224 protein-coding genes, 4 tRNA genes and 1 pseudogene (1 of these 229 only partly in view) are annotated in these 223,062 nt (G+C 65.0%); 125 read left to right on the top strand and 104 right to left on the bottom strand.

Annotated features, from left to right (window positions below):
* Both N7607_RS15930 and N7607_RS15925 read left to right on the top strand, forming a co-directional pair.
* A protein-coding gene (locus N7607_RS15930) for a TlpA disulfide reductase family protein (protein WP_279867571.1) crosses the window boundary here: on the top strand, positions 1–207 show its final stretch. 261 nt of this gene lie to the left of the window's left edge; only the last 207 of its 468 coding nucleotides appear in the window; its start codon lies off the left edge, out of view; its stop codon occupies positions 205–207.
* Positions 208–212: 5 nt separating this feature from the next.
* Complete coding sequence (locus N7607_RS15925) at positions 213–485, top strand: acylphosphatase (protein ID WP_279867569.1); 273 nt, start codon at positions 213–215, stop codon at positions 483–485.
* Here N7607_RS15925 and N7607_RS15920 read toward each other — a convergent pair whose 3' ends face one another.
* Positions 486–1,436, bottom strand: coding sequence for a hypothetical protein (locus tag N7607_RS15920; RefSeq protein ID WP_279867567.1), 951 nt, complete (start codon positions 1,434–1,436; stop codon positions 486–488).
* 13 nt (positions 1,437–1,449) lie between these two features.
* Complete coding sequence (locus tag N7607_RS15915; protein ID WP_279867566.1) at positions 1,450–3,165, bottom strand: proline--tRNA ligase; 1,716 nt, start codon at positions 3,163–3,165, stop codon at positions 1,450–1,452.
* 101 nt (positions 3,166–3,266) lie between these two features.
* Here N7607_RS15915 and N7607_RS15910 point away from each other — a divergent pair, with 101 nt between their 5' ends.
* A complete protein-coding gene (locus tag N7607_RS15910; RefSeq protein ID WP_279867652.1) occupies positions 3,267–3,674 on the top strand; it encodes a PaaI family thioesterase in 408 nt (135 codons plus the stop codon).
* A 71-nt stretch (positions 3,675–3,745) separates the two neighbouring features.
* Here N7607_RS15910 and N7607_RS15905 read toward each other — a convergent pair whose 3' ends face one another.
* The gene (locus N7607_RS15905) at positions 3,746–5,104 is read right to left on the bottom strand and encodes an OprD family porin (RefSeq protein ID WP_257597508.1); all 1,359 of its coding nucleotides are present in this window, start codon (positions 5,102–5,104) and stop codon (positions 3,746–3,748) included.
* Between the two features lie 747 nt (positions 5,105–5,851).
* Here N7607_RS15905 and N7607_RS15900 point away from each other — a divergent pair.
* Positions 5,852–6,277 (top strand): HIT domain-containing protein, encoded by a 426-nt coding sequence (locus tag N7607_RS15900; RefSeq protein ID WP_279867563.1) that lies wholly within the window; start codon positions 5,852–5,854, stop codon positions 6,275–6,277.
* A gap of 3 nt (positions 6,278–6,280) precedes the next feature.
* Positions 6,281–6,487, top strand: coding sequence for a SlyX family protein (locus tag N7607_RS15895; protein ID WP_279867562.1), 207 nt, complete (start codon positions 6,281–6,283; stop codon positions 6,485–6,487).
* A gap of 45 nt (positions 6,488–6,532) precedes the next feature.
* On the opposite strand, the gene N7607_RS15890 is transcribed toward N7607_RS15895, so the two are convergent.
* The 5 genes and pseudogenes from N7607_RS15890 to N7607_RS15870 form a co-directional block, all read right to left on the bottom strand.
* A complete protein-coding gene (locus N7607_RS15890; protein WP_225592204.1) occupies positions 6,533–6,775 on the bottom strand; it encodes a cold-shock protein in 243 nt (80 codons plus the stop codon).
* 90 nt (positions 6,776–6,865) lie between these two features.
* Positions 6,866–7,141, bottom strand: a pseudogene (locus tag N7607_RS15885) (cold shock domain-containing protein membrane protein); the annotation flags it as partial.
* Positions 7,142–7,278: 137 nt separating this feature from the next.
* Positions 7,279–8,346 carry a diguanylate cyclase gene (locus tag N7607_RS15880; protein ID WP_279867559.1) on the bottom strand — a complete coding sequence of 356 codons (1,068 nt, stop codon included), beginning with the start codon at positions 8,344–8,346 and terminating at the stop codon, positions 7,279–7,281.
* 102 nt (positions 8,347–8,448) lie between these two features.
* On the bottom strand, positions 8,449–8,919 hold the full coding sequence (locus N7607_RS15875; RefSeq protein ID WP_192397695.1) for a Dps family protein: 471 nt from the start codon (positions 8,917–8,919) through the stop codon (positions 8,449–8,451).
* Positions 8,920–9,059: 140 nt separating this feature from the next.
* A complete protein-coding gene (locus N7607_RS15870) occupies positions 9,060–10,172 on the bottom strand; it encodes an HD domain-containing phosphohydrolase (protein WP_279867557.1) in 1,113 nt (370 codons plus the stop codon).
* 261 nt (positions 10,173–10,433) lie between these two features.
* Between N7607_RS15870 and aspS the strand changes: the two genes are divergently transcribed.
* From aspS to nadA, 16 genes are all read left to right on the top strand, one after another.
* On the top strand, positions 10,434–12,209 hold the full coding sequence (aspS, locus tag N7607_RS15865; protein WP_192397693.1) for an aspartate--tRNA ligase: 1,776 nt from the start codon (positions 10,434–10,436) through the stop codon (positions 12,207–12,209).
* Positions 12,210–12,286: 77 nt separating this feature from the next.
* Positions 12,287–13,036 carry a YebC/PmpR family DNA-binding transcriptional regulator gene (locus tag N7607_RS15860; RefSeq protein WP_279867554.1) on the top strand — a complete coding sequence of 250 codons (750 nt, stop codon included), beginning with the start codon at positions 12,287–12,289 and terminating at the stop codon, positions 13,034–13,036.
* A 134-nt stretch (positions 13,037–13,170) separates the two neighbouring features.
* Positions 13,171–13,695: a crossover junction endodeoxyribonuclease RuvC gene (gene ruvC, locus N7607_RS15855; protein WP_192397691.1), complete on the top strand. Its 525-nt coding sequence runs from the start codon at positions 13,171–13,173 to the stop codon at positions 13,693–13,695.
* Between the two features lie 18 nt (positions 13,696–13,713).
* A complete protein-coding gene (gene ruvA, locus N7607_RS15850) occupies positions 13,714–14,319 on the top strand; it encodes a Holliday junction branch migration protein RuvA (RefSeq protein WP_192397690.1) in 606 nt (201 codons plus the stop codon).
* Between the two features lie 3 nt (positions 14,320–14,322).
* Entirely contained in the window at positions 14,323–15,375 is a 1,053-nt protein-coding gene (gene ruvB / locus N7607_RS15845; RefSeq protein ID WP_279867549.1) for a Holliday junction branch migration DNA helicase RuvB, read from the top strand.
* Positions 15,376–15,428: 53 nt separating this feature from the next.
* Positions 15,429–15,872: a tol-pal system-associated acyl-CoA thioesterase gene (gene ybgC / locus N7607_RS15840; RefSeq protein ID WP_279867546.1), complete on the top strand. Its 444-nt coding sequence runs from the start codon at positions 15,429–15,431 to the stop codon at positions 15,870–15,872.
* 31 nt (positions 15,873–15,903) lie between these two features.
* Positions 15,904–16,575, top strand: coding sequence for a protein TolQ (gene tolQ / locus N7607_RS15835; RefSeq protein WP_137972217.1), 672 nt, complete (start codon positions 15,904–15,906; stop codon positions 16,573–16,575).
* A gap of 10 nt (positions 16,576–16,585) precedes the next feature.
* Positions 16,586–17,044 (top strand): protein TolR, encoded by a 459-nt coding sequence (tolR, locus tag N7607_RS15830; protein WP_137971395.1) that lies wholly within the window; start codon positions 16,586–16,588, stop codon positions 17,042–17,044.
* Entirely contained in the window at positions 17,044–18,000 is a 957-nt protein-coding gene (tolA, locus tag N7607_RS15825; RefSeq protein ID WP_279867542.1) for a cell envelope integrity protein TolA, read from the top strand. The genes tolR and tolA overlap by 1 nt, the downstream gene beginning before the upstream one ends.
* Positions 17,997–19,295 (top strand): Tol-Pal system beta propeller repeat protein TolB, encoded by a 1,299-nt coding sequence (gene tolB, locus N7607_RS15820; RefSeq protein ID WP_279867539.1) that lies wholly within the window; start codon positions 17,997–17,999, stop codon positions 19,293–19,295. Before tolA ends, tolB begins: the two co-directional genes overlap by 4 nt.
* Positions 19,296–19,350: 55 nt before the next feature.
* Positions 19,351–19,848: a peptidoglycan-associated lipoprotein Pal gene (gene pal, locus N7607_RS15815; protein ID WP_043311502.1), complete on the top strand. Its 498-nt coding sequence runs from the start codon at positions 19,351–19,353 to the stop codon at positions 19,846–19,848.
* Positions 19,849–19,854: 6 nt separating this feature from the next.
* On the top strand, positions 19,855–20,667 hold the full coding sequence (ybgF, locus tag N7607_RS15810) for a tol-pal system protein YbgF (protein ID WP_137971399.1): 813 nt from the start codon (positions 19,855–19,857) through the stop codon (positions 20,665–20,667).
* Positions 20,668–20,864: 197 nt separating this feature from the next.
* Positions 20,865–21,512, top strand: a complete 648-nt coding sequence (gene queE, locus N7607_RS15805) for a 7-carboxy-7-deazaguanine synthase QueE (RefSeq protein ID WP_279867537.1) — start codon at positions 20,865–20,867, stop codon at positions 21,510–21,512.
* A 2-nt stretch (positions 21,513–21,514) separates the two neighbouring features.
* Positions 21,515–22,189 carry a 7-cyano-7-deazaguanine synthase QueC gene (queC, locus tag N7607_RS15800; protein WP_279867536.1) on the top strand — a complete coding sequence of 225 codons (675 nt, stop codon included), beginning with the start codon at positions 21,515–21,517 and terminating at the stop codon, positions 22,187–22,189.
* A gap of 56 nt (positions 22,190–22,245) precedes the next feature.
* Positions 22,246–22,321: transfer RNA gene (locus N7607_RS15795), tRNA-Lys, on the top strand.
* Between the two features lie 108 nt (positions 22,322–22,429).
* Positions 22,430–23,488 carry a quinolinate synthase NadA gene (nadA, locus tag N7607_RS15790; RefSeq protein ID WP_279867535.1) on the top strand — a complete coding sequence of 353 codons (1,059 nt, stop codon included), beginning with the start codon at positions 22,430–22,432 and terminating at the stop codon, positions 23,486–23,488.
* 247 nt (positions 23,489–23,735) lie between these two features.
* On the opposite strand, the gene N7607_RS15785 is transcribed toward nadA, so the two are convergent.
* Positions 23,736–25,166, bottom strand: a complete 1,431-nt coding sequence (locus N7607_RS15785) for a M48 family metalloprotease (protein ID WP_279867533.1) — start codon at positions 25,164–25,166, stop codon at positions 23,736–23,738.
* 100 nt (positions 25,167–25,266) lie between these two features.
* On the opposite strand from N7607_RS15785, the gene N7607_RS15780 reads away from it, so the two are divergent.
* Positions 25,267–25,506, top strand: coding sequence for a sulfurtransferase TusA family protein (locus N7607_RS15780; protein ID WP_279867532.1), 240 nt, complete (start codon positions 25,267–25,269; stop codon positions 25,504–25,506).
* A gap of 54 nt (positions 25,507–25,560) precedes the next feature.
* On the opposite strand, the gene N7607_RS15775 is transcribed toward N7607_RS15780, so the two are convergent.
* Positions 25,561–26,034 carry a peroxiredoxin gene (locus N7607_RS15775; protein WP_279867531.1) on the bottom strand — a complete coding sequence of 158 codons (474 nt, stop codon included), beginning with the start codon at positions 26,032–26,034 and terminating at the stop codon, positions 25,561–25,563.
* A gap of 10 nt (positions 26,035–26,044) precedes the next feature.
* Entirely contained in the window at positions 26,045–26,602 is a 558-nt protein-coding gene (locus N7607_RS15770) for a glycine cleavage system protein R (RefSeq protein WP_137971406.1), read from the bottom strand.
* Between the two features lie 167 nt (positions 26,603–26,769).
* Between N7607_RS15770 and dapA the strand changes: the two genes are divergently transcribed.
* The 8 genes from dapA to rmuC all read left to right on the top strand — a co-directional run bounded on the left by dapA (position 26,770) and on the right by rmuC (position 34,959).
* Positions 26,770–27,648 carry a 4-hydroxy-tetrahydrodipicolinate synthase gene (dapA, locus tag N7607_RS15765; protein ID WP_279867528.1) on the top strand — a complete coding sequence of 293 codons (879 nt, stop codon included), beginning with the start codon at positions 26,770–26,772 and terminating at the stop codon, positions 27,646–27,648.
* Positions 27,649–27,665: 17 nt separating this feature from the next.
* Positions 27,666–28,781, top strand: a complete 1,116-nt coding sequence (gene bamC / locus N7607_RS15760; RefSeq protein WP_279867525.1) for an outer membrane protein assembly factor BamC — start codon at positions 27,666–27,668, stop codon at positions 28,779–28,781.
* Between the two features lie 93 nt (positions 28,782–28,874).
* On the top strand, positions 28,875–29,744 hold the full coding sequence (locus N7607_RS15755; RefSeq protein WP_279867524.1) for a phosphoribosylaminoimidazolesuccinocarboxamide synthase: 870 nt from the start codon (positions 28,875–28,877) through the stop codon (positions 29,742–29,744).
* Positions 29,745–29,866: 122 nt separating this feature from the next.
* Positions 29,867–29,956 (top strand) — tRNA-Ser (locus N7607_RS15750).
* 1,526 nt (positions 29,957–31,482) lie between these two features.
* Positions 31,483–31,854, top strand: coding sequence for an antitoxin Xre/MbcA/ParS toxin-binding domain-containing protein (locus tag N7607_RS15745; RefSeq protein ID WP_279867523.1), 372 nt, complete (start codon positions 31,483–31,485; stop codon positions 31,852–31,854).
* Positions 31,855–31,902: 48 nt separating this feature from the next.
* Entirely contained in the window at positions 31,903–32,655 is a 753-nt protein-coding gene (locus N7607_RS15740; RefSeq protein WP_279867521.1) for an RES family NAD+ phosphorylase, read from the top strand.
* Positions 32,656–33,007: 352 nt separating this feature from the next.
* Positions 33,008–33,421: a sel1 repeat family protein gene (locus N7607_RS15735; protein WP_279867520.1), complete on the top strand. Its 414-nt coding sequence runs from the start codon at positions 33,008–33,010 to the stop codon at positions 33,419–33,421.
* 176 nt (positions 33,422–33,597) lie between these two features.
* Positions 33,598–34,959, top strand: coding sequence for a DNA recombination protein RmuC (rmuC, locus tag N7607_RS15730; RefSeq protein ID WP_279867650.1), 1,362 nt, complete (start codon positions 33,598–33,600; stop codon positions 34,957–34,959).
* Positions 34,960–34,975: 16 nt separating this feature from the next.
* Here rmuC and N7607_RS15725 read toward each other — a convergent pair whose 3' ends face one another.
* Positions 34,976–35,674 carry a pirin family protein gene (locus N7607_RS15725; protein ID WP_279867519.1) on the bottom strand — a complete coding sequence of 233 codons (699 nt, stop codon included), beginning with the start codon at positions 35,672–35,674 and terminating at the stop codon, positions 34,976–34,978.
* 256 nt (positions 35,675–35,930) lie between these two features.
* On the bottom strand, positions 35,931–39,401 hold the full coding sequence (locus N7607_RS15720) for a PAS domain-containing hybrid sensor histidine kinase/response regulator (RefSeq protein WP_279867518.1): 3,471 nt from the start codon (positions 39,399–39,401) through the stop codon (positions 35,931–35,933).
* 165 nt (positions 39,402–39,566) lie between these two features.
* On the opposite strand from N7607_RS15720, the gene N7607_RS15715 reads away from it, so the two are divergent.
* The 5 genes from N7607_RS15715 to N7607_RS15695 all read left to right on the top strand — a co-directional run bounded on the left by N7607_RS15715 (position 39,567) and on the right by N7607_RS15695 (position 44,154).
* Positions 39,567–40,136, top strand: a complete 570-nt coding sequence (locus tag N7607_RS15715) for a GNAT family protein (protein WP_279867517.1) — start codon at positions 39,567–39,569, stop codon at positions 40,134–40,136.
* Positions 40,137–40,140: 4 nt separating this feature from the next.
* Positions 40,141–40,968: an AraC family transcriptional regulator gene (locus N7607_RS15710; protein ID WP_279867516.1), complete on the top strand. Its 828-nt coding sequence runs from the start codon at positions 40,141–40,143 to the stop codon at positions 40,966–40,968.
* Positions 40,969–41,040: 72 nt separating this feature from the next.
* Entirely contained in the window at positions 41,041–41,751 is a 711-nt protein-coding gene (locus tag N7607_RS15705) for an AzlC family ABC transporter permease (RefSeq protein ID WP_279867515.1), read from the top strand.
* On the top strand, positions 41,751–42,080 hold the full coding sequence (locus N7607_RS15700; protein ID WP_279867514.1) for an AzlD domain-containing protein: 330 nt from the start codon (positions 41,751–41,753) through the stop codon (positions 42,078–42,080). Before N7607_RS15705 ends, N7607_RS15700 begins: the two co-directional genes overlap by 1 nt.
* Positions 42,081–42,282: 202 nt before the next feature.
* On the top strand, positions 42,283–44,154 hold the full coding sequence (locus tag N7607_RS15695) for an MFS transporter (protein ID WP_279867513.1): 1,872 nt from the start codon (positions 42,283–42,285) through the stop codon (positions 44,152–44,154).
* 55 nt (positions 44,155–44,209) lie between these two features.
* Here the strand turns inward: N7607_RS15695 and sugE are convergent, their stop codons facing one another.
* Complete coding sequence (gene sugE / locus N7607_RS15690) at positions 44,210–44,524, bottom strand: quaternary ammonium compound efflux SMR transporter SugE (protein WP_279867512.1); 315 nt, start codon at positions 44,522–44,524, stop codon at positions 44,210–44,212.
* Positions 44,525–44,693: 169 nt separating this feature from the next.
* Positions 44,694–45,614: a recombination-associated protein RdgC gene (gene rdgC / locus N7607_RS15685; RefSeq protein ID WP_279867511.1), complete on the bottom strand. Its 921-nt coding sequence runs from the start codon at positions 45,612–45,614 to the stop codon at positions 44,694–44,696.
* 160 nt (positions 45,615–45,774) lie between these two features.
* Here rdgC and N7607_RS15680 point away from each other — a divergent pair.
* From N7607_RS15680 to N7607_RS15650, 7 genes are all read left to right on the top strand, one after another.
* Positions 45,775–45,850, top strand: a tRNA-Val gene (locus N7607_RS15680).
* Positions 45,851–45,864: 14 nt separating this feature from the next.
* Positions 45,865–45,941: transfer RNA gene (locus tag N7607_RS15675), tRNA-Asp, on the top strand.
* A gap of 224 nt (positions 45,942–46,165) precedes the next feature.
* Entirely contained in the window at positions 46,166–46,882 is a 717-nt protein-coding gene (locus N7607_RS15670; protein WP_192397663.1) for an FKBP-type peptidyl-prolyl cis-trans isomerase, read from the top strand.
* Between the two features lie 353 nt (positions 46,883–47,235).
* Entirely contained in the window at positions 47,236–47,670 is a 435-nt protein-coding gene (locus tag N7607_RS15665; RefSeq protein WP_279867509.1) for a DUF1232 domain-containing protein, read from the top strand.
* 305 nt (positions 47,671–47,975) lie between these two features.
* The gene (locus N7607_RS15660; protein ID WP_279867508.1) at positions 47,976–48,299 is read left to right on the top strand and encodes a helix-turn-helix transcriptional regulator; all 324 of its coding nucleotides are present in this window, start codon (positions 47,976–47,978) and stop codon (positions 48,297–48,299) included.
* A complete protein-coding gene (locus tag N7607_RS15655; RefSeq protein ID WP_279867507.1) occupies positions 48,296–48,661 on the top strand; it encodes a hypothetical protein in 366 nt (121 codons plus the stop codon). Before N7607_RS15660 ends, N7607_RS15655 begins: the two co-directional genes overlap by 4 nt.
* The gene (locus tag N7607_RS15650) at positions 48,661–49,140 is read left to right on the top strand and encodes a sel1 repeat family protein (protein ID WP_279867506.1); all 480 of its coding nucleotides are present in this window, start codon (positions 48,661–48,663) and stop codon (positions 49,138–49,140) included. The genes N7607_RS15655 and N7607_RS15650 overlap by 1 nt, the downstream gene beginning before the upstream one ends.
* On the opposite strand, the gene N7607_RS15645 is transcribed toward N7607_RS15650, so the two are convergent.
* Positions 49,124–50,884, bottom strand: a complete 1,761-nt coding sequence (locus N7607_RS15645; RefSeq protein ID WP_279867505.1) for an EAL and GGDEF domain-containing protein — start codon at positions 50,882–50,884, stop codon at positions 49,124–49,126. The two genes, N7607_RS15650 and N7607_RS15645, sit on opposite strands and share 17 nt — an antisense overlap.
* Positions 50,885–50,978: 94 nt before the next feature.
* Positions 50,979–53,057, bottom strand: coding sequence for a carboxy terminal-processing peptidase (locus N7607_RS15640; protein ID WP_279867504.1), 2,079 nt, complete (start codon positions 53,055–53,057; stop codon positions 50,979–50,981).
* Positions 53,058–53,210: 153 nt separating this feature from the next.
* Here N7607_RS15640 and N7607_RS15635 point away from each other — a divergent pair, with 153 nt between their 5' ends.
* Positions 53,211–54,173 carry an NAD(P)H-quinone oxidoreductase gene (locus N7607_RS15635; RefSeq protein WP_279867503.1) on the top strand — a complete coding sequence of 321 codons (963 nt, stop codon included), beginning with the start codon at positions 53,211–53,213 and terminating at the stop codon, positions 54,171–54,173.
* On the opposite strand, the gene N7607_RS15630 is transcribed toward N7607_RS15635, so the two are convergent.
* Genes N7607_RS15630 through N7607_RS15600 form a run of 7 tightly spaced genes read right to left on the bottom strand, consistent with a single transcriptional unit; the run spans position 54,170 to position 59,788 of the window.
* The gene (locus N7607_RS15630; RefSeq protein ID WP_279867502.1) at positions 54,170–54,559 is read right to left on the bottom strand and encodes an STY0301 family protein; all 390 of its coding nucleotides are present in this window, start codon (positions 54,557–54,559) and stop codon (positions 54,170–54,172) included. The two genes, N7607_RS15635 and N7607_RS15630, sit on opposite strands and share 4 nt — an antisense overlap.
* Before the next feature lie 56 nt (positions 54,560–54,615).
* Entirely contained in the window at positions 54,616–55,269 is a 654-nt protein-coding gene (locus N7607_RS15625) for an HAD-IB family hydrolase (RefSeq protein WP_279867501.1), read from the bottom strand.
* Positions 55,269–56,258, bottom strand: coding sequence for an ABC transporter ATP-binding protein (locus N7607_RS15620; protein WP_279867500.1), 990 nt, complete (start codon positions 56,256–56,258; stop codon positions 55,269–55,271). The genes N7607_RS15625 and N7607_RS15620 overlap by 1 nt, the downstream gene beginning before the upstream one ends.
* Complete coding sequence (locus N7607_RS15615; protein ID WP_279867499.1) at positions 56,255–57,049, bottom strand: ABC transporter permease subunit; 795 nt, start codon at positions 57,047–57,049, stop codon at positions 56,255–56,257. Before N7607_RS15615 ends, N7607_RS15620 begins: the two co-directional genes overlap by 4 nt.
* The gene (locus tag N7607_RS15610) at positions 57,039–57,881 is read right to left on the bottom strand and encodes an ABC transporter permease subunit (protein WP_279867498.1); all 843 of its coding nucleotides are present in this window, start codon (positions 57,879–57,881) and stop codon (positions 57,039–57,041) included. The genes N7607_RS15615 and N7607_RS15610 overlap by 11 nt, the downstream gene beginning before the upstream one ends.
* Positions 57,878–58,684, bottom strand: coding sequence for an alkaline phosphatase family protein (locus N7607_RS15605; RefSeq protein WP_279867497.1), 807 nt, complete (start codon positions 58,682–58,684; stop codon positions 57,878–57,880). Before N7607_RS15605 ends, N7607_RS15610 begins: the two co-directional genes overlap by 4 nt.
* A 48-nt stretch (positions 58,685–58,732) precedes the next feature.
* The gene (locus tag N7607_RS15600) at positions 58,733–59,788 is read right to left on the bottom strand and encodes an ABC transporter substrate-binding protein (RefSeq protein WP_279867496.1); all 1,056 of its coding nucleotides are present in this window, start codon (positions 59,786–59,788) and stop codon (positions 58,733–58,735) included.
* A 291-nt stretch (positions 59,789–60,079) separates the two neighbouring features.
* Between N7607_RS15600 and N7607_RS15595 the strand changes: the two genes are divergently transcribed.
* Positions 60,080–60,796 (top strand): UTRA domain-containing protein, encoded by a 717-nt coding sequence (locus N7607_RS15595; protein WP_279867494.1) that lies wholly within the window; start codon positions 60,080–60,082, stop codon positions 60,794–60,796.
* A gap of 36 nt (positions 60,797–60,832) precedes the next feature.
* Here the strand turns inward: N7607_RS15595 and N7607_RS15590 are convergent, their stop codons facing one another.
* The 6 genes from N7607_RS15590 to minC all read right to left on the bottom strand — a co-directional run bounded on the left by N7607_RS15590 (position 60,833) and on the right by minC (position 65,344).
* The gene (locus tag N7607_RS15590; RefSeq protein WP_279867493.1) at positions 60,833–62,122 is read right to left on the bottom strand and encodes a M18 family aminopeptidase; all 1,290 of its coding nucleotides are present in this window, start codon (positions 62,120–62,122) and stop codon (positions 60,833–60,835) included.
* Between the two features lie 66 nt (positions 62,123–62,188).
* On the bottom strand, positions 62,189–62,752 hold the full coding sequence (locus N7607_RS15585) for a class I SAM-dependent methyltransferase (RefSeq protein WP_279867492.1): 564 nt from the start codon (positions 62,750–62,752) through the stop codon (positions 62,189–62,191).
* A 2-nt stretch (positions 62,753–62,754) separates the two neighbouring features.
* Positions 62,755–63,390, bottom strand: coding sequence for an RluA family pseudouridine synthase (locus tag N7607_RS15580; RefSeq protein ID WP_279867491.1), 636 nt, complete (start codon positions 63,388–63,390; stop codon positions 62,755–62,757).
* 56 nt (positions 63,391–63,446) lie between these two features.
* A complete protein-coding gene (gene minE, locus N7607_RS15575; protein ID WP_137971440.1) occupies positions 63,447–63,701 on the bottom strand; it encodes a cell division topological specificity factor MinE in 255 nt (84 codons plus the stop codon).
* The gene (minD, locus tag N7607_RS15570; protein ID WP_137971441.1) at positions 63,701–64,513 is read right to left on the bottom strand and encodes a septum site-determining protein MinD; all 813 of its coding nucleotides are present in this window, start codon (positions 64,511–64,513) and stop codon (positions 63,701–63,703) included. Before minD ends, minE begins: the two co-directional genes overlap by 1 nt.
* A gap of 99 nt (positions 64,514–64,612) precedes the next feature.
* Positions 64,613–65,344, bottom strand: coding sequence for a septum site-determining protein MinC (minC, locus tag N7607_RS15565; protein WP_279867490.1), 732 nt, complete (start codon positions 65,342–65,344; stop codon positions 64,613–64,615).
* 110 nt (positions 65,345–65,454) lie between these two features.
* Here minC and N7607_RS15560 point away from each other — a divergent pair, with 110 nt between their 5' ends.
* Both N7607_RS15560 and N7607_RS15555 read left to right on the top strand, forming a co-directional pair.
* Complete coding sequence (locus N7607_RS15560) at positions 65,455–66,390, top strand: lipid A biosynthesis lauroyl acyltransferase (RefSeq protein WP_279867488.1); 936 nt, start codon at positions 65,455–65,457, stop codon at positions 66,388–66,390.
* Between the two features lie 36 nt (positions 66,391–66,426).
* Positions 66,427–67,629 carry a patatin-like phospholipase family protein gene (locus N7607_RS15555; RefSeq protein ID WP_279867487.1) on the top strand — a complete coding sequence of 401 codons (1,203 nt, stop codon included), beginning with the start codon at positions 66,427–66,429 and terminating at the stop codon, positions 67,627–67,629.
* A gap of 11 nt (positions 67,630–67,640) precedes the next feature.
* Here N7607_RS15555 and N7607_RS15550 read toward each other — a convergent pair whose 3' ends face one another.
* From N7607_RS15550 to N7607_RS15535, 4 genes are all read right to left on the bottom strand, one after another.
* A complete protein-coding gene (locus N7607_RS15550; protein WP_279867486.1) occupies positions 67,641–68,489 on the bottom strand; it encodes a pirin family protein in 849 nt (282 codons plus the stop codon).
* Positions 68,490–68,581: 92 nt separating this feature from the next.
* Positions 68,582–69,352, bottom strand: coding sequence for a VacJ family lipoprotein (locus N7607_RS15545; RefSeq protein ID WP_279867485.1), 771 nt, complete (start codon positions 69,350–69,352; stop codon positions 68,582–68,584).
* Entirely contained in the window at positions 69,345–70,643 is a 1,299-nt protein-coding gene (locus N7607_RS15540; RefSeq protein ID WP_279867484.1) for a serine/threonine protein kinase, read from the bottom strand. Before N7607_RS15540 ends, N7607_RS15545 begins: the two co-directional genes overlap by 8 nt.
* A 79-nt stretch (positions 70,644–70,722) precedes the next feature.
* On the bottom strand, positions 70,723–71,289 hold the full coding sequence (locus N7607_RS15535) for a hypothetical protein (RefSeq protein ID WP_279867482.1): 567 nt from the start codon (positions 71,287–71,289) through the stop codon (positions 70,723–70,725).
* A gap of 84 nt (positions 71,290–71,373) precedes the next feature.
* Here N7607_RS15535 and N7607_RS15530 point away from each other — a divergent pair, with 84 nt between their 5' ends.
* A complete protein-coding gene (locus tag N7607_RS15530) occupies positions 71,374–71,742 on the top strand; it encodes a hypothetical protein (RefSeq protein WP_279867480.1) in 369 nt (122 codons plus the stop codon).
* Positions 71,743–71,745: 3 nt separating this feature from the next.
* On the opposite strand, the gene N7607_RS15525 is transcribed toward N7607_RS15530, so the two are convergent.
* The 4 genes from N7607_RS15525 to N7607_RS15510 form a co-directional block, all read right to left on the bottom strand.
* Positions 71,746–72,150 carry a hypothetical protein gene (locus N7607_RS15525; RefSeq protein ID WP_279867478.1) on the bottom strand — a complete coding sequence of 135 codons (405 nt, stop codon included), beginning with the start codon at positions 72,148–72,150 and terminating at the stop codon, positions 71,746–71,748.
* 14 nt (positions 72,151–72,164) lie between these two features.
* Positions 72,165–73,718 (bottom strand): beta (1-6) glucans synthase, encoded by a 1,554-nt coding sequence (locus N7607_RS15520; protein ID WP_279867477.1) that lies wholly within the window; start codon positions 73,716–73,718, stop codon positions 72,165–72,167.
* Positions 73,719–73,800: 82 nt separating this feature from the next.
* On the bottom strand, positions 73,801–74,025 hold the full coding sequence (locus N7607_RS15515) for a DUF2061 domain-containing protein (RefSeq protein WP_279867476.1): 225 nt from the start codon (positions 74,023–74,025) through the stop codon (positions 73,801–73,803).
* Positions 74,026–74,126: 101 nt separating this feature from the next.
* Positions 74,127–76,352, bottom strand: coding sequence for a bifunctional diguanylate cyclase/phosphodiesterase (locus tag N7607_RS15510; RefSeq protein WP_279867474.1), 2,226 nt, complete (start codon positions 76,350–76,352; stop codon positions 74,127–74,129).
* A gap of 362 nt (positions 76,353–76,714) precedes the next feature.
* On the opposite strand from N7607_RS15510, the gene N7607_RS15505 reads away from it, so the two are divergent.
* From N7607_RS15505 to N7607_RS15410, 20 genes are all read left to right on the top strand, one after another.
* Positions 76,715–77,026: a DUF485 domain-containing protein gene (locus N7607_RS15505; protein ID WP_137971454.1), complete on the top strand. Its 312-nt coding sequence runs from the start codon at positions 76,715–76,717 to the stop codon at positions 77,024–77,026.
* Positions 77,023–78,681: a cation acetate symporter gene (locus N7607_RS15500; RefSeq protein ID WP_279867471.1), complete on the top strand. Its 1,659-nt coding sequence runs from the start codon at positions 77,023–77,025 to the stop codon at positions 78,679–78,681. The genes N7607_RS15505 and N7607_RS15500 overlap by 4 nt, the downstream gene beginning before the upstream one ends.
* A gap of 103 nt (positions 78,682–78,784) precedes the next feature.
* Entirely contained in the window at positions 78,785–79,492 is a 708-nt protein-coding gene (locus N7607_RS15495; RefSeq protein ID WP_279867469.1) for a DUF4349 domain-containing protein, read from the top strand.
* A gap of 7 nt (positions 79,493–79,499) precedes the next feature.
* Positions 79,500–79,775 (top strand): hypothetical protein, encoded by a 276-nt coding sequence (locus N7607_RS15490; RefSeq protein WP_279867467.1) that lies wholly within the window; start codon positions 79,500–79,502, stop codon positions 79,773–79,775.
* Entirely contained in the window at positions 79,772–80,218 is a 447-nt protein-coding gene (locus N7607_RS15485; protein ID WP_279867466.1) for a hypothetical protein, read from the top strand. The genes N7607_RS15490 and N7607_RS15485 overlap by 4 nt, the downstream gene beginning before the upstream one ends.
* A 67-nt stretch (positions 80,219–80,285) precedes the next feature.
* Positions 80,286–80,816, top strand: coding sequence for an alpha/beta fold hydrolase (locus N7607_RS15480; RefSeq protein ID WP_279867464.1), 531 nt, complete (start codon positions 80,286–80,288; stop codon positions 80,814–80,816).
* Between the two features lie 195 nt (positions 80,817–81,011).
* A complete protein-coding gene (locus N7607_RS15475; protein ID WP_279867462.1) occupies positions 81,012–81,269 on the top strand; it encodes a hypothetical protein in 258 nt (85 codons plus the stop codon).
* Positions 81,270–81,288: 19 nt separating this feature from the next.
* Positions 81,289–83,379 (top strand): Tad domain-containing protein, encoded by a 2,091-nt coding sequence (locus N7607_RS15470; protein WP_279867460.1) that lies wholly within the window; start codon positions 81,289–81,291, stop codon positions 83,377–83,379.
* Positions 83,380–83,401: 22 nt separating this feature from the next.
* Positions 83,402–84,259: a hypothetical protein gene (locus N7607_RS15465; protein ID WP_279867458.1), complete on the top strand. Its 858-nt coding sequence runs from the start codon at positions 83,402–83,404 to the stop codon at positions 84,257–84,259.
* 94 nt (positions 84,260–84,353) lie between these two features.
* Positions 84,354–84,923, top strand: coding sequence for a hypothetical protein (locus N7607_RS15460; protein ID WP_279867457.1), 570 nt, complete (start codon positions 84,354–84,356; stop codon positions 84,921–84,923).
* The gene (locus N7607_RS15455) at positions 84,923–86,008 is read left to right on the top strand and encodes a hypothetical protein (RefSeq protein ID WP_279867456.1); all 1,086 of its coding nucleotides are present in this window, start codon (positions 84,923–84,925) and stop codon (positions 86,006–86,008) included. Before N7607_RS15460 ends, N7607_RS15455 begins: the two co-directional genes overlap by 1 nt.
* Before the next feature lie 74 nt (positions 86,009–86,082).
* Positions 86,083–88,146, top strand: coding sequence for a Flp pilus assembly protein CpaB (gene cpaB / locus N7607_RS15450; protein WP_279867455.1), 2,064 nt, complete (start codon positions 86,083–86,085; stop codon positions 88,144–88,146).
* Between the two features lie 112 nt (positions 88,147–88,258).
* On the top strand, positions 88,259–89,746 hold the full coding sequence (locus N7607_RS15445; RefSeq protein WP_279867453.1) for a pilus assembly protein N-terminal domain-containing protein: 1,488 nt from the start codon (positions 88,259–88,261) through the stop codon (positions 89,744–89,746).
* Positions 89,747–89,756: 10 nt separating this feature from the next.
* On the top strand, positions 89,757–91,412 hold the full coding sequence (locus tag N7607_RS15440) for an ATPase, T2SS/T4P/T4SS family (protein WP_279867452.1): 1,656 nt from the start codon (positions 89,757–89,759) through the stop codon (positions 91,410–91,412).
* Position 91,413: 1 nt separating this feature from the next.
* The gene (locus tag N7607_RS15435) at positions 91,414–92,271 is read left to right on the top strand and encodes a type II secretion system F family protein (RefSeq protein ID WP_279867450.1); all 858 of its coding nucleotides are present in this window, start codon (positions 91,414–91,416) and stop codon (positions 92,269–92,271) included.
* Positions 92,271–93,146 carry a type II secretion system F family protein gene (locus tag N7607_RS15430; RefSeq protein ID WP_279867449.1) on the top strand — a complete coding sequence of 292 codons (876 nt, stop codon included), beginning with the start codon at positions 92,271–92,273 and terminating at the stop codon, positions 93,144–93,146. Before N7607_RS15435 ends, N7607_RS15430 begins: the two co-directional genes overlap by 1 nt.
* A 2-nt stretch (positions 93,147–93,148) precedes the next feature.
* Entirely contained in the window at positions 93,149–93,508 is a 360-nt protein-coding gene (locus tag N7607_RS15425; RefSeq protein ID WP_279867448.1) for a DUF192 domain-containing protein, read from the top strand.
* Positions 93,496–93,948, top strand: a complete 453-nt coding sequence (locus tag N7607_RS15420; protein ID WP_279867447.1) for a tetratricopeptide repeat protein — start codon at positions 93,496–93,498, stop codon at positions 93,946–93,948. The genes N7607_RS15425 and N7607_RS15420 overlap by 13 nt, the downstream gene beginning before the upstream one ends.
* Position 93,949: 1 nt before the next feature.
* Positions 93,950–94,636, top strand: coding sequence for a pilus assembly protein (locus N7607_RS15415; RefSeq protein WP_279867446.1), 687 nt, complete (start codon positions 93,950–93,952; stop codon positions 94,634–94,636).
* Positions 94,637–94,668: 32 nt separating this feature from the next.
* The gene (locus N7607_RS15410; RefSeq protein WP_279867444.1) at positions 94,669–95,226 is read left to right on the top strand and encodes a DUF4410 domain-containing protein; all 558 of its coding nucleotides are present in this window, start codon (positions 94,669–94,671) and stop codon (positions 95,224–95,226) included.
* Positions 95,227–95,278: 52 nt separating this feature from the next.
* Here the strand turns inward: N7607_RS15410 and bfr are convergent, their stop codons facing one another.
* Positions 95,279–95,749 carry a bacterioferritin gene (gene bfr, locus N7607_RS15405; protein ID WP_279867442.1) on the bottom strand — a complete coding sequence of 157 codons (471 nt, stop codon included), beginning with the start codon at positions 95,747–95,749 and terminating at the stop codon, positions 95,279–95,281.
* Positions 95,750–96,005: 256 nt separating this feature from the next.
* Between bfr and N7607_RS15400 the strand changes: the two genes are divergently transcribed.
* The 3 genes from N7607_RS15400 to N7607_RS15390 all read left to right on the top strand — a co-directional run bounded on the left by N7607_RS15400 (position 96,006) and on the right by N7607_RS15390 (position 97,651).
* Positions 96,006–96,371 carry a DUF2784 domain-containing protein gene (locus N7607_RS15400; RefSeq protein WP_279867440.1) on the top strand — a complete coding sequence of 122 codons (366 nt, stop codon included), beginning with the start codon at positions 96,006–96,008 and terminating at the stop codon, positions 96,369–96,371.
* 146 nt (positions 96,372–96,517) lie between these two features.
* The gene (locus N7607_RS15395) at positions 96,518–96,724 is read left to right on the top strand and encodes a hypothetical protein (protein ID WP_279867439.1); all 207 of its coding nucleotides are present in this window, start codon (positions 96,518–96,520) and stop codon (positions 96,722–96,724) included.
* Positions 96,725–96,841: 117 nt separating this feature from the next.
* Complete coding sequence (locus tag N7607_RS15390; protein WP_279867438.1) at positions 96,842–97,651, top strand: SDR family oxidoreductase; 810 nt, start codon at positions 96,842–96,844, stop codon at positions 97,649–97,651.
* Between the two features lie 197 nt (positions 97,652–97,848).
* Here N7607_RS15390 and rapA read toward each other — a convergent pair whose 3' ends face one another.
* Positions 97,849–100,704 carry an RNA polymerase-associated protein RapA gene (gene rapA / locus N7607_RS15385; protein ID WP_279867436.1) on the bottom strand — a complete coding sequence of 952 codons (2,856 nt, stop codon included), beginning with the start codon at positions 100,702–100,704 and terminating at the stop codon, positions 97,849–97,851.
* 159 nt (positions 100,705–100,863) lie between these two features.
* Between rapA and N7607_RS15380 the strand changes: the two genes are divergently transcribed.
* From N7607_RS15380 to ccoM, 4 genes are all read left to right on the top strand, one after another.
* A complete protein-coding gene (locus N7607_RS15380; RefSeq protein ID WP_279867435.1) occupies positions 100,864–101,163 on the top strand; it encodes an aspartate-semialdehyde dehydrogenase in 300 nt (99 codons plus the stop codon).
* 5 nt (positions 101,164–101,168) lie between these two features.
* Positions 101,169–101,771: an alpha-ketoglutarate-dependent dioxygenase AlkB gene (locus N7607_RS15375; RefSeq protein ID WP_279867433.1), complete on the top strand. Its 603-nt coding sequence runs from the start codon at positions 101,169–101,171 to the stop codon at positions 101,769–101,771.
* Entirely contained in the window at positions 101,768–101,920 is a 153-nt protein-coding gene (locus tag N7607_RS15370) for a hypothetical protein (protein WP_279867431.1), read from the top strand. The genes N7607_RS15375 and N7607_RS15370 overlap by 4 nt, the downstream gene beginning before the upstream one ends.
* A gap of 143 nt (positions 101,921–102,063) precedes the next feature.
* Positions 102,064–102,195: a cytochrome c oxidase subunit CcoM gene (gene ccoM / locus N7607_RS15365; protein WP_256662106.1), complete on the top strand. Its 132-nt coding sequence runs from the start codon at positions 102,064–102,066 to the stop codon at positions 102,193–102,195.
* Between the two features lie 130 nt (positions 102,196–102,325).
* Here ccoM and N7607_RS15360 read toward each other — a convergent pair whose 3' ends face one another.
* The 5 genes from N7607_RS15360 to N7607_RS15340 form a co-directional block, all read right to left on the bottom strand.
* Entirely contained in the window at positions 102,326–103,342 is a 1,017-nt protein-coding gene (locus tag N7607_RS15360) for an AbrB family transcriptional regulator (protein ID WP_279924028.1), read from the bottom strand.
* Positions 103,335–104,843: a tripartite tricarboxylate transporter permease gene (locus N7607_RS15355; RefSeq protein WP_279867914.1), complete on the bottom strand. Its 1,509-nt coding sequence runs from the start codon at positions 104,841–104,843 to the stop codon at positions 103,335–103,337. The genes N7607_RS15360 and N7607_RS15355 overlap by 8 nt, the downstream gene beginning before the upstream one ends.
* 1 nt (position 104,844) lies before the next feature.
* On the bottom strand, positions 104,845–105,291 hold the full coding sequence (locus N7607_RS15350; RefSeq protein WP_279867915.1) for a tripartite tricarboxylate transporter TctB family protein: 447 nt from the start codon (positions 105,289–105,291) through the stop codon (positions 104,845–104,847).
* Positions 105,292–105,426: 135 nt separating this feature from the next.
* Positions 105,427–106,401: a tripartite tricarboxylate transporter substrate binding protein gene (locus N7607_RS15345; RefSeq protein ID WP_279867917.1), complete on the bottom strand. Its 975-nt coding sequence runs from the start codon at positions 106,399–106,401 to the stop codon at positions 105,427–105,429.
* A 30-nt stretch (positions 106,402–106,431) separates the two neighbouring features.
* Positions 106,432–107,700, bottom strand: coding sequence for an OprD family porin (locus N7607_RS15340; protein ID WP_279868065.1), 1,269 nt, complete (start codon positions 107,698–107,700; stop codon positions 106,432–106,434).
* 207 nt (positions 107,701–107,907) lie between these two features.
* On the opposite strand from N7607_RS15340, the gene N7607_RS15335 reads away from it, so the two are divergent.
* Positions 107,908–108,600, top strand: a complete 693-nt coding sequence (locus tag N7607_RS15335) for a response regulator (RefSeq protein WP_279867918.1) — start codon at positions 107,908–107,910, stop codon at positions 108,598–108,600.
* Positions 108,593–110,002: a sensor histidine kinase gene (locus N7607_RS15330; protein ID WP_279867919.1), complete on the top strand. Its 1,410-nt coding sequence runs from the start codon at positions 108,593–108,595 to the stop codon at positions 110,000–110,002. The genes N7607_RS15335 and N7607_RS15330 overlap by 8 nt, the downstream gene beginning before the upstream one ends.
* Here N7607_RS15330 and N7607_RS15325 read toward each other — a convergent pair.
* From N7607_RS15325 to N7607_RS15315, 3 genes are all read right to left on the bottom strand, one after another.
* A complete protein-coding gene (locus tag N7607_RS15325; protein ID WP_279867921.1) occupies positions 109,986–110,741 on the bottom strand; it encodes a transporter substrate-binding domain-containing protein in 756 nt (251 codons plus the stop codon). The genes N7607_RS15330 and N7607_RS15325 overlap by 17 nt on opposite strands.
* A gap of 158 nt (positions 110,742–110,899) precedes the next feature.
* Complete coding sequence (locus tag N7607_RS15320; protein ID WP_279867923.1) at positions 110,900–111,736, bottom strand: HDOD domain-containing protein; 837 nt, start codon at positions 111,734–111,736, stop codon at positions 110,900–110,902.
* Between the two features lie 110 nt (positions 111,737–111,846).
* Positions 111,847–112,788 carry a folate-binding protein YgfZ gene (locus N7607_RS15315; protein ID WP_279867925.1) on the bottom strand — a complete coding sequence of 314 codons (942 nt, stop codon included), beginning with the start codon at positions 112,786–112,788 and terminating at the stop codon, positions 111,847–111,849.
* A 118-nt stretch (positions 112,789–112,906) separates the two neighbouring features.
* Here N7607_RS15315 and N7607_RS15310 point away from each other — a divergent pair, with 118 nt between their 5' ends.
* Both N7607_RS15310 and N7607_RS15305 read left to right on the top strand, forming a co-directional pair.
* Positions 112,907–113,161, top strand: a complete 255-nt coding sequence (locus N7607_RS15310) for a succinate dehydrogenase assembly factor 2 (RefSeq protein WP_192397612.1) — start codon at positions 112,907–112,909, stop codon at positions 113,159–113,161.
* Positions 113,145–113,597: a protein YgfX gene (locus tag N7607_RS15305; protein ID WP_279867928.1), complete on the top strand. Its 453-nt coding sequence runs from the start codon at positions 113,145–113,147 to the stop codon at positions 113,595–113,597. The genes N7607_RS15310 and N7607_RS15305 overlap by 17 nt, the downstream gene beginning before the upstream one ends.
* Here N7607_RS15305 and nadB read toward each other — a convergent pair.
* Positions 113,566–115,182, bottom strand: coding sequence for an L-aspartate oxidase (gene nadB / locus N7607_RS15300; protein ID WP_279867929.1), 1,617 nt, complete (start codon positions 115,180–115,182; stop codon positions 113,566–113,568). The genes N7607_RS15305 and nadB overlap by 32 nt on opposite strands.
* Positions 115,183–115,528: 346 nt before the next feature.
* On the opposite strand from nadB, the gene rpoE reads away from it, so the two are divergent.
* From rpoE to pdxJ, 11 genes are all read left to right on the top strand, one after another.
* Positions 115,529–116,110, top strand: a complete 582-nt coding sequence (gene rpoE / locus N7607_RS15295) for an RNA polymerase sigma factor RpoE (RefSeq protein ID WP_137971491.1) — start codon at positions 115,529–115,531, stop codon at positions 116,108–116,110.
* 37 nt (positions 116,111–116,147) lie between these two features.
* Positions 116,148–116,729: an RseA family anti-sigma factor gene (locus N7607_RS15290; RefSeq protein ID WP_279867930.1), complete on the top strand. Its 582-nt coding sequence runs from the start codon at positions 116,148–116,150 to the stop codon at positions 116,727–116,729.
* An 8-nt stretch (positions 116,730–116,737) separates the two neighbouring features.
* A complete protein-coding gene (locus N7607_RS15285) occupies positions 116,738–117,676 on the top strand; it encodes a MucB/RseB C-terminal domain-containing protein (RefSeq protein ID WP_279867931.1) in 939 nt (312 codons plus the stop codon).
* A gap of 114 nt (positions 117,677–117,790) precedes the next feature.
* A complete protein-coding gene (locus tag N7607_RS15280; RefSeq protein WP_279867932.1) occupies positions 117,791–119,215 on the top strand; it encodes a DegQ family serine endoprotease in 1,425 nt (474 codons plus the stop codon).
* A gap of 152 nt (positions 119,216–119,367) precedes the next feature.
* Positions 119,368–121,167, top strand: coding sequence for a translation elongation factor 4 (gene lepA, locus N7607_RS15275; protein ID WP_279867933.1), 1,800 nt, complete (start codon positions 119,368–119,370; stop codon positions 121,165–121,167).
* Positions 121,168–121,171: 4 nt separating this feature from the next.
* Positions 121,172–122,023: a signal peptidase I gene (lepB, locus tag N7607_RS15270; RefSeq protein WP_279867934.1), complete on the top strand. Its 852-nt coding sequence runs from the start codon at positions 121,172–121,174 to the stop codon at positions 122,021–122,023.
* Between the two features lie 89 nt (positions 122,024–122,112).
* A complete protein-coding gene (locus N7607_RS15265) occupies positions 122,113–122,487 on the top strand; it encodes a DUF4845 domain-containing protein (protein ID WP_279867935.1) in 375 nt (124 codons plus the stop codon).
* Entirely contained in the window at positions 122,484–123,173 is a 690-nt protein-coding gene (rnc, locus tag N7607_RS15260; RefSeq protein WP_279867936.1) for a ribonuclease III, read from the top strand. The genes N7607_RS15265 and rnc overlap by 4 nt, the downstream gene beginning before the upstream one ends.
* On the top strand, positions 123,166–124,068 hold the full coding sequence (gene era, locus N7607_RS15255; RefSeq protein ID WP_137971499.1) for a GTPase Era: 903 nt from the start codon (positions 123,166–123,168) through the stop codon (positions 124,066–124,068). Before rnc ends, era begins: the two co-directional genes overlap by 8 nt.
* Positions 124,069–124,071: 3 nt before the next feature.
* Positions 124,072–124,770 (top strand): DNA repair protein RecO, encoded by a 699-nt coding sequence (gene recO / locus N7607_RS15250; RefSeq protein ID WP_279867938.1) that lies wholly within the window; start codon positions 124,072–124,074, stop codon positions 124,768–124,770.
* Positions 124,763–125,509, top strand: coding sequence for a pyridoxine 5'-phosphate synthase (gene pdxJ, locus N7607_RS15245; RefSeq protein WP_279867940.1), 747 nt, complete (start codon positions 124,763–124,765; stop codon positions 125,507–125,509). The genes recO and pdxJ overlap by 8 nt, the downstream gene beginning before the upstream one ends.
* A 3-nt stretch (positions 125,510–125,512) precedes the next feature.
* On the opposite strand, the gene N7607_RS15240 is transcribed toward pdxJ, so the two are convergent.
* The 6 genes from N7607_RS15240 to N7607_RS15215 all read right to left on the bottom strand — a co-directional run bounded on the left by N7607_RS15240 (position 125,513) and on the right by N7607_RS15215 (position 129,529).
* A complete protein-coding gene (locus tag N7607_RS15240; RefSeq protein WP_279867942.1) occupies positions 125,513–126,274 on the bottom strand; it encodes a transporter substrate-binding domain-containing protein in 762 nt (253 codons plus the stop codon).
* 97 nt (positions 126,275–126,371) lie between these two features.
* Positions 126,372–126,929, bottom strand: a complete 558-nt coding sequence (locus tag N7607_RS15235; protein ID WP_279867944.1) for a magnesium transporter — start codon at positions 126,927–126,929, stop codon at positions 126,372–126,374.
* A 78-nt stretch (positions 126,930–127,007) separates the two neighbouring features.
* Positions 127,008–128,024, bottom strand: a complete 1,017-nt coding sequence (locus tag N7607_RS15230; RefSeq protein WP_279867946.1) for a GGDEF domain-containing protein — start codon at positions 128,022–128,024, stop codon at positions 127,008–127,010.
* 128 nt (positions 128,025–128,152) lie between these two features.
* On the bottom strand, positions 128,153–128,332 hold the full coding sequence (locus N7607_RS15225) for a hypothetical protein (protein WP_137971504.1): 180 nt from the start codon (positions 128,330–128,332) through the stop codon (positions 128,153–128,155).
* A gap of 97 nt (positions 128,333–128,429) precedes the next feature.
* Positions 128,430–128,639, bottom strand: coding sequence for a cold-shock protein (locus tag N7607_RS15220; protein WP_068825417.1), 210 nt, complete (start codon positions 128,637–128,639; stop codon positions 128,430–128,432).
* Positions 128,640–128,806: 167 nt separating this feature from the next.
* Positions 128,807–129,529 carry an endonuclease I family protein gene (locus N7607_RS15215; protein WP_279867951.1) on the bottom strand — a complete coding sequence of 241 codons (723 nt, stop codon included), beginning with the start codon at positions 129,527–129,529 and terminating at the stop codon, positions 128,807–128,809.
* Positions 129,530–129,665: 136 nt separating this feature from the next.
* Between N7607_RS15215 and N7607_RS15210 the strand changes: the two genes are divergently transcribed.
* The 5 genes from N7607_RS15210 to N7607_RS15190 all read left to right on the top strand — a co-directional run bounded on the left by N7607_RS15210 (position 129,666) and on the right by N7607_RS15190 (position 134,826).
* Positions 129,666–129,989 carry a hypothetical protein gene (locus N7607_RS15210; protein ID WP_279867952.1) on the top strand — a complete coding sequence of 108 codons (324 nt, stop codon included), beginning with the start codon at positions 129,666–129,668 and terminating at the stop codon, positions 129,987–129,989.
* 95 nt (positions 129,990–130,084) lie between these two features.
* Positions 130,085–130,864, top strand: coding sequence for a protein phosphatase 2C domain-containing protein (locus N7607_RS15205; protein WP_279867953.1), 780 nt, complete (start codon positions 130,085–130,087; stop codon positions 130,862–130,864).
* 17 nt (positions 130,865–130,881) lie between these two features.
* Positions 130,882–132,570, top strand: a complete 1,689-nt coding sequence (locus N7607_RS15200) for a serine/threonine-protein kinase (RefSeq protein ID WP_279867956.1) — start codon at positions 130,882–130,884, stop codon at positions 132,568–132,570.
* A gap of 9 nt (positions 132,571–132,579) precedes the next feature.
* Complete coding sequence (locus N7607_RS15195) at positions 132,580–133,434, top strand: FHA domain-containing protein (RefSeq protein ID WP_279867958.1); 855 nt, start codon at positions 132,580–132,582, stop codon at positions 133,432–133,434.
* Positions 133,435–133,530: 96 nt separating this feature from the next.
* Positions 133,531–134,826 (top strand): phospholipase, encoded by a 1,296-nt coding sequence (locus tag N7607_RS15190; RefSeq protein WP_279867960.1) that lies wholly within the window; start codon positions 133,531–133,533, stop codon positions 134,824–134,826.
* Between the two features lie 187 nt (positions 134,827–135,013).
* Here N7607_RS15190 and N7607_RS15185 read toward each other — a convergent pair whose 3' ends face one another.
* The 8 genes from N7607_RS15185 to N7607_RS15150 all read right to left on the bottom strand — a co-directional run bounded on the left by N7607_RS15185 (position 135,014) and on the right by N7607_RS15150 (position 140,025).
* Positions 135,014–135,865 (bottom strand): transporter substrate-binding domain-containing protein, encoded by an 852-nt coding sequence (locus N7607_RS15185; protein WP_279867962.1) that lies wholly within the window; start codon positions 135,863–135,865, stop codon positions 135,014–135,016.
* Between the two features lie 105 nt (positions 135,866–135,970).
* Positions 135,971–136,291: a DUF2025 family protein gene (locus N7607_RS15180; protein ID WP_279867963.1), complete on the bottom strand. Its 321-nt coding sequence runs from the start codon at positions 136,289–136,291 to the stop codon at positions 135,971–135,973.
* A 125-nt stretch (positions 136,292–136,416) separates the two neighbouring features.
* Positions 136,417–137,112 carry a polysaccharide lyase family 7 protein gene (locus N7607_RS15175; RefSeq protein WP_279867964.1) on the bottom strand — a complete coding sequence of 232 codons (696 nt, stop codon included), beginning with the start codon at positions 137,110–137,112 and terminating at the stop codon, positions 136,417–136,419.
* Positions 137,113–137,294: 182 nt separating this feature from the next.
* On the bottom strand, positions 137,295–137,426 hold the full coding sequence (locus N7607_RS15170; protein ID WP_279867965.1) for a hypothetical protein: 132 nt from the start codon (positions 137,424–137,426) through the stop codon (positions 137,295–137,297).
* A 202-nt stretch (positions 137,427–137,628) separates the two neighbouring features.
* Positions 137,629–137,817 (bottom strand): hypothetical protein, encoded by a 189-nt coding sequence (locus N7607_RS15165; RefSeq protein ID WP_279867966.1) that lies wholly within the window; start codon positions 137,815–137,817, stop codon positions 137,629–137,631.
* 9 nt (positions 137,818–137,826) lie between these two features.
* Complete coding sequence (locus N7607_RS15160) at positions 137,827–138,528, bottom strand: YebC/PmpR family DNA-binding transcriptional regulator (RefSeq protein ID WP_192397592.1); 702 nt, start codon at positions 138,526–138,528, stop codon at positions 137,827–137,829.
* Positions 138,529–138,609: 81 nt separating this feature from the next.
* Positions 138,610–138,969 carry a hypothetical protein gene (locus N7607_RS15155; protein WP_279867967.1) on the bottom strand — a complete coding sequence of 120 codons (360 nt, stop codon included), beginning with the start codon at positions 138,967–138,969 and terminating at the stop codon, positions 138,610–138,612.
* 210 nt (positions 138,970–139,179) lie between these two features.
* A complete protein-coding gene (locus N7607_RS15150) occupies positions 139,180–140,025 on the bottom strand; it encodes a methyltransferase domain-containing protein (RefSeq protein WP_279867968.1) in 846 nt (281 codons plus the stop codon).
* Positions 140,026–140,145: 120 nt separating this feature from the next.
* Here N7607_RS15150 and N7607_RS15145 point away from each other — a divergent pair, with 120 nt between their 5' ends.
* The gene (locus N7607_RS15145) at positions 140,146–141,204 is read left to right on the top strand and encodes a DUF1176 domain-containing protein (protein WP_279867969.1); all 1,059 of its coding nucleotides are present in this window, start codon (positions 140,146–140,148) and stop codon (positions 141,202–141,204) included.
* Positions 141,205–141,219: 15 nt separating this feature from the next.
* On the opposite strand, the gene N7607_RS15140 is transcribed toward N7607_RS15145, so the two are convergent.
* Together N7607_RS15140 and N7607_RS15135 are read right to left on the bottom strand one after the other, a co-directional pair.
* Positions 141,220–141,501 (bottom strand): peptidylprolyl isomerase, encoded by a 282-nt coding sequence (locus tag N7607_RS15140; RefSeq protein WP_137971520.1) that lies wholly within the window; start codon positions 141,499–141,501, stop codon positions 141,220–141,222.
* A 94-nt stretch (positions 141,502–141,595) separates the two neighbouring features.
* Positions 141,596–143,551 carry an AAA family ATPase gene (locus N7607_RS15135; protein ID WP_279867970.1) on the bottom strand — a complete coding sequence of 652 codons (1,956 nt, stop codon included), beginning with the start codon at positions 143,549–143,551 and terminating at the stop codon, positions 141,596–141,598.
* 336 nt (positions 143,552–143,887) lie between these two features.
* On the opposite strand from N7607_RS15135, the gene N7607_RS15130 reads away from it, so the two are divergent.
* From N7607_RS15130 to N7607_RS15115, 4 genes are all read left to right on the top strand, one after another.
* The gene (locus N7607_RS15130; RefSeq protein WP_279867972.1) at positions 143,888–144,853 is read left to right on the top strand and encodes a hypothetical protein; all 966 of its coding nucleotides are present in this window, start codon (positions 143,888–143,890) and stop codon (positions 144,851–144,853) included.
* A 163-nt stretch (positions 144,854–145,016) separates the two neighbouring features.
* Positions 145,017–145,274 (top strand): transmembrane sensor/regulator PpyR, encoded by a 258-nt coding sequence (locus tag N7607_RS15125; RefSeq protein WP_279867974.1) that lies wholly within the window; start codon positions 145,017–145,019, stop codon positions 145,272–145,274.
* Complete coding sequence (locus tag N7607_RS15120) at positions 145,261–146,445, top strand: NnrS family protein (protein WP_279867976.1); 1,185 nt, start codon at positions 145,261–145,263, stop codon at positions 146,443–146,445. Before N7607_RS15125 ends, N7607_RS15120 begins: the two co-directional genes overlap by 14 nt.
* 175 nt (positions 146,446–146,620) lie before the next feature.
* On the top strand, positions 146,621–147,076 hold the full coding sequence (locus N7607_RS15115) for a hypothetical protein (RefSeq protein ID WP_279867977.1): 456 nt from the start codon (positions 146,621–146,623) through the stop codon (positions 147,074–147,076).
* 187 nt (positions 147,077–147,263) lie between these two features.
* Here the strand turns inward: N7607_RS15115 and N7607_RS15110 are convergent, their stop codons facing one another.
* The gene (locus N7607_RS15110; RefSeq protein ID WP_279867978.1) at positions 147,264–148,088 is read right to left on the bottom strand and encodes a class I SAM-dependent methyltransferase; all 825 of its coding nucleotides are present in this window, start codon (positions 148,086–148,088) and stop codon (positions 147,264–147,266) included.
* 119 nt (positions 148,089–148,207) lie between these two features.
* Between N7607_RS15110 and N7607_RS15105 the strand changes: the two genes are divergently transcribed.
* A complete protein-coding gene (locus tag N7607_RS15105; protein WP_279867979.1) occupies positions 148,208–149,056 on the top strand; it encodes a CAP domain-containing protein in 849 nt (282 codons plus the stop codon).
* Between the two features lie 12 nt (positions 149,057–149,068).
* On the opposite strand, the gene N7607_RS15100 is transcribed toward N7607_RS15105, so the two are convergent.
* Positions 149,069–149,656 (bottom strand): NAD(P)H-dependent oxidoreductase, encoded by a 588-nt coding sequence (locus tag N7607_RS15100; protein ID WP_279867980.1) that lies wholly within the window; start codon positions 149,654–149,656, stop codon positions 149,069–149,071.
* A gap of 153 nt (positions 149,657–149,809) precedes the next feature.
* Here N7607_RS15100 and N7607_RS15095 point away from each other — a divergent pair, with 153 nt between their 5' ends.
* On the top strand, positions 149,810–150,100 hold the full coding sequence (locus tag N7607_RS15095; protein WP_279867982.1) for a putative quinol monooxygenase: 291 nt from the start codon (positions 149,810–149,812) through the stop codon (positions 150,098–150,100).
* A 139-nt stretch (positions 150,101–150,239) separates the two neighbouring features.
* Here N7607_RS15095 and N7607_RS15090 read toward each other — a convergent pair whose 3' ends face one another.
* The gene (locus N7607_RS15090; RefSeq protein WP_279867983.1) at positions 150,240–150,674 is read right to left on the bottom strand and encodes a helix-turn-helix domain-containing protein; all 435 of its coding nucleotides are present in this window, start codon (positions 150,672–150,674) and stop codon (positions 150,240–150,242) included.
* 74 nt (positions 150,675–150,748) lie between these two features.
* Between N7607_RS15090 and N7607_RS15085 the strand changes: the two genes are divergently transcribed.
* Positions 150,749–151,237 carry a DUF2938 domain-containing protein gene (locus N7607_RS15085; RefSeq protein ID WP_279867984.1) on the top strand — a complete coding sequence of 163 codons (489 nt, stop codon included), beginning with the start codon at positions 150,749–150,751 and terminating at the stop codon, positions 151,235–151,237.
* Between the two features lie 74 nt (positions 151,238–151,311).
* Here the strand turns inward: N7607_RS15085 and N7607_RS15080 are convergent, their stop codons facing one another.
* The 7 genes from N7607_RS15080 to N7607_RS15050 form a co-directional block, all read right to left on the bottom strand.
* Positions 151,312–153,327, bottom strand: a complete 2,016-nt coding sequence (locus N7607_RS15080; RefSeq protein ID WP_279867986.1) for a U32 family peptidase — start codon at positions 153,325–153,327, stop codon at positions 151,312–151,314.
* Between the two features lie 90 nt (positions 153,328–153,417).
* Positions 153,418–153,816, bottom strand: a complete 399-nt coding sequence (locus N7607_RS15075; protein ID WP_279867988.1) for a hypothetical protein — start codon at positions 153,814–153,816, stop codon at positions 153,418–153,420.
* Between the two features lie 65 nt (positions 153,817–153,881).
* Entirely contained in the window at positions 153,882–154,325 is a 444-nt protein-coding gene (locus N7607_RS15070) for a hypothetical protein (RefSeq protein WP_279867990.1), read from the bottom strand.
* Positions 154,326–154,393: 68 nt separating this feature from the next.
* Positions 154,394–155,089 carry a GNAT family N-acetyltransferase gene (locus N7607_RS15065; RefSeq protein WP_279867992.1) on the bottom strand — a complete coding sequence of 232 codons (696 nt, stop codon included), beginning with the start codon at positions 155,087–155,089 and terminating at the stop codon, positions 154,394–154,396.
* Positions 155,090–155,166: 77 nt separating this feature from the next.
* Positions 155,167–155,754 (bottom strand): hypothetical protein, encoded by a 588-nt coding sequence (locus N7607_RS15060; protein ID WP_279867994.1) that lies wholly within the window; start codon positions 155,752–155,754, stop codon positions 155,167–155,169.
* Positions 155,751–156,377 carry a hypothetical protein gene (locus tag N7607_RS15055; protein ID WP_279867996.1) on the bottom strand — a complete coding sequence of 209 codons (627 nt, stop codon included), beginning with the start codon at positions 156,375–156,377 and terminating at the stop codon, positions 155,751–155,753. Before N7607_RS15055 ends, N7607_RS15060 begins: the two co-directional genes overlap by 4 nt.
* A 237-nt stretch (positions 156,378–156,614) precedes the next feature.
* Positions 156,615–157,316 (bottom strand): NAD(P)H-dependent oxidoreductase, encoded by a 702-nt coding sequence (locus N7607_RS15050; protein ID WP_279867998.1) that lies wholly within the window; start codon positions 157,314–157,316, stop codon positions 156,615–156,617.
* Positions 157,317–157,435: 119 nt separating this feature from the next.
* Here N7607_RS15050 and gcvA point away from each other — a divergent pair, with 119 nt between their 5' ends.
* Positions 157,436–158,335: a transcriptional regulator GcvA gene (gene gcvA / locus N7607_RS15045; protein ID WP_279868000.1), complete on the top strand. Its 900-nt coding sequence runs from the start codon at positions 157,436–157,438 to the stop codon at positions 158,333–158,335.
* Between the two features lie 144 nt (positions 158,336–158,479).
* Positions 158,480–158,671, top strand: coding sequence for a CsbD family protein (locus N7607_RS15040; RefSeq protein WP_279868002.1), 192 nt, complete (start codon positions 158,480–158,482; stop codon positions 158,669–158,671).
* Positions 158,672–158,896: 225 nt separating this feature from the next.
* Here the strand turns inward: N7607_RS15040 and N7607_RS15035 are convergent, their stop codons facing one another.
* From N7607_RS15035 to N7607_RS15020, 4 genes are all read right to left on the bottom strand, one after another.
* A complete protein-coding gene (locus tag N7607_RS15035) occupies positions 158,897–159,427 on the bottom strand; it encodes a transposase (RefSeq protein ID WP_279868004.1) in 531 nt (176 codons plus the stop codon).
* Between the two features lie 1,044 nt (positions 159,428–160,471).
* Positions 160,472–160,765 (bottom strand): hypothetical protein, encoded by a 294-nt coding sequence (locus N7607_RS15030; RefSeq protein WP_279868006.1) that lies wholly within the window; start codon positions 160,763–160,765, stop codon positions 160,472–160,474.
* 147 nt (positions 160,766–160,912) lie between these two features.
* Positions 160,913–162,157 (bottom strand): ribonucleotide-diphosphate reductase subunit beta, encoded by a 1,245-nt coding sequence (locus N7607_RS15025; protein WP_192397976.1) that lies wholly within the window; start codon positions 162,155–162,157, stop codon positions 160,913–160,915.
* Between the two features lie 395 nt (positions 162,158–162,552).
* The gene (locus N7607_RS15020) at positions 162,553–165,432 is read right to left on the bottom strand and encodes a ribonucleoside-diphosphate reductase subunit alpha (protein WP_279868007.1); all 2,880 of its coding nucleotides are present in this window, start codon (positions 165,430–165,432) and stop codon (positions 162,553–162,555) included.
* Between the two features lie 677 nt (positions 165,433–166,109).
* Here N7607_RS15020 and N7607_RS15015 point away from each other — a divergent pair.
* The 3 genes from N7607_RS15015 to N7607_RS15005 all read left to right on the top strand — a co-directional run bounded on the left by N7607_RS15015 (position 166,110) and on the right by N7607_RS15005 (position 169,589).
* Entirely contained in the window at positions 166,110–166,835 is a 726-nt protein-coding gene (locus N7607_RS15015) for a winged helix-turn-helix domain-containing protein (RefSeq protein WP_279868009.1), read from the top strand.
* Positions 166,832–168,451: an ATP-binding protein gene (locus tag N7607_RS15010; protein ID WP_279868011.1), complete on the top strand. Its 1,620-nt coding sequence runs from the start codon at positions 166,832–166,834 to the stop codon at positions 168,449–168,451. Before N7607_RS15015 ends, N7607_RS15010 begins: the two co-directional genes overlap by 4 nt.
* A gap of 118 nt (positions 168,452–168,569) precedes the next feature.
* Complete coding sequence (locus N7607_RS15005; RefSeq protein ID WP_279868013.1) at positions 168,570–169,589, top strand: alpha/beta hydrolase; 1,020 nt, start codon at positions 168,570–168,572, stop codon at positions 169,587–169,589.
* Here N7607_RS15005 and glpD read toward each other — a convergent pair whose 3' ends face one another.
* Complete coding sequence (gene glpD, locus N7607_RS15000) at positions 169,590–171,128, bottom strand: glycerol-3-phosphate dehydrogenase (RefSeq protein WP_279868015.1); 1,539 nt, start codon at positions 171,126–171,128, stop codon at positions 169,590–169,592.
* A 242-nt stretch (positions 171,129–171,370) separates the two neighbouring features.
* Entirely contained in the window at positions 171,371–172,129 is a 759-nt protein-coding gene (locus N7607_RS14995) for a DeoR family transcriptional regulator (RefSeq protein ID WP_279868016.1), read from the bottom strand.
* A gap of 165 nt (positions 172,130–172,294) precedes the next feature.
* Here N7607_RS14995 and ybaK point away from each other — a divergent pair, with 165 nt between their 5' ends.
* Genes ybaK through N7607_RS14980 form a run of 3 tightly spaced genes read left to right on the top strand, consistent with a single transcriptional unit; the run spans position 172,295 to position 175,115 of the window.
* Complete coding sequence (gene ybaK, locus N7607_RS14990) at positions 172,295–172,765, top strand: Cys-tRNA(Pro) deacylase (protein ID WP_279868018.1); 471 nt, start codon at positions 172,295–172,297, stop codon at positions 172,763–172,765.
* Positions 172,766–172,809: 44 nt separating this feature from the next.
* Positions 172,810–174,297: a glycerol kinase GlpK gene (glpK, locus tag N7607_RS14985; protein WP_279868020.1), complete on the top strand. Its 1,488-nt coding sequence runs from the start codon at positions 172,810–172,812 to the stop codon at positions 174,295–174,297.
* Positions 174,298–174,338: 41 nt separating this feature from the next.
* Entirely contained in the window at positions 174,339–175,115 is a 777-nt protein-coding gene (locus N7607_RS14980) for a transporter substrate-binding domain-containing protein (RefSeq protein ID WP_279868021.1), read from the top strand.
* A gap of 52 nt (positions 175,116–175,167) precedes the next feature.
* Here the strand turns inward: N7607_RS14980 and N7607_RS14975 are convergent, their stop codons facing one another.
* On the bottom strand, positions 175,168–176,412 hold the full coding sequence (locus N7607_RS14975) for an alginate export family protein (protein WP_347881174.1): 1,245 nt from the start codon (positions 176,410–176,412) through the stop codon (positions 175,168–175,170).
* 349 nt (positions 176,413–176,761) lie between these two features.
* Here N7607_RS14975 and N7607_RS14970 point away from each other — a divergent pair, with 349 nt between their 5' ends.
* On the top strand, positions 176,762–177,541 hold the full coding sequence (locus N7607_RS14970; RefSeq protein ID WP_279868023.1) for a PhzF family phenazine biosynthesis protein: 780 nt from the start codon (positions 176,762–176,764) through the stop codon (positions 177,539–177,541).
* Between the two features lie 169 nt (positions 177,542–177,710).
* On the opposite strand, the gene N7607_RS14965 is transcribed toward N7607_RS14970, so the two are convergent.
* Positions 177,711–178,814 (bottom strand): ABC transporter ATP-binding protein, encoded by a 1,104-nt coding sequence (locus N7607_RS14965; protein WP_279868024.1) that lies wholly within the window; start codon positions 178,812–178,814, stop codon positions 177,711–177,713.
* The gene (gene argF, locus N7607_RS14960) at positions 178,811–179,731 is read right to left on the bottom strand and encodes an ornithine carbamoyltransferase (protein WP_279868026.1); all 921 of its coding nucleotides are present in this window, start codon (positions 179,729–179,731) and stop codon (positions 178,811–178,813) included. Before argF ends, N7607_RS14965 begins: the two co-directional genes overlap by 4 nt.
* A 316-nt stretch (positions 179,732–180,047) precedes the next feature.
* Here argF and N7607_RS14955 point away from each other — a divergent pair, with 316 nt between their 5' ends.
* Positions 180,048–182,153 (top strand): molybdopterin oxidoreductase family protein, encoded by a 2,106-nt coding sequence (locus N7607_RS14955; RefSeq protein ID WP_279868028.1) that lies wholly within the window; start codon positions 180,048–180,050, stop codon positions 182,151–182,153.
* A 4-nt stretch (positions 182,154–182,157) separates the two neighbouring features.
* Here N7607_RS14955 and N7607_RS14950 read toward each other — a convergent pair whose 3' ends face one another.
* Positions 182,158–182,892, bottom strand: a complete 735-nt coding sequence (locus N7607_RS14950; protein WP_279868029.1) for a transporter substrate-binding domain-containing protein — start codon at positions 182,890–182,892, stop codon at positions 182,158–182,160.
* Positions 182,893–183,057: 165 nt separating this feature from the next.
* On the opposite strand from N7607_RS14950, the gene grxD reads away from it, so the two are divergent.
* Together grxD and N7607_RS14940 are read left to right on the top strand one after the other, a co-directional pair.
* On the top strand, positions 183,058–183,387 hold the full coding sequence (grxD, locus tag N7607_RS14945) for a Grx4 family monothiol glutaredoxin (RefSeq protein WP_137971558.1): 330 nt from the start codon (positions 183,058–183,060) through the stop codon (positions 183,385–183,387).
* A gap of 63 nt (positions 183,388–183,450) precedes the next feature.
* Positions 183,451–183,948, top strand: a complete 498-nt coding sequence (locus N7607_RS14940; RefSeq protein ID WP_279868032.1) for a hypothetical protein — start codon at positions 183,451–183,453, stop codon at positions 183,946–183,948.
* A 2-nt stretch (positions 183,949–183,950) separates the two neighbouring features.
* Here N7607_RS14940 and N7607_RS14935 read toward each other — a convergent pair whose 3' ends face one another.
* Positions 183,951–187,067, bottom strand: coding sequence for a transglycosylase domain-containing protein (locus N7607_RS14935; protein ID WP_279868033.1), 3,117 nt, complete (start codon positions 187,065–187,067; stop codon positions 183,951–183,953).
* A 202-nt stretch (positions 187,068–187,269) separates the two neighbouring features.
* Here N7607_RS14935 and N7607_RS14930 point away from each other — a divergent pair, with 202 nt between their 5' ends.
* Positions 187,270–187,680 carry a VOC family protein gene (locus tag N7607_RS14930; protein WP_279868034.1) on the top strand — a complete coding sequence of 137 codons (411 nt, stop codon included), beginning with the start codon at positions 187,270–187,272 and terminating at the stop codon, positions 187,678–187,680.
* Between the two features lie 3 nt (positions 187,681–187,683).
* Here N7607_RS14930 and N7607_RS14925 read toward each other — a convergent pair whose 3' ends face one another.
* The 3 genes from N7607_RS14925 to metR form a co-directional block, all read right to left on the bottom strand.
* On the bottom strand, positions 187,684–188,424 hold the full coding sequence (locus N7607_RS14925; RefSeq protein WP_279868035.1) for a glutathione S-transferase family protein: 741 nt from the start codon (positions 188,422–188,424) through the stop codon (positions 187,684–187,686).
* A gap of 54 nt (positions 188,425–188,478) precedes the next feature.
* Positions 188,479–190,095 (bottom strand): FMN-binding glutamate synthase family protein, encoded by a 1,617-nt coding sequence (locus tag N7607_RS14920; protein ID WP_279868036.1) that lies wholly within the window; start codon positions 190,093–190,095, stop codon positions 188,479–188,481.
* A gap of 67 nt (positions 190,096–190,162) precedes the next feature.
* On the bottom strand, positions 190,163–191,083 hold the full coding sequence (metR, locus tag N7607_RS14915) for a transcriptional regulator MetR (protein ID WP_192397541.1): 921 nt from the start codon (positions 191,081–191,083) through the stop codon (positions 190,163–190,165).
* A 111-nt stretch (positions 191,084–191,194) separates the two neighbouring features.
* Between metR and metE the strand changes: the two genes are divergently transcribed.
* Together metE and N7607_RS14905 are read left to right on the top strand one after the other, a co-directional pair.
* Positions 191,195–193,516 carry a 5-methyltetrahydropteroyltriglutamate--homocysteine S-methyltransferase gene (metE, locus tag N7607_RS14910; RefSeq protein WP_279868038.1) on the top strand — a complete coding sequence of 774 codons (2,322 nt, stop codon included), beginning with the start codon at positions 191,195–191,197 and terminating at the stop codon, positions 193,514–193,516.
* Positions 193,517–193,724: 208 nt separating this feature from the next.
* The gene (locus tag N7607_RS14905) at positions 193,725–194,009 is read left to right on the top strand and encodes a hypothetical protein (protein WP_279868039.1); all 285 of its coding nucleotides are present in this window, start codon (positions 193,725–193,727) and stop codon (positions 194,007–194,009) included.
* Between the two features lie 73 nt (positions 194,010–194,082).
* On the opposite strand, the gene N7607_RS14900 is transcribed toward N7607_RS14905, so the two are convergent.
* From N7607_RS14900 to N7607_RS14885, 4 genes are all read right to left on the bottom strand, one after another.
* Positions 194,083–194,802 carry a 4'-phosphopantetheinyl transferase superfamily protein gene (locus N7607_RS14900; RefSeq protein ID WP_279868040.1) on the bottom strand — a complete coding sequence of 240 codons (720 nt, stop codon included), beginning with the start codon at positions 194,800–194,802 and terminating at the stop codon, positions 194,083–194,085.
* Positions 194,803–195,026: 224 nt separating this feature from the next.
* Positions 195,027–195,806, bottom strand: a complete 780-nt coding sequence (locus tag N7607_RS14895) for a dienelactone hydrolase family protein (RefSeq protein WP_279868041.1) — start codon at positions 195,804–195,806, stop codon at positions 195,027–195,029.
* An 83-nt stretch (positions 195,807–195,889) separates the two neighbouring features.
* On the bottom strand, positions 195,890–196,756 hold the full coding sequence (locus N7607_RS14890) for a serine hydrolase (RefSeq protein WP_279868067.1): 867 nt from the start codon (positions 196,754–196,756) through the stop codon (positions 195,890–195,892).
* A 5-nt stretch (positions 196,757–196,761) separates the two neighbouring features.
* Complete coding sequence (locus tag N7607_RS14885) at positions 196,762–197,412, bottom strand: DUF502 domain-containing protein (protein WP_279868042.1); 651 nt, start codon at positions 197,410–197,412, stop codon at positions 196,762–196,764.
* A gap of 173 nt (positions 197,413–197,585) precedes the next feature.
* Between N7607_RS14885 and N7607_RS14880 the strand changes: the two genes are divergently transcribed.
* From N7607_RS14880 to N7607_RS14870, 3 genes are read left to right on the top strand one after another with little or no spacing between them, the layout of a single operon-like run.
* A complete protein-coding gene (locus tag N7607_RS14880) occupies positions 197,586–198,191 on the top strand; it encodes an outer membrane beta-barrel protein (RefSeq protein WP_279868044.1) in 606 nt (201 codons plus the stop codon).
* Between the two features lie 54 nt (positions 198,192–198,245).
* Positions 198,246–198,923, top strand: coding sequence for a response regulator (locus N7607_RS14875; protein ID WP_279868045.1), 678 nt, complete (start codon positions 198,246–198,248; stop codon positions 198,921–198,923).
* The gene (locus N7607_RS14870; protein WP_279868046.1) at positions 198,920–200,251 is read left to right on the top strand and encodes an ATP-binding protein; all 1,332 of its coding nucleotides are present in this window, start codon (positions 198,920–198,922) and stop codon (positions 200,249–200,251) included. Before N7607_RS14875 ends, N7607_RS14870 begins: the two co-directional genes overlap by 4 nt.
* On the opposite strand, the gene N7607_RS14865 is transcribed toward N7607_RS14870, so the two are convergent.
* The 11 genes from N7607_RS14865 to N7607_RS14815 form a co-directional block, all read right to left on the bottom strand.
* Positions 200,229–200,753, bottom strand: a complete 525-nt coding sequence (locus tag N7607_RS14865) for a hypothetical protein (RefSeq protein ID WP_279868047.1) — start codon at positions 200,751–200,753, stop codon at positions 200,229–200,231. The two genes, N7607_RS14870 and N7607_RS14865, sit on opposite strands and share 23 nt — an antisense overlap.
* 396 nt (positions 200,754–201,149) lie before the next feature.
* A complete protein-coding gene (locus N7607_RS14860; RefSeq protein ID WP_279868048.1) occupies positions 201,150–201,698 on the bottom strand; it encodes a cysteine hydrolase family protein in 549 nt (182 codons plus the stop codon).
* Positions 201,699–202,207: 509 nt separating this feature from the next.
* Entirely contained in the window at positions 202,208–202,498 is a 291-nt protein-coding gene (locus N7607_RS14855) for a hypothetical protein (RefSeq protein WP_279868049.1), read from the bottom strand.
* An 878-nt stretch (positions 202,499–203,376) separates the two neighbouring features.
* Positions 203,377–203,901 (bottom strand): M23 family metallopeptidase, encoded by a 525-nt coding sequence (locus N7607_RS14850; RefSeq protein ID WP_279868069.1) that lies wholly within the window; start codon positions 203,899–203,901, stop codon positions 203,377–203,379.
* A 36-nt stretch (positions 203,902–203,937) separates the two neighbouring features.
* Complete coding sequence (locus tag N7607_RS14845; protein ID WP_279868050.1) at positions 203,938–204,405, bottom strand: hypothetical protein; 468 nt, start codon at positions 204,403–204,405, stop codon at positions 203,938–203,940.
* Positions 204,406–204,473: 68 nt separating this feature from the next.
* Positions 204,474–205,472 (bottom strand): AraC family transcriptional regulator, encoded by a 999-nt coding sequence (locus tag N7607_RS14840; protein ID WP_279868052.1) that lies wholly within the window; start codon positions 205,470–205,472, stop codon positions 204,474–204,476.
* A gap of 291 nt (positions 205,473–205,763) precedes the next feature.
* Positions 205,764–207,482, bottom strand: a complete 1,719-nt coding sequence (locus tag N7607_RS14835) for a bifunctional protein-serine/threonine kinase/phosphatase (RefSeq protein ID WP_279868053.1) — start codon at positions 207,480–207,482, stop codon at positions 205,764–205,766.
* A 43-nt stretch (positions 207,483–207,525) separates the two neighbouring features.
* Complete coding sequence (locus tag N7607_RS14830; RefSeq protein ID WP_279868054.1) at positions 207,526–208,338, bottom strand: formate/nitrite transporter family protein; 813 nt, start codon at positions 208,336–208,338, stop codon at positions 207,526–207,528.
* 55 nt (positions 208,339–208,393) lie between these two features.
* Positions 208,394–208,744 (bottom strand): nitrite reductase small subunit NirD, encoded by a 351-nt coding sequence (gene nirD / locus N7607_RS14825; RefSeq protein ID WP_279868055.1) that lies wholly within the window; start codon positions 208,742–208,744, stop codon positions 208,394–208,396.
* The gene (nirB, locus tag N7607_RS14820; RefSeq protein ID WP_279868056.1) at positions 208,744–211,302 is read right to left on the bottom strand and encodes a nitrite reductase large subunit NirB; all 2,559 of its coding nucleotides are present in this window, start codon (positions 211,300–211,302) and stop codon (positions 208,744–208,746) included. Before nirB ends, nirD begins: the two co-directional genes overlap by 1 nt.
* 592 nt (positions 211,303–211,894) lie before the next feature.
* Entirely contained in the window at positions 211,895–212,392 is a 498-nt protein-coding gene (locus N7607_RS14815; RefSeq protein WP_279868057.1) for a DUF1543 domain-containing protein, read from the bottom strand.
* A 278-nt stretch (positions 212,393–212,670) separates the two neighbouring features.
* Here N7607_RS14815 and N7607_RS14810 point away from each other — a divergent pair, with 278 nt between their 5' ends.
* From N7607_RS14810 to N7607_RS14790, 5 genes are all read left to right on the top strand, one after another.
* A complete protein-coding gene (locus tag N7607_RS14810) occupies positions 212,671–216,783 on the top strand; it encodes a bifunctional nitrate reductase/sulfite reductase flavoprotein subunit alpha (RefSeq protein ID WP_279868070.1) in 4,113 nt (1,370 codons plus the stop codon).
* Between the two features lie 44 nt (positions 216,784–216,827).
* Positions 216,828–217,574 (top strand): TOBE domain-containing protein, encoded by a 747-nt coding sequence (locus N7607_RS14805; RefSeq protein WP_279868059.1) that lies wholly within the window; start codon positions 216,828–216,830, stop codon positions 217,572–217,574.
* Positions 217,575–217,838: 264 nt separating this feature from the next.
* Positions 217,839–219,131 (top strand): dicarboxylate/amino acid:cation symporter, encoded by a 1,293-nt coding sequence (locus N7607_RS14800; protein WP_279868060.1) that lies wholly within the window; start codon positions 217,839–217,841, stop codon positions 219,129–219,131.
* Between the two features lie 523 nt (positions 219,132–219,654).
* Positions 219,655–221,382 carry a bifunctional isocitrate dehydrogenase kinase/phosphatase gene (gene aceK, locus N7607_RS14795; protein ID WP_279868062.1) on the top strand — a complete coding sequence of 576 codons (1,728 nt, stop codon included), beginning with the start codon at positions 219,655–219,657 and terminating at the stop codon, positions 221,380–221,382.
* 153 nt (positions 221,383–221,535) lie between these two features.
* On the top strand, positions 221,536–223,062 hold a 1,527-nt coding region (locus tag N7607_RS14790; RefSeq protein ID WP_279924027.1), incomplete at its 3' end, for a PAS domain-containing methyl-accepting chemotaxis protein.

Raw genomic sequence — 223,062 nt, 5'->3', positions numbered from 1 at the left:
GCTCTGAGCAAGGCCGCTGAGGCATTCGCTATCCGCTTCACCGTACTGGCGCAGGACCCGGCGCCGCGCCTGCAACTGCCGCGCAACGATGTGTTGCCGGTCACCTACATCATCGATGCCGACGGCAGGCTGCGCGAGCGCCTGGTCGGTGAACAGACCGCCGCCGGCCTGCAGGCGCGGCTGGCTCACTGGCAGGCGGAGGAGTAAGGCAAATGCAGATCTGCTTGCACGGTTTCGTCAGCGGCAAGGTGCAGGGGGTGAGCTTTCGTCAGCGCACTCAGGAGGAAGCCGAACGCCTCGACTTGAATGGCTGGGTGCGCAACCTGGCCGATGGCAGGGTCGAGGTGCTGGTCGAGGGTGAGGAGTCTGCGGTGCGCGAGTTGGAAAGCTGGCTCGGACACGGCCCGCAGGCGGCGCGGGTGGATGCGTTGGAGCTGGAGCAGCAGCCGGTGCAAGGCGTCACCGGCTTCGTCGTCAGGCGCTGATCAGTCTTCGCCCGGGTCGGCGGCGAGGCGGCCGGCGTCCTTCATCAGGGCCTTAAGGAATTCCTGCTGCAGTTCCGGGTCGTTGCGGGTCAGCTCGATCAGGCTCTGTTCCAGCTCACTGGCTTCTTCCTCCAGGCCCAGGTCGGACAGGCGCTTGACCCTGTGTACCCAGTGGGACACTTCGTCGTCTTCCAGATCGTCGTAGATCAGGGCGTGGGCTTCGCGCAGCTTGCCGCGCAGGTTGCGGCTGACCAGCAGGGTGGCTTCGGCGCGAGCGCCGTCCTGCGGGTCCTCAACGCTCAGCAGCAGGGTGCCGACCTGGCTGGCGTCATGCTCGGCAAAGGGGCCGTCGAGCAGGTTCAGACGCAACACGCCACTGCGGTCGCTGGTCAATTCGTGGATCTCGCGACCGGCCTTGACCAGCACCGGGCGTTCCGCCCAGGGCAGGCTGGAATACTCCATGCGCTTGTCGTGCTGCTTTTCCTCGATGGCCGCCAGGTTCTGCTGGGAGCGACCGTTGGACTCGACGTTCATCGCCGGGTTGAGACCGGCCACGCCGTAGCTGATCCAGTCCTTGGTCATGCTGTCCGGCAGGCGGCCGAGCGCGATCACGTTGACCACATTGGCGCCGACGCCAGCGACCACCGCCACCGCGCCCAGCGGCACTTCGTAGAGCTCGCGCCAGGGCTGGTAGGGGGTGTAGCGGTCGTAGCGGCGGGTGACCTCGAATTCGGTGACTTCGAAGGTCTTCTGCTCGTGGATGCGTACCCGGCGCTGCGGCAGCTCCAGCACCCGTGGCTCGCCTACATCGATCTGCAGGCTGTGGTCGAGCAGGCGGCGCTCGAAGCGCTCCTCGTGCTCGCTGCGCTGCGGCAGCTGGTTGGCGCAGCCGCCGAGGAGGAGGGCGCCGAGCAGGGCGGCGCCGGTACTGAGGGTGTGTCGCTGGAACATGCGGCTTCGGTACTCAGCGGGGGATGCGGGTTGCCAGGAAAGACAACACCTCGGCAGCCGGCAGTGGCTGGCTTTCGCTATCGCGGCGGTGCTTGTACTCGAGGTTGCCCTCGGCCAGGCCGCGCTCGCTGACCACGATGCGGTGCGGGATGCCGATCAGTTCCATGTCGGCGAACTTCACGCCGGGGCTGGTCTTCTTGTCACGATCGTCCAGCAGCACTTCGTAGCCGGCGGCGGTCAGCTCGGCGTAGAGCTTGTCGGTGGCTTCGCGCACCGCTTCGTTCTCGTACTTCATCGGCACGATGGCGACCTGGAAGGGCGCCAGGGCGTCGGTCCAGAGGATGCCGCGTTCGTCGTAGTTCTGCTCGATGGCTGCGGCCACCACGCGCGATACGCCGATGCCATAGCAGCCCATGGTCAGGGTCACCGGCTTGCCATTCTCGCCCAGTACCTTGCAGCCCATGGCCTCGCTGTACTTGGTGCCGAGCTGGAAGATATGCCCGACTTCGATGCCGCGCTTGATCACCAGGGTGCCCTGGCCGTCCGGGCTGGGGTCGCCTTCGACCACGTTGCGCAGGTCGGCGATCGCCGGCAGCGGTAGGTCGCGCTCCCAGTTGAGGCCGAAGTAGTGCTTGTCGTCGACGTTGGCGCCGGCGCCGAAATCGCTCATCAGGGCCACGCTGCGGTCGATCACGCAGGCGATCGGCAGGTTCAGTGGGCCCAGCGAGCCGGGGCCGGCACCGATGACGGCGCGGATCTCGGCCTCGGAGGCGAACACCAGCGGGCTGGCGACCAGCTCATGGTTGGCGGCCTTGATCTCGTTCAGCTCGTGGTCGCCGCGAACGATCAGGGCGATCAGCTTGCCTTCCTCAGCGGCATGTACCACCAGGGTCTTCACGGTCTTGTCGATGGCCAGGCCGAACTGCTCGACCAGCTCGTCGATGGTCTTGGCGTTCGGCGTATCGACCAGGCGCAGTTCTTCGGTGGCCGCGCCGCGCGCCTTCTCGCGCGGAATGGCCTCGGCCTTCTCGATGTTGGCGGCGTAGTCGGAGGTGTCGCTGAAGGCGATATCGTCTTCACCGGATTCGGCCAGCACGTGGAACTCGTGGGAGCCGGTACCACCGATGGAGCCGGTATCGGCCTGCACCGGACGGAAATTCAGGCCCAGGCGAGTGAACACGTTGCAGTAGGCCTGGTGCATGCGGTCGTAGGTTTCCTGCAGCGAGGCCTGGTCCGCATGGAAGGAGTAGGCGTCCTTCATCAGGAACTCGCGGCCACGCATCAGTCCGAAGCGCGGACGGATCTCGTCACGGAACTTGGTCTGGATCTGGTACATGTTGATCGGCAGCTGCTTGTAGCTGTTCAGCTCGTTGCGCGCCAGATCGGTAATGACTTCCTCGTGGGTCGGACCGACGCAGAACTCGCGGTCATGGCGGTCCTTGATGCGCAGCAGCTCGGGGCCGTACTGCTCCCAGCGTCCCGACTCCTGCCATAATTCGGCCGGCTGCACGGCTGGCATCAGCACTTCCAGGGCGCCAGCGGCATTCATCTCCTCGCGCACGATGGCCTCGGCCTTGCGCAGCACGCGCAGCCCCATCGGCAGCCAGGTGTACAGGCCGGAGGCGAGCTTGCGGGTCATGCCGGCACGCAGCATCAGCTGGTGGCTGATCACTACTGCGTCGGAGGGGGTTTCCTTGAGGGTCGAGAGCAGGTACTGACTGGTACGCATGTTTGGCCGTTATGTCGGTTGCGAGGGCAAATAATGACTCGGCATTGTACGGTGCCAGCCATGTGGCGTACAGGACAGACCGGGAGTTGAGGATGGCGGAACTGACCGCTGGCCAGGTGCAGGCGCTGATCCGCGCTGGAGTGCCAATGGCCGAGGATATCGACCTGTGCATCGACCGTCTCGATGCCAATCTGGCGGTGGCGCGCGTGCCTTTTCAAGGCAAGCTGGTGCGGCCGGGTGGAACACTGTCGGGGCCGACCATCATGTCGCTGGCCGATGCGGCCATGTATGCGGTGGTGCTGGGGCGGCTCGGGCGGGTGGAGATGGCGGTGACGGCCAATCTCAATATTAACTTCCTGGCTCGGCCCAAGCCGGTGGACCTGATTGCCGAGGCGCGCATTCTGCGCCTGTCGCGGCGCCAGGCGGTATGCGAGGTGCAGCTCTACTCGCAAGGCGAGGAGGGTGAGCTGGTGGCGCATGTCACCGGGACCTATGCGCTGCCGCAATAAGATGCGATGACAGATAAAAAAGAACCCGGCCTAGGCCGGGTTCCTTTTTCACATGCTGTACCGCTAGGACATTACAGGATGTCCAGCGGGTACTCGGTGATCACGCGAACTTCGTCCAAAGCGCTGGAGCCGCCGGAGTAGTTCCAGCTCATGTCGTTGTTGCTGCGCCAGGTGGCGTGGCGAACGCGAATAGACAGATCCTTAGCGGCGCCTTCCTGTACCACATACTTGACTTCCAGATCGCGCTCCCACTCTTTGCCATCGTTGCCGTAGGCGCCAGCATAGGCGCCGGTCGGATCGGCATCGGTGCCATCAACATCGCTGCCGGTAATGTATCGGGCCATGAAGCTCAGGCCTGGTACGCCGAAAGTAGCCATGTCGAGATCGTAGCGGAGTTGCCAAGACTTCTCGCCAGGGGCGTTGAAGTCGGAGTACTGAACCGAGTTGTTCAGGAAGATCGAGTCGCCATAGTTGCCGCCGTCCATCGAGATGTAGTCCATCGGCTCATCGCCGTGCACTTGCTGATGGGCGAGGGTGATCTTGTGGGCGCCAATGCTATACGCGGTGGCCAGAGACCAGGTGGTGTTATCGATATCGCCAGCCAGCGCACTACCTTCGTCGTTAGTGCGATAGATGTTGAAGTCGAAATTCAGGGCCTGGCTGTCGCTGAGCGGAATGTTGTAGTTGACGTTGCTGTAATACTGGCGCCAGATGTCTTCCAGCTCAGAGCCGTACAGGCTTACGCTCAGGTTTTCGTTGATTGCATAGGAGCCGCCGAGGTAGTCAACGCTCTGTGCATCAATGCTGCCGGCATAGGCAAGAGTGATTTCGCCGTCGCGATTAGTGGAAAGGCTACCGTCACGAATAGAAGTGAAATGGCCAGCGTCAATGTTGAGGCCTTCGATTTCGCTGCTCAGAACCTGGAAGCCCTCTGCGGTGCCAGGGAACAGGCGTGCGGTGCCTGTGGCGAAGACCGGGGCGGTTGGCATCAGATTGCCGTACTTGAGGGTGGTGTTGGAAACACGAACCTTAACTGCGCCGCCAGCTTGGGAGTATTCGTCTTCCGCACGACCGTCGCTGTCGATCGGTAGCAGGCCGGTGCCTGTAGTGCCGCGGCCGCTATCGAGCTTGATGCCCAGCATGCCGTGTGCATCTACGCCGAAGCCTACAGTGCCTACGGTAAAGCCCGACTCGTAGAGAGCGGTAATGCCGTGGGCCCACTCTTGGCGATAGTTCTGATCGTCAGCGCTACCTCCGTTGCCTGCGCCATTGTTGCGGAAATCGCGGTGCAAAAAGTAGTTCTTGTTCAGAACGTCGAAGCTGCTGTCTTCAACAAAGCCCTTGGACTCGGACTGTGCGCTGGCGAAAGCCAGTTGGGTGGTACCGGCGGTCACGGCCAGAGCCAGGGCGCTCCACTTCATCACTTGCATTGTGATTGCTCCTTTGGTTTAGAAGATTTGTGCTGCCCATTGTCTTGTTTTCTGGGCGGCTCTTTCTTTTTGTGTCGGCGCTAACTTATAGCACGGTGACTTAAGTTGGCGACAGATATCATTGATTCCCTACAAGTTCTCTCTGTGCGCGTCGCAAATCTGCATTTTTGACGTCGCAATTTTGTAGGTTTTGTCGTCTTCAGTCCCGCGCTCCGGCTTGTTCTGAAAAGACTGCAAATCCAATCGCTTAGGGCTTTGCAGGCAGCTCGAAACGTGCCGACGCTGACGGTGCTCCTCCTAAAGCAACTTCCATGCACAAAATGCTAATCAACCATGGAAAGTTTCTTTCTTTGGCTCTCTCCGGGGTGGGCTCACGGCTACAAGTCCCTTTTCATGGGCCCTACAGCAGGCGAGCCTGCTCTCGATGGGATCATTTTCTTTATAGGGCAGGCGTCCGATCGTTACCGTGAGCCATTGCTGCAGGTGGAATTTACTCGTCGGTAACGTTTTTGCCTGTGCGCTTGTTCAATTTGTGGGCGCTGCCGATTTGAGAGTGCCCGCTTTTGGAGCGGAAAACTCTCGCTCCTCTTTGCTGCCGAGGCTTGGCCACACTTTAGGCTGTCATCTGGTTCGCTCGGGGAGTTCATGCGCATCATCTTGGCGCAGTGAGCGAGTCGCTGAAGATGAATTGCGCTGGCCATCCCGCTATGCTGCGCGGCCGTTGGGTCTGGTCCGGAGGAAGCTCAGATGTTCAGCCTTGATTCCCGTTTACAGCAGGACACCCTGGTCATGGGGGATTTTCCGCTCTGTCGCCTGCTGCTGATGAACGATGCCAATTACCCCTGGTTCATTCTGGTGCCGCGTCGCGAGGCGGTCAGTGAACTGTTCCAGCTGAATACTGCCGATCAACAGCAGCTCTGGTTGGAAACCACTCGCCTGGCGGAGACCCTCAAGGATGCCTTCGTTGCCGACAAGATGAATGTCGCCACGTTGGGCAACGTGGTCAGCCAGCTGCACATGCATGTGATCGTGCGTCGTCGTGAGGATCAGGCCTGGCCAGCTCCTGTCTGGGGGCGGCATCCGGCGCGTGCCTATGAGGCCGGCGAGGTGGCCTCGATTCGCGAGCGCCTGCGTCTGGTGCTCACCAATGATTTCCAGTTTGCGGAGGCTTGAGCGATGGAGCTGGAGGAGCGTGTCATCGAGCTGGAGAGTCGACTGGCCTTCCAGGACGACACCATCGCGGCGCTGAATGACGTAGTGGTAGCGCAGCAGCGGGATATCGAGCGCCTGCAACAGCAGGTTGCCATGTTGGCCCGTCGCCAGGAAGAGATGGTCGGCCAGTTCGGTATCGCCGAGGGCGATGCGCCGCCGCCTCATTACTGAGCCCAAAAAAAGCCCGCATCAGCGGGCTTTTTTATACGCATTTATTCAGCGTTGGCCGGGCAGGGCGACTATCACGTCTTCGGCCTGCAGGCCCTTGTCGCGTTGCATCACCGAGAACTCCACACGCTGACCTTCGACCAGGACGCGGTGGCCCTCGCCGCGAATGGCGCGGAAGTGCACGAAGATGTCGTCGCCGATGTCGCGGGAAATGAAGCCGAAGCCCTTGGAGGTGTTGAACCACTTGACGGTGCCGGTCTCGCGGCTGTCGTCGAGGTCGCGACGGGGCATGGCGATTCGCGGGCTGCGTTTGCCCAGATTGATGGCCAGATGCAGCAGGGCGGCAGCCAGCAGGGTGGCCAGACTCAGTGAGATGGCGGGTTGATTGCCGATCTGTGCCAGCGGGGCGAGCAGGATCAGTGCCTGCAGTACGCTGGCGAATACCAGCAGGGCCGATACCAGGGCTTGCAGCTGGTTGCGGACACCCTCATGGCGCACCGGCAGCAGGGGCGCCAGCAGCAGGTTGGTCAGGCCGAACAGTGCCAGATAGATCGCGTCGGGTTGTTGCAGGTAGGGCAGCGTTTCGCTGCGCAGGCTGGGGGCGAAGGACAGCAGCAGGGCGCCGCCGCCTGTTATCAGGTGAACGATTTTCAACATGGTCAATGAACTCGCTTGTTCGAAATGGCTATCAGAGGAGCGGAGTCGCAAGCCCGGTGGATGGGCAACGCGCTTCGCCTATGCCGCAGCAATGCGGCACGGCGAGTATTTAACCGCAAAGAGGATGTCGGCTCAAATCAAGCGCTTAGCGCTGCTTCCGGGGTGGGCGGGTGGATCTGGTTGCGGCCGTTGCGTTTGGCCTGGTAGAGCGCATCGTCTGCCCGGGTGACCAGGCTGTCGAAGGTGTCGCCCATCTCGGCCAAGGCCAAGCCGAATGAGGCGGTGATGGTGTCGAGTACCTTGTCGGTGCTGCGCACCTTGACGCGCAGGGCCTGGATCCTCAGGCGCAGCTGCTCGGCGAAGTCGCCAGCGGTGCCAAGGTCGAAGCAGTCCTGCAGGATCACGCAGAACTCTTCGCCGCCATAGCGTGCGGCCACGCCGCGTGCCGGCAGCAATTCGCGCAGCAACTGACCGACATGCTGCAGCACGCGATCACCCAGAGGATGTCCGTACTGGTCGTTGAACTGCTTGAAGTGGTCGATATCCAGCATGACCAGGGCCAGGCCCTTGATGTCTCCGGCCAGGGCCTGTTCCAGCAGACGGGTGAAGGCGTGGCGATTGAAAACATGGGTCAGGCTGTCCAGAGTCGCGGCGGCCTGGGCGCGCTCCAACTGACCGCGCAGATTCTGGATTTCGGCCTGGGCCGAGCGCAGGCGGTAGAGGAATTTTTCCTGCTGGTCCTGCATCTGTTGGGTGCTCAGCTGCAGTTCGTTGAGCACGCTGGGCAGGTCGTCGACTATCGGCTCCTGCAGGGCCGCAAGTCCCTGGGACAGGCTGGCCTGATAGTGCTGGCTGCCGCTGACGCTGCGCTGCACGTCACCCTCGATATCGTCCACCAGTTCGATAACCTGATGCTGGCCGGCGCGGGCGTCTTCCAGTTCACCGCGGATGATGAAGTCGCGGAACAGCTTGACCGCCGTCTCGGGCGGAAAGCTGGAGAAGTCCTTGATGGCCTTTTCCAGCCGTCGGTTCAGCTCGGGGTCGGAGCCTTTGCAGTAGCTGTACCAGAGTGCGTAGTGCACCGGGTTCGGCGGAATGTCGTGACGCACCATGTGTGGCACGGCCTGCTTGAGCAGATCGGCGGCCTCGCGAGTCTCTTCGGGGTAAAGCTCGAGAATGGAGGGGGCTTTCGGCTGCTGGCTCATGCGCGTCACTGGGGTATGGGGAAAGGCAAAGGATAGAGTAGCTGTGGGCGCTTCGCCTAGCAAAAGGCCCGGTCTAGCCGGGCCTTTTTTGCGTATGGGCGATCAGGCGGCCAGCAGGCTGCGCAGCATCCAGGCGGTTTTTTCGTGCACCTGCATGCGCTGGGTCAGCAGGTCTGCGGTTGGCTCGTCGCTGACCTTGTCCAGCAGCGGGAAGATGCCGCGGGCGGTGCGCACCACCGCTTCCTGGCCCTGGACCAGCAGCTTGATCATGTCCTCGGCGCTCGGCACGCCTTCCTCTTCTTTTATCGAGGACAGGCGGGCATAGGCGGCGTAAGTGCCGGGCGCCGGGAAGCCGAGGGCGCGGATACGTTCGGCGATGGAGTCCACGGCCAGTGCCAGTTCGGTGTACTGCGCCTCGAACATCAGGTGCAGGGTGTTGAACATCGGGCCGGTGACGTTCCAGTGGAAGTTGTGGGTCTTCAGATACAGGGTGTAGGTGTCCGCCAGCAGGCGCGACAGTCCTTCGGCGATAGCGGCGCGGTCCTGTTCGGCGATGCCAATATTGATTTCCATACCTTTACTCCTCTCAGGTGGCCGGGGTAGACGTTCCCCGTGATGGTTCCGAGCCTATCACAGGGGCCGCGTTTGCCCGTCCGTTCTATGTCAATGAAGGCGATGCTTGGAGACTATGAGCGCGCTGGCGGTTCCGTCTGTTACCGGTGTGCTAGTTCCGGATGCAGTTGCAGGGTGCGGTTGAATACTTCGACCCAGTAGCCGCTGAACTGCATGCCCGACAGGTTGTTGATCTCCAGGATGGCGCGCAGGCGCGGGCGCTTGCTCATGGTCTGGTGGGCGCGCTCGTGGGTGCGGGCGTCGAAGGTGTCGGCGATGTTCAGCAGCAGGGCGCCGGGGTGGATTTCCGTCTCGCGCAGGCCTTTGGGGTAGCCGCTGCCGTCGGCATGCTCCTGATGCTGCAGGATGATCTCGCTCGCCGTGTTCCAGGCCGGCATGCGCTTGAGCAGCTCGCAGGCCTGGCGTGGGTGGGATTGCATCTGCCGCCGCTCCTCGCGGCTCAGCTCGCTTTCCTTGTGCAGCAGGTCGAGCGGTAGAAAGGCCATGCCGAGGTCGTGCAGGCATACCGCCGCAGCCAGTTGTGCGGGCTCCACCGGCCGGTCGGCAACCTCGTTCATGCCCAGCGCCAGGTCGAGCAGGCGCAGTCCGCGGCCGTGCCAGAATGGCGAGCGGTGCTCGCTGGTGGTCATCAGCTCGATGAAGAACAGCAGGTCGGCGTCTACTTCTATTCCGTAGTCGGCGAGCAGTTGCGGAATCTGCCCGTGGCCAACTTCGACCGGCTGCAGGCGGGTCTCCGGTGCCAGGTGCTGCAGCAGTGTGCGGCGAATCTCGGTCTGCCGCGACGCGGGAGCGGCGGCCAGGGCCTGGAGGGCCTGGCACTGGCTGGCGATCTGCCCCGGATCAGGGTTCGCAGCCCGGCCCAGGGCGGCCTCGATCAGGTTGCGCAGCTGGTCCAGACTGAGCAGCAGGATGTCGCCGAGCAGACTGTCGAATTGCAGGCTGCCTTCACGCAGACGGTCGAGCACATCCTCCATGGCCTGCGGCAGCGGAAGCAGGTGGTTCAGCTCCACCAGGCCGAGACTGCCCTTAATGGTGTGCACCAGGCGAAACAGTTCGCGCAGGCGCGTACCGTCCTGTGGGTGGCGTTCCAGTTCGATCAACAGCTGCTCGCAGCGCGGCAGGTGATCGGCGGTATCGAGGCGAAATTCCTCCAGCAGATCACTGGGAACATCGGCGGGGCGGGCTAAGGCCATGGGGCGGTCTCCGCTGGGCTGGACTCTCAGTATAGAAAGGCCGCGGGCGGTGGGCTGCAAGGGGGCGATTAACCCTATATAATCGCGCCCCTTGTCTCCGGATGCGGAAGCGCATCGATCGCGGCGCTGTAGCGCCTTTGATCGCGTTTTCCTGCGGTTTCCCCTCCGAATTGAAGAAAATGTCCGCCGCTATCCGGCGGAAACATGCCCGGGCCGGCCGGGTACGAATTCAAGACTGATCTAGAGAAGCGAACCACGACCATGATGCGCAGCCACTATTGCGGCCAGTTGAACGAGAGCCTGGACGGCCAGGAAATCACCCTTTGCGGCTGGGTTCACCGCCGTCGCGACCATGGTGGTGTGATCTTCCTCGACATCCGCGACCGTGAAGGCCTGGCCCAGGTGGTATTCGACCCGGATCGTGCCGAGACCTTCGCCAAAGCCGACCGCGTCCGCAGCGAATACGTGGTGAAGATCACCGGCAAGGTGCGTCTGCGTCCCGAGGGCGCGCGCAACGCCAACATGGCGTCCGGTGCCATCGAGGTGCTGGGCTACGAGCTGCAGGTGCTCAACGAGGCGGAAACCCCGCCGTTCCCGCTCAACGAATACACCGACGTGGGCGAGGAAACCCGCCTGCGCTATCGCTTCATCGACCTGCGTCGTCCGGAAATGGCCGAGAAGCTGAAGCTGCGTTCGCGCATCACCAGCAGCATCCGCCGCTACCTCGACGACAACGGCTTCCTCGACGTCGAAACCCCGATCCTGACCCGTGCCACTCCGGAAGGCGCGCGCGACTACCTGGTGCCAAGTCGCACCCACGCCGGCAGCTTCTTCGCCCTGCCTCAGTCGCCGCAACTGTTCAAGCAGCTGCTGATGGTGGCCGGCTTCGACCGCTACTACCAGATCGCCAAGTGCTTCCGCGACGAAGACCTGCGTGCCGACCGTCAGCCGGAATTCACGCAGATCGACATCGAGACCAGCTTCCTCGATGAAAGCGACATCATGGGCATCACCGAGACCATGATCCGCAACCTGTTCAAGGAAGTGCTGGGCCTGGAATTCGGCGAGCTGCCGCACATGACTCTGGCCGAAGCCATGCGTCGCTTCGGTTCCGACAAGCCGGACCTGCGTATTCCGCTGGAGCTGGTAGACGTCGCCGATCAGCTGCAGGGCGTCGAGTTCAAGGTGTTCTCCGGCCCGGCCAACGATCCGAAGGGCCGCGTCGCTGCCCTGCGCGTGCCGGGTGCTGCTTCCATGCCGCGTAGCCAGATCGACGACTACACCAAGTTCGTCGGCAACTACGGCGCCAAGGGCCTGGCCTACATCAAGGTCAACGAGCGCGCCAAGGGCGTCGAGGGCCTGCAGTCGCCGATCGTCAAGTTCATCCCGGAAGACAACCTCAAGGTCATCCTCGACCGCGTTGGCGCCGTCGATGGCGACATCGTGTTCTTCGGCGCCGACAAGGCCAAGATCGTCTGCGATGCTCTTGGCGCGCTGCGCATCAAGGTCGGCCACGACCTCAACCTGCTCACCTGCGAGTGGGCGCCGCTGTGGGTCGTCGACTTCCCGATGTTCGAGGAAAACGACGATGGCAGCCTGACCGCCATGCACCACCCGTTTACCGCGCCGAAGTGCACCCCGGAAGAGCTGGAGGCCAACCCGGCCGCGGCCCTGTCCCGTGCCTACGACATGGTGCTCAACGGTACCGAGTTGGGTGGCGGTTCGATCCGTATCCACGACAAGGCCATGCAGCAGACCGTGTTCCGCGTGCTCGGCATCAGCGAAGACGAGCAGCAGGAGAAGTTCGGCTTCCTGCTCGACGCCCTGAAGTTCGGTGCTCCGCCCCATGGTGGCCTGGCCTTCGGCCTGGATCGCCTGGTGATGCTGATGACCGGCGCCAGCTCGATTCGTGAAGTGATCGCCTTCCCGAAAACCCAGAGCGCGGCCTGCGTCATGACCCAGGCCCCGGGCATCGTCGATGCCAAGGCGCTGCGCGAGCTGCATATCCGCCTGCGCGAACAACCCAAGGCTGAGTAAGCGGTAGCAACAGGAGCCTGGCATGCCAGGCTCCTTGCATTTCAGGCACTACAAAACCGAAAGAAACGGAGTGAGTTATGGCCGGTCATTCCAAATGGGCCAACATCAAGCACCGCAAGGGTCGCCAGGACGCCAAGCGCGGCAAGATCTTCACCAAGCTGATTCGTGAGCTGACCGTGGCCGCCAAGCATGGCGGTGGCGTGCCGGCGGACAACCCGCGCCTGCGCCTGGCGGTCGATAAAGCTCTTACGGCCAATATGTCGCGTGACGTGATCGACCGTGCCATCGCCCGCGGCGCCGGCAACACCGAAGCCGACAACATGATCGAGCTGAGCTACGAGGGTTACGCGCCCAGTGGCGTGGCGATCATCGTCGAGGCCATGACCGACAACCGCAATCGCACCGCCGCCGACGTGCGCCACGCCTTCACCAAGTGCGGCGGCAACCTCGGCACCGACGGTTCGGTGGCCTACATGTTCGAGCGCAAGGGGCAGATCAGCTTCGCCCCGGGCGTGAGCGAGGATGCGTTGATGGAGGCGGCCCTGGAGGCCGGCGCCGACGATGTCGAGATGGGGGAGGACGGTTCGGCCATGGTGTCAACCAGCTTCTCCGACTTCCTCGCGGTCAACGAGGCGCTGACCGCTGCGGGCTTCAAGGGCGAGGAGGCCGAGGTGGCGATGATTCCCTCGACCATGGCGCCGATCGCTGACCTGGAGACCGCCAAGAAGGTGCTCAAGCTTATCGACATGCTCGAGGACTTGGACGACGTGCAGAACGTCTACCACAACGCGGAAATCTCCGACGAGATCATGGAGCAGTTGGACTGATTTCGATCCATCGGCCAAAGCCGGAAGTCGCCTCGCGCGCTTCCGGCTTTTTTATATGTGCGCCGCTCCGTATACTCGCGGCTGGATAAATAGACAGTGTGTCGGCTCGGCCGGCTCGCGGAGCGCAACGCTGCATGACCCTGATCCTTGGCATCGACCCCGGCTCACGCATCACCGGCTACGGTGTGGTGCGCGATACCGGGCGCGGCTGCGAGTACGTCGCCTCCGGTTGTATCCGTACGGGTGATGGCTCACTCGCCGAGCGCCTGCAGGTGGTATTTCGCGGTGTCAGCGAGGTGATTCGCCTGCACGGCCCGGTGACCATGGGCATCGAGCAGGTGTTCATGGCGAAGAACGCCGACTCCGCGCTCAAGCTCGGCCAGGCCCGCGGCGCAGCCATAGTCGCCAGTATCGAGGCTGGGCTGGACGTCAATGAATACACCGCCAGCCAGGTCAAGCAGGCCATCGCCGGAACCGGCGGCGCCGACAAGCAGCAGGTGATGATGATGGTGATGCACCTGCTCAAGCTGACGCAGAAACCGCAGATCGACGCCTCCGACGCCCTGGCCATCGCCCTCTGCCATGCTCACCACCGGCAGAGCCTGATTCCCCACGGCCTGCTCGGCGCCAAGCGGCGCAGCGGGCGGCTGCGCCTGTAACCAGAAGGAAACCAATTCGTGATCGGACGCCTGAAGGGCACCCTGGCGGAGAAGCAGCCGCCGCACCTGATCCTCGACGTCAACGGTGTCGGCTACGAGCTGGAAGTGCCGATGACCACCCTCTATCGCCTGCCGGCCCTGGGCCAACCGGTGACGCTGCACACCCACCTGGTGGTGCGCGAGGACGCTCATCTGCTCTACGGCTTCGCCGAGAAGCGCGAGCGAGAGCTGTTCCGTGAGTTGATTCGGCTCAATGGTGTCGGCCCCAAACTGGCCTTGGCGCTGATGTCCGGCCTGGAGGTGGACGAGCTGGTGCGCTGCGTACAGGCTCAGGACACTTCGACCCTGGTGAAGATCCCCGGTGTCGGCAAGAAGACCGCCGAGCGTCTGCTGGTGGAGCTCAAGGATCGCTTCAAGGCCTGGGAAAGCATGCCGTCCATCGCGCCGCTGGTGGTGGAACCTCGTGCCGGCGTGGCAGTCTCAAGCGCCGAGAGCGACGCCGTGAGCGCGCTGATATCCCTCGGCTTCAAGCCGCAGGAGGCCAGCAAGGCCGTGGCGGCCGTGCAGGAAGAAGGGCTTTCCAGCGAAGAGCTGATCCGTCGTGCCCTGAAAGGAATGGTGTAAGAAGTGATAGACGCCGACCGCCTGATAACTGCCAGCAGTCGCGACCGCGACGAGCAGCAGGACCGCGCCATTCGCCCGCTCAAGCTGGCCGAGTACGTCGGCCAGCCAGTGGTGCGCGAGCAGATGGAGCTGTTCATTCAGGCTGCCAAGAATCGTCAGGAGGCCCTCGATCACACGCTGATCTTCGGCCCGCCCGGCCTGGGCAAGACCACCCTGGCCAATATCATCGCCCAGGAGATGGGCGTATCGATCAAGAGTACTTCCGGCCCGGTGCTGGAGCGCCCGGGCGATTTGGCCGCGCTGCTGACCAACCTGGAAGCCGGCGATGTGCTGTTCGTCGACGAGATCCACCGCCTCTCGCCCGTGGTCGAGGAAGTGCTGTATCCGGCCATGGAGGACTTCCAGCTCGACATCATGATCGGCGAGGGTCCTGCGGCCCGCTCGATCAAGCTCGACCTTCCGCCTTTCACTCTGGTCGGCGCTACCACTCGCGCCGGCATGTTGACCAACCCGCTGCGCGATCGCTTCGGCATCGTCCAGCGCCTGGAGTTCTACTCCAGCCAGGACCTGGCCACCATCGTCAGCCGCTCGGCCGGTATTCTCGGCCTGCATATCGATTCGGAAGGCGCCTTCGAGATCGCTCGCCGTGCCCGTGGTACGCCGCGTATCGCCAACCGCTTGCTGCGCCGGGTGCGCGACTTCGCCGAGGTGCGTGCCGGTGGTCAGATCAGTCGTGGCATCGCCGACCAGGCGCTGAACATGCTGGATGTCGATGAGCGTGGCTTCGACCACCAGGACCGACGTCTACTGCTGGCGATGATCGACAAGTTCGACGGCGGCCCGGTCGGTATCGACAATCTGGCTGCCGCCATTGGCGAGGAGCGCGGCACCATCGAGGACGTGCTCGAGCCGTACCTGATCCAGCAGGGCTATATCATGCGTACCCCACGGGGTAGGGTGGTGACCCGACATGCCTATCTGCATTTCGGGCTCAATCTGCCCAAGCGCCTGTCCGAACCACCCACTGCCGACCTTTTCACCGGCAGCGACGAATAGTTGCAAAACAAGGGCTTGCCCGGATTGGCAAGGCCAGGAGTAAACACTAGAGTATGCGCGCGCAAAACGAGGCCCAGCCTTTTGCCCTCAAATGTCGGGTGTATTACGAGGACACCGACGCCGGCGGCATCGTCTACTACGTCAATTACCTCAAGTTCATGGAGCGGGCTCGTACCGAGTGCCTGCGCAGTCTGGGTTTTGCCCAGTCGCAGCTCGCTAGCGAGAACCTGTTGTTCGTCGTGCATTCCGCCGAGGCGCGCTATCACGCGCCTGCCAAGCTGGATGACGAACTTTTTATCACTGCCGAGGTAATCGAGTTGAACCGTGCCAGCCTGCGCTTTCGTCAACAGGTACGGCGGGCAACGGATGAGGCACTGCTCTGCGAGGGGCAGTTCGTGGTGGCCTGTGTGCGCACCGACAATTTGAAGCCCCGTGCCATTCCCGAAGCGCTGCGCGCAGCCTTCGCCGGCATGGGTCAAGTCACAGCAGGAGAGTAGCGTGGAAGCAACAGCCAACGCCGTTGACCATATGTCGATGTGGAGCCTGATCAGCAACGCCAGTTTCGTGGTGCAGCTGGTCATGCTGACCCTGGTTGCCGCCTCGGTGGTGTCTTGGATCATGATCTTCCAGCGCAGCACCATGCTGCGAGCGGCGAAGAAGTCGCTGGAAGTGTTCGAGGAACGCTTCTGGTCCGGCATCGACCTGTCCAAGCTGTATCGCCAGGCCGGCAGCAATCCGGACCCGGACTGCGGCGTCGAGCAGATCTTCCGCGCCGGCTTCAAGGAGTTCTCCCGCCTGCGTCAGCAGTCCGGCGTCGATCCGGATGCGGTGATGGACGGCGTGGCCCGCGCTATGCGCGTGGCCATCTCGCGTGAGGAAGAGAAGCTGGAAACCAGCCTGCCGTTCCTCGCCACCGTCGGCTCCACCAGCCCCTACATCGGTCTGTTCGGTACCGTGTGGGGCATCATGAACTCCTTCCGCGGCCTGGCTCAGGTGCAGCAGGCCACCCTGGCCACCGTGGCACCGGGCATCGCCGAGGCGCTGATTGCTACGGCTATCGGTCTGTTCGCTGCGATCCCTGCAGTCATTGCCTACAACCGCTTCTCGGCGCAAGGCGATCGCCTGATCAGCCGTTACTACACCTTTGCCGACGAGTTCCAGGCGATCCTGCACCGCAAAGTGCACACCAGCGAGGACTGAGGCTCAGCCCATGGCCAGAATTCGCAACAGACGCAAGCCGGTCGCCGAGATGAACGTCGTGCCATATATCGACGTGATGCTGGTGCTGCTGGTGATCTTCATGGTGACCGCGCCGATGCTCAACCAGGGCGTCAAGGTCGACCTGCCCAAGGTCTCCAGCGAGGTGCTGCCGCAGGACAATAACTCCCGCGTGCTGACCATCTCGATCAAGGCCGACAAGACCTACTACTGGAACATGGGCGACGAGGTCGATCCGGACCAGAGCAAGGCCAGCGAGACCGCTACCGCGTTGCCGGCGCTGGTGCAGACGGTGAGCGCGATCATGAGCCAGAACGCCGGCCAGGGTAAGAAAGTCCAGGTCTTCGTGCGTGGCGACAAGGCGGTCGACTATGGCTCGGTGATGGCCGTGATGGGTGGCCTGCAAGAGGCTGGTGTCGGCAACGTCGGGCTGATCACCGAGGCGCCTTGATGCAGCAGCAGAGCGTTCGCTCCTCATCGGAAAGTTATTTTTGGCCAACCGTCTGGGCCGTGGCTCTGCACGCCCTGATGTTCGCCATGCTGTTTGTCAGCTTCCACTTTGCTCCTGAGCTACCGCCAGCCAGACCTATCGTCCAGGCAACCTTGTACCAGCTGAAATCCCAGAGTCAGGCGACCACCCAGACCAATCAGAAGATTGCCGGCGAAGCGCAGAAAACCAAGGCTCGCCAGTACGAGGTGGAGCAGCTGGAAACCAAGAAGGAAGAGCAGCAGAAGCAAGAAGCGGCGGAACAAAAGAAAGCCGAGGCGGCCAAACAGGCTGAGGCGAAGAAGCAGGCCGAAGCCAAGAAAGTTGAAGAGGCGAAGAAGGCCGAGCAGAAGAAGCAGGCCGATATCGCCAAGAAGAAGTCTGAGGAAGAGAAGAAGAAAGCCGCTGCCGAAGAGGCCCGCAAGAAGGCGGCTGAGCAGGCGAAGAAGAAAGCTGCGGAAGACGCCAAGAAGAAAAAGGCGGCTGCCGAGGCTGCCAAGAAGAAAAAGGCTCAGGAGGCCGCGCGTAAGGCCGCCGAGGACAAAAAGGCCCAGGCGCTTGCTGAGTTGCTGGGTGATACCACCGAGCGTCAGCAAGCGCTGGCCGACGAGGTGGGCGATCAAGTGGCGGGCAGCCTCGACGACCTGATCATCAAGCTGGTCAGCGAGCAGTGGCAGCGTCCACCGTCGGCGCGCAACGGCATGAGTGTCGAGGTAATGATTCAGATGCTGCCCGATGGCACTATCGTCAATGCTTCTGTCACCCGTTCCAGTGGCGACGCGCCCTTCGACAGTTCTGCTGTGGCTGCAGTCAAGAACGTCGTTCGTATTCCCGAGATGCAGCAGCTGGATAGTGCAACCTTTAACGCCATGTACCGTCAGCGGCGGATGATTTTCAAACCGGAGGATTTGTCTCTGTGAATACCTTGATTCGTATCGCCCTGCTGGGTATGGCGCTGCTGGTTGGCAGCGTGCAGGCAGCGGACCCGTTGGTGGTAACCAGTGGTAGCGACCGCGCCATCCCCATCGCCGTGGTGCCTTTCGGCTGGCAGGGCGGCACCGTGCTGCCCGAAGACATGTCCACCGTCATCGGCAACGACCTGCGCAACAGCGGCATGTACGAGCCGATCCCGCGGCAGAACATGATCAGTCTGCCGACCTCGGCGGCCGAGATCATCTACCGCGACTGGCAGGCCCTGGGCGCCCAGTACGTGATGGTCGGTAGCATCGTGCCAAACGGCGGCCGTCTGCAGGTGCAGTTCGCCCTGTTCAACGTGGCGACCCAGCAGCAGGTGGTGGCCGGTACCGTTGGCGGTACTCCGGACCAACTGCGCGACATGGCGCACCATGTCGCCGATCAGGCCTTCGAGAAGCTCACCGGTATCAAGGGCGCCTTCTCCACCAAAATGCTCTACGTCACCGCCGAGCGTTTCGGCGTGAACAACACCCGTTACACCCTGCAGCGCTCCGACTATGACGGTGCCCGTGGCGTGACCCTGTTGCAGTCGCGCGAGCCGATCCTGTCGCCGCGCTATGCGCCGGACGGCCGTCGCATCGCCTATGTGTCTTTCGAGCAGCGTCGCCCGCGCATCTTCATGCAGCACATCGACACCGGCCGCCGCGAGCAGCTGACCAACTTCGAAGGTCTCAATGGCGCCCCGGCCTTCTCGCCGGACGGTAATCGCCTGGCCTTCGTGCTGTCCAAGGACGGTAACCCGGAGATCTACGTGATGGACCTGGGCTCGCGCAATATCCAGCGCGTGACCAATTCCGGTTCGATCGAAACCGAGCCGTTCTGGGGCAAGGACGGGCAGACCCTGTACTTCACCAGCGACCGCGCCGGCAAGCCGCAGATCTACAAGCAGAGCATCCACGGCGGTGCCGCCCAGCGCGTGACCTTCACCGGCAACTACAACGCCAACCCGAAGCTCTCGGCTGACGAGAAGACCCTGGTGATGATCCACCGTCAGGACGGTTTCACCAACTTCAAGGTGGCCGCTCAGGACCTGGTGACCAGCCGCCTGCGCATCCTTTCCGAGACCAGCCTGGACGACTCGCCCACTGTTGCGCCCAATGGCACCATGCTAATCTACGCCACCCGCCAGCAGGGCCGGGGAGTGCTGATGCTCGTGTCCACCAACGGGCGCGTCAGGCTCCCGATTCCCACCGCTCAAGGTGATGTCCGGGAACCTTCCTGGTCTCCCTTCCTGAACTGATGCGGTAAAACACTTTCTGCTGTAAACACACCTAGAAATCATTAGGAGCTACACCATGGAAATGCTGAAATTTGGCAAATTTGCCGCTCTGAGCCTGGCTCTGGCCGTGGCTGTTGGTTGCTCGTCCAAAGGCGGCGACGCTTCCGGCGAAGGCGCTGTTGACCCGAACGCTGGCTACAACGCTGGCGGCAGCGGCGTTGACGGTGCTCTGAGCGAAGAAGCCGCTCTGCGCGCCATCACTACCTTCTACTTCGAGTACGACAGCTCCGACCTGAAGCCGGAAGCCATGCGCGCTCTGGACGTACACGCCAAGGACCTGAAAGGCAACGGCGCTCGCGTCGTTCTGGAAGGCCACACCGACGAGCGCGGCACCCGCGAGTACAACATGGCTCTGGGCGAGCGTCGTGCCAAGGCCGTTCAGCGCTACCTGGTACTGCAGGGCGTTTCCCCGGCTCAGCTGGAACTGGTTTCCTATGGTGAAGAGCGTCCGGTTGCTACCGGCAGCGACGAGTCCTCCTGGGCTCAGAACCGCCGCGTCGAACTGCGCAAGTAATTTGCCATGCGTAAGTGCCCTCGTATCCTGACCTCTCTGGTGCTCGCCCTGCCGCTCGCGGCCGTGGCCGAGGTTCCCGTGGTGGATGGCAGCTCCGGTAGCAGCTATCCGCCGGTGGGTTATGGTACGAGTGGCGCCTATGCCGGGGGCGGGGCGCAAGCCCCGGCCACGGCGCAGGGCCAGTTGTTCATGCAACTGCAGCAGATGCAGGACGAGATAGCCCAACTGCGTGGCATGCTCGAAGAGCAGCAAAACGAGATCCAGCGTCTCAAGCAAGAAGGCGATGCCCGTTATCAGGACATCGACAGCCGCCTGCAAGGTGGTGCCGCCGGTGCGCAAGCGCCCGCACAGAATCCCCCGGCCGATGGCGCGATCAACGCCGCCGGCAACCCCGCTGCCCCTGCCCAGCAGGCTCCGGCAGCCAGCAACGAACCGGCCGACCCGGCGAAGGAAAAGCTGTATTACGACGCTGCCTTCGACCTGATCAAGGCCAAGGACTTCGACAGGGCCGCCCAGGCCTTCAATGCCTTCCTGCGCAAGTACCCGCAGAGCCAGTACGCCGGCAACGCCCAGTACTGGCTGGGCGAGATCAATCTGACCAATAGAAACCTGCAGGAAGCCGGCAAGGCCTTCGCCCTGGTCGCGGCCAACTACCCGACCCACGCCAAGGTGCCGGATTCGCTGTTCAAGCTGGCCGATGTCGAGCAACGCATGGGCAATACCGACCGCGCCAAGGGCATCCTGCAGCAGCTGATCGCTCAGTACCCTGGTTCTTCGGCGGCCCAGCTGGCCCAGCGCGACCTGCAACGCCTGCCTTGATTCGCCAGCCCTGCTGGTCAGAAAGCCCGCGCTAGTCGCGGGTTTTTTATGACTGCCATCCCTGGCAGCCACCCTGCGGGTCGTCGCCTGCGCGACGTTAAAAATTTCTCCCGGAAATTTTTTTGTTTAGAATCGCCGCCCCGAATCACCCGCAACGGAGGCGGATGGCCTGTTTAGCCGTCACGCCCGGTGCTCATATGCAAGAAACCCTGCGCATTACCGAGATTTTCTACTCGTTGCAGGGCGAGACGCTTACCAGTGGCCTGCCCACGGTTTTCGTCCGCCTCACTGGCTGCCCGCTGCGCTGCCAGTACTGCGACACCGCCTACGCCTTCAGCGGCGGCGAGATCACCAGCCTGGACGCCATCCTCGAGCGGGTGGCCAGCTACAAGCCGCGTTATGTCTGCGTGACCGGTGGCGAGCCGCTGGCCCAGCCCAACTGCGTCCCGCTGCTGCAGCGTCTGTGCGATGCCGGCTACCAGGTATCCCTGGAAACCAGCGGCGCCATCGATATCGCCCCGACCGACAAGCGCGTCAGTCGTGTGGTCGATCTGAAGACTCCTGGTTCCAAGGAAGTCTCGCGCAATCTCTACAGCAACATGGCCGAGCTGACCCGCAACGATCAGGTCAAGTTCGTCATCTGCTCGCGTGAGGACTACGACTGGGCCGTGAGCAAGCTGATCGAGTACCGCCTAGACGAGCGCGCCGGCGAAGTGCTTTTCTCGCCCAGCCACCAGCAGGTGAGTGCACGCGATCTGGCCGACTGGATAGTCGCCGACAACCTGCCGGTGCGCTTCCAGCTGCAGCTGCACAAGATTCTGTGGAACGACGAGCCGGGGCACTGAACATGACTGACAAGAAAGCCGTGGTGCTACTCTCGGGCGGCCTCGATTCGGCCACCATTCTGGCCCAGGCCAAGGCCGCCGGGTTTGCCTGCTACAGCGTGAGCTTCGACTATGGACAGCGCCACCGCGCTGAACTGCAGGCCGCCGAGCGCGTGGCGCGCCAGCTGGGCGTGGTCGAGCACAAGGTGATCGGCCTCAACCTCAATGGTATCGGCGGTTCGGCACTGACCGACAGCTCCATCGCCGTGCCCGAGGGCCCGACCGAGGGCATCCCGATCACCTACGTGCCGGCACGTAACACCGTGTTCCTCTCCCTGGCCCTGGGCTGGGCGGAAGTGCTGGGCGCCCATGACATCTTCATCGGCGTCAACGCGGTGGACTACTCGGGTTACCCGGATTGCCGCCCCGAGTTCATCGCCGCCTTCGAGCGGGTGGCCAATCTTGCGACTCGCGAGGGCGTGGAGGGCAGTGGCTTCCGTATCCAGGCGCCGCTGCAGAACCTGAGCAAGGCGCAGATTGTGCAGATTGGCCTGCAGCATGGTGTGGACTATGGGCTGACGGTGTCCTGCTATCAGGCCGATGATGACGGTCGCGCCTGCGGCAAGTGCGACAGCTGTCGCCTGCGCGCCGCCGGTTTTACCGCGGCTGGAGTGGCGGACCCGACCCGTTACACCTAAAATTTTTCGTGGAGTGTTGATTTTCTGAATCAAATCAGTATCATGCGCTCCGCGTTGGGTCGTTAGCTCAGTCGGTAGAGCAGTTGGCTTTTAACCAATTGGTCGTAGGTTCGAATCCTACACGACCCACCACTCCCTCCTTCGCGTCACCTCCTCGCATACTCCCCATCAGAACGCTCTCGCCAGAACTCCTGGTGGGTATAATCGACCGCACTGAAAGCATATTCAGAGCCTGATGACATGACCCAGATTTCCGAACGCCTGTTGGTTCAGGCTCACCTCGACGCCAAACAGCCCACGTCGTTGACGCCGGACGAAGAAGCCTTCTATCGCAGCGAGATCGCCGCCGAGCTGAAGAAGCAGAACGCCGTGCTGGTGGCCCACTATTACTGCGACCCGGTGATCCAGGCCCTGGCCGAGGAAACCGGTGGCTGCGTCTCCGACTCCCTGGAGATGGCCCGCTTCGGCAATCAGCACGAGGCACAGACCGTGCTGGTGGCCGGGGTCAAGTTCATGGGCGAGACGGCGAAGATCCTCAACCCGGAAAAGCGCGTGCTGATGCCGACTTTGGAGGCTACCTGCTCGCTCGACCTGGGCTGCCCCGTGGACGAGTTCTCGGCGTTCTGCGACCAGCATCCCGATCGCACCGTGGTGGTGTATGCCAACACCTCGGCGGCGGTGAAGGCGCGTGCCGACTGGGTGGTGACTTCCAGCTGCGCGCTGGAGATTGTCGAGAGCCTGATGGACAACGGCGAGAAGATCCTCTGGGCCCCGGATCAGCACCTGGGCCGCTACATCCAGCGCGAGACCGGCGCCGACATGCTGCTGTGGGACGGTGCCTGCATCGTCCACGAGGAATTCAAGGCCAAGCAGCTGGAGGACATGAAGGCGCTCTATCCGGACGCTGCCATCCTGGTCCACCCCGAGTCGCCCGAGGCGGTAATCGAGCTGGCCGATGCGGTGGGCTCCACCAGCCAACTGATCAAGGCCGCGCAGACCCTGCCGAACAAGACCTTCATCGTCGCCACCGACCGCGGCATCTTCTACAAGATGCAGCAGCTGTGCCCGGACAAGGTCTTCGTCGAGGCTCCCACTGCCGGCAACGGCGCGGCCTGCCGAAGCTGTGCGCATTGCCCGTGGATGGCGATGAATACCCTGCAGCGCACCCTGCAGTGCCTGCGCGAGGGCAGCAACGAGATCCTGGTGGAGCCGGCGCTGATTCCGCGGGCGATCAAGCCGCTCAAGCGCATGCTCGATTTCACTCAGGCTGCGCGGCTGAAGCTGGCTGGCAACGCCTGACCGGCAAGCATTCATGAAAAAGCCCAGCAGTGCCGTAATGCTGTTCACTTAGGGTTTCTGGGGAGAGTAGCGCCCCCTGGCGTAGGAGCGAGCTCTGCTCGCGAAGCTCTTTGGCCTGATTCGCGAGCAGAGCTCGCTCCTACAGATCATCCCAACCAGAAAAAACGCCACGACTTGGCAAGCAGGTCGTGGCGTTTTTCTTAAGTGAACAGCATTACGGCACTGCCGGGCTTCTTCGTTACTGCGCTCAGCGCATCATCTTGTCCAGTGCGCGTTTCTCTTCCATCAGCTCCTGCTGGCGCGCGTCGATGCGCGAGGCCAGGGGGAAGTTGCTGCTGGCGCGGCGCTTGGCCAGGTCGAGCTGTTCCAGGGCCTGATCGTAGTCGCCGACCAGGGCGAAGAACTCGGCGCGGGCCTGGTGCAGGCCGATGATGTTGCGTGTCAGGCCGCGCACTTCGGCGACCTGGTACCAGACGTCCGGATCGTTGTCGCGTTGCTTGAGCAACTGGTCGAGGGCGGCCTCGGCTTCCTTGGTCTGGTTCTGCTTGAGCATCAGGTCGATGCGCGCTTGCTCCAGCGGATAGCTGTCCGGGTACAGGCTGCGCATGCGCTCGACGCGCTGGCGGGCGTCGCCCAGGCGCTTGGCGTTCTCGTCCAGGTCGATCATCGCCAGGTTGTAGATCAGCTCGTCGGGCGCCTTGGCCAGCAGTTCGTTGAGGTCCTTGCGCGCCTCCTCGGGGCGGCCGGCCTTGATCTGCGCCAGGGCCAGGCCGTAGCGGGCGGCATCCAGCTTGGGGTTGCCGTCGAGCATGGCGCGGAAGCGCTTGGCGGCGATGCCCGGAGTCTCTTCGAACATCAGCTGGGTGCGCGCGCGCATCAGCTGGTAGCGCAGGCTGTCCTCGACCCCCTTGGCCGGGTACTGCTCGGCGCGGTTGCGGGTGTCGGCGATACGCGATTCGGTCACCGGGTGGGTGAGGAGGAATTCCGGCGGCTTGGAGTCATAGCGGTACTGGCGCATCAGGCGCTCGAACATGCTCGGCATAGCGCGCGGGTCGTAGCCGGCCTTTTCCAGGTTGAGCAGGCCGATGCGATCCGCCTCCTGTTCGTTCTGGCGGGAGAAGCGCCGCTGCTCCTGAATGGCCGCAGCCTGGGCGCCCATGATGGTGGCGATGCCCGCATCGCCAGCGCCGGCTGCGGCGGCGACGATACCGGCGAGCATGGCAGCCATTACCGGTACCTGCATGCGTTGCTGGGCCTCGATGCCGCGGGCGAAGTGGCGTTGCGACAGGTGCGCCAGTTCGTGGGCCATGACCGAGGCGTATTCGGCCTCGGTCTGAGCATGCAGCAGCAAGCCGCCGTTGACCCCGACTATGCCGCCGGGCGCGGCGAAGGCGTTGATCTGCGGGCTGTTGAGCAGGACGAACTCCAGGCGCCGATCCTCCAGCTGGCTGGTCTCGGCCAGGCGGTAGACGCTGGTCTCCACGTAGTCCTTGAGCAGCGGGTCGGAGAGCTGGTCGACCTGGCCGCGCAGCACGCTGAGCCAGGCGCGGCCGAGGCGGTGTTCCTGCTCCGGCGAGACAATGGACGAGCTGGAGTCGCCGAGCGATGGCAGGTCGCTGGCGAAGGCGGGTAGCACCAGGCAGGCGAGGGCGAGCAGGGAGGGGCGCAGAAGAGTCATGCACGGGGCTCTTGGCAAACGAAGGCCTTACTGTAGCCGCCTCGCCGCTCTGCTGGCCAGGGTTGTGCGGTATCCTTGCCGGTCTTCGAGGAGAGACTGCATGACCGATTTCCCCGCCTGCGACGCCGAGCTGGACGCCTGCGGCCTGAACTGCCCGTTGCCCTTGCTCAAGGCCAAGCTGGAGCTCAACCGCCTGGCTAGCGGTGCGGTGCTCAAGGTGACCGCCACCGACGCCGGCTCGCAGCGCGACTTCCGCGCCTTCGCCCGGCTGGCCGGCCATGAGCTGCTGCGCGAGGAGGAAGAGGCTGGAGTGTTCCGCTACTGGCTGAAGAAGGCCTGAAGCGAGCGCCATGAAAAAGGGCCGCATCAGCGGCCCTTTTTTGTCTCGGCGTAGTCAGCCCTTGTGCAGGGCCTGGGCCGCTGCCAGCACTTCATCCACATGGCCCGGCACTTTCACGCCACGCCACTCGCGGCGCAGCAAGCCGTTGGCGTCGATCAGGAAGGTGCTGCGGTCGATGCCCATGTATTCCTTGCCGTAGAGCTTCTTCAGCTTGATCACATCGAACAGCTGGCACACGGTCTCATCCTTGTCGCTGATCAGCTCGAAGGGGAATTCCTGCTTGCACTTGAAATTTTCGTGAGACTTCAAGCCATCACGCGACACGCCGAAGACAACGGTATTGGCGGCCTGGAAGGCGGCGTACTGGTCGCGGAAGCTCTGGCCTTCGGTGGTGCAACCCGGGGTGCTGTCCTTGGGGTAGAAGTAGATCACCACTTGCTGGCCCTTGAGGGCGCTGAGGCTGACCTGCTGGCCGCTGGTGGCGGCGGCGCTGAAATCGGCGACCGGCTGGTCGAGGGAAACGGCCATCTCGGACTCCTTATGGGTTCTGTGGGCGCCAGGGTTCGATCAGCGCGTCCAGGTTGAGGGCGTCAGAGAAGTCGAGGAACTGGTCGCGCAGCCAGCTGATCTGGGTGCCGGGCGGCAGCGTCACGGTCAGCGTGGCGTTGAGCAGGGTGCCGCCCGTCTGCGGGGCCTGGTAGGTGTCGCAGGTGATGCTTTCCAGCTCCACGCGGTGGTCGCTGAAGAACTGGCACAGCTCGTTGAGGATGTCCGGCCGGTAGGCGCAGCTGACATAGGCCACATAAGGCAGCGAATTGGGACGAGCCTCGAGGGCGCCGCTGCGGATCATGTTGACGCTGAAGCTGTGGCGCTTGGCTAGGGCCGGCAGAACGCCTTCCAGGCGGGCCAGGGCGTCCCAGCTGCCGCTGACCTGCAGGGTCAGCGAGCTGTACTCGCCGTGGCGGGTCAGGCGGCTGCTCACCACGCCGCAGCGGTTTTCCTGGCTGGCCCGGCAGAGCACGCTGGTCAGCTCCATGGGGTTGGCGCCGAGGGCGCTGATGACAAGGAATTGTTCGCGAACCTGGGGGGTGGACATTCAGCTTTCCTGAAACGATGAGGGCCAGCGCGATGAGGCGCCAAACAAAGAGGGAAGGGTAGCGAAAAGCGCCGCTCAGGGGAATGCTGGCCTGGGTCCCGTTCGCTTGTGCAACACAGGTGGCGCCAGTACCATTACCGCTCTCTTTTTCCGGCAGGAGCGGTTGCATGATTTCGGGCAGTATGGTGGCACTGGTCACGCCCATGGACGCACAGGGTGGTCTGGACTGGGCTGCTCTGAGCAAGCTGGTCGACTTCCACCTGCAGGAAGGTACCAACGCCATAGTCGCCGTCGGCACCACTGGCGAATCCGCCACCCTGGATGTCAACGAGCACGTCGAAGTCATCCGCCGCGTGGTCGATCAGGTCGCCGGGCGTATCCCGGTGATCGCCGGTACCGGCGCCAACAGCACCCGCGAAGCCATCGAGCTGACCCAGAACGCCAAGAGCGTCGGCGCCGATGCCTGCCTGCTGGTCACCCCCTACTACAACAAGCCGACCCAGGAAGGCCTGTACCAGCACTTCCGCCATATCGCCGAAAGCGTGGCCATTCCGCAGATCCTGTACAACGTGCCGGGCCGTACCGCCTGCGATATGCTGCCGGAAACCGTCGAGCGCCTGTCCAAGGTCGCCAACATCATCGGTATCAAGGAAGCCACCGGCGACCTGCAACGCGCTCAGGACATCCTCGATCGCGTCAGCGCCGACTTCCTGGTCTATTCCGGCGATGACGCTACCGCCGTTGAACTGATGCTGATGGGTGGCAAGGGCAACATTTCCGTGACCGCCAACGTCGCCCCGCGCGCCATGGCTGAGCTGTGCGCCGCCGCCATGGCTGGCGACGCCGCTACCTCCCGCGCTATCAACGAGCGCCTGATGCCGCTGCACAAGAACCTGTTCATCGAATCCAACCCGATTCCGGTGAAATGGGCCCTGCAGGAAATGGGCATGATGCAGGACGGCATTCGTCTGCCGCTGACCTGGCTCAGCCCGCGCTGTCACGAACCGCTGCGTCAGGCCATGCGCCAGTCCGGCGTACTGGCTTAATCGAGGAATACTTGCGCATGAAGCGACTGGCTGGACTCTCTGCCCTTGCCCTGATCATCTCCACCACCAGCGGTTGCGGCTGGCTGTGGGGCGATGAAGGCTACTTCCGTGACCGCTCCACCGACTACCTGGATGCGCGCCAGACCGCGCCGATGCAGATGCCGCCGAATGTCGACGCCAAGCGCATCGACCCGCTGCTGCCGGTGCCGGCGCATGTCGCCACCAGCTCCGAAACCCCGCAGAGCTTCGAGGTGCCGCGCCCGCAGGCTCTCGGTACTACTGGCGAAGCCAGTGAGTTCAGCCTGCAGAAGAGCGGCGACTCGCGCTGGCTGGTGGCCCAGCGCGCGCCGGCGGAAGTCTGGCCGGTGGCTCGCTCCTACTTCGAGAACAGCGGTTTCCGCATCGCCGAGGAGCACCCGCAGACCGGTGAGTTCATCACCGAATGGCAGGGTGCCGAGGACCTGGCTCCATCCATGGGCCGCCGCCTGGGCAGCCTGATGGCCGATACCGACAATGAGGTGCGTGTTCGTGTGCGCATCGAGCCGGGCGTGGTGCGCAATACCAGCGAAGTGTTCGTGGTCAGCGCCGAGCGTGAAGAAGGCAGCACTGCCGACGTGGCCTTCCCGGCCCGTACCGGCAACGCCAGCCTCGAGGCCTCGCTGCTCGACGGCATGCTCGCCGACCTCAGTAGCACCGCCGAGCATGGCTCGGTGTCTCTGCTGGCCGCGCGTAACTACGACGCCCCCAGCCGCATCAACCTGACCCAGGATGGCGCCGGCAACCCGGTACTGAACCTCAGCACCGACTTCGACCGTGCCTGGTCCAGCGTCGGTCGCGCCCTCGAGCTGGGCGACGTGCGCGTCGACGACATCAACCGCAGCCTGGGCGTGTACTACGTCAACCTGGCCGAGGGCGCCAAGAAGCCGGAAGAAGAGAAGGGCTTCATCAGCGGCCTGTTCGGCAGCGAGCCGACCCAGGAAGAGATCGACGCCCGCGCCGAGCGCTATCAGGTACGCCTGACCAGCAGCGCCGGCGGTGACGTGCAGGTCACCGTGGAGAAGGACATCAACACCGTGGCCCCGGAAGACGTGGCCCGCCGTGTGCTGACCCTGATCCAGGAAAACCTCGGCTGATCCCGGTCCGGCACCTGCCGGGCCTGCAGCGAATCGATAGGCGAAACCCGGCGGGTTTCGCCTGTTTCGTTTAAACCAGGCGGAAACTTCGACATGACCACTCCCACCACCCTGAGCCTGAAGAAGATCTACTCCGGCAAAGTCCGCGACCTCTACGAGATCGATGCCAAGCGCATGCTGATGGTCGCCACCGATCGCCTGTCGGCCTTCGACGTGATCCTCGACGAGCCGATTCCGGAGAAGGGCAAGATCCTCACCGCCATCTCCAACTTCTGGTTCGACAAGCTCAAGGACGTGGTGCCCAACCACTTCACCGGCGACAAGGTCGAGGACGTGGTGCCGGCTGCCGAGCTGCCGCTGGTGGAAGGCCGCGCGGTGGTCGCCAAGCGCCTGCAGCCGGTCGCGGTGGAAGCCATCGTGCGTGGCTACATCGTCGGTTCCGGCTGGAAGGAATACCAGAAGAGCGGCACCGTCTGCGGCATCCAGCTGCCGGCCGGCCTGAAGGAAGCGGCCAAGCTGCCGCAGCCGATCTTCACCCCCTCGACCAAGGCCGCCGTTGGCGACCACGACGAGAACATCAGCTTCGCGCAGTGCGAGGCCATCATCGGCGCCGAGCTGGCGGCCAAGGTGCGCGACACGGCCATCGCTTTGTACAGCGCCGCAGTCGAGTACGCGGCCACCCGTGGCATCATCATCGCCGACACCAAGTTCGAGTTCGGCCTGGACGAAGACGGCACCCTGACCCTGATGGACGAGGCGCTGACCCCCGACTCCAGCCGTTTCTGGCCCGCCGACAGCTACGCCGAAGGCAGCAATCCGCCGAGTTTCGACAAGCAGTTCGTGCGCGACTGGCTGGAGTCCACCGGCTGGAACAAGGAGCCGCCGGCACCGGCCGTACCGGCCGAAGTAGCGCAGAAGACCGCCGACAAATACCGCGAGGCGCTGACTCGGCTGACCAGCTGAGTTTGATCTTGGAAAGAACGAGGGAGCCATGGCTCCCTTTTTCATGCCTGCCGCAAGCACCTGATCGCACAAGAAAAATTGCTGGACTAACGGCGCTCAGCTGATATCATGCGCACCGCTTTGGGAAGATGCCGGAGTGGTCGAACGGGACGGATTCGAAATCCGTTGTGTCAGCAATGGCACCTAGGGTTCAAATCCCTATCTTCCCGCCACATTCAAAGCCATAAGCCCCTGAAATTCCTAGAATTTCGGGGGCTTATGCTTTCTAGGGCCGAAAAACTGTCGACGGAGTGTCGAGTTTCTAGCGCGCTTCGCTTGCTTGCCCTCCTTGGGGGCTGGACAGACTTCGCTAGTCCAGCCCCCAAGGAGGGCCCTAGTCGCGCAAGCGAAGCGCTAAGGCTGAGCGGGGGAGACCACCTGAATGTGGACCACGGTATCCAGAAAGACCTCGAATTCATAGCCCTCAATGCACTTAACCCAAGGCTGCGAATTCAGGAGCAATTGAGCCTCAACAGGCCCCTCAGGCGCAGGCACCACAGCCCCAACAACCTGGGCTGGCATAGTGTCGTGCAGCTCCTCTTCCTCCCCCTCATACCGGACCCGGCAGACAACCCACTTGCCGAGCAGTTCCATGGCCTGCGCTACCCCTGGACGAACATAAACAAGGCCGACTCTCATAACTCCCCCTTCTCAGCAGCTTTCAGATAGCGCCTGATTGCCGTTCTGACGTGATAAGCAACCGTCTCCCCCGACTCATCCGCGAGATGCCGCATAGCCTCCAGATCAGCCGGAGGCAGGAGGATCGAGAACATCACTTTCTTGGCCCTTGGAGCGGGCTTTGACGCAGTCTGCTTAGACAACACCTTTGAAGCAGTGGCCAGCACCTCAGGAGCTACAGCTGGCCGCTCGGGGGGCGCAGCTGGTGCCGCTACTGGCGGCGAACTTGGTAATGGCTGCTGCGGCACATCGAAATCAGGTAGTCCGCTCGGATTACGGCCCCGTGCTTCCCACTCCTGAGCCGCCTTTAAAAGCGGCGCACGCCCCTCTGGAGTCAAAAGCGCATACTCCTTCTTGGCTCTCCCGCGCCCATAGCCCCACTGCCAAGCAAGGTAATCCAGGCAAAGCTGCCTTGTATCATTTCTCATATGTTAAACCTATATATGTTTTGCATATGTTTAGCATATATTCTTGTGCGCGACCAGTGTGTCTATAGCGGAGCAATGCTGAATAACAGTGGCGCTCACGCTCGATTCATAGACGTGCTACAGGGACGTCCCAGGCGCCCGCTCGTAATGGCTTATTCCGGGCCTCCCTGCGTTGCAGAGTCTCCCCCGCAAGCGGGGGCCCCCTCTACAACGCAGGGAGGCCCAGATAAAGCGCTGGCTCTCAGGCGAGTTGGCAAAACCAAGCTGTCGAAAAAGTGTCGAGAAAGCAGCGTTACAAAGCCGGGTATAGGGAATGCACCTGGGCTGCAGCTCCCTAAAATAGAGGCATTGCGGAAAGAAGCTGGGCGAAGAGAGCGGGCTAAACGGGTTCAAATCCCTATCTTCCCGCCATACAAAGTGCAAAACCCCTGAAGTCCTCGGACTTCAGGGGTTTTTGCGTTTCTGGGCTATGGAAAAGTTGTCTGCTCACTTCCCTGTTTGTATCGAAGCACGCAATTCCCAGAGAACTCATCCAGTGTTCGTTTCGCAATTAATTTGCTATTTTTGTTTCAAACGAACACCTGGAGACGACAATGAGTGCGCTCAGCAAGCCCGGCGTCGATGCCGATGCGGTGTTGCTCAAGGCCCTGCTCAATACCCGCGAGCAGTTGGGGCTGACCCAGCAGGAGCTGGCCGGCATAGTCGGAGTCAACCGTTCCGCCATCAGCCGCTGGGGCGATAGCGGCGGTCTGCGCCCGCAGAGCAAGACCGGCGAGCTGGCGCTACTGCTGATCCGCATCTATCGCGCACTGTTCGCCCTGTTCGGCGGCAATCTCGATGACATGCGCCATTTCCTGCGCACGGAAAACCGCCATCTGGCTGGCGTGCCGCTGGAGCAGATGGGCCAGGTGCAGGGGCTGGTGCGTGTGGTGGAGTACCTCGACGCGATCCGCGGCAAGGTCTGACTTCCTTTCCCGACGTCCCGCCATAGTGGGGCTAAGCGAGTTCTCGATATGGATATCTGGCAGGCCTGCGCCGGCGCAGAACAGCTGATTCCTCTGCGTGGCCGGCTGGTACGTCTGGTGGAGAACCAGGAGCAGGTGGCCACCCTGCAGCTGGTGGATACCCTGGAAGAGCAGGCCCTGCTCGAGCAGTTGCTGGAGAGCAGCAAGCCGCCACTGCCACCCAGCGACGAGCCGCTGCACTACTTATTACACACGCCGTTCCGCTACCCGCCGCTGCGCTGGGGCTCGCGCTTTGGCCGACGCCACGAGCCGAGCCTGTTCTACGCCGCCTGCCAGTTGGAAACGGCAATGGCCGAGACGGCGTTCTACCGTTTCGTGCTCTGGTATGGCATGGCCGAGCCGCCGCCCAGCGGGCGCATCCTCTCCGAGCATTCCTCCTTCGAGGCGCGCTACCAGGTAGAGCGTGGCATCCGCCTGCAGCTGCCGCCGTTTGATCGGCATCGCGAGTCGCTCACTCATCGCAGCGACTATCGGGCTACCCACGAATTGGGCAGTGCCATGCGCGAGGCGGGGGTGGAGGCGTTCGAGTATCCCTCGGCGCGCTGCCCGTTACGGGGCACCAATGTCGCCCTCTATGCACCGGCCGCATTCAGCGAGAAGCGCCCGCGCAACTTGCAGCCCTGGCTGTGCGAAACCACCGCCGGATATGTGGCCTTCAAGAGTGCCCAGGCGCCGGATATTCCCCGCCTGTTCGGCCTGGAACTGTACCTGGTCGACGGCAAGCTGCCGCAGCCCGCCTAGGGCCTGCGCCTGCGCCGAAAGAGGGCGAGGGCGAGGCACTTGTGCACATTGGCGAAGCAGCTTGTCAAGCTTCTGTCACAAAGCGTCGTAACCGCTTGATTCTCCATGACCATTTTTCAAGTCAATGAAAAATAAGGAATTTTTTCGTTGGTGAAAAAAGCATCAGTTTGAGCGGAGGCCGCAGACACTGGGCGATGAGAAAGGTTTCCACCAAGTTGTCCACGTAGTTATCCACAGCTTCTGTGGATTGTCCGAGTAGTTGCTCTAGAGCGCGGTTTTGCCCGTTTGGCAAGTCTTTACCGGGCGAGAAAAGAGAGTAGAGTGGCGCGCCCCGAAGCCAGCCGTCGCTTACATGAAGTCTCGCGTTCTGTCCGCCGCCCAGCACCAGCCCGACATGGGCAATCGTCTGCCGGTTCGTCTGGCCTTCTGGCTGCTCGATCGTCCCCGCCTGGGGCACCATTCCACCATCAAGCGTTTTGCCGGGGGGCTGCTCAAGCAGCCGGCCCGCAAGGGCGTGGTCGCGGCGCAGAGTCGCCTCGGTCAATTGCTGTGCCGCGATTGCGGCAACGCGCGTGACCGCCGCATCGGCCAAGAGCTGCTGCGCCAGGCGGCGCGCGCCGGTGACTTGCGCGCCCAGCTGGAGCTTGGCCGCCTGTATTGCCAGCCACGCCAGCGTGAGCCGTTGCAGGCCAGGCACTGGCTGGAGCTGGCGGCTGCCCAGGGTTCCCACGAGGCCGCGCGCCTGCTGCAGCGTCTCGATCACTGATCGACGCGGGTATACTGCCGGGCATTCCTTTCCCGCCAGCGAGTCCGCCCGTGCCCGTTTCCTTCGTTCTCGATCTGCCCAATCTGCTGCTCGGCCTGCTGCTCGGCGCCGTGCCATTGGCCGTGCTGCTGTGGCGCCAGCAGCGCGGGCTGGCGAGCCAGGCGGCCGAACGCCTGTTGCTGGAGGAGCGCCTGAGCCAGGCGCGTCTCGCCCAGGAAGGCCTGAGCGCCCAGCTCGATGGCGCCAACGACGATCTGCGCAGCCAGCAGCAGGAGAGCGCGCGCCAGCAGGCCGAGCTGGCCGCCCTGCGCCGCGAGAGCGAGCTGCTCGGCCGCGAGCGCGAGGCTGCACAGGCGGCCGCCCAGGACTGGGCGCGCGAACGGGAGAACAAGGAAGGTCAGCTGCGCCAGCTGGAGAGCCAGCGCGCTGGCCTGGCCGCCGAGCTGCGCGAACAGCAGGAACACCACCAGCAGCGCCTGACCGATCTGCAGGCCGCCCGCGACGAGTTGCGCGCGCAGTTCGCCGAGCTGGCCGGGAAGATCTTCGACGAGCGCGAACAGCGTTTCGCCGAGACCAGCCAGCAGCGCCTCGGCCAGTTGCTCGATCCACTCAAGGAGCGCATCCAGGCGTTCGAGAAGCGGGTGGAAGAGAGCTACCAGAACGAGGCGCGCGAGCGCTTCTCCCTGGCCAAGGAGCTGGAGCGCCTGCAACTGCTCAACCAGCGTCTGGGCGACGAGGCGACCAACCTGACCCGTGCACTCAAGGGCCAGAAGACCCAGGGCAACTGGGGCGAGCTGGTGCTGGAACGGGTGCTGGAGCATGCCGGCCTGGAGAAGGGCCGCGAATATCACACCCAGGTCAGCCTCAAGGGAGCCGACGGCGAGCGTTTCCAGCCGGACGTGCTGATTCAGCTGCCCGGCGACAAGCAGGTCATCGTCGATGCCAAGGTCAGTCTGACCGCCTACCAGGCGATGATCGTCGCCGAGGACGAGGTCGTCCGTGCCCATGCCCTGAAGCAGCATGTGCTGAGCCTGCGCAGCCACCTCAAAGGCCTGTCGGTGAAGGACTACCAGCGCCTGGAAAGTCTGCACAGCCTGGACTTCGTGCTCTTGTTCGTACCGATCGAGGCCGCCTTCGCCGCCGCGCTGCAGGCCGACCCGGGGCTGTTCCAGGAAGCTTTCGAGCAGCATGTGGTGATCGTCAGCCCGACCACGCTGCTGGCCACCCTGCGGGTGATCGACAGCCTCTGGCGTCAGGAGCGGCAGAGCCAGAACGCCCGCGATATCGCCGAGCGTGCCGGCCAGCTGTACGACAAGTTCGTCGCCTTCATCGCCGACCTGGACGAGATGGGCAGCCGCCTCAAGCAGCTGGACAAGGCCTATGACGCGGCGCGCAACAAGCTGTGCGAGGGTCGCGGCAACCTGATCAATCGGGTCGAGAACCTCAAGCTGCTCGGCGCCCGCGCCAGCAAGAGCCTGCCAGCGGATCTCATCGAGCGCGCCGCCGGCATGCCGTTGCTGGACGAGGCGGGCGAGTAACCCGCCCGCCCGCGGTTCAGGCCACGTCGACCAGAATCACCTCGCTGTCTTCCAGCGCGGTGACCCGCACGACTTCTTCCTGGGCGATAGCCACGCCATCGCGCTCCAGCGCCTCGATGCCATTGACCTCGATGCGGCCCTTGGCGGCGACCAGATAGCCTTTGCGCAGGCGCCCCAGCGGGTACTCGGCGCTCTGGCCGGCGCTGAGGGTGGCGGCGGCCAGGCGGGCATCGGCGCGGATGCGCAGGGCCTCTTCATCGCTGTCATGACCGCTGGCGAGGATCACGAACTGGCCGGCACGCTCGCCCTTCGGGAAGGGCTTGGCACCCCACGACGGCGCTTCGCCCTGCTGGTCCGGGATGATCCAGATCTGGAAGATCTTGGTGGTGACCTCTTCCAGGTTGAATTCCGAGTGGGCGATGCCGGTGCCCGCACTCATCACCTGCACATCACCGGCCTCGGTGCGGCCCTGGTTGCCCAGGTTGTCGCGGTGGGTGATGGCGCCTTCGCGGACGTAGGTGATGATCTCCATGTCATGGTGCGGGTGCGGCGGGAAGCCTGCGCCCGCGGCGATCTCGTCGTCATTCCACACGCGCAGCCGGCCCCAGTTGGTGCGCTGCGGATCCTGGTATTCGGCGAAGGAGAAGTGGTGGCGAGCATTCAGCCAGCCATGGTGGGCATGGCCGAGGGAGGCGAATGGGCGTACTTCGATCATGGTGGTCACTCCGTGGCTGCGGCGCCGTATTGCGCGGCAGGGATGGAGAGCATCATCTATCGAACGGATATCGATAAAAAGCGCAAAAAGGCTGTTATTCCTATCTGTTAAATAGATGTTTTTTCTGGCCGCTAGCGGGGGGGAGCAAGCTCACCTGCGCTGCGAGCATGCTCAGTGAGCGCGCGGGTTTCACCCGCCCTACGCATGGCTCAGCCGTAGGCTGTACTCGCCTAGGCAGGAGCGCTTGGTGGATTGCTCAGGCCAACGGCAGATGCCGGCTGATCAGCGCGCGCAGGGCCGCCGGCTTCACTGGCTTGGCCAGGTAGTCGAGGCCTGCGGCGTGCACTTCGGCCACCAGCTCGGGGCGGCCATCGGCACTGATCACCACGCCCGGCAGCGGCTGGCCCAGGCGCGTGCGCAACCAGGCCATCAGCTCGGTGCCGGTGTCGCCCTCGTCCAGGTGGTAGTCGACCAGCGCCAGCTGCGGTTGCACCGCCTCGTCAAGCAGGTGTTCGCACTCCAGGCGATTGCGCGCCGTCCACACCTGGCAGCCCCAGCGCGACAGCAGGCTGTGCATGCCGGTGAGGATGCTGTCCTCGTTGTCGATGCACAGCACCTGGGCGCCGCCCAATGTGTGGCCGTTCAGCTCGCTGAGCGCCGGCGTGATTTGCGGCGCGGCGCCGCGTACCAGCGGCACGCGCACGCTGAACACGCTGCCCTTGCCCGGCCAGGAGCGCACTTCCAGGCGATGGTCGAGGACCCGACAGAGGCCGTCGGCGATCGCCAGGCCCAGGCCCAGGCCCTTCTCGGCGCGGGTCTGGTGGCTGTCCAGGCGCTTGAATTCCTCGAAGATCACCTTGCGCTTGTCTTCGGGAATGCCCGGGCCGCGGTCCCACACTTCCAGGCGCAGGAACTCGCCGTCGCGCCGTGCGCCGAGCAGTACGTGGCCGCGGGCGTAGCGGAAGGCGTTGGTGAGGAAGTTCTGCAGCACCCGGCGCAGCAGCTTGGGGTCGCTGTCGATGCGCAGCCGGCTGGGCACCAGGCGGAAGTCCACGCGCTGCTCCTGGGCCAGCACGCGGAATTCGGCGCCGAGGGCGTCGAACAGCTGGCCGAGGGGGAAGTGGCTGCGCTCCGGGGTGATGCGCCCGTTCTCCAGGCGCGAGATGTCCAGCAGATCGGTGATCAGGTCTTCGGCCGAGCGCAGCGAGCTGTCCAGGTGGCGCACCAGTTCCTGGGCCTCCGTGGGCAGGGCGTCCTGCTGGTGGGAGAGGGAAGCGGAGAACAGCCGCGCGGCGTTCAGCGGTTGCATCAGGTCATGGCTGACGGCAGCGAGGAAGCGGGTCTTCGACTGGTTGGCCGACTCGGCGACGCCCTTGGCTTCCCCCAGCGCCTGGTTCAGCTGCGACAGCTCGTGAGTGCGCGCCTCGACCCGCTGCTCCAGGCCCTCGTTGGCCTCCAGCAGCGCCTGCTCGGCCTGGCGGAAGGCGGTGATATCGGTGAAGCTCATGACGAAGCCGCCACCGGGCATCGGGTTGCCGATCAGCTCGATGACCCGGCCATTGGGGAACAGCCGTTCCGAGGTGTGCGCCTTGCCCTGGCGCATCCAGTAGAGGCGCTTGGTCACATGTTCTTCCACGTCGCCGGGGCCGCACAAACCGCGCTCGGCGTTGTAGCGGATGATCTCGGCGATCGGCCGGCCGACGCCGATCAGCCCATCCGGATACTCGAACAGCTCCAGGTAGCGGCGGTTCCACGCCACCAGCTGCAGGTTCTGGTCGACCACGCTGATGCCCTGGTTGATATTCTCGATGGCGCCCTGCAGCAGGGCGCGGTTGAACTGCAACACCTCGGACGCCTCGTCGACGATGCGCACCACGTCCTCGACCTGCATGTCGCGGCCTTCGATGGCCGCGCGCACCACGGCGCGGGTGCTGGAGGCGCCGAGCACGCCGGCCAGCAGGCGCTCGGTGTGGGCGATCCACTCGGGGTCGGCATTCAGTGTGGGGTTGAACGGACGGTCCTGCTGGTAGGCGAAGCGCACGAAACTCTGCCGCGCCCGTTCCTCGCCGACGAAGCGCGCGGCCAGGGTCATCAGGTCGGCCACCTGCACGGCCAGCAGGTTGCGCCCGCTGGACTTGGCGCCGGTATCCAGGCCGATGAAGCGCCCGGCCTGCCAGTGTTCGGAGACCCGCGAGCGGGACAGCCAGGAGACCAGGGCGAACAGCAGGAAGTTGCCGGCCAGCGACAGCAGCACGCCGCGGGTCAGCGGGTCGACCTCGATGCCGATCGGGTAATAGAGCAGCTCCGGCAGCAGCGGGAAGCGGTCCAGCGACCAGCGCAGGCCGCCGGCGGCCAGCGGCAGGGCCAGGGTGTACAGCCACAGGGCGCAGCCGGCGGCCAGGCCGGCGAACACGCCGCGGCGGTTGGCCTGCTTCCACACCAGCGCGCCGAGCATGGCCGGCGCCAACTGGCCGATGGCGGCGAACGACAGCTGGCCGATGGTGGCCAGGCTGGCGTTGGTGCCGAGCAGGCGATAGCAGACGTAGGCGAGCAGCAGGATGATCAGGATGCTCAGGCGCCGCGCGCTGAGCATCCACTGGCGGAAGGCCTCGAACGGCCGCTCGGCGTTCTTCCGGCGCAGCAGGGCCGGCAGCAGCATGTCGTTGCTGACCATGGTCGACAGCGCCACGGCCTCGACGATGACCATGCCGGTCGCCGCCGAAGCGCCGCCGATAAAGGCCAGCATCGCCAGCGCCGGGTGGGCCTCGGCCAGCGGCAGGCTGATCACGAAGGAGTCCGGCTGCACGCCGGCCGGCAGCAGCAACTGGCCGGCCAGGGAGATGGGCACCACGAACAGCGCGGCCAGCAGCAGGTAGGCGGGGAACACCCAGCGCACCAGGCGCAGGTCGGCCGGCTCGATGTTCTCCACCACGCTGACGTGGAACTGCCGCGGCAGGCAGATGATCGCGGTCATCGCCAGGCCGGTCTGCACCAGCATCGCCGGCCAACTCACAGTCTGCGACCAGTAGCCCTCCAGGGCCGGGGCCTGGCTGGCCCGTTCGAGCAGGTCGCCGAAGCCGCCGAACAGGCCCCAGGTAACGAACACGCCGACGGCGAGGAAGGCCAGCAGCTTGACCAGCGACTCGAAGGCAATCGCCAGCACCATGCCGCGGTGGTGCTCGGTGACATCCAGGCTGCGGGTGCCGAACAGCACGGTGAACAGGGCCAGGATCAGCGACACGATCAGCGCGGTGTCCTGGCTGCGCGTAGGGCTGGGCGTGGTTCCGATCAGCAAGTTGACGCCGAGCACGATGCCTTTCAGCTGCAGGGCGATATAGGGCAACACGCCGACTAGGCAGATCAGCGCCACCACTACCGCCAGGCTCTGCGACTTGCCGTAGCGTGCGGCGATAAAGTCGGCGATCGAGGTGATGTTCTCGCGCTTGCTGATCGCCACCATCTTTTCCAGCACCCAGGGGGCGAACAGCAGGACGATGATCGGCCCCAGGTAGATCGGCAGGAACGACCACAACTGGCCGGCGGCCTGGCCGACCGCGCCGAAGAAGGTCCAGCTGGTGCAGTACACCGCCAGCGACAGGCTGAAGACCCAGGCGCGCAGGCGTGGCCTGAGCGGCGTGCGGCGACGGTCGCCATAGAAGGCGATGGCGAACAGGATGGCCATGTAGGCCAGGGCGACGAAGGCGATCAATCCGCCGGACAGCGACATGCGAACTCCGCGTGTGGGGCACGGTCAGCAAGACCATTGGCTATGGGGTTTAGTCTCGCACGCGCCGCCCGACTCGTCAGGCCGACCAAGGTCGCAACCGGCTTGAGTCGCCGCCAGGCGCCTGCTAGCGTGACCGGCCGTGGTCGCTTTGCCGGAGTTCGTGTCATGTTCAAGCCTCAACCCGTCACCCTGCAGCAGGGCGCGCTGCGCCTCGATCCGCTGAGCGAGGGCGACCTGCCGGGTCTGCTGCAGCTGGCCGAGGCCAACCGTGAATCTCAGCAGTACATGAGCGGCACCACGCGCCCGGACTGGTACCGCAACGCCCTGGCCGATCAGCGCGAGGGCCGCGAGGTGGTCTTCGCGATCCGCCTGGCCGGCGAGCTGGTCGGCACCACCAGTTTCTTCGACTTCAATCCGGTGCTGCCGGCCGCCGAGATCGGCGCCACCTGGCTGGATGCCCGCCAGCACGGCACCGGCCTCAACCGCATGATCAAGTACCTGATGCTGCGCCACGCCTTCGAGGAGTGGCAGCTGGTGCGCGTGCAATTGAAGACCGCCGCCAGCAACCTGCGCTCCCAGCGCGCCATCGAGAAGCTCGGCGCCCAGCGCGAGGGGCTGCTGCGCAACCACCGGCGCCTGGCCGATGGCCGTCTCGATCACACCGTGATGTACAGCATCACCGACAGCGAGTGGCCACAGGTCAAGGCCGGCCTGGAGGCGCGCTTCGGCGCCTGAGGTCGTGACCGGCGGCGAGCAGACCCGCTTCTGGGAGAGCCAGGCGCTGACCGGCGTCGAACTGCTGCACGCGCGCTACATCGAGCAGCGCTTCGCCCCGCATGTGCACGAAGGCTTCGTGTTCACCGTGATCGAGGGCGGTGCCCAGCGCTTCCGCCATCGCGGCAGCGACCACCTGGCGCCGGTCGGCAGCATGGTATTGATCAATCCGGACGAGGTGCACACCGGCTCCAAGGCCCACGAGCAGGGCTGGTGGTACCGCGCATTCTACCCGGCGCCGGCCCAGGTGCAGGGTGTACTGGATGAACTGGGGCTGGCGAGCGGCGGCATGCCGTCGTTCGGCGTTAGCGTGCTGCAGGACCTCGACCTGCACCAGGCCTTCGGCCATCTGCACCGCCTGCTCGACAGCGACGCCGATGCCCTGCAGCAGCAGACGGCCTGGCGCGAGGCGATTCTGCTGCTGTTCCAGCGCCATGCGCGGATACCCCAGGCGGCCGAGCCTGGTCGTGAGCCGCGCGCCGTGGCTCTGGCCAAGGATCTGCTGGCTGCGCGCCTGGGCGAGCCGCCATCGCTGGAGGAGCTGGCCGCGCTGGTCAATCTCTCGCCCTTCCACTTCGCCCGGGTGTTCCGCCGCGCCACTGGCCTGCCACCGTACGCCTGGCTCAAGCAGCGCCGCCTGGAGCAGGCGCGGGCGCTGTTGCGTTCCGGCTGTGCACCGTTGCAGGTCGCCCTGCAGCTGGGCTTCTCCGACCAGAGCCATCTGAATCGGCGGTTCAAGCAGAGCTACGGGGTCAGCCCCGGCGAGTATCGTCGCGCCTGTGCCGGTTTCTGAAGAGCACTGCGCAAGATCGTTCAAGACGCGGGTAGCGGCGCTCGGTTAGCCTCCTCGGTTCAAGGAGGTTCCATGTCCCGTCATCACGAATTCCTGCAGGGCACTCGCGACATGCTGCCGATGCTGCTCGGCGCCATGCCCTTCGGCATCATCTACGGCAGCCTGGCCGGCGCGGCCGGGCTCACGCCCTGGCAGACCATCGGCATGTCGGTGCTGGTGTTTGCCGGCTCCGCCCAGTTCATCGCCATCAGCCTGCTCGGAGGCGGCGCGACCCTGGCCGTGCTGTGGCTGACCACCCTGGTGGTCAACCTGCGCCACGCCCTGTACAGCGCCACGCTGCAGCCCTTCGTGCGTCACTTGCCCAAACGCTGGCGCGTGCCGCTGGCCTTCTGGCTGACCGACGAGGCTTTCGCCGTGGTCCAGCACCGCTATGCCGAGACCGATGCCTCGCCGCACAAGCACTGGTACTTCCTCGGTGCGGCGCTGGCCATGTACGTCAACTGGCTGGCCTGCACCCTGGTCGGCCTGGTGTTCGGCCAGGCGGTGCCGAACATCGGGGACTGGGGCCTGGACTTCGCCATGCTCGCCACCTTCATCGGCATCGTCGTGCCCATGCTGCGCAACCGCCCGCAGGTGGCGGCGGCGCTGGTCGCCGCAGGAGTTGCCGTGGCCTGCCATGGCCTGCCCTACAAGCTCGGTCTGATGGCTGCGGCCTTCGCCGGCATCGTCGTCGGTGTGCTGCTGGAGCGTCGCTACCGCCTGCTGCAGGACGAGGTGTTTTGATGGAAAACTGGATCCTGATCCTCGGCATGCTGGTGATCACCTTCACCACCCGCTACAGCCTGTTCGCCTTCCCCGATCTGCGCTTCCCGCCGCTGATCCGCCAGGGCCTGCACTACGTGCCGACCGCCGTGCTCACCGCCATCGTGGTGCCCGGCATGCTGCTGCCGGACGGCAAGACCTGGGCGCTGAGCCTGGACAACGCCTACCTGCTGGCCGGCCTGGCGACCATCGTCATCGCCGCCATGACCCGCCATCTGCTGGCCACCATCGGCGGCGGGCTGCTGGTGTTCTTCCTGTTGCGCTGGTGGCTGGGGCAGATGCCGATCTAACTCTCCCCTCTACCTCTGGGAGAGGGGCTGGGGGTGAGGGTTTTCCAGGCGGCTCTGAGCTGTCTATGGCGCCCTCACCCCAACCCTCTCCCGGAGGGAGAGGGAGCCATGGCACGAAAGCGCAACGCGGGTGTGGCTTTGCCTGGGGCAGATGCTGTCCAATATCGGACGGCCCGCTCGGCCTCAGACAGGTACAAGGACGATGACCCAGAATTCGCAATTCGCCCTGCTCGGCACCCGGCGCTTCCTGCCGTTCTTCTTGACCCAGCTGCTCGGCGCGTTCAACGACAACATCTTCAAGCAGTCGCTGATCCTCGCCATCCTGTTCAAGCTCAGCGTTAGCGCCGACCGCGATCTGCTGGTCAACCTCTGCGCGCTGCTGTTCATCCTGCCGTTCTTCCTGTTCTCCGCACTCGGCGGCCAGTTCGGCGAGAAGTTCGCCAAGGACACGCTGATCCGCGCGATCAAGCTGGCCGAGATCGTGATAATGGTGGTCGGCGCCACCGGCTTCCTGCTCGACAACCTCTACCTGATGCTCGCTGCGCTGTTCGCCATGGGCACCCACTCGGCGCTGTTCGGCCCGGTGAAGTACTCGATCCTGCCCGCCGCCTTGCGCGAGCAGGAGCTGGTGGGCGGCAACGCGCTGGTGGAAATGGGCACCTTCCTCGCCATCCTCGCCGGCACCATCGGCGCGGGCCTGCTGATGTCCGGCGAGGGCTATCGCATGGCGGTGGGTATCGCCATCGTCGGCACCGCCGTGGCCGGCTATGTCGCCAGTCGCGGTATTCCGCACTTCGCCGCGGCGTTGCCACAGTTGCAGCTGGACTGGAACATCTTCCGCCAGTCCTGGCAGATCATGCACCTGGGCCTCGGCCAGCGCCCGGCGGTGTCGCGCTCGCTGATCGGCAGCTCGTGGTTCTGGTTCCTCGGCGCGGTGTACCTGACGCAGATTCCGACCTTCGCCAAGGAGCTGCTGCACGGCGACGAGAGCGTGGTGACGCTGATCCTCACCGTGTTCTCGGTGGGCATCGCGCTGGGCTCGATGCTCTGCGAGCGCATGAGCGGACACAAGGTGGAAATCGGCCTGGTGCCGTTCGGCTCGTTCGGCCTGTCGCTGTTCGGCATCCTGCTGTGGGCCACCTCCAGCAGCTTCCCGCAGGCGGCCGCGGCGCACGACTGGCTGGGCCTGCTGCAGATGGGCGAGGCCTGGTGGGTGCTGGCCTCGATCCTCGGCCTGGGCGTGTTCGGCGGCTTCTATATCGTGCCGTTGTATGCGCTGATCCAGTCGCGTACCGAGGCGCATGAGCGGGCGCGGGTGATCGCCGCCAACAACATCCTCAACGCGCTGTTCATGGTGGCCGCGGCGCTGGTGTCGATCCTCTTCCTCAGCGTCGCCAAGCTGAGTATTCCGCAGCTGTTCCTGGCCATCTCGCTGATGAACCTGGCGGTCAACGCCTACATCTTCAAGATCGTCCCCGAGTTCACCATGCGCTTCCTGATCTGGATGCTCAGCCACTCGATGTACCGGGTGCGCCATCAGAACCTGGAAGTGATCCCGGAGGAGGGCGCGGCGGTGCTGGTGTGCAACCACGTGTCCTTCGTCGATGCGCTGCTGATCGGTGGCGCGGTGCGCCGGCCGGTGCGTTTCGTCATGTACTACAAGATCTACAACCTGCCGGTGCTCAACTTCATCTTCCGGACCGCCGGCACCGTGCCCATCGCCGGGCGCAACGAGGACCCGGAAGTGTTCGAGCGGGCCTTTGCGCGCATCGCCCAGTACCTGGCCGAGGGCGAGGTGGTGTGCATCTTCCCCGAGGGCAAGCTGACCACCAGCGGCGATATCGACGAGTTCAAGGCCGGGGTCGAGCGCATCCTCGCCGCCAACCCGGTGCCGGTGATTCCGCTGGCGCTGCAGGGCCTGTGGGGCAGCTTCTTCAGTCGTGCGCCGCACAAGGGCCTGTTCAAGCGCTTCTGGTCACGGGTCAATATAGTCGCCGGCACGGCGCTGCCGGCGGACACCGGGCGGCTGGTGCTGCAGGAGCAGGTATCGCTGCTGCGTGGCGATCACCGCTGAGTCTGCTGCCAACAAAAAAGCCCGCCAATTGGCGGGCTTTTTATTGGGTGCGAATTCAGTGACTGAGCTTGAGGCCGACCAGGCCGATGACGATCAGCGCCACGCTACCCAGGCGCATCAGGGCCATGGATTCGCCGAACAGGACGATGCCGGCGACCACCGTGCCGACCGCGCCGACACCGGTCCAGATGGCATAGGCGGTGCCCAGCGGAAGCTCCTTCATGGCCAGACCGAGCAGGGCCAGGCTGACGATCATGGCGCCAACGGTGAGCACGGTGGGGAGGGGGCGGGTGAAGCCGTCGGTGTACTTGAGGCCGATGGCCCAGCACACCTCGAACAGGCCGGCGAACAACAGAATGATCCAGGACATGGTGGTAGCTCCGTACTGCTGAAAAGGCGACGGGCCGTCCCGGATGATCGCTCGAAAGGAGCCGCGAGGTCGTCCTCGCGTTGTTCGCTATTCTGCACAGGGCGCTGCACAGGGCAAGCCCGAGAGGACGGGCGGGCCCTGTGCAGTTATTGCGGAAGTTGTCCGCAGGTCAGATGCCTTCCGGGATCTCTTCGCCGCCGAGGGCTTCGAACAGGGCCGGCAGGAAGTCGGCGAAGGTCAGCATCATCAGGGTGAAGCTGGCGTCCAGCTGGCCCAGCGCATCGTCGCCGCCGTCCTGGGCCGCCTGGTCTTGCAGCAGGTCCTCGAAGCGCAGGCGCTTGACCGCCAGCTTGTCGTCCAGCACGAACGACAGCTTGTCCTGCCAGGCCAGGGACAGCTGGGTGACCAGCTTGCCGGACGACAGGTGTAGCTGAATCTCTTCGCTGGTCAGGTCCTGGCGCTTGCAACGCACCACGCCACCGTCCTCGCTGGTGTCACGCAGCTCGCACTCGTCCAGCACGAAGAAGTCCGGCGCGGCGGCCTGGGTCTTGACCCAGTCGGTAAGGGTGGCGGTCGGTGCCATCTTCACGCTCAGCGGGCGTACCGGCAGCGAGCCGATGGCCTCGCGCAGGGTGGACAGCAGGTCTTCGGCCTTCTTGGCGCTGGCGGTGTCGACCAGGATCAGGCCGAGCTTGGGCGCGATGGCGGCGAAGGTGCTGGAGCGGCGGATGAAGGCGCGCGGCAGGAAGCTCATGACGATCTCGTCCTTGAGCTGGTCGCGCTCCTTCTTGTAGACCTTGCGCATTTGCTGCGCCTCGATCTCGTCGACCTTGTCCTTCAGCGCATCGCGCACCACGCTGCCGGGCAGGATGCGTTCTTCCTTGCGCGCGGACAGCAACAGGAAGTCACCGCTCTGGTGCACCAGCGGGGCATCGCCGCCCTTGCCGAACGGCGCCATGAAACCGTAGGTGGTCAGCTCCTGGCTGGCGCAGGGGCGTGCGGCCTTGGCGGCCAGTGCCGCTTCCAGGGCCTCGACGTCGAACGGCACGTCCTGGGTCAGGCGATAAACGAGCAGGTTGCGGAACCACATGTGGGCTGACTCTCCAATTACGCAAAGCGCGCATTATTCTCCGCCGGGGCGGATTGGCCAACCCATCGCTAAGCCTTTGGAACGATTGCAGATTTTTTTTAAAAAAGAGCTTGCCAAGGTCAGGGTCGCTCTCTAGAATGCGCCCCACTTCGAGAGTGAAGGGTGATTAGCTCAGCCGGGAGAGCATCTGCCTTACAAGCAGAGGGTCGGCGGTTCGATCCCGTCATCACCCACCATCTCGCAGTTACGCGCAGCGGTAGTTCAGTCGGTTAGAATACCGGCCTGTCACGCCGGGGGTCGCGGGTTCGAGTCCCGTCCGCTGCGCCATACATAAGCCTTGGTTAGACTGAAGACCAAGACTGGAAGAAACGACCGAAAGGTCGTTTTTTTTTGCCCGCGATTTCATCTGGCGCGCAGAGCGTGCCTGGCAAGGCCTGGGTGGCTGAACTTATCCGCTTTCTGCGGCTCCTACAGTGCCGTAGCCAGTGCTTGCCGCAGGCTGCTAAGCTCGCGTCTCTCTCCGGCCCCTGCGGCTCTAACAAGGAACAAGCATGAAACAACATCGTCTAGCGGCGGCGGTTGCCCTGGTCGGCCTGGTACTGGCCGGCTGCGATGCGCAGACCAGCGAAGTGGAACTCAAGACCCCGGCGCAGAAGGCTTCCTACGGCATCGGCCTGAACATGGGCAAGAGCCTGTCCCAGGAAGGCCTGTCCGACCTGGACTCCAAGGCCGTGGCCATGGGCATCGAAGACGCCATCGGCAAGAAAGAGCAGAAGCTAAAGGATGAAGAGCTGGCCGAGGCCTTCGCCTTCCTGCAGAAGCGTGCCGAAGAGCGCATGACCAAGCTCAACGAGGAGTCGGCCCAGGCCGGCAAGAAATTCCTCGAGGAAAACGGCAAGAAGGATGGCGTGGTCACTACCGCCTCCGGCCTGCAGTACGAAGTGATCAAGAAGGCCGAAGGCGCCCAGCCGAAGCCGACCGACGTGGTCACCGTGCACTACGAGGGCAAGCTGACCGATGGCAGCGTGTTCGACAGCTCCGTCGAGCGTGGCAGCCCCATTGATCTGCCGGTTTCCGGCGTGATCCCGGGTTGGGTCGAAGGCCTGCAACTGATGCATGTGGGCGAGAAGTACAAGCTGTACATCCCCAGCGAGCTGGCCTACGGCGCCCAGAGCCCGAGCCCGGCCATTCCGGCCAACTCGGTGCTGGTGTTCGAGCTGGAACTGCTGGCCATCAAGGACCCGGCTGCCGCTGGCGCTGCCCAGTAACAGTCCTCGGTGACAGAGAACGCCCCGCTTGCCGGGGCGTTTTCTTTTGCCGAACCGGCAGGCGACCTATCGGTCTGAACGAGGGTAACGCCGCGTGTGGTGTTACGGTTATGCACATTGCGCCGGTTACCATACTTGGCAAGCCCGTTACGCCTTTCCTGAGCAATGCTCGTATCGTAACTGGCTGATTTATATTGTTTTTTGCTCATGAGCAAAAAACACCCGATCTGTGGAGAAGCCCCGTGGTACGGGCGTTTGATCGAATCATCAAACAACTGTTCACAGGGTTATCCACAGCTTCGGTGGATAACCAGGCAGAGCCCAGCAGGCATGCGTCATCGCGGAGGTTGGCCATGAATCCCCCTTTCAATTCCATGCGTTACCTCAGGCTCGCACAGCGCGTGTTGGCCGGTGGTCGACTACCCGCGTTGCTGCTGGCGGTGACCCGCAAGGGCGAAGGCGGCGCCCGTTTCGCCCGCCTGCGTGGCGATCTGAAATTGCTGCAGGGGCTGTGTGCGGCCTGGTGGCGTGGGGAGTACCGCGCCATCGGCAGCCAGGCGCTGGTGGCTGTGGTCGCCGCACTGGTGTACTTCCTGATGCCACTGGACATGGTGCCGGACTGGCTGCTGGGCGTCGGCCTGCTGGACGATCTGGCGGTGCTGGCGTGGGTGCTGCGCACCTGGGAGACGGAACTGCAGGCTTATCGAGTCTGGCGCGATGCCCAGGCGCCCGAGGTGCTGCGTCGGGTCGAGGCGTTACCGGCGCCGGACGAAAAGCGCGTCGAGTAACGAGCGCGCGATCATCGCGCATGCTGGCGCAATGCCGCTCGCGCTCTCTTGGGGCACTGGTCCTGATCGCATTGGCGATGGCCACACTGCGGTCCGTATCTCGCTGCCCGAAGCCACATATCTACCGCCATCAGCTGCAGCTGTGAACTGCATGCAAATTGCCCCGGCATTCGCGCAAGCATGATGGCGCCGACTCTTGTCTGCTGGGTCAGTATAGGTCACGCTCTTGGGGCAACCGGGCGGTTAACATGAGCGCCTGAAGGGAGGTGCCGAGCGTTTCGGCACTGCGGTCCACGGAGAGTTGTATGAGTGTGCAAGTGATCACGCGCGATGGCGAGGCGGAGTACGCCGTGTTGCCCTGGGCCGAATACCAGGCCCTGCTCAAGGCTGCCGGCCAGGCCTCCGCATCCGTCGCCAGCGCCGCGCCGGCGACCACCGGCTCCGGGCTCGATCAGCTGGCCAGCCTGCGCGAGGCCAAGGGCATGTCCCAGGCCGATCTGGCGCGTGCGGTGGGCATCAGCCCGCATTATCTGAATCTGTTCGAAACCGGCGAGCGTGCGCCGGACGGCGCCATCCTTCGTTCGCTGGGGCGGGTGCTGGGCGTGAGCGACTGGGAGCAGTCGTCTTGAGTGTGCGTATCCATCGGCAACACTGGCAGGCCTTGCTCGGCGAACTGGAGGATGCGCGGCGCCAGCGCCATCTGCTGACCTACCGTGCGCTGGTCGAGCGCCTGCAGCTGCCGAGCCCGGCCATGCAGACCCTGACCGCCGCCCTGGAGCATCTGGCCGCCCTCGATGCCCGTGCCGAGCGGCCCCTGCGCAGCGCGCTGGTGATCAGCCAGGGTGCCAGCCGCCTGCCGCGCACCGGCTTCTTCGAATGCGTGAACCGCCTCGGACGTTTCTCCGGTCCCTCCGACGGCATCGCCGCTGCCTCCTGGCACGCGGCCGAAGTGGCGCGGGTCTTCGAGTTCAGCTACCCCGAGGAGCCCTGATGCTCTGGCGACTGCGCGCACGCCTGGGCTACTGGGCAGCGCGGCGCCTGTTCCACTGGCGCTGGCTGATGCAGCAGCCGCGTGCCTGGAACTGGATGCAGGGCCAGTTCGCACGCATGGCCGCGCTCGGGGATACGTCGGCGCAAAGCTTCTACGGGCATCTGCTGCTGTTTCGTGGCCAGGGCTTCGGCGCGCGTGAGGAGGGCCTGCGTCTGCTGCGCCTGGCCGCCGAGGGTGGTGATGGCAAGGCGGCCTATCAGCTCGGCGTGCAATACCTCACCGGCGACAGTCGCCAGGCCCCGGATGCGTCCGAGGCGGCACGTTGGTGGGAGCGAGCCGCAGCGCTCGCCCATCCGCTGGCGGCGCAGCGCCTGTCCCAGCTCTATCGCGATGGCGGGCCCGGTCTGGCGGCGGATGCGCTGCAGGCCGAGCGCTACGCCCGGCGCGCCGAAGAACTGGGTTTCAGGCCGAGAGGCTGAGCGTGTCGAGGATGTGCAGGCTGTAGCCCGGCACCGCCTTGGCGTGACGCTTGGCCTCCGAGGCCAGACCGGCCAGTTGGCTGGCGTCCAGTTGCGGGCAACTTTGTGGATGCAGATGCACCACGCCGATCGACAGTGACAGCAGGGGGAACTCCTCGCGCTTGCCCTGGCGGTTGTGGCTGACGAAGCAGCCGGCCTGCAGGTGTTCCTCGCGGTAGAAACGCCGACACTGGGCCTGGAAATCCTCCAGCAGCTGGTTGAGCCGCTCGCGCCAGTTGCCCGGGCCGAGCACCAGCAGAAAATCGTCGCCACCGATATGGCCGACGAAGTCGCGACTGGGGTCGACCCGCTCATTCAGGCATTGCGCCAGGCACAGCAGTATCTCGTCGCCGCGGGCGTAGCCATAGAGGTCGTTGAATGGCTTGAAGCTATCGATATCCACGTAGCACACCACCGCCTCGCGGCCTTGCTGCAACAGGCGGCCGAGGCACTGCTGGATCGGCACGTTGCCCGGCAGCAGGGTCAGCGGGTTGGCGTGGCGGGCCTGCTGGATCTTCAGCTCGGTGATCAGCTTGAGCACGTCGATCACCCGGCCCAGGCCGCGATAGCGACCCTGCTGGGTGATGATGAAGTCCTCTTCCATGCGCTGGCGTGCGCGGCTGGTGAGCAGGCGGCTGACCTGCTGCAGCGACTGGCCGACGTCCACGGCGAGGAAGTCCGTGCTCATCAGTCGGCTGATCGGTTTGCGCGCGAACAGGTCGGTGGCGAAGGGCTTGAGCAGGGCATCGGACAGCGAGTGGCGATGGACGATGCCGACCGGCTGTCCCTGGCTGTCCAGCACCGCCAGGGAGTTGAGATTGGCCTGGGCGCGGAAGGCCTCCAGCACCACGGCGATGGCGGTGTCCTGGGCGACCGCGGGCTGCTCGTTGAGCAGCGCGGAGAGATCAGCGCTGTCCTCACCCAGAGAGGGCGCCACGCTTTCCAGGCGCGGCAGCAGCTTCTGCGCATCGCGTGGCGGTTGCTCCTGGGGACGGCACAGCAGGTAGCCCTGGACCAGGTCGACGCCCATCTCGATCAGAGTCGCCAGTTCCTCCACCAGCTCGATGCCCTCGGCGATCACCTGGGCGCGAGAGGCCTTGGCCATCTTCAGGATCGAGTCGACGAACTCGCGCTTCACGGCGTCCTGGTGGATGCCGTCGATGAAGTGGCGGTCGATCTTCACGTAGTCGGGGCGCAGCTCGGACCACAGGCGCAGGCTGGAATAGCCGGCTCCGAGATCGTCGAGGGCGATGGAGAAGCCCATGGCGCGGTAGTGGTGCAGTGCGGTGTCGAGCAGCTGGAAGTCATCGATCGGCGCCTGCTCGGTCAGCTCGATCACCACCTGATCCGGCGGGATGCCGAAGTCCTGCAGCAGCTTGAGGGTGCGGCCGGGCTGGTGGCTGGGCTCTAGTAGCGACTCCGGGGAGACGTTGAGGAACAGCTTGCCGCCCAGCTGCTGGTCGCGGAAGCGGCGGCAGGCGCTCTTGCGTGCCAGCAGTTCGAGTTCGCTCAGACGACCGACATTGCGCGCTACGCTGAACAGCGCCAGGGGGGCGTGCAGCGAGCTGTTGGAAGGGCCGCGGGTCAGTGCCTCATAGCCGAGAATGCGCCGCTCGGACAGGCTGACGATGGGCTGGAACAGGCTGTGAAGGTCGCCGTGAGCGAGGATGGATTCCAGCGCGCTCAACTGCTCGGTGACGGTCATGGAGGTGTCTCGGTCTGCCAGAAAAGAAAAGGGCCGGTATCGCTACCGGCCCCTTATTTCACGACAGAACGATGACTGTTTGATTACGCCTGGGTCAGTGCTTGGCCAGGGTGGCTTCCAGGCCGAGGTAGTCGAGCAGGATGCGCCCGCTCTCGGTCAGGTAGGCGTCGTCTTCCGGCTTGGTCTTCTCGGGCTCGACCGGCGCGGCGTCTTCGTCCTCTTCCTTGATCTCCTTGAGCAGCTCCTCGCCCTTGGCCTTGCGCTTGGTGTTTTCCAGGGCCAGCTGCTTGGCCTCGATGTCGGCGTGCTGGGCGCGGCGCGCCTGCTCGTTGAGGCTGACGCTGGTCTCGGCCATCAGCTTCTGCGCCAGCGACAGGCGCTCGCGGGTGAAGACGAAGTCCGGATTGCCTGCGGTGCGCGACTCGTGGCGCGACTTCAGCTCGGCGAGGAACGGCTTGTACGGGTTGCTATCCGGTTTCAGCGCCGGGTTGATGCTGTCCCACGGCATGGCCTCGGGCAGGGCGCTCTCGCCGATTTCCTGGGTGTCGACGATGTCCGGGTAGGCGATGTCCGGCAGTACGCCCTGGTGCTGGGTGCTCTGCCCGGAGACACGGTAGAACTTGGCCAGGGTCAGCTTCAGCTCGCCATGGTTGAGCGGCTGGATAGTCTGCACCGTGCCCTTGCCGAAGGTCTGCCCGCCGAGGATCAGCGCGCGGTGGTAGTCCTGCATGGCGCCGGCGAAGATCTCCGAGGCCGAGGCCGAGAGGCGGTCCACCAGCACGGCCAGCGGGCCGTCGTAGAACACGCCCGGCTCCTCGTCGGCCAGCACGTCGACGCGGCCGTCGCTGTTGCGCACCAGCACGGTCGGGCCCTGGTCGATGAACAGGCCGGTCAGCTCTGTGGCTTCCTGCAGGGAGCCGCCGCCGTTGTCACGCAGGTCGATGACCACGCCGTCGACCTTGTCCTTTTTCAGCTCGCCCAGCAGGCGCTTCACGTCGCGGGTGGTGCTCTTGTAGTTGGGATCCTGGGCGCGGTAGGCCTTGAAGTCGAGGTAGAAGGCCGGGATCTTGATCACCCCGAGCTTGTACTCGCGGCCCTCGTGCTGCAGCTTGAGCACCGACTTCTGCGCGGCCTGCTCCTCCAGCTTGACCGCCTCGCGCACGATGGTGACCACCTTGCTGGTCTGGTCGCTCGGCGCGTTGCTGGCCGGGATCACTTCCAGGCGCACCTTGGAGCCCTTGGGCCCGCGGATCAGCTTGACCACTTCGTCCAGGCGCCAGCCGATCACGTCGACCATTTCCTTGTCGCCCTGGGCCACGCCCACGATCTTGTCGGCGGGCACGATCTGCTTGCTCTTCTCGGCCGGCCCGGCCGGTACCAGGCGCACGACCTTGACGTATTCGTTGTCGGTCTGCAGCACGGCGCCGATGCCTTCCAGCGACAGGCTCATGTTGATGTCGAAGTTCTCCGCGTTGTCCGGGGAGAGATAGTTGGTATGCGGGTCGTAGGTCTGCGCGAAGGCGTTGATGTAGGCCTGGAACACGTCTTCGCCACGGGTCTGCTCAAGGCGCTTGCGTTGGTTCTTATAGCGCTTGAGCAGCAGCTCCTGGATGTCCTTGGGTTCCTTGCCGGCGATCTTCAGGCGCAGAACCTCGTCCTTCACGCGCTTGCGCCAGAGGTCGTCCAGCTCCGCCTTGTCCTTGGCCCAGGGTGCCTTCTCGCGGTCCACCAGCAGGCTCTCGTCGACGCTGAAGTCGAACTTGTCGACGCCCGCTTCGAGCAGGGCCTGGGCGTGGTCGAGGCGTTCCTCGGCGCGCTGCAGGTAGGTGCGATAGATGATGAAGCCGGGCTCCAGGTCGCCGCTCTTGAGCAGGTCGTCGAACTTGCCCTTCCAGCGATCGAACTGGGCGATGTCGGCGGCGGTGAAGTAGCTGCGCGCGGGGTCGAGCATCTTCAGGTAGCCGTCGTAGATCTTCGCCGAGCGCTCGTCGTTGAGCGGCGGCTTGTTGTAGTGATGGCGCTTGAGCAGCTCGACCACGTTGAGGCTGGCGATCACCTGCTCGCGGTCCGGTTGCAGGTAGGCCCAGTTCTCCGCGGCGGCCTTGGCGGCGGCGGGCAGGGCGTGCAGACCGAGAAGCAAGGCCAGGGCTGTTGCGGGAAGGAAACGCTGCATGTTGGTTCGACGCGAAGGCAGGTGATAACGCATATTAGGCCGTCTGGTAGAGCGCCGGGTTCCATCTATCCCGGCGGCAAAATGCAAAAGCCCGGCATCAGGCGCAAAGCCGCGTGCTGTCTATGCCGGGGTCTCACTCACTATGGAGGCAGCATGAAGGCATTGCAAGGCGTCGAGGGGCAGTTGGACTGGGCCGAGCGCGCCTCTCCGGTCTGCGATGTGGGCCAGGTCCGCATCCAGGTGGCCGCGGCGGGGCTCAATCGTGCCGACCTGCTGCAACGCGCCGGGCATTACCCGCCGCCGCCAGGGGCCAGCGATATCCTCGGCCTGGAGTGTTCCGGGGTGATCGCCGAAGTCGGGCCCGGCAGTCAGTGGCAAGTCGGCGAGCGGGTCTGCGCGCTGCTGGCCGGCGGCGGCATGGCCGAGGAGGTGGTGGTGGATGCACGCCATGTGCTGCCGGTGCCGGAAGGGCTGTCCCTGGCCGAGGCCGCGGCGTTGCCGGAGGTGTATGCCACTGCCTGGCTCAACCTGTTCCAGCTGGCCGCGCTCCAGCCTGGCGAGAAGGTGCTGCTGCATGCCGGCGCCAGCGGCGTGGGTTCGGCGGCGATCCAGCTGTGCAAGGCCTTCGGCAATCCGTGCTGGGTCAGTGTCGGCTCGGCGGAGCGCCTGGCCTACTGCGAGGGCCTTGGCGCCCAAGGCGGCGCGATTCGCGGCGAGGCGCTGGAGAGCCTGCGCGACCTCGGCCCGTTCGATGTGATTCTCGACCCGGTGGGCGCCAGCTACGCCGAGCTCAATCTGCAGTTGCTGGCGCGTGATGGGCGCTGGGTGAACATCGGTCTGATGGGCGGCACCAAGGCGCAGCTGGACATGGCGCTGCTGCTGGGCAAGCGCATCCAGCTGACCGGCTCGACCCTGCGCAACCGTGACGAGCAGTTCAAGGCCGAGCTGATGGCCGATCTGCAGCGCCAGGTCTGGCCGCTGTTCGCCGAGGGCAGGCTGAAGCCGCAGCTGGAGCGGGCCTATGCGGCCAAGGATGCGGAGGTGGCGTTCGCCGAGCTGGCCGCCAATCGGGTGGCGGGGAAGCTGGTGCTGCTGGTCGACGAGAGCATCGCCTAGCGGCATTCCAGCTGCAGGTGCAGGTCCTCGAACTCGTTGTTGGCCCGGCAGTGACTCAAGCCGGCGGGCAGCGCGCGCATCAGGCGCCGTTCGCTGCCGGCATAGATGCAGACCATGAACAGCGGCTGGCCGGCCAACGTCCAGGTCAGCGGCGCTACGCCTACCTGCCCGCTGGCGTCATCGGCGATGGCGCGCGCGCCCAGGCGTGGGTCGCCGCCATACAGTTCGATACGTTCGGCCTGCGCACGGCTCGGTGGTTGGCTCGTGGCTATCGGAAATGCCTGCCAGTCGGCAGAGGCCGACTGCGGGCTAGCGGGGCAGACGAAGTCCTGCGCCAGCAGCGGCGAGGCGGACAGCAGGCCGATGGCGAATAGCGCGGTTCTCATCGTGGGTTCCCTGGCTGGAGAAGGGCGCCAGCATAGCCGCCGCAGCCGTGCTGTTCTCAGCGCCAGTGCAGAATTTCCCAGCCAGCCCGTTTGGCATGCTCGCGCAGGGTTGGGTCCGGATTGACCGCATGGGCGTGCGGCACCTGCTGCAACAGCGGCAGGTCATTGCGCGAGTCGGAGTAGAAGTGCGCGCCGTCCAGTGATTCGCCCTCGGCTTCCAGCCAGGCCTGCAGGCGGGTGACCTTGCCCTCGCGGTAGGTCAGCACGCCGACGGTGTTGCCGCTGTAACCGCCGTGCTGCTGCTCGCAGTCGATAGCCAGCACTTCCTCGATGCCCAGGCGTTCGGCAATGGCGCTGACCAGGAAGTGCGCCGAGGCCGAGATCACCAGCAGGCGGTCGCCGGCGGCGCGATGGGCGGCCAGGCAACGCATGGCGTCGCTGAAGATGATCGGCTCGATCACGTCCTCGACGAAGGGGCCGACGACGAACTCGACTTCCTCCGGCGTGCGCCCCACCAGCGGCGCCAGGGTGAAGGTCATGTAGTCCTCCATCGCCAGCTTGCCCTGGGAGTAGAGTGCCATCAGTTCCTGCTCGCGCGGCACGAAGGAGTCGCGGTCGACCCACTGGATATCGGCCATGTGCTGGGCCCAGAGCGAGGCGCAGTCGCCGTGGATCAGGGTCTCGTCGAGATCGAAGATTGCCAGGGCCATCAGGCCACCTCCCGGATTGCGTTGGCGTCGATGGACAGGCCGATGCACTGGCCCTTGCCGATCAGCGCACCCTCGCTGCGGTTGAGCACGTCCACCAGCAGCTCCACGCCGTTGGCCTGTACCCGGTAGCGGATGACGTTGCCGAGCAGGCTGTGGCCGAGTACTTCGGCGGCGATGGCGCCGCTGTCGTGCAACTGGATGGCCTCGGGACGGATGGCGATGCGGCTGTTCACCGGGCGCAGTAGCAGGCGGCTGGCGGTGTCGGCATCGAGCAGGTTGTAGTTACCGATGAAACCGGCAGCGAAGGCATCCACCGGTGCGGTGTAGAGGGATTCGGCATCGCCGCTCTGCACGATCTTGCCGGCGTTCATCAGGAAGATGCGGTCGCTCATGGTCAGCGCCTCTTCCTGGTCGTGGGTGACGAAGATGGTGGTCAGGCCCAGTTCCTGCTGGATGGCGCGGATCTGCTCGCGCAGGTGCTTGCGGATGCGTGCGTCGAGAGCCGACAGCGGCTCGTCGAGCAGCAGCAGGCGCGGGCGGGTGACCAGCGAGCGGGCCAGGGCCACGCGCTGGCACTGGCCGCCGGAGAGCTGATGCGGGTAGCGCGTGGCGTAGTCGGTGAGCTCGACCAGGCGCAGCACCTCGTCGACGCGTTGGGCGCTCTCGTCCTTGCCGACCTTCTGCATGCGCAGGCCGAAGGCGACGTTCTGCTGCACGGTCATGTTGGGGAACAGCGCGTAGCTCTGGAACACCATGCCGATGCCGCGCTTCTGTGGCGACAGCGGCACCAGGTCCTGGCCGTCGAGGAGGATCTGCCCGCCGTCGACCTCGGTGAGGCCGGCGATGCAGCGCAGCAGGGTGGATTTGCCGCAGCCGGAGGGGCCGAGCAGGGTGACGAACTCGCCCTGGCCGATCTCGCACTGGATGTCGCTGAAGATCGGAGTGGTGCCGTAGCTCTTGTGCAGATTGCGGATGGAAAGGTAACTCATGCCTTGTCCTTATTCAGGCGGGTGGCCGCCCAGGTGAAGACCAGTACGAAGAAGAAGTAGGAGATCACCAGCGCGCTGTTGAAGTGGCCGCTGCTGTTGCGCATGTTGTTCAGGTACACCTGCAGGGTCTCGTAGCTGGTGCCCACCAGCAGGTTGGCGAACACGAACTCGCCGAACAGGAAGCTGAAGGAGAGGAACAGCGAGACCATCAGGCCGTTGCGCAGGTTGGGCAGCACCACCAGGAAGGCAGCCTTCCAGGTGCTGGCGCCGAGCAGGTGGGCGGCGTCCATCAGGTCGCGCAGGTTGATCGCCTGCAGGTTGTTGGTGATGGCGCGGTACATGAACGGCAGCGCCACGGTGAAGTAGCAGCCGATCAGGATCCACGGCGTGCCGACCATCGCCAGCGGCCCGGAGCCATAAACCTGCAGCAGGCCCACCGAGGACACCACCGGCGGCACGGCAAAGGGCAGCAGGATGAGGATGTTCATCAGCCCGTCGAGCTTGGGGAAGTGGTAGTGCACCACGAACAGCAGCGGCAGGATCAGCACCACCGCCAGCAGCAGCGCACCGACGCACACCAGCAGCGACTGGCCGAAGGCGGCGAGGAAGCGCGCGTCGCTCCACAGCGCCAGGTACCACTTGAAGGTCAGACCGTCCGGCAGGATGGTCGCCGACCAGCTGGTGGACAGCGAGTAGAGCAGGGTGGCCGCCAGCGGCAGTAGCAGGATCAAGAACAGCAGCCACACCACCACGCGGTGGTAGAGGGCGGCGGGCTTGGTATCAGCGCGCATCGTGATAACTCCTGCGCAGCAGCCACTGGTGGACCACGGTGATCAGCGCCATCAGGCCGACCAGTACCATGGCCAGGGCGCTGGCCAGGTTGGGGTCGAGGCTGATATCGCCGGCTACCAGGCCGGCGATGCGGATCGGCATCACGTTGAAGTTGCCGGTGGTCAGGTAGTACACGGTGGCGTAGGCGCCCAGGGCGTTGGCCAGCAGGATGACGAAGGTGCCGAGCAGCGCCGGGGTCAGCACCGGCAGGCCGATGTGCCGCCAGAAGTCCCAGGTGCTGGCGCCGAGCAGCTGGGCCGACTCGCGCCAGTCCTGGCGCAGGGCGTCGAAGGCCGGGTAGAGCAGCAGCACGCCCAGGGGAATCTGGAAGTAGGTGTAGAGCACGATCAGGCCGGTCTTGGAGTAGAGGTTGAAGTCCTCGATCAGCCCGGCCTGCTTGAGCAGCAGGGTCAGTGCGCCGTTGAAGCCGAGCAGGATGATGAAGGCGAAGGCCAGGGGCACGCCAGCGAAGTTGCTGGTCATGTTGGAGAAGGCCATGACGAAGTCGCGCAGCTTCGAGTCCACCTGACGCAGCGAGTAGCTGCCGAGGATGGCGATGGCGATGCCGAACAGGCTCGACCAGAAGGCGATCTGCAGGCTGTGCTTGATCGCCTGCAGGTAGAACTTGGAGGCGAAGATCTTCTGGAAATTGCCCAGCCCCCAGGTGTCGCCGACCACCAGGCTGTTGATGGCGACCCACAGCAGCGGGGCGATCTGGAAGGCGAAGAAGAATACGGCGAAGGGCAGCAGGCACAACAGCGCCGGCCACTTGCCGCGGAGTACGGCTCTCACTTGAGCAGATCCTTGCACAGGGGTTTGTCGTGGGTGGCGCCGAGCAGGGCGCAGACGGTGCCGCACAGCTCGGTCTGCCGTGGCTGGGCGCTGGCGTCGAGGCTAAAGGCCTCGCCCAGGACCAGCAGCGGCACTTCGCGCTCCTCGGCCAGCAGGCCATTGTGCGAGCGGTCGTTGTTCATGCCGTGGTCGGCGGTCACCAGTACCTGGTAGCCGGCGTCGAGCCAGCCCTGCAGGTAGTCGGCGAGGATCACGTCGGCACGGCGCGCGGCGTTGCGGTACTGCGGCGAGTCGAGGCCGTAGCCATGGCCGGCGTCGTCGATGTTCATCGGGTGCACCAGCAGGAAGTCCGGCGCGTGTTTCAGGCGCAGGCTCTCGGCATCGGCGAACAGGTGCGAGTCCGGGTAGTGGTCGGCGTAATAGAAGTGGCCGTGCTGGATCGGCAGGGCCGTGTCGCTGGTGTGGCGGTCGCGGGCGGCGACGAAGGGCGCGCGGTTATACAGCTCGCTCATCCAGTGGTAGGCCGCGGCGGCGGTGGAGAGGCCGGCGTCACGGGCGTAGTGGAAGATGCTGCGTTCCTTCGACAGGCGCACCACGTCGTTGTGCACCACGCCGCTGTCGATCGGCGTCACGCCGGTGAGGATGCATTCATAGAGCGGGCGCGACAGCGCCGGAAGCTCGCATTCGAGCTTGTACAGCGCGGCCCGGCCAGCGGCGCAGTAGGCCTGCAGATGGCCCAGGGCATGCCGGGCAACCTCGTAGTTGAGGCCGTCCAGCAGGACCAGAATGACTTTGTGCTTCATCGCGATATCCCTCAGCGAAAGCGGGGCCCGGGTGGGCCCCGCACGGCATCACTGCATTTCGATGATCACGTTTTCCTGCCACTGCTGCGGCAGGGCCTTGGACGTGGCTTCCCAGGCGGCGGCATCCTTGATCGGCTGGACCTTGGCGTACTGCTCGTTGGGCAGCAGCTTGGCCTGCACTTCCGCCGGCAGGGTCAGGTGCTCGGCGCGGATCGGCCGGGCGTTGCCCTTGGCCAGGTTGATCTGGCCGGCGTCGGAGAGGATGTACTCGCGGGCCAGCTTGGCCGCGTTGGGGTGCTTGGCGTACTTGTTGATGATGGTGGTGTAGCCGGAGATCACCGAGCCGTCGGAGGGGATCAGCACCTCGAAGCGGCTGGCGTCGATCTGGTCGCGGTAGGACAGGCCGTTGAAGTCCCACACCACGCCGACTTCCACTTCGCCTTTTTCCAGGGTCTGGATGGTCGGGTTGGACAGCGACAGGCGGCCCTGCTTGGCGATCTCGGCGAAGAAGTCCAGGCCCGGCTGGATGTTCTTCTCGTCGCCACCATTGGCGATGGCGGCGGCCAGCACGCCGTTGACGGCCTGGGCGGCGGCGCTGACGTCACCGATGGCGACCTTGTACTTGCCTTGTTTCAGGTCGGCCCAGGACTTGGGCGCTTCCTTGACCAACTGCTTGTTGACGATGAAGGCGATGGAGCCGGTGTAGGCCAGCATCCAGTGGCCGTCCGCATCCTTGGCCCAGGCTGGGATCTGCTCCCAGGTGCTCGGCTTGTACGGCTGGGTCACGCCCTTCTGCACGGCGATGGGGCCGAAGGCGGCGCCGACGTCGCCGATGTCGGCGGTGGCGTTGTCCTTCTCGGCGTCGAACTTGGCGATCTCCTGGGCGGAGCTCATGTCGGTATCCAGATGCTTGAGGCCGTACAGCTTGCCCAGGTCGACCCAGGTGTCCTTCCAGTTGGCCCAGCTATCGGGCATGCCGACGCTGTTGACTTCGCCCTCGGTGCGGGCGGCTTGTTCCAGTGCTTTCAAGTCCTCGTTGGCCATGGCCTGGTTGCCCAGAACGATGGCCGATCCCAGCAGTGAAGCCAGCAGCAGGCGTTTCATGTGGAGCTCCTTGTCAGGGTGAAAGTTTGGTCTAGATCAGCAAGACCCAGGCCAAATCTAGAGGCTTTGTATGACGCTTTTATGGCGATGCCGCGCACCCAGGCACGCGCTGGAAAGCGTAGACCATGGCTAAGTGGCTGATTTGTCAGAGCGGCTGGGAGTCAGATGGCATGCGGCATGCAGGCTGTTGCCCAGGAAAGCTGGCTGTCATCGGACAGTCATCTAGGCTGCCTAGCATGATCTGCGCCTGCACTGGCTTGGTGCTGGTCTATGCCAGATTGGGAGAAATGCATGCGCGAAGAAGCGCCCCGTACCATCACCGCGATCTGCCGCGCCCTGCAGGAGCAGATCGACCACGGCCTGTTGCCTCAGGGCGGCAAGCTGCCGGCCGAGCGCAAGCTCAGCGAGCTGTTCGAGACCACTCGCATCACCCTGCGCGAGGCGCTGGGCCAGCTGGAGGCGGAAGGGCTGATCTATCGCGAGGAGCGCCGCGGCTGGTTCGTCTCGCCCCGGCGCCTGGCCTACAACCCGCTGGTGCGCAGCCACTTCCACGCCATGGTGCGCGAGCAGGGCCGGGTGCCGTCGACCGAGGTACTGAGTGCGCGGCTGATGCCGGCTCCGGTGGATGTCTGCGGACGTCTGGGGCTGCCGGCGTTATCGGCGGTGCTGCAGATCAGGCGGGTGCGGCGCATCGATGGGCGGCTGGTGCTGTATGTCGAGCACTATCTGAACCCGGCCTACTTCCCCGGCATCTTAGAGGCCGATCTGACCGCCTCGTTGACCGAGCTGTACGCCAGCCGCTACGACATCCGCTATGGCCGAGTGGCCTTCGACATTCTGCCCACCGCGCTGCCGGTGGATGCCGCCTTCAACCTCAAGGCGACACCGGGCAGTCCGGCGCTGTGCATCACCCGGGTCAACCGCGACCAGCACGGGCGGATCATCGATTGTGACGTGGAGTACTGGCGCCACGACGCGGTGCGGGTCAGTGTCGAGGTGCCGGATTGAGAAGTTCGATTCCCCTCTCCCTTTGGGAGAGGGAGTTTAAGCCAGCTCGGCGCTGCCGTAGAAAGCGGTCAGCACCCGCACCAGGTGGGCCAGATCATGGCTGCCGGCCAGCTCGCGGATCGAGTGCATGGCGAAGGTCGGCAGGCCGATGTCCACGGTGCGCACGCCCAGCTGGCTGGCGGTGATCGGGCCGATGGTCGAGCCGCAACCCATGTCGCTGCGCACCACGAAGCTCTGCACCGGCACTTCCTCGGCCAGGCACAGGTGGCGGAAGAAGCCGGCGGTCTCGCTGTTGGTGGCGTAGCGCTGGTTGCTGTTGACCTTGATCACCGGGCCGGCGTTGAGCTTCGGACCGTGGTTGGCGTCGTGCTTGTCCGCATAGTTGGGATGCACGCCGTGGGCGTTGTCGGCCGAGACCAGCAGGGATTTCTGGATGGTGCGGACAAAGGCGTCGCCTTCCGGCAGCACGCGGCGCAGCACCTGCTCGAGGAACGGGCCGTCGGCGCCGCAGGCCGAGCAGGAGCCGATTTCCTCGTGGTCGGTGCACACCAGCACGCAGCTCTCGTCGCCCTCGGCCGCCAGCAGCGCCTGCAGACCGGCGTAGCAGGACAGCAGGTTGTCCAGGCGCGCGCCGGCGATGAAGTCCTGGTTGAGGCCGATCACCGCGGCGCTCTGGGTATCGTAGAAGCTCAGCTCGTAATCCAGCACCGCGTCGGCGGCGATGCCGTGTTCGCTGGCCAGGCGGTCGGCGAGCAGGGCGCGGAAGTCGCCGCGTTCGTCACCGGCGAGCTGGGCGAGGATCGGCGGCAGTTCGTTCTGCGCATTGATCGGCCAGCCCTGGTTGGCCTCGCGGTTGAGGTGGATGGCCAGGTTGGGGATCACGGCGATCGGTTGTTCGAAGTCGATCAGCTGGCTCTGCACCTTGCCGCCCTCGCGGAAGGTCACGCGGCCGGCCAGCGACAGGTCGCGGTCGAACCAGGGGGCGAGCAGGGCGCCGCCGTAGACTTCCACACCGAGCTGGAAGAAGCCCTGGCGCTGCAGCTCCGGCTGCGGCTTGACGCGCAGGCAGGGGCTGTCGGTGTGCGCGCCGACCAGGCGCAGGCCACCGTCCAGCGGCGCACGGTTGCCCAGACGGAAGGCGATGATCGAGGAGTCGTTGCGCGTCACGTAGTAACGCCCGCCCGGCTCGGTGTGCCAGGGTTCGCGCTCGTCCAGCGGACGGAAGCCGGCGCTGTGCAGGCGCTGGGCCAGGCTGCGGGTGGCGTGGAAGGGGGTGGGCGAGGCCTTGAGGAACTCGATCAGGCCTTGATTCAGCTCAGCGCGCATAACGGACTCCGGACAGCGATGGCCCGAGTTTATCGCACTGATGCCGGAAAGTAGCCGCGAAAAAGCTCAGCGCCGAGCGACTACGGCGAACAGGTGCCAGTGCTTGGCGTGGCCGGTGGCGGTCTTGCCGTCCCATTCGTATTCCTCGAACTGCAACGGTTCCCAGCCGTCGAGCAGTTGTTCGAGTTCGGCATGGGTATGCAGGGTCAGGCCGCGTGACTGCCACTGGTCACGCTCGCCGAAGAAGTGGCCGGCGAACAGCCCCCTCGGCACCAGTGCCTGCCCGATGCTGCGCCACAGGCCGGAAAAGTCCGCCGGCGGGCAGAAGGGCAGGGCGAAGCTGGCATTGATTAGCTCTGCTCCGGGCAGTTCCAGCGCCTGGAAGGCGCCGCAGCGCAGTTCGAGCCATTCGGACCATGCGCCCGCCTGCTCGCTCAGCCCGTCGAGGGCGGCCTGGCGATTGTCGATGGCCTGTACCCGCCAGCCCCGGCGCAGCAGTTCGAGGCTATCGCGGCCCATGCCGCAGCCGAGGTCCAGTGCGAAGCCAGGTGGGCCGTTCCAATGGAGCAGGGCTTCCAGCAGCGTGGGATGGGCGGGCGCGCCGCAGGTGGCGGCGTCGAAATCGGCCACGCTCAGAACGGCGCTGGGCAGTCGAAGCGCAGGCGCTCGCCGCTGGTCGGGTGGGTCAGGCTGAGCATGCTGGCGTGCAGGCACAGGCGCGGCCAGGCGGCCAGGGCCTGTTCGTGGGCGTATAGGCCGTCGCCGAGCAGCGGGTGGCCGATGGACAGCATGTGCACGCGTAGCTGGTGGGAGCGGCCGGTGATCGGTGTCAGCTCCACCCGCGCCCAGTCGCCGCAGCGCTCCAGCACGCGCCAGAAGGTCAGGGCGTGCTTGCCCTGTTCGTGGTCGACCACGTGGCGCGGCTTGGTCGGCGGGTCGTAGCGCAGGGGCAGGTCGATGCTGCCGCTGTCGAGTTCCGGCTGGCCCCAGCACAGGGCGGTGTAGGCCTTCTCGGTCTCGCGGTCGTGGAACTGGCGCGACAGCTCGCGGTGGCTGTCGGGGTCGCGGGCCAGCACGATGATGCCGCTGGTTTCCCAGTCCAGGCGGTGGACGATGCGCGCTTCCGGGTAGCCGTTTTCCTGCAGGCGGGTCACCAGGCAGTCGCGGTTGTCTTCCGCGCGGCCGGGCACCGAGAGCAGCAGGGTGGGCTTGTTGATCACCAGCAGGGCGGCGTCCTGGTGGAGAATCTCGATGTTCGACAGCGGCATGGGCATTCCACAAATGACAACGGCGGCCAGGGCCGCCGTCGCTCACCGCGGACGGATCAGCGATCCGGCAGGGTGATGTTGAGTTCCAGAATGGAGCAGCTGCCCTGGTTTTCCAGCGCCACGTGCACCTGGTCCTGCTCGATCTTGACGTACTTGCGAATCACCTCGACCAGTTCCTTCTGCAGGGCCGGCAGGTAGTCCGGCTGGCTGCGCTGGCCGCGCTCGTGGGCGACGATGATCGACAGACGCTCTTTCGCGATCGACGCAGGGGTTTCTTTCTTGCGTTCACGAAAGAAGTCGAAAATGTTCATTAGCGCGCTCCAAACAGGCGTTGCATGAGTCCTTTCTTCTGCACATCGAGGAAGCGATGGGGCACATCCTTGCCCAGCAGGCGGTCGACGGCATCGCCGTAGGCCTGGCCGGCATCGCTCTGGTCATCGAGGATGACCGGTACGCCCTGGTTGGACGCCTTCAGCACGGCCTGGGATTCGGGGATCACGCCCAGCAGGTTGATGGCGAGGATTTCCTCGACGTCTTCCACGCCGAGCATTTCGCCCTTGGTGACGCGCTCCGGGTTGTAGCGGGTAAGCAGCAGGCGTTCCTTGATCGGCTCCTGGCCTTGTTCGGCGCGGCGCGACTTGCTGGCCAGCAGGCCGAGCATGCGGTCGGAGTCGCGTACCGAGGAGACTTCCGGGTTGGTCACGACGATCGCCTCATCGGCGAAGTACATGGCCAGGTGGGCACCGGTTTCGATGCCGGCCGGGGAGTCGCAGATGACGTATTCGAAGTTCTGTGCCAGCTCGTCGATCACGCGGCCGACGCCTTCCTTGGTCAGGGCGTCCTTGTCGCGGGTCTGGCTGGCGGCCAGCACGTAGAGGTTCTCCAGGCGTTTGTCCTTGATCAGGGCCTGGGTCAGGGTCGCTTCGTTGTTGATCACGTTAACGAAGTCGTACACCACGCGGCGCTCGCAACCCATGATCAGGTCCAGGTTACGCAAGCCCACGTCGAAATCGACGATGACGGTCTTGTGGCCGCGCAGGGCGAGGCCGGTGCCGATGGCGGCGCTGGTGGTGGTTTTACCCACGCCGCCCTTGCCGGAAGTGACTACGAGGATCTTGGCCAAGGTGATTCACCCCAAATATATGAAAAATCGGGAAATCCGGCGCCGGTAAACTGGCTTCCGAATGCCCTTTTGGTCCCTGAAATTGGGCCGCAGTATCCGTTAAAGGCGGGTGATGTTCAACACGTCACCCGACAGGCTGACCTGTACCGATTGGCCCCACAAAGGGTCGCGGCGCAGGTCTTCCGCGGTCTTGTACTGGCCGGCCACCGAGAGCATCTCGGCGCCCATCTGCTGGCAGAAGATCCGCGCCTTGGCATCGCCCTTGACGCCGGCCAGGGCGCGTCCGCGCAGCGGACCGTACACATGGATATTGCCGTCGGCGAGAAGTTCCGCACCGGCACTGACCGGCGCCATCACCACCAGGTCGCCGCCCTGGGCGTAGATCTGCTGGCCGCCGCGTACCGGCGTGGTGATGATCCTGGTCGGCTTGTACTGCGGTTCGGCCGGCTTCACTTCCTTCTTGCGCGCCTCTACCGGCTCGACCAGCTTTTCTCGCGCGCCGGACGGCGGCAGCACGGGAATGTCCAGGGCCTCGGCGGCGGCGATGTCGTCCGCGCGGCTGGCGCGGATGGCCAGGGTGCGCAGGCCATGCTGGCGGCAGACTTCCATCAGCTTGCCCAGGTCGAGTTCGCCTTCGCCTTCCGGCAGCTTGTCCAGGGCCAGCACCAGCGGGATGTTCTGGAAGAAGTTGGGGGCCTGGGCGACTTTCTCAGCCAGTTGCCTGTCCAGGCGCTCCAGATCGTTGTGCGCCAGTTCCAGCACGGTGATGGCGAGCATGCTGCCCTTGAGCTGGAACACGGGGTCTTGGTTGAGGAGATCGGCTTGGCTCATGGTTCGCCCACTGCATTGAATGGGCACGACTTATAACGAGAAGGCTGCAGCGCCGCAAGCCGCGAGGACTTCTGTAGAATGCCGGGCCTTGTTGTCTGCCCGGAATCACTATGGATCGCCCGCAGTTTCGTGCCTATTTTCTCCATCCGCGCTTCTGGCCCCTGTGGCTGGGCCTGGGGCTGCTGTGGTTGATCGCTCAGCTGCCGTACCGGGTGCTGCTGGTGCTGGGCCGTGGTCTGGGCGTCCTGATGTACCGAGTGGCCGACTCGCGTCGGCATATCGCGGGGCGCAATCTGGAACTGTGCTTCCCGCAACTGGGCGAAGCCGAGCGCGAGCGTCTGCTGCGCGACAACTTCGCCTCCACCGGCATCGCCTTCTTCGAGATGGCCATGAGCTGGTGGTGGCCTAAGGCCCGGCTGGCCAGGCTGGCGCATATCGAGGGTCTGGAGCACCTGCAGCAGGCGCAGCAGGAAGGGCAGGGGGTCATCCTCATGGCTCTGCACTTCACCACCCTGGAGCTCGGTGCAGCGCTGCTTGGCCAGGTGCAGACCATCGACGGCATGTACCGCGAGCACAAGAACCCGCTGTTCGACTACATCCAGCGCCGCGGCCGCGAGCGCCATAACCTGGACGCCACCGCCATCGAGCGCGAGGACATCCGCGCCATGCTCAAGGTGCTGCGCGCCGGCCGCGCCATCTGGTACGCGCCGGACCAGGACTACGGCCCCAAGCAGAGTATCTTCGTGCCGCTGTTCGGTATCAGTGCCGCCACCGTCACCGCCACCACCAAGTTCGCCCGCCTGGGCAAGGCGCGGGTGGTGCCCTTCACCCAGGAGCGCCTGGCCGACGGCGCCGGTTACCGCCTGGTGATCCACCCGCCGCTGGAGAACTTCCCCGGCGAGAGCGAGGAGGCCGACTGCCTGCGCATCAATCAGTGGATCGAGCAGGCGGTCAGTCAGCATCCCGAGCAGTACCTGTGGGCCCATCGACGCTTCAAGACGCGCCCGGCAGGCGAACCCAGGCTGTATCGCAAGCGCGGCAAGTAGCGGCCTATACTCGCTTAAAAAGGCGGAAACCGCTCCATGACCCAAGCAGTAGACGTAGCGCGGCCCGTCACCGGGCTGATCCTCTCCGGCGGTGGAGCCCGAGCGGCCTATCAGGTGGGCGTGCTGGCGGCGATCGCCGACCTGCTCGGCGAAACCTGTCGCAATCCCTTCCCCGTCATCGTCGGTACCTCGGCCGGCGCCATCAACGCCGTCGGCCTGGCCTGCGGCGCCCTGCATTTCGCCAGCGCGGTGCGCCGGTTGACCGAGGTCTGGCAGGCCTTTCACTGCGGCGACGTCTACCGTAGCGACTGGTCCGGCGTGCTGCGCCAGGCCGGGCGCTTCTTCGGCCACAGCATGCTGGGCATGGGCAAGGACCTGCCGGTGGCGCTGCTCGACAGCTCGCCGCTGGGCGGTCTGCTCGGTCGCGAGCTGGACTTCTCCGGCATCGCCGCGGCGGTGCGCATGCGTCAGTTGCGCGCGGTGGCGGTGACAGCCTTCGGCTACGAGAGCGGCCAGGCGGTGACCTTCTACCAGGGCCGCGCCACCATCGATCCCTGGTTCCGCCACCGCCGCGTCGGCGTGCCCACGCGCCTGAGCCTGGAGCACCTGCTGGCCAGTGCGGCGATCCCGCTGATCTTCCCGCCGGTGAAGGTCAACCGCGAATACTTCGGCGACGGCGCGGTGCGCCAGTCGGCGCCGATCAGCCCGGCCCTGCACCTGGGCGCCAACCGGGTGCTGGTGGTAGGGGTGAGTGGCAACCCGCTGGGCAAGGGCGCCAACCAGCAGGTGGTGCGTCCGCGCAGCGGCCTGCCGCCGACCCTGGCGCAGATCAGCGGGCATATGCTCAACAGCACCTTCATCGACAGCCTGGAGGGCGATATCGAGACCCTGGAGCGGCTCAACCACATGAGCCGCCTGGTGCCCTCGGGCCTGCATCCGCGTGGTCTGGGTCTAAAGCCGGTGGAGGTACTGGTGATCTCGCCGAGCCAGCCGCTGGACCAGATCGCCGCGCGCCACCGCCACGAGCTGCCCAAGGCCATGCGCTTCTTCCTGCGTGGGCCGGGGGCTACCCGGGCCAGCGGTGCCGGCGTGCTCAGCTACCTGCTGTTCGAGCCCGGCTACTGCAACGAGCTGATCGAACTGGGCTACCAGGACGCCATGGCGCAGAAAGACGCCCTGGGCCGCTTCCTCGGCGTGGCCGAAGAGGCAGCGGAAGCCGCTGCGACCTCGGCGGGCTGAGCGGGCAGCGCTCAGGCAGTCAGGCGATCGTCGCGGAAGTCGCGCAGGGCCTGCTCGATTTCCTCGCGGCTGTTCATCACGAAGGGCCCGTACTGCACGATGGGCTCGTTCAGCGGCGTGCCGGCGATCAGCAGCACCCGCGCACCACTGACACTGCCCATTTCGATGGCGCCGCTGTCCGACAGGCGCGCCAGACGGCTCTGTCCCACCGTGTGGCCATTCACCGCCAGCTCACCTTCGTAGACGTAGAGCATCACCCGCTGGCCATCGCCCAGGCGTGGTGAGAGGCGGCTGCTCGCCGGCAGGTGCAGGTCGAACAGCTGCGGCGCGGTGTGCGGGCGCTGCACGGCGCCATCCTGCTGCAGCTGGCCGTCGTCGAAGCGCCCGGCGATCACCGTCACACCCACGCCGCCGGCGGTGGTCAGGCGCGGAATTTCCTCTGGCGCATAGTCGCGGTAGCCGGCTTCGCCCAGCTTGTCCCTGGCCGGCAGGTTGAGCCACAGCTGGAAGCCGCGCATCACGCCTTGTTCCTGTTCCGGCATCTCGCTGTGGATGATGCCGCGAGCAGCGGTCATCCACTGCACGCCGCCGCTTTCCAGCAGGCCGACGTTGCCCAGGTGGTCTTCGTGGCGCATGCGGCCTTCGAGCATGTAGGTGATGGTCTCGAAGCCGCGATGCGGATGCGGCGGGAAGCCGGCGATATAGTCGTCCGGATTCTCCGAGCCGAATTCGTCGAGCATCAGGAAGGGATCGAAACGCTCGATACCGGCACCGCCGAACACGCGGGTCAGGCGTACGCCGGCACCGTCCGAGGCGGGCTGGCCGATATGCTGGGCGAGCACTTGGCGGAACTGGGTCATGGGGCACCTCCATCTGTGGAATGTGCCCATGCTATTCCGGTTGATTGGATTAATGGTTGCGAGTTTTGCGGGTTATCTATCTATTAAATTGATCACTCTGCGATCTGCAGCTTGCGCGCCTCGCGGTACACATAGCGCACCTTCTCGTACTCGAAGGGGCTGTTCAGCTGGCCGTAGCGGAAGTTGGTGGTATTGCGCAGGTCCACCACGCGCAGGGCGGTGATCTCCGGATGATCGCTGCTGATCTCGGCCATGTTGAGGTAGTTGATCTGGCTCTCGGCGACGAAGTCGAACACCTTGCCGCCGGTGTCGCGCAGGTTGGACGGGCCGAGCAGCGGCAGCATGACGTAGGGGCCGTCCGGCACGCCGTAGAAGCCCAGGGTCTGGCCGAAGTCCTCGTTCTGCTTGGGCAGGCCGATGCGCGTGGCCGGGTCCCACAGGCCGACGACGCCGACCGTGGTGTTGACCAGCAGGCGCCCGGTGGTCTGCAGCGAGCGCTTGCCCTTGAACTGCAGCAGGCTGTTGAGCAGGTTGGGCACATCGCCCAGGTTGCCGAAGAAGTTGCTCACGCCGCTGCGCACGACGCTCGGGGTAACGTAGCGGTAGCCGCGCACCACCGGCAGGAACACCCACTCGTCGAAGCGGTAGTTGAAGTGGTAGACCCGGCGATTCCACGGCTCCCAGGGGTCGTAGACATGCAGCGCGCTGGCGGTGGAGCGCTCGAACTCGCGCTGATCCAGATAGGGGTTGAACTGCAGCTGGTCGAGGGGATTGGTGAAGCCATCCTCCTCCACCGCGGTGTCGGCCTGGGTCAGGCCGCCGGCGAGCAGCAGGGCGAGCGAGAGAGTCCATTTTCTAGCCACGGAAGAACTCCAGCATGGCGTCGCTGTTGACGCGGTAATTGAGGTTGCCGCAATGCCCGCCGCGCGGGTACAGGGTCAGGCGCTCGCCGAAGGTACGGCGCAGGAAGCCGATGTCGCCGGGGCCGAGGATCAGGTCGTCGGCGTTGTGCATCACCGCCACCTTGGCGCTCTTCTTCAGGTAGCTCTCCAGGGCGTACAGGCTGACCTCGTCGACCAGCTGCGGCAGGCTGCCGCCGTTGTACTTCTCGCGCCAGTAGGGCATCAGCTGCTCGACGATGTAGCAATCGAAGTCGCACTGCAGGGCGCGCTTGAAGAACGGGGTGAGGCTGGTGCCTTCTTTGATCGGGTAATTGGGCGGGGTGATCAGGCCGCGTCGATTGATCAGGTCGGCGGTGAAGGCCATGTCCGACACCGAGAAGCGGAACGAGCTGCCGATCAGCATGGCCAGTTGCTCGTTGCTGAGCTTCTGCCCGGACTGCTGGAAGTCGTAGAGCAGCGCATCGTTGAGGTCGATATGGCCCTGCTCCTCGAAGTAGCGGGTCAGCTTGCTCAGCACCAGTTCGAAGTAGGTGGTGCTGTTGTCGATGCCGGCGACCTTGGTCTGCACCAGGCGATCCAGGTTGGTCACCGAGGTGTACAGGTTGACCGGCGGGTTGAGCAGCAGCACGCGCTTGAAGTTGAAGCTGCGCAGGCGCTCGTCCAGCTCGCTGACGAAGGCGGCGTTAAGGGCGCCGAGGCTGTAGCCGGTGAGGTGGTATTCACTGACGTCCAGCTTCGGGTGCTGGGCGCGCACGGCCATCATCACCCGGTACAGGTCCTCGGCATCGTGGCGCGACAGGCCCGGCGTGGCGGTGCGCGAGGCGGCGCTCATGAAGTCGTAGCTGGTCGGCGAGGACAGCTGCACCACGTGGTAGCCGGCACCGTAGAACAGGCGCTTGAGCTCCTCGGTCTTGCCGCTGGCGTAGCTGGCGCCGGTGCCGGAGATGATGAAGATCAGCGGCGCGCGGCCATCCTGCTCAGCCAGGCGATAGCGCAGCTTGGTCACCGGCCAGAAGTTTTCCGGCAGTTCGAACTCGCGCTCCGGGCGCAGCTTGAGGTCGTAGTCGGCCTGGTCGATGTCGTCGTCGCTGGGCAGCTCCGGACGCAACTCCGGCGGCGTGCTGGCGATGGTCGCCTCGAAGGGGTTGTCCAGGGGGTAGCCGTAGCCGGCGAGAGGAACATCGGCCGCCAGTGCGGGCGCACCGAGCAGCACACCGCCGAACAGGGCGGCAAGGAGGGGAAGGCGTGGCATGGCCGAATTCCTTGGCGAAGGACTGCTGAAGTGAATACTGGGCTTATGACAAGTGCAAGCGTTGCGAGTGCCGTTTCGTTTAGTCAATAGAGCTGAGGCTCTGGACCCAGATCAGTTCACAGGCGCCTTCGCCGATGTCTTCGCGGCTCAGCGAGCTGAGCCAGTGGAAGCCGTCGTCGCCATCCACCCGCACCAGTTGCCCGGCCAGGGTGATGCGCTGGCCCGGCTCGACCCGCTCCAGCGCATGAGCCACGGCGGCGTCGGCCGGGATCAGGTGCATGTTGGCGCTGTGGGTCTCGATGTCGCGACGCGGGATGGGAAATTCGTCGGTGCGCCAGCGGTACCAGCGGTTGCCTTGGCTGATGTCGATGCGTGCCAGCACCTGCGGGTCGGCCATCGGCCCCCAACCCAGGGCCAGGTCGGTGGGCGAGACCCGCGCGCCACGGTCGAAGCGATAGTCCTCGCGGCCCAGCACTCGGGCCTCCAGTTGGAACGGTTGCAGCGGCGTGATGGTGTGGCCGTTGAGGCGGATCACGCCGTCCGGCGTGACCGCTGTCGGCGGCTCGGGAGATGGGCGCAGCCATTGCCAGCCGAGCGCCAGGGCGGTCAGCAGGAACAGGGTGAGTAGCAGGCGGCGGGCGTTCATGAGGGCAATTCTAGTGTTCCGGTCTTGCGCTCGGGCGCGAGCGGATTAAGCTGGGCGCCTTTTTCGGACCACCGGAGCGTCAAGATGTCCCGCCATTTTCCCCTGCTGTTGTTGCTGCTGGTATTGCCGTTGTGGCTGGCGGCCAGCTATGGCGTGCGCTTCGCCCTGATGGAGGATGGCCAGTGGGTGGGCATCTGCGTGGAGCAGGCGGCGCGCTGGGAGTGCCAGGCCCGTGCCGGGCTGGGCTACCTGATCCACTTTCGGGTGATCGCCTGGACGGCGCTGGTGCTGGCCGTACTGGGCTTCATCGCACCGGGCAAGGTCGGTCGCGTATTGGCCGGCCTGGCCCTGTTCGTCGGCATTCCGGCGCTGGTGCTGTACAGCGCCAGCCTGGCGGTATTCGCTCTGGTGCTGGCCGGGCTGCGCCTGGTACGGGCGCCACGCGCCGCCTGAGTCTCAGCGTCGGGGTGGCGGGCAGGGCTCGGCAATGCCTGGCCGCAGCTGCACCACCTGACGCTGCGTCTGATAAGGCGCGAGCACGGTGCCGCTGCCGGGCGCCGTCACACACCACTCCCAGTAGTACTCCAGGCGACCGTGCAGGAACAGCACTTCGCTCTGCCACTCGTGCCGGCTGGCAAAGCGGGCGACGCCGTCGGCATCGGTTCGGCGAGTCTCGCGCGATTGCTCGACGGGCGTCGGGTGGGCGCGGCCGATCAGCGTGACGCTGGCGCCGACCAGGGGCTGGCGCTGTACGTCCAACACGCGCAACTCGGCCTCGGGCTGGATGGTGCGGTAGGCGGGGTAGGGCACGCAGGCGCTCAGGCCCAGGGCCGTGAGCGCAACCAGCAGCAGTCTGGGCATCCTTGCCCTTCCGCTCAGCCGCGCGACAGGCCCAGGCTGCGCCACAGGGCGCCGACCAGCAGGGCGCTGGTCAGCGCCCAACCGATGGCCTGCAGATTGTGCAGGCCTTCCTGATACAGCTGCGGAGCGATGCCGGCGCCGACGATGAGGGTCAGCAGGGCGATCTCGCGGCGCGGCGCGCGCACCGGGCGGCACAGGTAGACCAGTGCCGGCAGCAGCAGGGCCAGGCTGGGGAAGCTGCGGTAGCGCGAATCGAACACCAGGCCGAGCATCAGCACCGCATCGGCGAAACCGGCGGCGGCCAGCCACCAGCCGCCATGGGCCTCCAGCCAGGCGAAGGCGCGCTCGCGCCAGCCGCCGCGGGCCGACAGGGCCAGCACGGCATGGGCCAGCACCAGCAGATTGAGGCCGAGCAGGGCGGCGGCCCACAGCCATTCGCTCCAGTAGCGGCTGGTGATCAGCGCCAGTTCGCTCCAGCCCAGGGCGCAGGCGGCACCGACGGCGGCGGTGAATGGCAGCAGAACGGCCGCGCGCGCGGAGGCCGGGCGCCCGGCGAGAATCAGCGCGGCGAGCAGCAGCAAACCACTGGCGCCCAGCCACAGCGGCCAGTGCGGCAGGTTGGATACCGGGCCGGCGAGAATGCCCTTGTCCTGGCGGTCGGCGTCAAACAGGCCCCAGTAGCCGCCGACGGCGCCTTCGCTGTCGCGCTTCCACGGCTGGTCGAAGGCCTCGATCAGGTTGTAACGCCAGCCGTTCTCCTCGGCCAGCTTGACGAAGCCGCGGATGAATAGTGCCTCGTTGACTCGGCTCGGCAGCGCCGTCTCACGCTGGCGACCTTCGCTCGGCCAGCCGGTCTCGCCGATCAGGATGTCCTTGGGCGCGTAGGCGTTGCCGAAGGTGCGACGCACGTTGGCGACCTGGGTCAGCGCGGCGTCGATGCCGGTGGGGTCGTCTTCCCAGTAGGGCAGCAGGTGGATGGTGATGAAGTCCACCGCTGGCGCCACTTCCGGGTACTGCAGCCAGAATTCCCAGACGTCGGCGTAGGTGACCGGCTGCTCGACCTCGGCCTTGACCCGCTCGATCAGCTTGACCAGCTGGCCGCCGGTGACCTCCTTGCGCAGCAGCGCCTCGTTGCCGACGATCACGCCCTCGATCACGTCCGGGTTGGCCTTGGCGTTGGCGATCAGCGCCTTGATCTCCAGCTCGGTATCCACCGGGTTGCTGCTCACCCAGGCGCCGGCCAGCAACTTCAGGCCATGCTTGCGGGCCAGCTCGGGCACCGCCTCCAGGCCGATCTGCGAGTAGGTGCGTACGCACTCGAAGCGGCTGGCCAGCTGGGCGAAGTCGATTTCCACCTGCTCGCGGCGGATCTGCAGCGGCTGGTCGAAGGGCGACTGGTCCTTGCCGAATGGCGTGTAGGAGGCGCACTGCAGCTTGTGCGTGGCGCTGGCCACGTCGCCCAGCTCCACGGGCCGTCCGACGCCGTACCAGACGGCGCCGAGCGCCACGAGGGCGAGCAGAAGGGCGAACAGGTAGGGCAGGAGAATGGCGCGTGGGCTGGGGGTCATGTCGGCTGCTGCTGCGAGGTGGCAAAGCCGCGCATCTTAGCGGAAGCCGGGCGCCCGCGGACAGTTCGGGCGCAATGCGGCGTCACGCGTGATGATGCAACCAGGCGTGCTTGGGAATCTCGCTGCGCGGCTGGCCGGGCTTCTCGAAGCGCTGCCAGATCTTCTCGTGGAAGTAGAAACCCACCGAGTTGCACAGCGGTTCCACCGCCGCCACCAGGCCGCCCACCGCGATGCTGCCGGTCAGCGCGTAGGCCACGCTGAAGGCGATGCAGAAGTGCATGAGGGTGAAGGTCACTGTCTTGAGCATGGCGCACCTCGATGAATGAGAATTGTTCTTCGTTGAGGTGAACCTTAGTCGTGACCTCCTAAGTCTGGAAATCGACCTTCGCGATAGCTTTGATAGTCAGGCTATATCGATTTTAGGAAATCGATTTTATTTGGTCGCCCCTCGGTCGGCAGCACCTCGGTGCCTGCCTGGCCGGCCTCGAAGTCGATCAGGAACTGCGCCAGGGCTTCCAGCGGCAGCGGTTTGCTGAGCAGGTAGCCCTGAATGTAGTCGCAGCCCAGCTCGCGCAGGAAGGCCAGCTGCTCGGCATTCTCCACACCTTCCGCCACTACCTGGAGGTTGAGGGTGTGGGCCATGCCGACGATGGCCTGGACGATCTGCCGGTCGGCGTTGGCGCTGGGCAGCTCCAGCATGAAGGAGCGGTCGACCTTCAGGGTGTCCAGCGGCAGGCGCTTGAGGTAGGCCAGCGACGAATAACCGGTGCCGAAGTCGTCGATGGAGATGCCCACGCCCAGATCGCGGATGCGCTGCAGCAGGCTGAGGGCCTGGTTGACGTTGCTCATCAGGGCGTTCTCGGTCACCTCCAGTTCCAGGCGCTGGGCGCGCAGGCCGGAGGCTTTCAGGGCGCGCGCCACCTCGTCCGGCAGGTCGTCGTGGCTGAGGTTGAGTGCCGAGCAGTTCACCGCCACGCGCAGGTCGGGGTGAGTCTGCTTGGCGGTGAGCTGGCGCAGGTCCTGGCAGGCGCGACGCAGTACCCAGGCATCCAGTTCGCCGATGAAGCCGTTGGCCTCGGCAATGCCGATGAAGCGGTCCGGCGCCAGCAGGCCCAGGCGCGGATGTTCCCAGCGCACCAGGGCCTCCAGCTTGCCGATGCGCCCGCTGCCGAGGTCGAGGATCGGTTGGTAGTGCAGCAGCAGGCCGCGGTCTTTCTTCAGCGCCTGGCGCAGCTCCTCCTCCAGCTCCAGCTCCATACTCGCCTTGTTGCGCAGGTGCTCGCTGAAGAAGTGCACGGCGTTACGGCCGCTGCCCTTGGATTGATACAGCGCCAGGTCGGCGTGCTTGAGCAGTTCCTCACAGGTTTCGCCGTCGCGTGGGTAGATGGCGATGCCGACGCTGGTGGTCATCACCATATGCCGGCGGGCCAGGGTTATCGGTTTCTTCATGCGCGCCATGATCCGTCGCGCCAGAGCCCGCGCCTCCTCGATATTGCTGAGACTGACCAGAATGCAGAACTCGTCGCCACCGAAGCGCGCCATCACGTCCTGGTCGCGCACCGTGTGGCGGATACGCTCGGCCACCTCCTTGAGCAACTGGTCGCCGGCGTCGTGGCCGAGGCTGTCGTTGATCCGCTTGAAGTGGTCGATATCCAGGAACATCAGCGCCAGGGCCTTGCCCTGAGCCGCGTGGCTGCTCAGCTTCTCGGCGAACACTTCGTTGAACGAACGGCGGTTGAGCAGGTTGGTCAGCGGGTCGTAGTGGGCGGCCTGTTGCAGCGAGGCCCGGGCCTGGTTGAGTTGGCTGAGCAGCGAGTTGACCCGCAACAGGTCGTGCTCCTTGCGCTGCAGCTTGCGGTCGGCCCAGGCCGCGCCGAGCCCGCCGCCGATGGCGAGGAGGGCGATCAGGGCGATGCTCAGGCCCAGCTGCAGAGCGTTGGCCGGGCTCTGCAGCTGCAGCGGCGTGCCCAGCGGCACCACCATCTCCAGGGCCCACATGCCGGTGAAATGCATGGAGACGATGGCGCCACCCATCACCAGGCTGGCGATGACGCGCAGCAACTGATGAAGGAAACCCTCGCGCCCACGGAAGAACAGCGATAGCTGCAGAGCCGCCAGGCTGGCGACCACGGCAATCACCAGGGACAGGGCGAACAGCCCCGGCCGGTAATATAGCTGCGCCTCCGAGCGCATGGCGGCCATGCCACTGTAGTGCATCAGGCCGATGCCGATGCCGATGCACAGTGCCGCCTGCAGGCGTTGGCGCAGGGTCGGCCGATCCTTGGCCAGGCCGGGCATGGCCAGCAGGGCGGCGAGGATCACGATCAGCAGGGAGAACACCGTGGTCGGCAGGTCGTAGCGCACCGCCACCGGGGCCTGGAAGGCGAGCATGGCGACGAAGTGCATGCCCCACACGCCGCCGCCCAGGCTCAAGGCGCCGACCGCGCACCAGTTGCGCCGCGCCTCGGCGCGTTCGGCATGGCCGGCGCGTTCGGCGAAGCTGAGGGTGGCGTAACCGGCGACGCAGGCGAGCAGGTAGGCCAGCACCACCAGCTCCGGGGCATGGCTGCAGTCGAGCAGAATCTGTGCCCCATCGGGCTCGGTGGTGAGAAAGCGCAGACCTAGCCAATCCATAGCAGGCGACCTCAACGGACAGGGTGCAAGGAGGGGACTACAGGCTCAGGAGTTGGTGAGTATAGACGTTCGTGCCAAATGCCAAGGTCGCCGACGATGGCGCTCAGAATCTGTCTCGGTCTTTTGAGCCAGGCTAGGCAAAAACAGGCGAGGGTGCGGAGTTTACGAGGTGTAAATGAGCAGTCCGAGACGCCGCGTCCCGGCCTGTTTTTAACCACGCATGGTCGACGATCAAGATCCGAGACAGGTTCTAAGACTTTGGTCGAAAGCGCGTGATAGTTACGACTAAGGTCGTCTGTCTCGCCTCGTCAACCGCTCGCAGAGTGGCCTCACCAGTAACTCGTGCTGTGAGGACAACAACAATGAACGACAGCGTCTACAAGCGGATCGAGCAGAGTCCGCGCTTCCAGGAGCTGGTCGCCACCCGCGACCGCTTCGCCTGGATTCTCTCCGCCATCATGCTCGGCCTCTACGTGGCCTTCATCCTGCTGATCGCCTTCGATCCGCAGCTGCTCGGCACTCGCATCAGCGACGACTCGCCGATGACCCTGGGCATTCCGCTGGGCGTCGGCCTGATCCTCTCGGCCTTCGTGCTGACCGGGATCTACGTCAAGCGCGCCAACGGCGAATTCGACCGCATGACCCAGGAAATCCTGGACGAGGTGCAGAAATGATCGCGCGTCTCCTCACCGCCATCGGCCTGATGATTGCCGCTCCGGCCTTGTGGGCCGCTGGCGCCCTCGAAGGCGATGTGCAGCGCCAGCCGCTGAACATGGCGGCCATCGTCATGTTCGTCGCCTTCGTCGGCTTCACCCTCTACATCACCTACTGGGCGTCCAAGCGCAGCAAGTCGGCGGCCGACTTCTACACCGCCGGTGGCGGCATCACCGGCTTCCAGAACGGCCTGGCGATCGCCGGTGACTACATGTCGGCGGCGTCCTTCCTGGGTATTTCCGCCCTGGTATTCGCCTCCGGCTACGACGGCCTGATCTACTCGATCGGCTTCCTGGTCGGCTGGCCGATCATCCTGTTCCTGATCGCAGAACGCCTGCGCAACCTCGGCAAGTACACTTTCGCCGACGTCGCTTCGTTTCGCCTCAAGCAGAAGGAAATTCGCACCCTGTCCGCCTGCGGCTCGCTGGTGGTGGTGGCCTTCTACCTGATCGCGCAGATGGTCGGCGCCGGCAAGCTGATCGAGCTGCTGTTCGGCCTCGACTACCACGTGGCAGTCGTGCTGGTCGGCATCCTGATGGTCTGCTACGTGCTGTTCGGCGGCATGCTGGCCACCACCTGGGTACAGATCATCAAGGCCGTGCTCCTGCTGTCCGGTGCCTCGTTCATGGCGCTGATGGTGATGAAGCACGTCGGCTTCGACTTCGGCACCCTGTTCAGCGAAGCCGTGAAAGCTCACCCGAAGGGTGAGGCCATCATGAGCCCCGGCGGCCTGGTTAAGGACCCGATCTCGGCGATCTCCCTGGGCCTGGCACTGATGTTCGGTACCGCCGGCCTGCCGCACATCCTGATGCGCTTCTTCACCGTCTCCGACGCCAAGGAAGCCCGCAAATCGGTGTTCTATGCCACCGGCTTCATCGGCTACTTCTACATCCTGACCTTCATCATCGGCTTCGGCGCGATCCTGCTGGTCGGCACCAACCCGGACTTCAAAGACGCCTCCGGCCTGCTGATCGGCGGCAACAACATGGCGGCGGTGCACCTGGCCGATGCCGTGGGCGGCAGCCTGTTCCTCGGCTTCATCTCGGCCGTGGCTTTCGCCACCATCCTCGCGGTAGTTGCCGGCCTGACCCTGTCCGGCGCCTCGGCGGTGTCCCACGACCTGTACGCCAGCGTGATCAAGAAGGGCAAGGCCAACGAAAAGGATGAGCTGCGCGTATCGAAGATCACCACCGTGATCCTCGGCGTACTGGCCATCGGCCTGGGCATCGCGTTCGAGAAGCAGAACATCGCCTTCATGGTCGGTCTGGCCTTCTCCATCGCCGCCAGCTGCAACTTCCCGGTACTGATCCTCTCCATGTACTGGAAGAAGCTGACCACCCGTGGCGCCATGATCGGCGGCTGGATGGGCCTGATCACCGCGGTCGGCCTGATGATCCTCGGCCCGACCATCTGGGTGCAGATCCTCGGTAACGCCACGCCGATCTACCCCTACGAGTACCCGGCGCTGTTCTCGATCCTGGTTGCTTTCGTCGGTATCTGGTTCTTCTCCGTCACCGACAAGTCCACCGCCGCGGACGAGGAGCGTGCGCGCTTCTACCCGCAGTTCGTGCGCTCGCAGACTGGCCTCGGCGCCAGCGGTGCCTCGGCTCACTGATAGCGATATCTCCGTGTGACTGGGCAGCCTTCGGGCTGCCCTTTTTTATGGGCGTCTGTATGATCGCCGCCCATTCGCATGGATGAACCGAGGATTCTCAAGGATGAACACGCTTTTCTCCCGCTGGGGCGCTATTGCCCTGGCTATCTGCCTGAGCCTGCTGACGGGCTGCGCCTTCAAGGGCGGCGATATGAGCGGCGCGGGCGCCGAGCCGGTTAGCGCCGGCTACTCCGCTACCCAGGGCAAGACCAGCGGCCGCCTGCTGGTATGGACCGCCGACTTTTCCGTGAAAGTGGTCGATCTCGCCAGATCCGCCGAGCAGCTGAGTGCGCGCATGATCACCCTCGGCGGCTATGTGGAGGAGAAGAGCGACCACGGCAGCCAGAGCCAGAGCTTCGTCTACCGCGTGCCCAAGGACGCCTTCAACGAAGCGTTGGGTGATGTGGAGCGCAGTGGCACCGTGCAGCGTCGTCACGTCAAGGGCGAGGACGTCACCGAACAGTATGTCGACGTGGAGACCCGCCTGAAGAACAACCTGGCGCTGCGTGATCGCTTCCGCGATCTGCTGGCCAAGGCCAAGGACGTCAAGGACATCCTGCTGATCGAGGCGGAGCTCAACCGCATCCAGTCCGAGATCGACTCTATGGAGGCGCGCATGCGCATCCTCAAGGACCAGATCCAGATGTCCACCATCCGTGTGTCGCTGGAGCAGCAGGTGCCGCCGAAGCCGGCCACCATCTATGGGCCGCTGGGCTACCTGTACAAGGGCGCGGAGTGGTTCGTGGTCAAGCTGTTCGTCATCCGGGAGTGATCGACTGATGGAGACGCTACGAGCGCTCCTCGCGACGCTGGTGTTTCTCGCAGGCATCGCCTGCCTGGTGCATGGCCTGTCGGGCGGGCCGCTGTGGCCCTGCCTGCTCGGCATGGCGCTGTGCTTCCTGCTGGCCTACTGGCTGTGGCCGCAGAATCGGCAAGCGGACAGCCCCTGGTTCGATGCGCTGGAGCTGCTGGTCGAATTGCCCGTGAACCTGCTGCTATGGCTGCTGCGCCAGCTCGGCCGGCTGTTCCGTGACGTGGACGGGGTGGATCTATGAAGCGGCGTACAGCGCTACTGCTCGGATTGATCGTGCTGCTGGCGGCGGGGGCGGGCGGCTATGCCTGGCTGAAGGCGCCTTATGCTCATGCAACGGCGGCTGGCGTGGCCCGCGAGTTCCTCACCCTGTTGCAGGAGGGGCAGCTGGAGCAGGCCTACGAGTTGACGCTCAAGAGGCAAAGCCTGGTAGGGCGTGACCTGGCGGATTTTCAGCCGTTTGCCGCTCGCCAACTGTGTTCGGCCGAGCACCTGCCGCTGGTCGGAGAGCCGCACCCGCCCCAGTCCAACGGCAACCGCCTGCGCCGCTGGCTGTCGGGCCACGAGGTGGAGATGCCCAGCGTCTCGCTCCGTTTCGAGAAGAGTTCATGCCTAGTGACCGTCGAGCTGCGCCGCGATGGGGAAAGGCGCTGGCGGGTGTTCTACTTCCAGTCCCGCGCCGGCTGAGCCCCACGCTTGAGCCGGCGCATGGCTTGCGGCATGGTGTGCGCAGGTTCTTCGACAAGTCAATGCGATGGATACGACCTTTCTGATCATCCCCGGCTACGGCGATTCCGGTCCCGAGCACTGGCAGAGCCTGTGGCAACAGCAGGACCCGCGCTTTCGCCGGGTCGAGCAGCGCGACTGGTGGAATCCGGTCTGCGCGGAGTGGGTCGAGACGCTGGAGCAGGCCGTGGCAGCCAGCGGGCCACAGACCGTGCTGGTCGCCCACAGTCTGGGCTGCGGCCTGGTCGCCCACTGGGCCGCGCAGACCCGCCAGCGCATCCGCGCCGCCATGCTGGTGGCCCCTCCCGATCCGGAAGGGCCGGCGAAGGAGCTGAATATCCAGGGCTTCATACCGGTGCCCGACCTACCACTGGCATTCCCCAGCCTGGTGGTGGCCAGCAGTGACGATCCCTACAGCAGCCTGGAGCACGCCCACGGCGCCGCCACGCGCTGGCGCAGCCGCTGGCATAACGTCGGCGCGAAGGGGCACATCAACGGGGATAGCGGTCTGGGGGACTGGGCGGAGGGGAAGGCGCTGTTGCAGTCGCTGCTCGCCTGAGGGGTAAATGATTCTACTGAGTGGGGGCCGCGAGCTAGAAAGATGTGATGAAAATCATAAGCTCTAAATTCTGATCGTTCGGTCAAAGTCAAGCAATTTTCTGGGGTTTTTCGAGACGATTTCCTACAACTTTGGTAGTGTATTGGCCATCTGCCATAAAAAAGCCATCACCATAAGAAACTAGGAGCATCTCTCATGAATATCAAAGCGCGCGCTCGCCAACTGGGCCAGGGCATGACCGAGTACATCATCATCGTGGCGCTGATCGCTATCGCTGCCATCGTCGTCTACAACCTGTTCGGCGATACCGTTCGTGGGCAGGTGGGGGATATGGCGGCGGAGCTGAGTGGTGGCGCTGCTGACCATTCCGCTGCAGCCAAAGCGACTGCGGCACAGGGCCAAGATCAGGTTCAGTACGAACTGGGTAACTTCGATCAGGTAGAAGAGCAGTAATTTACTGCCCGCTGCGGTCATGAAACGCTCTGCCCAGAGAGGGCAGGCCATCGTCTTTGGCCTGCTCTTTTTAGGTGTGGCCGTGCTGGCGATGCTGCTGGTGTACAACCACGGCATCCTCACCCGCGACCGCGTGCAGCTGGAAAACGCCGCCGATGCAGCGGTGTATTCCCAGGCCAAGCTGTTCGCCCGTAACCAGAACTTTATCGCTTACACCAACCGCGCCATGATCGCCAATGAGCTGTCCATCGGGCAGATGGTGGCGATGCGCTCTTGGGCCAAGCGCTACAAGACGGTACCGAGCTGGATCAACTCCTTCCCGGCCTACCAGATTCCCATAGTGCCGCCGGCGCCCAAGCCGTCCCTGGCGGACATGCTCAACCTGGTTTACTTCCCTTACTTCGCTATCGGCACGGGCGTAGACGCGGTATCCGCCCCTCTTATCGGCTTCTATCCGACCACCGTGTCCTACTTCAATATGGCCCTGTCCATGTTTCAGAAGGCCTTCGCCATGGCCACGGTCGAGTCGCAGATCGAGGGCATGATCGATGTGGTGGAGGAGCACCAGAATCGGAGCGATGCTGATCCGGACGATGACCTTTATATTCCGCTGCTAGGCTACTACTTCCTCACCCAGAACGCCGCGCTGACCTATTTCGGCGACAGTTTCAGTTACGAAAATCTCTACAGTCAGGCCAGCAGCGCTATGAATAGCGGCGGCGGTGCCGCGGGAGGAGGAGCTGGTGGCGCCAGCGAGCCGGAGCCTTCGACCACCGATGAAGTGGTCGGCTCATTTCTTGGTGGCTTGAACGGCCCCGAGACCATGCTGGTGGACACCAACCCCGAGCGCTACAAGAAGAAACCAGGCGCCACTCAGGACCCTCCAGCCAACGACGACGCCAAGGAGGCCTATCGCCAGTTTGCGGCGATCATCAACGACAACCGCAACGACTGGCTGGATAAGCGTCACTACACTCTGGGGCCCCCGCCCATCAGCATGCCGGAGATCACGTTGCCGCTGGGGCCGCTGAAGATCAGTTTCAGCCTGACCCTGGAGATGGGCTCGTTCAACGACGGCGGCACGGCCTACCGCTACAACCCGCTGCGTACCAGCTCCACCGGCGATGGCATCGAACGCTACGGCTGGACCTCCGTCGACTACACCTCGCTAGGCTTCAAGTTGGACATCGACCTGGTCATCGAGCTGTGTTTATGGTTCCCGGTGGTCGGCACCAAGTGCTTCACCCTGATCGACGGCCATATCCCTCTGGGTTTCGGCATGCCCATCAGCGGGGCGACGGAGCAATTGGTGGCGGAGCGGGCCGATGCCATGCGAACGGCCCCGCAGTGGGGCTTCCCCGGTATGGACTCGACGGGGCTGGCGCCTGGCATGTACGGCGACAGCTTTCATATGGTGCATGCAGTGAGCTGGTTCTGGGGCCAGGTGCGCAATATTTACGGCACCATTCCGGCAGATGTGAAGACCGAATACGCCGGCCCGCCATCCTTCTTCGCGCTCAACGATTCTTTTGCCGAATCAGGTACCAGCCACGAGTTCAGTATCGCGGTAGCCAAGAAGCTCAGTGACGTGCCTACTACCGACAGCCCGGATGGGCTGAATATCAATGGCAGTTCCGGCAACCAGTTGTACCGTTTCCAACTGGATACCCAGGGGCCGGTGGACGGCACCCTGAGCACGGCCTACGCCACTGCCCTGTGGCAGGAGCCCAACGCGCTGATGACGGTGTCCTCGGCCGAGACCTATTTCGCCAGTCCGCGCGAGGGGGAAGTGGCCAGCCAGTTCAGCCCCTTCTGGGATGCACGCCTGCGCGAGCCGAGCGCCATCACCATGATGATCGCCAGTGGCGAGATCGATCCCTTCCAACTGATGGAGGAGCTGAATCTGTCCGGCGGCATCATGGGCGTGGCTGAGTGGGTGATCGACAAGGCTATTGAAAGCTTGACCGAGCCGGCCAAGGAACAGCTGCTGAAGAATGTCCAGCCACCGGTCAAGGAGTATGCCGAGCAGGTGGTAGATGATGTATTCGAACTGGTCACCGGCCCGCCGAAGGACTTAATGCTAGATGGGCTGGAACAGTATGTACCTTAGGTCGAAGTGCTCGGGCCAGGCCATGACGGAGTTCATCGTCATGGCCAGTGGCGTGCTGCTGATCCTGTTCCTGGTAGTACCCATGCTGGCCAAGCTGCTCGACATGAGCTTCCAGACCCAGCAGATGGCCCGCTACATGGCTTGGGAACGTACCGTCTGGTACGACAATGGTGACCAACCGAGCGAAACCACCGAGCCGGGCAATGATATCGCCGTGCGCAGCGATAGCGCCATCGACGGCAGTGCACAGAAGCGCCTACTGACCTTCACAAGCTCCCCCGAAATCCTATCCGCCAGCGATGTTTCGGGTGTCCCGGCTGGTACTCAGCATGCCCTGTGGCGCTGGAGTAGCGGCGGGCAGATGCTCAACGGCGGTGGGCTGACCGGTAACAGTCTAAATCCGGAGGAGACGCCCTCATTCGCTTACGATGTGCTGGGTGTCTACAACGAGGGCATGGGTTTGTTGACCGAGCCGCTGACCATGATCGGGGTGGGCGGAGGCGCCGATGGCAATTTCCTCCAGGTTGCTCATCCCCAGGACAATTACTTCACACCCTCGGTCAGTGCCAGCGTCAATCTGGCCAACACTGGGCTGGAGTCGAGTGCCCTGCCGGACAGCCTGACCATCACCGCCAAAAGCGCCATCCTGGCCGATGGCTGGAATGCCCAGGGTGAGCATCATTTCAAGTCGCGTTCCGACGACTTCGCCATCGGCACCCTGATGGACAATGGCGTCGTCAACGCGATGATCAGTTTCATCGGTGTTTTTGAGCCCAGCTTCCGCGATGTGGACTTCGGCTATATCGGCACCGACCCCATTCCCGAGGCCGAGACCAAGTGCGATTTCGGTTTCTGCTATTTCGATGAAGAAGATGACTAAGCTCCTTCCGGCCGTTGCTGTGCTGCTGGCTCTACTGCCTCTGGCAGTCGTCCGTGCGGACTGTGATTTTGACGATTTTCCGATCACGGACAGCATGCAGTTGGCCACGGTAGCCGAGGCTGTGCAGTGGAATAACCTGCCGATGAGCGTCAAGGGCTTCCGTACCGAGGCGCCACTGGAGACGGTGCGCGGCTTTTACGGCAAACAGTGGGAAGGCGAGGTGGACTTCACCGAGTTCGGCGCCTGGCAGCAGATACTCCACATCAACGAAGACTGCATGATGATGGTTCAGCTGCGCACCGCAGAGGGCCAGACCCAGGGGCGCCTGATGCTGGTCAACCCGCCAGACGAGGAGCTGGCTCAGCGCCCTCTGGGCGGCGGCGTGCCTATGCCGCCCGATGCGGTGGTGGTGACCGACATGCAGAGCCAGGATCGCTTCCGCGATGGCCAACTGGTGATGCTGCTCTATCCCGAGACCCTTGATGTTGCTACGCGCTGGTATGAGGCCGAGATGGTGCGTGCCGGCTGGCAGCTGAATCGTCGTCAGTCCAGCCAGAACAACGCCACCCTGATCTACAGCAAGGGGCGTGAACAGTTGTCGGTGGTGTTCCTGCGTACCGCTGGCGAGCAGACCCAGATCCTGCTCAACCGGATGGATCGCTGATGAGAGCGCAGTGCGGGCAATCCATGGCCGAGTACCTGGTAGCGCTAGGCATCGGCGGCAGCATCATTGCGGCCCTGACTCTGACGCCCTGTACCGTCGCCAGCAGTGCCAAAGGCTGCGTGCCTGCTTTGCTAGACGCGCTACACAATAATTACGAGGGTTATTCGGCTGCCATTGGCGATATCCAGGACTATGGCGATGTCGAGGTTGCTGCTCCGCCAGCGGACGACGGTGAGGTCGAGGATGACAGCACCATTCCCGGCGATGGCGGCGAGGAAGATCCGAACAAGGCTCCCACCGAGTCACTGAATAAGGTCAGCTATGTCTATGACGACCAGGGCAATGTGATCGGAACGGTCAGCGGCAACACCATCTACGACCTCAGTGGCGAGGAGATTGGCGAATACAGCTTCGATCCGGAAACCGGCGAGCAGGTAGTCAAGATTGGCGACAAGGAGGTTGCCGGCGTCAGCATTGGCAGTGTCTTCGTCGACAAGAACGGTAACCGGATCGCGCTCAAGGCCATCCTGGTCGGTGGCCAACTGCGGGGCTTCGGCTACGAAGTGGACGGCAAGTACTACGATCCGCTCAAGGGCGAATTGACCGACAAGGTGCCGAGCAACGCTACCGTGGTCGATACCCGGTTGGTCAAGGTGCTGGACAGTAGTGGCCAGGCCAGCGACTTCGGCTACGAGGTCGATGGTTATATCTATTCCCTATCCAAGGTTCAGGTATCGGGCGAGACCTATACCACCGTCAAGGTGCCGGATGGCGAATTGGTCGAGATGGTGCTGAGCCAGTCGGCCACCATCGACAACTGGAGCGGTTATTCGCGTTGCGTCGTGCGCAGCCTGGACTGGGTCAACAGCGAGCTGAGCGCCTACCCAGGCAGCGGCAACTACACCTTCGACAAGACCGAAGACGACGGTTCGGGCAACCAGGTGACTACCACCGACAACGCTGTGGTGGAGTCACCAACCAATAATCTGGGTTACATCGACAGCGCCGATATGGGCGGCAGCTGCGCAGGTCGCTGGCTGCTCACCGAGGGCGCCAGCGACTGGACACTGAGCGGGCCTTACTAGAGCCGCCGCAAGCATACAGGCCCGTGCTGGCGCGGGCCGCCATAACAAGAGTTTGATTCGCTAGGGGATAGGGCATGCAGCCGGTTTCGGGGAGCAAGTTGTTGATCATCGCCGTGGTCTGCGGGGTTCTCGCAGGCGGTGCGGCGTGGATGTACCTGAAGAGCAAGGAGGCTCAATACCGTGAGGCCTACAAGCCCCCGGTGGAGCGCAAGGTCACGCTGATCGTGCCGCGCCAGGACATGGGCAAGGCCGAGGTGATCAGAAAAGAAAAGGTCGCCGCGCTGGATGTACCTGCGCAGTTCGTACCGTCTGGCGCAGTGCTGGCCCAGGACTGGAAGAAGCTCGACGGGCGCATGGTCGAGGCGCCGTTGCAGAAGGGCAAGCCGATCACCTGGAGCGCCGTGGAAGGCAGCTCGGTGAGCCGTTTCTCCGAGAACGTAGAGCTGGGCAAGCGTGGCAAGACGGTGAAGATCAGCAAGATCAACTCCTTCGATGGACTGCTGCGCCCCGGCGATCATGTCGATCTGTTAGGTACCTTCAGCGCCACCGATATTGGCTTGCAGAAGCAGCCCAACTACGCCGACGACGTGATCATGACCGTGCTGGAGAATGTGGTGGTGCTAGCTGCCGGGCGCGAAGACGCCAGCGGGCGCAAGTACGAGACCTTCTTCGATCGCAATTCTGCCGACGGCTTCAACATGAACTTCTCCACCGTCACCCTGCAGCTGACCCCGCAGCAGGTGGCGCGCGTCGAGTTGGCGGAGAAGAGCGGTGAGCTTGTCGCCGTGCTGCGCCATCCCAAGGACACCAGCTTTGCCAAGCTGGGTCAGGTCACAGTGGCCAACCTGCTCGACCCGCCACCGGCCGAAACCGCAGACGTGGTGCTGGGCGCCGATGGCCAGCTGGTCGGTCGCATCGTCGGTGACAATGTGGTCGATGCCCAGGGCCGCATCGTCGGCAAGATGGTCGACGGCAAAGCCGTGTCTTTCGACGGCAAGACTCTGGGCACGGTAGCCAAGAACGTGGCCGCCAATGACCCGCTGCTGCGCATGCGCGAGCGTGCCGATGTGGTGCGCGATGCCGACGGCAACGTGGTCGGACGCATCAAGGACGGCAAGGTGCTGGACGCCGACGGCAAGGTCATCGGTGTGGTCAAGAATGGCCAGGCGGTGGGGTTGAAGGGCGAGACCCTCGGCAGGGTCGAGCGCAATGCGGCTCTGGATGCTCAGGGGCGCGTGATCGATATGAGCAAGTCCACTGCCCAGGCCTCCCCGCAGAAGCGGGGCAGCGAGCAGCAGATTGTGCGTGATGCCACCGGGAAGGTCATCGGCCGGGTGGTCGACGGCAAGGTGGTCGACGCCAATGGTCAGGTCATCGGTGTGGTCAAGGACGGTAAGCCGGTCGGCCTGGAAGGCAAGGTACTCGGGCAGGTCAGCACTGCTGTGGTGGATGCCCAGGGCAAGGTCGTTGGGCAGATAGGCGAAGTGGTGCGCGACGCCAACGGCAAGATCATCGGCCGAGTGATCGATGGCCAGGTGGTTGATGGCAACGGCAAGGTGATCGGCAAGATCAAGGACGGCAAGGCGCTGACTGCCGACGGTAAGGCCTTGGGCCAGGTCGATAAGGTCATGCTCGACGAGCAAGGCCGGCCCAAGGACGACGGCGTCCGGGTGGCTCGCGATGCCTCAGGCAAAGTCCTCGGCACCGTGGTCGGTGACCGCGTGCTCGACGAGCAGGGGCGCGAAGTCGGCAAGCTGGTGGACGGCAAGGTAATCGGCAAGGACGGCCAGGTGCTGGCCGATGCGGTCGACATCGAGGTCCAGCAGGATGCGGTGCGGGTGGCTCGCGATGCGTCTGGCAAGGCTATCGGCACGGTCAAGGGCGATACCGTTTACGACGCCAGCGGCAAAGTGGTGGGCAAGCTGGTGGACGGCAAAGTGGTGGATGCCAACGGTAATGTGCTGGCGTCCGGCATCAGCGCGGCGGTCGAGGGCCAGGCCCAGGCCGATACGGCGCTGGCGGTGGCCGGTGAGGCGCAGGAGGGCGCCGCGCCCCAGGCCAGCCGCATGGTGCAGTTCATTCCGGGGGGGACCGGCAAGGACGGCATCATCCCGATTCAGACTATTCGCATGGAGTGATGTGGCGTGTTCGGTCGGCGAGAGCGCTCGCCGACCGGTGTACGTGTGAATTTCCGTGGGCGGCGCACTGCTCACGCATAAAAAGAAACGCTAGGGCTCCGAGACAACAACGATGAAAGCACGACTTCTGGTTCTACTGATGGGGATGGGCACGCTGACGCAGGCAGCGGCCGAGAGCCTGCCGGCGCAGCTGACACTGTATAGCGGCGATGTCCGGGTGCTCGAAGCTCCGGGCATCGAGCGTCTGGCGGTCGGCAATGTGGAAATGATCAGCGCCACGCTGCTGAAGAACCAGGAGATGGTCCTCACCGCCGAGGGCGAAGGGGAGACTACGGTGCAGGCCTGGTTCACCGATGGTCACCGCGAGCAGATGGGTGTGGTGGTGGTGAAGGCCAACGGTTATCGCCAGATCGGCGAGCTGCGCGCTCTGCTGAGTGATGTGCCCGGTCTGAAGATTCGTACCGTCGGCCGTCAGGTGGTGCTGGAGGGACGCCTGCACAGTCAGGACCTGCAGCGGGTGAAGGACGCGGTGAAGTTCTACGACAACGTGCTGGTGCTGGCCGAGGAGCAGAATGGCGCGGCCATCAAGTCCGACTCCGGCCTGATGCTGGAAGAAGTGCGTGCCATGCTCGGACAGATTCCGGGCATCTCGATCAAGACCGTCGGCCGGCAGATCGTGGTGGACGGTGATCTCAACCAGATCGACATGGATCGCATCAAGCTGCTGCAGGAGCGTTACCCGGACATGCTGGTGTTGGCCCAGCCGATGTCGCAGTTCGTCGCGCCGATGATCTACTTCGATGTGCGCATCACCGAGTTTGCCAAGGATGATGTCGAAGAGCTGGGCGTCAACTGGAGCACCAGCATCAATGGCCCGAGCTTCGCCTTCTCGTCGGACCAACGCACCAACCCCTATTTCCGTGGCCAGTTCCCCAGCGATTCGGGCACCTTCGACGATCTCAACGATGCGGTTGGCAATACCGGCACCAATGGCTATTGGGGCATCGCCACCGAAATCACCTCGCGCATCAACTTCCTGGAGAAGAACGGCTCTGCCCTGACCCTGGCCTCGCCGCGCCTGTCCGCGCGTAGTGGTGGCGTGGCCGAGCTGACCGTGGGGGGTGAGGTGCCGGTGGTGACCAGCAGCATCAACGGCCCCTCGGTGGAGTACAAGGAGTTCGGCATCATCCTCAACATATCGCCGCAGATCTACGGCAGTGACCGGGTCGCGGCCAAGGTGATGGCCGAGATCAGCCAGCTGGACAAGGCCAACCAGGTAGGCGACTACCCGGCGTTCAAGACCCGCCGCACCGACAATGAGGTGCAGCTGAAGATCGGCGAGACCCTGGTGCTGTCCGGCCTGGTCAACAAGGACACCCAGCAGACCTACGAGGGTGTGAAGTGGCTGCAGGATATCCCGGTGCTCGGCCCCTTCTTCCGCAACAAGAGCTTCAAGGGCGGCCAGACCGAGCTGGTGATCTTCATCACTCCGGAGCTGATGACCGGCACCACCGCCACCGCCAACCAGCGTGAACTGGACCGTGCCGAGCGCATGCTCGGCGACTTCGAGAAAACGGTGAAGAAAGGCCTGCTGGACTGAGGAGCGACGGATGTTCGAGTTAGAAGTCAGCTACCGCAACGGCCAGCCGGTCGACAAGGTTACCTGCGCCGCCAATCAGTGCGAGTTGGGCAAGGCGCGCACCTGCATTCTGCGTTTGCGCGGCTGGCGGGTGGCGCCGGTGCATGCACGCATCGAGCGCTCCCTGGCCGGGCTGTTCGTCGAGGATCTCAGCCGCGGCTACGAGCTGGAGGTCAACGGCAAGCTGGTGGGACGCTACGGTCCCCTGAGCGAGAACGATCAGATCGGTATCGGTGGCTACCTGGTGCGGGTGCGCCCGCTGGTGGTCGAGACCGAGGACATGCCGCCCACCGACGAGGGGCAACCGCTCAACGAAGCGGAGGCCGCCGGTATCGTCAGCCACGACCAGGCGGCATACATGGAGTGGTCCAAGTACATCCACGGCGAGCTGTTCCGCGCCATGGACCTGCGCCGCATGGACCTGGAGACCATGGCCCATGACGAGGTGCGGGCCAAGCTGGCCGAGCTGGTCGACGAGATCATGGAGCAGATCCGTGCGCGCCTGCCGAAGTGCATCGACTGCGCGGTACTGCACAAGATCGTGCTGGACGAGGCGGTCGGTCTCGGCCCGCTGGAGGACCTGCTGGCCGACGAGAGCATCACCGAGATCATGGTCAACCGGCATGACGACATCTACGTCGAACGGTCCGGCCGGCTCGAGCGCTCCAGCATCAACTTCAGCTCCGACGCCACGGTGATGGCGACCATCGAACGGATCATCTCGCCACTCGGTCGTCGTATCGACGAAAGCTCACCGATGGTGGATGCGCGTCTCAAGGACGGTTCGCGGGTCAACGCCATCATCCCCCCGCTGGCGCTCAAGGGCCCGTGCCTGACCATTCGTAAGTTCTCCCAGCACAAGCTGACCACCGACGACCTGATCCGCTACGGTTCGATCAACGAGCCTATGGTGACCTTCCTGCGCACGGCGGTCGAGCAGCGTCTCAATGTGGTGGTGTCCGGTGGTACCGGTTCGGGCAAGACCACATTGCTGAACATCCTGTCCAACTTCATTCCGCCGGAAGAGCGGGTGGTCACCGTGGAGGATGCCGCCGAGCTGAAGCTGGTGCAGCCTCATGTGGTGTCGCTGGAATCGCGTCCGGCGAACATGGAGGGCAAGGGGCAGGTGACCATTCGTGATCTGGTGCGCAACTGCCTGCGGATGCGCCCGGACCGTATCGTGGTCGGCGAATGCCGTGGCGGCGAGGCGTTGGACATGCTGCAGGCGATGAACACCGGCCACGACGGCTCGCTGACCACCGGCCACGCCAACTCGCCGCGCGACATGTTGCGCCGCCTGGAGGTGATGGTGCTGATGGCGGGGATGGACCTGCCGGTGCAGGCCATTCGCGAGCAGATCGCCTCGGCGGTACACATCATCGTGCAGCAGACGCGTTTCGGCGACGGTTCGCGGCGCATCACCAGCATCACCGAGATCACCGGCATGGAGCAGGGCACCATTCTGCTCAACGAGATCTTCTGCTTCCGTCAGCAGGGCTTCGATCAGAATGGTCGGGTCAAGGGCAGCTACATGGCCACCGGCCAGGTGCCGGAGTTCTACGAGGAGTTGCGCAGCCGCGGCATCCCGGTGGACATGGGCATCTTCAAGAGCAACCAGGAGGTCTGACATGGGCGGCCTGATGCTGATCCTCAGCGTGGCGGCGATCGCCCTCTGCGCCTTCTGCCTGGCGCTGATCTTCGGTCGGGTGATCCTGGCCAACATGGGCTTCTACCGCCGCCAGTTCAGCGCCAGCGCCGAGGTGGAGCTGGCCGACATGTTCATTTTCGCCAGCGGCCAGCAGCTGTTCGTCTTCAACCTGATGCTGCTGGTGTTCGTGCCGCTGTTCCTGCACGTGCTGTTCGACATCCTGGTGCTCACCGTTGCCGGCGCGATCCTCACGCTGTTCGTCCCGGGCATGTTCTTCCGCATGCTCAAGCGCAAGCGCCTGATGAAGTTCGAGGAGCAGCTGCCGGACGCCTTCATGCTGCTGTCCAGCAGCCTGCAGTCCGGCGCCAGCCTGAACATGGCGCTGGAGAACGTGGTGCAGCAGTCGCCGGCCCCCCTCAGCCAGGAGTTCGGCCTGCTGGTGAAGAAGCTGCGCCTGGGCGTGACCCTGGAGGACGCCCTGGTGAAGATGGAGGAGCGCATTCCGCTGCCGTCCTTCATCATGGCCAGCTCGGCCGTGCGCATCAGCCGTGAAGTGGGCGGCAACCTGGTGGAGACCATCAACGGCATGGCCACCATGCTGCGACGCAAGAAGGTGATGGAAGGCAAGATCGACAGCCTGACCTCCCAGGGCCGCGCTCAGGGCATCTTCATGGCCATGCTGCCGATCTTCCTCGCCGGCATTCTCAGCGCCATCGAGCCGGAGGCCATGAGTCAGCTCTACACCACGCGCGTGGGCCTGATGGTGCTGGCGGTGATGGTGGTGATGGAGGTGCTCGGTTTCCTCTTTATCAAGAAAATCACCCGGATCGACGCCTGATGAGCGAGCTACTTGCCCTGTTGAGCGGTGCCGGTACCGGCGTCGCAGTCACCTGCTCGATCCTGGTGTTCATGGCGCTGTTCCGCTATCTGCCGGACGAGAACCGCTCCTACACGGACCCGGTGCCGCCGCTGATGAAGCCGATCTGGCCGCTGGTGCGCCTGGTCTCGTATTTCATCGGCTCCATGCTGCCCCCCAAGTTCCTCGACTGGCTGGACAAGCGCCTGCAGCGTACCGGCGCATTGTATGTGCTGACCCCGGAAGACTACTTCGGCCTCTGCGTGTCCCTGGCCCTGTTGCTGCCGCTGATCGCGCTGCTGCCAATGATCAGTGGCAAGAGCGGGGTGATGTGGTCGGTGCTGCTGCTGATGATAGCCCTCGGGGCCGTGCTGCCGGAGCTGTGGATCACCGACACCCGTAACCGCCGCGATCGCGACATCGTGCGCAACCTGCCGGTGTTCCTCGAATACCTGACCATGTGCGTGGACGCCGGCCTGAACTTCCTCGGCGCCCTGCAGCAGGCAGTGGAGAAAGGGCCCAATGGGGCGATGAAGAACGAGTTCCGCATCGTCCTGCGTGATATCCGTTCCGGCCTGCCGCGTGCCGAGGCGCTCATGCGCATGGAGCAGCGGGTCAACCTGAAGGACATCGCCACCTTCGTGCGCGCCGTGGTGCAGGCCGAGAAGATGGGCTCCAGCCTCAAGTCGACTCTACAAATTCAGGCCCAGCAGCGCCTGGAAGAGCGCTTCCAGCGTGCGGAGAAGACGGCCATGCAGGCACCGGTGAAGCTGATCATCCCGCTGATCCTGTTCATCTTCCCGCTGACCTTCGTGATCCTGCTGTTCCCGATCGCGGTCAAGTTCATGGCGCAATGACGATGAAAACGGGATATCGCGCGGTACGGGTGCAGAGAGAAGGCGAGGCGATCGCCGAACTGCATCTGCTAGCCGCCTTCGACATGCTGCGCCGTGCGCGCGGCCTGCTCGGGCGGCCGCAGCCGCTACCCAGCGAGGGCATCTGGCTCAAGCCCTGCAATGCCGTGCATTGCTGGTTCATGGGCTACGCCATCGATGTGCTGTTTCTCGATGGCGAAGGGCGGATACTCAAGCTCTGCGCGCAGCTTCGCCCCTGGCGCATGGCCGCCTGTCGCGGCGCGTGCAGTGTGGTGGAACTGGCCGCAGGCGAAGCGGAGAGGCTGAAGATTGTTGAGGGGGATGTGATCACATGCGTGGCCTGATTATCTGTGGCGTGCTGCTGGCCCTGACCGGCTGCGCCGGCATGCCGAGTGGCGATCTGCTGGAAGTGCAGCGTGAGGCGAACGCGGCCTACAACGAAGGTGATTTCGCCAGTTCCACCCGGGGCTATCGCGCACTGGTCAAGGAGTTGCCCCAGGACGCCGAGGTGCGCTACCGCCTGGGCAACAGCCTGGCCAAGCAGGGGGATGTGGAAGGTGCGATACAGGCCTACCGCGAGGCGGTGGTGCGCGACTCCAAGCATGCCAAGGCCTGGCACAACCTGATCTATCTGCAGTTGCAGGGAGTCGGTCACACGGTGGCGGAGATGTACCTGCACATCAACCGCGACGACCCGCGTGTCGCACCGGTGGCGCAGAAGGCCGAGGCGGTGATGCAGGCCTTCGACGTGCCTCTCCAGCCACTGGATCGCCAGGAGCCTTGAGGTGAGCCGAAGCAATCAGCATGGCCAGGCCCTAGTGGAGTACGTCATCGTGCTGCCGGTACTGGTCATGCTGATCTTCGGTACCATCCAGGCGGCCTTCATCTATTCGGCGAAGAACACCCTCAACTTCGCCACCTTCCAGGCCGCCCGCCTGGGGGCGGTGAACAATGCCAGCTACGAAGGTATTCGCCGCGGCCTGATTCGCGGCATCACGCCGATGTTCGTTCATCACAACACCGATGCGAGCAAGGACCTGGCCAATGTGGAGGCGGGGGCCGAAGTGGATAACTTCATGCTGGTTACCCGAATCAGCCCCAATCTGGGTGACTTCAGTGCCTATGGTGAGTTCGATGCGGACGAATCAGACTACGCCATCCCCAACGACAACCTGATGTACCGTCCCGGCACCGGCATCCAGGACGCCAACCTGCTGAAGATCCGCGTGCAGTACTGCCTGAAACTGGTGGTGCCGATTGTCGATCGTCTGCTCAGTGCTGCTTCTAGCTTCAACAATTCCGGCACCGAGGGCAGCTTCAGCGAGGCCTCGCGGGCTGCTGTCGGCAACTACGCGGACATTTGCCAGGCCGGGCGGCGCGGTATCGTCATCACCTCCGAGGCCATGGTGCGTATGCAGTCGCCGGCACTGGCCGATGGCGATGCCTGTGGCTCGGATATGAACTGCCTGTGAACAAGTCTTCCGCCATCAAACTAGGAGCCACCATGCGCGCTACGATCATGATGCTTGCCGTTGCCCTGCTGAGCGGTTGTGCCGCCCAGGTGGATACCAGCGCCACCTCGGGCGATCTGATCATCGACAAGCAGGCCAGGCGCAATGTGCTGGTCAGCCTCCATAGCAGCGAGCAGTCCGAGGCCAATGCCAGTTGGCAGGATCTGCGCCATTCCCTGCAGTCGAATCTCGACGACCAGGCCTTCCACTCGCTGTACCGCATGACTCATCTGGCCGAGCGGCGGACCATCGACGTTCCCGGGGTGATGGTCAGCGTGGACGTGACCAACTTCCGCTACCTGAGCCAGCTGCGTCGCAGCCTCCTCGGCCCGACCACCGGGGACGCCTGGGTCGATGCCAAGGTCGCCTTCTACGATCTGCAGTCGGGAGAGCTGCTGGGCAATCGCACTTACCGGACCACCTCGTCTGGCTGGGGCACGTTCTTCTCCAACATGACCGAGCGCCAGGTGCAGGCGCTGTCGGCGAAGATCATCGACGAGATCATGCAGGCCGACGAGCCGCCCTACGTGGCTGCCAGCACCAGGCCCTGACGGCCGAAACGAAAAAGCCCCGCACTGGCGGGGCTTTTTCGTTACGAATGGATCATTCTTCCATCTGCGACTGCAGGTAATTCTCCAGGCCGACCTTGTCGATCAGGCCCAGCTGGGTTTCCAGCCAGTCGATGTGCTCTTCCTCGGACTCGAGGATGTCTTCCAGCAGCTCGCGGGTGCCATAGTCGCCGACGCTCTCGCAGTAGGCGATGGCGGCCTTCAGGTCGGGGACCGCGGATTGTTCCAGCCTGAGGTCGCAGCCGAGCATTTCCCTGGTGTTCTCGCCGATCATCAGCTTGCCCAGATCCTGCAGGTTGGGCAGGCCTTCGAGGAAGAGGATGCGCTTGATCAGCTTGTCGGCATGCTTCATCTCGTCGATGGATTCTTTGTATTCATGCTTGCCGAGCTTTTCCAGGCCCCAGTCTTCATACATGCGTGCATGCAGGAAGTACTGGTTGATCGCCACCAACTCATTGCCGAGGATCTTGTTCAGATGCTGAATGACCTTCTTGTCGCCTTTCATGATGCGCCTCGCCCTGAGTGGTGATGTGTGAATACGGCTGGATAGGCTTGAAGTTTGCGCCTGAAGTTGCTTTTGGTCAAATATAAGTCTTTGAATTATATATAAAAATTAATATAAATAAGAATGTTTAGCTTCTGCGTTTTGACGCTAACTCATTGATATATGGTGAGAAAGATTGAGCGCCTGTTTAATGTCGGCGAGTTTGCCCGTTGAATATTCCAACAGGCGGGCGAGAGAGGCTGTTGGAGAGAATGAAATGCTGTTGCGATTAGCCGCCGATGCGGTCGTGGTGGTGCATCTGTTGTTCATCCTGTTCGTGCTCGCTGGCGGACTGCTGGTGCTGCGTTGGCCGCGCCTGGCGCTGCTGCATCTGCCGGCGGCGGCCTGGGGCGTGGCAGTGGAGTTGCTGCACCTGTATTGCCCGCTGACGCCGCTGGAGAACCAGCTGCGCCAGGCGGCGGGGCAGGCCGGTTATGACGGTGGCTTCGTCGAGCACTACCTGATTCCGCTGATCTATCCGGCCGGGCTGACGCCACAGATCCAGTTATGGCTCGGTGCGGTGGTGCTGGCGATCAACGTGCCGGTCTACCTGTGGCTGCTCTGGCGCCTGCTGCGGCGCTGAGCGGTACGGTTATCACGACCTGCTCTAGGGCCAGGGTGGCGCAGGCCTGGCTTTACAACTGCGGTACCCCTTTGCACTTGCCGCGGCGCGCCGGAGGCGGCGTGTCGGATGCGGGTTGAGGCCCGGATCGACAAGGAGCGCAGGTGATGCATGCCTCAACCATCCTTTTTCTGCTGATCGCTGGCGAGCAGCACTTCGCGGATAAGGCGCTGGAGCGCATGGAGCAGCAGCGTATCGATAGCCTGCCGGTGATCCATACAGGCTGCTTCTTCATGGGCACGGTGGACTGCCGCAAGCTTACCGCCAGCCTGATCCTGCCGGTGATCCAGCGCCTCGATGGGGCAGGGCAGTGAGCGACAGGTTCTGACGGCACTTGTGGCCCGTCATTCAGCCGCCTGATTCAGTGCCGCCGCGCGGGATGCCTTGGCTACACTCGGCCCAACTTCACCACAGAACAAAGGCAAAGCAGTATGCAGAACCGCATGATGATCACCGGCGCTGGTTCCGGTCTGGGACGCGAGATCGCCCTGCGTTGGGCCCGTGAAGGCTGGCGCCTGGCGCTGTGCGACGTCAACGAGCCCGGCCTGGCGGAAACCCTCAAGCTGGTGCGCGAGGCTGGCGGCGATGGCTTCACCCTGCGCTGCGACGTGCGCGACTACAGCCAGCTGACCGCCGTGGCCCAGGCCTGCGAGGAGCGCTTCGGCGGCCTCGACGTGCTGGTCAACAACGCCGGCGTGGCCGCCGGTGGCTTCTTCGCCGACCTCAGCCTTGAAGACTGGGACTGGCAGCTGTCGATCAACCTGATGGGCGTGATCAAGGGCTGCAAGGCCTTCCTGCCGCTGCTGCGCGCCAGCAAGGGCAAGATCATCAACATCGCCTCCATGGCGGCGCTGATGCAGGGCCCGGCGATGAGCAACTACAACGTGGCCAAGGCCGGCGTGGTGGCGCTCTCGGAGAGCCTGCTGATCGAGCTCAAGCCCGAGGGCTTGGGCGTGCACGTGGTCTGCCCATCGTTCTTCCAGACCAACCTGCTGGACTCCTTCCGCGGCCCGACGCCGGAGATGAAGCAGCAGGTCGGCAAGCTGCTGGAAGGCAGCCCGATCAGCGCCGCGGACATCGCCGCCTATGTCTACGACGAAGTGGCCAAGGGCGAGTTCATGATCCTGCCCCACGAGCAGGGGCGCATGGCCTGGGCGATCAAGCGGCAGAGCCCGCAGATCATCTACGACGAGATGACCAAGATGTGCGAGAAGATGCGCGCCAAGATCGGCGGCGCCTGAGTCGCAGGCAAGAAAAAAGGGCAGCTTGGGCTGCCCTTTTCTGTTTCTGGTGGATGTGGCGGGATTGGTCGCAATTACCAACTTGCAAAGCATCGCGGCCACGCCGCTCCTACCATCCACTGAAGCGGCCCGGATGAAGTCCGGGACCGGAGCAACAGCATTCCCGAATTTCATCCGGGCTACCAATCGCCTCCTGGTTAGCCAGCCACCAGTACCCGAATCGCCTCCAGGCGCAGGGCAGCCTTGTCGAGGTAGCTCAGGCCGCTCTCGCGCTGCTTGCGCAGGGCTTCGATCTCGGCTGGGCGTACCGTCGGGTTGACGGCCTGCAGTGCGGTCATGCGCGCGATCTCCTCGTCCAGCGTGGCGGTGAAGCGCTGGCGCGCCTCGTCCACGCGGGCGGCATGGCGCGGTTGCACCTTGGCCTCGGAGGCGTTGATCTGCTTGGCCAGCACATCGCGCTGAGCCTGCACGAACTTGTTGGCGCTGGCGCGCGGCACGGTTTCCAGCTGGTCGTTGAGGGTGTCGAAGGCGACCTTGCTGGCCAGGTCGTTACCGTTCGGGTCGAGCAGGCTGCGCAGGGCTACCGGCGGCAGGAAACGACTCAGCTGCAGGGCCTTGGGCGCTACCACTTCGCTGACGTAGAGCAGCTCGAGCAGCACGGTGCCGGGTTTCAGCGCCTTGTTCTTGATCAGCGCCACGGCGGTGTTGCCCATCGAGCCGGACAGCACCAGGTCCATGCCGCCCTGCACCATGGGGTGTTCCCAGGTGAGGAACTGCATGTCCTCGCGGGCCAGGGCCTGATTGCGGTCATAGGTGACGGTCACCGCCTCGTCGTCGCCGAGCGGGAAGCTGGCGTCGAGCATCTTCTCGCTCGGGCGCAGCACCAGGGCGTTCTCGGAGTGGTCCTCGCTGTCGATGCCGAAGGCGTCGAACAGTTCTTCCATGTAGATCGGCAGGGCGAACTGGTCGTCCTGTTCAAAGATGTCCTCGACCAACTGCTGGCCGTTGCCGGCACCACCGGAGTTGAGCTCCAGCAGGCGGTCACGGCCGCTGTGCAGCTCGCCTTCCAGGCGCTCGCGCTCGGCCTTGGCCTCGTCCAGCAGGGCCTGCCAGACGCCGTCGTCGCTGTCTTCCAGCAGCGGCAGCAGGCGCGGGCCGAACTGGTGCTGCAGGGCGTTGCCGGTCGGGCAGGTGTTGAGGAAGGCGTTCAGCGCCTGGTGGTACCACTGGAACAGGCGCTCCTGCGGGCTGTTTTCCAGGTACGGCACGTGCAGCTGGATGACGTGCTTCTGGCCGATCCGGTCGAGGCGGCCGATGCGCTGCTCGAGCAGGTCCGGGTGGGACGGCAGGTCGAACAGCACCAGGTGGTGGCTGAACTGGAAGTTGCGGCCTTCGGAGCCGATTTCGGAGCAGATCAGCACCTGGGCGCCGAATTCCTCGTCGGCGAAGTAGGCGGCGGCGCGGTCGCGCTCGAGGATGTTCATGCCCTCGTGGAACACCGTGGCCGGGATGCCGGAGCGCACGCGCAGGGCGTCTTCCAGGTCCATCGCGGTTTCGGCGTGGGCGCAGATCACCAGCACCTTCACGCGCTTGAGCATCTTCAGGGTGTCGATCAGCCAGTCCACGCGCGGATCGAATTTCCACCAGCGGGTGTCTTCGCTGCTGTCCTGGGCCTGGTAGCTGACTTCCGGGTAGAGGTCGGCGTGCTCGCCCAGCGGCAGCTCCATGTACTCCACCGGGTTGGCCAGCGGGTAGGGGTGCAGTTCGCGCTGGGGGAAGCCCTGCACGGCGGCGCGGGTGTTGCGGAACAGCAGGCGGCCGGTGCCGTGGCGGTCGAGCAGCTCGCGGATCAGGCGGGCGGCGGCGTCGCTGTCGCCATCGGTGACGGCGGCCAGCAGCGCTTCACCCTCGTTGCCGAGGAAGCCGCTGATGGTGGCGTGGGCCTTCTCGGACAGGCGGCCCTCGTCGAGCAGCTCCTGCACCGCCTCGGCGATCGGCTTGTAGTTGGCGCTTTCGGCGCGGAAGGCTTCCAGGTCATGGAAGCGGTCCGGGTCGAGCAGACGCAGACGGGCGAAGTGGCTTTCCAGACCCAGCTGTTCCGGGGTGGCGGTGAGCAGCAGCACGCCGGGGATGGTCTCGGCCAGCTGTTCGACCAGACGATATTCGTCGCTGGCCTTTTCCGGGTGCCAGACCAGGTGGTGGGCCTCGTCGACCACCAGCAGGTCCCAGCCGGCGGCGAAAGCGGCGTCCTGGGCCTTCTCGCTGTCCTTCAGCCACTCCAGGGAGACCAGCGCCAGCTGGGTGTCCTCGAACGGGTTGCTGGCATCGCTCTCGGCGAAGCGCTCGGCGTCGAACAGGGCGACCTGCAGGTTGAAGCGGCGGCGCATCTCCACCAGCCACTGGTGCTGCAGGTTTTCCGGAACCAGGATCAGCACACGGCTGGCGCGGCCGGAGAGCAGTTGGCGGTGGATCACCAGGCCGGCCTCGATGGTCTTGCCCAGGCCCACTTCGTCGGCCAGCAGGACGCGCGGGGCCATGCGGTCGGCGACTTCGCGAGCGATGTGCAACTGGTGGGCGATCGGCTGGGCGCGGGCGCCGCCCAGGCCCCATAGGCTGGACTGCAGCAGGCGGCTCTGGTGTTCCAGGGTGTGGTAGCGCAGGGCGAACCAGTTCAGCGGGTCGATCTGCCCGGCGAACAGGCGGTCGCTGGCCAGGCGGAACTGGATGAAGTTGGACAGCTGGGTTTCCGGCAGGCTGTAGGGCGCGTGCTGGGCATCGAAGCCGTGGTAGACCAGCAGGCCGTCGACGTCCTCGACTTCCTGGACGGTCAGCTTCCAGCCTTCGAAATGGGTGATCTCGTCGCCCGGGGCGAAGCGCACGCGGGTCAGTGGGGCGTTGCGCAGGGCGTACTGGCGGGTTTCGCCGGTAGCCGGGTAGAGCACGGTGAGCAGGCGGCCGTCGGAAGTGAGGATGGTGCCCAGGCCGAGTTCCGCCTCGCTGTCGCTGATCCAGCGTTGCCCCGGTTGGTACTGCACAATGCCACTACTTGCCATGAAATGCCCCAGCTGCGAAAAAAGCCGCGTATGTTAGCGGAACGCCGCGTCGAGGGCGACGCCCGTGGCTGAATCAATGTGTGCGGCCTGAGTCGAAAGTGTAGCGGTCGTTCAAGTCGCACAGCACCCGGCCGACAGCAGGGTTAACAGGAGACCCCGATGCTACCGCCCATTCCCCATAGCCTGGTCCCGGTCACCGCCCAGCAGGACGTGATCAAGCCGCGCCCGGACATTCCGCCGGTGACGCCGACCAACGAGAGCGCCAACGAGAGTGCTGTGGGCCTGGACAAGCGGCACCCGCAGGAAGCCGAGGAGCTGCTGCGCGAGGAACAGCGCCGGCGTCAGCGCCGCGGCTACACCCCGGAAGAGCTGGCCGAGCTGGAGGCCCACAGCCCCGAGGAGGAAAAGCTGCTGGAAGAGCTGCCGCGCCAGGGCCTGTGGGTGGACGTGGAAGTCTGACCCGCGTGGATCTGTTCGATTCCCAAGTACTAGAGCTGCCAGACGCCGAGCTGGATTTTCGACCGCACTGGCTGGATGTCGCCACCGCCGACCACTGGCTGCAGCAGCTGGCCGCCGAAACGCCCTGGGAACAACCGCAGCTGCGGATTCATGGCCAGTCCATCGCGGTGCCGCGCCTGCTGGCCTGGTATGGCGACCCCGAGGCGAGCTACCGCTATTCCGGCCTGGTGCACCAGCCGCTGCCCTGGACGCCGCTGCTGAGCGAGATTCGCCGACGGGTGGAGGAGGCCGCAGGCCAGCCGCTCAACGGCGTGCTGCTCAACTATTACCGCGACGGCAATGACTCCATGGGCTGGCACAGCGACGACGAACCCGAGCTCGGGCGTAACCCGCTGGTCGCTTCGCTCAACCTCGGCGGACCGCGGCGTTTCGACCTGCGCCGCAAGGGCAGCGGGCGCATCGAGCATTCTTTGCAACTGGCTAGCGGTTCGCTGCTGGTCATGGCCGGCGCAACGCAGCATCATTGGCAGCATCAGGTGGCGAAAACCCGCAAGCCGGTGGCGCCACGCATCAACCTCACCTTTCGCCTGATCCGGTCCCGACCATGAGCGACGACAAGCTGATCGATTTTGCCGCCGAGCGCGGCAAGCGCATCCACGACCTGCACGACAAGAAGCTGGACGACATGCGCCAGGCTTTCGAACAGGCCATGCCGCTCAAGGGCAAGAGCAAATCCAAGCCCAAGAAGAAGCGCTGAGCCTTATCGCGCGCGAGTCGTCATCCGCCTGCGGCGCCCTGTCGCGGCGCTCACCCCACCGGACATTGATCCGGATCAATTCCCGCCGCCACGCCTCCTCTAATCTGAGCCCATCACGACACGGCACAGCTCAGGAGGCCGCCATGTTCCTCGATACCGTAGTTCTCGCCGGCATCGGCACAGTCGCCCTGATGGTCGCCTTCTTCGGCGGCGTCGGTCTGTTCATCTGGAAGGATTCGCACAAGAAGGCCAAGGCAATCGCCAAGGCCGAGTGATCCCTCCGAACCAGTGCACGCAAGGCATTTAGGGCGACTTCGGTCGCCCATTTTTTTGCCGCGGCTTTTGTAGGAGCGAGCTCTGCTCGCGAACAATGCCTTCGCGAGCAGAGCTCGCTCCTACGAGGGTTCAGGGGCGTCGTTGCCACAGGCGGAACGCCGGCTCGGCGAAGAACAGCACGCACATCAGCCGCAGCACCTGCAGCCCGGTGATCAGCGGTACCGACAGGGCCAGTGCCTCGGCGGTCAGGCTCAGCTCGGCAATGCCGCCGGGCATCATGCCCAGCATCAGCGAGCGGTGATCCAGCGCGACCAGCCAGCTCAGGGCCTCGGCCGCCAGTGCCGCGGCGAGCATCGCAAGCAGGGTGGCGACCAGCACCAGGCCGATGAAGCGCGGCGCGCGGCGGAAGAACTCACGGCTGAAATGGCAACCCAGGGCGCTGCCGATCAGCCATTGGCCGACTTCGCTGGTGCCGCCGGGCAGGTTCAGCGGGCGATCCAGCCACACCGCGCCGACGGCGGAGAACAGAATCGGCCCGAGCAGCCACGGGTTGGGCTGGCGCAGGCGCTGCCAGAGAAGGGCGAACAGCGCGCCACCGGCCAGCAGCGCGGCCAGGGTCGGCAGGTCGCTCGCAGCGCCGCTGTGCGCCAGGGTCGGTGCGGCGCCCAGCCACCACTGGAACAGCGCCGGCACGCAGAGCACCACCAGCAGCAGACGCACGCTCTGGCCCGCTGCCACTTCGCCGGTCTGCGCACCATTGCGCTGGCCGAGGTTGACCATCTCGCTGGCACCACCGGGCATGCTGGCGAAGAACGCGGTGGCGCGGTCGACGCCGGCGCGGCGCAGCAGGGCGATACCGATCAGGCAGGTCAGGCTGGTGGCGACGGCGCCGACCAGCAGCACACCGCCATGGGCGAGCACCTGCTCCAGCACCGCCGGGCTGAAGTGCAGGCCGATGCCGGTGCCGACCAGCCACTGGCCGAGTTTGCGTGCACCCGGCACCTCGGCCAGATCGAAGCCGCCGAGGCAGCGCAGCAGCATCAGCGCTAGCAGGGAGCCGACCATCCACGGCAAAGGCCAGCCGATCAGGCTGGCCAGGTAGCCGCCGGCGGCGCCGGCGACGGGGGTCAACAGCCAGTTAGGCATGCGCTGCCTGCAGCTTGCGGCGGGCGCGCCACCAGCGGATGCCGGGCAGGGCAAGCATCAGTACGGCCAGGGCCCAGAGGCCGACGGTGATCGGGCTGGACCAGAGGATCGCCAGGTCGCCGTTGCTGATCGACAGGGCGCGGCGCAGGTTGGATTCCATCATCTCGCCGAGCACGAAGCCGAGGATCAGCGACGACAGCGGAAAATCCATCTTGCGCAGCAGGTAGCCGAACAGGCCAAGCGCGGCCATCAGCACCAGATCGAAGGTGGTGCTGTGCACGGCGTACACGCCCACCACCGAGATGATGGTGATGGCCGGCACCAGGATCCAGGTCGGCACGCTGAGCATGCGGGCGAACAGGCCGACCAGCGGAATGTTCATCACCAGCAGGATGACGTTGCCGATGAACAGCGAGGCGATCAGGCCCCAGACCACGTCCGGCTGCTGTTCGAACAACAGCGGGCCGGGAGTGATGTTGTACAGCGTCAGGGCGCCGATCATCACCGCGGTGGTGCCCGAGCCGGGTACGCCGAGGGTCAGCATGGGGATCAGCGAGCCGCAGGCCGAGGCGTTGTTGGCCGCCTCCGGTGCCGCCACGCCGCGCAGGTCGCCTTCGCCGAAGCGGCCTGAGCTGCCTGCCATGCGCTTCTCGCTCATGTAGGTGATGGCGCTGGCGATGGTTGCCCCGGCACCCGGCAGCACGCCGATGACGAAGCCGGCCAGCGAGCTGCGCACGCTGCTCCACCAGGTGAAGGCGAATTCCTTGGCGTTGAACAGCATGCGTCCGCTGGCCTTGGCCGCCTGCTGGCCGGTGGCGGTGTGTTCGAGCATCAGCAGCACCTCGCTGACGCTGAACAGGCCGATCACCACGATGACGAACTGGATGCCGTCGGACAGGCCGACACTGTCGAAGGTGAAGCGGTACACGCCGGTGGTTGCATCCACCCCGACCGTGGCCAGGCCCAGGCCGATCAGCGCGGCGAGCAGGGTCTTCACCGGTTTGTCACCGACCATGCCGCCCAGGCAGGCGATGGCGAACACCATCAGCACGAAGTACTCGGCCGGGCCGAAGGCCACCGCCCAGTTGGCCAGGATCGGCGCGAACAGCACCACGCCGATGGTGGCGATGGTGCTGCCGATGAACGAGCTCATGGCCGACAGCGACAGGGCGATGCCGCCCTTGCCCTGGCGCGCCAGCGGGTAGCCGTCGAGGGTGGTCATGATCGCCGCGGCGTCGCCCGGCACGTTGAGCAGGATGGCGGAGATGCGCCCACCGTACTCGCAGCCCAGGTACACGGCGGCCAGCAGGATCAGCGCCGTCTCCGGCGGCAGGCCGAGGGCGAAGGCCAGCGGCAGCAGGATGGCCACGCCGTTGATCGGGCCAAGGCCCGGCAGCAGGCCGACCACGGTGCCGACGAAGGCGCCGAACAGCGCTACCAGCAGGTTGGTCGGTCGGGTGGCGACATCGAAGCCCTGCATCAAGAAATTCAGCGTTTCCATCTCAGCTCTCCAGGAAAGCGGCGAACAGGCCGAGCGGCAGCGGCACGTCCAGCAGATAGTCGAACAGCAGGTACAGCAGCACGCCCATCAGGGCGCCGCTGACCAGGCTGAGTAGTGGGCGGCCGCCGAACAGCAGGCCGAGGCTGAAACCGGCCAGCGCCGTGCTGAGGATGAAGCCCAGCGGCTCGAACAGCAGGGCGTAGGCGAGCATGGCGCCGACGCACAGGCTGACTTTGCGTGCCAGGGCCCAGGAGATCGGCAGGGTCGGTTCGCCGTTGGGTTTGCACAGCAACCACAGGGCGGAGGCGGCCATCAGGAACAGCAACAGCAACGGGTAGGCGCGCGGGCCGACCGGGTCATACGAGAAGGGTGCCTGGAAGCCCCAGGCGACCACGGCGAGAAAGGCGCAGACGAGCAGCCACACCGCGGCAAACAGGCGGACGTACATGGTGGTATTCCTGAGCAAGGATGGTTGTTCCCCTCTCCCTCCGGGAGAGGGGCTAGGGGTGAGGGATGCCTCGGGGCATGCGACTCCCTCACCCGGCCCTGCGGGCCACCCTCTCCCGGGAGGAGAGGGGTGGCCTTACTGGACCAGGCCGAATTCGCCGGCCAGGGCCTTGTAGTCCTGCACCTGCTTGAACACATAGGCCTTGAGCTCGTCGCCGGTCATGTTCAGCGGGAACAGGTCGCGCTGTTCACGCAGCTTGGCGAACTCCGGGCTGGCCAGCAGGGTGTCGAACTGGCCCTTCCACCAGGCGAAGTCGGCGTCGCTGACCTCCGGGCCCATGTAGAAGCCGCGGATCACCGGCCAGACGATGTCGTAGCCCTGTTCCTTGGCGGTCGGCAGGCCTTCCAGCTTGCCCGGCAGGCGCTGGTCGGAGAGCACCGCGAGGATGCGGATCTTGTTCGCCGCCAGTTGCGGGGTGACTTCGCCGAGGCCGCTGGAGGTGACCTGCACATGGCCGCCGAGCATGGCGGTGAGGGTCTCGCCGCCGCCCTCGAAGGCCACGTAGCGCAGCGCCTTCGGATCGATGCCGGCGGCGCGGGCGATCAGCGCGGTCTGCATCCAGTCCTGGCCGCCGATGGTGGCGCCGGCACCGAAGACGATGCCGCCCGGGTCCTTCTTCAGGGCCTGCACCAGGTCGTCGAGGGTCTTGTACGGCGAGTCGGCGCGCACGCTGATGGCGCCGTAGTCGGTGCCGATGCCGGCCAGCCAGCGCACGGCGTTCTCGTCGTAGCGACCGAACTTGCCCTGAGCCAGGTTGAGCAGGGAGCCGGAGGAGAACGCGGTGATGGTGCCGGCGTCCTTCGGCCGTTGCGCGACCACCGCGTTGTAGGCCACGGCGCCGACGCCGCCAGGCATGTAGGTGACGCGCATCGGGGCCTTGAGCAGGCCGTTGTCCTTCAGGCCGCTCTGGGCCAGCTTGCAGGTCAGGTCGAAACCGCCACCGGGCTTGGCCGGGGCGATGCATTCGGGACGCTTGGGTTCGGCCAGCAGTTGGCTGGACAGGGCCAGGGCACCGAAGGCCAGGGCGATACGGGACAGGGCAGTGTTCATGATCATTCTCCTGTGGAGTTTTATTGTGGCTTACCAGATCGGCAGGCTGTAGCCGACGATCACACGGTTCTCGTCCGCATCGCGGGCGAAGCTGGAACGGAAGCTGGCGTTGCGCAGGCGCACATAGAGGTCCTTGAGCGGGCCGCTCTGCACCACGTACTTGACCTCGGTGTTGCGTTCCCACTCGCGGCCTTCTTCGTCGCTGCCGGTGACCTGGGCGTTGTCGCCCTTGATGTAGCGGGTCATGAAGCTCAGGCCGGGCACGCCGAGGGTGGCGAAGTCGAAGTCGTAGCGCGCCTGCCAGGAGCGCTCCTCGGCGTTGGCGAAGTCGTTGATCTGCACGAAGTTGACCAGGAACGGGTCGCTGCCATCGAGGTAGGCGAAGCCGGTGTCACCGCTCAGGTGCTGGTAGCCGAGGCCGACCTTGTGCCCGCTGTGGGCGTAGGAGAGCAGGCCGTTCCAGGCGTTGTTGTCGACCTTGCCGGCCTCGGCCGAGCCGCTGTCATCGCTGATCGAGACGCGCAGGTCGGCGCTCAGGCTGCCGCCCCCCAACGGCTGGCTGGCGAGCAGGCCGAGGAAGTGCTGGCGGTAGATGTCTTCGACGTCGGCGTAGTAGTAGCGCGCGGTCATGCCCTTGGCGAAGGTCCAGTCGAGGCCGGCCAGGTCCATGTGCTCGGCGGTCACGCCACCGGCGAAGCGGCTGTTCTTGCTGTTGAGGATGATGTCTTCGGAGTTGGTCGAGGCGCGGTCGATGACCTTGTCGAAGCGCCCACCGAGCAGACTCAGGTTGTCGATCTCGCTGGAGCTCAGCAGGCCACCCTCGAACACCTGCGGCAGCAGGCGACTGTCGCTGGCCTTGACCACCGGCAGCTCGGGGATGTGTGAGCCGTAGCGCAGCTCGGTCTTGGACAGCTTGATCTTGCCGGTCAGGCCCAGGCGGCCGAATTCGTCCGGGGTTCCGCCGTCGTCCTGCACCGGCAGCAGGTCGGTGCCGGTGCGGCCGCCGCCGGAGTCGAGCTTGACGCCGAGCATGCCGAGGGCGTCCAGGCCGAAGCCGACGGTGCCTTCGGTGTAGCCGGACTGGATGTCGAGCAGGAAGCCCTGGCCCCATTCCTCGCGCTTGTTCTGGCCATCGCCTTCACGGAAGTCGCGATTGAGGTAGATGTTGGTGGTGGTGAGGGTGGCGCTGCTGTCTTCGACGAAGGCGGCGTGCGCGGCGGCAGGCGCCAGGGCGCAGGCGAGCAGGCTGAGGCTGAAGCGACGGACAGGCGCCGAGGCCTGCCGATGGGCAGATCGCATCATGTGGTCTCCGATTGTTGTTCTTGTCACACCGGGGCAACCACGCACCCGGCGTTTTATGGGTGGTTCTCGCCACCCTGGTCGCGATCCTAGGGGGCGAAACTTTCGCCAGGCTTTCAGCATGAAAGAAACCTGCGGCGGCCTTCACAGGCCGCCGGCGCTGGTTACACTCGGCGCATAACGACAAGGTTTGTGGAGTGTGCCGCCGTGCGAATCCTGCTGGTCGAGGACCATCTGCCCCTGGCCGAAAGCGTGGCCCAGGCCTTGCGTGGCGCGGGCCTGACCGTCGATGTGCTGCACGACGGAGTGGCCGCCGAGCATGCCCTGGCCAGCGAGGACTACGCCCTGGCCAGCGAGGACTACGCCCTGGCCGTGCTCGATGTGGGGCTGCCGCGGCTCGACGGCTTCAAGGTGCTGGCCCGTGTGCGCGGGCGCGGCAAGACTCTGCCGGTGCTGGTGCTGACCGCCCGAGGCGAGGTCAAGGATCGCGTGCATGGCCTCAACCTGGGCGCCGACGACTACCTGGCCAAGCCCTTCGAGCTGACCGAGCTGGAGGCGCGGGTCAAGGCACTGCTGCGCCGTAGCGTGCTCGGCGGCGAACAGCAGCCGCGCTGCGGCGCGCTGGTCTATGACCTGGGCACGCGGCGCTTCAGCCTGGGCCAGCAGCTGCTCAACCTGACCTCTCGCGAGCAGGCCGTGCTGGAGGCGCTGATCGCACGGCCGGGGCGGGTGATGAGCAAGGAGCAACTGGCCGACCAGGTGTTCGGCCTGGACGAGGACGCCAGCCCGGACGCCATCGAGATCTATATCCACCGCCTGCGCAAGAAGCTGGAGGGCGATGCGGTGCGCATCGTCACCTTCCGCGGCCTCGGCTACCTGCTGGAGTCCACGGGTGAGTGAGGCGCGCGCCGGCAGCTTGCGGGGTCGGCTGCTGCGGCGCCTGGCGGCGCTGCTGGCGATCCCGCTGCTGATCGGCAGCCTGAGCGCCTACTGGAACGGCCGCGAGGCCGCCGACGCTGCCTACGACCGCACTTTGCTGGCCTCGGCGAGGGCTATCGCCGACGGTTTGTATACCGAGGACGGGCTGCTGCGCGCCGATGTGCCCTATGTGGCGCTGGACCCCTTCGCCTATGACTTGGAGGGGCGCATCTTCTATCAGGTCAGCGACCTGCAGGGGAAGCTGGTATCCGGCTACGACGGGCTGCCAGCACCGCCGCCGGCCACGCCGCGCACTGATGACTACCCGGCGCTGGCGCGCTTCTACGACGGCGAGTTCGATGGCGCTGGCGTACGGGTGGTCAGCCTGCTGCAGCCGGTCAGCGAGCCGGGGATGAACGGCATGGCGGAAATCCGCGTGGCCGAAACCGACGTGGCCCGGGTGCGCATGGCCCGTGGCCTGCTGCTCGACACGCTATGGCGCATGGGGCTGCTGGCGCTGATCAGCCTGGCCCTGGTGTGGCTGGCGGTGAGCGCCGCGTTGCGCCCGCTGGAGCGCCTGCGCGCGGCGGTGGAGGAGCGTCAGCCGGACGATCTGCGGCCACTGCCGCTGGTCGAGGCACAGGACGAGTTGCGCCCGCTGGTGGCTTCGCTTAACCACTTCACCGAACGCCTGCGCCAGCAGTTCGAGCGCCAGGCCCAGTTCATCACCGACGCCTCCCACGAGCTGCGCACGCCGCTGGCGGCGCTCAAGGCGCGCATCGAACTGGGCCTGCGTGAGCGTGAGCCGGCGCTGTGGCATAGCACCCTGGAGAAGGCGGCGCAGAGCACCGATCGCCTGACCCACCTGGCCAACCAGCTGCTGTCCCTGGCGCGCATCGAGCGCGCCGCCCGCGCCATCGAAGAAGGCGGTGCCGAGCGGGTCGAGCTGGCCCAGCTGGCCCGTGAGCTAGGCCTGGCCCTGGCGCCGTTGGCGCACCAGCGCGGCATCGCCCTGGCCCTGGAGGCCGAGGCGGAAGTGCCGCTGCGCGGCGAGCCGATGCTGCTGCACGAGCTGATCTACAACCTGGTCGACAACGCCCTGGCGCACACGCCGGGCGGCGGCAATGTGGTGCTGCGGGTGCTGAGCCCGGCCGTGCTGGAGGTGGAGGATGACGGCCCGGGCATTCCCGCCGAGGAACGTGAACGGGTGTTCGAGCGCTTCTACCGGCGCAATCCGCAGGGTAGCGGTGCGGGGTTGGGACTGGCGATAGTCGGCGAGATCTGCCGCGCTCACCGCGCCGAGATCGCACTGGCGCAGGGCGAGCTGGGTGGCTTGCTGGTGCGGGTGAGCTTTCCGCCGGCAGACCCTAATAGGCCAGGCTGAGGGGCTGCTGGATTTCCAGCAGGTACTGGGACACCTTGCCGCTGTCCTGCAGGGCCTTCAGACCGCGGTTGAACTGCGCCATGCGCTGTTCGTTGCCAGGCACTTTCTTCGATAGCAGCAGGTGCAGGCTGTCGCTGCGCAGTGGCAGCGGATGGAAGGACAGCTGGCTGCGCTCCTCGCGACTGAACTGGCTGTGCAGCATGTCGAAGGCCACCACCTTGTCCATCGGGAATACGTCCAGGCGGCCCGCCAGCAGCATGCGCAGGCCCTGTTCCTCGTTGCTCAGGCGCTTGACCTTGAGCGTGCCGTCGCGCTCGGCCAGCTGGAATTCCTGGCCATAGTCGTAGTCGATGGCACCGCCGATGCTCAGGCCTTGTAGGTCGGAGACTCGGCGCCAGTCGAGGGGCCGGTCCTTGCGGTGGAACAGGTAGTAGCCGCTCTCCACCACGGGCTCGCTGATGAAGAAGGCCTGCTCGCGCTCGGGGCTGCGCAGCCACACGGCGCTGCCATCGCTGTTGCCGCGTTCGGCGCTGCGCAGGGCGCGGGCCCAGGGATAGAACTCCCATTTCACGCGCACGCCTTCCAGGGCAAAGGCCTCCTCGACGATGCGCGAGGCGACACCGTGGTGGGGCAGGTTCTGGCCGAGGTAGGGGCTCCATTCGCCGTTGGTCAGGCGAACCTCATCGGCCGTGGCGGCCAGAGGGAGGAGCAGGGCGAACAGCAATGGCAGCAGGCGCATGACATGTTTCCTTACCTGAGCTGAGCGGGGCGGAACCGAGTCCTTCGGTGCCGAGGCGTCCGGCTTCTATCGCCGCCCGGGGTGAGCCGGGCTTGCTTGCAGTCTAGTCAGGATAGGCGTGGCCTGCGGAGGCGGGCGACAAACGTCGCCCGTTCGGCTTATTGCAGCATGCTGGCGGCGGCTTCCATGGCCGCGGAGAGGTCTTCGTCGGCCTGCATGTCGACGTTCGGGTCGAGGCCGAGCTTGGCGAAGGCCGGGATCTGGCTCCAGTCCAGCTGGGTGTAGGGGTGTTCGCTGCCCAGGTAGCTCTGCAGGGTGGCGACCTGGACGATGTCGACGTAGTCGACCTTGGCCGAGTTGCGGCTGAAGTCCAGATGCTGGGCCGGCACGATGGCGATCGGCTCGGGGAATTCCCAGGCGCGCAGGATCTTGTCGCCGATGATCGGGTGGATCTTCTCGATCACGTGGTTGAGGCTGATCGAGTCGGCCAGCAGGGCGTTGTTCTCTTCGGCGTAGGTAAGGATCGGCAGCACGCCGATCTGGTGCACCAGGCCGGCCAGGGTGGCCTGGTCGGGCATCAGGCGGGTGTAGTGGCGGCACAGGACGTGGCAAATGCCGGCGATCTCGGTGCTCTTGTTCCAGACTTCGCGCATCTTGCGGTCGACCACGTCGCTGGTGGCCTGGAACATCTGCTCCATGGCCAGGCCGGTGGCCAGGTTGCAGGTGTAGTTGATGCCGAGGCGGCCGACGGCCATCTGCAGGTCGGTGATTTCCTTGCTGGTACGCAGCAGCGGGCTGTTCACCACCTTGATGATGCGCGCGGTCAGCGCCGCGTCGTTGCCGATCACCTTGCTCAGGGCGGGGATGCTGATGTTCGGATCTTCCGCCGCCTCGCGCACCTTCAGTGCCACTTCCGGCAGGGTCGGTAGCACCAGCTCATCGTTCTCGATGGCGTGGATCAGTTCTTCCTGGACTTTCTCGGCAAGCTTGCTCATCTCGGTTCTCGGGTCACTCGACCGCTTCAGTTTAGGCACTGACGCGGACTTCGTTCAGGGATGCCGGGGTTGTACCGCGTTTGCCCCGGGTCATGCATCAGCTTTTTTACCTAGCGCTGGATTTCGCGATCCGCGTCCAGTTGGTACGGCAGTTCCAGCAGTTTCAGGCCAGGGCCGTCGGCGCTGCCGAGGTGGATTCGACCATCGGCGACTGCGTCCTCCTGTAGTACCGCCAGCAACTCGGCACCATCCTCTGTAGCGGCGGCGAGCACCACTTCGCCGACGCTGGAGCCGTGTACCGGCGAGAACAGCTCGCTGCCCACGGCCGGTAGTTCGCCCTGGGCCAGGCTCAGGCGTTGTAGACGCCGCTTGAGCTTGCCGAGGTACTGCATGCGCGCGACGATTTCCTGGCCGGTGTAGCAGCCCTTCTTGAAGCTGACGCCGCCGACCGCCTGCAGGTTGATCATCTGCGGGATGAACAGCTCGCGGGTGGCGCCGAACACCTGGCCGACGCCGGCGCGCACCTGGCCGAGCAACCAGTCGTTGAGCGCTGCCTCGCGCAGCTGCGCAGTCAGCTGGTCACGCAGACGCTCGGCCTGGTCTGCCGGCGCCCACAGTTCGGCACGGTCGCCGGGCAGGCGGATGGCAATCAGGCCGTTGGCGCGGGCCACGGCATCGGTCTGCTGGGGTAGGTCCAGGCCGAGGGCGGGCAGGGTGCCGTCGCCACCGTCCAGGCCGAAGCGCACCCAGGCGGCGGATTCGTCGGCCAGCTTCGATTTGGAGAACACCGCGTACTTCTTCAGGTCCGTCAGCTGCGCTTCCAGCAGTTCGCTGGCCATGGCCAGCAGATAGCCGTCGCCATCCTGCAGAATGCGGAAGCTTGAGGTCATGCGGCCCTTGGGCGTGCAGCGGGCGCCCAGGCTGGAAGTCCGTTCGTCGAGATAATTCAGGTTGCAGGTGAGTTGGCCCTGGAGGAACTTGGCGGCGTCGGGGCCGCGCACGGCGAGCAGGGCTTCGTGGCTCAGGAGGGTGAAGAAGGCGGAGTCGGCCATGGGCGATCGCTGGTTGCAGAAGACAGGGCGTCATCATAGAGGCCGCCCGGAGGCTTGTCAGCGTGCCGAGTGCGTGCGGCGCCGGTATACTGCCGCTCCTTTGCACAGGAGCCGCTGCATGGCCGACGCTACCGAACTCAATCGACTCTTCTGGCACAGCCGCCGCGGCATGCTGGAACTGGACGTGCTGCTGGTGCCTTTCGTCAAGGAGGTCTATGCCAGCCTGGATGCCGAGGATCAGGCGCGCTACCGCAAGCTGCTGGAGTGCGAGGACCAGGACATGTTCGGCTGGTTCATGCAGCGCGGCGAGCCGGAAGACCCCGATCTGCGTCGCATGGTTCGCATGATCCTGGATCGTGTCCAGCCGAAGTGAAGTCTTCGAATGCCACTGGCAGGCTTCGCGCCTGCTGCTGGCGGTCTACCTGTCGGCGCTGGCCCTGGCGCTGATTTCCCTATTCGTCGTCGAACTGCCGCTCTGGGCATCCCTGCTCGGTGCCTGCGTCTGCCTGCTGCATGCCGCCTGGGTGTTGCCGCGACAGATCCTGCTGCGTCATCCGGCCGCCTTCACCGGGTTGCGCCGCGACGAGGAGGGCTGGCAGCTGTGCAATGCGCGCGATGGCTGGCAGCCGGTGCAGTTGCGTCCGGACAGCCTGGCGCTGCCGTTGGTCGTGGTGATGCGTTTTCGCCTGGCGGGTGAGCGGCGCGTGCGTGGCCTGTGCATCCCGCGTGATGCGTTGCCGCGCGAGGCGCACCGGCGCCTGCGCGTGCGTCTGAAGTTCAGCCGGCGTAGGTGGGCGGCGCCAGGATAGTGTCGCGGGCCTCCGGCAGCAGGTCCGGATAGTCCAAGGTGTAGTGCAGGCCGCGGCTCTCGCGGCGCAGCATGGCCGACTCGATCATCAGTTCGGCGACCTGGGCCAGGTTGCGCAGCTCGATCAGGTCGCGGCTGACCTTGTAGTTGCTGTAGAACTCGTCGATCTCGTCCAGCAGCAGGCGCACGCGGTGCTGCGCGCGCTGCAGGCGCTTGTTGGTGCGCACGATGCCGACGTAGTCCCACATGAAGCGCCGCAGCTCGTCCCAGTTGTGCGCGATGATCACGTCCTCGTCGGAGTCGGTCACCTGGCTGGCATCCCAGGCCGGCAGTGCCTGGGGCATCGGCACCTGGTCGAGCTGGGCGAGGATGTCCTCGACCGCCGAGCGGGCATAGACGAAGCATTCCAGCAGCGAGTTGCTGGCCATGCGGTTGGCGCCGTGCAGGCCGGTGAAGCTGGTCTCGCCGATGGCATACAGGCCGGGCACATCGGTGCGGCCATGCTGGTCGACCAATACGCCGCCACAGGTGTAGTGCGCCGCCGGCACCACCGGGATGGGCTGGCGGGTGATGTCGATGCCGAACTGCAGGCAGCGTTCATACACGGTAGGGAAGTGCGCCTTCACGAACTCGGCCGGCTTGTGGCTGATATCCAGGTACACGCAGTCGATACCCAGGCGCTTCATCTCGTGGTCGATGGCGCGGGCGACGATGTCGCGCGGGGCCAGCTCTTCGCGTGCATCGAAGCGCGCCATGAAGCGCTCGCCGTTGGGCAGCTTGAGATGTGCGCCTTCGCCGCGCAGAGCCTCGGTGACCAGGAAGCTCTTGGCCTGTGGGTGGTACAGGCAGGTCGGGTGGAATTGGTTGAATTCCAGGTTGCCGACCCGGCAGCCGGCGCGCCAGGCCATGGCGATGCCGTCGCCGCTGGCGCCGTCCGGGTTGCTGGTATAGAGGTAGACCTTGGCCGCGCCGCCAGTGGCGAGAATCACGAAGCGTGCGTGGTAGGTGTCCACCTCGCCGCTGGTGCGGTTGAGCACGTAGGCGCCGACGCAGCGCTGACCAGGCAGGCCGAGCTTGCGCTCGGTGATCAGGTCCACCGCCACCCGTTGCTCCTGCAGCTCGATGTTGGCGCGCTGGCGGGTCTGCTGCAGCAGGGTGTTGAAGATCGCCGCGCCGGTGGCATCGGCGGCATGGATGATGCGCCGATGACTGTGGCCACCCTCGCGGGTGAGGTGGAATTCGAAACCGCCGTCCTCGCGATCCTGCTCCTCTTCGCGGGTGAAAGGTACGCCCTGTTCGATCAGCCACTGGATGGCTTCGCGACTGTGCTCTACGGTAAAGCGCACGGCGTCTTCGCGGCACAGGCCACCGCCGGCGTTGAGGGTGTCGCTGACGTGGGACTCCACGGTGTCGGCATCGTCCAGCACCGCGGCAACGCCTCCCTGGGCCCAGTAGGTGGAGCCGTTGGCCAGGTCACCCTTGCTCAGCACGGCAATGCGCAGGTGCCCGGGCAGGGTCAGGGCCAGGGTCAGGCCGGCAGCGCCGCTGCCGATGACCAGAACGTCGTGCTGATAGTGTTGGCTCATCTACTGCTGATTCCGCAGGGATCGAAATGGCGCCGCCTAGTATATAGAGGGGGTGATCGGCACAATAGCTGGGCTTATGACGTAGAAGAACATTCTGGAACTTTTCTTAGTCGTTCAAGTTCCAACGACAGATGCCAAATGTGCCTGTCGTATTGGAGCGGCGGCCAGATTGGCCAGATTATTCATGCAGTAGTCGAATCGACGATGCTGTAACGCTTTGCAAAGCCATCGAGAGCCGAGCAAAGCTTCTTCGGAGGGGAGAACTTTTGCGCAACGCCCGAGTCTATCTTGGCAGACGGAAAGACTGGCCAGCGCGGATCTCCTCCGGAACGGACGAGGAGTATTCATGCTAGCCCAGGAAGACGATCAGCAGCTGGTCGAGCGGGTGCAGCGCGGCGACAAGCGGGCCTTCGATCTGCTGGTACTCAAGTACCAGCACAAGATTCTCGGCCTGGTGGTGCGCTTCGTTCACGACAGCCATGAGGCACAGGATGTCGCTCAGGAGGCTTTCATCAAGGCCTACCGGGCGCTCGGTAATTTTCGCGGTGACAGCGCCTTCTATACCTGGCTGTACCGCATCGCCATCAACACGGCGAAGAATTACCTGGTTTCGCGGGGGCGGCGTCCGCCAGACAGCGATGTCAGCTCAGAGGATGCGGAGTTTTACGACGGAGATCACGCGCTCAAGGATATCGAATCGCCCGAGCGCGCCATGTTGCGGGATGAGATCGAGGCCACGGTGCATCGGACCATTCAGCAACTGCCGGAGGATCTGCGCACGGCGTTGACCCTGCGCGAGTTCGATGGATTGAGCTACGAGGACATTGCCAGCGTCATGCAGTGTCCAGTCGGTACCGTGCGCTCGAGGATTTTCCGGGCCCGCGAGGCCATCGACAAAGCCCTGCAGCCTTTGCTGCAGGAAGCCTGAATGTGAGACAGCGGCGACAGCCAAGAGAGGAAACACCATGAGTCGTGAAGCCCTGCAGGAATCGCTGTCCGCGGTGATGGATAACGAAGCGGACGAACTGGAACTGCGTCGAGTGCTGGCGGCTGCCGGCGACGATGCCGAACTGCGTGGCACCTGGTCGCGTTACCAGATTGCTCGCGCGGTCATGCATAAAGAGTTGCTCGAGCCGCGTCTCGATATCGCTGCCGCCGTTTCCGCGGCGCTGGCCGAGGAGGTGATGCCGATTGCGACTGCTCGTAGTCCGTGGCGCATGGTCGGGCGAGTGGCGGTAGCTGCCTCGGTGACCTTGGCCGTGCTGGCTGGTGTGCGCTTCTACAATCAGGATGAGCTGGCCGGCGCGCAATTGGCACAGCAGGGCGTGCAGCCCAGCCTGACTTTGCCGCAGGTGCAAGGGCCTGCTGTTCTCGCTGGCTATACTGAGGCGGCGTCGCCGTTGCAACAGAATGCCGAACAGTCCAGTTCGGGTTGGCATGAACAGCGTCTGCCGGCTTATCTGCGTCAGCATGCGCAACAGGCTGCTGCAAGCGGTGCCGACACCGCGTTGCCATATGCCCGAGCCGCCAGCCTGGAAAATCGCTGAGAGGGTACATGCGCGTCATCCCCCTTATAGCTCTGCTCGGCAGCTGTCTGGTTCTACCCGCACAGGCTGCCGAGAGTTGGTTGCAGCGGTTGGCTCAGGCCGACCGGCAAAGCTTTCAAGGCACTTTCATCTATGAGCGCAATGGCAGCTTCTCTACCCACGGCATTTGGCACAAGGGTAGTGAGTCTGGTGTTAGCGAGCGCTTGCTGCAGCTTGATGGGCCTGCGCAGGAAGTGCTGCGGGTCGATGGCAAGCCGCAGTGCATGAGCGGTGCGTTGGCCGAGCAGGTGGTCGATGCGCAGTGGCCGGCACGTGAACTCAATGCCGATCAACTGGAGCAGCGCTATGACATGCGCGTGCTGGGACGTTCGCGCGTAGCCGGGCGTCCAGCCACGGTGCTCGCCCTGATTCCTCGCGACCAGCATCGCTATGCCTTCGAACTGCACCTCGACGACGAGACCGCGCTGCCTTTGAAGTCGCTGCTGATCAGCGAGAAGGGGCAATTGCTGGAGCGCTTCCAGTTCGTCAGCCTGGATCTGACTGCGAATGTCGATGACGCCGCGCTCAAACCAGGTGAGTCGTGCAAGCCGGTCAGCCTGAGCAAGGTGGCCGAGTTGCCGCAATCCTGGAGGGCTGGCTGGGTGCCGCCGGGTTTCGAATTGAATCAAGCGCTGCAGCGTACCAGTCCGGTCTCGTCCGAACCCGTTGCCTGCCTGCTGTATGGCGATGGTCTGGCTCGCTTCACGGTGTTCCTCGAGCCTTTGCGCGGGGCCGGAGCTGAAGATGCGCGCAGCCAGTTGGGGCCAACTGCCGTGGTGTCGCGCCGCATGAGCACCGCCGATGGCGACATGATGGTCACCGTGGTGGGTGAGATTCCTCTGGGTACCGCCGAGCGCGTAGCCCTATCGATGCAGACTGCGACGGCTGTCGAGAGCTCTGCGCAGTGATTCGCTGCGGCATGGGCCGATTCGGAGTGGATTTTCGCTCCGAGTCGGCCTTGTCGCATCTGCTGTACTGATTGTAAAAAATCCCTGTCTTCTAAGTGGATGGAGCTGAAGTCGATGCTTAGCCTGAAATCCTCGCTGTCCGGCCTGTGTGCCTTGCTGTTGCTGGGGCAGATGTCTCTGGCGCGTGCCGAGTTACCCGAATTCACCGAGTTGGTGGAGGAGGCCTCGCCGGCCGTGGTGAATATCAGCACCCGACAAAACCTGCCGCAGCGCGAGGTGGCGGCTCAGGGGCAAGTGCCGGATCTGGAAGGGTTGCCGCCGATGTTTCGCGAGTTCTTCGAGCGCAACATTCCGCAGATGCCGCGTGGGCCGGGAGGCGGTCGCCAGCGCGAGGCCCAGTCGCTGGGTTCGGGTTTCATCATCTCCGACGATGGCTATGTGCTGACCAATAACCATGTGGTGGCGGATGCCGATGAGATCATCGTGCGCCTGTCCGACCGCAGCGAACTGGAGGCCAAGTTGATCGGCGCCGATCCGCGCACCGATGTGGCTCTGCTCAAGGTCGAGGGAAAGGGCTTGCCGACCGTCAAGCTGGGCAAGTCCCAGGCGCTGAAGGTGGGTGAGTGGGTGCTGGCCATCGGCTCGCCTTTCGGTTTCGATCATTCGGTGACCGCCGGCATCGTCTCGGCCAAGGGGCGCAGCCTGCCAAACGAGAGCTACGTGCCGTTCATTCAGACCGACGTGGCGATCAACCCGGGTAACTCCGGCGGCCCGTTGTTCAACTTGGATGGCGAAGTGGTCGGTATCAACTCGCAGATATTCACCCGCTCCGGTGGCTTCATGGGGCTTTCCTTCGCCATTCCCATCGATGTGGCGATGGATGTTGCCAACCAGCTGAAGTCCGAGGGCAAGGTCAGTCGCGGCTGGCTGGGCGTGGTGATCCAGGAAGTGAACAAGGACCTGGCCGAATCCTTCGGTCTGGACAAGCCGGCCGGTGCGCTGGTAGCTCAGGTGTTGGAAGAGGGACCCGCTGCCAAGGGTGGCCTGCAGGTGGGAGACGTGATCCTCAGTCTGAATGGCCAGCCAATCATCATGTCGGCCGATCTGCCGCATCTGGTCGGAGCACTCAAGCCCGGCAGTCAGGCCAATCTGGAGGTGGTGCGCGAGGGAGAGCGTAAGCGCATTGCGCTGAGCATCGGCGCCCTGCCGGAGGACGGCGAGGGGATGCCAGTGGCTGGCGAGGCGGGTGTCGAGCGCAGCAGCAATCGCCTCGGTGTATCGCTGGCCGAGCTGAGCGCCGAGCAGAAGAAGGCTTTCGATCTGCGCGGTGGAGTGGTCATCAAGGAGGTGCAGAGCGGCCCGGCGGCGCTGATAGGCTTGCGCCCCGGCGATGTCATCACTCACTTGAACAACCAGCCCATCGATTCGGCCAAGACTTTTGCCCAGGTGGCCAAGGAGCTGCCGGTCAACCGTTCGGTGTCCATGCGCGTGCTGCGCCAGGGGCGGGCCAGCTTCATCACCTTCAAACTGGCCGAATAGGCCTGGTTGGGCGCAAAAAGGGCGGCATTTGCCGCCCTTTTTTGTAGCTGGCGTCGGTGTGGCGCGCGTGACGGGTCGGTCGCCAATCGGGTAGAATCCCCGGCTATTTTTCGGCGGGCAGCCTGCCTGCGGCTTTATTCGAGTGTTGATCCGTGAGTGACCTGAGTCATATCCGCAATTTCTCCATCATCGCCCACATCGATCATGGCAAGTCGACCCTGGCCGACCGCTTCATCCAGATCTGTGGCGGCCTGTCCGATCGCGAGATGGAGGCCCAGGTCCTCGACTCCATGGACCTGGAGCGCGAGCGTGGCATCACCATCAAGGCTCACAGCGTCACCCTGCACTACCCCGCGCAGGACGGTAAGACCTACCAGCTGAACTTCATCGATACCCCCGGCCACGTCGACTTCACCTACGAGGTGAGCCGCTCCCTGGCCGCCTGTGAAGGCGCGATCCTGGTGGTCGACGCCGGCCAAGGCGTCGAGGCCCAGTCCGTGGCCAACTGCTACACCGCCATCGAGCAAGGGCTCGAAGTCATGCCGGTGCTGAACAAGATGGACCTGCCCCAGGCCGAGCCAGAGCGGGTCAAGGACGAGATCGAGCATATCATCGGCATCGACGCCACCGACGCCGTGCCCTGCAGTGCCAAGAGCGGCATGGGCGTGATCGATGTGCTGGAGCGCCTGGTCCAGGTGATTCCTCCGCCGGAAGGTGACATCGAGGCACCGCTGCAGGCGCTGATCATCGACTCCTGGTTCGACAACTACCTGGGTATCGTCTCCCTGGTGCGGGTCAAGCATGGCCGGATGAAGAAGGGCGACAAGATCCTGGTCAAGTCCACCGGCAAAACCCACCAGATCGACAGCGTCGGCTTGTTCACCCCGAAGCACACCGAGACCGCCGACCTCAAGGCTGGCGAAGTGGGCTTCGTGATCGCCGGTATTAAGGACATTCACGGTGCTCCGGTGGGTGACACCCTGACCTTGTCCAATACGCCGGACGTCGACGTGCTGCCGGGCTTCAAGCGCATCAAGCCGCAGGTCTACGCCGGCCTGTTCCCGGTCAGTTCCGATGATTTCGAGGACTTCCGCGAGGCCCTGCAGAAGCTGACCCTGAACGACGCCGCGCTGCAGTACGAGCCGGAGAGCTCCGACGCCCTGGGCTTCGGCTTCCGTATCGGCTTTCTCGGCATGCTGCACATGGAGATCATCCAGGAGCGTCTGGAGCGCGAGTACGACCTGGATCTGATCACCACCGCGCCGACGGTAATCTTCGAAGTTGAGATGAAGAACGGCGAGACGCTGTCCGTCGACAACCCGTCCAAGCTGCCCGATCCAGCCGGCATCCTCGATATGCGCGAGCCGATCGTGCGCGCCAATATCTTGGTGCCGCAGGAGCACCTGGGCAACGTGATCACCCTGTGCATCGAGAAGCGCGGTGTACAGCGCGACCTGCAGTTCCTCAGCAGCCAGGTCCAGGTGTCCTACGACCTGCCGATGAACGAGGTGGTGCTCGACTTCTTCGATCGTTTGAAATCGGTGAGCCGCGGCTACGCCTCGCTGGATTACAGCTTCGACCGCTTCCAGTCGGCCAACCTGGTGCGCCTGGACGTGATGATCAACGGCGAGAAGGTCGATGCCCTGGCGCTGATCGTGCACCGTGACCGTGCCCACCAGAAGGGCCGGGTGCTGACCGAGAAGATGAAAGAGCTGATCCCGCGGCAGATGTTCGACGTGGCGATTCAGGCGGCCATCGGTGGTCAGATCATCGCCCGGACCACGGTCAAGGCGCTGCGCAAGAACGTATTGGCCAAATGCTACGGCGGTGACGTCAGCCGTAAGAAGAAGCTGCTGGAGAAGCAGAAGGCCGGTAAGAAGCGGATGAAACAGGTAGGCAGTGTGGAAATCCCGCAGGAAGCCTTCCTCGCCGTACTCAAGGTGGATAGCTGATCCTATGTCGTTCAATTTCCCGCTGATTCTGGTGATTGCCGTTGCGGTTTGCGGCGCTTTGGCATTGCTCGACCTGCTGTTGTTGGCACCGCGCCGGCGGATGGCCATCGCTACCTATGAAGGCCAGGTCAGCGAGCCGGATGAGCAGATCCTGCAGCGTCTGAATAAGGAGCCGCTGCTAGTCGAGTACGGTAAGTCGTTCTTCCCAGTCTTGGCCATTGTTCTGGTATTGCGCTCGTTCCTGCTGGAGCCGTTCCAGATTCCGTCGGGCTCGATGAAGCCTACCCTGGAAGTGGGTGATTTCATCCTGGTCAACAAGTTTGCCTATGGCATTCGCCTGCCCGTGGTCGATACCAAGGTTGTCGAGGTGGGTGATCCTCAGCGTGGCGACGTGATGGTGTTTCGCTATCCCAGCAACCCCAGCATCAACTACATCAAGCGTGTTGTAGGGTTGCCGGGGGATCGCATTGCCTATACCCAGGACAAGCGCCTGCTGGTCAATGGCCAGTCGATTGTCGAGACATTGCTGGGTAAAGAGCCGCGCTCCCTGGGGCGTACTTTGGTCTATCGCGAGAAGCTGGGCGAGACTGAGCACCTGATTCGCAAGCAGCTGCATCGCAATGTGCGCCCCGGTGACGAGTGGGTGGTGCCGCAAGGGCATTACTTCATGATGGGTGACAATCGCGACGACTCCAACGACAGTCGCTACTGGAATGATGGTGCCATTCCTAAGGAGCTGTGGGGCATGGTTCCCGATCGCAATATCGTCGGCAAGGCTTTCGCCGTGTGGTTGAGCTGGCCCGACCCCAAGCTGCGTAGCCTGCCGAACTTCTCCCGAGTCGGCTTGATCCACTGATGCTTGGAAATTGCGGGGCGCTGTTCAATCGAGCGGCGCCTGCTTATATATAGTCATCGCCTTAAAACAACACTCAACTGGGGTCGATCATGAAGTTTTCGCGTTCGCAGAAGGGCATGTCCATGCTGGGCTGGATGGTAGTTCTTGCTCTGGTGGCTTTTTTTGCCAGTACGGGTTTTAAAATGTTTCCGCACTATATGGACTATGCAACTTTGAAGAAGTCTATTGAGGAGGCTAATCAGCGCTCCTCTGGTGAAATTCAAGGGGTAGAATCCTTCTATGGCTATGTGGGTAGCGTCATGGACTTGAATAATATTGACATGAATCCTAAGGAGATTATGAAGGTTTCTCTTGAGGGTAACGAATTCACTGTCCACCTCAAATATGAGAAACGCGAACCGCTGATAGAAAACCTCGATCTCGTTGCTAACTTCGATAAAGAATTCCGAATTCGCGTCCAGTGAGCTATACCCTTCGTCGCCTTGAGCGTCAGCTCGGCCATACCTTCCAGAACCAGGAGCTGATGCTCCTGGCGCTGACTCACCGCAGTTTCGCCGGGCGCAACAACGAGCGGCTGGAGTTCCTTGGTGATGCGATCCTCAACTTCGTCGCCGGAGAGGCCTTGTTCGAGCGCTTTCCCCAGGCACGCGAAGGCCAGTTGTCGCGTCTCCGCGCGCGGTTGGTGAAAGGTGAGACCCTGGCCATATTGGCCCGTGGCTTCGAGTTGGGGGAGTACTTGCGTCTGGGCTCCGGTGAGCTGAAGAGTGGCGGCTTCCGTCGCGAGTCGATCCTGGCCGACGCCCTCGAGGCGTTGATCGGTGCAATCTATCTGGACGCCGGTATGGATGTGGCTCGTGAGCGAGTGCTGGCCTGGCTGACCAACGAGCTGGACAGTCTGACCCTGGTGGATACCAACAAGGATCCCAAGACCCGCCTGCAGGAGTTCCTCCAGTCGCGCGCCGCTGAACTGCCGCGCTACGAAGTGGTGGATATCCAGGGCGAGCCCCATTGCCGTACCTTTTTCGTGCAGTGCGAAGTAGCTCTGCTGACCGACAAGACCCAGGGGCATGGCGCCAGTCGGCGCATCGCCGAGCAGGTCGCCGCCGCCGCCGCGCTGGTGGCGCTGGGCGTGGAGAATAGCCATGACTGATGCACCCGTGACCCGTTGTGGCTATGTCGCCATCGTTGGCCGGCCCAATGTGGGCAAATCGACGTTGCTCAACCATATCCTCGGGCAGAAGCTGGCGATCACCTCGCGCAAGCCGCAGACCACCCGCCACAACATGCTCGGCATCAAGACCGAGGGCGACGTGCAGGCCGTGTACGTCGACACCCCGGGTCTGCACAAGCACAACGACAAGGCGCTCAACCGCTATATGAACCGCAGCGCATCCACGGCCCTCAAGGACGTCGATGTGGTGGTGTTCGTGGTCGACCGTACCCGCTGGACCGACGAGGACCAGATGGTGCTGGAAAAGGTCCAGTACGTGAAATGCCCGATCCTGCTGGCAGTGAATAAGGCCGACCGGCTGGACGACAAGAGCGAACTGCTGCCGCATCTGGAGTGGCTGGCCACCCAGCTGCCGCAGGCCGAGGTAGTGCCGATTTCCGCTCTGCACGGACAGAACCTCGACACCCTGGAGCGCCTGGTGGCGGAGAACCTGCCGGAGTCCGAGCACTTCTTCCCGGAAGACCAGATCACCGACCGTTCCAGCCGCTTCCTCGCTGCCGAGCTGATTCGCGAGAAGATCATGCGCCAGCTCGGTGCCGAGTTGCCGTACCAGATCACCGTGGAGATCGAGGAGTTCAAGCAGGAAGGCCGCGTGCTGCACATCCACGGCCTGATCCTGGTGGAGCGTGACGGGCAGAAGAAGATCATCATCGGCGACAAGGGCGAGCGCATCAAACGCATCGGCCAGGACGCGCGCAAGGACATGGAGGTGCTGTTCGACTCCAAGGTCATGCTCAATCTCTGGGTCAAGGTGAAGGGCGGTTGGTCCGACGACGAGCGCGCGCTGCGCTCCCTGGGCTACACCGACTTCTGATCCATGCTCGCCAGCGCGCTTCCGGCCTTCGTCCTGCATAGCCGGCCCTACAAGGAAACCAGCGCACTGGTCGATTTCCTCACCCCCCAAGGGCGGTTGCGCGCGGTGCTGCGTGGCGCCCGTGGCAAGGCCGGCAGCCTGGCGCGGCCGTTCGCGCCGCTGGAGCTGGAGTTGCGCGGGCGGGGTGAGTTGAAGAATGTCGGCCGCCTCGAAGCCAGCGGCATCGCGCACTGGCTGCAAGGGCAGACGCTGTACAGCGGCATGTACCTCAACGAGCTTCTCCTGCGCCTGCTGCCCGCTGAAGACCCGCATCCCGCTCTGTTCGAACATTACGCCCTGACGCTCCACGCCCTGGCCGCCAACCCGCCGCTGGAGCCGCTGTTGCGCGCCTTTGAATGGCGCCTGCTGGACGAGCTGGGCTATGGTTTCGCCCTGGATATCGATATTGCCGGCCAGGCGATTGCCGTCGATGGCCTCTACCGCCTGCGCCCGGATGCCGGCCTGGAGGCGGTGGCCCAACTGCAGCCTGGTCTGTTCCAGGGCGCCGATCTGTTGGCCATGGCCGAGGCCGACTGGTCATCGCCTGGCGCCCTGGCTGCGGCCAAGCGCCTGATGCGCCAGGCCCTTGCTCCCCATCTGGGCGGTCGACCGCTGGTCAGCCGCGAACTCTTCATGAATCTCAAGGAACCCGCTCGTGACTGAAGCCAATCGCATCCTCCTCGGCGTCAACATCGACCATGTCGCCACCCTGCGCCAGGCCCGCGGCATTCGTTACCCGGACCCGGTCAAGGCGGCGCTGGATGCCGAAGAGGCTGGCGCCGATGGCATCACCGTGCACCTGCGTGAGGATCGTCGGCATATTCAGGAGCGCGATGTACGGCTGCTCAAGGACGTGCTGCAAACGCGCATGAACTTCGAGATGGGCGTCACCGACTTCATGCTCGACTTCGCGGAGAGCATTCGTCCCGAGCACGTCTGTCTGGTGCCGGAAACCCGCCAGGAGCTGACCACCGAGGGTGGCCTGGATGTCGCCGGTCAGGAGGAGCGCATCAAGGCGGCGGTGCAACGCCTGGCCAAGCTGGGCTGCGAGGTGTCGTTGTTCATCGATGCCGAGGAGCGGCAGATCGAGGCGGCCCGCCGCATCGGTGCGCCAGCCATCGAGTTGCACACCGGCCGTTATGCGGACGCCCACACTGCGGAAGAGGCCGCTCGGGAGCTGGCGCGCATCCGTGATGGTGTGGCCTGCGGCCTGGCCCATGGGCTGATCGTCAATGCCGGCCATGGCCTGCACTATCACAACGTCGAGCCGGTGGCGGCGATTGCCGGTGTGCACGAGTTGAACATCGGTCACGCCATCGTGGCTCACGCCTTGTTCGTCGGCTTCAAGGGGGCGGTGGTCGAGATGAAACAACTGATCCTGGCCGCGTCCGTTCGCGGCTGAGGATCACTCTGCGCTCAGCGCATGCTGGCGGTGGGCGCGCAAAATCCGTGCGTATTCGCCATTCTCCTGCAGCAGGCGCAGGCTCTTGTCGAACTCGTCGATCAGCTGCTGAGCTCCCGGTCGGCTGCGCGGCACCAGGAAGTGCAGGGTGTTGCTGCCGACCACGCCCTGTGACTCGCTGAAGCGTTCGGCGGCCAGCCCGGAACGATGAATGGCGCGCTCGCCGAGCAGGCTGTCGGCCACGAAGAAGTCATCGCGGCCGAGGTCGATCAGGCGTGCGCAGGTGGTAAGGTCCTGCGGCTCGTGCCGTTGCAGTTTGCCGACCGCCAGTAACGGCGCGAGACGAGGAGGGGGCTGCCAGCCCAGCGGCAGGCACATGCGCTTGCCTTCCAGCTGTTGCAAATCATCTGGCTCCAGCGCATGCCCCGCTCTGCTGAACAGCCGCTGGGTGGTTTCGTATAGCTTTGCGGAGAACAGGTATTCCGCCTGGCGCTCCGGCGTCGGCAGATAGGGGTAGGTGGCGTCGAACTGGCCCTTGAGCGTCGCCTGGTAGCCGCGCTTCCAGGGCAGCCAGGTCAGGCTCGTCTGATGACCCGCCCGGCTCAGTACCTGTTGCACCAATTCGGTGAGCATGCCGCCATTGGGCAGGTTCTGCCCGGCGAAGGGGGCATACTCGTCGCCGGTCACCAGCCTGATCGGGGCGGCGTTGGCCAGGCTGCCGAACAGCAGCCCGGTGGCCAGCGGCAGAAGCAGGCGGATCATCATGGGCGCAAGGAGCCTTGGGTCATGTGCGGCCGGGGTGGCCGCCAACCTATTCTAGCCCAGAGGCGGTGGCAGCCCGCAGCGGCCCGCCTGCCCGGCCTCACATCATGCGGCGGAACTGATGCCAGCGATGCTGCAGGCCCACCGCCCAGTTCGGGCTGGCCGGGCCGGTACCGGCAAGCTCCAGGCCGGGATGGTGCGCCACCACCTGGCTGAGTATCGGCTCCTGGGCTGGGCTGACATCGACGAAGAACAGGTGCTTGCCTTCGTGCAGGCGGTCGGCGAAGCGGCGGAATGCGCTGTTGGGCTGCTGCATGCCGAACAGGCTGCCTTCCCAGATGCTGAAGCCGAGCAGCACGGCGGCAAGAAACACGAACGGAATCCAGCCCGCCGGGGTCGAGGCCCAGTCATTCAGCCAGGCCAGCAGCAGGACCAGCACCGCCAGCGCCATGCCGATCAGGCTGCCGATGGAGCCGGAGTGGACTACGTCCTGCTTGAGGATCGAGGGCACCTCATGCAGGTGCGGGTGCTGTTCCAATGCGGCGTCCTGCTCGCTCAGCACATGGATCTGCTCGGTATTGATGCCGCGAGCCTCCAGCTCGCCTTCCAGATTCTCCAGATCGTCCAGGTTGTCGCTGATGTAGTAGTGCCGGTTCATGGCATACCTCCCACCTTCTGCTTGGCGGTCCCCCGGCCGGCCGATGCTCAGGTCGACGTTGACCTGCTTAGATTTTAGTCAGTGGCTGGGGGTGAGGTTGACCGTCGGGCGGTCGATGATGGTGCGGTCGCGGCCGCTGCTCTTGGCCTGATACAGGCATTGATCGGCGCGCTGCAGCCAGTGGCTCCAGGGTTCGTCATCGCGCAGCAGGGCGCCGCCGATGGACATGGTGACCGGCCCGCCAGGCCCGCGCAGGTTGTCGCGGACCGCCACCAGCAGGTTCTCCGCCGCCGATGCCAGGCCTTCCGCATCGGTGTCCGGGAGCAGCAGGAGGAATTCCTCGCCGCCGAAGCGGAACAGGCGGTCGCCTTGGCGCGAGCAGGCCTTGATCAGCTTCACGTAGTCGATCAGCACCTGGTCGCCGGCCTGGTGGCCGTAGAGGTCGTTGATCTGCTTGAAGTGGTCCAGGTCCATGGCCAGTGCGCCATAGCCGCGGCCGTGGCGGCGCTTGCTGGACACGGCGATCTTCAGTTCCTCGTTCATGGCCCGGCGGTTGCGCGCGCCGGTCAGCGGGTCCTGGATGGCCAGCAGTTGCAGCTGCTCGCGCTGGGTGCGGGTGCGATAGGCAAAGATGAAGGTCAGCACTCCGGCCATGGCATTGGTGACCAGGAAGGAGATCATCTGGTAGTGGCTTTCGAACACGCTGCCCGGCATCCACAGCGCGTGGCCTACCAGGCCGGAGAGCACCAGCAGGGTGGCGGCGATGGCCTTGCCGGGCGAGACCATGAAGAAGTTGAAGAGGATCAGTGGGTAGATCCAGAACAGCCCGTTGACGCCGAGGTTGATGGCGATCAGCGTGGAGCCCACGGAAAACACTCCGGCCAGGTAGAGGCCGGGCTTTTCCGTGTCACCGGTGCGCCAGGCGTAGACCACGGCGGAGAGGGTGGACAGCACGATCACCGCATCGGCGATGCCGACCAGCAGGTTGCCGTGCAACAGGCGATAGACCGCATAGGGTGAAATGCCGAGCACGCCGATGATGCCCATCAGGGTGATGATGGACAGCTGGAAATCGTTGCGCAGTCGCTTGAACATCAGCGCGGCTCTCTGGCTCGTGGCCCATTTCATTGTTATGGACCAAGGATGCAGGGCTTTGCTCGTATCGGCAAGGAACTGTTAGGCGAAGTGCCAGTATCGTTGCGCTTACCGAAGTACCGCGGAAACTACTTCTTGCCGAGGCTGATCTGGCGGCTGGGGGCCCAGGATTGTCCACTCACGCCCTTGGCGATCTGCTGGATCTCACCGCCGGATTTGAGGAAGGCGGCGACTTGAGCTTCGAGGGATTCGCTGGTTTCCGAAGCCGGCTGCGGCTTGGGCTGCTGGGTGGACTTCTTGACTCGCATGGTTCCCCCTCGAGGAATGATTGGCTACGCAGGGCGCAGCGAAGTGGCAGGGATAAAAAAACCGGCCCGAAGGCCGGTTCTTTGGACGTCGTACAGATCAGATGACCTGGACTTCGTCAGCTTGCATGCCTTTCTGGCCCTGGACGGCGATGAAGGAAACCTTCTGGCCTTCCTGCAGGCTCTTGAAGCCGGTGCTCTGGATCGAACGGTAGTGAACGAACAGATCAGCACCGCTTTCCGGAGTGATGAAGCCGAAGCCTTTCTCGTCGTTGAACCACTTGACGGTGCCAGTTTGACGTGCGGACATGGGATGTCTCCTTGAACAAAGTGAACACGGCGCTGGAACAGCCCAGGCCATGACTGAGTGCAAAGAGTAAAGAAACCGAGGGGGGTTGGACCGAGATCTAAACCGGTCGATTTGCGGTGACACATGCAGCACAGTCCCGCCACCTTACAGGCACTGCGCTGATTTACCTAATCATTTCTGCCTTTTCCGGTAAACGGCGCCGGGCAGCGGCGCAGATCGGCGGTGCCGACGAAGGGGTTGCTCCAGCCCATCACGCAGGCGATACGCTGGTTGCGCTGGCGTTCCCAGGGCTCGACCGGATAGTTCCGGCTCCAGGCCTCGAACAGCCGCCGCTCCTGGTGCGACAGCCGCAGACCATAGCGCTGGGTCATGTAGAAATAGGTGCGGGCGATCATGCCGCGTACCTTGGGGCGCGGCATTGCCTTGCGCGCCTGGAAGTCCACCACCATCGGACAGGTGCCGTACTGATGCGGCTGTTGTGGCAGCCAGGCGAAGGGCAGGTTGCTGCGGTCACCGTTGATCTCGCCGATGCTCGGCACCAGGTTGAACAGGTCGGCTTCGGCGCGGCGAAAGGTCTCGTCGCTGCGTGCGCAGTGCCTGCGTCCGCCTTGCTGCCAGCAGCGTCGCTGATGGCCGATGACCCAGGCCGGCACCAGGTGTTCCCACTCGATGCGTGCCGCGCGCTGGGGATTCTTGCGTGGCCGGTAGCCGCAGCTCTTCAGGTCCACTCGATTGCCGCTGTAGCGACAGCCGCAGTAGAACTCCACCGACTGCTGGGTGTACAGCTGCCAGGCGATCTTCTTGGCTTCGCTGAAGGTGCGCGGTGGTGCGGCGAGGGCGGGCAGGGCGAGACAACAGGCGAGCAACAGCAGGGCAAAGCGCGTGGGCATGGATACGGCATCCCGGAAAAGCGCCGCATCATACCGATCAGAAAGTGCCTGCCAATCGTGGCACGCCTGGCCAGGGCTACTCGCCGGGAGCCTTGGGGCGTAGCATCGAGGCTATCGATCGACGAGGAGCAACCTCATGCGAACCATCCTTTTGCTGCTGGCCGCCGCACTCAGTGGCACAGCGCTGGGCGCCGAGCCGGTGCGCCGCGAGATTCCCATCGAATACGTCAGTCCTGGTGCTTCCGGTAGCGTCAGCTCATCCAGCCGCAGCCAGAGTTACGACGTCTATGGAGGCCATGCCGTGCCGAGCCAGGGTTATGGTCGTCAGGTGCAGATCATCCAGGGTGGCTCCAGCGTCCGGCAGAGCGGCGGCATCCGACAGAGCATCGAGTACCCCGGCGGCATCGAGGTGCAGCGGTATCCCGGGCAGAACAGCTACGAGGTGCAGCGCAACCGCTGACGACTGCTTAACAGTTCCGCCGTCCCGGGCTGACAGACTGCAGTCCGGCGCAGCATCATGCACGTCAGTGCAGATTCAGAAGGTAGCCAGCAGTCATGCCGATGCAGTCCCTGGGGTTCGCGGCGCAGAGCGTCGCGGGTCGGGTTCGAGGACATAACGAGGACGCCGTGCTCTGCCTTCCCGAGCTCGGACTGTGGGCGGTGGCCGATGGCATGGGCGGCCACCAGTGCGGCGAAGTGGCTAGCGCCATGGCCTTGGACAGCCTGCGCCAGGCCGTTTCGGCGGGAGGTGATCTGGAAGCGGCAATCCATGCGGCCAACCAGGCGATCCTCGATGCGGTGCAGGAAGACGGCGGCCGGCGCATGGGCAGTACCGTGGTCGCCGTGCGCTTCTTCGACAGCGAGTTCGAAGTGGCCTGGATCGGCGACAGCCGCGCCTATCGCATCAGCCTGGACGGCATTGCGTGCCTCACCCGTGACCACAGCTGGGTGCAGGCGATGATCGATGCCGGCGAGCTGAGCGTCGAGGAAGCCCGTCAGCATCCGCGGCGCAACATCGTCACCCAATGCCTGGGGCAGAACGAACAGGCCCTCGAAGTCGGCCGCGTGCAGGGCAGCCTGGCGCCGGGCGAACTGCTGCTGCTGTGCAGCGACGGCCTGACCGGCGAACTGAACGATGAGCAGATCCAGGAGGTCTGTGCTGGGGCGGCGACCCTCGATGATCTGGTCGAACAGCTGATAGGGCTGGCCAATCAGCTGGGCGGCAAGGACAATATCTCCTGCATCGTGCTGGGGCGCAGCATGGCCGAATCGACGAAGATCGACGCCAAGCCGCGCAACTTCCTCAGCCGATGGCTCCATTCCCGCAAGCACTGAATGATCGACGCACATCCATGAGCACCACACTGCTTGAAATTCCCGGCTACCGGGTGCACGGCCAGCTGGGCAAAGGCGGCATGGCCGAAGTCTTCCTGGCCACCCAGGAGTCGCTGAGCCGCAAGGTGGCGATCAAGGTGCTGCGTAGTGCCGAGGACGAGGCCTTCAGCAAACGCTTCATCCAGGAGGCGCACATAGTCGCCTCGCTCAACCATCCGTCGATCATCACCATCCATGACATCGACCGTCTGGCCGATGGTCGCTACTACCTGGCCATGGAGTTTCTTCCCGGCGGCGACCTGACGCGGCACAAGGGCGAGCTATTCGCCCCCGAGCGCGCACTGCAGATCATCCGCGAGATCGCCAGCGGCCTGGCGGTGGTACACGACAAGGGCCTGGTGCACCGCGACGTGAAGCCGGCCAACGTGCTGTTCCGTGGCGACGGCACGGCAGTGCTCACCGACTTCGGCGTGGCCAAGGACCTGGACATCGACAGCGAGCTGACCCAGTTCGGTGTCGCCGTCGGCAGCCCGGCCTACAGCAGCCCCGAGCAGGCCCAGTGCCAGCCGCTGGACGCACGCAGCGACATCTACAGCCTGGGCGTGATCCTCTTGGAGCTGCTCACCGGCAGCAATCCCTACCGCGGCGGCAACTACACCCAGACCGTGGTCAACCACGTGCAGATGGAGCCGCCACCGCTGCCCGACAGCCTCGGCGCCTTCCGCGGTCTGCTGGCGCGCATGTTGGCGAAGAAGCCGGACGAGCGCTTCGCCGATTGCCGCGCACTGCTCGCCGCACTGGACGAGATGGAGCTGAGCGATCTGGAAGAGACCCAGCTGCGCCCGGCCCTGCCGATCAGCGAGCCGGTTGCCGTGGAGGCTCCGGCGCCGCGCAAGCGCCGCTCGGCCATGCCGCTGCTGGTGACGCTGAGCGTGCTGGTACTGATCGGCACGCTGACCTCGGCCGGCCTGTACATCAAGGAACAGCGGCAGATCGACGCGCTGCTGGCCGAGGCAGAGCAGCGTTTCGCAGCCGGCCAGCTGATCGAGCCGGCGCAGGACAGCGCCGAGCACTATTTCAACCAGGTGCTGGCGCTCGATGAAGACAGCGACGAGGCCCAGGCCGGCCTGCTGCGCATCCGCGAGGCGCGGATCAAGGTGTTCACCGAACTGGCCGAGCAGCGCCTGGCCGATGGCCTGCTGACCGAGCCGGCCGAAGACAGCGCCGACTACTACTACCGCCAGGCTCTGGCCATCGACCCGCAGCACGCCGCCACCTTGGCCGGTCTGCAGCGCGTGCTGGACGCGCGCATCGCCCGCTACTTGCAGCTGGCCGAGCAGAGCATCGCCGACAAGCGCCTGCTGCTGCCCGAGGAGGACAGCGCGGTGTACTACTACCGGCAGATTCTTGGCTGGGCGCCGGATAACGCCGACGCCCTGGCCGGCCTCAGCCACGTGGCGCAGCGGTACCGCGACCTGGCCAATTCCGCCTACCGGCGCAGCGACTTCCCCGGGGCCCTGGCGATGATCGATCGCGGCCTGGAAGTGGAGCCGCAGAATGCCGAGCTGCTGCAGATGCGCGGCGAACACAAACAACTGCTCGGTGAGGCTCGCGCCGCCCGAACACGCGCTGCCGCGGCCCAGGCCGAGCGTGAGCGCACCAGCAACCCGATCAAGCGAGCCTGGAACAACATCTTCGGCCAGTAGGACCCATACATGCTCAAGCTGCACTTCAAGGACAGTCGCCAGGCCCCGGTCTGGCTGGTCGAGGAACGCTTCACCCTGGGCCAGGACCGACGCAACAACCTGGTCCTGGACGATGCTGGGATCAACGCATTCCACGCCGAGATCCGCCAGGACGGCGGCCTCTACTACATCAGCGACTGCGACAGCGAGCTGGGCACCTTCGTCAACGACGAACGCATCGGCAGCCGCTACCAGCTGCGCTCCGAGGACCGCGTGCGCCTGGGCGAGGTCGAGCTGCTGCTGGTCGATCCGGGCAAGGCCAAGGCGCAGGCCGAGGCCAGCCAGCGCTGGTTCCTCCAGGTGATGCAGGGCGAGCACGAGGGCAAGAAGTTTCACGTCAGCGGCTCGATGACCTTCGGTCGCTCGGTCAAGTGCGAGCTGTGCTTCAGCGATGCCCAGCTGTCGCGCCGGCATTGCGAGTTTTTTCTGCGCGACGACGTGCTGGAGGTCAAGGACCTGGCCTCGGCCAATGGCGTGCTGGTCAACGGCGAGAAGAGCGCCGCTGCGGTGCTCAAGCCGGGCGATCAGGTGCGCATGGGTTCGGTGATCCTGCTGGTGATCGGGCCCAAAGTGGACGCCCAGGAAGCGCAGGAGGAGAGCGAGGACGCCACGGTGTTCGTGCGCGCCGTCGACCTGCCCACGCCCAAAGCCAAGCCCCAGGCGCGGCCGGCGAGCAGCGCCGCACCCACGGCCAACCCGCTGCGCGCCGCCGCACGCGCTCAGGCGGCCCCTGCCGCCAAGGCCGGTAGCGGAGCGCTGCGCATCGCCCTGGTGATCGGTGTGCTGCTGATCGCCGGTGGACTGGCTGCCGCTGCACTGCTCTGATGCCTGATCGGTGAGTGCCGCTGGCGCAGCCTGACAGTGTCTGGCGAGGCTGGCGGGGTTAGCCTTGGCCGCTTCTCCTCACGCATCGGAGTAGCCGTGAAGTCACTCGTTCTGCTGTCCTGCGCCGGCCTGCTGGCCGGCCTGTCCTCCCATGCCTTGGCCTGGTCCAACCACTCGCTGGGCAGCCTGCTGGCCCTGCGCGAGATGCCCGAGCTGCGCCAGGAGGTGACGGTGGAGCCGCTGGAGGCCTTCCTCGCCGACCAGGCGCCGGCCATCGAGCGTCTGCTGGACGAGCAGGAGAACTATGCCCGCGAGCATTTCTCCTACTACCCGGCTCGCCCGGACGAGCTGCGCTGGCAGGCGGCCGGTGCTGGCGATCGGCGTGCCGCCTTCCTCCAGGCCCTGCGCATCAACCCGCAGATCAAGCTGGCCAGCTTCATCCAGCAACTGCCGGGGCAGGATGCCGGTGGCCGCCCGCTGCTGAGCGGCGAGGATGTGCTGGTGTTCCACAAGGTCGGGCCCTGGACCCACTGGCGCTACCTGGGCTTGAAGGATGGCGAGAAGGTCGCGGCCCTGCAGGTGGTGGCCAGCGCCGCGGACGAGCCGGACTACGGCCACGACATCAACCTGTTCAGCGACAACCCGGGTGCCGTCGGCCAGCGCTACAACTTCGGCCCGCAGCCGTTCGGCGATGCGCGCTTCGAGTATTCCTCCCAGGCGCCGTTCCATATCGGCTACTACCACGAGTCGGCGCTGATCTTCGCCGCCGCGCCTTACCTGAGACAGACCCTGCCGCACTGGCGCGTGTACCAGTACAGCGGCCTGGCGCGCCTGGCCTTCGCCAGCGGCCATCCGTACTGGGGCTATCGCTTCCTCGGCTGGGCCATGCACTACCTGCAGGACCTCACCCAGCCGTACCACGCCAGCGTGCTGCCAGGCGTGGACACCACCGGCATGGTGCTGATCGCGGCCAAGGCAGAGGCCGGCTACCCCGAGGAGCGCGAGGCGGCGATCAAGCGCGTGGCCGACCGCCACACCGCCATCGAGCAGTACCAGTTCGACCGCATGCAGGCGTTGCTGGAGGCTGGCCAGGTGCAGCATCCGTTGCTGACGGCCTATGCCGAGCGCGATGACGATGCCGGCTACCCGGCCTTCGACGTGGACTACGCGGCCCAGGTGGTGGCGGCGGAATCCCATGCGCGTGCGGACGAGCTCGACGCGCTGATCGGCTCCTGGATGGCCCGCGGCGACAGCGCCAAGGGCTTCAGCGAGGGCAATCGCCTGCAGGCGGTGCAGTCCGATCCGGCCCTGGAGGCGATGCTGGTGCAGCTGTTCCGCCACTTCGGTGCGCACAGTCGCAATGCGATCAGCGGTACCGTGCCCGAGCAGTAGGCGTGAGAGCCTGCTTACGATCTTCTGGATTAGAGCCAGACAAGGCCTAGGCGGCCCCGCAAAAGCGGTCGAGGAAGCGCACTGGGCTCGCACGCGAGTTTACGAGTGTAAATGAGAATTCCGACCGGGCTGGCGATCCAGGCCGCTTTTAACGCCGTATGGCCGACAGTCAGGAGATCGCAGGTTCTTAGGGGCGATACCACAGCTCGCGGCGCTGCAGCGGGGTCTGCGCAGGCAGCAGCGGATTGTCCAGCTCGATCACCTGGCGCCGCGGCAGCGCCACGCGGCGCAGGTCGGCGCCGTGGTACTGCTGGAACACCTGCTCGAAGGAGCCATCGGCCAGGGCCAGTTCCAGGCCCTGGCGCACGGTTTCCGCCAGCTGCGGATCGTGCGGCGAGAAGAAGAAATACAGCGCGGTGGGGTAGTGCAGCACCAGGTGGCTGTCGGCTAACAATGGGCGCTGCTGGTTGTGCCGCAGCTCGTCCTCCACCTCCAGCACGGCCCGCGGGAAATAGTCGAAACGCCCGGCTTCCAGCATCAGGAACAGGCTCTCGTAGCTGGAGCTGACCTCCACCCGCAGGCCGTGGCCGCGCAGGATATTGGTGTCCGGCCAGTCGTGGCCCTGGCCGGCGCGCAGCTGGCGCAAGTCGTTCAGGTTGCGCACGCCTTGCAGCAGATTCGGCTGGTCCGCCCGCAGCAGGGCGATGCGCCAGCCATACAAGCCCTTGTCCAGCGGAATGCGCACCGGCAGCAGGCGTCGCTCGCGCTCCAGGCTGGTCATGGTCCAGACCACGTCCACCGCCTCGCCCTGTTCCAGGCTGAGCAGGGCGCGCTGCTGTTCCATATGGTGCTGCGAGGGGGTGATGCGCAGGCTGCTGCCGACCTTGTCCAGGGCCAGCTGCAACTGCGCCAGCGGGTAGGTGGGGCGGAACTCGTCGCCGATCGGCGCGCGTGGGTAGCGCAACACGCCGTCCGCGGCCAGGCAGGGCGCGGTGCTCAGCAGCAGGGCCAGCAGCCAGGTCAGACGCCGCACAGGCATCGATTGCAATCCTTTCGTGGGCGATGCGCACTTGCGCATCCTCATGGTGCGCGCATTATGCCAGCCCGGGTGGCGCGCGCCGACTGCAGGGGCCCGTGCGGTCGCTCAGGTGCGACGGCGCTCGGCGATGATCTCCGGCAGGTCGCTGCGGCGCAGATACACCAGCAGCGGCTCGGAGATGTTCAGGCGCTCGTCGATGCGCTGCTCCAGGAGCAGGCCAAGGCGCTCGCGGCTGAGGGTCATCAGCGCGCCCTTGAGCGGCTGCCAGACGAATTCGGCGCAGGGCTGGATGCTGTTTTCGGTGACGTCGAGGCCGAAGGAGTCCTCGCTGAAGCGCACGATGTGCTGGCCGCTCTTGGCGTTGTAGCCGACCAGGCCCTGCAGGGCGTCGGCGGCGGCGCAGATGGTGGACGATGTGATGCTCATGCAAACCTCCTGTGGATGTTGTCGAGGGTTGCGCGCAAGGGACTCTAGGTATTTTTTGCCGGCCATCCTAGCCAATGGTCTGGGCGGCGCCTTGCTCTGGATCAAGCCCGGCGCCGACGCCGTGGTTACGGCCTCCGGTGCTCGATATCGAGCTGGTAGAAGGTCGCGCGGCCGCCTTCGGCGCTGCTTCCGGTGTTGTCCTGGGCGTAGGTGCCGGCCTTGAAGTAAAGAAGCTGCTTGCTCCAGCTGGAGGCGATCTGCCGGTGGTAGGCGCCATTGTCATCGTCGCTGTACACGGCGATGGCCAGGCGGCCGCTAGGCGTGAGGCGCAGGCGATAGGCGAAGCGCTCGTCGAGTGTCACATCGTTCACCAGCATGACGTTCTGCACATGCTCATCGTCAGGATGCTTGCGCACCAGGGCCTCGATGCTGCCGCTGTTGAGCTCGGGGCGGTAGTGATACTGCAGCTTCACCAGCGGCTCGCCGACATCGCCGGGACGGTTGATGCTGTGGATCTGGCCGATCACCAGCTTGTTCTTGCTCGGCACCTGGTTGACCGTCAGCTCGGCACTGAGCAGGTTGTCGGCGTCGCCGTGGTACCAGTTGCGCAGCTCGCCGTTGGGCCAGGTTTCGCGCAGCTCGCTGCGTGGGTAGCGGGAGTTCTCGGTGGAGGCGCCGGTGACCGGCACCCAGAAGCGCACGCTGCTGTTCTGCGGGCGGAAGTACTGGCTGCTGTAGCCCTTGTTGAGGCGTTCGGTGGTGATCACCGTGGCCGATTCGCTGGCGGGAATGGTCAGGTTCCAGGTGGTCAGGTCGAGCATCGGGTCCTCCTTGAGGTAAACGTAACGGTCGGGGTTCCGACCCGTCTACGCCGGGAAGTTCAGCGTTGCGCTCGGTTCTGGACGAATGGGTACTGGCGCCTGGCCAGGCCTACGCCGGCAGAGGCTCTGGTTGTTCTGGGGGGATGAAACGAAGCACCCGGCGTTGGCCGGGTGCTGGAGGGTTAGCTGGAAGGGGCGTGGCTGCCGAGCAGGGTGCTGCCGGATTTCTTGCTGCGCTTGGCCATGCGTTTTTCCTGGGAGGTCTTGAGAGGCTTTTTCTTCGCCTCTTTGTGCCGATCCAGACCTTTGCTCATGGTGGAGTCCTCCGAAAATGGCGATTCAGTTTGAATGGCATGGTTCGACGGTCATCTCCACCTCCCAGGCTGAGCCAGCCTGACCTGTGCACTGCTTAGAGCATAGTCGCGAAGTGCGCGGGTGGTTTGCTCGTGCGTCGCCAGGCTTTGCCGCTGGGCGGCAGAAGACGCAGATGGTCGTGTGCGGCCATAGGCGGGGGGCTTACGGAGTATTCAGGCGCTGCAGCTCACGGCGCACCATCGCTGCATATTCGGGCGGGGTGAGGCGGTACAGCTCGGCCGCCACCCAGTCCAGCCAGCGCGCGCCGAGGTTGGCGCGCTCCGCCAGCAGGCGTCGGGCTTCGGCCTCGGCGCGGGCGGCGTGTTGCTGGTGGAACTGGCTGCGGTTCACGCGCGGCGATTAACCGGCGAGGCCGACGTAGACGTTCTGCACGTCGTCGTGGTTGTCGAGGGCTTCGAGGAAGGCCTCGACTTCTTCCATCTGCGCGTCGCTCAGACCGCTGACCGGGTTCTTCGGGATGTAGCCGATCTTCGCCGAGTTGACGGTGAAACCATGCTCCGGCAGGGCCTTGCACACGGCGTCGAGGTCGGTCATTTCGGTGATGAACAGGGTGTCGCCTTCCTCGGCCGGCTCGAAGTCCTGGGCACCGGCCTCGATGGCGGCCAGTTCAGGGTCGGCGCCGCTGTCGGTAGAGGCTTCGATCATGCCGACGTGGCTGAAGTCCCAGCTCACCGAGCCGGAAGCGCCCATCTGGCCCTTGCGGAACAGCACGCGGATTTCCGCCACGGTGCGGTTCAGGTTGTCGGTCAGGCATTCGACGATCACCGGCACCTGGTGCGGGGCGAAGCCTTCGTAGGTGGTGCGCTCGAAGTTGACGGTCTCACCGAGCAGGCCGGCGCCTTTCTTGATCGCGCGCTCCAGGGTGTCCTTGGGCATCGAAGCTTTCTTGGCCGCGTGGACGGCGACGCGCAGCTTGGCGTTGGTGTCCGGATCGGCGCCGTTACGGGCGGCGACCATGATCTCCTTGACCAGGCGACCGAAAATCTTGCCCCTGGCGTTGGCTGCGGCTTCTTTAGGTTTGGCTTTCCACTGTGCGCCCATGGCGGTGTTCTCGCGGGTTGCGTCTGACGGAGCCCCGCGCGGCGGGGCGAGCTGAGGGGGCAGATTCTAACGATTTCGCTCTCAGACGGCGATGGTCAGCAGCGGCAGGTAAAAAGCGACCAGCACCACGGCCAGGCATGCCCAGGTGAAGGCGGTGGCCAGCCCCAGCATGACCGAGACCGAGGGATCTCTGATCCACAGCCAGGCGCAGATTGCGGTGAAGTTATGAATCAGTGCTCCGCGCAGGGATATCCAGACTTCCTTAGGATGCTCGACCACCCAGCGGCTGAGCCAGGGAATGTCGCCGAAGCTATCGAACAGCGAGCGGAAGCCGGGCAGGGCGAGCCACTCGGCGTAGGCCACGGCTGCGGCGGCCAGCAGGGCGAAGAGGGACAGGGCGAGCTTCAGCTTCGAGCGAGGTGTGGCTGCGACGCGTTCCATGCGGCGTCTCCTGGAGGGAGAAGGGCGCGCAGTTTCGCCACTGGCCAGGCAAAAGAAAACCCCGTGCACGGCAGACCGGCACAGGGTTGTCAGCGAGGCCTCGGGTGGCGAACCGGAGGCGGCCCCTTCGGGCCGCGCTCATGCGTCTCGGTAGTTGCCTGGTGGCCAATACCGTGCCCGGGGCTGGACCAGCGCTTCTGGTCGCGCTGATCACTCAGGCCTTGGCTCGCTCGGTTTGACGAACAGCAGGGTCATGCGATCGGGTTCGCCGATCTTCTCGTACTTGCTGCGTTCCTCGGCACCGCCCTTGAGGTGGGGTGGCAGGCTCCAGGCACCGTTGGGGTGGTCGCGGGTGTCACGCGGGTTGGAGTGCATCTGCTCGATGGTGGCGAGGACGAAGCCGGCATCCTTGGCCTGGCCGATCACGTGGTCGGTGGGCAGGTAGCCGGTGCCCTTGGTCTGCTCCAGGGTGGCGTTCTTGGCGCCCCGGTAGGCGGTGATACCGAGTTTGCCGCCGGGTTTGAGCACCTGGTAGATGGCGCTGAACATCGCCTTTTCGCTGCCGGTTTCTTCCCAGTTGTGCAGGTCGTCGAAGCTCACCACCAGGTCGACCGACTCCGGCTCGCCGAGCTTGGGCGCCCGCGGGTCGAATTCGATGAGGCGGGCCTTGTCGTAGCGCTTGGCGTCCTGCTCGAACTTGTTGCGCAGGGCGCTGGCGGCTTCGCGTTGTTCGGCATCATCGCTGCGGCGTAGCGCGGCGCTGTACTGGCCCTTGTCGCGCAGCAGCGGGGCGAGGATCTCGCTGTACCAGCCGTCGCCGGGGCTGATTTCGATCAGGGTCTGGGTCGGCGAAAGGTCGAAGAAGCGCAGGGTTTCCATCGGTCGGCGATCGGGGTCGCGCAGGCGATGCTCGGGGGAACGCCAGTCGCCGGCCAGGACGGCGTGGTACTGGTCGTCTTTGATCTGGCCAGTGCTGTCGAGCGGTTCGTCGGCTGCGTACAGCGGGGCGCAGATGGCGAGTAGCAGGGCGGAGAGGCAAGGCAGTCGGCAAGTCATGGAAGAGTCCTCGGCAAGGTACTTCCTAACTTGCGACCGGCGAAGCGGGCGGAACGCTCAACCAGTTTTCGCCTCGGCTGTGCCAAGCTGCTGCCATCAGGCCATGCGCAAGGAGCCGCCATGCCCGCTTCGTTACGTCTGTTACCCCTGTGCCTGCTGGCCTGCGTTGCCCAGGCCGCGCCCGAGCCTGCGCCCGAGGCGGTGCCGCTGTATCGCGAGATCAAGGATTGGGTAGTGGCCTGCGACAACGGTCGCCGTTGCCAGGCCCTCAGTGCCGGGCAGGCCAGCGACTACAGCGCGCTACGGCTGGTGCTGCAGCGTGATGCCGGCCCGGCGGGCCAGCCGCGCCTGCGCCTGGTGTATGCCGGCCAGACCCAATACTTCCCGCTGCTGGCGGACGAGCGGCCGCTGCCGGATGCGCTGACCAACGCCCTGCGGCGGGTGCCGGCCGAGAATGAGCTGATCCTGGAAGCCCATGACGAGGCGGCGCGAGGCTTGCTGGCCGAACTGCGCAAAGCCGGTCGGCTGCGCATGGCGGTGGATGGCGGCGAGGAGGTGGCGGTATCGCTAAGTGGCCTGTCCGCCGCGTTGCTGCTGATGGACTCGGTGCAGGGCCGCCTGGACAGCCGCGGCGCGCTCTATCGCCCCGGCGCCCGTGCGGACTCCGAGGTGCCGCCAGCACCGCCATTGGCAAAGCTGCCTGCCTATCCCGGAACCGCGCCGATGCCGGCGGCCGAGGCCGAGCGCATCGTGCAGGCGGTGCTGCAGGCGACTCGTGATCCGCAGCAGGAGGAGGAAATGGGCGAGGTTGCCGTGGGCGAGGCCTTCGCCCTGAGCGCGAGCGAGGCGCTGGTGCTGGTACGCAGCTGGTGCGCGGCTTATAACTGCGAGTACTCGCTGTACCGGGTTCAGCGTGAGCCGCCCTATCAGGAGGTGGAGTTGCGCCTGGATCCGTTACCGCTGCACGGCAGCGAGCCAACCGGCTGGGTCGAATACGACCCGCAGACGGGAATCCTGCAGTACCGGGTGAAGGCGCGGGGTGTGGGCGATTGCGGCGAGGCTGGCAGCTGGCGCTTCGATGGCGAGCGCTTCGGGGTGAAGTCCTATCAGCTGATGTCGCGCTGTGCGTCGGGCAACCCGGGCGAGTGGCCGACGTTGTGGAGAGTGGCGGAGGACTAGCCTCCGCCGGATGCATCAGTCCTGACGGGCAGTGACTTCCACCAGGTGGTAGCCGAACTGGGTCTTGACCGGGCCCTGGACTTCGCCGACCGGGGCGCTGAACACCACCTGGTCGAACTCGCGGACCATCTGGCCGGGGCCGAAGGTGCCGAGGTTGCCGCCGTCGCGGCTGGACGGGCAGGTGGAGTTGTCCTTGGCCACCTGGGCGAAGTCGGCACCGCCCTGGATGGCGGCTTTCAGTTCATTGCACTTGGCTTCGCTGGAAACCAGGATGTGACGGGCAGTGGCGCGGGCCATGGGAATTACCTCCAGTTGAAGAGGCGCAGAGCCTAACGCAAACCGCCCGTCCATGGCACGCCCGGCGCCGGGCGGTGCCGGGTTGCCGACTGCTTCACGCCATTCCCGGGCCGGGTTGCGGCTCCTCCACCGCCAGGTCGAAGAACGGATCGAACTCGACCATCGGGCTGGCCGCGACCCGCTCCAGGTGGCAGGGACGGGCCGGATGCGGGTGGGGCGCAGCGAGCGGGTCGTCGAGCAATGCGCGCACGGCGTTCAGCACTTCCTCGCCGGCCACCGTCTCCTCTTCCAGCAGGCGCTGGGTGATGTGTTCCAGTGCCGGGCGCAGGCGTTTTAGCAGGGCCAGACAGTCGTGGTCGAGGTCCTGCAGCAACTGGTCGGCAGCCGCCAATGCCTCGCGCGGGTCGCTGTCCAGGTGCGCCTCGCGCACCGCCTGCAGGCTCAGCAGCGAGCCCTTCGGGCCCATGCCCAGGGCGGCGACCATGGACAGCGCCAGCTTGCTGGCTTCGTGCAGGTCCTGGCCGGCGCCGGAGGAAATCTCGGCGAAATGCAGACGCTCGGCGCCGCGGCCGGCCAGCAGCATCTGGATGCGCGCGCGCAGCTCGGATTCCAGGTGCAGGCGCTTGTCCTCCACCGGCGTGACCAGGGTCACGCCCAGGGCCTGGCCGCGCGGCAGGATGGTGACCTTCTCCACCCGCCCGCAGTTGAGCGCGGCGGCGACGATGGCGTGACCGGCCTCGTGCACGGCGATGCGGGTGCGCTCGGCCTCCGACAGGGCGCTGACGCCCAGCGGCTGCTCGCCGATGCGGCAGGTTTCCAGGGCTTCCACGCAGTGGCGCATGTTCACCTGGGCGCAATGTCCCCGGGCGGCCAGCAGAGCGGCGTGGTTGACGATATAGGCGATGGCCGCCGGCGTCAGGCCGACGCTGTTGCGCGCCAGCAGGGCATGGTCGATATCCTCGGCGGCCTTGACCTTGCCGACGTACAGGCGGAACAGCTGCTCGCGGTCGGCCAGGCTGGGCAGGCCCACGGCGATATTGCGGTCGAAGCGGCCCTCGCGCAGCAGGGCCGGGTCCAGCGAGTTGGGGAAGTTGGTGGCTCCGAGCACCAGCACGCCGCTGTCGGCGGCGAAGCCGTCCATCTCGGTGAGGAACTGGTTGACGATGCGGTTGGCCTCGGCGTCGCTGGCGCGGCTCTGCTCGCCACGGCGGCCGATGCCGTCGATCTCGTCGATGAACACGATGCACGGCGCATGTTTGCGCGCGGTGCGGAACAGCGTCTTGACCTTGTGGATGCCGACGCCGAAGTACATCGACGAGAAGTCGCTGCCGGTGACCTGGATGAAATGCGCGCCGCACTCGCCGGCCAGGGCCTTGGCCAGCTGGGTCTTGCCGGTGCCGGGCTCGCCGGTCAGCAGCACGCCCTTGGGCGGCCGCGCACCGAGCGCGGCGAAGGCGGCCGGGTCGCGCAGGTAGTTGGTGACGTCCTGCAGGGCCTGCTTGGCCTCGCTGGCACCGATCACGTCGGCGAAGCGGATGCCGGTGTTGTGCTTCAGCGTCTGTTGCGGGCGCAGCTTCCACACGCCGAACCCGGCACCGAGCAACAGCAGCAAAATGAACGGCCACTGGCCCTGCAGCTCGCGGTACCAGGGCGCCTCGCCGTCGGTATCGAACAGCCCGATGGGGAACAGCGCGGCGCCGCTGCCGTAGTCGCGCAGGATCATCTCGCCCACGCGCCCGGATTGGTCGGCCAGCCAGTAGCGCCGGCCGTCATGGGTGGAGACGTACACCGCCTCGTCGCTCAGGGCGGCGCTGGCGATGCGTCCGCCGCGCATGTCGCCGACCAGGGTGGAGAGGTCGCGGCGGTTCGCGGTCCAGGGGGCGGTGGAATTCTGCAGCTCGCTGAGCATGACGGCCGAAATATCGCCGGGCGGCGGCGTGGTCGGGCGGATCGATTGCCAGTAGCCGACGACGACCATGGCGAGCAGGGCGATGCAGAGCGAAACACCACCGAGCAGGCGGCGGTGGCGGTGGATAAATCGTTTGGTCATGGCGATCCCGGAGTGCAGTCATACAGCGCCCACGAATGGGCAATCCAGGCGGCATCGAGCTCCGCTCGCGAGGGGCCGCTGCAATGGCAGCGATTCGGCACGCGAGCGGATTATCGGCATCGGCCACGGCGGTTTAAGCGATCAGGGACGAGCGGATATACCGCCGGTCGATCTAGCGAAGCGGCAGTGCGGCAAGCGCAGCGGCGCTAGAGCGGTCCCGGCTCGGGTATGGGGGCGGGTAGCGGGGCGACTTCCTCGAGGTTTTCCACTACCTCATCGGGTAGATCATCCACCGTGTTTGGCTCTTTCTGACTGTCGTCCTGTTCGAGATCTGGCATGGCGTTCGTCCTCCAAGATTTTGGTGGCCGGCTGGGCGGGAAAGTTTCAGTAGCTGGGATGGATGGCAACTGGCCTGTATCATTACGCCCCTTCCAAAATCTCAAAGGACTGAGCATGCAAGCCCGTACTTCCTCTCCGCTGATGGCGCTGGCGTTTCTGGCCGGATGTTCCTCTACGCCTGAGCGCATTTCACAACCGGTCTCTCCATCAGTTGGCAGCAAGGTCGCGGTGATGGTCGACTTCGACAAGAACAGCCAAGCTGTCTGGATCGGCAACGCTTTCATGCATGAAAACATTAAGACGGCCGAGAAGCCGGGCTGGCAGCTGGATGAAAAGCTGGGCAAGCCGCTCTTGGCGAGCCTGGCCGACGATCCTCGGAACTACGAAACTCGCTCCATCGCCGGCCTCGGCCTGGTGATCCAGCGGCGCCTACAAGGTGGGACGGCGGAGGGCTACATCACGCTGCCCAGAGCGATGACTAATCCGACCATGTTGGCATTCGCCAATCCTTCGCTGGAGAGCAATCTGCAGCAGGCGTTCGGTATCGAGTACCACGCGCTGAAGGGCGCCGGCTATCAGTATCTGGTGTTGCTTCGACAGTTGCCCATGGTGGCAGACGAGACCTCCAACGATGGCTCCGACCGGCGCATTCTTAATAGCTACGGCTATTACCTGAAGTGTGACCGTACCTACGAGGCGTGCGAGGCTCCCCGGGCTCTGCTGCGTGGCCAGGTTGAGCTGGTCGACCTGAGCCAGATGCGCTACGTGGGTGGCTATGGCTTCACCATGAATGTGCCGGTACCACTGGATCAAGATACCGACGGTGCTACTGGCCCGGAAGCCATGAAACTGATCGACGCACACCTGAATACGCTCAGCCTCGAAATACAGGCTTTTCTCAAGGCCAAGGGACTGTTAGCAGAGAATGTCGAGCGGGCTGTCACAGTGTCGAACGAGATGTAGTCATAAAAACAGCGCGCTGTTTTTATGACAGCAATTTCCAGGCAGTCATTAAGACTCTGATCTCGTAGGTGCTTGAAAGTACGGGCTAAGTTCGCTGGCACGCTTCCTGATACATCCAGAGCAAAGGGGACATACGGCCCCCGCTCTCCAGGGAGACACCGCCATGATCGAATTCCTCAGCTACCCGAAAAACGTTCTGCGTGTATCCACTCAACTGCTGGTTGCCGGTTTGGTGATCCTGCTGGCCGGCATTGGCGCCGGTTACGGCATGGAGGGCCAGCTCAGCATCCCGACGCTGGTGGTCGCCCACTCCGGCGTGGTGATCGGCCCGACCCTGCTTAAGATCGGCTACGTGATGCGCCTGATCGCCCAGCACTACATGCGCAAGGCTGGCTGGGAGGCGAACTGTGCAGTTGCTTGAGCGCAGCGCCGCCCTGGCCATCGCGCCGCTCTGGCGCCTGGGCTTCCGGCCTTTCTTTCTCGGTGGTGCGCTGTTTGGCCTGATCGCCGTGGCCCTGTGGGGCGCGGCGCTGTCCGGCCACGCCAGCCTGCAACCGCTGGGCGGCCTGCTGGCCTGGCATCGCCACGAGATGTTGTTCGGCTTCGGCCTGGCGATCGTTGCCGGCTTCCTGCTCACCGCCGTGCAGACCTGGACCGGACTGCCTAGCCTGTCCGGGCGCCCGCTGATCGCGCTGTTCGCCTGCTGGGTCGCTGGACGTCTGGCCTGGTTCCTGCCGCTGCCCATGGTGGCGCTTGTGGCTATCGAACTGGCCTTCGCCCTTGCCCTGCTGTGGGTCTTTGGCCGCCTGGTATTCAAGGCGCGGCAGAAGCACAACGCGCCCATCGTGCTGGTGCTGGTACTGCTCGCCGCTTGCCAGGCCCTGACCCTATCTGGCGTGACATTGGGCGACGATGCCCTGCAGCGTCGCGGCGCCTTGGCAGCACTGTGGTTGGTGGCGGCGCTGATGGGCATCATCGGCGGGCGGGTGATTCCGTTCTTCACCCAGCGCGGCCTGGGCCTGGCCAGCCAGGCGCCGGCAAGCCCCTGGCTGATGTGGAGCCTGCTCGGCGGCTCGCTGGCCATCGCCGCACTTAACGCCGCTGGGCTGAACCTGCAGCCGCGGCCACTGCTGGCGCCGCTGTTCCTACTAGTGACCGCCCTGCATGGGCTGCGTCTGTGGCGCTGGTACGAGCCGGGCATCTGGCGCGTGCCGCTGCTCTGGTCGCTGCACTTGGCCTATGCCTGGATGGCCGTGGCGGCATTCGGCATGGCCCTGTGGCACCTGGGCCTGTTGCAGCAGCCGAGCCTGGCCAGCCACGCCTTGGCGGTGGGCGCCATGGGGGGGTTGATCCTGGCCATGCTGGCGCGCGTCAGCCTCGGCCATACCGGCCGGCCACTGACGCCGCCACCTGCCATCGCCTGGGCCTTTGCCCTGCTGCACGGGGCAACGCTCTGCCGCGTGCTGCTGGCGGGCTTCAGCGTCTATGGTCTGTGGCTGGCCGCCGCTGGGTGGTGCCTGGCGTTTGCCCTGTTCCTCCGTCACTACGCGGTGATGTTCTGCACGGCGCGGGTAGATGGTCACCCAGGCTGAGAACCAGCTAGCGATGCCGTAAGCCGGTTCGGGCGGCAAGGCCTTGCCCGCGACGGCAAGGTCTTTCCTGCCCACTGCGTCGAGAAACCTTGCGAAGCCAGTAATCATGGGGCCTGCGGCAGCATGGCCCGCATCCTGCTTACGAAGGGGCAACGGACTTCAGCAGGGAACCGCCATGACCACCATCAGCAACAACTCGCCGCTGGCCAGCTACCTCGCCAGTGGTGGCAAGGCCGCCACCGCCGCCACGCCGGCCAGCCAGGAAAAGCCCGCCGAGAGCACTAAGGACCCGATTGCCGAGCTGCGCAGCCTGGCCCGGCAGATGGTCGCCCGCAGCGAAGGCGGCCTGTTGCGTGCCCTGCAGGGTGGCAGTGGCCCGCAGCTGGCCAGTGATCGCGCTTCGCTGAATCCCAACCTGAGCGGCGACAGTACCCAGATCGAGCTGCCGGATGTGGCCGCGCTGGATCGCGAGGACGCCGCCAAGCTGCTGGTGCAGGTGAACAAGCTGATCGACGCCGGCCTGGGCGACAGCAAAGCCTTCACCGGCAGCAACGGCGACAAGAGCACCGACTCGCTGACCACCTACCGCGATTGGTTGCAGGAGAAGGGCGGGATCAGCATCTACGTCTGAGAACCCGTTAAGGCTCTCCTGACTGTCGGCCATACGGCGTCAAAAGCGGCTTCGGCAAGCCGCTTGCGGCTAACGCACTTCAGTGCGGCCCCGTAGGGGCGAGCGAAGCGAGTCATGCTCATTTACCACCCGTAAACTGCGCTTCCTCAGCCGCTTTTTCCTTGTCTGGCTCTAATTCAGAAGACCCTTAACGGGTTCGGATCGCCTGCAACGTGTAGCTCAGAGGCACGCGCTCGCGGCCGCTGCGCAGGCGCCATTCCTCGTCGTCGCCCAGCACCATCTGCCCGGGCAGCGCCTCCCAGGGGATGCAGTCGTGTTCCTCCAGGCCGCTGATATCCAGGCCGTGGCGCAGCAGGGCCGTGACGATCTCGCCGAGCCCGTGGTTCCACTCGTGGGTGACGGTGGCTGTCAGTGCCCGCTCGGTCTGCACATAGGTGCTGTCGTCGTCCCACACCATGGGCTGCACGTGTTCGAAGTAAGGATGGCGGATCACCAGTTGGTCCTGGCAGTCCTCGTCCAGGGCGAACAGCAGCGGGTGGCCCTCGCGCAGGAACAGGCGCCCACCGGGCTTGAGCAGGGCGGCGACATTGCGCGCCCAGTCGTCGATGCGCGGCAGCCAGTTCAGTGCGCCGATGCTGGTGTACACCAGATCGAAGCTGGCCGGCGGCAACACGCTGGCGGCGTCGTACACCGAGGCCTCGACATACTCGATGGCGGCGCCGCAACGCTGTGCCAGACCACGCGCCTGGGCCAGCGAGGCGGAGGAGAAGTCCAGGCCGGTCATGCTCGCACCGAGACGCGCCAGCGACAGGGTGTCGGTGCCGATATGGCACTGCAGATGTACGGCGCGCAGGCCGGCGATATCGCCCAGGCGCGGCAGATCGAAGCGTACTACGGCGGACAGATGGGACGGATCGCTGGCGAAGATGTCCGCCTGGTAATCCGGCGAGGCAGCATGCAGGTCGGCGCGCTCGTCCCAGTTGGCGCGGTTGATCGCGAAAGACTTGTCCATGGCGGCACTCCATTGCTCGGGAACGTGACGGTAGTCTGCTGGTCTTCAGCGGGCAAGCCCGGCATTTCCTGCCGCCGCCAGACGCGGCATGATGGGGCCACAAGAACTGGGGGATTCCAATGCACCTGATGTCATCCGCACTGCGCCTCGCCGCCCTGTCGCTCGGCCTGCTCGCCTCAGCCGCACAGGCCGCCGACGAGGCCGAACTGATCGAGTCGATCAACGCCTACCGCAGCCAGGTGCAACGCTGCGCCGAACAGGCCTCGCCGGAGCTGCCGCCGCTGACCGCGGACATCCGCCTGGTGCTGCCGGCCAGCGGGGGCGCGGACCTGCAGGACGCCCTGGCCCGCGCCGGCTACCCGATGGTCAATGTGCAGGCCATCACCCTGTCCGGCCCGCGCGATGCGGCCGCGGCCATGCAGGCGCTGCGCGAGAGCTTCTGCAAGGTGGTGCTGGATCCGCAGTTCGTCGATGTCGGCGTGAGCCGTGCCGACCGCGACTGGCGCATCGTGCTGGCGCGTCCGCTGCTGGGCGGACGCCTGGGCGACTGGCAGACCGAAGGCAAGAAGCTGCTGGCGGAGATCAACGTGGCCCGCGGCCAGGCGCGCAACTGTGGTGAGCAGCCCTTCGCCGCCGCCGCGCCGCTGGCCTGGAACGACGTACTGGGCAGCACGGCCGAGGCGCACAGCCGGGCCATGGCCAACGGCAACTTCTTCGACCACCGAGACCGTGACGGCCGCACGCCCGGCGACCGCGCCGAACTGGCCGGCTACGGCGGCCAGCGCATCGGCGAGAACATCGCTGCCGGCCTGGATAACGCACAGAAAGTGGTCGCCGGCTGGCTGGCCAGCCCCGGCCACTGCGCCAACCTGATGAGCGCCGAACTCAGCGAACTGGGCGCCGCCTACGCGGTAGACCCGAAGAGCGACGCCGGCATCTACTGGACGGCGTTGTTCGGCGCGCCATAAACCAGTCCGCGCTTACAGCGCCTTCACCACCTCGGCCAGGTGCTGCTCGTAGCGAGCGACGTCGCGCTCGATGTTCGGCATCTTCATCACGTCGGTGCTGAGGAAGGTCGGCAGGGCGCTCATGCCGAGGAACTGGTTGGCCTTGTGGAAGGGGAAGTACACGGCGTCCACGCCCTTGCCCTCGAAGAAGTCGGTGGGGTCGTCGAAGGCCTGCTGCGGGGCGTTCCAGGTCAGCGAGAGCATGTACTGCTTGCCGTGGATCAGACCGCCGCTGCCGTATTTCTGCGAGGCGTCCGAGCGGGTGCGGCCGTCGTTGGCGTAGAGGCTGCCGTGGCCGGCGGTGAACACCTCGTCCAGGTACTTCTTCACGGTCCAGGGCGCGCCCATCCACCAGCCGGGCATCTGGTAGATCACCAGGTCGGCCCACAAGAACTTCTGTACCTCTTCCTCGATGTCGTAGCCGCCGTCGATAAAGGTGGTCTTGATGTCGAAACCGGCGCGGTCGAGGTAGGCCACGGCCGCGTCGTGCAGGGTGGCGTTGTAGCGCCCGTCGGAATGGGCGAACTGCTTGCCGCCGTTGAGGAGCAGGATCTTTTTCATGGGTGCCTCCGGGCATATCGAATGGCCGGCAGGTTACGCAGGCAGCCCCGGGCGAAACAGACGCCGCCGAGCAAATGATTGTTGCTGACAAGTCATGAATGCCGAGGGCGCTATTGCGCTAGGGTGTGCCCATCACTCATCCCGGAGCGCACCATGTACGGCTTTATCCTTCACGCCTATACCAAACCCGAGCAGTCCGCGGCCTTCGAGCAGCTGTTCCGCGCCTATGTAAAACCCAGCCGCGCCGAGGCTGGCTGCGTGCAGTACCACATGCTGCGCGACGCGGCCGATCCAACGCTGTTTATCTTCTTCGAGGTGTGGACGTCGCGGGAGGCCTTCGCCGAGCACACGGCCCTGCCGCACATGCGCGCGTTCAGCGAGCGGCGCATGGACTACCTGCGCCGCGACTTCGAGATCCGCGAGATCGAGATGCTCAGCGCCTAAGAACCTGTTTACGAGCTTCTGGACTAGAGCGAGACAAGGCAAAAACAGCCGAGGAAGCGGAGTTTACGAGCTGTAAATGAGCATTCCGAGGCTGTTTTTAACGCCGTATGGCCGACGGCCAGGAGATCGTAAATAGGTTCTAAGCCTTTTCCGGCGGTGTGGGTGTGTGCTTGCTCTTCGCCGCCTGCTTGGCAGCGATACCCATCAGGCGTTGGAACTTGGGGCAGGCCAGGTGGTTCTCGGCCGGGCAGACCGCGGCGTGGCGCAGGCCATCGCGGATGGCGGACAGGCGCCTGATGGTCAGGTCCAGCTGATCGGCCTTGTCTTCCAGTAATTGCCGGTCGATGGCCGGGCCGTTCTCGGACGCCAGCATCTCGGCGATATCGTCCAGCGAGAACCCGGCCGTGCGGCCCAGGGCGATCAGCGACAGACGCTGCAGCACCGACTCGCCGAACACCCGCTTCAAACCATTGCGGCCGATGGAGCGGATCAGCCCCTTTTCCTCGTAGTAGCGCAGGGTCGATGCTGGTAAACCGGACCAGCGCGCGACCTTGCCGATATCCATCTCTTTCATCGCTTGACCTCAAGTCGACTTCAACTGGCAGCCTTGTGATGAAGGCTTTTCAGACAGGGTAGATGGAGGTGGCTATGACAGTCGAGATGATCGTGCGGGCAATCGTTCTGGGTATCGGCGCGACGCTGGTGATGGATGGCTGGGCACTGGCGCGGCGGCGCTTCTTCGGCGTGCCGTCACTGGACTATGGTCTGGTCGGGCGGTGGCTGGGGCATATGCGCCATGGCCGGTTTCGTCACGCGGCGATCGGCAAGGCGGCCCCTATACGAGGCGAGCGGCCGTTGGGCTGGGCCTTTCACCACCTGACCGGGCTGGCCTTCGCCGGGGCGTTCCTGCCGTTGGTGGGCGGCGAGTGGCTGCAGCGGCCGACGTTATGGCCGGCGCTGCTGTTCGGTGCGCTGACCGTGGCCGCGCCGCTGCTGCTGATGCAGCCGGCGTTCGGCATGGGCATCGCCGCAGCGCGCACGGCGAACCCCTGGCAGGTCCGCATGCGGGCGCTGCTCACCCATCTGGTGTTCGGCGCTGGCCTGTACCTGGCGGGGTGGCTGCTGGTGCTGCTCTGACCAGGGTGTGGAGGCCTGGGCTCCGCCTGGTGGGTCGATGGAGCGTGACCCACCCTACGAAAGCGCGCCTGTGGTCAGTGGCTGTAGCCGGTCGGCTTGTTGCGGATGGTCTTGAGCAGGTCTTCCGGGCTGATGCTGGCGACCATCTTGCTGTGGGCGGCGCTACCCGGTTGCGGCTGATTGAGGATATTGCCCTTCATCTTGCCGATGATGTGCATCTCGCACGGCTTGCAGTCGAACTTCAGGGTCAGCACCTCGTCGCCGTGGATCAGCTGCATCGGCTGCACCTTGGTACGCACGCCGGTAACGCCCTTGGCCTGCTTGGGGCACAGGTTGAAGGAGAAACGCAGGCAGTGCTTGGTGATCATCACCGGCACTTCGCCTTCTTCCTCGTGGGCCTCGTAGGCCGCGTCGATCAGCTGCACGCCGTGGCGGTGGTAGAAGTCGCGGGCTTTCTGGTTGTACACGTTGGCCAGGAACGACAGGTGCGACTCCGGATACACCGGCGGCGGGGTGGTCTCGGCCTTGCGGCTGCCGCGTGGATGGGCGGCGACGCGGGCTTCGGTCAGCTTCTCGACCGCCTCGCGGCGCAGGGCCTTGAGTTGCGAGTTGGGCACGAAGAACGCCTGTGGGGCGTCCAGCGCCACATCCAGGGCGTGGTACTCGGTGGTGCCGAGCTGGGTCAGCAGGTCGCGCAGGCCGTCCAGTGCCTGCTCCGGCTTGTTGGCCGCGCCGAACGGGCCGGGCAGCTCCGCCTGGGCGCTGATGCCTTCCTCGCTGGTGGCAGTAAGCTGCAGGCGTTCTTCACGCAGCTCGGCCTTCCAGCTCACGCCGATACGGCGCTCGGCGGAGGTCTTCTGCAGCGCCTGCTGCCAGTTGTGGTCGAGGTTGCGGGAGAGCGGATGGTTGGGGCGCAGGCGGAACAGACCCTCGGGCATTTCGTTGGGCTCGACGCGGTAGCGGTAGCGCTTCTCGCCGTCTTCCTCGAATTCGTTCTTCAGCTCGGCGATGTTGGCGCGGAAGCCCACCACCTCGCGCTTGACCAGCACGTTGAGGCCGTCGCCATTGGACAGCGGCTCATGGGTGACGGCGATCAGGTCGCGCTTGTTGACCTTCTCCACGTTACCCACGGCCAGGCCGGTGAAGGTCGGCGAGTCGAAGGCGCCGATGTCGACCTTGCGGTCGGTGACGAAGTAGTCTGTGCTGCCGCGGTGGAAGGTCTTGTCCGGATCGGGCAGGAAGAAGTGCGCGGTGCGGCCGCTGGAGGCGCGGGCCAGGTCCGGGCGGTCTTCGAGGATGGCGTCGAGTTCCTTGCGGTAGTGGGCGGTGATGTTCTTCACGTAGCCCATGTCCTTGTAGCGTCCCTCGATCTTGAACGAGCGCACGCCGGCTTCTACCAGCGCGCGCAGGTTGGCGCTCTGGTTGTTGTCCTTCATCGACAGCAGGTGCTTCTCGAAGGCCACCACGCGGCCCTGGTCGTCCTTCAGGGTGTACGGCAGGCGGCAGGCCTGCGAGCAGTCGCCGCGGTTGGCGCTGCGCCCGGTCTGCGCGTGGGAGATGTTGCACTGGCCCGAGAAGGCCACGCACAGCGCGCCGTGGATAAAGAACTCGATGGAGGCCTCGGTGGCGTCGGCGATGGCGCGGATTTCCTGCAGGTTCAGCTCGCGCGCCAGTACCAGCTGGGAGAAGCCGGCCTGGTCGAGGAACCTGGCCCGGTCCAGGGTGCGGATATCGGTCTGGGTGCTAGCATGCAGCTCGATCGGCGGAATATCCAGCTCCATCACACCCATGTCCTGCACGATCAGCGCATCGACGCCGGCGTCGTACAGCTGGTGGATCAGCGTGCGCACCTGCTCCAGCTCGTCGTCATGGAAGATGGTGTTGAGGGTGGTGAACACCCGCGCGTGGTAGCGACGGGCGAACTTCACCAGCTCGGCGATATCGCTGACCTCGTTGCAGGCATTGTGCCGCGCGCCGAAGCTCGGCCCGCCGATATAGATGGCATCGGCTCCATGCAGGATGGCCTCCCGGGCGATAGCCACATCGCGGGCAGGGCTGAGCAGTTCCAGATGGTTCTTGGGCAGGGACATGGTGTTTCTTCTTTATAGGCGTGACACGGCAAGGCGCGCATTGTAACGGGCATCGGGGAGGGTGGCACCCGGAGGTGCCTAGCGGTCGGCTCAGCGTGCCGATGCATCGCGCAGGGCCTGTGGCAGGCACAAGGCGAAAAATACGACGGCCAGGCTATCGATGACGATGGGGGTGAGGGTCTTGGGCAGGAACTCGCCGCCGAGCAGCAGAAGCAGGGCAACGAAGAACAGTTTGCTCAGCCCGGCTACCGTCAGCACCAGCGGGCGCACCGCCGGGTTGAAGGCGCCGTGGATCAGCATGGCACCGATCAGGGTGATCAGCAGGCCCCAGCTGCGCACCAGAATCTCGCCCAGTGCGCCACCTTCCAGGGCAACGCCAAACATCGACAACAGAGCCGCCTGTGGGGCGATGGCGGCATAGAGCATGGTGCAGGTCAGGACACCGGTGACCAGCATGATGGCTCGGGTATGGCGGGCGATGCGGGGCATGGGCAACTCCGTGAGTGATGTCGCTGGGAATCGGCAAAAGGTTGGCGTTGGTCCGCCAGGATCGATCAGTGGATATCTCCGCAGAAGATGTCCTGACCGCCGTCGCTGGGTGGTGTGCGCAGTATCAGCGCGTGCGGTTCGGCGCGCAGGGTGGTCAGCGCTACCTTGGCGGTGCGTGACAGGCGCCAGCCATCGGCCGAGCCCCTGTGGTCGGTCAGCACCGTGTTGTTCAGCTCATAGACGGGTTGTGCGCCCGGCTGCTGGCAACTGCCCAGGTAGATGTAGGCGTACAGACGCACCGGCAGCGTAGTGCCGAAGGGCACGCCACTGATGAAGGCGGACACGTCGGTCAGCTCGCCGCGGGGCGAGAGCGTCGCCTGGCCGATTCTGCCGGCGTTCTTGGCGGTTCCGGCCAACTTGACCTGGACATGGTCGCCGCCCCCGTTGCTGGCGCAGCCGCTCAGGGCGAAGGCGAGCAGAAGCATGGTCGAAGTCGCAATCATGCGCATGGTGGAGGCTCCTTTGGCGGTGGCTGCCGAGGAGTCTAGTGCGCGAGCAGGAAAACTCGCGCTGTCGCTCAGTGCAGGCGGCGCGCGCTGAGTCGTTCCTCGACCACCACCTCGGCCTGGCGGGCCAATTGATCGAGCAGGCGGTCACGCTGCTTCTCCGCATCACGCATGGCCCTCTGGCCGTGCTGTTTGACCAGGTAGGCGTGGATCTGTCCGACCTCCTTGGACTGGAAGATCGGCGCCAGGTCCTGCACCGCCACCCAGCCGTCCGAGGCGTGGTCGCGGGTGTTCATCAGCACCTGTGGCCCGCGGGCGGACAGCACTTGGAAGCCCAGCGCCTCGAAGGTCGGCACCCGGCTGGCCACGCAGGCCAGTGCGGCATGCGGGTGGAGCAGCTGCATCTGGCGCAGCATGGCGCGGGCGATGCCCTGGCGGCGGTGGCTGGCCTGTACGGCCGTATAGGCCTGGGTGCCGGCATCCGGGTCATCCGCGCTGGGCAGGTAGAGGGCGAAGCCCAGCACCTGGGATGGGTCCTGGTCGTCGAGGGCGAGGATCAGCCGGGCGCTGCTGTCGGGCTCGCTGCCCATGGCCTGCAGGTACAGGTGCACCTCGAAGCCGATCACGTACTGGTACAGCTGGTACAGCGGATTGCTGGGCGTCAGCGGGGCGGGGCTGAGGTCGCTGAAGTAGTCGACCACCATCTGCAGCACCTGGCTCTTCAGGGACTCGGGCGGCGGGGTGGTCAGGTGGGTGAGGGTGAACATCGGGAGGGGGGCTCCGGGCAGGTTCGATCGGCGGCATGGCATTGTAAGACCATGCCGACCGACTGAGTGCCCCGGACTTAGCGCGCGCTGAGCAGACCCTGCTGCACGGCGTCTTCCAGGCTGCTGCGCGCGAGCTGCGTCAGGACGTTGTCCAGCGATTCGTTGAAAGGCAGGGCAAAGATCAGGAGCAGCTGCATCCAGGTGGTGGTGGTTTCCTCTTTTTCGACGCGGCCCAGCACCTTGCCCTGGCCGTCCTTGAACACGGTTTCCATGGTCAGCGTGTTGTCGTACTTGCCCGGGATGACGAACAGGGTGAAGCCGGTGATGAAGGCGCCGACCATGCTGCCGCGCTCGTGGTTGGTGATTTGCACGGTGGCGTAGATGTCGGAGGTCTGCTGGTCGAGGGTGACGCGCTCGAACTGCTCGCTGCTCTGGTATTCCTTGAGCACGAACTCCGCCAGCTTGGCCTGGTTCATGTTGGCACCGGTGGGATTGCCATTGAGCAGGTGCTGGCCTTCCACCTTCAGGTAGAGGCTGGGCTTGTCGCTGTTGGTAGCTGCTGGCGGCCACTGTTTGACCAGGGTCAGATCGTCATGCGAGTAGGTGGCGCAGCCGGTAAGGCTGAGCAGCAGCGTGGCCAGGAGAAGGCTGAGAATCCGGTTCATTGGGTGCGTCCTTGAGGTTGGTTGGCCAGTTGCTGGAGGCTGTCCTGCAGCAGGTCTTCGACCAGTTCGTTGAGCTGGGTGGCGCCGAGGGCGAGGTTGAAGTAGTCGTCATCCCACAGCCCGGTGTTCTGCTTGCGCTGCAGCGTCTTCTGGCTGCTGGCGAGCGTTCTGCCTTGCGCGTCCTCGAAGGTCAGGGTGCCGGTCAGATCGTACTTGTCGACATAGATCGGGCCGTTGAACCAGATCCAGCCGGTCAGGGTAAGGATGGCGCCGGGGAAGTAGCCCGGATGGGGCGTGCGCTTGCCTTTCAGCGAATTGAATTCCAGCTTGAGCAGGGCATCTTGCTCGCCGAGCGTGGCCGGGAAGCTGATCACTTCGCGGAAGTACTCGCCGCGCTCGATGCGTTTGTTCAACTGTGCGGTGAACTGGCTACCCAGGTTCTTGCGCACTTCGGCGTCGATGCTGCTGTCCGAAACCACCACCTCATCGACCATGACGGCCTGTTGGCGAGGTGTGCTGGCTTTGTGCGCGGGTTCGCCGATGGGGCCGGCGGGGTTGAAGGAGACGCAGCCGGTGAGGCTCAGGCTGAGCAGGGCTGCTGCAACGTAATGCAGGGTCTTCATTGAGCGTCCTTGTTCATGGAGGCGATGTGCCACTTTTCGGGCGGGCGCCATTCTAGCGATTGCGGGCGGGAAGGGAAGTTGTGTTTTTGAGGGCGTAGCCGGCCTGCGGGGAAGCCTTGGTTGAACAACAGTGTGTGCGGTGGAAAACAGGCGACGTTTTCCAGCTGGAGAGCGGGCCGCTTGCTGGCGGCGGCGTTGGCCGCCGTGACCGGCGGCTTCCGCATCAAGCTGCAGGCATCACGCCGGCTCCGGCGTCCGCCGCACCTGTAATTCCTGCTGCAAATGCTCCACCAGCGCATCGACCTGGCCCATCGCCTGGGCTACCGACGCGGCCAGCAGTTCGCCGCCGACTTCCTGGCCCTCGATGGCGATCTGGTGCACGCGGGTGATGCCGATGAAGCCGAGGGCGGTGATCAGGCTGCTTTCCAGATGGTTCATGTGCGCCATCGCACCGCCCGCATCGAAGCCCACGCCGCCGCGGGCCGCGAGGATCACCGCATGCCGGGGCCGGTCGGCCAGCAGCGGGATATACGGATCGAGCGGGTTGCTGGCGTCGAACGCCACGGTGCGGTCTGTACGCACGATCTGGTCGATCCACGCCTTTAGCGCGGCCGGCATGCTGAAGTTGTACAGCGGCGTGCCGATCACCAGCACGTCCGCGGCCAGCAGTTCGGTGATCAGCAGCTCGCTCTCCTGCAGCGCGTCGTTCATCCACGGCTCGCGCTGATCATCCGCGGTGAAGGCGGCGGCGATCCAGTCGTGGTCGATGATGGTCGGCGGGTTCTGGCCGATGTCGCGGTAGGTGAGGCTGTCCTGCGCGCGGCGGGCCAGCCACTGGCTGACGAAGCGCTGGCTCAGGTTGCGGCTGTGCGAGCCGTGCAGGTCCTTGCCGGCGAGGCCGGGGCGGGCGCTGGCATCCAGGTGCAGTATGTGCGGCATGTCGAGTCTCCTGCTTGAAGTTGTGCTCATCTGTATTTCGCAGCAGACTCAGGCTATTGCCGCCAGGTATTGGCGACAAACGATCAATATTTTTCGCTATGCCTGAGAGGAATTCATCCATGAGTCAGCGCTGGTTGCCCTCGCTCTCGGCCCTGCGCGCCTTCGAGGCTGCCGCTCGCCACGAGAGCGCCAAGCAGGCCGCGGAAGAACTCTCGGTGACCGCCACGGCGATCAGCCACCAGATTCGCGCCCTGGAAGAGTCGCTCGGCGTTGCGCTGTTCCTGCGCAAGCCGCGCCAGCTGGAGCTCACCGCCCAGGGCCGCGAGCTGCAGCAGACGCTGGAGACCGCGTTCGACAGCATCAGCACCACCGCCATGCGCCTCAACGCGCGACCCTGCCGCCAGGCCATCACCCTCAGCACCACGCCGGCCGTGGCGGTGCGTTGGCTGTTGCCCTGGGTCTGCCTGCTGCGCGAGTCCCATCCGGATATCGACCTGCGCATCCACGCCTCGCATGAGCCGGTGGCGCTGGATGGCGTCACCGCGGACATCGCCATCCGCTACGGCGACGGCCGCTGGCCGGGGCTGGTGGCGGAGAAGCTATTCGACAACACCTTTATCCCGACCTGCAGCCCGCGCCTCGGCCTGCAGGATGTGGAGGAGTTGCCCAGGCACACGCTGATCCACTTCCGCAACCAGGCGGTCGTCTCGTCGCCGCTGGACTGGGCGCTGTGGCAGAAGCAGGCCAAGGTGCCGGGGCTGGATGTCAGCGCTGGGCTGGTGTTCTCTGACGAGACCCACGCGATCTCGGCCGCCATGGGTGGGCAGGGGGTGGCGCTGATGAGCCGGCAGCTGATCGAGGATGAGCTGAGGGAAGGGCGGTTGGTGCAGCCGTTCGGGCCGGAGGTGGAGGGTAAGCCGTTCTTTCTGGTGTACCCGGAGAGCCGGCGAGATGACCCGGCCATTCGGGCGGTGCGGGAGTGGGTGATGGCGGTGCCTGGGGGGCTTTGTACGCAGTAGGCCAGGCTGGCCGCTCCGGCGGATTCCCTCCCTTGCCAGCCCCTCTAATCGCTCCGCGAAGCGGATGAGCGAGCAAAAGAAATACGAAACGATTGAGGCCAAACGGGCTCAATTCTCCGTAACCCATCGGAAATGAGGTGTCACATGAGCAGCACGACAGACAAGATCAAAGGCAACGCCAACGAAGCCATCGGTAAGGTCAAAGAGGGTGTCGGCAAGGCTACCGACAATCCGCGCCTTGAGGGTGAAGGCGATGCTCAGCAGGTGAAGGGAAAAGTCCAGCAGGTCAAAGGCGACGTGAAGGACGCGATCAAGAAGGGCGTCGACAAGGCCTGATAGCGGGCTGCTGGCATGCGGACGCTGGGGCGTAGAGGGCTGTATTCCCGCTGGCAGTGTGGGGATCAGCCTTTCATGCGCTTGGAGCGTTCGGTGCGGGATAGCTGTTGTAGCCCGGAGATCAGGCGGATTGCTTGTTTGCTTTAGGTGTCGTTGCTCGTTTTCGCGTTGGGCTGTGGCATCAGTGCGTAGGGTGGAAAACCGCGAAGCGTTTTCCACCACTCGTCACTCCCCGAACCTCTCTTCTTCCGCCACTGCACTGCCACACCAGTTTCGCGGATAAAGCCCCATACGCACCGCCCGGTGAAAGCTCGAATAGGGCCAATCCACAACGCGCTGCACGTGTCCGTGTTTCAGCGGGTTGAAGTGGATGTAGTCGAAGTGGCGTTGGTAGTCCTGATTGTCGCGGATCAGATGTTCCCAGTAGCGTCGTTGCCAGATGCCGCGCTCGCCACGTTTGCGTTGTGTGGCGGTGAGTGTTTCATGGCTTGGCAGGCGTCGGGAGAAACCGAACTTGATCACTTTCCAGCGCAGCGCGAAGTCGGTATCGCCTTCCGGCAACGTCCACATACAGTGCATGTGTTCGGGTAGCACTACCCAGGCATTGATATGAAAGGGATGGCGGGCCTTGGTGGCCCGTACCGTATCGCGCAGCAAGTCGATTTCGCGGATCAGCAGGTCGCAGCTGCGGTCGCGTAGATTCACGGTAAAGAAGTAAGTCGCGCCTGGCACACGAGCGCGGCGGTAATCGGGCATGGCGGCTCATCCTTGAGCAGTGCGTTGCCGGAAACCATGGTGGACAAGCTTCGCGTTGTCCACCCTACAAAAGCCGACCTGCGTAGGGTGGAAAACCGCAAAGCGTTTTCCACCGAGGATATCCAGGCTACTTGCTCCATCGCCGCTCCAGGGGCTCGGCGCGAAGGGCCGTCCCTGGCCCATCGCGCCTCTCGTGGCATCCATGCCGCTCAACCCCTTCGACAACGATTCCACTCCCCCTTCTGGAGGGGCGTTTGGCGTTGCCTGAAAGTAATTTATTGGCCCAATCTCACGTGGAGCTTGGGAACGATCAAAGCGTGAAGCGCCCAGAAAAAACACCAGGCAACTCAAGGCCTAAGTCCCCGTCAGTAAGTCGAGTGGAGGTGTTAAGTAGGAGGGAGAGTTGCATGAATGCGGCGAGAGGCTTAAAGGGGCAGGGATGGCCCTTGTAAGCCGGCCCCCGGAACGGCTACGGCGTGTATGTAGCCAAATCGGAGTTTCTTGTTGTTCTAATAATGGGCAGGCAGGTCATTGCCCATTCTACGAGTATCCGGGCCGGTGAGGGATTTTGAATGCCATGTATGGAGTAAGTGCTTATATTTTGGATGAAACACTTCTCAGGTTAGTATATGGAACCCAGCCGGTTTTTCCTTCGCACTGTCCATCTAGAACTTTGACCCTTACTGCATCTTGTAATGATGGCTCTCCGTGCATAAGTTCTACTGGGGTTCCCTCTATTAAGAGGTGCTTGCACGTTGTAGAAAGCTTTTGTAGGGCAGTAATTTGATCTATTGGCGATCCTGGAAATGATGGATTTTTTTGCTCTGAGTGCTTTAGCTTTATTTTCTCTATTTCATCTAGGCTTATAGAGTCGCTTAGGTTTTCTATTTCGCTATCTGTTAAAGAGGATAGGGTGGTTAGATCTGTAGATAGGAAACTGGTGAATTCAAGGTAGCGGTTCAGCGCTGTGGTTTCGCGTATTTCAGTATTTGATTTACTTGTTTGCTGCTTGTCTCGCTCTTTAATTAGTTGATTGAGAATGGTTTAAATGTGTGGCTGTGTACAAGCTCTGATTTCGGATAGCTCTTTTAATTTGAGTTTGTCTTCTTTGATATCGGTGATGCCATTTATTTTTCTTTTTGAGAAATTTACCTCTCCGCTAACACCTTTTTTCAATATTGATAGGCCTGCATCGCCTTTTGCAATGATCTGGTATTCATCTCCTGCTAGGCAGAGTGTTCGTACGGCTGAAATTAGGTTGTCTGAATCTAGGTCGGAGGCAAATGAGATGAGAGGAATGTTTGAAATAATCAATAGTGCGGTTAGTAAGATTCTCATATCTCATGCGTGCTTATGTTGGTAGTTATTTGTTGTGGGAACACAAATAGAAAAGCCCCGCGTTAGGCGGGGCTTTAGTTTCTCTCGCTACCCCAAACATCCGTACTCAGGTAAAGCGTTTCTAATCTAATGGTCTAGACCCAGGAATCAATCCCAGCTCAACGCACCACCAGTCTGATACTCGATGACGCGAGTCTCGAAGAAGTTCTTCTCCTTCTTCAGGTCCATGATCTCGCTCATCCACGGGAACGGGTTGCTGGTGCCTGGGTACTCTTCCTTCAGGCCGATCTGGGTCAGACGGCGGTTGGCGATGAACTTGAGATAGTCCTCCATCATCGCCGCGTTCATGCCCAGTACGCCGCGCGGCATGGTGTCGCGTGCGTATTCGATTTCCAGCTGGGTGCCCTGCAGGATCATCTGGGTCGCTTCGTCCTTCATCTGGGCGTCCCACAGATGCGGGTTCTCGATCTTGATCTGGTTGATCACGTCGATACCGAAGTTCAGGTGCATGGACTCGTCGCGCAGGATGTACTGGAACTGCTCGGCGGTGCCGGTCATCTTGTTGCGGCGGCCCATGGAGAGAATCTGGGTGAAGCCGCAGTAGAAGAAGATGCCTTCCAGTACGCAGTAGTAGGCGATCAGGTTGCGCAGGAACTGGCGGTCGGTTTCCGGGGTGCCGGTCTGGAACTGCGGGTCGGAGATCGAGCGGGTGTACTTGAGGCCCCAGGAGGCCTTCTTCGCCACGCTCGGGATCTCGTGGTACATGTTGAAGATCTCGCCTTCATCCATGCCTAGTGACTCGATGCAGTACTGGTAGGCGTGGGTGTGGATCGCCTCTTCGAAGGCCTGGCGCAGGATGTATTGGCGGCACTCGGGGTTGGTGATCAGGCGGTACACGGCCAGCACCAGGTTGTTGGCAACCAGGCTGTCGGCGGTGGAGAAGAAGCCGAGGTTGCGCATGACGATGCGGCGCTCGTCGTCGCTGAGGCCGTCCTTGCTCTTCCACAGAGCGATGTCGGCGTTCATGTTCACTTCCTGCGGCATCCAGTGGTTGGCGCAACCATCCAGATACTTCTGCCAGGCCCAGTCGTACTTGAAGGGTACGAGCTGGTTGAGGTCGGCGCGGGCGTTGATCATCTGCTTGTCGCCGACGTGTACGCGGGCGCTGGCGCCTTCCAGGTCGTCGAGGCCTTCCTGGATGTCCAGGTCGTTCAGGGCCTTCTTGGCGCGGGCGACGGCGTCGGAGTCGTCGGCCGATACGGCGCGGGCGTCTTCCACGGAGCCGGCGGCTTCGTCGTCCAGTTTGTCGATGGCGGCGCCGACGACGGGAGCGGCGGGCTTGGCGGCCGCCTCGGTGGCGTCTTCCTTATCGAATTCGTCCCAGCTGAGCATGGTGGTCTCCTGCTTGGTCATCGGGCCGGGTTCTGTGCGGCCTGTATGAATGTCCAGTGATTCTGATTATGTTCCGTTGCGATCTGCACGCAAGGGTAAAGCCGTGCCACCCGACTGGTGGCGCCAGGCCCGCGAGCGGGCGAGGGGAGTATTCGTGGGGGAGAGCTAGCGCGGGGCCTGGCCCCCTCTCCCTGGCCCTCTCCCCGAGGGGAGAGGGAAAAAACCGTCCGAGTTGATTGTGGCTGTTTACCTTGGCAACTCGGTGCGAGCGCGAAGCTGAGCGAGTGAGCGCTAGGCGCCTGGCAGGTTCGAGCCCCTGAGCGTGCTAGTGCACGTGATGGGGGCGGACCTGCCGGGCAACAACGCGGGCGCCGCTCAGATTCGTGCGTCCCTCATCACTGGCAAGCTTCGCAGTCGGGGTTGTCGATGGAGCACGCCTTCGGCACCGGAGCCGGGCCGGCCGGCGCGGCGAAGTTGCCCTCATCGATGGCACCACTGGACACGGCGTTGAGCTTGCCGGTGTTGATGGTGGATTTCTCGGTGCTGGTCGCGGCCAGGGCACGGAGGTAGTAGGTGGTTTTCAGACCACGGAACCAGGCCATGCGGTAGGTCACGTCCAGCTTCTTGCCCGAGGCGCCGGCGATGTACAGGTTCAGCGACTGGGCCTGGTCGATCCACTTCTGGCGGCGGCTGGCGGCGTCGACGATCCACTTGGTTTCCACTTCGAACGCGGTGGCGTACAGGTCCTTCAGGTCCTGCGGGATGCGCTCGATCTGCTGCACGGAGCCGTCGTAGTACTTCAGGTCGTTGACCATGACGCTGTCCCACAGGCCGCGGTTCTTCAGGTCGCGCACCAGGTAGGGGTTGATCACGGTGAACTCGCCGGAGAGGTTCGATTTCACGTACAGGTTCTGGTAGGTCGGCTCGATCGACTGCGACACGCCAATGATGTTGGAGATGGTCGCGGTCGGCGCGATGGCCATGATGTTGGAGTTGCGGATGCCTTTCTTCACGCGCTCGCGGATCGGGGCCCAGTCCAGCGACTCGGACAGGTCGACGTCGATGTACTTCTGGCCGCGGGCCTCGATCAGGATCTGCTGGGAGTCCAGCGGCAGGATGCCCTTGGACCACAGCGAGCCGTCGAAGGTGGAGTAGCTGCCGCGCTCATCGGCCAGGTCACAGGAAGCCTGGATCGCGTAGTAGCTGATTGCTTCCATGGACTTGTCGGCGAACTCGATGGCTGCGTCGGAGCCGTAGGCGATGTGCTGCAGGTACAGGGCGTCCTGGAAGCCCATCAGGCCGAGGCCGACCGGACGGTGCTTGAGGTTGGAGTTACGCGCCTGCGGTACCGAGTAGTAGTTGATGTCGATGACGTTATCGAGCATGCGCACGGCGGTCTTCACGGTGCGGCCGAGCTTCTCGACGTCGAGCTTGCCGTCGACGATGTGGTTGACCATGTTGATCGAGCCCAGGTTGCAGACTGCGATCTCGTCCTTGTTGGTGTTCAGGGTGATCTCGGTGCACAGGTTGGAGCTGTGTACCACGCCCACGTGCTGCTGCGGGCTGCGCAGGTTGCACGGGTCCTTGAAGGTCAGCCACGGGTGGCCGGTTTCGAACAGCATGGACAGCATCTTGCGCCACAGGTCTTTGGCGGCGATGGTCTTGAAGACCTTGATCTTGCCGTACTGGGTCAGGGCTTCGTAGTACTCGTAGCGCTCTTCGAATGCCTTGCCGGTCAGGTCGTGCAGGTCCGGCACTTCGGACGGGCTGAACAGGGTCCACTGGCCGTCGTCGAACACGCGCTTCATGAACAGGTCCGGAATCCAATTCGCGGTGTTCATGTCGTGGGTACGGCGGCGGTCGTCACCGGTGTTCTTGCGCAGCTCGAGGAATTCCTCGATGTCCAGGTGCCAGGTTTCCAGGTAGGCGCAGACGGCGCCCTTGCGCTTGCCGCCCTGGTTCACGGCCACGGCGGTGTCGTTGACCACTTTCAGGAACGGAACCACACCCTGGGATTTGCCGTTGGTGCCCTTGATGTAGGAGCCCAGTGCGCGCACCGGGGTCCAGTCGTTGCCCAGGCCGCCGGCGAATTTGGACAGCATGGCGTTGTCGTGGATGGCCTGGTAGATGCCCGACAGGTCGTCCGGCACGGTGGTCAGGTAGCAGGAGGACAGCTGCGGGCGCAGGGTGCCGGCGTTGAACAGGGTCGGGGTCGACGCCATGTAGTCGAACGAGGACAGCAGGTTGTAGAACTCGATGGCGCGCTCTTCCTTCCGCGGCTCTTCGATGGCCAGGCCCATGGCCACGCGCATGAAGAACACCTGCGGCAGTTCGAAGCGGATGCCGTCCTTGTGGATGAAGTAGCGGTCGTACAGGGTCTGCAGGCCCAGGTAGGTGAACTGCTGGTCGCGCTCGTGGTTGATGGCGGCGCCCAGCTTGGCCAGGTCGTAGGTCTTCAGCTTGGAGTCGATCAGCTCGAACTCACTGCCTTTCTCCACGTAGGCCGGCAGGGCTTTGGCGTAGAGGTCGGCCATCTCGTGGTGAGTGGCGCTGCTGGCGATGTCGAGGAAGCTCAGGGCCTCGGCGCGGATGTTGTCCATCAGCAGGCGAGCGGTGACGTAGGAGTAGTTCGGCTCACGCTCGACCAGGGTACGGGCGGTCATCACCAGGGCGGTGTTGACGTCCTTCTCGGCCACGCCGTCGTACAGGTTTTTCAGGGTCTCGGCTTCGATCAGCGAGCCATCGACTTCGGCCAGGCCTTCGCAGGCTTCGCGGATGATGGTCTGCAGGCGGCCCATGTCCAGCGGCTGCACACTGCCGTCGGCCTTGGTGACGCGGATGCTCGGGTGCGGCTGGGCTACGTCGGCGGCGCTGCTCTTGCGCTCGTTGGCGCGGGCTTCGCGGTAGATCACGTAGTCGCGGGCGACTTTCTGCTCGCCGGCGCGCATCAGGGACAGTTCGACCTGGTCCTGGATCTCTTCGATGTGGATGGTGCCGCCGGACGGCATGCGGCGCTTGAAGGTGGCGGTGACCTGCTCGGTCAGACGCGCGACGGTTTCATGGATACGCGACGAGGCGGCGGCATTGCCGCCTTCAACTGCGAGGAACGCCTTGGTGATGGCCACGGTGATCTTGTCGTCGGTGTAGGGGACGACGGTGCCGTTGCGCTTGATCACGCGCAGCTGGCCCGGGGCGGTGGCGGCCAGATCCTGACTGGATTCGGCTGCCTGCGGCGCCACGGCCTGCGGGTTCTCGCGAGTTGTGTCGGTGTGCATGAGGTTCTCCACTTCTAATTGGTTTGGACACCTGAGGTGCCTTGTGTTCATTCCATTGAAAAACGTCACGAAATCCGGCGTTCCAGCCAGGCATCGAGAAAAGCATTCTTTGGGGCAGTAAGGGCGCGGACTTCAAGCGCCTTCCTGGCTCCAAAGTCGGTGACGAAGCCTATGGCTGTACCACTAGGGATAGTGGTGGGCGCCTGTGGCTGCGTACCTGTTCGGTGAATCTGAGGGGGCTTGCTGCGCTGTCCGTGCTGCGACCATCCACCGCTGCGGCGGATGTGTGTGAAGTGCTACCGGTAGCGAGCGGATCGGGCCCCTCTGCATTCTTTTTTCTTAGTGTCCGGTGCCTCGTGAAAACACCATATGTAGGTGTGAGGCGCGATGGGGATACAAGATAATGCGCTAACGGGGGCATTGCAAGGGAAGGGTAGAGAGCAATTCTGTGGATAACTTGTGGGTGAATTGTGGGTGAAATCCGCGGGAATCGCGGCAGGCCCCATGAACCCTGGCTTCTACCGTTCGTCGACCTTGGCGAGCGGGTTCGCCGGCCGGGAAAAGTATTCGGCCGGCGCGGAAGCTAACACAATATCTAGTGTTTCTGGCATGCGCTGTGCTAACCGTTCGCGGTTGTTACAATGCCGCCACTATGGCGTTTCCGCTGGAGAGAGTTCGTGGAGCAAGAGGCCTGGCAAATCCTGATCGTCGAGGACGATCAGCGGCTGGCGGAGTTGACCCAGGAGTACCTGCAAGGCAATGGCCTGCAGGTGGCGATCGAATCCGATGGCGCCCGGGCCGCGGCACGCATCCTCAAGGAGCAGCCGGACCTGGTGGTGCTCGACCTGATGCTGCCGGGCGAGGACGGCCTGTCCATCTGCCGCAAGGTGCGGGGCCAGTTCGCCGGGCCGATCCTGATGCTCACCGCGCGTACCGATGACATGGACGAAGTGCTCGGCCTGGAGATGGGCGCCGACGACTATGTGTGCAAGCCGGTGCGCCCGCGTGTGCTGCTGGCGCGCATCCGTGCCCTGTTGCGGCGCAGCGAGGGCGTGAGCGAGGCGCCGACGGCGGAAAACCAGCGGCGCCTGGAGTTCGGCCCGCTGGTGATCGACAGCGCCATGCGCGAGGCCTGGTTGCGCGGCGAGGGCATCGAGCTGACCAGCGCCGAGTTCGACCTGCTCTGGCTGCTGGTAGCCAATGCCGGGCGGATTCTGTCCCGCGAGGAAATCTTCACCGCCCTGCGCGGCATCGAGTATGACGGTCAGGACCGCTCGATTGATGTGCGCATCTCGCGCATCCGCCCAAAGATCGGTGATGATCCGATGCACCCGCGCCTGATCAAGACCGTGCGCAGCAAGGGCTACCTGTTCGTCGCCGAGGCCGCCAGCGCGCTGCAATGAACACCATCTTCCTGCGCATCTATGGCGGCATCATCGCCGCCCTGGTGCTGGTCGCGCTGCTCGGCGTCGGCGCCCTGCAGCTGACCAACGAGGTGCGCAGCGATCAGTACCGTGAGCAGCTGGCGCGCGGCACCTTCCGCCTGATGGCAGACAGCCTGCAGCCGATGGGGGAGGTGGACCGGCGCCGGGCGCTGGTGACCTGGAGTCGGCTGATCGGCGTGTCGCTGGAACTGCAGCAGTTGACCGCCGAGCCGCTAGACGGCCGCGCCCGCGGGCGTCTGCTGCGTGGACAGGTGCTGGTGGAACAGACCGGCCCGCACGCGGCGCGGGTCTATGCCTTGGTCAGCGCCGAGCAACAACTGGTGCTGACCACCGAAGTGGAGCAGATCAGCGAGCAGCTGGCGCGCGCCACCGTCTATCTGCTGATGGACGAGCTGGTGCGTTACCCCATCGTCGAGCAGCCCAAGCGACTGGCGGCCTTGAAGGAAGAGAAGCAGTTCGGCTTCGACTTGCGCCTGGTGACCCTGGAGAAGGTCGACTTGGACGAGGACCAGCAGCGTCGGGTGGACGAGGGCGACACCGTGCTGGCGCTGGGCAAGGGCGGTGACTCGATCCGCGTGATCGCCGGCATGGTCGGCACGCCCTGGGTGCTGGAGGTGGGCCCGATCTACCAGATGAATCCCTATCCGACCGAGCTGCTGGTGCTGATCGGCGTGCTCGGCCTGACCCTTACCGGGCTGATCCTCTATCTATTGGTGCGGCGCCTGGAGCGCCGCCTGCTGGCCCTGGAAAACGCCGCCTCGCACCTGGCCAGTGGCCGCCTGGATGCCCGCGCGCCGACCCAGGGCGCCGACTCAGTGGGGCGCCTGGCGGCCACCTTCAATGCCATGGCCGAGCAGCTGCAGCGCCTGCTCAACGTGCAGCGCGAGATGGTCCGTGCCGTGTCTCACGAGTTGCGCACGCCGGTGGCGCGGCTGCGCTTCGGCCTGGAGATGGTCGGTGACGCCGACAGCGACGAGGCGCGGCGCAAGTACATGGACGGCATGGACGGCGACATCCAGGAGCTGGACAAGTTGGTCGACGAGATGCTGGTCTACGCCCGCCTGGAGCAGGGCTCGCCGGAGCTGATCTACCAACGGGTGGACCTGCGCGCGCTGCTCGACCAGGTGATCAAGGAACTGGCGCCGCTGCGTGCCGATATCCGCGTCGACCGCGGCCAGTGCCGCGATGCCCCGGACGGCAGCGCCTTGGTGGAAGCCGAGCCGCGCTACCTGCACCGCGCCCTGCAGAACCTGGTGAGCAACGCCATGCGCCATGCCGATGCCCGGGTGCGTCTGACCTATAACATCGGCCCGGAGCGCTGCCGGGTGGATGTGGAGGACGACGGCCCCGGCGTGCCCGAGGACGCCTGGGAGCGCATCTTCACCCCCTTCCTGCGCCTGGACGACAGCCGCACTCGCGCCTCCGGCGGCCACGGCCTGGGCCTGTCCATCGTGCGCCGGATCATCTACTGGCACGCCGGCCGCGCCCATGTCGGTCGTAGCGCCAACCTCGGCGGCGCCCACTTCAGCCTGGTATGGCCGCGTGAGCAGCCGGCGGAATCGGAGCCGCTCTGAGAGCGAGTCACTACCGTTCGGCACCCTTCATCAAATTGTCATCGAACTGTGGCAGCGCCAACGCACGAACATCCGCAGACTCGCGCTTCACTGGGGTTCTGCGTTCTGGGTGTTCTCGATGCGTGCGTTGCTCTTCTTCGTCGCGCTGCTGTGCGGCTTGCCGTCCTTTGCGGTTTCTCGCTGTGATCTGCAGGTGCCGACCGCCACGGCGGATGTCGGCGAGGTGCGCCTGGCCTACCAGAGCATCGGTCGCGACAGCGACCCGGCGTTGCTGCTGGTCATGGGGCTTGGCGGCCAGCTGATCCACTGGCCCGATGAGGTGCTCGCGCGCCTGTGCGAGCAGGGCTTCCGGGTGATCCGTTTCGACAATCGCGATGTCGGCCTGTCTGCCTGGCGCGGCGAGGCACCGTCGGTGAGCCTGGGCTATGAGCTGCTCAGCTATCAGTTGGGACTCGGCGCCGCCGCGCCCTATTCGTTGCGCGACATGGCCGGCGATGCCCTGGGGCTGATGGATGTGTTGGGCGTGCAGCGCTTCCACGTGCTGGGCGCCAGCATGGGCGGGATGATTGCTCAGCACATGGCCGACCTGGCGCCGCAGCGGGTGGAGAGCCTGACCCTGCTGATGACCAGCTCCAGCGCGCCGGGCCTGCCGGCGCCGGATGCGCGCCTGCTGCAGCAGCTGGCGCGGCGCGAGGCGCCGGATCGTGCCGCGGCCATCGAACAGCAGGCCGACCTTTTGGCCGCGCTCGGCAGTCCGAGCCTTGCGGTGGATCGCGCACAGCTACTGGTGGAGGCCGAGTACAGCTACGACCGCGCCTTCAATCCCCAGGGCGTGCAGCGGCAGATCCTGGCGATCCTCGCCGAGCCGAGCCGGGTGGAACTGCTCAATCGCCTGCAGGTCCCGACCCTGGTGGTGCATGGCACAGCCGACCCGCTGCTGCCGGTTATGCACGGCGTGCATGTGGCTGCCCATATAAAGGGCAGCGAGCTGAGGCTGATTCCGGGCCTGGCCCATCGCTTCCAGGCGGCGTTCAAGGAGCCGTTGCTGGCTGCCGTGCTGCCGCATCTGCGCGCCCATCGCATGGACGACGCGCAGCTGGCCCAGCGTCAGGAGAGTGGGGCGCAGTCGCCGCTCTGATCAGACCGCGCGAGCGCTGGCCAGGGGCTCTGGCTGGCGGCTGGCCTGCAGGTAGTCCCGCAGCTTGGCCTGCTGGCCGGGCGTCATGAACAGGCCGAGCTTGGTGCGGCGCCAGAGGATGTCCTCGGCTTCCACGGCCCATTCCTCGCGGCGCAGGTAGTCTACTTCGCGGGTATACAGGCCGGCGCCCAGGTGCTCACCCAGTTCGTTCTGCCACTGCAGGCCGTCGAGCAGGCGCCAGGTGCGGCTGCCGTAGGTGCTGGCCCAGCGCTGCGCCAGTTCGCGGTCGAGCCAGCCGAAGCGGGCGATCAGCTTGTCCACCAGAGCCTCGCGACTATCCATGTTCTCGCCGCCCGGCAGTGGCGCCTTGTCGGTCCAGGCCGGGCACAGGCGGGGGAAGTAGGGTGCTAGCTGGCTCATGGCCGATTCGGCCAGCTTGCGGTAGGTGGTCAGCTTGCCGCCGAACACCGACAGCAGTGGCGCCTCGCCCGGCGCTCCGGACAGCGACAGGGTGTAGTCGCGGGTCACGGCCGAGGGCTCGTCGGATTCGTCGTCGCACAGCGGGCGTACGCCGGAGTAGGTGTGCAGGATGTCGCTGCGCTGCAGCTGCTGCTTGAAGTGGGCGTTGACCACCTTGAGCAGATATTCGGTTTCTTCTTCGCTGATGCGTACCTGGGCCGGGTCGCCCTGGTATTCGCGGTCGGTGGTGCCGATCAGGCTGAAGCGCTCCAGCCAGGGGATGACGAAGACGATTCGCTGGTCCTCGTTCTGCAGGATGTAGGCCTGTTCGCCGTCGTGGATGCGCGGCACCACGATGTGGCTGCCCTGGATCAGGCGGATACCGTAGGGCGATTTCTGCTTCAGATCGTCCTGGATAAAGCGCGCCACCCAGGGGCCGGCGGCGTTGACCAGGGCGCGGGCGCGGATCGAGAACAGGCTGCCGTCGGCGCGCTCCTGGTGCAGGTGCCACAGGCCCTTGCTGCGCCGCGCGCTGACGCAGCGGGTGCGGGTGTGGATATGCGCGTGGCGCTCACGGGCGGCCATCACGTTGAGCACCACCAGGCGGGCATCGTCCACCCAGCAGTCGGAGTACTCGAAGCCGCGCGCCATTTCGGCGTTCAGCGGGCTGCCGGCGCCGAAGCGCACGCCGTTGGAGCCCGGCAGCTTCTCGCGCTTGCCCAGGTGGTCGTAGAGGAACAGGCCGGCGCGGATCATCCAGGCCGGACGCAGGTGCGGGCGGTGCGGCAGGATGAAGCGCATCGGTTTGACGATATGCGGGGCCTTGGCCAGCAGCACTTCGCGCTCGGCCAGTGCCTCGCGAACCAGGCGGAATTCGTAGTGTTCGAGGTAGCGCAGGCCGCCGTGGATCAGTTTGCTGCTGGCGGAGGAGGTGTGCTGGGCCAGGTCGTCGCGTTCGCAAAGGAACACCGAGAGGCCGCGGCCGGCCGCGTCGGCGGCGATGCCGGCGCCGTTGATGCCGCCACCGACCACGGCCAGGTCGTAGATTTCAGCGATGGGAGGCGTCTGACTGAGCGACATGGCAAGGCACCGTAGGTTTCGATATGAACTTATGAATGTTCGATTTCGAAAATATGCTAGCCGAGCAGGCGCGTTTTCGCTAGCCCGCAGGACGGCCAAATGTCAGAAAGGAGAGGCTTGAGGGAGGGCCGAGCGGGGGCACAACGCGGGTTTCACCCGCCCTACGCTGGCTCGCAGGCCGGAGGTAATCCGGAACGCGGGGTGCACCGACCCCGGATTGCATCCGGGCTACGGTAGCTGCGTCAGACGATATGCAGCTGGATCTTCTGCTCGGCCAGCAGACGGGCCAGACCGGCGGAGGGCGGGGCGTCGGTGAAGATGTGGTCGACCAGAGCGATGGAGCCCAGGCGCACCACGGCGTTGCGGCCGAACTTGCTGGAGTCGGCGGCCAGCAGCACCTGGCGGGCGTTGTTGATGATGGCCTGGGACACGCGCACTTCCTGGTAGTCGAAGTCCAGCAGGCTGCCGTCGTCGTCGATGCCGCTGATGCCCATGATGGCGAAGTCGACCTTGAACTGCTGGATGAAGTCCGCCGCCGCCTGACCGACCACGCCGCCGTCGCTGCGTACGCTACCGCCGGCCACCAGCACTTCGAAGTCGGCCTTGTCGGCCAGGGTGGCGGCCACATGCAGGTTGTTGGTGATCACCTTGAGGTGCTTGCGGCCGAGCAGGGCGCGGGCGATGGCCTCGGTGGTGGTGCCGATACTGATGAACAGCGAGGCGTAGTCGGGGATCTGCGCGGCGATGGCCTCGGCGATGCGCTGCTTCTCGTCGCGCATCTGTCCGGCGCGCATGGCGTAGGCGGTGTTCTGGATGCTCGATGCCTCGCTCGCCGCGCCGCCATGGGTGCGCCGCAGCAGGCCTTGTTCGGCCAGCTGATTGATGTCGCGGCGGATGGTCTGCGGGGTAACGGCGAAGGCCTGGGCCAGCTCTTCGATGCTGACGTAGCCGCGCTCGCGGGCGCGTTCGAGGATGCTCTGCTGGCGGGGCGGGAGGCTCATGGGCTTTCCTTTTTTATCGGCCGGCGGATTATAGCGAGGTGCCGCCCGCTGGCGACTGTTATGACCTGCCATCCCTGGTAGCCACCCTGTGCGACGGCGAGGGCTGCTCCGCCGGGCTTTTTCCGCTAAGGTACGCGCCTTCGTCAGGGATTTTCACATTCGAACATGACTCCTGCCATCGATCTGCTGAAAAAGGCCAAGGCCGAGCACCAGGTGCACAGCTACCACCACGACCCCAAGGCGCCGTCCTACGGCCTGGAGGCTGCGGAAAAGCTCAATCTGGACCCGGCGCGGGTATTCAAGACGCTGCTGGCCGCCACCGAGAAGGGCGAGCTGCTGGTGGCGGTGGTGCCGGTGGCCGGCAGCCTCGACCTCAAGGCCCTGGCCCACGCCGCCGAGGCGAAGAAGGCCGATATGGCCGACCCGCAGCAGGCCCAGCGCAGCACCGGTTATCTGGTCGGCGGCATCAGCCCGCTGGGGCAGAAGAAGCGCCTGCGCACCTTTATCGACGAATCCGCACGCCAGTACCCGACCATCCATGTCAGCGCCGGCCGCCGTGGCCTGGAAGTGGAGCTGGCGGCCGAGGTGCTGGCCCTGCACACCCAGGGCACCTTCGCCGCCATCGGCAGGGAATGATCCGGCTCTCGACGGAGCCCACGCATAACAACAAGGAAACGCGCATGTCCCAATACCTGCTTGCCATCGACCAGGGCACCACCAGTTCCCGTGCCATCGTCTTCAGTGCCCAGGGCCTGCCGCTGGCCAGCGCCCAGCAGGAGTTCAAGCAGTATTTCCCCAAGGACGGCTGGGTCGAGCACGACGCCGAGGAGATCTGGCTGACCACCCTCAAGGTGTGTCGCGAGGCCCTGGCCAGCAAGGGCCTGCAGGCCAGCGAAGTGTTGGCCATCGGCATCACCAACCAGCGCGAAACCACCGTGGTGTGGGATGCCGTCAGCGGCACGCCGATCCACCCGGCCATCGTCTGGCAGGACCGCCGCACCGCCGACTACTGCGCCGGGCTCAAGGCCGAGGGCCATGAGGCCAAGGTCTCCGACAAGACCGGCCTGCTGATCGACCCGTATTTCTCCGCCACCAAGCTGCGCTGGATTCTCGACAACGTGCCCGGCGCCCGCGAGCGCGCCGAGCGTGGCGAGCTGCGCTTCGGCACCGTGGACTGTTTCCTGCTGTGGCGCCTGACCGATGGCAAGTCGCACCGCACCGATGCCAGCAACGCCTCGCGCACCCTGCTGTTCAACATCCACAGCCAGCAGTGGGACGACGAGCTGCTGCAGTTGTTCGACATCCCGCGCAGCCTGCTGCCGGAGGTGCTGGATTGCGCCGCCGACTTCGGCGTTACCGAGCCTGCGCTGCTCGGCGCCGGCATTCCGGTGCTGGGCATGGCCGGTGACCAGCAGGCCGCGCTGATCGGCCAGACCTGCTTCCAGCCCGGCATGGTCAAGAGCACCTACGGCACCGGCTGCTTCATGATCCAGAACACCGGCGACAAGCCGGTGGTATCGAAGAATCGCCTGCTGACCACGGTCGGTTATCGCCTGAACGGCAAGGTCACCTACGCGGTGGAGGGCAGCATTTTCGTCGCCGGTGCCGCCGTGCAGTGGCTGCGCGACGGCATCAAGCTGATCAGCGACGCCCGCGACACCGAGCTGCTCGCCGAGCAGACCGGCGATGCCTGCGGCGTGTACCTGGTGCCGGCCTTTACCGGCCTCGGCGCGCCGTACTGGGACCCCAAGGCGCGTGGCGCCATCTTCGGCCTGACCCGCGACACCGGGATCAAGGAGATCGTCACCGCCGGCCTGCAGTCGGTGTGCTACCAGACCCGCGATCTGCTCGAGGCCATGCGCCAGGACGGCGCCGCCGAGCCCAGCGCGCTGCGGGTGGACGGTGGCATGGTGGTGAACAACTGGGTCATGCAGTTCCTCGCCGACATTCTCGGCGTACCGGTAGAGCGCCCAGTAGTGACCGAGACCACGGCCCTCGGCGTGGCCTACCTGGCCGGTCTGCAGGCCGGGCTGTACCGCGACCTGGATGAAGTGGCCAGCCACTGGCATCGCCAGCAGCGCTTCGCTCCGCGCATGGCCGATGTCCATCGGGGCAAGCTCTACGCCGGTTGGCTGGACGCCGTGAAGAGGGTGCGCAGCGAAGGCTGAGGGTGGTACAACTGTACCAAGTCTGTTCCTGAGGTCGTTGCATGCCGTTGCGTAGTCGTCTGCCGGCCTTGCTCCCCGCATTGTTGTTGTGTCTGAGCGCCGCTCCTGCGGCGCGTGGCGAGACGCTGGTCATCGCCGCCGACCTCTGGTGCCCGATCAACTGTGCTCCCGGCTCGCCCAAGCCTGGGATCTTCGTCGAACTGGCGCGCGACATCTTCGCCGAGCACGGCATCGCCGTGCGCTACGAGACGCGCAACTGGGCGCGGGTGCTGCAGGAAGTGCGCCGCGGCGAGATCAACGCGGCGGTGGGCGCCGGCCACGAGGATGCCGCGGACTTCCTGTTCACCCGCACGCCGGTGGCCATGTCGCGCAACTGCTTCTATACCCGCCAGGACTTCACCTGGCGCTTCCGCGGCGTCGATTCGCTGGCCCCGGTGCGCCTGGGCGTGATCAACGACTACAGCTATGGCGAGCCGCTCAATGCCTACGTGGCCGCCCACCGCGACGGCGATCGTGTGCAGGTGGCCGCTGGCGACAACGCCCTCGACCTCAACCTGACCAAGCTGCGCCATGGCCGCCTGGACGTGCTGGTGGAAAACAGCTGGGTGATCCAGTCGCGCCTGGCCGACCTCGGCCGCAGCGGCGAACTGCGCGAGGCCGGCTGCCGCGAGCCGGATATGCCCATCTACCTGGCCTTCTCGCCGACCCGTGCGGACAGCGCCCGCTATGTCGAGCTGTTCGAGCAGGGCCTGCGGCGCTATCGCGCCGACGGCCGTCTGCGGGCTCTGCTCAAGGCCTATGGCGTGAAGGAGCGCTAGGGCTCGGGCGGGCGAGCCTGTACGACTCGCCGCGCCGGCCGTTGCGCGCGGATCAGTAGCTGTACTGCAGCTGCAGCCAGACCTTGTCGGTGTCGACGGTTCTGGCCTCGTCCGCGGAGTCGTAGGTGGCGTACTTGACCAGGCCGACCATGCCCTTCACCCCGGGAATCGGATGGGCGTAGGACAGGTCGATCTCGTCGCCGTAGTCATCGCTGCCCTGCTCGGTGGCGAAGTCGTGGTACCAGGCCTGCAGGGTGCCACCGAACAGCGGTGCGGTGACGCCGAAGTAGGCGTCCTCGATGCCGTCGGCCGGGGTGGTGAGGAACACATCCGCCCAGCCCTGGAAGGCGTGCTTGGTCGCCAGCGGCGTCTGGAAGGCGCGGTTGCCGGCGCCACCGTCTCCACCGAGCACCTCGTAGCCGGCCTTCAGCTGCACGCCCTTGAGGGTGTAGCCGAGTTCCGCCAGGTAGTACTCGCTGTCCAGGTCCAGCGGGTTGTCGCCATGGTCCTGCTGCTGGGCGTATTCGAGCACGTAGCTGATGCCGGCGACGGCGCCGTTCAGGCGCAGGCCGGTGGTCTGGCTGGAAAGCGTGCCCTCGGCGGCGGTGGGCGCTACGGCGATGTTGTCGAGGTCCAGCAGGTAGCGGTAGGCGGTGGCCGTCAGCTCTGGCAGGAACACGTACTGGGCGTTGACCAGGTGGCTGTGGCCGTCGATGTTGGCCGGGTTGGTGCGGTTGTCGTAGCGGCCGTTGTCCGGGCCGAAGACGGTGTTGACCTGGTCGAGGTAGGCGTAGCTCAGGGTCAGGCCGTCGATGGGCTTGAGCTGAGTCAGCGCGCCGTCGTAGGTCTGCTCGTTCTGCCGCCAGGCCACGCTGCCGATGAAGCGCTGGTTGTCCAGGTTGATGCGCTGGCGGCCGAGCACGGCGCTGCCGAGCTTGTGGTCGTAGCGCAGCAGGGCCTGGTTGACCTCGCTGCCGTCCGGGTCGGCGACCACCGCGTATTCGCGCTGGCCGTTGCGGGTGCTGTTGTAGGCGTCGTCGCCGATGCGGCTGACGTTGTCCACCTCGACCAGGCCGGACAGGCCATACCACTTGCCGCTCTGGAAACCGGCGCGGGTGCGCAGGGTCTGGGCGTTGGCGTCGCGCAGGGCGTTCTCCTGATCGACGTTCTCGAAGCGGTAGCGGGCGTCGAGGATCGGCTTGCCCTGGGTGAACAGGTTGCTGAAGTCCTCGGCGGCGAAGGCGCCCTGGGCGAGGGTGGCGGAGGCGATGGCGAGCGACAGCAGGGTCGGTTTCATGCACATGATGGGTCGTTCCTGTTAGCCAATAACGCAAAAAAACGCCACAGCCCGCGCCCGATGAGGGAGAGGTTCTGTGACGTCGTTGTCGGTTGAGTTGGCAGACACGCCGTTGTGCTGACCGGGGTCGGCCATAGCAGGCGGCATGCCAGGATTGGCAAGTGACTGATTTATGATGAATTAATGACTATTTAGAGTCTTTCGCGATAAAGCGCCTGCACCGCGCTCGCCCGCGGCGCCTTGAGACAGTGCAGCTGTAATGGCGCAATCGGCCATGACTGTATCGGGCCGCCGGGCCCCTGGCGCGGCATGCTGGCGAGCTCAACGACCAATGCCAGGGAGCGCAGCCATGTCACTCGAATTCCATCAGATCGACGCCTTCACCGACCGACCGTTTCACGGCAATCCGGCCGTGGTCTATCGGCTCGACGCCTGGCTGGAGGACGAGCTGATGCAGCGCATCGCCGCCGAGCACAACCAGGCCGAGACGGCCTTTACCGTGCGCGAAGGCGCGGGCTGGCGCATCCGCTGGTTCACCCCGGCGTGCGAAGTGCCGCTGTGCGGCCACGCCACCCTGGCCACCGCTCATACGCTGTTCGAGCTGTATGGCGAGCCAGGCGAGCTGCTGCAGTTCACCTGCATGTCCGGTGCGTTGGCGGTGAGCCGCGAGAGCGGCCGGCTGGTGCTGGATTTCCCGGCCATGTGGCTGGAACCGGTGGAGATGGCGGCCGAGGTGGCGGCCATTCTCGGCCAGAAGGTACTGGCGGTGCAGGGCGGCAAGGAGTTGCTGGTGGTGCTGGAGTCGGAGCAGGCGGTGCGCGAGTGCGAGCCCGACCTGGCGGCGCTGGCGAAACTGCCGGGCCTCGGGGTGATCGTCACCGCGGCGGGCCGCGAGCATGACTTCGTCTCGCGCTACTTCGCCCCGGGCATCGGCATCGACGAAGACCCGGTCACCGGCTCCACCCACTGCATCCTCACGCCGTACTGGGCCGAGCGCCTGGGCAAGGGCGAGTTGAGCGCCTACCAGTGCTCGGCCCGTGGTGGCGAGCTGCACTGCCGGCTGGAAGGCGAGCGGGTGAAGATCGCCGGCCAGGCCGTGCTGGTGGCCAGCGGCAAGCTGTTTCTCTGAGGCGTAGGGCGGGTGAAACCCGCGCAGGCAGGCTGCCTCGTCTCGGGTTTCACCCGCCTTACGGCAGCCCGCCGCTCAGCCTCGGCAGTGACCTGAAGGAGCGAGCTCGGCTCGCCAAGCAGGGCTGAGCGTCCCTTCGTTCCTGCGAAGTAGAAAGCAGATTGGCGCTTCAGCTGCTGCTGTAGCGCCGCACGCCGGACTCGCCCAGGCTGACCTGGGCGGCCACGCTGCCCTGCGCGGCGAACACCACCAGGTGATCGGCGGCGACGCGGATGCCGACCTGTTGGCCGGGCGCATGGTCGGCATGGCTGGGGAAGATCGCCTCCAGCTGGGTGCCGGTGGGCAGTTGCAGGCGGTACAGGGTGGCGGCGCCGAGGAAGGTCTTGCCGACGATCTGTGCTTGCAGGGCGCTGTCCGGGGCATAGACGATATCGTCCGGGCGCAGCAGCACGTCCACCGCGCTGCCGGGTGCCAGGGTGTAGGCGCGGTTGCCGCGGATGCTGCCCAGCTCGGTCTGCACCGTGTCCGGGCTCTGCAGCTGGCCGCGGATGAAGTAGCCCTGGCCGACGAAGCTGGCGACGAAGGGCGTGGCCGGCTCGTGGTACAGGTTGTAGGGCGTGTCCCACTGCTCCAGGCGGCCCTTGTTGAACACGCCGACCTGGTCGCTGACGGCGAAGGCTTCTTCCTGATCGTGGGTGACCAGAATGGCGCTGGTGCCGCGGGCCTTGAGGATGTCGCGCACCTCGTGGCTGAGGCGCCGGCGCAGCTCGCCATCGAGGTTGGAGAAAGGCTCGTCGAGCAGCAACAGCTGCGGCTCCGGTGCCAGCGCGCGGGCCAGAGCCACGCGTTGCTGCTGGCCGCCGGACAGCTCATGGGGGAAGCGTTTGCCCAGCTGGCTGAGCTTGACCAGCTCCAGCAGCTCGGCGGTGATCTTGTCGCGTTGCGGGTGCTTGCGGATGCCGAAGGCCACGTTGTCCGCCACCGACAGGTGCGGGAACAGGGCGTAGTCCTGGAACACCATGCCGATGCGGCGCTTCTCCGGCGCCAGGGTGAAGCCGGCGCGGGAGATGACTTCGCCGCCCAGCTCGATCTCGCCCTGCAGCACCGCCTCGAAACCAGCGATGGCGCGCAGGGTGGTGGTCTTGCCACAGCCCGAGGGGCCGAGCAGGCAACCGATGTCGCCAGCGTTCAGGTGCAGGTCGAGCGACTGCACGATGCGGTGCTCGTGGTAGCCGCAGGCCAGGTCGCGCAGCGACAGCAGCAGTTCGCTCATGCCGGACGGCAACCCGGTGCGACCAGCATTTCCATCAGCGCCTTCTGCGCGTGCAGGCGGTTCTCGGCCTGCTGCCAGGCCAGCGAGCGCGGATCGTCGAGCAGGTCTTCACTGATCTCCTCGCCACGGTGGGCGGGCAGGCAGTGCAGGAAGATCACGCTCGGGTCGGCGGCATCTAGCAGGGCGCGGTTGACCTGGTAGGGGGCGAACAGCTTGAGGCGCTTGGCGCTTTCCTCTTCCTGACCCATCGAGGTCCACACGTCGGTGCTGACCAGGTGGGCGCCGGCCACCGCTTCCTTCGGGTCGCGGACGATGCGCACGCGGTCGCCGGCGGCGGCAAGGAACTCGGCCTTCGGCTCATAGCCCTCAGGGCAGGCAATGCGCAGCTGGAAGTCGAACTGCACGGCTGCTTCCAGGTAGGTGTTGCACATATTGTTGCCGTCGCCGACCCAGGCCACGGTCTTGCCCTTGATGCTGCCGCGGGCTTCTTCGAAGGTCTGCATGTCGGCCAGCAGCTGGCAGGGGTGCAGGTCGTCGGACAGGCCGTTGATCACCGGCACGCTGCTGTGCGCGGCGAACTCGGTGAGGTTGCTGTGGGCGTAGGTACGGATCATCACCACGTCGAGCATGCTGGACATGACGATGGCGGTGTCGCCGATCGGCTCGCCGCGGCCCAGCTGGGTGTCACGCGGGGAGAGGAAGATGGCCTGGCCACCGAGCTGGATCATGCCGGCTTCGAAGGACAGGCGGGTACGGGTGGAGGCCTTCTCGAAGATCATGCCCAGCACCCGGCTCTTCAGCGGCTCGAACAGCACGCCGCGCTGGCGCAGGTCCTTCAGCTCGATGGCTCGACGAATCAGGCCGCTCAGTTCCTGCGGGCTGAAGTCCATCAACGAGAGAAAGTGCCTGGCGCTCATCTTGTTCACTACCTTAATTCGACAACTGTCGCGGCCCCGTTTTTCAGGGGAAAAGCAGCCCACACAACGGCTGGAGCCGCGAGAGGGCGACAAATGGGGGAGGCGCGATCTTATAAGGAAAGGACGCACTGGAGCAAATAAGCCCCGGTTGGCAGGTTTTCCGGATGTATCGGCCGCTCGGCCGGGGCGGAATCGGCGACCATGATGCTCGTCGATTCATGAGGCTGAGAACCCTGGCCAAGCCAGTCTGCAGCCGCCATAGTCAGGCTCATGCGACTAGACCGGTCGTCTCGATCAGAACAATAGAGGCTAGGCCATGACCAAGACCCTCCATCACCGTGCCTGTCACCTGTGTGAGGCCATCTGCGGCCTGACCATCGAAACCGAAGACCGCGACGACGGCCGCCATATCCTGTCGATCAAGGGCGACGCCCAGGACAGCTTCAGCCGTGGCCATATCTGCCCGAAAGCGGTGGCGCTGCAAGACATCCAGAACGACCCGGACCGGGTGCGCCAGCCGCTGCACAAAGTCGCCGGCCAGTGGCAGCCCATCGGCTGGGACGCAGCCTTCGAGCTGGTCGCCGAGCGCTTCGCGGCGATCCAGGCCGCGCACGGCAAGAACGCCGTGGCCGTGTACCAGGGCAACCCCAGCGTGCACAACTACGGACTGATGACCCACAGCAACTACTTCCTCGGCCAGCTGAAGACGCGCAACCGCTTCTCCGCCACCTCGGTGGACCAGTTGCCGCACCACCTGACCAGCTACCTGATGTACGGCCACGGCCTGCTGCTGCCGATCCCGGACATCGACCACACCCAGTTCATGCTGATCCTCGGTGGCAACCCGCTGGCCTCCAACGGCAGCATCATGACCGTGCCGGACGTGGAGAAACGCCTCAAGGCGCTCAAGGCCCGCGGCGGCAAGCTGGTGGTGGTCGACCCACGGCGCAGCGAGACGGCGGCGATGGCCGACCAGCACCTGTTCGTGCGCCCGGGCAACGACGCGGCGCTGCTACTCGGTTTGCTCAACACCCTGTTCGCCGAGGGCCTGACCCGCGCCAGCGCGCTGCCGGTCAATGGCCTGGAGCAGGTGAAGGAGGCTATCGCGCCATTCACGGCCGAAGCCATGAGTGGCCGCTGCGGCGTGCCGGCGCAGGACATCCGCCAACTGGCCCGTGACTTTGCCGCCGCCGATTCGGCGGTGTGCTACGGGCGCATGGGCGTATCGACCCAGGCCTTCGGCAGCCTGTGCCACTGGCTGATCCAGCTGATCAACCTGGTCACCGGCAACCTCGACCGGGTCGGCGGCGCGCTGTGCACCAGCCCGGCGCTGGACCTGGTGGCAACCACCTCTGGCGGCCACTTCAACGTCTGGCAGAGCCGCGTTTCCGGCCTGCCGGAATACGGCGGCGAGCTGCCGGTGGCGGCGTTGGCCGAGGAGATGCTCACCCCCGGCGAGGGGCAGATTCGCGCGCTGGTCACGGTGGCCGGCAACCCGGTGCTGTCGACGCCCAACGGCCGTCAGCTGGAGCAGGCGCTGGATGGCCTGGACTTCATGGTTTCGGTGGACCTCTATATCAACGAGACCACCCGCCACGCCGACCTGATCCTGCCGCCCACCGCGCCGCTGGAACACGATCACTACGACACCACCTTCAACCTGTTTGCCGTGCGCAACGTCACCCGCTTCAACGAACCGGTGCTGGCCAAGCCGGAAGGCGCGCTGGATGACTGGGAAATCTTCGTCGGCCTGGCCAAGGCCTTCGCCGCGAAGAACGGCACCCACCTCAAGCCGAGCATGCCGCCGGCGCAGATGATCGACATGGGCCTGCGTTTCGGTCCCTACGGCGACAAGTCCGAGCACAAGCTCAGCCTGGCGGCGCTGCGCGAGGCGCCGCACGGCATCGACCTGGGCCCGCTGCAGCCGAACCTGGCGGCGCGGCTGAAGACCGAATCGAAGGCCATCGAGGCCGCGCCCGAGCTGCTGGTCGCGGACCTGGCGCGCTTCGCCGCCCAGCCGCTGCCGGCCGAGGGCGAGCTGGTGCTGATCGGCCGTCGCCATGTGCGCAGCAACAACTCCTGGATGCACAACTACCAACGCCTGGTGAAGGGCAAGCCGCGCCATCAGCTGCTGATGCACCCGCAGGATATGGCCGGCCGTGGCCTGGCCGACGGTCAGCGGGTGCGCGTGCAGTCGCGGGTCGGCGAGATCGAGGTGGAGGCCGTGGCCAGCGACGAAATGATGCCCGGCGTGGTCAGCCTGCCGCACGGCTGGGGCCATGCCCGCCCTGGCGTGCAGATGGGCATCGCCAGTGCCCAGCCGGGCGCCAGCGCCAATGACCTGACCGATGATCGCCAGCTGGACGCGGTGTCCGGCAACGCGGCGTTGAATGGGGTGCCGGTGCGGGTGGAAGCTGCCTAGCGCTTCAGAGATGCACGCCGTAGCGGGCGTAGATCTCGTCGATGATGCCTTGCTGCTTGAGCTGGACGATCGCCGCGTCCAGCTTGTCCAGCCAGGCCGCATGTTTGGGATGAACGCGCATGCTCACGTCGTATGAGCTGATCACATCGCCGATCTCGAGTCGGCGATACTCCGGCTCTTCGCGCATGTGGTACTGGGCGATGGCCTTGTTGACGATGATCTGATCGAAGCGCGATTTGGCCAGCATCCCCAGCAACTGCTGTTCGTTCAGACCATTGCGCCGGTCGATCTGCCCCGAGGCGACCAGCTCTGCCAGCTCCGGGTAGGCGTAGCCGCGCACCATGCCCACCGATTTGCCGCGCAGGTCCTCCGGCCGCTTCACTGCGAAAGTCTTGTGTGGGGTGAACACCAGCACGTCGACCACCTTGCCGAAGGGCGCGGAGAACAGCCCCGGCACCGGTTGGCTCTGCACCCAGCCGGGATAGACGCCCGGCTCGAGGTCCAGCTGTCCCTCGTTGAACAGCAGACCGATGCGCGGGTAGGGGTAGTACTGCACGTCGAAGCGGTCGCCGGTGAGCTTGGCCAGTTCATCGAGGATGTCCTGGTAGATGCCGCGCCTGCCGTCCTCGATCATCATCGGCGGATAGTCGTAGAAGCCCACCTCGAAGGTCTCGGCGAGGGTGCCCTGCGCGGAGCCGCACAGGCACAGCATGCCCATCGCCTTGATCAGCCACTTCACTGCATCGCCCCCCCCGACTCCTGCCGTCGCCTGCCATCCAGTCTAGCCATCCAGCGGCTCGCCAGGGAGTTGCCGCGCCATCCCCGAGCCCGCTGCTGGGTTTTTCGGTTACAATCGCGCCATCCCGCCCGGCGCTGGTCCGGGGAAGTTCAGACGAGGTGAGTCGTGGATATTATCGATACCATCAAAGAGCAGATCGCCAACAACACCATCCTGCTGTACATGAAAGGCTCGCCGAACGCACCGCAGTGCGGCTTCTCGTCCCGCGCCGCGCAGGTGGTGATGGCCTGTGGCGAGAAGTTCGCCTACGTGGACATCCTGCAGAACCCGGAAATCCGCGCCAACCTGCCCAAGTACGCCAACTGGCCGACCTTCCCGCAGCTGTGGGTGGCCGGTGAGCTGGTCGGCGGCAGCGACATCATGACCGAGATGTTCGAGAAGGGTGAGCTGCAGACCCTGATCAAGGACGCCGCCGAGAAGGCCAAGGCCGAGTAAGCCGAGTCGTTCCCCCGAAGCCGATGCCACCGCATCGGCTTTTTTGTGCCCGAGGATTCAAGGATGAAGAAGACCCTGCTGTCGGCCCTGGCTTTGCTGGTGGCTGCGCCGGCCCTGGCCGACTGTAGCTACCGCGCCGTGGCGGTGCAGGCACAGACGCCCGCGCTGTACGTCGGCGCCGGCGCGCGGATGCGCGTCGAGTTCGACAACTACAAGCTGGACGGCGAGGTGGACAGCTTCCCCGAGCCGCCCCTGCGCATTCGTCCGGTGCAGGGCGGTAAGGCCTGCGAAGTGGATGGCGGCATCTGGCTGCGCAACGCGGTGCTGCTGGATGCCGGCGAGCAGCGCCTGCTGGTGCAGAGCTTTAGTGGCTCCGGCGGCGAGCTGACCTTCTACGACACCAGCAGCTGTGCGCAGCTGGCCCGCGTCGAGCTGCCGGAGGCGAGCTGGGCGCTGGAAGGCGAACAACTGGTGATCGGCCGCGAGTGCAGCGAGGCCGGGCTGGCCCACTGCAGCGAGCGCGAAACCCATACCCTGAACGAGCAGTGCCTGCCGCAGTGAGGCTATAGCCGGCGCACCTGCACGGCGGCCGGTGGCAGGCCGCAGCCGGTGTGGCTGGCTGGCGCCAGGTAGGGCGTGAGGATCGGCGCCATGCCCTTGAGCACCTGCACCGGCAGCGCCGAGGTGAAGCGGAAGCCTTCCGCCGCCTGGCCCGGAACGAAGGCGGTGAGGGTGCCGAAGTGGCGCGGGCCCAAGTAGAAGACGAAGGTCGCCGTGCGGTTCATCGCCCGTGAGCTGAGCACATGACCGCCGCGGGTGGTGCTCTCGATACGGTTGTCGCCGGTGCCGGTCTTGCCGCCGAGCACCAGCGGCGTGCCGTCGGCCAGTTGGAAGCTGCCATGCAGGCGCCGCGCGGTGCCGGCCTCGACCACCTGGGACAGGGCGCCGCGTAGCGCCGCCGCCACTTCCGAGGGCAATACCCGTTCGCCACGCTGGCTGTTCTGCTGCAGCAGTGTCTCGTAGGGCGTGTCCGCCGCGAAATGCAGGCGGTCGATACGCACGCTAGGCTGGCGAATGCCGTCGTTCTGGATGATGCCCATCAGCTCGGCCAGCGCCGCCGGGCGGTCGCCGGAGCTGCCGATGGCGGTGGCCAACGACGGCACCAGGTGCTCGAACGGGTAGCCCAGGCGCTGCCAGCGCTGGTGGATATCGAGGAATGCTTCGACTTCCAGCAGAGTGCGGATGCGGCTGTCGCGGGCGCTCTTGTGACGGGTCTTGAACAGCCAGCCGTAGACCTCCTGGCGCTCCTCGGCGCTGGCCGCCACGGCGTCCTTGAAGGTCGCCTGTGGCTGTTCGATCAGGTAGCCCAGCAGCCACAGCTCCAGCGGGTGCACGCGGGCGATGTAGCCCTGGTCAGGCAGGCTCCAGGCACCGGGGCCGTAGTCCAGGTACAGGCTGTGCAGCTTCTTCTCGGTCAGTTTCTCGGTCTTGACGTTGGCGTGGGCGCGGACGAAGGCGGAGAAAGTCGCCTCGTCCACTTCCGGCATCAGGTAGCGGTGCACGGCGGCCAGGCGCACGGCGGTGGGGCGCAGGCCCTCGAGGAAGGTGTCCAGGCGCTCCTGGGCGCTCTGGCCCTGGTACTTGCGCCAGAAGCGCAGAAGGAAGGTGGTGCCCTCGCGATCGGCGAAACGCTTGAGGTAGCCCTCGCGCAGCGGGTGCTTGTCGTCCTGCAGCAGGGCGGCGCTGCTGCTCTCACCGTGGTAGGTGCTGTAGCGCACCAGGTCGCGCAGCAGGCGGATGAAGGGCAGGTTGATCGACTCGCGCAGGGCCTCGCGCAGGGTAGGGATGCGCGCGTTGTCCTCGCGTTTGAAGTTGCCGAAGGTGTGCGCGCCGCCGCCGGTGAAGAAGGTCTCGTAGGGGCTGGCCGAGTACTTGCGCTCCAGCGCCGCCTCCAGGGTGTCGCGCAGGTTCTGCTCGGGTTTGGCGATCAGCTGGTCGAGCATCCAGCGGCTCAGGTGATCCTGCGGTGCCACCTCAATCTTGCGCAGCGCCTCGGGGCTCTGCCCGGCGTAGCGGGCATGCAGCTCGGCGATCACTTCCAGGTAGGTTGTCAGCACCCGCAGCTTGGCGGTGGAGCCCAGCTCCAGCTTGCTGCCCTCGTTGATGTCGAACGGCTGGTCGGTGCTGTCGGTCTGCACCCGCACCCGCGCGCCATCCGGGCTGCGTTCGAACAGGGTGAAGCTGTAGCGCACGTCGGCGGTCTTTTCCGGCGACAGCAGGCGCTCACCGTAGAGGCCGATTTGCCCGGCGAATTCGGGATCGGCCAGGCGGCGCAAGTAGGCGCTGATCTGGTCCTGCAGCGTGCCGTTGAGGGTGCTGCTGGCGGCGAGGTCGAGACGGTCGAGGTCGTACAGCGGCATGTTGAGCAAGCTGGACAGGCGCGAGCGGGCCACGCTGATGCCCTTGTTGCCCTGCACCGGCTGGATCGCCGGGTGCTGCTCCAGGTCGCGGAAGCGCAGCTTCTGCGCCAGCGCCGCATCGCGCAGTGCCCAGCTGATCACGCCGCCATTGGCCAGCACGCGGATGTGGCTGTCGGTCAGCGCTTCCAACTCCTTGCGGCCCTGGGCCAGGTAATAGGAAGGGCGGCGCTGGGCGATCATCAGTGCCAGCACCTGGCGTAGCGCCAGGCCACGCTCGGCGCTGCTGGCCACCGGCGTGCGGGCCGGGTCGAGCAGGGCGTTGACCCGCGCGAAGTCGGCGCCGAACCACACCCGCAGGCCATCGGCCAGGCCGTGCACCTCGCCGTGGCCGGGGGCGGCGGAGAGCGGCACGCTGTTGAGGTAGTCGCGCACTATCTGCTGGCGCGCGGCGAAGGTGTCCGGCCCGGCGCGATAGGCGCGCACGCTGGCGGAGATCATCTGGCGCAGCTTCTCCATGGCCGACAGGGTCAGGCCGTCCGGCGAGTGACGGTATTTCTCCAGCTGGGTGGCCAGGGTGCTGCCGCCGGCCGACTGCTCCTGGATAGCGAAGCTCTTGCCCACCTGCGACAGCGCCGCCTTGGCGAAGCGCGGCCAGTCCACCGCCGGGTTGGCACGCGGCTGGTCCTGGTCGAGCAGGTGGCGGTTCTCGATGAACAGCAGGCTGTTGACCACCAGCGGCGGGATGTCGGCAAAGCTTGGATACAACTGCTGCGGGTAGTGGAACAGATACAGCGGCTCGCCACGACAGTCGCTGATGGCCAGGCCGGCCTGGACCTTTTCCCTGAACGGCGGAAAGAAGCCGCGCTCTCCATAGGCCAGCAGGGCCGGAGATTGGTGGGCCTGAGCGGTGATCAGAAAGTGTCGCTGTTGCAGGCGCTCCAGCAGCAGCGGCAGGTGGGCGTAGCCCAGGCGTTTGTCGAACGGCCCGTCGCTGGGGAAGGCGATGTCTTCGCTGGGGCCGGGCTGCAGGCTGTAGCTCAGCTCGCTGGCCAACTGGCTGAACTGGCGGGCCTGGAAATAGGCGGTCTCGAACTCGCGGTAGGCGGCCACACCGAGCAACACAAGGCCGCCGCACAGGCCTATCCAGAGCAGGGTTTTCAGCTTGCGTCGACGCGGTGGGGGATTCTGGGTGTAAAGCGCTTCCGGGTCGCTCACGGGGAGCGCAGTCTGGGGTGCGTCCGATTGCCAAAGTGCGCCCATGATCGACTGGCCTGGCTGCTCAAGGATGCTTGCTCTTGTTTCAAGCGTAGTTCGCCGCATGGCGCCGCACGGCTTTTTATCGCCTGTTGCAGAGCGGTTTCCGCCCCACCGGTGGCTGTTCGTCGGCTGGCGCGATCGGGCGGCGGCGCGGTACGGGCAACCCTGCTTGACTGTCGCGGCACCCCCCTCGAGGAGAACGATCATGGACAAGGGTTCCAGCCTGATTCCCTGCGTGCTGTACCGCGACGCCGCGGCCGCCATCGCCTGGCTGGGCGAGGTGTTCGGCCTGCGCGAGCAGCTGCGCGTGCCGGGCGAGGACGGCAGCATCCACCACGCCCAGCTGCTGCACGGCAACGGCATGCTGATGCTCGGCACGCTGCGCGACGGCGACTACACCGGCAACCTGCGCGATCCGCGCCAGGTCGGCGGCAATACCCAGGGCATCTACCTGGTGCTGGAGGATGTCGACGGCGCGTACGACCGGGTGCAGCGCGCCGGCGGCGAGATCCTCATCCCGATCAAGGACGAGGAATACGGCGGCCGCGGCTTCACCTGTCGCGACCTCGAGGGCCAGCTGTGGAGCGTGGGTAGCTATGACCCCTGGAGCGAATAGATCTCAGGCGCGGCGCTGGCGATCTTCGGCGTAGCGGCGCAGCACCCATTGCCCGGCCGGGCGGGCGAACAGCTGGTCGAGGAATGCCTGGGTCTCCTGGCCATGGCCGGCGATGTGCTCCCAGGGCGTGCCGGCCGGAGTGAACAGCGGGCCGTACAGCGCGGCAGCGGCCACATCGGCCAGGCTCAGCTGGTCGCCGACCAGGTAGCGCGCCGGGTCGCCGCCGGTGAGTTGCTCGATCAGGTCGAGGCCGGCCAGCAACTCCTCGCGGGACTTGGCCACCCGGTCCGGGCGGATGCCGTAGAGCTTCTTCACGCCGTCGATCAGCAGCGGCTTCATCAGGTCGCGCAGGCCGAACCAGGGCCGATAGACCTTGAGCATGGCGTGCATCACCGTGCTCCAGTCTTCGATCTGGCCGTACAGCCAGCGACGCACGTGTACGCCCAGGCGGTCGAAGCGTTCTTCCAGCTCCAGAATCTGTGCGCGCTGCTCGGCATCCTGCGGCAGCAGCGGCCGCTCGGGGTAGCGCTGCTCCAGGTGCAGGGCGATGGCGGTGGAGTCGCCCACCACCTGCTCGCCGTCGCGCAGGATCGGCAGGGTGACGATGCCGGCCAGGCGCTTGCTCTGCAGGCGATGGAAGCCGGGGAAGAGGTTGTCCACCCGGTAGTCGAGGCCCTTGTGGTCCAGGTGCCAGCGGGTCTTCTCGCAGTAATGGGAGATCGGGAACTGGTACAGGGTACGCATGGGCGGCGGCCTTTCGCGGGAAGAAAAGCCGCAGTGTAATGAACCGTCAGCTGACTACGAAGTCGCGCTCGGCTCGAAGCTGTCGGCCCGTGCCATGGCCCACATACGGCGGTAGAACTCGCCGTCGATGCGCCCATCGAGCAGCTCGCCGGGCTTGAGGAATACGTGCAGCTGCGAGTACAGCTTGATCTCGCTGGCCGACATGCGCCGCACCAGGTGCTTGGCCTCGATCTGCGAGGGATGGCTGAGGCCGGCCGCGGCGATCATCTCGGCCAGGCCCTTCATGGTGTTGCGGTGGAAGTTGTACACCCGCTGGGCCTTGTCCGGCACCACCAGGGCGCGCTGGCGCAGGCGGTCCTGGGTGGCCACGCCGGTCGGGCACTTGTTGGTGTGGCAGGACTGGCTCTGGATGCAGCCGATGGCGAACATGAAGCCGCGCGCCGAGTTGGCCCAGTCGGCGCCCAGGGCCATGACGCTGGCGATGTCGAAGGCGCTGACGATCTTGCCGCTGGCGCCGAGGCGGATCTTGTCGCGCAGGTTGATGCCGACCAGGGTGTTGTGGACGAACAGCAGGCCCTCGCGCAGCGGCACGCCGATATGGTCGGTGAATTCCAGCGGCGCGGCGCCGGTGCCGCCCTCCTTGCCGTCGATGACGATGAAGTCGGGCAGGATGCCGGTCTGCAGCATGGCCTTGGCGATGCCCATGAATTCCCACGGGTGGCCCAGGCACAGCTTGAAGCCGACCGGCTTGCCGCCAGACAGCTCACGTAGCTGCGCGATGAATTGCAGCAGCCCGACGGGCGTGGCGAAGGCGCTGTGGCGGGACGGCGAGATGCAGTCCACGCCCATGGGCACGCCACGGGTCAGGGAGATTTCCTCGGTCACCTTGTGCTTGGGCAGGATGCCGCCGTGGCCCGGCTTGGCGCCTTGCGAAAGCTTGATCTCGATCATCTTCACCTGTGCGCTGGCGGCCTGTTCGGCGAAGCGCGCGGGGTCGAAGCGGCCGTCCTCGCCACGGCAGCCGAAGTAGCCGCTGCCCAGCTCCCACACCAGGTCGCCGCCATGTTCGCGGTGGTAGGGGCTGATGCTGCCTTCGCCGGTGTCGTGGTAGAAGCCGCCGAGCTGGGCGCCCTGGTTGAGCGCGCGGATGGCGTTGGCGCTGAGCGAGCCGAAGCTCATCGCCGAGATGTTGAACACCGAGGCCGAGTAGGGCTGGCGGCACTGCGGCCCGCCGATGGTGACGCGGAAGGTGGCGGGGTCGCCGTGATCGGCCGGCAGCATGGAGTGGCCGATGAATTCGAAGCCGCTCTGGTACACGTCGCTCAGGGTGCCGAAAGGCTTGTCGGCGCCCTCGTTCTTGGCCCGCGCGTACACCAGCGAGCGTTGCGCGCGGGAGAACGGCAGCTTGTCGCCGTCGGCCTCCAGCAGGTACTGGCGGATCTCCGGGCGGATGCTCTCCACCAGGTAGCGGATGTTGCCGAGGATCGGGTAGTTGCGCCGCACCGCCTGGCGTGTCTGCAGCAGGTCGTTGATGCCGACCAGGCTGAGCACGCCGCCGAGCAGGGTCAGCGCCCACAGCCACTCATGGGCACCGACGAAGGGCAGGCTGAGCAGGGTGAACAGCACGCAGAACGCGAAGAAGGCATAGCGGTTCAGCAGCGACAGGCTCATGGAGCTTCCTTATGACTGGTCTGGCCAGGCAAGGGTAGCGTCCGCGGCGCCGTCTTGCCGCCTCGCTTCAACCGCGCGCGGCGCTGACTCCGGCCAGGGTGGCGAAGGAGGTGTCCTTGGCGGTCAGCAGGAAGTCGCGCATGAAGGGCGCATCGAGCATGTCGCTGCGGATGCCGGCCTGCAGGGTGGCGAAAAGGCCGCGCTCGCCCAGGCGCTTGGCGGTGACGTAGCCGCGCGAGCTGTATTCGTGCAGCGCCCAGTTGGGCAGGCTGCACACGCCGCGGCCGCTGGCCACCAGCTGCATCATCATCACCGTCAGCTCCGAGGTGCGCACCTGGGCCGGCTCCACGTCGGCTGGTTCGAGGAAGCGGGTGAAGATGTCCAGGCGGTCGCGCTCCACCGGATAGGTGATCAGGGTTTCCTTCTCCAGGTCCTCGGCGACGATGTAGGAGCGGCTGGCCAGCGCGTGCTGGTTGGCTACCGCCAGCAGCGCCTCGTAGGTGAACAGCGGCACATAGGTGATGCCGGGCAGGTCCACCGGGTCGGAGGTCACCACCAGGTCCAGGTCGCCACGGGCCAGGGCCGGCAGCGGGGCGAAGGAGAAGCCCGAGGCCAGGTCCAGCTCCACCTCCGGCCAGGCGTCACGGAACTGGTCGATGGTCGGCATCAGCCACTGGAAGCAGCTGTGGCATTCGATGGCCATATGCAGGCGGCCTGCGGTGCCGCCGGCCAGGCGCGCCATGTCGCGCTCCGCCGCACGCAGCTGCGGCAACAGGCTGTCGGCCAGCTGCAGCAGGCGCAGGCCGGCGCTGGTGAAGCGCACCGGCTTGGTCTTGCGCACGAACAGCTGCATGCCCAAACGCTCCTCCAGCTCCTTGAACTGGTGCGACAAGGCCGACTGGGTCAGGTGCAGGCGCTCGGCGGCCTCTACCAAGCTGTCGGTTTCGCGCAGTGCGTGCAGGGTCTTGAGGTGGCGCAATTCCAACATGAGCGAATCTCAATGAATGAAACTTGTGATCATCACGAATATGTTGAGTTTGTCTCATGCATTGCCCGCTGTCGAGAATGTGCGCCATTCACGAACACTGGAGATAGACAGATGGCATTGGCACACAACCTCGGCTTTCCGCGCATCGGCCGCGACCGCGAACTGAAGAAAGCCCAGGAAGCATTCTGGAAAGGCGAGCTGGACGAAGCCGGCCTGCGCGCCGTGGGCCGCGAGCTGCGTGCCGCCCATTGGCAGTTGCAGAAGGACGCCGGCATCGAGCTGCTGCCGGTCGGCGACTTCGCCTGGTACGACCAGGTGTTGACCCACTCGCTGACCTTCGGCGTGATTCCCGAGCGTTTCAATGTCCATGGCGGCAAGCCGACCCTGGAGACCCTGTTCGGCATGGCGCGTGGGGTTTCTGGAAACAAGAGCAGCCACAACACCTGTTGTGGTGGCGCCCATGCGCAGCCCCTTCTCGCACAAGAGCTAACCAAGTGGTTCGACACCAACTACCACTACCTGGTCCCCGAGTTCAGCGCTGACCAGCAGTTCAGCCTGAGCTGGGAGCAGCTGTTCGAGGAAGTGGAAGAGGGCAAGGCCCTGGGCCACAACCTCAAGCCGGTGCTGATCGGCCCGCTGACCTACCTTTGGCTGGGCAAGGAAAAGGGCAGCGACTTCAATCGCCTCGACCTGCTCGAACGCCTGCTGCCGGTGTACGGCGAGATCCTCCAGCGCCTGGCCACCCAGGGCATCGAGTGGGTGCAGATCGACGAGCCGATCCTCGCCCTCGACCTGCCGCAGGACTGGAAGAACGCCTTCGAGCGCGCCTACAACCTGCTGCAGAAAGAGCCGGGCAAGAAACTGATCGCCACCTACTTCGCCGGCCTGGAAGACAATCTTGGCCTGGCCGCCAGCCTGCCGGTGGATGGCCTGCATATCGACCTGGTGCGCGCGCCGGAGCAGTTTCCGGCCATCCTAGATCGCCTACCGTCCTACAAGGTGCTGTCGCTGGGCGTGGTCAACGGCCGCAACATCTGGCGCACTGATCTGCAGGGCGCGCTGGAGGTGCTGCAGCAGGCCCATGAGCGCCTGGGCTCGCGTCTGTGGGTGGCGCCGAGCTGCTCGCTGCTGCACTGCCCGGTCGACCTGGCCCGCGAAGACAAGCTGGATGCAGAACTGAAGAGCTGGCTGGCCTTCGCCGTGCAGAAGTGCCAGGAGGTCGCCGTGCTGGCCCAGGCCCTGCGTGAGCCACAGGCCGCCGAGGTGCAGGCCGGGCTGGCCGAGAGCTGCAAAGTGCAGGCCAGCCGTGCGCAGTCGCCGCGTATCCACAAGCCGGCGGTGCAGGCTCGTCTGGCGGCTATCAGCGCCGCCGACAGCCAGCGTCAGTCGCCCTTCGCCGAGCGCATCGCCAAGCAGCGCGCGCTGCTCGATCTGCCGCCGTTCCCCACCACCACCATCGGCTCCTTCCCGCAGACCTCGGCGATCCGCCTGGCGCGCCAGTCGTTCAAGGCCGGCAAGCTGTCCGCCGCCGAATACACCGAGGCCATGCACAGCGAGATTCGCCACGCGGTGAGCATCCAGGAGCAGCTGGGCCTGGACGTGCTGGTGCATGGGGAAGCGGAACGCAACGATATGGTCGAGTATTTCGCCGAGCAGCTCGACGGCTACGCCTTCACCCGTTTCGGCTGGGTGCAGAGCTACGGCTCGCGCTGCGTGAAACCGGCGCTGATCTATGGCGACCTGTCGCGTCCGCAGCCGATGACGGTGTCCTGGATCGAGTACGCCCAGCGCTGCACCGACAAGGTGATGAAGGGCATGCTGACCGGCCCGGTGACCATGCTGATGTGGTCCTTCCCGCGTGACGATATCTCCCGCGAGCAGCAGGCGCGCCAGCTGGCCCTGGCCATCCGCGACGAGGTGGTGGACCTGGAAGCCGCTGGCATCAAGGTCATCCAGATCGACGAGGCTGCCTTCCGGGAGGGCCTGCCGCTGCGCCGCGCGCAGTGGCAGGGCTACCTGGAGTGGGCCACCGAGGCGTTCCGCCTGACGGCCAGCGGCGTGCGTGATGAAACCCAGATCCACACCCACATGTGCTACAGCGAGTTCAACGACGTGATCGAGTCCATCGCGGCCATGGACGCCGACGTGATCACCATCGAGACCTCACGTTCGGACATGGAGCTGCTGGATGCCTTCGAGCGCTTCGAGTACCCCAACGAGATCGGCCCGGGCGTGTACGACATCCACTCGCCACGCGTGCCGGACAGCGCCGAGATGGTCCGCCTGATGCGCAAGGCCGCCCAGCGCGTGCCGGCCGAGCGCCTGTGGGTCAACCCGGACTGCGGCCTGAAGACCCGTGGCTGGGCGGAGACCGAGGCGGCGCTGGTGAACATGGTGGCGGCGGCGCGCCAGCTGCGTGCCGAACTGGCCTGATCCAGACCGCTGAACAGGCGGGGCGGGGCACGCAGGTGCCGCGCCCCGCCTTGGCGTTTTTGCGCCATCACCCATGGATGGATGAGCTGCAGCCCAGGAAATTCGGGTATTCAGCCTGAACCGCAGCGGCGCTGCGGGAGTCGGAATTCCTGCAGGGATACCGCGTCGGTCGATCGGGCCGGCGCGCCCGAATGCAGGAGATGCCCCGATGGTCATGCACTACAAGGTATCCGGCCACCTCGCCTGTGGCTCACACGGCACCAAGCTGCCTTCCACTACCGACCTGGCCAAGGTGAAGTGCCGCAACTGTCGCAAGACGGAAGCCTTTACCGAGGCGCGCCGCACCGCGCGTAACGCCGCTCGCCGGGCTGCTCGCAGAGACAAGAGCGAGCGGGCCAGCACGGACTGGCGGACCGCCTGGACGCAACGCCTCAGCGGCCTGCCGGGCCGGCAGCGCTTGCCTCGCGGCTTCGGCGAGCAGGCGTTCGTCTAGCGGTGTTGTGAGTAGCCCGGATGCAATCCGGGAGCGCAGCTCGTCGCTGTGGCCCACCCGGATTTCATCCGGGCTACGGCAGGCTCGCCGGGTGGGCGGCGATGGCCACCAGGCTGAGCAGGTAGCCGTCGAACTCGGCGAACCGGCCGTTCAGCCTGGTGCCTGCCGCCCAGTCGGCACTGAGGTCGATCAGCAAACGCAGCTCGGCGTGGCCACTATCGTCATGGCCGAGCAGCTCGGCATCGTGGAAGTAGAAGCGCTGCAGCACCAATGGGTAGAGGGCCTTGAACAGGCTCTCCTTGAGCGAGAACGTCAGGGTGACCAGGCGGGAGAACCGCTCCGCGTCCAGCCCGGCGGCGCGTTCCATCTCCGCGGGCGTGAGAATTTCGCCCGCCAGCTTGGCCGCGCGTTCGGCGCTCAGCTGCTTCTCCAGGTCCAGGCCCAGGCCCTGCCAATCCTGGCGCGAGGCGACCATGGCGGCGGCTTGGCCGGCGCCGTGAGTGATCGAGCCGACCATACCAGCCGGCCAGATCGGCACGCCGTCCTCGTCGCGCCCGGGTACCAGCGCTTGGCCGCACAGCTGGCGCAGGGCCTCGCGGGCGCACAGGCGGCCGGCCAGGTATTCGCCCTGGCGCTTGGCCACACCGCGCACCGGCTCGATGGCGCAGCGTTGGAAGTCCTCGGCCGCCAGGTGCGCAGGATCGAAGCTGGCGCGCACTAGGCGTGCGCCGGGCAGCTGTAGCGGCAAGGGCTGCGACAGCAGCTGGCAGAAGGGCGGGATGTGTGAAGTCATGGCCGGCATTCTGCCGTGGCCAGGGTGGTCGGGCCAGCCGTTTACATTTCTTTGCACGGCGATAACGAAGCGCTACAGAGCAAGCGCTTGTTTTTGGTAAGAATGGGCCATGCGTTCCCTGTGAACGCTGGTGAGGTTGTAGCCACGGCAGGCGTGTCGCCACCGTGGTTTTACTCTACTGATCGAGTGCGGGAGTCCTTTTGGACTCCCGTTTTTTTTTTTGCTCAGAAAACCTGTTTCAGCAACTGCTGCATATCGGCCCAGGAACGCTGGTCGGCTTCCTTCTGATAGCCCACATCGAGGCCATGGCCCTTGTGCGCGTCGGCGTCAGGGTTGCTGAAGCCGTGCTTGGCGCCGGGCAGCTCGACGAAGCGGTAGTCGGCGCCGGCCTGGTCCATCTCGGCGTTGAACGCGGCGATCTGCTCCGGCGTGATGAAGCTGTCCGCCGCGCCATGCTCCACCAGCACCTTGGCCTTGACGCTGCCGGGCGTGGCAGGGGTGTCGGTGACCAGCGCACCGTGGAAGCTCACCACGGCGGCCAGCGGCAGACCCTGGCGGGCCATGTCCAGCACCACGCGGCCGCCGAAGCAGTAGCCAATGGCGGCAATCCGCTGGGCGTCGGTCTGCGGTTGCGCCTTGAGCAGGTCCAGCCCGGCCTGGAAGCGTGCGCGCGGCGTGGCCGGGTCGGCCATCACCGCCTGCATGAAGGCGCCGGCGTCCTTGGGATGCTCGGTGTGCTTGCCCTCGCCATACATGTCCACGGCCAGGGCGCTGTAGCCGAGGGCGGCGAGGTCGCGGGCGCGGCGCTTGGCGTAATCGTTCAGGCCCCACCATTCATGCACCACGATCACCCCGGGGCGCTTGCCCTCGATGGCGTCGTCCCAGGCGTGGTAGCCGATCAGGCGCGTGCCGTCGGCGCTGGTGTAAGGAATCTCCTGGGTCTGCACGGCGGCCAGGGCGAGAGGGCTGCAACACAGCAGCAGAGCGGTCAGTAGGGCGCGCATGGGAATCTCCTGAGCAGTGAGGGAAGGGCTGAAGCCTAGTCCGTTGTGCATCGACAGCGGCCCACCGTCGGCAGTTCGGCCGGCTAGGCGTGCGTAGCCTCGATGGCGCGTAGCTGGCGCAGTACTTCTGCCTCGACGGCGCCCTGGTCATCGCCATCGAGAAAGGCTGCGCAACTCGCCGAGGCGCTGCGGTACACCGCCACCACGCTACCCGGTCCGCCGCCGGTATGGCCGTGCAGGTACAGGCCGCTGGCGTCCGGGCCCTGCATCAGGCCCAGGCCGTAGCCAGGTGCGACCCAGGGGCGGCCGGCCAGCGGGCCGCCGAGCAGATGCGGCGTCTGCATCTGCTGCAACAGTGGTGCTGGCAGGAAATCGCCACCCAGCAGACGATCCAGCAACAGCGTCGCCTGGTTCAGCGGGCCGACCAGCAGACCGTGATAGACCCAGGCGGGATCGTAGGCGGGCGGCGCGCCCACGCCCCAGTCGACACGGGTGCGCGCCAGGCGCACCTGCGTCACGCCCAGCGGCGCCAGCACGCGCTGCTGCAGCGCCTCGCTGAGTGCGAGATCGGTGGCCCGCTCGATCAGCCGCGTCACGTACAGATAGCCGACGTTGGAGTAACGCCAGCCAGTGCCCGGCGGGTAGCGCAGGCGGCCGGCGTCGAGGCGCTGCAGCATTTCCTCGACCGGCCAGGGCTCCTCGTTGTGGGCGACGGCGGCGTGGTAGTCGGTGAGTTCGCCGTAATCCGCCAGACCGGCCTGGTGACGCAGCAGCTGGCGCAGGGTGAAGGGGCCCTCGGCGACTGCCTCGTCCAACTCCAGCAGGCCGTCGCGCACCAGCGACAGGGCGGCGGCCGCGATCACCGTCTTGCCGAAGCTCCACCAGGGCAGCGCTTCATCGGTCTGAGCGGGCGTCAGCAGGAAGCCATTGCGGGCCAGGGAGACGCGCATGGTCATCAGGCAGTGGCCGTCCTGTTCGGCCCAGGCGGTGTGATGCCCATCGAGACGTAGATGCTGGTGAACCTGTCCATGCCCATCTCCGCCGGCTTGACCCATTCCACCGGCACGTAGAGCAGGCCGCCGCCCACCGGCACCGGCGCGGTGGGCACCAGGATGGCGTGGTAGGCGCGGCCGTCGATCTCGATGGGCTGCGGGTTGGGTAGCAGGGCCAGCACGGCGGTGCCGTCGCCGCCGAAGAAACACCAGACCGGGCTCATGGCCGCTAGGTCGGCGTCCTCCTTCTTGTCGAGCAGGCCGACGAAGCGGTCGGCCATGCCATACAACGGGCCGATCAGCGGGATGCGCCGCAGGGTGGCGTGGAACAGCCGGCTCAGCGGGCCCTTGAGGCCGAGCTGCACGGCCAGGCCGAGCGGGTAGAGCGCGACCAGCAGCACCAAGGTGCCGAGCAGCCAGGCCAGTTCCTGGCTGCTGACGAAGGGCTGGCCGAGCTCGGCGAACAGTTTGCCGACCATGCTGGAGGGACCGACCAGACCATTCAGCAGGCTCACCACCCAACCCAGCAGGGCCAGCGACAGTGCCAGCGGCAGCAGGGCGAGCAGGCCGGCCAGCCAGGTGGTGGCGATGGAGTGGAAGCTGTTCTTGAACATGGCGGGAGTCCGTGGCGAGGGCCCGCCAAGGCTATTGCAAAGCGCCGCTCTTGTGCAGGGCGGCCATCGCAGTCTCGTTCAGCAACGGTTCAGCAAGGGTTCAGGCGCGGTTCAGCGCCGCCTCGGCAACATGGTTCCCGAGTTCAGCCACTATCCCACTCGGAGAAAACACCATGAAAAACATCACCAGCCAATTCGCCCTGGCCACCGCCCTGTCCGTCGCCGCGCTGTCGGCCAACGCCGCCGACAGCTTCGTCGGGATGACCTGGGGCCAGACCGACAGCCGCATCGACAACTCCGCTTCGCTCAATCGCCAGCTCAACAATCCCGACCTGGACCGGGTGATCGATGGCAGCGGCACCTGGGGTGTGCGCGCCGGTCAGGAAATGCGCGACGGCCGCTACTACCTCACCTACGAGAACGTTTCGGACGACTCCCAGGGCAACAAGCTTCGCCAGCAACACCTGCTGGGCAGCTACGACGCCTTCCTGCCCCTGAACGACAGCGGCACCAAGCTGTTCGGCGGTGCCACCGTCGGTGCGGTGAAGCTGGAGCAGGATGGTCGCGGTCTCAAGCGCGACAGCGACATCGGGATGGCAACGGGCCTGCAGGCCGGTATCCTGCAGAACGTGGGCAAGAACGCCTCGCTCGAAGCTGGCTACCGTTACATGAAGACCAATGCCAGCACCGAGGTCGCCCCGCACGGCGGCAGCAAGGTCGGCTCCATCGACCTGGACCGTACCAGTCAGGTCTACATCGGCGCCAACTACAAGTTCTGACCAACCAGGGAAAAGGCCGGGCTCTCGTCCGGCCTGTTGTGAGGAAGAACAGACATGAAGATTCTGGTGGTCGAAGACGAGGCGCTGTTGCGCCATCACCTGCATACCCGCCTCGGCGAACGCGGCTTCGTGGTCGATGCCATCGCCGATGCCGAAGAGGCGCTGTACCGGGTACGCGAGTTCAACCACGACATCGCCATCGTCGATCTGGGCCTGCCCGGCATGAGCGGGCTGGACCTGATCCGCGAGCTACGCGGCCAGGGCCGCAGCCTGCCGATCCTGATTCTCACCGCACGCGGCAACTGGCAGGACAAGGTCGAGGGGCTGGCCGCCGGCGCCGACGATTATCTGGTCAAGCCGTTCCAGTTCGAGGAGCTGGAGGCACGCCTGCATGCCCTGCTGCGGCGCTCCGTGGGGCTGGTGCAGGCCAGCGTCGAGGCCGGCCCGTTGAAGCTCGATCTCAACCGCAAGCAGGCCCTGGTCGACGAACAGCCGCTGGCTCTGACCGCCTTCGAATACCGCATCCTCGAATACCTGATGCTGCACCCGCAGCAGGTGGTCTCCAAGGATCGCCTGATGGAACAGCTCTATGAGGGCGACGACGAGCGCGACCCCAACGTGATCGAAGTGCTGGTCGGTCGCCTGCGCCGCAAGCTGGAGGACGCCTGCGCGCTCAAGCCGATCGACACGGTGCGCGGCCAGGGTTACCTGTTCACCGAGCGCTGCCGATGATCCGCTCGCTGCGTTCGCGCCTGATGCTCGGTGCCGCCGCCCTGGCGGTACTGTTCATGCTGGCGCTGCTGCCGCTGTTGCAGGGCGCCTTTCGCAATGCCCTGGAGAACGTCATCGAACAGCGCTTGGCAGCCGACGCCGCCACCCTCATCTCCGCCGCGCGCATCGACGATGGGCGCCTGGCCATGCCCGCGCGCATGCCGGACGAGGAATTCAACCTGCTCGACTCCAAGCTGCTGGGATTCATCTACGACCGCAACGGCGTACAGGTATGGCGCTCGCCCTCCAGCAGCGACGAGCGCCTCGATTACCGCCCGCGCTATGACGGCCAGGGCCACGACTTCACCCGTCTGCGTGATGCCCAGGGCACCGAGTACTTCGTTTACGACCTGGAGGTCGACCTGCTGCGCGGCCAGGCCGCCGCCTACAGCATCGTCACCATGCAGCCCGCCAGCGAATACCAGGCCATGCTCGATGGTCTCAATCGCCAGCTGTGGCTGTGGTTGGGCGGTGCCCTGCTGGTGCTGCTCGGCTTGCTCTGGCTGGGCCTGACCTGGGGCTTCGGCAGCCTGCGCGGGCTGAGCCGCGAGCTGGACGAGGTAGAGGCTGGCCAGCGGGACCATCTGAGCCAGCAGCACCCGCAGGAACTGCTGCGCCTGACCGACTCGCTGAACCGCCTGCTCGACGGCGAGCGTCGCCAGCGCGAACGCTACCGCGACTCCCTAGGCGATCTGGCACACAGCCTGAAAACGCCGCTGGCGGTGCTGCAGGGCGTGGGCGAAGTGCTCGGCGACCGCGAGCAGGGCCAGGTGCTGCGCAGCCAGGTGGAGCGCATGAGCCAGCAGGTCGATTACCAGCTGCAGCGCGCCAGCCTGCGCAAGAGCGGGCTGGTGCGCCACCGCGAGCCGTTCGGCGCGACGCTGGATATCCTCTGCGGCGCTCTGGACAAGGTCTATCGTGACAAGCGCGTGCAACTGGTGCGTGACTTCCCGGCCGACCTGCAGGTGCCCATGGAGCGCGGCGCGCTGCTGGAGCTGCTCGGCAATCTGCTGGAGAACGCTTATCGCCTGTGCCTGGGACAGATCCGCGTCGGTGCCCGGCAGACCGCCGAGGGCTACGAGCTACAGGTGGAAGACGACGGCCCCGGCATCCCCGCCGACCAGCGCGCGCGCATCCTCCAGCGCGGCGAACGGCTGGATACCCAGCACCCCGGGCAGGGCATCGGCACCGCGGTGGTGATGGACATCCTCGACAGCTACGGCGGCCAGCTGCAGCTGGAGGAATCCACGCTAGGGGGCGCCTGCTTCAGGATGCGGCTGCCGGGCTGAGGGCCAGCGCCGCATTGGCCTGCCGCACGAAGCGCCAATGCACCACCCACAGCAGAATCGCCAACAGACCGGCCAGCGAGCCCAGCTGATGGGGGATCAGCGAAACCACCTGCGCCGCACACCAGCCCCAACCGCTGACCAGCCCGGCATCCCTGGACAGCTTTAGTCGCTCGTTATGCAGTGCCTCTTCGCGCAGCGAGCCGGCCAGGTTGGCGACGATGAAGAAGTCCTCGATGAAGTTGTACGGCAGCAGAAACATCAACCACACGCTACGCGGCTTCGCCTTGCGCGCCGCGGGCCGCACCAGCGCCAGCGCGCGCTGCAGGTCGCGGCAGTAGAGCGCCACCAGCATCAGGAACAACAGCACGGCGATCAGGCTGCCGACCGGACCGAGCATCTCCACCTCCTTGAGAATGCCGCCGCCCGCACCTGGATGCAGGAAGGGATAAGCCAGGCCATAGGCGATGGGCAGGCTGAGGGCGATCTTGATAAGCAGCAACATGGCTCTGGGCACGGATCAGGTCTCCACTGTTTGGCAAGCAGACTCCAGCACCGCCGCAGCCACTTCTCCACGGGCTGGTCACTCCGTACAGGCGATGGTCTGTTTATCCAGGAATAACTGAGCAGCAAAGAGCACCGCCGCTGTGGCTTGCACTACCTTCAGGGAGTGCCGTGCAGCAATGTCCATACGTGCCTTCACCTAGGCTACTTGGTGGCGAGCATCTTCGAAGAAGCTTGCTCCACCAACGGCTTAGTGGCGGCGAGCGACGGACCGAATGCCGCAGCTTGGGTGCGAATCGTCGGGTTTGCAGGGCTGTCCAGGATCTGGCTCTCGATATCTTCCAGCGACGCAAGGGCCGTTGCGGGACCCAAGATAGAGTCGCTTGTTCACGCATGGTTAGAGCAAATCTCGTAGTTCACTGGAGGTGACTACCGTGGCGTACTCACCGTTGAGGTTTGCCAGAGCCATCGCATGTACATCCTCGGCGCTGCGCATAACACCGTTGTAGTCGGCCTTGGCGAATGCAAACGTCGCATCGGCAGCGACATAGGTGGCGAAGCCAAGGTTGCCTGCCGTACGAGCCGTAGCTTCGACCGAGTTGTTGGTGCTCACACCCACGATCGCAACGGCCTCGATGCCTCTGGCGTGAAGCCAGCGTTCAAGCCCGGAGTTGATGAACGCATCCGGCACATTCTTCTCAACCGCATGCTCTGTATCCAGTGGCTGCAGCTGCTCCTGGAACTCAACGCCAGATTGCCCAGGCCAGAACGGAGAACCGGGTGTGCGCGAGATATGACGCACATGAACAACAGGCACCTTCGCCCCCCGCCATGCTTTCAGCGTCGCTGCGATTGCCTGCTCTGCCTGAGGATTGTTGCGAGTGCCTGCTGATGGATCGAGCATGCCACGTTGCATATCAATGATGATCAGGGCTGGTATGTGCATGAGTTAGTTAGCCCTTGCGGTTAAGGGACCGGCTTTAGCCGGCCCCGAGTGAGCGGAAGCGAACGACTTGAACTAGTTGTTAGGCCGTTGCAAATGCATGGATAACAATGGTGATAAATATTGTTATACATGTGTATGCAGCTATCGCTGGATAGTTTAGGTTTAGGATGAATTTTGGCAGCAAACTAGTGTTTCTTACGGCCTCATGAAATTCTTCAACGTTCACGGGTTGCTTAGCAACGTGTGTTGGGTTGTCTAATGCGATTAATGCATCTTGGTACTGTGAGTCGATAGCTACCCAAACAGAAACTAGACCTGTCCTAAATAAGTTTCGACGTCCCTCGCCGCTAACAATGACAGGTATTCCGGCGCCTTCAACTCGGATCTTGATTTTTGATGCTTCCAAATGACTCAGGGTTTGTGCGATTTGTCTCATGAGCCTAACTTTTGGTTAAGGGGCGGGCTTTAGCCTATCTCGAGTGAGCGAAGCGAGCGGCTTGAATCAGTTGCTAGAGGCCTTGCCTTTTATTAATTTCTTTAATGATTTCTGTGGTTGTAAGGTGGTTTACAAAGGGTGGGCGATTGCCTTTAAACATAGGCCAGCCAATACGTTTTAGTTCAGTCCAATTTATAGTGCATGGGGATGGTGAAATATCATCATTCCAGAAAATTACATAATCCCTGCCCAGCTTTAAGGTTTGTCCGCAACTCGAAAGAGGCTCAGCGCTTTTGAACGATATTACTGACTCTGCGCTGCCTTTGTAAATTTCTAAGACCTTAACCATGCCTTCAATAGCCATGTCTTCTTCGGTGTTCTCTATAAAATTTACTACCCTTAACTCGTACGGCACCACTCTGGCTATATTTCGATATTGACTTATGTTTTCCTCTGTCGGCGGTGGTGCCCAGCACCTGCAGGCTTGGGCGATGTTTGAAAAAAGCATTGATGCCAGAATGGTTATAAAGAATTTCATGCTGGGCCTTTAACGTTTGCTTAAGGAGTGGCCAAAATCGCAGCTTTTGGAGGTCTCGAGTGAGCGAAGCGAACAGCTTGAAGCACTAGTTAGGGGTCGCGCGCACAATTTTTGCCTTTGATACCAGGTGAGATTTGCTGAGTGTCACGACTAGGTCGGATTCATACCACCCAAAGCCAGAGCAATGTCCTAACTCATAAAATAAAGCGTCAGCAGTGCTCTTGTTTGGCTCGCCAAGCAGTACCCTTGTGTCTGTAACCGTTTTGCCAATAAGCATATCTGTTGCAACTATGTCGAGCGCCATGTCTCCACGAATGCATCTGGGGCCGTTGCTGTAAACATAAATATTGGCTCTTTCTTTCCATTTGGCTGGAATGAACGCTGCGCGTTCAGCCTCAGTGCCAAACTTATATGACCATGCAAGAGCGCAGCCGAGAGCTACGATGGCGATTACTGTGGTTATAGTAATGGGCCGAAAGGCCCTTATCATGCTTTGGCCCTTAACTATTAGGCGACATCGCTGTCGCATAACATCCGAGCAAATGTCGGATAACGTTCCTTGTCACCTTGCAAGTCATTGTTTCTCAACGCTACTACCTTGCCAAACGCGACAGCAGCGGGGTGGAAAGTGACACGAGAGTGGCAAGATCAGATGCCAGCAGTGCTGACTTGCAGCCGACGCTACTGACTTGTTTTCCAACTGTCTACGGTGCTTCACGCGCACCGCCCAAGGCCTCGTTTGGATCGAGGTAGAACATCTTCTTCCAGCCCTGATTGCTGTCGTCCCAGCGCCACGGGTAGGGCAGCAGGCTGAGGATGGTGTAGTGCAAGTGGGGTGGTTTGCCGCGGGCGTTGCCGGTGTCGCCGACGCCGCCGATTGGGTTGCCGGGCAGTACTGGTAGGCCGGGCAGGGCGCTGTAGTCGTCGAGGTGGGCGAAGTAGTGCAGGCGCCATTTGGGGCCGAGCATCAGTACTACCTTGCCGCCCATGTCGATTTCGCCGCGGAACAGCACTAGGCCGTAGGTGGGCGCCACTACTGGGCTGCCCTTGCGGGCGAAGATATCGATGCCCTTGTGCACACCGGAGCGGCCCCAGGGTTCGAACCAGAAGCTCTGCTGGTTCCAGTCGCGAGTGGTAGCGCCTTGTACCGGCACGCGGAGCCGTTCGGGGGCGATCAGCCAGGCCAACAGCAGGGCCAGAAGCAGGTGGCGTTTGCGGGGTTTCTTTATTTTCATCGCGCATCCATGCGGTGTTGTATCAGGGGTTCAGTCGCTGAACACCCAACTGTTGTTGCGATTATGCAGGTAGATGAAGACGTTCTCGCTCTTGTCGCGGGCGATGCCGGCGGTGCCCCAGGGGAAGTGGGCGAGCGTACCGTTCAGCTCGCCCAACTGCTCGCTCAGCCAGCGCTGGTGCAGCTTTTCCCGCAGGGGGATGGAGGCGTAGAAGTCGTCGTCGGAATTGCTCGGGATGCTCGGGTCGGTCAGTGCGATGAACAGGCTGACCAGTTGTTCCGACTCGAAGCGCAGGCTCAGGTCGATGCCCAGATGGCCTTCCTGCAGGCTTGTGCGGGCGAAGCGGCAGGGCACCTCGCGGTCGCCGACCAGCACCGGGCGCGAGTCGCCGATCTGGAAGCCGGCGCCCAGTTGCTCGGGCGTGATTGCGGGCGTGATAAGGCTGCCGGCCACGTGCACGTGGCCGGTGTTGCGGTCGATCTGCAGGGCTCTGGTCATCGGTTGATCTGGTGAAGGACGGGTTGCTCTGGAGCAGTTGGGGATGGCGAGATCGGTTCTGTGGCGAATCAACCTTCCTGCGCCCGATAGGCTCCCGGTGTCAGCCCGGTCCACTTCTTGAACGCGCGGTGGAAGGCCGAGGGTTCGGAGAAGCCGAGCTGTTCGGCCAGGTCCTGGATCGACAGCTCGTCGCGGCCCAGGTGGTAGATGGCCAGGTCGCGGCGCAGGTGGTCCTTGAGTTCCTGGAAGCTGCTGCCTTCCTCGCGCAGGTGGCGGCGCAGGGTCTGCGGGCTGATGTGCAACTGGGCTGCGACATTCTCCAAGTCCGGCCAGTGGGCGCAGTCGCGGCCGAGCAGGCGGCGGATGCGGCTGGTCAGGCTGTCGCCGCCATCCGGGCGGGCCAGCAGGTCGGCCGGCGAGTGTTCGAGGAACTGCTTGAGCGTGCGTTCGTCCTGCAGCAGCGGCATGACCAGGTAGCGGCTGTGGAACAGCAGGCTGGTGCAGTCGGCATCGAAGCGGCGCGGGCAGGGGAACAGCAGGTCGTACTCGGCGCTGTGCGGCGGCTCGGGGTGAACGAAGCTGGCTTCTTCGAGGCGGATACGTTGGCCGATCAGCCAGCTGCCGAGGCGGTGCCAGATCACCAGCAGGCTCTCGGTGAGGAAGTGGTCCGGGTCCCACAGGGCCGAGCTGTCCAGGGTCAGGCGCACCCATTCGCCTTCGCGCTGCAGTTGCACCCGGGGCGCGTCGGGGAACAGGCCGTAGAACAGCATGCCGCGCACCAGGGCCTTTTCCAGGCTGTGGCAGTGGATGATGGCGTGGCACATCATGGCGAAGGTGCCGCGGCGGCTGGGGATGGCGCCGAAGCCCATGTACTCGTCGTCGAGCAGCGCCCACAGGCCTTGCAGCAGGCGGGTGAACTGCTCGGGAGCCAGGCGTGCGCGCGGTTCTTCGAGCAGCGCCGGCTGGATGCCGACTTCGCGTAGCAAGGCGGCGTAGTCGTAGCCCTGACGGTCGGCGCCACGCAAGGCGGCGCGGACGAAGTGGCTGGCGATGGTGCGTTCGCGCATGGCGTGGCTCGGCGTGAAGGTGCCCGGATGGTAAGGCGCCATGGCGGGGTGGAACAAGGTTCTTGGCCGCGGCTATTGAAGGCCCCTTGCCCTGGCCCTCTCCTGGGGAGGAGGGGTAAAGTGCGTTGAGAGGTAATGGTGTGGGGGGCGAGCGTCGTGCGGGACACGGAGTCCCTCACCCTAACCCTCTCCCAAGGGGAGAGGGGATAGAAGCGCGGGGCCGTTGAGGCCAGTCACCCCTCTCCACCGGGAGAGGGGCCGGGGGTGAGGGTGTGTCGGCCTGCAGTCCGATCAATGCCCCAGCAGCTGCCAGGCGAGCAGGGCAGCCAGAATCAGCGTGGTGCCACGCCAGAACAGCAGCGGGTTGCGTTCCAGCAAAGGCGGGCGGGCGCGGTCGAGGTATTCGGCGCTGGGTTGGCGCAGGTCGTGGACGAACTCGGAGAGCTCGGCCTGGCGCCGGTTCGGGTCGGGATGCAGGGCCTTGCGCAGCACCTCGTCGATCCAGGGCGGGATGCTGCGCTCGGCGTCCTGCACCGAGTGGTAGACCAGGCGCAGCTGCTCGGCGCGGTTGCGGCACTTGGCGACTTCCGCGCCGTAGGGCAGGCGGCCGCTGAGCAACTGGTAGGTGATCACGGCCAGGGAGAACAGGTCCGAACGCGGCGAGCCGGCCTCGCCGATGAAGTATTCCGGTGCCATGTACTGCAGGGTGCCCGGCAGCGGGTTCTGCACACGCTGCGGTGCCTGCTCGCTGAGGCCGGCGACCCGCGCCGAACCGAAGTCGATCAGCCGGACGGTGCCGGTGGCGTCGATCAGCAGGTTATCCGGGCGCAGGTCCTGATGCAGCATCTCCAGGCGGTGGAAGGCCTGCAGGCCACGGGCGATCTGTTCGACCAGGGCGCGCACCTTCTCCACGCCCGGCCTGGGGTTGTCGACCATCCACTGGCGCAGGGTCTGCCCCTCGATGTACTCGGTGACGCTGTACAGGTAGCTGCGCCGCCGCGTTTGCGCCGGGGCCTTGAGCACGTGGGCGCTGTCGATGCGGCGAGCGATCCATTCCTCGGTCAGCAGGCGCTCCAGATGCGCGCGGTCGTGCTGCAGTTCGGTGGCCGGGGCCTTGAGCGCCACCGGCGTCTTGCCGTCCAGCGCCAGGTACACATGGCTGCGGCTGCTGGCGTGGATCTTGCGCACGATGCGGTAGCCGTCGAACTCCATGCGCGCTTGCAGCAACGGCGGCAGGGCCAGGTCGCCGACCCGTTGCTGCAGCTCGCCGGCATCCTGGCGCGGCAGCTGGTCGATGCGCACCAGCTGCACGGTGAGATTGTCGTCGCTGCCGCGCGAGTAGGCCTGTTGCACCAGGGTGCGGGCGGCGCCGTCCAGATCGTCGCCGTAGGCACGGATCAGCGCGGCCATGGCGGCTGGTTCGAGGTATTCGTGCACGCCGTCGCTGGTCAGCAGGAAGATGTCGCCCGGCTCCAGGGCCAGCTGGCGGTAGTCCAGCTCCAAGTGCGGGCCCACGCCGAGGGCACGACTGAGGTAGCTGGTGTCACGCGAGACCCACAGGCGATGATCCTCGGTCAGGCGCTCCAAGGCGCCGTCGCGCAGGCGCTGGATGCGCGTGTCGCCAGCGTGGAACAGGTGCGCGGTGGTGGCCTTGAGTACCAGGGCGCTGAGGGTGCAGACGTAGCCGCGATCCATGTCGTAGCGGTACTGGCTCTGCCGGGTCTGTGCGTGCAGCCAGGAGTTGGCGGCCATCAGCACGCGCCAGGCGGACTTCTTCACCGACCAGGCGTCGGAGGTGCAGTAGTAGTCTTCGAGGAAGCTGCTGACCGCCGCCTCGCTGGCCACATGGCTGACCGAGCTGCTGCCGATGCCGTCGGCCAGGGCGATGGCGATGCCCTTGGTGGAGAGCTGGGGTTCGTCGGGAATGCACAGGCCGTGGAAGTCCTGGTTGACCTCCTTGCGCCCCTTGTCGGAGTGCTGGCCGACGGAAATCCGCAGCTGATTGCTCATGCGATGCGCACGTGGGCCCCGCCAGCTGGCGGGGCCGCGGGGCTCAGACGAAGGAGCGCTTCGGCGCGGTCTTCACATGGGTGGCGTAGAGCGTCAGGCCGGTGAAGGCCAGGCCGCCGACCAGGTTGCCCAGGGCGGTGGGAATCTCGTTCCACAGCATGTAGTCCATCACCGAGAAGTCGCCGCCCATGATCATCGCCGAGGGGAACAGGAACATGTTCACCACCGAGTGCTCGAAGCCCATGTAGAAGAACAGCATGATCGGCATCCACATGGCGATGGTCTTGCCGCTGACGGTGGTGGAGATCATCGCGCCGACCACGCCCATGGACACCATCCAGTTGCACAGCATGCCGCGCAGGAAGATGGTCAGCCAGCCGGCCACGCCGTACTCGGCGTAGCCCAGGGTGCGGGCCTCGCCGATGTGCGAGATCTTCTCGCCGATCACCCCGGGCTCGGTGGAGAAGCCGTAGGTGAAGACGAAGGCCATCATGAAGGCCACGGTCAGCGCGCCGGCGAAGTTGCCGGTGAACACCAGGCCCCAGTTCTTCAGCACGCCGCCGACGGTGACGCCGGGGCGCTTGTCCAGCAGGGCCAGCGGGGTGAGCACGAACACCCCGGTGAGCAGGTCGAAGCCCATCAGGTAGAGCATCACGAAGCCGACCGGGAACAGCACGGCGCCGAGCAGCGGCGAGCCGGTCTGCACGCTGATGCTGACGGCGAACACGGCGGCCAGGGCGAGGATGGCGCCGGCCATGAAGGCGCGGATCAGGGTGTCGCGGGTGGACATGTAGATCTTCGATTCGCCGGCATCGACCATCTTGCTGGCGAACTCGGCAGGGACCAGATAGGACATGGCTGTGCTCTCTGTCGGGAAAGGGGAGGGGCGCCACGCTGGGTGGCGCCAGGGGTCAGCGGAGGATTTCCACGCGCTCGCCGTGCAGGCGCACCGGCCATACCGGCAGCTGCTGCTCGGGGTATTCCAGGCAGCCGCCGTCGCTCAGGCGGTAGTGCTGCTTGTACAGCGGCGAGGCGATCACCAGGTCGCCGCCGAGGTGGCCGATGATGCCGCGGCCGATCACGTTGGCCCCGGATTTGGGGTCGCGGTTGCCGATGGCGAAGACTTTCTGCTCGGAATCCGGCAGGTAGAACAGGGCGACCTGTTCACCGCCGGCCAGGGCGACCACGCCGGAGTTGGCCACCAGGTCGGCGGCGCTGCACAGCGGCTGCCAGGCGTTTTCGAGTTGGGTTGCTGTGCTCATCAGACGGCCTCCATGGTCACGGGAATCAGTTCGAGTTCGTTGTCGCGCGCCGGGCGACGCTGGCCGCGTTCGCGGACGAAGTGGATGTCCGGATCGCCGCCGCCTTCGTTGACGAAGGTGCGGAAGCGCTTGAGCTTCTCTTCGTCCTTCAGCGCGTTGGCCCATTCGCATTCGTAGCGGTCGACCACCAGCTGCATCTGCGCCTCCAGCTCGGCGTTCAGGCCCAGGCTGTCGTGGATGACCACGTCCTTGAGGTAGTCCAGGCCGCCTTCCAGCGATTCGCGCCATACCGAGGTGCGCTGCAGCTTGTCGGCGGTGCGGATGTAGAACATCAGCACGCGGTCGATGTAGCGCACCAGGGTGGCGTCATCCAGGTCGGTGGCGAACAGCTCGGCGTGGCGCGGACGCATGCCGCCGTTGCCGCAGACGTAGAGGTTCCAGCCGTTCTCGGTGGCGATCACGCCGATGTCCTTGCTTTGCGCCTCGGCGCATTCGCGGGTGCAGCCGGAGACGGCGAACTTGATCTTGTGCGGCGAGCGCAGGCCCTTGTAGCGGTCCTCCAGCAGCAGCGCCATGCCGACGCTGTCCTGCACGCCGTAGCGGCACCAAGTGCTGCCGACGCAGCTCTTCACGGTACGCAGCGACTTGCCGTAGGCGTGGCCGGTTTCGAAGCCGGCGGCGATCAGCTCGCCCCAGATTTCCGGCAGCTCGTGCAGCTGGGCGCCGAACAGGTCGATGCGCTGGCCGCCGGTGATCTTGGTGTAGAGGTCGTATTTCTTCGCCACCGCGCCGATGGCGATCAGGCCGTCCGGGGTGATCTCGCCACCGGGGATGCGCGGCACCACCGAGTAGGTGCCGTTCTTCTGCATGTTGGCCATGAAGGTGTCGTTGGTGTCCTGCAGCGGCACCAGCGCCGGGTTCATGATCGGCTTGTTCCAGCAGGAAGCGAGAATCGAGCCCACGGCTGGCTTGCAGATGTCGCAGCCGACGTGGCCCTTGCCGTGCTTGGCCAGCAGCGCTTCGAAGGTCTCGTGACCCTCGACGCGCACGAAGTGGTAGAGCTCCTGGCGGGTGTAGGCGAAGTGCTCGCACAGGCTCTTGTCGACTTCCACGCCGCGGGCGGTGAGTTCGTGCTCGACCACCTGCTTGAGCAGCGCCGCGCAGCCGCCGCAGCCGGTGGCCGCCTTGGTGCAGGCCTTGACCCCGGCGATGTCGCTGCAGCCGCCGTCGATGGCCGAGCAGATCGCGCCCTTGCTGACGTTGTGGCAGGAACAGATGGTGGCGGTATCGGGCAGGGCATCGGCGCCCAGCGCGGGTGCGCCTTCGCCGGCCGGCATGATCAGGCTGGCCGGGTCTTCCGGCAGCTTGATGCCGTTCTGCGCGTACTGCAGCAGGGTGTCGTAGTAGCTGTTGTCGCCGACCAGCACGGCGCCGAGCACCTGCTTGCCGTCGGCCGATACCACCAGGCGCCGGTAGCTGGAGGTGGCCTCGTCGATGTAGCGGTAGCTCTTGGCGCCGGGCATGGCGCCGTGGGCGTCGCCGATGGAGCCGACGTCCACGCCGAGCAGCTTGAGCTTGGTCGACATGTCCGCGCCGAGGAAGGGCGAGCCTTCCTGGCCGCACAGCTGGGCCGCCACCAGGCGGGCCATCTGATAGCCGGGGGCGACCAGGCCGAAGATGCTGCCGTTCCACGCCGCGCACTCACCGATGGCGAAGATGTGCTCGTCGCTGGTCAGGCACTGGTCGTTGATGTTGATGCCGCCGCGCGGACCCAGCTCCAGGCCGCAGGCGCGAGCCAGGGCGTCCTGGGGGCGGATGCCGGCGGAGAACACGATCAGGTCGGTTTCCAGGAAGTCGTCACCGGCGAAGTTCATGCGGTAGCGGTATTCGCTACCGGCGCTGATGCTCTGGGTGGCCTTGGACAGGTGCACACCCACGCCCAGGTCCTCAATGCGCTGCTTGAGCGCGGCGCCACCGAAGTCGTCCAGCTGCACCGGCATCAGGCGCGGGGCGAATTCCACCACGTGGGCTTCCAGGCCCAGGGACTTCAGGGCGTTGGCTGCTTCCAGGCCCAGCAGGCCGCCGCCGACCACCACGCCACGGCGCTTGCCGTGGGCGGCGGCGCGGATGCCGTCGAGGTCGTCGAGGGTGCGGTAAACCAGGCGCGAATCACCTTCGGCGCCTTCGATCGGCGGCACGAAGGGGTAGGAGCCGGTGGCCAGTACCAGCTTGTCGTAGCCGAAGCGGCCCTTGGCCGTGACCACTTCGCGCTTGGCGCGGTCGATCTCCAGCACTTGGCTGCTCAGGTGCAGGGTCAGGCCTTCGGCTTCATAGAGGGAGGCCGCGCTCATGGCCAGGGACTCGGCGTCGCGGCCGCCGAAGTATTCGGACAGGTGCACGCGGTCGTAGGCGCGCTGCGCCTCTTCGCCGAACACCTCGATGCGGTAGTGCGCCAGGGCGCCGCCCGCGAGCAGTTGCTCGACGCAGTTGTGGCCGACCATGCCGTTGCCGACGACGATCAGTCGTTGCTTGTCAGTGGTAGCGTCTGTGCTGTTCATAGCGTTTCCCGGCCAAAGCTCATCAGGTTTTTCCCCGGCAAATAAAAAGGCGCCTGAAACCTCTCGGTCTCAGGCGCCTTTGCCTGTTCTGACGGCGCCTGCGAGAGGCGCCTGATCGCCCATCGCCTGCATCGGCTGATCGATCGCCATTGATCGAATGGGCTGCCCAATATCGTGGGCTCGAACCGGGTAATGCAGTGGCCGTGCCAGTTTTACGCAAGGCCCTTTTCATGGGGCCTGCGCGATCGCTAAGCGGGGTTGGCGGTGCCGGAGAAGGGGGCGTGAGACCCAAAACGGTGCAGCTCGGGGAGAATTGCCCTGCGCTGATGCCGGGCATGCCTTCAGGCGTTGATGTACACCCAGGCCGTGCTGAAGGTGCGGACGGTGCTGAGGCGCCGATAGTCGACCACATCGTAATGGTCCGCCGCTGGGGCAGGCTATCGGGTGCTGGGTCTTGCCACTGCTGGCCCGTACCTGTGGATCGGTGATGCGCGCTAGGCTCTATAGCCGACCAGGGCATCCGGCCGGCCGTGCAGGCAGCCGTAGGAGAGCAGCGGAACGTTGGCTTCCGCGGCACGGCGATCTGCATGGGTCATGGGTTGAGCAGCAGGTAGTCGCTGCGCTGCACCACGCCGCGGTGCGGGCCGGGCACCAGATGCACATAGCGGCCCTGCACGCAGTCCACCGGCAGACAATCATCCACATCCAGCAGGGCGTCGGTGTGCGGCTTCAGCCAGGCGGCCAGCAGGCGCTGCTTGCCCTTGGCCTTGGCTTCTTTCTGGTCGCGGGCGGTCACCAGCAGATAGCGGTGCGCCTCGCCGAACACGCCTTCCTCGTAGCCACCGAGGTTGATGAAGTACAGGCGCGGGTCATTGGCGGCTGGTGCGAGATCGCTCAACTCGACCTTGCAGTCGCCGATGCCGTCCACTTCCAGCCAGGAGTCGATGTGCAGCCCGTCCTGACTGCCAAACCAGCCACTGCGCAGCTGCGGATAGGCAGATTCGAGGCTGTCGGCGACGGCAAAGAGCACATCGTGGACTTCGATCTTGGCCCGCGGGTGCCTGCCTCCCAGCATGACGATATAGAGCATCGGTCGTTCCTTGCGTGAGGGCCCCAGGGCGGGGCTGCATCGCTATATTCTGGTGCATATAGCGAGGCGAGCGCCAGCGCTCGATCTGCCGCGAAGCATCGCGTATTGCCTGAATAAACAAGCTCTTGCGCCGTCGCTGAGGAAGTTGGCGCGGGCGTTGCTAGCGCTTGTTCGAGCGCGATCAATGCCGATCGCCTCATTCACGACAAAGGCGCCGTGTTGCCCCTGCGATAGCGGAGGGCGGCATGGCGCCTTTGCTTTTGCGGGCGGGTACGGCGATGGCGGACAAGACGATACGGAGCGTATGCCCCTACTGCGGCGTTGGCTGCGGCATCGTCATGCAGGTTGCCGGCGGCAAGGTGGTCAAAGTGGCGGGCGACAAACAGCACCCGAGCAACTTTGGCCGCCTGTGCACCAAGGGCAGCTCCTGCCATCAGCCGCTGGCCGAGTCCGGGCGCATGGAGCACGCCTACCTGCGCGAGGAGCGCAGCCGCGAGCCGGTGCGCGCGCCCATGGCCGAGGCCATTGCCAGTGCCGCCCGGCGCCTGCGCAGCATTCTCGATGAGCACGGGCCAGACGCCATCGCGCTCTATGTGTCCGGGCAGATGTCGCTGGAGGCCCAGTACCTGGCCAACAAGCTGGTCAAGGGTTACCTGGGCAGCAACCAGATCGAGTCCAACTCGCGCCTGTGCATGGCCAGCGCCGGCAGCGGCTACAAGTTGTCGCTGGGCGCCGATGGCCCGCCCGGTTCGTACCAGGATTTCGACCAGGCCGATCTGTTCTTCGTGATCGGCGCCAACATGGCCGACTGCCACCCGATCCTGTTCCTGCGCATGATGGATCGGGTCAAGACCGGGGCCAAACTGATAGTCGTCGACCCCCGGCGCAACGCCACGGCGGACAAGGCCGACCTGTTCCTGCAGATCAAGCCGGGCAGCGATCTGCTGCTGCTCAACGGCCTGCTGCATCTGCTGCATATCAATGGCCACACCGATCCGGCCTTTATCGAGCAGTTCACCGAGGGCTGGGAGGTGATGCCCGACTTCCTTGCCGAGTACACGCCCGAGTACGTTGCCGCCCACACCGGTCTGGATGAAGCAGCCATTCGCCAGGCCGCGCAGTGGATCGGCGAGGCAGGGGAGTGGATGAGCTGCTGGACCATGGGCCTCAACCAGAGCACCCACGGCACCTGGAACACCAACGCCATCTGCAACCTGCACCTGGCCACCGGCAAGATCTGCCGCCCCGGCAGCGGGCCGTTCTCCCTCACCGGCCAGCCCAATGCCATGGGTGGCCGCGAGATGGGCTATATGGGCCCTGGCCTGCCGGGCCAGCGCTCGGTGCTGGTGGAGGACGACCGTGCCTTCGTCGAACAGGTCTGGGGCGTGCCGGCCGGCACCCTGCATACCCGTCTGGGCGGTGGCACGGTGGCGCTGTTCGAGGACATGGCGGCGGGCAAGGTCAAGGCCTGCTGGATCATCTGCACCAACCCGGTGGCGAGCATGGCCAATCGCGGCAAGGTGATCGAGGGACTCAAGGCCGCCGAACTGGTGATCGCCCAGGACGCGTTTCTCGACACCGAGACCAACCGCTACGCCGACATCCTCCTGCCCGGCGCCCTGTGGGCCGAGGCGGAGCGGGTGATGATCAACTCCGAGCGCAACCTGAGCCTGATGCAGCAGGCCGTGCCGCCGCCCGGCGAGGCCATGGCCGACTGGCGGATCATCGCCGAGGTGGCCTGCGCCATGGGTTTTGCCGAGGCCTTCAGCTACGCCTCGGCGGCCGAGGTGTTCGACGAGATCAAGCGCTTCCATAACCCCAAGACCGGCTACGACATCCGCGGCGCCAGCCATGTGCGCCTGCGCCAGACGCCGCTGCAGTGGCCCTGCGCGGCGCCGGAGGGCGAGGACCGTGCGCCCATCCGCTATCTCAACGACGGCATCAGCCAGAAGCTCAAGCGCCTGGAAGACGGCAGCACCCCGCGCATCGCCTTCGCCACACCCAGCGGCAAGGGCCAGTTCTTCGCCCGTCCGCATCTGGACCCAGCGGAGATGCCGGATGGCGACTTCCCCTTCGTGCTCAACACCGGGCGCCTGCAGCACCAGTGGCACACGCTGACCAAGACCGGCAAGGTCGCCACCCTGAACAAGCTTAACCCCGGGCCTTTCGTCGAGGTGCATCCGGAAGACGCCGAGGCCCTCGGCGTGCGTGACAAGGACCATCTGGAGATCCGTTCGCGTCGCGGTCATGCGGTGCTGCCGGTGGTGGTCACCGACCGCGTGCTGCCCGGCGGCTGCTTCGCGCCGTTCCACTGGAACGACCTGTACGGCGACAACCTGGCGATCAATGCGGTGACCAGCGACGCCGTCGACCCCATTTCGCAGCAGCCGGAATTCAAGTTCTGCGCCGTCAGCCTGCGCCGCGTCGAGCTGATCGACCACCAGTTCCTGCAGACGCCCGCCGTGGCGAGCGCTGCCCCCCCTTGTGAAACCCTTTCCGAACATTTGTCCGAGGAATTCGATATGTCGCATATCGACGCATTCGCCCGCCTGCTCGGCGTACCCGAGGGCGCGCCACCGCCGCTGAGCGAGGGCGAGCGCACCTATATGGCCGGCTTTATCGGCGGCCTGCGCGCCAACCCCGGCGGTGGCGTGCCCAGCCTGCCGCCCCAGGCACCGCTGGCCGAGGGCACCCGCCTGTGGCTGGATGGCCTGCTGGCCGGCATGTTCAATCGTGCGCCCCTGCCCCAGGGCGGTGCCGCTGTGGTGGCGCTGCCGGAGCCGGTCGCCAAGACCCCGGTGACCCTGCTGTGGGCCTCGCAGACCGGCAATTGCGAGGCGTTGGCCGAACGTTTCGCCGGGCGCCTCGCAGAGGCCGGTTGCGCCGTGGAGTTGGCCGAGATGGCCAGCTACCCGCTGGAGAAACTCAGCGCTGCCGGCAATCTGCTGCTGCTCAGCAGCACCTTCGGCGACGGCGATGCGCCGGACAGCGGACAGGGCTTCTGGAACGACCTGCGCAGCAGCCAGGCGCGCCTGGATAAGCTGCGTTACGCGGTGCTGGCCCTGGGCGATCCCAACTACGACCAGTTCTGCCAGCACGGCAAGAACCTCGATGCGCGCCTGGCCGAGCTGGGTGCCAGCCGCCTGGTCGAGCGGGTCGACTGCGACACCGATTTCGACGAACCGGCCGCCGCCTGGCTGGCCGGCCTGTTGCCGCTGCTCCAGCCGCGGCAGGGCGCCGCTGCGGCGTCGGTCGAGGCTCCGTTGGTTGAGGCTGCCGCCATGCGGGCGCCGGTCAGCAAGGAGCAGCCGGCTACCGCGCGCCAGGTGGTCAACCTGCGCCTGAACAGCGCCGGCGCAAGCAAGGACACCCGCCAGTTCGCCTTCGCCCTGGGCGACTCTGGCCTCAGCTACGAGGCCGGCGACGCCCTCGGCGTATGGCCGCGCAACTGCCCGGAGCTGGTCGGCGAGGTGCTCGAACTGGCGCGTCTGGATGGCGAGCAACTGGTCAGCGTGGCCAAGGTCGGCGACCTGCCGCTGCGCGAGGCGCTGACCAGCCACTATGAAGTCGCCCGGCCGAGCAGCGAGGCCCTGGCCTTGATTGCCGAACGCAGCGGCAGCGCCGAGCTGCGCGGCCTGCTCGGCAACAAGGAGCAACTGAAGGACTGGCTGTGGGGACGCCAACTGGCCGATGTGCTGCAGGCGTTCCCCGCCGAGCACTCGGCCGGAGAGTTGCTGGCCGGCCTCAAGCGCCTGCAGCCGCGCCTGTACTCCATCTCCTCCAGCCCCAAGGCGCATGCCGGCGAGGTGCACCTGACCGTCTCGGCGGTGCGCTACGGCAAGCGCAAGGGCGTTGCCTCGACCTTCCTCGCCGACCGGCTGGGGGAAGGCGAGGTGCCGCTGTTCGTACAGACCAGCAAGCACTTCCGCGTGCCGGAGCAAGGCGACGTGCCCATGGTCATGATCGGTCCCGGCACCGGCGTGGCGCCGTTCCGCGGCTTCCTCCACGAACGTCGCGCGCGTGGCGATGCCGGCAAGAACTGGCTGTTCTTCGGCGAGCAGCACGCCGCGACCGACTTCTACTACCGCGACGAGCTGCAGGCCATGCAGCGCGACGGCCTGCTGACCCACCTGAGCCTGGCCTTCTCCCGCGACCAGGCGCAGAAGATCTACGTGCAGGATCGCATCCGCGAGCAGGGCGCCGAGCTCTGGCGCTGGCTGCAGGAGGGCGCGCAGGTGTATGTCTGCGGTGATGCCAGTCGCATGGCCAAGGATGTCGACCAGGCCCTGCGCGACGTGGCCCGCGACCATGGCGGCCTCTCCGACGACAAGGCCGCCGACTATATCCGCGGCCTGGCCGAGGCCAAGCGCTACCTGCGCGACGTCTACTGAATCGCTACCATCGGCGGCAATGACCGATGTATGAAGCAGGCGCGATGAAGCTGGAAGGACGATTCTGGATCACCCACAACGGCAAGAACCTGGCCGGGCAGGGGCGCATCGAGCTGCTCGCGCGCATCGCCGACAGCGGTTCGATCAGCCAGGCCGCCAAGGCCATGGGCATGAGCTACAAGTCCGCCTGGGATGCCGTCGACGCGATGAACAAGACAGCCGGTGAGCCGCTGGTGGAGCGCTCGGTCGGTGGCAAGGGTGGTGGCGGCACACGTCTGACGGCTGCCGGCAAGGCGTTGATCGAGACCTTCCGCCGCCATCAGCGTGAGCACCGCGGCTTTCTCGACAGCCTGGGCGAGGCGCCCGATACGCCGCCTGCGCTACGCACCAGCGCACGCAACCAGTTGCCGGTGCGAGTGCTGGCCATTCACCCAGGCGACCTCTGCGACCGCGTCGAAGTCGGCCTGGCCGATGGCCAGCGCCTGCAGGTGAGTATCACCCAGGGCAGTACCGAGGCCCTGGCGTTGTGCGAGGGCAGCGAGCTGGTGGCGCTGGTTAAGGCACCCTGGGTGCGGCTGGCCGATAGCGCGGGGGAAGAGGGCAACCGGCTGCGTGGTCGACTGCTGACCGTGCGCCGAGGCGAGCGGCACAGCGAGCTGCTGGTCGGTCTGGACGACGCCGTGCAGTTGACCGCGCTGGTGGCCAATGGCGCGGTCGATGGCCTGAGCCCGCAGGAGGGGCAGACCCTCGAGCTGTGCATCGACCCGGAGCAAATCATCCTCTGTCGCTAGTGTTCGGCTTGGCGGAATTCCGCCATCGCTGTGGCGAGGTGCCGCCAGATAGGGGCATTTCGTTTTCCTTGTAAATTTTATATGTATCTGTTTTTAAAAGATTTTTAAGGTATTTATAGGTCTGGCATACCGCTTGCGATAAGTGCTGCAGCCCCAGGCGGGGCTCCCAACAACAAATCCCTCCAGAGCAGGAGGGTTAGCACTTTGAGCAGTCGCATGATCTCCCAGGGAAGGCGGTCCGGCGGCGGCGAGCGAGGAACTGCCATGACCCGCAAACCCTTCTACAAGAGCCTGTATGTCCAGGTCCTGGTGGCCATCGCCATCGGCATCCTGCTCGGCCACTTCTACCCCGAGACCGGCGTGGCGCTGAAGCCGCTCGGCGACGGCTTCGTCAAGCTGATCAAGATGGCCATCGCGCCGATCATCTTCTGCACCGTGGTCAGCGGCATCGCCGGCATGCAGGACATGAAGGCGGTGGGCAAGACCGGTGGCTACGCGCTGCTGTATTTCGAGATCGTCTCCACCCTGGCGCTGGTCATCGGCCTGGTGGTGGTCAACGTGGTACAGCCGGGCGTGGGCATGCATGTCGACCCGAGCACCCTGGATGCCAGCGGCATCGCCGCCTATGCCAAGGCCGGTGAGGCGCAGAGCACCGTGGCCTTCCTGCTCAACGTGATCCCGTCGACCATCGTCGGCGCCTTCGCCACCGGCGACATCCTGCAGGTGCTGTTCTTCTCGGTGATCTTCGCCTTCGCCCTGCAGCGCATGGGCGAGTACGGCAAGCCGGTGCTGGAGTTCATCGACCGCATCGCCCAGGTGATGTTCGGCATCATCAACATGATCATGAAGGTCGCGCCCATCGGTGCCTTCGGCGCCATGGCCTTCACCATCGGCCAGTACGGCGTCGGCTCGCTGGTGCAGCTGGGCCAACTGATGATCTGCTTCTACATCACCTGCGTGTTCTTCGTGCTGGTGGTGCTCGGCGGCATCGCCCGCGCCCATGGCTTCAGCATCCTCAAGTTCATCAAGTACATCCGTGAGGAGCTGCTGATCGTGCTCGGCACTTCGTCCTCGGAATCGGCCCTGCCGCGCATGCTGGACAAGATGGAGAAGCTCGGCGCGAAGAAGAACGTGGTCGGCCTGGTGATCCCCACCGGTTACTCGTTCAACCTGGACGGCACCTCGATCTACCTGACCATGGCCGCGGTGTTCATCGCCCAGGCCACCGACACGCCGATGGACATCACCCACCAGCTGACCCTGCTGGCGGTGCTGCTGATCGCCTCCAAGGGCGCGGCGGGGGTCACCGGCTCGGGCTTCATCGTGCTGGCGGCGACCCTGTCCGCCGTGGGCCACCTGCCGGTGGCCGGCCTGGCGCTGATCCTCGGCATCGACCGCTTCATGTCCGAGGCCCGTGCCCTGACCAACCTGGTCGGCAACGGCGTGGCCACCATAGTCGTCGCCAAGTGGTGCAAGCAGCTGGACGAGGACACCCTGCAGCGCCAGCTGGCCAGCGGTGGCAAGGCGCAGTTGCCGGCCAGCGCCGAAATCGTCTGAATGCTTTCTCACCGCCCGCATGCGGGCGGTCTCTCCTGGCCCGTCCCTGCCGACGGGCTTTTTTATGTCAGTGAACATTTGTTTGATCGGCTTCACAGCCTGGCGACATGGCGCGAGCCAAGCGGGGCGGGGCAGTGCATAAATGCGGCCTGCGTAACGACTCTGGAATGGATGCCATGTCGAACCCACCGCGCCCCTCTGCGCCCCGCCAAGCCGAAGCACTCCTGCTGCCGCGCTTCGCCAGCCACTGCCTACCCAGTCCTTCCGCCTCCCTCGGCGTAGCCGCTCGGAGCGCTTTCTGCTGCACCCGATGACGCCCGTATTTCCGATCGCGCGGGCAGCCAGCCTGCACTGATCTGACCGTTCTGCTCGACCCGAGAGCCTTTAGGCGATGTCCTCCCCGGCATCGCCTCTTTTTTTGCCCGTTCGCAATCTGACCGCCCGGACTCTTGGACGCTGCGCTTTTCCTCGGCGCCGGCTGTGGCTAAGCTCGCGGTTCCGCACATGCAGCAGAGGCTTACCCATGTCGCAGCAACGGCCGGCCGCCGATATCGCCCGATTGATCCTCGACGGTTTCGACGACTATCGCGCGCACTTCCGCGAGATCACCAACGGCGCCCGCGCCCGCTTCGAACAGGCCCAGTGGCAGGAGGCACAGAGCGCCTCGGCCGCACGTATCAACCTGTATGAGGAGAAGGTGGCGGAAGTCACCGGGCGCCTGCGTGCGACCTTCGCCGACGAGCAGTTGCTGGACATCGACCTGTGGCCGCTGGCCAAGAGCGCCTACATCGGCCTGATCGATCTGCGCAACGACGATGAGCTGGCCGAGACCTGGTACAACTCGATCTTCTGCGGCCTGTTCAGCCATGACCAGATCAGCGACGGCTGCATGTTCATCCATACCACCCGGCCCTCGCTGCGCCCCCACGAGCGCACGCCGCAGACCCGCAGCTACCAGCCGCGCGGCGATCTCAACCAGGCCCTGCGCCAGATCTTCACCGACTACAGCTACAACGCCCCGTTCGAAGACCTGGAGCGCGACCTGGCCAAGCTCGAGCAGCAGCTGCGCAACAACTTGCCGGACTGGGTGTGCAAGGACCAGGACCTGACCATCGAGCTGTTTTCCTCGACCCTGTACCGCAACAAGGGCGCCTACCTGGTGGGGCGCATCTTCACCCCGGACGAGCAGTGGCCGTTGGTGTTCCCGCTGCTGCATCGCGAGGGCCAGGGCATCCAGATCGACACCCTGATCACCGATGAGGCCGAGGTCTCGATCATCTTCTCCTTCACCCGTTCCTACTTCATGGTGCGGGTGGAGATCCCGGCGGAGTTCATCGGCTTCCTCAAGCGCATCCTGCCGGGCAAGCACATCGCCGAGCTGTACACCTCGATCGGCTTCTACAAGCACGGCAAGTCGGAGTTCTACCGGGCGCTGATCAACCACCTGGCCGGCAGCGATGACAAGTTCATCATGGCCCCCGGCGTGCGCGGCATGGTGATGAGCGTGTTCACCCTGCCGGGCTTCAACACCGTGTTCAAGATCATCAAGGACCGCTTCTCGCCGTCGAAGAACGTCGACCGCAGTACGGTGATCGAGAAGTACCGTCTGGTGAAGAGCGTCGACCGGGTCGGGCGCATGGCCGATACCCAGGAGTTCTCCGACTTCCGCTTCCCGCTGTCCAAGTTCGACCCGGAGTGCCTGGCCGAGCTGCTGGAAGTGGCACCGTCCACCGTGGAGGTGGAGAACGGCGATACCGTGCTGATCCGCCACTGCTGGACCGAGCGGCGCATGACCCCGCTGAACATCTACCTGGAGCACGCCAACGAGGCCCAGGTGCGCGAGGCGCTGGAAGACTACGGCCTGGCCATCAAGCAGCTGGCCGCTGCCAATATCTTCCCCGGCGACATGCTGCTGAAGAACTTCGGCGTCACCCGCCACGGCCGCGTGGTGTTCTACGACTACGACGAGATCAGCTACCTGACCGAGGTGAACTTCCGCCGCATCCCGCCGCCGCGCTACGAGGAAGACGAGATGTCCAGCGAGCCCTGGTATTCGGTGGGGCCAAACGATGTGTTCCCCGAGGAATTCCCGCGCTTCCTGTTCGTCGATATCGGCCAGCGCCGGCTGTTCAGCCAGCTGCACGGCGATCTCTACGAGGCCGACTACTGGAAGGGGCTGCAGGACGCGATTCGTGCTGGAAAGGTGATCGACGTGTTCCCCTATCGGCGCAAGGCCGACCTGATCGCGTGAGCGGGCGGCAAGCCGCCTAGGGACTAATCCCTACCGTTCGTCAGGGAAATGTGAGGCAGATGCTGGCCATATGCCGGTTTGGTACGGCTGTGCTAGAACCAATGGTGTAAGGCCAGGAAGTCTCCCTCACCTTTCTCCAAGGACGGTCCGCATATGCGTCAGAACCTTCCCGTGACCCAGCGTGAGCGCACCTTTACCGATGCCGATCGCCTGATTTCCACCACCGACCTCAGCAGCAAGATCACCTACGTCAACGACGCCTTCGTCGAGATCAGCGGCTTCAGCCGCGAAGAGCTGATCGGTCAGCCGCACAATCTGGTCCGCCATCCGGACATGCCGCCCGGCGTGTTCGCCCACATGTGGGAAACCATCAAGCTGGGCAAGCCGTGGATGGGCATCGTCAAGAATCGCTGCAAGAACGGCGATCACTACTGGGTCAGCGCCTACGTCACGCCCATCTACGAGAACGGCAAGATGGCCGGCTACGAGTCGGTGCGCTCGGTGCCCAGCGAGGCGCAGAAGCGCCGTGCCGAAGCGCTGTACGCCCGCCTGCGCGCCGGCAAGCCGCCGGTCTCGCGGATCGAGTCCTGGACCTATGACCTGGTGCGCAGCTGGCCGCTGATCGTCGCATCGCTGGTCATCATCGTCGGCCATGCCTTCCTCAGCGGCCCTTGGCTGCTCGGCTTCATCCTCGCAGTGATGTTCGGCCTCGGCTCCTTCCAGCTCTACAGCAAGCGGCAGATGATCCGCCGCACCCTGGCCGAGCATCCCAAGGCCTTCACCAGCGCCCTGGTGGCCCTGACCTACAGCGACGCCCGCGGCGCCCAGGCGCTGCTGGACATGGCGATGATCAGCGAGGAGGCGCGCCTGCAGACGGCGCTGACCCGCTTGGAAGACGCCGGCGAGAGCGTACGCAAGCGTGCGGCGCAGTCCGCCGAGCTGTCGCGCTCGGGGGCCGAGCTTTTGGAGCAGCAGCGCAACGAGACGGACCAGTCGGCCACCGCGATCAACCAGATGGCCTCGACCATCCAGGAAGTCGCGCACAACGTGCAGAACACCTCGCACGCGGCGGAGGAGGCCGACCGCCTGGCCCAGCAGGGCCGCGACCTGGCCGGCGGCAGCCTGCAGGCCATGCAGCAGATGGCCGGTGCGGTGCAGGAGATCGGCCAGGCGGTGAACGAGCTGGCCAACTCGACCCAGTCGATCGGAAGCGTGGCCGACGTGATCACCTCCATCGCCGAGCAGACCAACCTGCTGGCGCTCAATGCCGCCATCGAGGCGGCGCGGGCCGGCGAGCAGGGCAGGGGCTTCGCCGTGGTGGCCGACGAGGTACGCGCCCTGGCCGGGCGTACCCGCGAGTCCACCGAGCAGATCCACCAGATCATCTCGTCGCTGCGCAGCGGCGCGGACAAGGCGGTGAACACCGCCAACCGTGGCGAGGAAATCTCCCGCGACAGTGTGCGTAGCGTCGAGGCGGTACGCGAGGCGCTGGACGGCATCAGCCAGGCGGTGACGCGCATCACCGGCATGAGCCAGCAGATGGCTACCGCCTCTGAGCAGCAGAGCCATGTGGCCGAGGACATCAGCCGGCAGATCACGCGCATCGCTCAGCTCTCCGACCACAGCGCCGGGCAGGCCCAGCAGAGCGTCGGCATCAGCCAGGAACTGGAGCAGATGGCC

Origin of the sequence: Pseudomonas sp. GD04019 (genome assembly GCF_029837695.1) — a bacterium.
Lineage (GTDB): Bacteria > Pseudomonadota > Gammaproteobacteria > Pseudomonadales > Pseudomonadaceae > Aquipseudomonas.
This window is presented reverse-complemented; position numbering and strand designations above follow the sequence as displayed.

Bases quoted from the DNA above. Each gene is read 5' to 3' on its own strand.
- N7607_RS15925 (WP_279867569.1), top strand. From the start codon at position 213: ATGCAGATCTGCTTGCACGGTTTCGTCAGCGGCAAGGTGCAGGGGGTG.
- N7607_RS15920 (WP_279867567.1), bottom strand. From the start codon at position 1,436: ATGTTCCAGCGACACACCCTCAGTACCGGCGCCGCCCTGCTCGGCGCC.
- N7607_RS15915 (WP_279867566.1), bottom strand. From the start codon at position 3,165: ATGCGTACCAGTCAGTACCTGCTCTCGACCCTCAAGGAAACCCCCTCC.
- N7607_RS15905 (WP_257597508.1), bottom strand. From the start codon at position 5,104: ATGCAAGTGATGAAGTGGAGCGCCCTGGCTCTGGCCGTGACCGCCGGT.
- N7607_RS15900 (WP_279867563.1), top strand. From the start codon at position 5,852: ATGTTCAGCCTTGATTCCCGTTTACAGCAGGACACCCTGGTCATGGGG.
- N7607_RS15895 (WP_279867562.1), top strand. From the start codon at position 6,281: ATGGAGCTGGAGGAGCGTGTCATCGAGCTGGAGAGTCGACTGGCCTTC.
- N7607_RS15890 (WP_225592204.1), bottom strand. From the start codon at position 6,775: ATGCCCCGTCGCGACCTCGACGACAGCCGCGAGACCGGCACCGTCAAG.
- N7607_RS15880 (WP_279867559.1), bottom strand. From the start codon at position 8,346: ATGAGCCAGCAGCCGAAAGCCCCCTCCATTCTCGAGCTTTACCCCGAA.
- N7607_RS15875 (WP_192397695.1), bottom strand. From the start codon at position 8,919: ATGGAAATCAATATTGGCATCGCCGAACAGGACCGCGCCGCTATCGCC.
- N7607_RS15870 (WP_279867557.1), bottom strand. From the start codon at position 10,172: ATGGCCTTAGCCCGCCCCGCCGATGTTCCCAGTGATCTGCTGGAGGAA.
- aspS (WP_192397693.1), top strand. From the start codon at position 10,434: ATGATGCGCAGCCACTATTGCGGCCAGTTGAACGAGAGCCTGGACGGC.
- N7607_RS15860 (WP_279867554.1), top strand. From the start codon at position 12,287: ATGGCCGGTCATTCCAAATGGGCCAACATCAAGCACCGCAAGGGTCGC.
- ruvC (WP_192397691.1), top strand. From the start codon at position 13,171: ATGACCCTGATCCTTGGCATCGACCCCGGCTCACGCATCACCGGCTAC.
- ybgC (WP_279867546.1), top strand. From the start codon at position 15,429: ATGCGCGCGCAAAACGAGGCCCAGCCTTTTGCCCTCAAATGTCGGGTG.
- tolQ (WP_137972217.1), top strand. From the start codon at position 15,904: ATGTCGATGTGGAGCCTGATCAGCAACGCCAGTTTCGTGGTGCAGCTG.
- tolR (WP_137971395.1), top strand. From the start codon at position 16,586: ATGGCCAGAATTCGCAACAGACGCAAGCCGGTCGCCGAGATGAACGTC.
- tolA (WP_279867542.1), top strand. From the start codon at position 17,044: ATGCAGCAGCAGAGCGTTCGCTCCTCATCGGAAAGTTATTTTTGGCCA.
- pal (WP_043311502.1), top strand. From the start codon at position 19,351: ATGGAAATGCTGAAATTTGGCAAATTTGCCGCTCTGAGCCTGGCTCTG.
- ybgF (WP_137971399.1), top strand. From the start codon at position 19,855: ATGCGTAAGTGCCCTCGTATCCTGACCTCTCTGGTGCTCGCCCTGCCG.
- queE (WP_279867537.1), top strand. From the start codon at position 20,865: ATGCAAGAAACCCTGCGCATTACCGAGATTTTCTACTCGTTGCAGGGC.
- queC (WP_279867536.1), top strand. From the start codon at position 21,515: ATGACTGACAAGAAAGCCGTGGTGCTACTCTCGGGCGGCCTCGATTCG.
- nadA (WP_279867535.1), top strand. From the start codon at position 22,430: ATGACCCAGATTTCCGAACGCCTGTTGGTTCAGGCTCACCTCGACGCC.
- N7607_RS15785 (WP_279867533.1), bottom strand. From the start codon at position 25,166: ATGACTCTTCTGCGCCCCTCCCTGCTCGCCCTCGCCTGCCTGGTGCTA.
- N7607_RS15780 (WP_279867532.1), top strand. From the start codon at position 25,267: ATGACCGATTTCCCCGCCTGCGACGCCGAGCTGGACGCCTGCGGCCTG.
- N7607_RS15775 (WP_279867531.1), bottom strand. From the start codon at position 26,034: ATGGCCGTTTCCCTCGACCAGCCGGTCGCCGATTTCAGCGCCGCCGCC.
- N7607_RS15770 (WP_137971406.1), bottom strand. From the start codon at position 26,602: ATGTCCACCCCCCAGGTTCGCGAACAATTCCTTGTCATCAGCGCCCTC.
- dapA (WP_279867528.1), top strand. From the start codon at position 26,770: ATGATTTCGGGCAGTATGGTGGCACTGGTCACGCCCATGGACGCACAG.
- bamC (WP_279867525.1), top strand. From the start codon at position 27,666: ATGAAGCGACTGGCTGGACTCTCTGCCCTTGCCCTGATCATCTCCACC.
- N7607_RS15755 (WP_279867524.1), top strand. From the start codon at position 28,875: ATGACCACTCCCACCACCCTGAGCCTGAAGAAGATCTACTCCGGCAAA.
- N7607_RS15745 (WP_279867523.1), top strand. From the start codon at position 31,483: ATGAGTGCGCTCAGCAAGCCCGGCGTCGATGCCGATGCGGTGTTGCTC.
- N7607_RS15740 (WP_279867521.1), top strand. From the start codon at position 31,903: ATGGATATCTGGCAGGCCTGCGCCGGCGCAGAACAGCTGATTCCTCTG.
- N7607_RS15735 (WP_279867520.1), top strand. From the start codon at position 33,008: ATGAAGTCTCGCGTTCTGTCCGCCGCCCAGCACCAGCCCGACATGGGC.
- N7607_RS15725 (WP_279867519.1), bottom strand. From the start codon at position 35,674: ATGATCGAAGTACGCCCATTCGCCTCCCTCGGCCATGCCCACCATGGC.
- N7607_RS15720 (WP_279867518.1), bottom strand. From the start codon at position 39,401: ATGTCGCTGTCCGGCGGATTGATCGCCTTCGTCGCCCTGGCCTACATG.
- N7607_RS15715 (WP_279867517.1), top strand. From the start codon at position 39,567: ATGTTCAAGCCTCAACCCGTCACCCTGCAGCAGGGCGCGCTGCGCCTC.
- N7607_RS15705 (WP_279867515.1), top strand. From the start codon at position 41,041: ATGTCCCGTCATCACGAATTCCTGCAGGGCACTCGCGACATGCTGCCG.
- N7607_RS15700 (WP_279867514.1), top strand. From the start codon at position 41,751: ATGGAAAACTGGATCCTGATCCTCGGCATGCTGGTGATCACCTTCACC.
- N7607_RS15695 (WP_279867513.1), top strand. From the start codon at position 42,283: ATGACCCAGAATTCGCAATTCGCCCTGCTCGGCACCCGGCGCTTCCTG.
- sugE (WP_279867512.1), bottom strand. From the start codon at position 44,524: ATGTCCTGGATCATTCTGTTGTTCGCCGGCCTGTTCGAGGTGTGCTGG.
- rdgC (WP_279867511.1), bottom strand. From the start codon at position 45,614: ATGTGGTTCCGCAACCTGCTCGTTTATCGCCTGACCCAGGACGTGCCG.
- N7607_RS15670 (WP_192397663.1), top strand. From the start codon at position 46,166: ATGAAACAACATCGTCTAGCGGCGGCGGTTGCCCTGGTCGGCCTGGTA.
- N7607_RS15665 (WP_279867509.1), top strand. From the start codon at position 47,236: ATGAATCCCCCTTTCAATTCCATGCGTTACCTCAGGCTCGCACAGCGC.
- N7607_RS15660 (WP_279867508.1), top strand. From the start codon at position 47,976: ATGAGTGTGCAAGTGATCACGCGCGATGGCGAGGCGGAGTACGCCGTG.
- N7607_RS15650 (WP_279867506.1), top strand. From the start codon at position 48,661: ATGCTCTGGCGACTGCGCGCACGCCTGGGCTACTGGGCAGCGCGGCGC.
- N7607_RS15645 (WP_279867505.1), bottom strand. From the start codon at position 50,884: ATGACCGTCACCGAGCAGTTGAGCGCGCTGGAATCCATCCTCGCTCAC.
- N7607_RS15640 (WP_279867504.1), bottom strand. From the start codon at position 53,057: ATGCAGCGTTTCCTTCCCGCAACAGCCCTGGCCTTGCTTCTCGGTCTG.
- N7607_RS15635 (WP_279867503.1), top strand. From the start codon at position 53,211: ATGAAGGCATTGCAAGGCGTCGAGGGGCAGTTGGACTGGGCCGAGCGC.
- N7607_RS15630 (WP_279867502.1), bottom strand. From the start codon at position 54,559: ATGAGAACCGCGCTATTCGCCATCGGCCTGCTGTCCGCCTCGCCGCTG.
- N7607_RS15625 (WP_279867501.1), bottom strand. From the start codon at position 55,269: ATGGCCCTGGCAATCTTCGATCTCGACGAGACCCTGATCCACGGCGAC.
- N7607_RS15620 (WP_279867500.1), bottom strand. From the start codon at position 56,258: ATGAGTTACCTTTCCATCCGCAATCTGCACAAGAGCTACGGCACCACT.
- N7607_RS15615 (WP_279867499.1), bottom strand. From the start codon at position 57,049: ATGCGCGCTGATACCAAGCCCGCCGCCCTCTACCACCGCGTGGTGGTG.
- N7607_RS15605 (WP_279867497.1), bottom strand. From the start codon at position 58,684: ATGAAGCACAAAGTCATTCTGGTCCTGCTGGACGGCCTCAACTACGAG.
- N7607_RS15600 (WP_279867496.1), bottom strand. From the start codon at position 59,788: ATGAAACGCCTGCTGCTGGCTTCACTGCTGGGATCGGCCATCGTTCTG.
- N7607_RS15595 (WP_279867494.1), top strand. From the start codon at position 60,080: ATGCGCGAAGAAGCGCCCCGTACCATCACCGCGATCTGCCGCGCCCTG.
- N7607_RS15590 (WP_279867493.1), bottom strand. From the start codon at position 62,122: ATGCGCGCTGAGCTGAATCAAGGCCTGATCGAGTTCCTCAAGGCCTCG.
- N7607_RS15580 (WP_279867491.1), bottom strand. From the start codon at position 63,390: ATGCCGCTGTCGAACATCGAGATTCTCCACCAGGACGCCGCCCTGCTG.
- minE (WP_137971440.1), bottom strand. From the start codon at position 63,701: ATGAACATTTTCGACTTCTTTCGTGAACGCAAGAAAGAAACCCCTGCG.
- minC (WP_279867490.1), bottom strand. From the start codon at position 65,344: ATGAGCCAAGCCGATCTCCTCAACCAAGACCCCGTGTTCCAGCTCAAG.
- N7607_RS15560 (WP_279867488.1), top strand. From the start codon at position 65,455: ATGGATCGCCCGCAGTTTCGTGCCTATTTTCTCCATCCGCGCTTCTGG.
- N7607_RS15555 (WP_279867487.1), top strand. From the start codon at position 66,427: ATGACCCAAGCAGTAGACGTAGCGCGGCCCGTCACCGGGCTGATCCTC.
- N7607_RS15550 (WP_279867486.1), bottom strand. From the start codon at position 68,489: ATGACCCAGTTCCGCCAAGTGCTCGCCCAGCATATCGGCCAGCCCGCC.
- N7607_RS15540 (WP_279867484.1), bottom strand. From the start codon at position 70,643: ATGCCACGCCTTCCCCTCCTTGCCGCCCTGTTCGGCGGTGTGCTGCTC.
- N7607_RS15535 (WP_279867482.1), bottom strand. From the start codon at position 71,289: ATGAACGCCCGCCGCCTGCTACTCACCCTGTTCCTGCTGACCGCCCTG.
- N7607_RS15530 (WP_279867480.1), top strand. From the start codon at position 71,374: ATGTCCCGCCATTTTCCCCTGCTGTTGTTGCTGCTGGTATTGCCGTTG.
- N7607_RS15525 (WP_279867478.1), bottom strand. From the start codon at position 72,150: ATGCCCAGACTGCTGCTGGTTGCGCTCACGGCCCTGGGCCTGAGCGCC.
- N7607_RS15520 (WP_279867477.1), bottom strand. From the start codon at position 73,718: ATGACCCCCAGCCCACGCGCCATTCTCCTGCCCTACCTGTTCGCCCTT.
- N7607_RS15515 (WP_279867476.1), bottom strand. From the start codon at position 74,025: ATGCTCAAGACAGTGACCTTCACCCTCATGCACTTCTGCATCGCCTTC.
- N7607_RS15510 (WP_279867474.1), bottom strand. From the start codon at position 76,352: ATGGATTGGCTAGGTCTGCGCTTTCTCACCACCGAGCCCGATGGGGCA.
- N7607_RS15505 (WP_137971454.1), top strand. From the start codon at position 76,715: ATGAACGACAGCGTCTACAAGCGGATCGAGCAGAGTCCGCGCTTCCAG.
- N7607_RS15500 (WP_279867471.1), top strand. From the start codon at position 77,023: ATGATCGCGCGTCTCCTCACCGCCATCGGCCTGATGATTGCCGCTCCG.
- N7607_RS15495 (WP_279867469.1), top strand. From the start codon at position 78,785: ATGAACACGCTTTTCTCCCGCTGGGGCGCTATTGCCCTGGCTATCTGC.
- N7607_RS15490 (WP_279867467.1), top strand. From the start codon at position 79,500: ATGGAGACGCTACGAGCGCTCCTCGCGACGCTGGTGTTTCTCGCAGGC.
- N7607_RS15485 (WP_279867466.1), top strand. From the start codon at position 79,772: ATGAAGCGGCGTACAGCGCTACTGCTCGGATTGATCGTGCTGCTGGCG.
- N7607_RS15480 (WP_279867464.1), top strand. From the start codon at position 80,286: ATGGATACGACCTTTCTGATCATCCCCGGCTACGGCGATTCCGGTCCC.
- N7607_RS15475 (WP_279867462.1), top strand. From the start codon at position 81,012: ATGAATATCAAAGCGCGCGCTCGCCAACTGGGCCAGGGCATGACCGAG.
- N7607_RS15470 (WP_279867460.1), top strand. From the start codon at position 81,289: ATGAAACGCTCTGCCCAGAGAGGGCAGGCCATCGTCTTTGGCCTGCTC.
- N7607_RS15465 (WP_279867458.1), top strand. From the start codon at position 83,402: ATGACGGAGTTCATCGTCATGGCCAGTGGCGTGCTGCTGATCCTGTTC.
- N7607_RS15460 (WP_279867457.1), top strand. From the start codon at position 84,354: ATGCAGTTGGCCACGGTAGCCGAGGCTGTGCAGTGGAATAACCTGCCG.
- N7607_RS15455 (WP_279867456.1), top strand. From the start codon at position 84,923: ATGAGAGCGCAGTGCGGGCAATCCATGGCCGAGTACCTGGTAGCGCTA.
- cpaB (WP_279867455.1), top strand. From the start codon at position 86,083: ATGCAGCCGGTTTCGGGGAGCAAGTTGTTGATCATCGCCGTGGTCTGC.
- N7607_RS15445 (WP_279867453.1), top strand. From the start codon at position 88,259: ATGAAAGCACGACTTCTGGTTCTACTGATGGGGATGGGCACGCTGACG.
- N7607_RS15440 (WP_279867452.1), top strand. From the start codon at position 89,757: ATGTTCGAGTTAGAAGTCAGCTACCGCAACGGCCAGCCGGTCGACAAG.
- N7607_RS15435 (WP_279867450.1), top strand. From the start codon at position 91,414: ATGGGCGGCCTGATGCTGATCCTCAGCGTGGCGGCGATCGCCCTCTGC.
- N7607_RS15430 (WP_279867449.1), top strand. From the start codon at position 92,271: ATGAGCGAGCTACTTGCCCTGTTGAGCGGTGCCGGTACCGGCGTCGCA.
- N7607_RS15425 (WP_279867448.1), top strand. From the start codon at position 93,149: ATGAAAACGGGATATCGCGCGGTACGGGTGCAGAGAGAAGGCGAGGCG.
- N7607_RS15420 (WP_279867447.1), top strand. From the start codon at position 93,496: ATGCGTGGCCTGATTATCTGTGGCGTGCTGCTGGCCCTGACCGGCTGC.
- N7607_RS15410 (WP_279867444.1), top strand. From the start codon at position 94,669: ATGCGCGCTACGATCATGATGCTTGCCGTTGCCCTGCTGAGCGGTTGT.
- bfr (WP_279867442.1), bottom strand. From the start codon at position 95,749: ATGAAAGGCGACAAGAAGGTCATTCAGCATCTGAACAAGATCCTCGGC.
- N7607_RS15400 (WP_279867440.1), top strand. From the start codon at position 96,006: ATGCTGTTGCGATTAGCCGCCGATGCGGTCGTGGTGGTGCATCTGTTG.
- N7607_RS15395 (WP_279867439.1), top strand. From the start codon at position 96,518: ATGCATGCCTCAACCATCCTTTTTCTGCTGATCGCTGGCGAGCAGCAC.
- N7607_RS15390 (WP_279867438.1), top strand. From the start codon at position 96,842: ATGCAGAACCGCATGATGATCACCGGCGCTGGTTCCGGTCTGGGACGC.
- rapA (WP_279867436.1), bottom strand. From the start codon at position 100,704: ATGGCAAGTAGTGGCATTGTGCAGTACCAACCGGGGCAACGCTGGATC.
- N7607_RS15380 (WP_279867435.1), top strand. From the start codon at position 100,864: ATGCTACCGCCCATTCCCCATAGCCTGGTCCCGGTCACCGCCCAGCAG.
- N7607_RS15370 (WP_279867431.1), top strand. From the start codon at position 101,768: ATGAGCGACGACAAGCTGATCGATTTTGCCGCCGAGCGCGGCAAGCGC.
- ccoM (WP_256662106.1), top strand. From the start codon at position 102,064: ATGTTCCTCGATACCGTAGTTCTCGCCGGCATCGGCACAGTCGCCCTG.
- N7607_RS15360 (WP_279924028.1), bottom strand. From the start codon at position 103,342: ATGCCTAACTGGCTGTTGACCCCCGTCGCCGGCGCCGCCGGCGGCTAC.
- N7607_RS15355 (WP_279867914.1), bottom strand. From the start codon at position 104,843: ATGGAAACGCTGAATTTCTTGATGCAGGGCTTCGATGTCGCCACCCGA.
- N7607_RS15350 (WP_279867915.1), bottom strand. From the start codon at position 105,291: ATGTACGTCCGCCTGTTTGCCGCGGTGTGGCTGCTCGTCTGCGCCTTT.
- N7607_RS15345 (WP_279867917.1), bottom strand. From the start codon at position 106,401: ATGAACACTGCCCTGTCCCGTATCGCCCTGGCCTTCGGTGCCCTGGCC.
- N7607_RS15340 (WP_279868065.1), bottom strand. From the start codon at position 107,700: ATGCGATCTGCCCATCGGCAGGCCTCGGCGCCTGTCCGTCGCTTCAGC.
- N7607_RS15325 (WP_279867921.1), bottom strand. From the start codon at position 110,741: ATGCGCCTGCTGCCATTGCTGTTCGCCCTGCTCCTCCCTCTGGCCGCC.
- N7607_RS15320 (WP_279867923.1), bottom strand. From the start codon at position 111,736: ATGAGCAAGCTTGCCGAGAAAGTCCAGGAAGAACTGATCCACGCCATC.
- N7607_RS15315 (WP_279867925.1), bottom strand. From the start codon at position 112,788: ATGGCCGACTCCGCCTTCTTCACCCTCCTGAGCCACGAAGCCCTGCTC.
- N7607_RS15310 (WP_192397612.1), top strand. From the start codon at position 112,907: ATGGCCGACGCTACCGAACTCAATCGACTCTTCTGGCACAGCCGCCGC.
- nadB (WP_279867929.1), bottom strand. From the start codon at position 115,182: ATGAGCCAACACTATCAGCACGACGTTCTGGTCATCGGCAGCGGCGCT.
- rpoE (WP_137971491.1), top strand. From the start codon at position 115,529: ATGCTAGCCCAGGAAGACGATCAGCAGCTGGTCGAGCGGGTGCAGCGC.
- N7607_RS15290 (WP_279867930.1), top strand. From the start codon at position 116,148: ATGAGTCGTGAAGCCCTGCAGGAATCGCTGTCCGCGGTGATGGATAAC.
- N7607_RS15285 (WP_279867931.1), top strand. From the start codon at position 116,738: ATGCGCGTCATCCCCCTTATAGCTCTGCTCGGCAGCTGTCTGGTTCTA.
- N7607_RS15280 (WP_279867932.1), top strand. From the start codon at position 117,791: ATGCTTAGCCTGAAATCCTCGCTGTCCGGCCTGTGTGCCTTGCTGTTG.
- lepB (WP_279867934.1), top strand. From the start codon at position 121,172: ATGTCGTTCAATTTCCCGCTGATTCTGGTGATTGCCGTTGCGGTTTGC.
- N7607_RS15265 (WP_279867935.1), top strand. From the start codon at position 122,113: ATGAAGTTTTCGCGTTCGCAGAAGGGCATGTCCATGCTGGGCTGGATG.
- era (WP_137971499.1), top strand. From the start codon at position 123,166: ATGACTGATGCACCCGTGACCCGTTGTGGCTATGTCGCCATCGTTGGC.
- recO (WP_279867938.1), top strand. From the start codon at position 124,072: ATGCTCGCCAGCGCGCTTCCGGCCTTCGTCCTGCATAGCCGGCCCTAC.
- N7607_RS15240 (WP_279867942.1), bottom strand. From the start codon at position 126,274: ATGATGATCCGCCTGCTTCTGCCGCTGGCCACCGGGCTGCTGTTCGGC.
- N7607_RS15235 (WP_279867944.1), bottom strand. From the start codon at position 126,929: ATGAACCGGCACTACTACATCAGCGACAACCTGGACGATCTGGAGAAT.
- N7607_RS15230 (WP_279867946.1), bottom strand. From the start codon at position 128,024: ATGTTCAAGCGACTGCGCAACGATTTCCAGCTGTCCATCATCACCCTG.
- N7607_RS15225 (WP_137971504.1), bottom strand. From the start codon at position 128,332: ATGCGAGTCAAGAAGTCCACCCAGCAGCCCAAGCCGCAGCCGGCTTCG.
- N7607_RS15220 (WP_068825417.1), bottom strand. From the start codon at position 128,639: ATGTCCGCACGTCAAACTGGCACCGTCAAGTGGTTCAACGACGAGAAA.
- N7607_RS15215 (WP_279867951.1), bottom strand. From the start codon at position 129,529: ATGCCCACGCGCTTTGCCCTGCTGTTGCTCGCCTGTTGTCTCGCCCTG.
- N7607_RS15210 (WP_279867952.1), top strand. From the start codon at position 129,666: ATGCGAACCATCCTTTTGCTGCTGGCCGCCGCACTCAGTGGCACAGCG.
- N7607_RS15205 (WP_279867953.1), top strand. From the start codon at position 130,085: ATGCCGATGCAGTCCCTGGGGTTCGCGGCGCAGAGCGTCGCGGGTCGG.
- N7607_RS15200 (WP_279867956.1), top strand. From the start codon at position 130,882: ATGAGCACCACACTGCTTGAAATTCCCGGCTACCGGGTGCACGGCCAG.
- N7607_RS15195 (WP_279867958.1), top strand. From the start codon at position 132,580: ATGCTCAAGCTGCACTTCAAGGACAGTCGCCAGGCCCCGGTCTGGCTG.
- N7607_RS15185 (WP_279867962.1), bottom strand. From the start codon at position 135,865: ATGCCTGTGCGGCGTCTGACCTGGCTGCTGGCCCTGCTGCTGAGCACC.
- N7607_RS15180 (WP_279867963.1), bottom strand. From the start codon at position 136,291: ATGAGCATCACATCGTCCACCATCTGCGCCGCCGCCGACGCCCTGCAG.
- N7607_RS15175 (WP_279867964.1), bottom strand. From the start codon at position 137,112: ATGCTCGACCTGACCACCTGGAACCTGACCATTCCCGCCAGCGAATCG.
- N7607_RS15170 (WP_279867965.1), bottom strand. From the start codon at position 137,426: ATGAGCAAAGGTCTGGATCGGCACAAAGAGGCGAAGAAAAAGCCTCTC.
- N7607_RS15160 (WP_192397592.1), bottom strand. From the start codon at position 138,528: ATGGGCGCACAGTGGAAAGCCAAACCTAAAGAAGCCGCAGCCAACGCC.
- N7607_RS15155 (WP_279867967.1), bottom strand. From the start codon at position 138,969: ATGGAACGCGTCGCAGCCACACCTCGCTCGAAGCTGAAGCTCGCCCTG.
- N7607_RS15150 (WP_279867968.1), bottom strand. From the start codon at position 140,025: ATGACTTGCCGACTGCCTTGCCTCTCCGCCCTGCTACTCGCCATCTGC.
- N7607_RS15145 (WP_279867969.1), top strand. From the start codon at position 140,146: ATGCCCGCTTCGTTACGTCTGTTACCCCTGTGCCTGCTGGCCTGCGTT.
- N7607_RS15140 (WP_137971520.1), bottom strand. From the start codon at position 141,501: ATGGCCCGCGCCACTGCCCGTCACATCCTGGTTTCCAGCGAAGCCAAG.
- N7607_RS15135 (WP_279867970.1), bottom strand. From the start codon at position 143,551: ATGACCAAACGATTTATCCACCGCCACCGCCGCCTGCTCGGTGGTGTT.
- N7607_RS15130 (WP_279867972.1), top strand. From the start codon at position 143,888: ATGGCGTTCGTCCTCCAAGATTTTGGTGGCCGGCTGGGCGGGAAAGTT.
- N7607_RS15125 (WP_279867974.1), top strand. From the start codon at position 145,017: ATGATCGAATTCCTCAGCTACCCGAAAAACGTTCTGCGTGTATCCACT.
- N7607_RS15115 (WP_279867977.1), top strand. From the start codon at position 146,621: ATGACCACCATCAGCAACAACTCGCCGCTGGCCAGCTACCTCGCCAGT.
- N7607_RS15110 (WP_279867978.1), bottom strand. From the start codon at position 148,088: ATGGACAAGTCTTTCGCGATCAACCGCGCCAACTGGGACGAGCGCGCC.
- N7607_RS15105 (WP_279867979.1), top strand. From the start codon at position 148,208: ATGCACCTGATGTCATCCGCACTGCGCCTCGCCGCCCTGTCGCTCGGC.
- N7607_RS15100 (WP_279867980.1), bottom strand. From the start codon at position 149,656: ATGAAAAAGATCCTGCTCCTCAACGGCGGCAAGCAGTTCGCCCATTCC.
- N7607_RS15095 (WP_279867982.1), top strand. From the start codon at position 149,810: ATGTACGGCTTTATCCTTCACGCCTATACCAAACCCGAGCAGTCCGCG.
- N7607_RS15090 (WP_279867983.1), bottom strand. From the start codon at position 150,674: ATGAAAGAGATGGATATCGGCAAGGTCGCGCGCTGGTCCGGTTTACCA.
- N7607_RS15085 (WP_279867984.1), top strand. From the start codon at position 150,749: ATGACAGTCGAGATGATCGTGCGGGCAATCGTTCTGGGTATCGGCGCG.
- N7607_RS15080 (WP_279867986.1), bottom strand. From the start codon at position 153,327: ATGTCCCTGCCCAAGAACCATCTGGAACTGCTCAGCCCTGCCCGCGAT.
- N7607_RS15075 (WP_279867988.1), bottom strand. From the start codon at position 153,816: ATGCCCCGCATCGCCCGCCATACCCGAGCCATCATGCTGGTCACCGGT.
- N7607_RS15070 (WP_279867990.1), bottom strand. From the start codon at position 154,325: ATGCGCATGATTGCGACTTCGACCATGCTTCTGCTCGCCTTCGCCCTG.
- N7607_RS15065 (WP_279867992.1), bottom strand. From the start codon at position 155,089: ATGTTCACCCTCACCCACCTGACCACCCCGCCGCCCGAGTCCCTGAAG.
- N7607_RS15060 (WP_279867994.1), bottom strand. From the start codon at position 155,754: ATGAACCGGATTCTCAGCCTTCTCCTGGCCACGCTGCTGCTCAGCCTT.
- N7607_RS15055 (WP_279867996.1), bottom strand. From the start codon at position 156,377: ATGAAGACCCTGCATTACGTTGCAGCAGCCCTGCTCAGCCTGAGCCTC.
- N7607_RS15050 (WP_279867998.1), bottom strand. From the start codon at position 157,316: ATGCCGCACATACTGCACCTGGATGCCAGCGCCCGCCCCGGCCTCGCC.
- gcvA (WP_279868000.1), top strand. From the start codon at position 157,436: ATGAGTCAGCGCTGGTTGCCCTCGCTCTCGGCCCTGCGCGCCTTCGAG.
- N7607_RS15040 (WP_279868002.1), top strand. From the start codon at position 158,480: ATGAGCAGCACGACAGACAAGATCAAAGGCAACGCCAACGAAGCCATC.
- N7607_RS15035 (WP_279868004.1), bottom strand. From the start codon at position 159,427: ATGCCCGATTACCGCCGCGCTCGTGTGCCAGGCGCGACTTACTTCTTT.
- N7607_RS15030 (WP_279868006.1), bottom strand. From the start codon at position 160,765: ATGAGAATCTTACTAACCGCACTATTGATTATTTCAAACATTCCTCTC.
- N7607_RS15025 (WP_192397976.1), bottom strand. From the start codon at position 162,157: ATGCTCAGCTGGGACGAATTCGATAAGGAAGACGCCACCGAGGCGGCC.
- N7607_RS15020 (WP_279868007.1), bottom strand. From the start codon at position 165,432: ATGCACACCGACACAACTCGCGAGAACCCGCAGGCCGTGGCGCCGCAG.
- N7607_RS15010 (WP_279868011.1), top strand. From the start codon at position 166,832: ATGAACACCATCTTCCTGCGCATCTATGGCGGCATCATCGCCGCCCTG.
- N7607_RS15005 (WP_279868013.1), top strand. From the start codon at position 168,570: ATGCGTGCGTTGCTCTTCTTCGTCGCGCTGCTGTGCGGCTTGCCGTCC.
- glpD (WP_279868015.1), bottom strand. From the start codon at position 171,128: ATGTCGCTCAGTCAGACGCCTCCCATCGCTGAAATCTACGACCTGGCC.
- N7607_RS14995 (WP_279868016.1), bottom strand. From the start codon at position 172,129: ATGAGCCTCCCGCCCCGCCAGCAGAGCATCCTCGAACGCGCCCGCGAG.
- ybaK (WP_279868018.1), top strand. From the start codon at position 172,295: ATGACTCCTGCCATCGATCTGCTGAAAAAGGCCAAGGCCGAGCACCAG.
- glpK (WP_279868020.1), top strand. From the start codon at position 172,810: ATGTCCCAATACCTGCTTGCCATCGACCAGGGCACCACCAGTTCCCGT.
- N7607_RS14980 (WP_279868021.1), top strand. From the start codon at position 174,339: ATGCCGTTGCGTAGTCGTCTGCCGGCCTTGCTCCCCGCATTGTTGTTG.
- N7607_RS14975 (WP_347881174.1), bottom strand. From the start codon at position 176,412: ATGAAACCGACCCTGCTGTCGCTCGCCATCGCCTCCGCCACCCTCGCC.
- N7607_RS14970 (WP_279868023.1), top strand. From the start codon at position 176,762: ATGTCACTCGAATTCCATCAGATCGACGCCTTCACCGACCGACCGTTT.
- N7607_RS14965 (WP_279868024.1), bottom strand. From the start codon at position 178,814: ATGAGCGAACTGCTGCTGTCGCTGCGCGACCTGGCCTGCGGCTACCAC.
- argF (WP_279868026.1), bottom strand. From the start codon at position 179,731: ATGAGCGCCAGGCACTTTCTCTCGTTGATGGACTTCAGCCCGCAGGAA.
- N7607_RS14955 (WP_279868028.1), top strand. From the start codon at position 180,048: ATGACCAAGACCCTCCATCACCGTGCCTGTCACCTGTGTGAGGCCATC.
- N7607_RS14940 (WP_279868032.1), top strand. From the start codon at position 183,451: ATGAAGAAGACCCTGCTGTCGGCCCTGGCTTTGCTGGTGGCTGCGCCG.
- N7607_RS14935 (WP_279868033.1), bottom strand. From the start codon at position 187,067: ATGGGCGCACTTTGGCAATCGGACGCACCCCAGACTGCGCTCCCCGTG.
- N7607_RS14930 (WP_279868034.1), top strand. From the start codon at position 187,270: ATGGACAAGGGTTCCAGCCTGATTCCCTGCGTGCTGTACCGCGACGCC.
- N7607_RS14925 (WP_279868035.1), bottom strand. From the start codon at position 188,424: ATGCGTACCCTGTACCAGTTCCCGATCTCCCATTACTGCGAGAAGACC.
- N7607_RS14920 (WP_279868036.1), bottom strand. From the start codon at position 190,095: ATGAGCCTGTCGCTGCTGAACCGCTATGCCTTCTTCGCGTTCTGCGTG.
- metR (WP_192397541.1), bottom strand. From the start codon at position 191,083: ATGTTGGAATTGCGCCACCTCAAGACCCTGCACGCACTGCGCGAAACC.
- metE (WP_279868038.1), top strand. From the start codon at position 191,195: ATGGCATTGGCACACAACCTCGGCTTTCCGCGCATCGGCCGCGACCGC.
- N7607_RS14905 (WP_279868039.1), top strand. From the start codon at position 193,725: ATGGTCATGCACTACAAGGTATCCGGCCACCTCGCCTGTGGCTCACAC.
- N7607_RS14900 (WP_279868040.1), bottom strand. From the start codon at position 194,802: ATGACTTCACACATCCCGCCCTTCTGCCAGCTGCTGTCGCAGCCCTTG.
- N7607_RS14895 (WP_279868041.1), bottom strand. From the start codon at position 195,806: ATGCGCGCCCTACTGACCGCTCTGCTGCTGTGTTGCAGCCCTCTCGCC.
- N7607_RS14890 (WP_279868067.1), bottom strand. From the start codon at position 196,756: ATGCGCGTCTCCCTGGCCCGCAATGGCTTCCTGCTGACGCCCGCTCAG.
- N7607_RS14885 (WP_279868042.1), bottom strand. From the start codon at position 197,412: ATGTTCAAGAACAGCTTCCACTCCATCGCCACCACCTGGCTGGCCGGC.
- N7607_RS14880 (WP_279868044.1), top strand. From the start codon at position 197,586: ATGAAAAACATCACCAGCCAATTCGCCCTGGCCACCGCCCTGTCCGTC.
- N7607_RS14875 (WP_279868045.1), top strand. From the start codon at position 198,246: ATGAAGATTCTGGTGGTCGAAGACGAGGCGCTGTTGCGCCATCACCTG.
- N7607_RS14870 (WP_279868046.1), top strand. From the start codon at position 198,920: ATGATCCGCTCGCTGCGTTCGCGCCTGATGCTCGGTGCCGCCGCCCTG.
- N7607_RS14865 (WP_279868047.1), bottom strand. From the start codon at position 200,753: ATGTTGCTGCTTATCAAGATCGCCCTCAGCCTGCCCATCGCCTATGGC.
- N7607_RS14860 (WP_279868048.1), bottom strand. From the start codon at position 201,698: ATGCACATACCAGCCCTGATCATCATTGATATGCAACGTGGCATGCTC.
- N7607_RS14855 (WP_279868049.1), bottom strand. From the start codon at position 202,498: ATGGCTATTGAAGGCATGGTTAAGGTCTTAGAAATTTACAAAGGCAGC.
- N7607_RS14845 (WP_279868050.1), bottom strand. From the start codon at position 204,405: ATGACCAGAGCCCTGCAGATCGACCGCAACACCGGCCACGTGCACGTG.
- N7607_RS14840 (WP_279868052.1), bottom strand. From the start codon at position 205,472: ATGCGCGAACGCACCATCGCCAGCCACTTCGTCCGCGCCGCCTTGCGT.
- N7607_RS14835 (WP_279868053.1), bottom strand. From the start codon at position 207,482: ATGAGCAATCAGCTGCGGATTTCCGTCGGCCAGCACTCCGACAAGGGG.
- N7607_RS14830 (WP_279868054.1), bottom strand. From the start codon at position 208,338: ATGTCCTATCTGGTCCCTGCCGAGTTCGCCAGCAAGATGGTCGATGCC.
- nirD (WP_279868055.1), bottom strand. From the start codon at position 208,744: ATGAGCACAGCAACCCAACTCGAAAACGCCTGGCAGCCGCTGTGCAGC.
- nirB (WP_279868056.1), bottom strand. From the start codon at position 211,302: ATGAACAGCACAGACGCTACCACTGACAAGCAACGACTGATCGTCGTC.
- N7607_RS14815 (WP_279868057.1), bottom strand. From the start codon at position 212,392: ATGCTCTATATCGTCATGCTGGGAGGCAGGCACCCGCGGGCCAAGATC.
- N7607_RS14810 (WP_279868070.1), top strand. From the start codon at position 212,671: ATGGCGGACAAGACGATACGGAGCGTATGCCCCTACTGCGGCGTTGGC.
- N7607_RS14805 (WP_279868059.1), top strand. From the start codon at position 216,828: ATGAAGCTGGAAGGACGATTCTGGATCACCCACAACGGCAAGAACCTG.
- N7607_RS14800 (WP_279868060.1), top strand. From the start codon at position 217,839: ATGACCCGCAAACCCTTCTACAAGAGCCTGTATGTCCAGGTCCTGGTG.
- aceK (WP_279868062.1), top strand. From the start codon at position 219,655: ATGTCGCAGCAACGGCCGGCCGCCGATATCGCCCGATTGATCCTCGAC.